The sequence below is a fragment of the Nakamurella flavida genome, assembly GCF_030811475.1.
Classification (GTDB): domain Bacteria; phylum Actinomycetota; class Actinomycetes; order Mycobacteriales; family Nakamurellaceae; genus Nakamurella; species Nakamurella flavida.
Genome location: NZ_JAUSQV010000001.1, coordinates 1,387,501 through 1,617,073, shown reverse-complemented (window position 1 = coordinate 1,617,073; position 229,573 = coordinate 1,387,501). Strand labels below are relative to the sequence as shown.

Sequence of the window (229,573 nt, the reverse complement as noted above, 5' to 3'; positions counted from 1 at the left end):
GGCGCGCACCATCGTCATCGCCGAGGAGGGCGACGACACGGTGGCCCCGTTCGCCGACACCCTCATCGAACTGCCGCGGGTGCCCTCGCTCCTGCAGCCGTTGGTGGCCACAGTGCCGTTGCAGGTGCTGGCCGCCGAGATCGCCCGGGCCAAGGGTTTCGACATCGACAAGCCCCGGAACCTGGCCAAGTCCGTCACGGTCGAGTAGTGACGGGCGGCCCGCCCGGTGGGGGAATGGTCGGTGCCGGGGTCATCGGGGTGGGGATCGACGTGGTCGCCGTCGACCGGTTCGTCGCGTCGCTGGCCCGGACCCCGCACCTGGCCGATCGGTTGTTCACCGCGGAGGAACGACGGACGGCCTCCGGTCACCCGCGCCGGCCCACGTCGCTGGCCGCCCGGTTCGCGGCCAAGGAGGCGGTGGCCAAGGCGCTCGGCGTTCCGCCCGGGCTCGACTGGCACGACTGCACGGTCGTCAACGAGGACTCCGGCCGGCCCCGTCTGGTCATCACCGGCACCGTCGCCGCCGCTGCGGCCGCGCAGGGCGTGGGCTCCTGGCAGCTGTCGCTGTCGCACGACGCCGGTATCGCCGCGGCCATGGTGATCGCACTCGCCGCCGTTCCCGGCTGAACCGGCCCGGTCCGTCCCGCCGGCCCATCCCGCCGTCGCGCGTCCCGTCGCCGATGGTGAGGATGGACGGATGATCCACGCCTACACCGCCGAGTCGATCCGATCCATCGAGCAGGTCTCCCTGGACCGGGACGGCCAGGCCACCCTCATGCGCCGGGCTGCGGCCGCCGTCGCCGAACAGGTGCTGGTCGCCCTGCCCGGCCCGCTGCCCGGCCGTCGGGTGGTGGTCCTGGTCGGCCCCGGCAACAACGGGGGTGACGCCCTGCTGGCCGGAGCGCTGCTCCGCCGCCGCGGACTGGCCGTGACCGCCGTGCTGACCGCGCCCGACCGTACCCATGCGGTGGCGCTTGCCGAGTTCCGCCGCCGCGCCGGCCGGGTGCTCGCCGCCGACTCCCGGGGCGTGGCGGGTCTGATCTCCGGGGCGGACGCGATCGTCGACGGGCTGGTCGGGTTGTCGGCCCGGCCGCCGCTGCGGTCGCCGATGGACGCGTTGGTGACGGCGGCGAACGAGAGCGCGGCGGTGCGGGTGGCCGTCGACCTGCCGAGCGGGGTGGACCCGGCCACCGGGACGGTCGACGGCCCGGTCTTCGCCGCCGACGTCACCGTCACCTTCGGTGCGGTCAAGACCGGCCTGCTCGTCACCGACGCCGCCGGGCAGCTGATCTGCGACCCGATCGGCATGGACCCGGCCGATGCCCCGGGTGTCGGGGTGGACGCGGTCGCGCTGACCGAGGGCGATCTGGACCGGTGGCTCCCGGGACCCGGCACCACCGACGACAAGTACTCCGGCGGCCTGGTCGGCATCGTGGCCGGCTCACCCGGCTATCCCGGAGCTGCGGTGCTGTGCACCGGGGGTGCGGTGCGCACCCGGCCCGGGATGGTCCGCTACGCCGGCGCGCAGGGCGGGGCGGTCCTCGCCCGTTGGCCCGAGGTGGTGGCCAGCGAGACGCCGGACGGGGCCGGCCGGGTGCAGGCGTGGGTGGTCGGCCCGGGTCTGGGCACCGACGACCGGGCCATGGAACTGCTGCGTTTCGTGCTGGGGGAGGACGTCCCGGTGCTGGTCGACGCGGACGCCCTCACCCTGCTCGCCCAGCACCCGGACCTGCTGGCCGGACGAGCGGGACGGCCGACCGTGCTCACCCCGCACGAGCGGGAGTTCGCCCGGATCTTCCCGGAGATCGACCTCGCCGACCGGCTCCGTGCGGCCCGTTCCGCGGCGGCCACGAGCGGGGCGACCGTGCTGCTCAAGGGTCACCGCACGGTGGTGGCCGCCCCTGACGGCACGACCGCGGTGAACCGGTCCGGCAGTTCCTGGCTGGCCAGCGCCGGGTCCGGCGACGTGCTCTCCGGGGTGATCGGCTCGCTGCTGGCCACCGGGCTCGAACCCTGGCAGGCCGCCGCCGCGGGAGCGTTCCTGCACGGCCGGGCCGGGGAGCGGGCCCAGGCGGCCGGGCTCGCCGGGGCGTCCGCGCTGTGGGACTTCCTGGGCCGCCCCGCCGCCTGAGGTGTTCGGGTACTCGAGTGTCCGGGTGGACAGGACATCGCTGACACCGCCCGTGCCCGGCTCGCCCCTGCGCCGGGTGTGTCGGTCGCGCGCCCGGGTCTTGCATTCGCGCCTGGGATGGGAGGCGCGTTCACACATCGGGGGCGCGTTCGTGGTGGGGTGCTCTCCGTCGCGGTGGCCGGGTCGGTCCACGCGCCCGGGTCTTGCATTCGCGCCTGGGATGGGAGGCGCGTTCACGCATCGGGGGCGCGTTCACGCATCGGGGGCGCGTCGACGCACCAGAGCGCCGGCGCGTCATCCCCCGGGCGGGCGCACCGAGCGACGCCGCCGTCGGTCCGCGAGGGCGGGTGGTCGGGGCCCGGCCCGGACATGGTTCCATCGGAGCATGGCTTCTCCCGGTGCCCGCAGCGTGCCCGCGCCCCCGCGCGCGGAGGCGGTGGTCGATCTCGATGCGGTGACCGCGAACACCCGCGCCCTGCTGGCCCGGGCCCGGCAGGCCCGACCCGACGTGGCGGTGATGGCGGTGGTCAAGGCCGAGGGGTACGGGCACGGCGCCGCCGCGTGCGCGCGGGCCGCCCTGGCCGGCGGGGCGACCTGGCTCGGTGTCGCCACCCTCGCGGAGGCGGTGGCGCTCCGCGCAGCCGGACTCACCGCGCCGCTGCTGGCCTGGCTGTGGGTGCCCGGTGACGACCTGGCCGGCGCGGTGGCCGCCGATGTGCAGATCGCCGTGTCCGGCCCGGTCCAGCTCGACGCCCTGCTGGCCGCCGTCGGCGACACCCGACCGCGGATCCACGTCAAGGTGGACACCGGGCTGGGTCGCAACGGGGTCGGACCGGCCGAGCTCGCCGCGACGGTGGACGCCGTGGCCGCGGCGCAGCGGGCCGGGCGGGTGGAGTTCGTCGGTCTGATGAGCCACCTGGCCGGCGCGGACGTGCCGGGCGATCCGTCGGTGGCCGAGCAGACCGCGCTCTTCCGCGCCGCCGAGCGCACCTTCGTCGCTGCCGGGCTGGCGCCCGCCGTCCGTCACCTGGCCAACACCGCGGCGACCCTGGACCACCCGGACTGCGTCTTCGACCTGGTGAGGTGCGGCATCGGCCTGTACGGGCTGGATCCGACCGAACCCGGTGCCACGCCCCGACTCCCGCTCGTCCCCGCCATGACGCTGCGGGCCACCGTCGCCCAGGTCAAGCGGGTGCCCGCCGGCTGGGGGGTCTCCTACGGCCTGACGTACCGGACGACGACCGAGACCACCCTGGCCCTGGTGCCGCTGGGATACGCGGACGGCATCCCGCGCGCCGCCTCCTCGGTCGGCCCCGTCCTGCTCGGCGGCCGGCGCCGGCAGATCGCCGGGCGGGTGGCGATGGACCAGTTCGTCGTGGACTGCGGGGACGACCCGGTGGCCATCGGGGACGCGGTGACCCTGTTCGGGCCGGGTACCGCGGGGGAGCCGACCGCCCGGGAGTGGGCCGAGGTCACCGGCACGATCGACTACGAGATCGTCACGCGCATCGGCTCGCGGGTGCCGCGCCGTCCGTCGGGCGCGCCGGGTGGGGAGTCCTGATGGCCAACCCCCTGGTGCGGGTGCTGGGCGCCGTCGGGATCGCCGGTGGTGTCGTCGGCGCGGCCGCCCTGGGTGGGGTGACGGCCCAGCGCCGGGCCGTGCGGCGGTACCGGCAGTCGTCGATGGACGGGGAGGCCGACGGGTACGGCTCGCTGGCCGCGGACCGCACCTATTCCGTGGCCGCCGACGACGGGGTCGTGCTGGCCGTCGAGGAGGTCGGCCCCGTCGACGCCCCGCTCACCGTGGTGTTCGCGCACGGCTGGACACTGCGGGCCGGGTCCTGGCACTTCCAGCGGTACGCCCTGGCCCACCCGGTCGGTGACGACACCGGCCCGGCCGTCCGGCTGGTCTTCTACGACCAGCGCTCGCACGGACGGTCCACCCGGGCCGAGGCGGGGCACTCCACCATGGCCGACCTGGCCGGGGACCTCGCCCAGGTGCTGGCCACCGCGGCGCCCGACGGGCCGGTGGTGATCGTCGGCCACTCGATGGGTGGCATGGCCCTGCTCACCCTGGCCGGGCGCGACCCCGGGTACTTCACCCACCGGGTCGCTGGGATCGGGCTGATCTCCACCTCGGCCACCGCACTGCGACAGGCCGAACTGAGCCGGTTGCTGGTCGCCGGCAGCACCTCCATCGTCAAGCTGATCAGCGCCACGGTGGCCCGGTACCCGACGCTGATCGAGCGCAGCCGGGCCGGCAGCCGGGACGCCGCCTGGCTGCTCACCCGGGCCCTGGGTTTCGCCCGCCGGGACATCCCCGCCGCCCTCGTCGACTACCTGGACGAGATGATCTCCGGCACCCCGGTGGACGTGATCGCCGACTTCACCCCGGCCCTGCTCGGCCTGGACGCGTTGGCCGCCCTGCCCGCGCTGGCCGAGCTGCCGGCCCTGGTGGCGTGCGGTGACGCCGACCGGCTGACCCCGGTGCGCCGGTCGGAAGCGCTGGCCGCGGCCCTGCCGGACTCCGAACTGGTGGTCGTCCCGGGGGCGGGGCACATGGCGATCATGGAGGCGCCGGAACCGATCGACGAGGGGCTGGACCGGCTGATTATCCGGGCGGCCCGGCGGGCGGGACTGGTCGCGCCGGACGCCCGGCCCGACCCTGCCCGGACCCGGACGGTCCCCGTCGAGCGCGTGCGCGTGCCCGTCGATCCCACCGCCGTCGACCACGCGCCTGTCGACCGCGCCGTATCCGACGAGGAGCACCGATGACCGCGCCCGTGCTGACCCTGGCCACCCTGGACGACACCGAACGGTTCGGCCACGCGCTGGGCGCCGTGCTGCGTCCGGGCGACCTGGTCCTGCTCAGCGGCGCTCTGGGCGCGGGCAAGACGACGTTGACCAAGTCCATCGCGGCGGGCATGGGGGTCACCGGGACGGTCACCTCGCCGACGTTCGTGCTGGCGCGGGTGCACCGGCGGGCCGACGGCTCGCCGGGGCCCGCCCTGGTGCACGTGGACGCCTACCGGCTGGCCGGCTCCGTCGAGCTCGACGACCTCGACCTGGACACCGATCTCACCGCGGCGGCCGTCGTCGTCGAGTGGGGGGAGGGCGTCGGGGAGGGACTGGCCGACGACCGGCTGCTCGTCCGGCTCGACCGACTGCCCGACGACACCCGGACCGCCGAGCTGCACGCCACCGGCCCGTCCTGGGGGTCCAGGGTCGATGCGCTGACCGCCGGGTGGGGCTGAGTCAGTTCCGGCCCGGTGTGCTGGCCCGGACGACGACCTCGCCGGTGACCGTCTCCACCACCGGGGTGGCCCGGTCCTCGGCCTCGGCCGGGCGCAGGTCCAGCGCCAGCTCGAGGGCGCGGGACCCGATGCGCTCCAACGGGAGTCGCACCGTGGTCAGGGCCGGTCGCACGTCCCGCAGCATGCCGATGTCGTCGAACCCGGCCACGGCGACGTCGCCGGGGATGTGGTGCCCGCGGTCCCGCAGGGCGGCCATCGCACCGACCGCCATCACGTCGCTCACCGCGAACACGGCGTCGACGTCGGCGATCGCCCCCGGGTCGCGGTCCAGCATCTCGGCCATCGCCACGTAGCCCCCGTCGCGCGAGAACTGGGTGCTCATCACGCTTTCCGGGGCCAGGGCGGCGCCGGCGGCCTCGACGCCGGCCTGGAACCCGGTCAGTCGGTCCTCGGAGGTCAGCCAGCTCTCCGGTCCGGTCAGCACCGCGAAGCGGCGGTAGCCCAGCCCGACCAGTGACGTGGCCAGAGACCGTGCGCCACCGGCGTTGTCGATGCGCACGGTGTGCACGGGCAGGGTGTCCTGGCCGATCGAGGCCACCGATCCGCCGTCGGCGAGGATGCCGGACAGTTCGAGGTCCAGCCGTTGCTGGACGAACGGGTCGGCGGTGCGCGACCCGCCCAGGATGACCGCCCGGGCACGCTGCCGCCGCAGCATCTCGACGTGGCGGACCTCGACCTCGGGGTCCGAGCCGGTGGCGGCCACCGTCACCATGAGACCGCGCCGGGCCGCCGTGGCCATCACCCCGGCGGCCACCGCCGCGGCGTAGGGGTCGGCGATGTCGTGGACGACCAGGGCGACCGTGCTCGTCGATCCGCGCACCATGGCCTGCGCGGCCGCGTTGGGGGAGTAGTTCAGCATCCCGGCGGCATCGAGCACCCGGGCCCGCAGGTCGGCCCGCACGGTGCGGCCGACCGCCCCGGACAGCGCGCGGGACGCGGTGGCCACGGAGACCCCGGCCAACTGGGCCACATCGCGCAGGGTGACCTGGTCCGCCACGGCCGCCCCCTCCCGAGCCGGCGCGTGCCGGCGCGCCCATTCTGGTGCACGGCCCGGCCCGGGAACGCGGCGGACGGATGCGGCGTCCCGGCGATCCCGTCCGCTCCGGCCGGACCGGCGCCCGTTCCTGCCTACACTTCCCCCGTGCTCGTTCTGGCCCTGGACACCTCCACCCCGCTGGTCACCGCCGGGGTCGTCCGGCTGTCCCCCGGACAGGGTGCGGTACTGCTGGCCGAGCACTCCGTGGACAACGCCTTCGCCCACGCCGAGCGGCTGATGCCGCTGGTCCGGGCGGCGCTGACCGAGGCCGGCGCCGGCCTGCCCGACCTGGACGCCGTGGTCGTCGGCCTGGGCCCCGGCCCGTTCACCGGGCTGCGGGTGGGCATCGCCACCGCGGCCGCCCTGGGCGACGGCCTCGACATCGCCGTGCACGGCGTGCCGTCCCACGACGGCACGGCCGCGGCCGCGCGCGCCGCCGGCTGGTCCGGGGGCGGCCTGCTGGTCGCCACCGATGCGCGCCGTCGCGAGGTCTACGCCTCGGCGTTCGACGCATCCGGCGTCCGCACCGGCGGCCCGGCCGTGCTCGCCCCCGCCGCGGTGACCGACTGGCTCGCCGAGCGCGGGGCGGTCACCGGCGTCACCGGGGCGGGCGCCGCCCTCGTCGACCTCGACCTGCCCGTGGTGCCCACCCCCACCGGCGTCACCGCCGGCCTGGTCGCCGTGGCCGCGGACGACCTGCTGTCCGGCGCCACCCCCGGCCCACTCACCCCCCTCTACCTGCGCCGCCCGGACGCCACCGAGCCGGGCCTGCGCAAGTCGGTGCTGGGCCGGTGAGGGCTCCGGTGGAGCTCGCCGATCTGCCCTGGTGGGACATCCCGGCCCTCGCGCACCTGGAGGAGCTGTTGTTCCCGACCGATTCCCCGTGGACCGAGGCGATGTTCTGGGGGGAGCTGGCCGAGGGGCGGTACTACCGGGTGCACCGGGATGCCGCCGGCCGGGTGGACGGGTACGCCGGGTTGGCCGTGCACGACGACGAGGCCGAGGTGCAGACCATCGGCGTGCACCCGGCCGCCCAGGGCGCCGGTATCGGCCGGGCCCTGCTGCGCGATCTGCTCGACCACGCCGACGGCCGCCGGGTGCTGCTCGACGTGCGCACCGACAACGTGCCGGCGCTCGGGCTCTACGCCGCCGAGGGGTTCCACACCCTCGGGGTGCGCCGCCGCTACTACCAGCCCAGCGGGGCTGACGCCTACACCATGGAACGGCCGCCCTCATGACCACTGCGTCCCTGCCCACCACCGACCAGGCCGGTCGGGAGATCGTTCGCCTCCCGCCCGGGTCCATCCTGTTGGGCATCGAGTCCTCCTGCGACGAGACCGGCGCCGGCCTGGTCCGCCTGGGTGGCCCGGGTGAGGGACCCGAACTGCTCGGCCACGAGCTGGCCTCCAGCTCCGACCAGCACGCGCGCTTCGGCGGGGTCGTGCCGGAGATCGCCTCACGCGCGCACCTGGAGTCCATGACCGGCACGGTCCGGTCGGCGTTCGCCAAGGCGGGCGTGCGCCCGGCGGACGTGGACGCGGTCGCGGTGACCTGCGGGCCCGGACTGGCCGGTGCACTGCTGGTCGGGTTGGCCGCGGCCAAGGCCTACGCCGCGGCCTGGGACGTCCCGCTGTTCGGCGTGAACCACCTGGCCGGGCACGTCGCCGCGGACACCCTGGAGCACGGCCCGCTGCCCAGTCCGACGCTGGCCCTGCTGGTCTCCGGCGGGCACACCATCCTGCTGCGGGTGGACGACCTGGCCGGATCGATCACCCAGATCGGCACCACCGTCGACGACGCCGCCGGGGAGGCCTACGACAAGGTCGCCCGGCTGCTCGGGCTGGGCTATCCGGGTGGGCCGGTCATCGACGCCCTGGCCGCCGACGGGGACCCGGCGGCCATCGCCTTCCCGCGCGGCCTGACCGGCCCGCGCGACGCCCGGTACGACTTCTCCTTCTCCGGGCTGAAGACGTCGGTGGCCCGGTACGTCGAGTCCTCAGAACGGAGTGGGCGAGCCGTCCGGATTCCCGATGTGTGCGCCTCCTTCCAGGAGGCGGTGGCCGACGTGCTCACCGCCAAGACGGTCCGGGCCGCCGCCGATCTCGGCATCTCCACCGTGGTGGTGGCCGGGGGTGTCGCCGCCAACGGCCGGCTCCGCGCCCTGGCCGCGGAGCGGTGTGCCGCAGCGGGTCTCACGCTGCGGGTGCCACGACCCGGGTTGTGCACCGACAACGGCGCGATGATCGCCGCGCTCGGCGCGCACGTCGCCGCAGCCGGTGCGGTGCCGTCCAGTGCGCTGCTCTCCGGCGACCCGGCCCTGCCGGTGGGGGTCGTCCACCAGCTCTGAGCCTGCTCCGGTGCACACTCGGGTACCTGAGCGCCGGGCTGTCCGGCGGATCCGACGGGAGCGCGACATGACCGATGCACGGGCCGGTTCCGGTGGACTGTTCGACTCCCCGGCCGTGACGGAGTACCTGGCCGCCCTGCGGGACTCCCCGGCGCTGGGTGCGGGGGAGTTGATGGGCGCAGCGCTGCGGGCGGTGGCCCAGGGCAGCGGGGTGCTGACCGCCGACGACGCCCGGCGGGGCCTGGCGACGGTGGCGCTGCTGCTGGCCGAACGGACGCCGGCGGTGCTGGACGACGCGCCCGACCCCGAATCGCTGCGGACCTGGCTGGCCGACCTGGACACCGAGCTGACCCCGGCGCGCCGACAGGCGAGCGAGGCCGTCCTGCGCCGGGTCGCGTTGCCGCTGGACAACGCCTGGTTCACCGACACCGGGCAGGACCCGACCGGCCCGACCCCGGCCGTGGTGTCCCGGATGCAGGACCTGCTGGCCGACGCCGCCGGTTGAGCCGACCCGGCCGCACTCCCGGGGGTGGTGGTTGAGAGCTGGCACTCGCATGGCTAGAGTGCTAGTCGCACGGCGCGATACGGCCCGGCTCCCGCGACGACGGGCCGAACCGCGCCAGGCCCCTGTCCATCTGAAACGACATGAACCCCTGAAGGGGAGGTCACACCGTGGCGAGCGTGAACATCCAGCCGCTCGAGGACAAGATCCTCGTCCAGGCCAACGAGGCCGAGACCACCACCAAGTCGGGCATCGTCATCCCCGACACCGCCAAGGAGAAGCCCCAGGAGGGCACCGTCCTGGCCGTGGGTCCGGGCCGTGTCGACGACAACGGCAACCGCGTCCCGCTGGACGTCGCCGAGGGCGACGTCGTCATCTACTCGAAGTACGGCGGCACCGAGGTCAAGTACGCCGGCCAGGAGTACCTGCTCCTGTCCGCCCGCGACGTGCTGGCCAAGGTCACCAAGTGACCCGTGGCGGTGCGGCGGCCGGTCATCCGGGCGCCTGCGCCGCCGCTGCGTTCTGACATCGCCCCGGCGGTCCGCTCACCGCGGGTCACCGGGGCGTTGTCGTCCCTCCGCGTGCCCCGCACGCGACCGCCTCCCGGCGGCGTTGCACCCGGGTTCCGCCCGCCGCTCCCGACACGGGAGTGCCGCAGGACGCGGAACTCCACCCGAGAAGACTGGAAGAGATCCATGGCGAAGCAGATCACCTTCGATTCCGCGGCCCGTTCGTCGCTGCAGCGCGGCGTGGACAAGCTGGCGGACGCGGTCAAGGTCACCCTCGGCCCGCGTGGCCGGTACGTGGTGCTGGACAAGAAGTTCGGTGGCCCCACCGTCACCAACGACGGCGTGACCATCGCCCGCGAGATCGACCTCGAGGACGCCGGGGAGAACCTGGGCGCCCAGCTGGCCAAGACCGCGGCCACCAAGACCAACGACGTGGCCGGCGACGGCACCACCACCGCGACCGTCCTCGCCCAGGCCCTGGTCACCGAGGGGCTGCGCAACGTGGCCGCCGGCGCCGACCCGCTGGCGCTGCGGTCCGGGATCATGAAGGCCGCGGACCGGGTCATCGCCGTGCTCGACTCCCGCGCCACCCCGGTGGCCGGTGACCGCTCGGCCATCGCCCAGGTCGGCACCATCGCCTCCCGCGACGCCCACATCGGCGAGCTGCTCGGCGAGGCCCTGGACAAGGTCGGCGCCGACGGCGTCGTCACCGTCGAGGAGCACTCCGGGCTGACCACCGAGCTCGAGTACACCGACGGCGTGCAGTTCGACAAGGGCTACATCTCGCCCTACATGGCCACCGACCCGGAGGCCGCCGAGGCCGTCCTGGAGAACGCCTCCGTGCTGCTGGTCCGGGAGAAGATCTCCGCCCTGGCCGACCTGCTCCCCCTGCTGGAGAAGGTGCTGGAGAGCTCCAAGCCGCTGTTCATCGTGGCCGAGGACGTCGAGGGCGAGGCGCTGTCCACGCTGGTCGTCAACTCGATCCGCAAGACCATCAAGGTCGTCGCGGTCAAGGCGCCGTTCTTCGGCGACCGCCGCAAGGCGTTCCTGCAGGACCTCGCCGTCGTCACCGGCGCCGAGGTCATCTCCTCCGAGGTCGGTCTCAAGCTGTCCGAGGTGGGCCTGGAGGTGCTGGGCTCGGTGCGCCGGGTGACCGTCACCAAGGACACCACCACCGTGGTCGACGGCGGCGGTTCGGCCGAGGCCGTGAAGGAGCGTGCCGCGCAGATCCGCGCCGAGATCGAGGCGAGCGACTCGGACTGGGACCGCGAGAAGCTGCAGGAGCGGTTGGCCAAGCTGGGTGGCGGCGTAGCCGTCATCAAGGTCGGCGCGGCCACCGAGACCGAGGCCAAGGAGCGCAAGCACCGCATCGAGGACGCGGTCGCCGCGACCAAGGCCGCCGTCGAGGAGGGCATCATCGCGGGCGGTGGTTCCGCCCTGGTGCACGCCGCGGCGGAGCTCGGCGAGCTCTCGAACTCCCTGAAGGGCGACGAGCGCACCGGTGTGGCCATCGTCGTCCGGGCGCTCAGCGCGCCCGCCTTCTGGATCGCCGCGAACGCGGGTGAGGAAGGCGCCGTGGTCGTCGGCCGGATCAAGGATCTGCCGGTCGGCCAGGGCTTCGACGCCGCCGAGCTGCGGTACACCGATCTTGTCGCCGCGGGCATCATCGATCCGGTCAAGGTCACCAAGTCGGCCGTCGCGAACGCCGCGTCGATCGCCGGCATGGTGCTGACCACCGCCACCACCGTGGTCGACCTACCCGCCGACCCCGCCCCGGCCGCCGCCGGTGGGGGACACGGGCACCAGCACTGACCGACCCGTCTGCGGGCGCGTCCCGCGGACTCGGACGTACCCCACAGGGCCGGGCGCTTCGGCGCCCGGCCCTGTGGTCTGTCCGGCCGCGGTGATCCCGCTCGAGGTCGGACCGGCGGCTGTGCACCGTCCGTGCCCACCCGGGCCGACCGGGTATCCGCGTCCGCGTCCGGTGCGCAGGGCCGGCGACCCCGGGCGGCCGATCACGGGGTCGCGACACGACACTGCGCGCCGATCTGGCACTTCTCCCGGTCACGGCCTGCCCACCATCGGGCCGGCACCGCCCGAACGATGACCGCTCCCCGTCACGATGGGCACCAGGAGTTCAGCGGAGCGCCACCTTGACCTGATCGGGGGGTCGGGCGCCACCCGTTGGAGTGACCAGCCTGACGGTCGTCGGACTGGACCACCCGAACGGCGCGCCTATGATCGAGCCTATGGGTGACGTCGGAACCGGAAGAGGGCGCTCGTCGGTTGCCCCCGCGCCGGTCGGGCCGCCGGTGGGACAGGGACGTACGCGTCCCGACCGGCGCGCCGGGCGACCGGTCCGCCGCCCCGATTCAGTGCGTGGTGACCGGCGCGAGTGCCTGGGTGCGCTCGCTCTCGGACATCCCACCCCAGATGCCGTACGGCTCGTGGACCTCCAGCGCATGGGCGCGGCACTGGAGCAGAGCGGGGCAGTGCGCACAGACGATCTTGGCCTGGGCTTCCCGCCGGCTGCGGGCCGGACCGCGCTCTCCCTCGGGGTGGAAGAAGTAGGAGCTGGCCATGCCCCGGCAGGCCGCGTCGAGCTGCCAGTCCCACAGATCCGCGTTCGGTCCGGGAAGCCTTCTGGTGTCCGCCATGTCGATCCCCTCTTCGATCATCAGGCTCGTCACCGACGAGGATCGAACGCGGGGGAGCACGGCGTGGGGTGGCCGACACGGGGACGATCGCCGGCCGGGGCCGACGATCATGGGTCGCCTGTCATCGACATCCCCACGGACCGGATCCGCGCTGATCCCGGTGGTGGTGATCTGCCGACCCTAGGGCTGCCCGCAACGGTGGGCAAGGGTCCCGGTGGATCTTCGGTGGGCCGTTCCGGTGATCTTCGGGGCCCCGGATATCGGGTAGTTACTGTACGTTTCTCGACTCTTGCGCAGCGCAATCATGAGGGGGTCGAGCGCCGAAGGATGGGGTCGCCGGATCGGGTGGGATCCGGTCGCGGTTCCGACGGCGTCCCGGGGTCCCGCGGAGATCGTGGTTTCCCGCCCCGTGCCCGCGGAGGGAAGATCTTGCCGGCAGCGGGTGGCGGAGAGCTACCATTCGGCTACACTCCGTACAACACCAGCGGGATCGAGACCTTTCTCGCGGGATCGCACGGGTCACGGGTCGGACCCCACCAGGGGCCGACCCACCAGCAGGCGCGACAGGTTCGACGCGGTACCGAGGAAGTGGGCTGAGATGACCAATGTGCTGATCTGCGACGAGCGGCGGAGTGCCCGCGACGGTCTGACCCGGGTGATGAGTGCGGTGCCCTCCGTCGATGCGATCGACTGTGTCGGGGGTGGCGACGAACTGCTGGCCCGATACGGGCGACAGTCCGCGGACGTGGTCCTCATCGGCACCCAGCGGGCGTTGACCAGCGGGATCGAGGCGACCCGCCGGCTGCTCGCCATCCACCCGTCCGCCGTCGTCATCGTGTTCGGGTCACCGGACGACACCGCCTCCATCGCCGCGGCGATCGCCTGCGGGGCCCGGGGCTTCCTGCGCTGGGACGCCACCCAGCCGGAGATCATCGCGGCCCTGGCCGACACCCTGACGATTCCGCGCATCCCCACGGTGCGCGACGCGGTCGACGGAGAAGCTCCCCTGACCGAGCGCGAGCTGCAGGTGCTCCGCGGGATGAGCCAGGGCCAGTCCAACGGGGAGATCGGCCGCGAGTTGTTCCTCTCCGAGGACACCGTGAAGACGCATGCCCGCCGGCTGTTCCGCAAGCTCGGCGCCCGCGATCGCGCCCAGGCCGTCGCCCTGGGCTTCCGTCGCGGCCTGGTTGCCTGACCCGGTCCGCCCGACCCGGTCGCACGGCCCCGTGGACCTGCGCACCGCCCGCGGATCGGCGACGGTCCGACCCGGATCCCACCGGTCCTCGGCGACCGCCGCCAGACCCCGGGATCACCGGTGCGTCCGGCTGTGATGTGAGCCCCACGCCGAGCCGGGACCCGGTCGCCCGTGACGAACGCCACTCGGGTGGCGATGGTCCGTTCCGGTGTCGGCCGGTCAGGTGACGAAAGCCCTGATCGAGTCTGCGGCTGACGCGATCGGGGGAGGGGGAGTCCGCGGTGTGGTGAATCCGGAGTGGCCTGAACCACGACGGCGTCCAGATCAGGTGCGTTTCGGGTGACGGTCGGTACGATCAGCGCCACGAAAGACCGGGGTCTGCGGCGGGGATGCGGTGGCGGCGGTTCGACCGACTGATGGCGGAAACAAATTCGTCACCGCGTGTAACAGGGGGACCGCCGACCGCGATGAAGCAGACAGTTGACGTCGACGATCGCGATGACCTGGACAGACAGGTCGATCGAGCGATCTCGGGGGACAGCCGGGCACTGGACATCGTCCTGGCCCGGATCCACCCCATCGTCGTCCGCTACTGCCGTTCCCGACTGTCCGCGGGCCATCGCTCATCGGTGACCCCGGACGACATCGCCCAGGAGGTGTGCATGGCCGTCATCACGGCTCTGCCCTCCTACCGTCGGGAGGGCCGCCCCTTCCTCGCCTTCGTGTACGGCATCTGCTCGCACAAGGTCGCCGACGCCCACCGCGCCGCCGGACGCTCCCGGTCGCACCTGGTGGCCGAGGTCCCCGAGACCATCTCCCCGGACTGGAATCCCGAGCAGCTCGCCGTCCAGGGGTCGGTCTCCCGCACCGTTCTCGACCTGCTGGGCCACCTGCCCGAGGTGCAGCGGGAGATCCTGCGCCTGCGCGTCGGCGTCGGGCTGAGCGCCGAGCAGACGGCCGAGGCCCTGGGCATGACCGCCGGAGCGGTCCGGGTCGCGCAGCACCGCGGCCTGGCCAAGCTCCGCACCTTGATGGCCGGCGATGCCGGCTGGTCGGAGCAACTCCTATGACGCCACGCCGCCCCCGCGGCCGCCGCCCCGACCAGCCGCTGGTCGATCTCGCGTCGGTCTTCGCCGACGACGAGCTGTTGGACAGCCTCGCTGCCGGCCACGGCAGTGCCGGCCTCGGCGCCGTCGGCGCCGACGATCCGCTGCCCGAACTCTTCCGGTCCTGGCGCACCGAGATGACGGCCCGACCGCTCCCGGCCCCGCCGTCGGGTCGGGCTGCCGCCGCGGCGCTGTCCGCCGTGGTGACCCCCAAGCCCGCCCGGGCGCTGCGCCCGGTGCTGGCGGCATCCGTCGCCATCGTGGCCCTGCTGCTGGGCTCGGCCGTCCTCTTCACCCGGACGGCCACCGAGAACTCCCCGCTGTGGGGGATCGCCTCGGTCATCTGGCAGGACCGCGCCGAGTCCGTGGACGCCCGCAACGAGGCCAAGGCGAAGCTGACCGAGGCCAAGGCCGCCCTCGAGGCGGGCAGCCCCGATGTCGCGGAGCTCAAGCTGCAGGAGGCGCAGGCGGCCCTCAGCCAGGTCAAGCCGGTCGACAACCCGGCGGACGTGCAAGCCCTCTGGGACACGGTGAAGAGCCAGTCCGAGGACAGCCAGCAGTCGTCCGCGGCGTCCTCGTCCGCCGAGTCGATCCGGTCGGCGGCGTCCTCCGGCCGGACGAGTGCTTCGGCGTCGACCCCGTCGAGCACCCGCGGCTCGGCGCCGCCGATCGTCCAGGTGCCGTCGGAGGCCGTCGCCCCGTTCGTCCCCGATCCGGAGGTACCCGTCGCCACCCAGGCGCCCACCACCCCCGCCCGGGTCGCGCCGCCGGTCGTCGCGGACCCGTTCCTGTCCATCGTCGACCCGACCTCGTCCGTCGAGGTGGTCACGCCGCCGCTGCTTCCGCCGCCGCCTGTCGTGACGACCCCGCCGGTGGAACCGGTGCTGCCCGTGGAGCCGACCCCGGTCCCCCCGGTGGAGGTCACTCCCGAGGTGCCGACGACGCCAGTCGTCCCGACGGAGGTCACCCCGCCGGTCGAGGCCACCCCGACCACTCCCACCACGCCCACCACTCCGACCACCACCGACACGACCACGACCACGACCCCCGACCCGGGGGAGGTCCCCGGTGCCGTGATCGACGGACAGCAGCAGGAATCCGTCACGACCGCGGCGACGGGGACCACCACCGCCGGCTGAACCGGGTGGCGGTCCCCGGGCGTCATGGGCTCGTCCTCGGGCCCGAGGCCTCCCGCCGGACGCCTACCATGGACGGCAACGGCCGGCGCGGTCCGATCCCGCTGCCCGCGCTCGGAAAGGTTGGCCATGTCTGTGTCCTCGCCCGTGATCTCCCCGCTCGACCTCGCGCCGGTGGAGGACACGCCCCCCGCCATGCCGAGGTCGACCGGAACCGGTGAGCGGACACGGGGCAGTGGCCCGGCGCAGGTGGCCTACACCCCGGACTGGGACGAGAAGTTCGCCGTCGTGGGGCTGACCTACGACGACGTGCTGCTGCTCCCGGACGCCTCCGACGTCATCCCCAGCGACGCCGACACCAGCACCTGGCTCAGCCGCAACGTCCGACTGCGGGTGCCGCTGGTCTCCAGCGCCATGGACACCGTCACCGAGTCGCGAATGGCCATCGCGATGGCCCGCCAGGGCGGGCTCGGTGTGCTGCACCGCAACCTCTCCATCGAGGACCAGGCCTCCCAGGTCGAGATCGTCAAGCGGTCCGAGGCCGGCATGGTCACCGATCCGGTGACCTGCGCGCCGTCGGCCACCCTGGCCGAGGCGGACGCCCTCTGCGCCAAGTTCCGCATCTCCGGCGTCCCCGTCACCGACCCGGACGGACGCCTGCTCGGCATCATCACCAACCGCGACCTGCGCTTCGAGGTCGACCTGAGCCGCCCGGTGCGGGAGGTCATGACGCCGATGCCGCTGGTGACGGCACCGGTCGGGGTGAGCGCCGAGGCCGCGCTCGGCCTGCTGCGCAAGCACAAGGTCGAGAAGCTCCCCCTGGTGGACGCCGACGGCCGGCTCCGCGGGCTGATCACGGTCAAGGACTTCGTCAAGACCGAGCAGTACCCGCTGGCCACCAAGGACGCCGACGGTCGCCTGCTCTGCGGGGCCGCGGTCGGCGTCGGCGACGAGTCCTACCGTCGCGCCCTGACCCTGGCCGAGGCGGGCGTCGACGTGATCATGGTCGACACCGCGCACGGGCACTCCAGCCGCGTGGTGGAGATGGTGTCGCGCCTGCGCCACGACATCGGCGCCCGCGTCGACATCGTGGGTGGGAACGTCGCCACCCGCGCCGGTGCCCAGGCCCTGGTGGACGCGGGTGCGGACGGCGTCAAGGTGGGCGTCGGTCCCGGCTCGATCTGCACCACCCGGGTGGTCAGCGGCATCGGCGTGCCGCAGGTGACCGCCATCCACGAGGCGGCCAAGGCCTGCCGTCCGGCGGGCATCCCGGTGATCGGCGACGGCGGCCTGCAGTACTCCGGCGACATCGCCAAGGCCATCGCGGTCGGTGCGGACAGCGTCATGCTGGGGTCGCTGCTGGCCGGGGTGACGGAGTCGCCCGGCGAGCTGATCTTCGTGGCCGGCAAGCAGTTCAAGGCCTACCGCGGCATGGGCTCGCTCGGCGCCATGCAGTCCCGTGGCCAGGCCCGTTCGTACTCCAAGGACCGCTACTCCCAGGACGACGTGCTCTCCGACGACAAGCTCGTGCCCGAGGGCATCGAGGGCCGGGTGCCGTTCCGCGGCGGTCTGGCCGACGTCGCCCACCAGCTCGTCGGCGGCCTGCGGGCAGCCATGGGATACACCGGCGCCGGATCGATCGAGCAGCTCAAATCGGCCAAGATGGTCCGGATCACCTCGGCGGGGCTGCGCGAGTCGCACCCGCACGACATCACCATCACCTCCGAGGCGCCGAACTACATCGACCGCTGATCACCGGCCGGGGCCGGCGCAGCGGTCGGTCCCGGGGTCCCGGCCCGGATAGCATCGTGCCCGGCCGCGTCCGGTGGCCCGGGCCGCAGCGTGCCCGTGACGGCGAGGAGCCAGCGTGTCGGACAGGGTCGAGATCGGCATGGGTCGGGAGGCCCGCAGGGCCTACGCGCTGGACGACATCGCGATCGTCCCGTCCCGGCGGACCCGGTCGTCCTCCGAGGTCTCCACCGCCTGGCAGGTCGACGCCTACCGGTTCGAGATCCCCATGCTGACCCGGGCCAGCGACGCCGTCGTGTCCCCGGCGGTGGCCACCGAGGTCGGCAGGCTCGGCGGGCTGGGTGTGCTGGACGGCGAGGGCCTGTGGTCACGCTACGAGGACCCGCAGGCCGTCATCGACGAGCTGGTCGCGGTCGGCATGGCCGCGCAGGACCCGGACGAGATCATCGCGGCCCTGCAGAAGGCGTACTCCCGCCCGGTCGACCCCGAGCTGCTGACCCGGTCGATCGGCGAGATCCGGGCCGGCGGCGGCACCGTCGCCGTGCGGCTCTCCCCGCAGAACTCCGCCGGTCTGGCCGCCACGGCGATCGCCGCCGGCGTCGAGCTGCTGATCATCCAGGGCACGATCGTCTCGGCCGAGCACGTGCAGCGCAACGGTGAGCCGCTCAACCTGAAGTCGTTCATCGCCGACCTCGAGGTCCCCGTCATCGTCGGCGGCTGCACCAACTACCAGACCGCCACCCACCTGATGCGCACCGGTGCGGCCGGCGTCATCGTCGGCACCGGGGCCGGGCAGACCTCGACGACCGATGCGGTGCTGGGCATCTCGGTGCCGATGGCCACGGCCATCGCCGACGCCGCCGCGGCCCGCCGCTCCTACCTCGACGAGACCGGCGGGCGCTACGTCCAGGTCATCGCGGCCGGTGACATCGACACCAGCGCGGACGTGGCCAAGGCCATCGCGTGCGGCGCCGACGCGGTGATGATCGGCGAGCCGCTGGCCACCGCGCAGGGCGCCCCGGCCGATGGCTGGTTCTGGCCGACCACCGCCGCCCACCCCGTCCTGCCGCGCGGCTTCGCCACCCCGGTCGGCCCGGCCGACATCTCCCTGGAGCAGCTGCTGCTGGGCCCGGCCACCGGCGCGGACGGCCGCAGCAACCTGTTCGGCGCGCTGCGCCGGGCCATGGCCAAGGCCGGGTACTCCACCCTCAAGGATTTCCAGCGCGTCGGGTTGACCGTCCGCCACTGACCCGTCGGCCCGTCAGAGCCAGTCGGACCGCTTGAACCCGACGTACAGGCCGAGTACCAGCGCGACCATCACCACGGCGGACACGACGAACCCCCACCAGGTGCCGTTGCCGGGGTAGGGGACGTTCATCCCCATGAAGCCGGTGACCAGGGTGGGGACGGCGATGATGGCCGCCCACGACGACAGCTTTTTCATCACCACGTTGAGGTGGACGTCGGCGAGGGCCAGGTTGGTCTCGAACGCGGACGACAGCACCTCGCGCAGGCCGTCGGTGGCCTGCAGGGCGTGCGCCGCGTGATCGGCGACGTCGGCGAACCGGCGGGCGGTGCTCGCGTCCAGCAGCCGTCCGGCCAGGTCCTGGCTGTCCCCGCGGCTGCCGGTGGCCTCCCGGCCGGTCGCGTCCGCGTCGCGCCCCGCGGCGGGCGGGTCGGGAACGGCGGCGGCCCCGGCCAGGGCGGCGGTGATGTCCCGGACGGGGGCGACGACCCGGCGCAGCTGCGAGAGGGCGCGGCGCATCCGGAACGCCTGCAGCTGCTGCTGGCGGCGCAGCGGACGGTCGTCGAACAGCGACTCGGACAGGGCGTCCACCCGGGTCTGCAGGGTCTCCACCGTCGCGGTGTAGCTGTCGACCACCTCGTCGCAGACCAGGTGGAGGGCGGCGGCGATGCCCCCGGCGAGCACCTCGTCCTCGGCGGCGTCCAGGCGCGCGGTGAGCCGTTCGCGAGCCGGGGAGTCGGCGATGAGCACGAGCACCTGGTGGTCCAGCAGCACCGAGACCTTCCCGCGCACCAGGTCGTCCTGGTCGGTGTCGTAGCCCGCGGTGGCCGCGATGACCACGAGGCTGTGTCCGATCCGGTCCAGCTTGGGCGATTCCCCCGGGTCCAGCAGGTCCTCCACGGCCAGCGCGTCCAGGCCGAGACGACGCGACGTCCGGGTCAGCCCCTCGCCCTCACCCGGGGGCAGGCACCACCAGGCGCTGGTCGACGGATCGTGCAGGGCCTGCTCCAGATCGGCGCGGGTGGGGTGCCGGGCCACCATCCGTCCGTCCCGCCAGACCCGCGCGGAGGTGATGAACGCGTCGGGGTCGTCGGCTGCGGCTGGATCCGCCGGGAGATGGTCGGTCTGGGAGGTGCTCACCGGATCATCGTGCGCCTGTTCCGGGCGGATCCGTCGCGCCGGGGCCGCGGGTCCCGCGCTCAGCGTCGGTCGCGCCGGGGCCGGCGCAGGCCGCCCGCGGTGAGGCGGCGGACCAGCTCCCGGGAGTCCACCGGCACGGCGCCCGCCGCGACGAGATCGGCGTACCGCCCGTCGGGGACGTCGTAGTGGTCGTGGTCGAAGCCCCGTTCGGGCACTCCGCAGGCGGCGGCGAAGGCGTGCAGCTCGGCCAGGGACGCGTCGCTGACCAGGTGCGACCAGCGCCGCCCGTGGGCGGGCCAGAGCGGCGGGTCGATCAGCACGGTCATCCGGTCAGGGTAGGTGCGCGGTGGGTCGCCGGGCGGGGAGGTGGCGATGCCCGGACGTAGACTGCCTCCCGTCCAGCGGAGGCGTCCGGGGGTGCCGCGGTGCCCGGGTCCGGCCGTTCCCCCGCCGCTGTCCCTGGTGTTTCCCTGACGAAAGGCCCGCCGTGTCCGGCGACGCAGCCCCCACCACCCCCGCCGTGGACCCCCGCTCGGGCAGCATCGAGCTGGAGCAGAACCCGGTCCTGGTCGTCGACTTCGGCGCCCAGTACGCCCAGCTCATCGCCCGCCGGGTGCGCGAGGCGAACGTCTACTCCGAGATCGTGCCGCCGACGCTGACCGTCGCCGAGATCGTCGCCCGCAACCCGGCCGCGGTCATCCTGTCCGGCGGCCCGTCCAGCGTGTACGCGCAGGACGCCCCGCGGGTCGATCCGGCCCTGTTCGACACCGACATCCCGGTCTTCGGCATCTGCTACGGCTTCCAGGCCATGGCCCAGGCCCTGGGCGGGCGGGTCGACCAGACCGGCCGACGCGAGTACGGGCACACCGAGCTGTCCGTCACCGACGAGGGCGGTTCGCTGCTCGGCGCGCTGCCCGACCGGCTCGCCGTCTGGATGAGCCACGGGGACGCCGTCGCCGAGGCCCCGCAGGGCTTCCGGGTCACCGCCAGCACGCCGGACACCCCGATCGCCGCGTTCGAGAACACCGAGCGGCGGCTCGCCGGGGTGCAGTACCACCCCGAGGTGGCGCACACCCAGCTCGGCCAGGAGGTGCTGCGGCGGTTCCTGCACGACATCGCCGGCATCGCCCCGGACTGGACGCCCGCGGAGATCCTCACCGAACAGGTCGAGGCCATCCGCGCCAAGATCGGCGACGAGAAGGTCATCTGTGCCCTGTCCGGCGGGGTCGACTCCGCCGTGGCCGCCGCGCTGGTGCACCGGGCCGTCGGCGATCAGCTGACCTGCGTGTTCGTCGACCACGGGCTGCTCCGCCAGGGCGAGCGGGCCCAGGTCGAGCGGGACTACGTGGCCGCCACCGGCATCAACCTGGTGACGGTGGACGCGGCCGACCGCTTCCTCGGCGCGCTGGCCGGTGTCACCGACCCGGAGACCAAGCGCAAGATCATCGGCCGGGAGTTCATCCGGGTCTTCGAGGCGGCCGCGGCCGATGTCGCCAAGGACGCCGGCGGGGTCAAGTTCCTCGTCCAGGGCACTCTCTACCCGGACGTCGTGGAGTCCGGCGGCGGCAGCGGCACGGCCACGATCAAGAGCCACCACAACGTGGGCGGCCTGCCCGAGGACATCACGTTCTCCCTCGTCGAACCGCTGCGGTTGCTGTTCAAGGACGAGGTGCGGCTGCTCGGCGCCGAGCTCGGCCTGCCCGCGGCGATGGTCGCCCGGCACCCGTTCCCCGGTCCGGGGCTGGGGATCCGGATCATCGGCGAGGTCACCGCGGAGCGGCTGGCCATCACCCGCGCCGCCGACGCCATCGTCCGGGCCGAGATGACGGCGGCCGGGGTGGACGCGCAGATCTGGCAGTGCCCGGTGGTGCTGCTGGCCGACGTCCGATCGGTCGGCGTGCAGGGCGACGGCCGCACCTACGGCCACCCGATCGTGCTGCGCCCGGTGTCCAGCGAGGACGCCATGACGGCCGACTGGTCGCGCCTGGAGTACGACCTGCTGGCCCGGATCTCCGGCCGGATCACCGGCGAGGTGCCCGAGGTGAACCGCGTCGTGCTGGACATCACCAGCAAGCCGCCGGGCACCATCGAGTGGGAGTGAGCGGGGCGCACACCCAGCCTGCCCCGGTCGGCCCGGCTCCGCGCCGGGCCGGTCTGCTCCTCGCCGTCGGCGCGCTGTCCGGATTCGGGCCGCTGTGCCTGGACATGTACCTGCCGGCGCTGCCCGAGCTGCCCGGTGACCTCGGCTCCACCGCCGGCGCCGCCCAGCTGACCCTGTCCGCCTGCATCGTCGGGCTGGCCCTGGGCCAACTGCTGGTCGGGCCGGTGTCCGACGCGGTCGGCCGACGCGGGCCGCTGCTGGTCGGGGTGACGGTGTTCGCCGCCGCCTCCGCGGTGTGCGCGCTGACCACGTCGATGACGGTGCTCATCGCGGCCCGGTTCGTCCAGGGCGCCGCGGGGGCCGCGGGCATCGTCGTCGGCCGGGCGGTGGTCGCCGACCTGTTCGTCGGTCGCGCCGCGGCGTCGGCCTTCGCCACCGTCGCCGCGGTGAACGGGCTCGCCCCGGTGCTCGCGCCGCTGATCGGCGGGCAGGTGCTGCGGGTGGGGGACTGGCGCACGGTGTTCTGGGTGCTCGCCGGGCTGGGTCTGGTGCTGCTCGCCCTCGCCGCGGCGCTGATCCCCGAGTCGCTGCCGCGGGAGCGACGGGGCGGGCGGACCGGCACCCTCGCGGCGTTCCGGGTGCTGCTCGCCGACCGGGCCTATCTCGGATGCGTCCTCGCCGGGACGATGGTCTCCGCGGCCATGTTCGGGTACATCTCCGCCTCGCCGTTCCTGTTCCAGGAGGGCTTCGGCCTGTCGCCGCAGGCGTTCTCGTGGACGTTCGCGCTGAACGCCGTGGGCATCGTGCTGGCCACCCAGATCGGCCGTGTCGCCCTGCGGCGGGTGGGCCCGGCGTCGATCCTGGCCGCCGGTATCGCCCAGGCCGCGGTGGGCGCGGCCGCGCTCACGGTGGCGGTGCTCGCCGGCTGGGGTGTCGTCGCGGTGGCGGTCGCGCTGTTCGTCATGGTGTCCGCGGTCGGGCTGGCCCTGCCGAACGCGAGTGCGCTGGCGCTGGCCCGACACCGGGAGATCGCCGGGTCGGCATCCGCGCTGTTCGGTCTGACCCAGTTCGCCCTGGCCGCGGTGACCGCGCCGCTGGTGGGCCTGGGCGACCGGGCGGCGGGCACGGCACTGGCCGTGACGGCGGTGGTGTGCGTGCTGCTGGGGGCCGGGGCGTTCCTGCTCGCCCGACGCGCCGAGGCCCGAACCGGATGATGCCGGTGCGGCGCGTCCCGCAGGCCGCGCCGCACCGAATCTGCCGCGTGGTGCTCAGCCGCGGCGCCGGCTCGGCAGCGAGCTGACCAGCAGACCCACCCCGACCAGGGCGGCCACCCCGGCGATGATCCACTTGGTGGCCGACTGGAAGAGCCACCAGGGGTCGCCGCTGAATCCGACGGACGCGACGGCCAGGAAGATCAGGGCGGCGAGCAGCGCGCCGACGCTGACCTGACGGCGGGCCGGCTCAGCCACGACGCACCTGCGCCTCGCCCGTGCCGACCTCGACGGTCAGGTGCAGGGTGCCCTGGTCCGGGCTCGGGGTGGAGGCGAATTCGCTCGTCGAGTTCAACCCGTCCCGGGTCTGCTCGAGGCAGTCGGTGGACCCGGCGTTCGCATGGCAGGTGCCGTCCACGTTCATCCCGGCCGGCAGCAGCACCTGGGCCTGGCCGGCGCGGACGGTCACCGAGACGTCCCGGTCGGTCCCGGCCGGCACGGTGAGCCCGCGCAGGTCGAGCACTCCCTGGCCGCCGTTCATCACGTAGCTCGACTCCAACTGCTCGACCGAGGTGGGCGTCCACCGCTGTTCGCCGAACCCGTCGGTGCCGGTGACACCGGTCAGGGCCAGACCCACCGTGGCGATCGACAGGAACACCCCGGTGCCGACCAGGGATCGGCCCTGGCCGCGGAACGCGCCGACGAACAGGCCGAGCGCGACGACGGTGAGCGGCACGGCCATCACCGCGGCCCAGCTCAACGCCCACCACCCGGCGTACACCCCGATGGTGGCGCCGGCGCCGGCGAGCAGGGCGAGACCGAGGGTGATGGCGGCCAGCGCACCCTGGTCGGCGCGCCGCTCGGCGGCGGGTGCGGGTGCGGGTCCGGGCTCGGGCAGGTCCCACGCGAAGGGCGCGGCGCCCAGCGGATCCCATGCGGGCGGCGCCGGCGGGCCGTCGTCCGGTCGGGTGGTGTCGGCTTGGTCCCAGAGCGGCGGATCGGTGAACGGCGACCGCGGGCTGCCGGGCCCGGTCGTGTCCGGGCCCCGGGGGGCCGGCTGCTCGGTGGCCCAGGGCTGCCGGGCCGTCCAGTCCTGCGCCTGCTGGCCCCAGGTCCGGGCCTGCGTCTGCAGGTCCGCGGCCCAGGGCGGGGTGCCGCCGCGACCACCGTGCTTGGTGCATCCGGCCGACCGGCGACGGGCCAGCAGCACGATCACCACCCCGATGACGACGAGCGGCACCGGCGTCCCCCAAGAGAAGGTGGAGACCGTCGAGACGGCCAGGAGCACCCCTAGGCCCACCGCCAGGACCGGGGGCACCGAGGACTGCCCGCGCCCGAGCAGGGACTCGGCCGCGGACACCTCGTCGCCGTCGCCGGGCAGCAGCAGCCAGCCCAGCAGGTACAGCAACCCGCCGAACCCGCCGAACACCGTGAGCACCACGAAGGCGACCCGGATGACGACGGGGTCGACGCCCAGGGCGCGGCCCAGCCCGCCGGCGACGCCGGCGATCTTGCGGTCGGTGGCCGAACGCCGAGGGCGCTGGGCCCACCAGGTGCCGGCCGGCTGGGCCGACCGGGAATCCGCCGCAGGGCCGGCGGGGCTGCCAGGGGTCTGGTTCATGGGATCCAGCCTGCGCACCGACGGGCCGGCGCACCATCGGGGATCCCCCTGGTTCGCAGAACCGGGGTCCACCCCGATACCGCCGCCGGACCTCCCGTGTGACCCTGGTCGGGTGACGTCCTCGGAGTTCCTGCCCACGCCTGACACCCGGGTGCCCGACGCCCGGGTGCCCGGTGTCCGGGTGCCCGATGGGTCGGGGGACGGCGCGTCCGGGGTGGGGGCGTCGTCGTCCGCGCAGCCTGCCGCGTCGGAACAGCCGGCGGCGTCCGCGCGGTCCACGGCGTCGGCACAGCCCGCATCACCCGCTGCCACCCCACCGTCCGCACCACCCGCGGCTCCCGCACAGTCCAGGGCGTCGACACAGCCCGCATCACCCGCTGCGTCCCCACCGTCCGCTCCACCCGCTGCGTCCGCATCGCCGGCTGGGCCCACGCCGTCCGCCGGGCCCGCACCGGTCGCTGCGGCCGTGCGGTGGGCCCCGCCCACCGGCGCGCCGGTCGCGACCGTGCCCCCCGCCCCGCTGCCCCCGGGTGTGCCGTCCCCGCCGACCGGGCCGTGGTCGCCCGGGTCGTCCCGGACCGCCGCCCCCACCCGCACCGCCGCCGTGTCGGCCTCCCCCGGTCCGACCACACCGGCCCCGACAGCACCGGCTCCGGCAGCACCCGCCTCGACCACACCCGCTCCGGCCGTCCCTGCCGCAGCCTCCGCCGCGCCGACCCCCGCCGGGCCCTCCGGGTTCCGTCCCGCCGGACCGGCCCCCGCGCCGCCCGTGCCCGGTGTCGGCCCGGGCTCCGGCCCAGCGCCGCATCCGCCCACCTCCGGTCGGCGGGCCGTCCCGCCACCCGGCACCCTGCTGACCCCGGACGGCATCCCTCGGCTCACCCGTCCGCGCTCCGGCTCGATCCTGGGCGGGGTCGCCGCCGGCCTGGCCGGTCATCTCCGGGTTCCCGTGCTGTGGGTGCGGCTGACGTTCGTCCTGCTCGCGGTGATGGCGGGCTCCGGGGTGCTGGCCTACGCGATGCTGTGGATCTTCGTCCCGCAACGGCCCGACGGAGCGGGCGGTGATCCAGGAGCCCCGCGCCCGGCGGGCCCGCGGGAGCGGCAGCAGGCCTTCGGCATCGCCGCGGTCGGGGTGGCCGCCCTCCTGGTCGCGGCCGCGCTGAACATCACCAGCATCGTCGGGTGGGTGCTCGGGCCGTTGGGCCTGGCCGCACTGGGGGCCGCGTTCATCTGGCGGGAGGCGGATTCGGCCCGGCGGGCGCGGTGGCGTCGCACCGCTGCCGGCATCGTCGGTCCCAGCCGCGGGTCGGTGTGGCGGCTCGCCGGCGGGGCCACCCTGGTCGTCGGCGGGCTCTCGGTCTTCGCCGTCGGCCAGCTCGACTTCACCGCCGTCCGCTCCGCGTTGATCGCCGTGCTGCTCACCCTGGTCGGGGTGGCCGTCATCACGGTGCCGTGGTGGATCCGGTTGGTCCGCGATCTGGGCACCGAACGGCGGGCCCGGGTCAGGGAGGCCGAACGCGCCGAGATCGCCGCCCACCTGCACGATTCCGTCCTGCAGACCCTGGCGCTGATCCAGCGGCAGTCCGGTGACGGTCGCGAGGTGCTCCGCCTGGCCCGCGGGCAGGAACGTGAACTGCGGACCTGGTTGTACGGGCCGACCGGGTACGCCACGGCGAGCGGATCCACCGCCCCCGGTGACGCCCCGGCGATGCTGTCGGCCGCGCTGGCCCTGGCGGCCGGCGAGGTGGAGGACACCTACGCGGTGGCCGTCGCGCCCGTCGTCGTCGGGGACGCGCCGATGGGCCCGGCGGTCGGGGCGCTGGTGGCCGCCGCCCGGGAGGCGATGGTCAACGCGGCCAAGCACTCCGGGGTCGGCGAGATCAGCGTGTACGCCGAGGTCGAGCACGGCACGGCCGATGTCTTCGTCCGCGACCGCGGGCGGGGGTTCGACGTCGATGCGGTGGCGGCGGACCGGCGGGGTCTGGTCGAGTCCATCCGCGGTCGGATGGATCGGCACGGGGGCCGGGCCACGGTCCGGTCCACCCCCGGTGAGGGCACCGAGATCGAGCTGACCGTGCCGGTAGCGTCCGGTGACGGCGGCCCGCCCCCCGCACCACCGGCATCGGCGGACGCCGACACGCTTCAGCCGAGCGAAGGACTCCCCTCGTGACGACCCAGCCCGAACCCGACCGACCCGCATCCCCCGAGGTGACCCAGCAGGGGAGTGCCCCGGACGACGCGACCGTGGCCGGCCCCGTGCGGGTGTTCCTGGTCGACGACCACGCGATGTTCCGCACGGGGGTGCGCACCGAGCTGGCCGAGCTGGCCGACGACCGCCTGGTCGTGGTGGGGGAGGCCGGGTCGGTGGGGGAGGCCGTCGCCCGGCTGGCCGTCGACCCGCCCGATGTCGTCCTGCTCGACGTGCACATGCCCGACGGCGGCGGCCGCGCCGTGCTCGAGCACCTGCACGAGCGGCTGCCGGCCCTGGTGTTCCTGGCCCTGTCGGTGTCCGACGCGGCCGAGGACGTCATCGCGGTCATCCGGGCCGGCGCCCGCGGCTACGTCACGAAGACCATCTCCGGCCGGGAACTGGCCGACGCGATCGTCCGGGTCGCCGGCGGGGACGCGGTGTTCTCGCCCCGGTTGGCCGGGTTCGTGCTGGACGCGTTCTCCGACCGGCACGGGCCGGCCGCGGTGGCCGACCCGGAGCTGGACCTGCTCTCCCCGCGGGAACGCGAGGTGCTCAAGCTGCTGGCCCGGGGGTACGCCTACAAGGAGATCGCCGCGCAGCTCTTCATCTCGGTCAAGACGGTGGAGACCCACGTGTCCAGCGTCCTGCGCAAGACGCAGATGTCCAACCGCTACGAGCTGTCCCGCTGGGCCACCGACCGGCGCCTGGTCTGACGGGGCGCCGGCCTCGGGTCGGTCAGCGGCGGCCGAGGCGGCCGCGGCCCATGGCCAGCAGCATCATGCCGAGATCGGTGCCGGCGGACCCCAGGACGCGGAAACGCTGCAGCACCTGCATCTCGCGGCTGTACACGATGCGCGTCCCGCCCAGCTTCTTGCGGGCGGCGCCGATGGCGTGCGAGCAGGCGGTGCGCTGCTGGATGAGCCGCACCAGCTCGGCGTCGATGGCGTCGATCTCGACGCGCAACGCGTCGATGCCGGCCTGGTCGTCGGGGACGGCGACCTCGGGCAGCTCGAGCTCGGAATCGGCCGGGCGCGTCGGTGCCGCGTCGGTCGGTGCGGAGGCTGCGGTGGGGACGGTGCTGGTCATCTCTTCCTCATTCTCCCGTCGGCGCCCGGACCCGGGCACGAAGAACGCCCCGGGCCGGAGGACCTCGGGGCGTTGTCGGGGCTAAGGGTCAGCCGCGGTCGGACACCGGGATCCGGTGACCATAAAAGCTGCGGCGCGTCATGATGGAGAGTCAAGCACATCCCGATCCGCAGGGAAACAGCCGCCGGAGCCGCGGTTCCGGGCGGGTCGGCCGATCCCGACCCGTGTCCGGACTGGTGTTCGACCGCGGTGTCGGTCCGGGCCGGTACCGTGGCCCCCGAGATGAGCAGCCTTTTCGACCTTCCCGCCACCACCCCGGCCCCGTCCACGCCGACCCCGGCGGGGTCGGCGTCCCGGCGTACCTCCCCCGGGGCCGCGTCCACGCCCGGGGCTGCCAGTGGGTCGACCGGCCCCGCGCCCGCCCAGCAGCGGGGCGAGGAGCTGCTCGCCGATCTCAACCCGCCGCAGCGCGCCGCGGTGCAGCACCGCGGCTCCCCGCTGCTGGTGGTGGCGGGCGCCGGGTCGGGCAAGACCCGGGTGCTGACCCGTCGGATCGCCTACCTGCTGGCCGTCGGTGGGGCGTCACCGGGCGAGATCCTGGCCATCACGTTCACCAACAAGGCCGCCGCGGAGATGAAGGAACGGGTGGCCACCGCCGTCGGGACGCGCCGCGCCTTCGCCATGTGGGTGTCGACCTTCCACTCCATGTGCGTGCGGATCCTGCGGGCCGAGTCCCGCCACCTGGACGTCAAGTCCGGCTTCACCATCTACGACTCCGCCGACTCGCAACGGCTGATCCAGATGGTCGCCCAGGATCTCGAGGTCGATCTCCGTCGGTTCACCCCGCGGCTGCTGGCCACTGCGGTGTCCACCCTGAAGAACGAACTGATCGACGCACCCACCGCCGCCGAGCAGGCCGAGTCCGACATGGACACCGTGGTGGCCAAGGTCTACGCCGGGTACCAGTCGCGGCTGCGGCAGGCCACGGCGTTCGACTTCGACGACCTGATCATGCAGACGGTGCTGCTGCTGCAACGCTTCCCGGCCGTGGCCGAGCACTACCGGCGGCGGTTCCGCCACGTGCTGGTCGACGAGTACCAGGACACCAACCACGCGCAGTACGCCCTGGTGCAGGAACTGGTGGGGGTCACCCCGGCGGATGCTCCTGCGCCGGGAGCGGCCACGTCCGGCACCCTGCCTCCGGGCGAGCTGGTGGTCGTGGGCGACGCCGACCAGTCCATCTACGCCTTCCGCGGCGCCACCATCCGCAACATCGTGGAGTTCGAACGGGACTACCCGGACGCGACCACGATCCTGCTCGAGCAGAACTACCGGTCGACCCAGACGATCCTGTCCGCGGCCAACGCCGTCATCTCCCGCAACAGCGACCGCCGGGCCAAGAGTCTGTGGACGGCCGAGGGTGCGGGCACGCAGATCGTCGGGTACGTCGGGGACAACGAGCACGACGAGGCCCGGTTCGTGCAGCGGGAGATCGACGAGCTGGTCGACGGCGGGGACATCCGGTACGGCGACGTCGCCGTGTTCTACCGGACCAACGCCGCGTCCCGCGCGCTGGAGGACATCTTCGTCCGCACCGGTATGCCGTACCGGATCGTCGGCGGCGTCCGGTTCTACGAGCGCAAGGAGGTCCGCGACGCGCTGGCCTATCTGCGTGCCGTGGCCAACCCCGATGACGAGGTCAGCCTGCGCCGCATCCTGAACACCCCCCGCCGGGGCATCGGCGACCGCGCCGAGGCGACCGTGTCGGTGTTCGCCGAACGGGAACGGATCAGCTTCGGCGCCGCCCTGGCCCGGGCGCAGGACGTACCGGGACTGGTGTCCCGGTCGGCCAAGGCCATCGCCGCGTTCGCCGAGATGCTGGCCGGGGTGCGGGCCGAGCTGGCCGCCGGGGCCGAACCGGCCGACGTGCTGGTCTCCCTGCTGGAGGGCAGCGGGTACCGCGCCGAGCTGGCCGCCTCCGAGGACCCGCAGGACGCCTCCCGCCTGGAGAACCTCGAGCAGCTGGTCACCGTGCTGCGGGAGAACACCGAGAACGTGCTCGCCGGTGACGCCTTCGCCCGCGAACTGGCCGACACGGCCACCGCCACCGGGGAGGGCTCCGAGGCCGAGACGATCGCCGCGGGCGGCGCCCCGGAGCCCGTCGACGATGCGCTGGCCGGGGCCGCGGCCGCCGCCGCGACGGGTCCGGCCCTGTTGGCCGCCGTCCTGGAGCAGGTGTCCCTGGTGGCCGACGCGGACTCCATCCCCGACTCCGCCGACGGTGTCGTCACCCTGATGACGCTGCACACCGCCAAGGGCCTGGAGTTCCCGGTCGTCTTCCTCACCGGCATGGAGGACGGGATCTTCCCGCACCTGCGCTCGCTCGGTGACGAGACCCAGCTCGCCGAGGAACGACGCCTGGCCTACGTCGGCATCACCCGGGCGCGGCAGCGGCTGTACCTGTCCCGCGCGGTGCTCCGGTCGGCCTGGGGACAGCCCGGCGCCAACCCGGCGTCCCGGTTCCTGGACGACGTGCCGCCGGACCTGATCGACTGGCGTCGACTGCCCGAGCCGGGCCGCACCGCGGGCTACTCCGGCTTCGGTGGCGGCGGGAGCGAGAGCTGGGAGCGCCGGTCCGCCCCGGTCGTGGCGTCCCGGTTCGGCTCCGGGTCCCCGTCGCGCGCCGGCCGGGGTGGCGCCCCCGGGGCGTCCGCGCCCGTGCTGGAGCTCGCCGCCGGCAACCGGGTCTCCCACGACAAGTACGGCCTGGGCACGGTTCTCGAGGTGTCCGGGACGGGCCGCATGGCCACCGCCACCATCGACTTCGGCGCGGCCGGCAAGGTCCGACTGATGCTCATCGGTGGCGTGCCGATGATCAAGCTCTGACCCGCGGCGCCGTGTCCGATCCCTCGCCGTCCGATCTGGTTCCGGCCGCACACGAGTACATGGATGCGGGGGAGTCCGGCTCGGCTCCCTCGGCCGGGGCCGCTCCGGAGTCCGGCTGGGAGTCCCGGGTCGCGACGTTCTGGGCGACGTTCGACGATGCCGATCCCGACGGTGCACTGGCGGCGATGCAGGCCCTCGTGGGGCAGCGGCCGCCCGGTGATCCGGCCGCGCTGGCGGAATGGGCCGGTGTGCACGACTCGCTGGGCCTGGAGGCGCAGGCGATCCCGCTGTACCGGCAGGCGCTGGCCGCCGGGCTGACCGGTCCCCGGCGGGCACAGGTCGTCGTCCAGCTGGCGAGTTCGCTGCGCAACGTCGGCGAGCCCGACGCCGCGATCGCCCTGCTGACCAGCCGCCCCGCCGATCCCGAGCTGGGTGCCGCCCCCGACGCGTTCCTGGCCCTGGCCCTGTTCGACGCGGGGCGGCCCGCGGAGGCGGTGCGGCTGGCGTTGACCGCGTTGGCGCCGACCCTGCCCCGTTACGGTCGGGCGGTGCGCGCCTACGCGGAGGAGCTGACCGATGAGCCCGGCCACTGACCCCGCTGCCCGACCGCCGGACGTGATCGTCCGGCCGGCCCGGCTCGATGATCTGCCGGCGTTCGCCGAGCTGGAACGCGCCGCGGGGGAGCCGTTCCGCTCCATCGGAATGGCGGTCATCGCCGATCACGAGCCGCCCACCGTGGAGTACCTGCAGGCCTTCGTCGCCGACGGGCGGGCGTGGGTGGCGGTCGGCGGGGACGGGGAGCTCGTCGGCTACCTGCTCGCCGAGGAGTACCCGGGGGTCGCCTTCATCGAGCAGGGCGTCGGTCCAACCCGCCCAACGTGGTCGTCGGGTCGGGGTGGCGTTGGCCGATGTGGCGCTGGTCTGGGCGCGCGGGCGGGGGCTCGAACGCGTCGTGGTGACCACCTACCGCGACGTCCCCTGGAACGCGCCCTACTACCGGCGGCTGGGCTTCCACGACATCCCGGACGCCGAGCTGCCCGACTGGCTCCGGGCGGTCCGCCGCCGCGAGCACGCCCTGGGTCTCGATGCCTGGCCCCGGGTCTGCCTGACCCGCCCCCTCCGCCCCTGATCCCGGCTCCCACGCAGGTATGCGCGGGCGCCGCCGGGACGGGCTGCACGTTGGGCGCTGCCTTCCGGTGTGTCGCTGCGATGCCCTGGGAATGCTGCGATGCCCTGGGGGTGCTGCGCCGCCCTGCGGGTGCTGCGACGCCCTGCGGTGCCGGGATGCTCACGCGGCGCCCGGGATGCTCACGCGGAAGCGCGTTGCTCACGGCCGGGCGTGAGCAGCGCGTCCGCCGGTGAGCATCGGGTGTGGCGGGGGGTATGCGGGCGCGCTCCGGGCTTCCCTCGTGCAGCGTGCGCGGTGCTCGTGTCCGGACGCGAGGAGAGCAGCCGCTGCGCGGGGGGAGCGGCGTGGCGCACGGCTGGGCCGTGCAGCGCCGCGATGCCCTGGGCGCCGTGCGAGGCCCGCCAGGCGCCGAGTGGCTCGCCCGGACGCGCGTTGCTCACGCGGAAGCGCGTTGCTCACGGCCGGCCGCGAGCAACGCGTCCGCCGGTGAGCATCGGGCGTCGCGGGGGCATCCGGGCGCAACTCCTCCCGACCTCCCTCGCGCAGCGTGCGCTGTGCTCGTGTCCGGACGAGGGGGGAGCAGACGCTGCACGAGGGGAGCAGCGTGGGCGCACGGTTCGGCCGCGTCGCGCTGCGATGCCCTGGGGGTGCTGCGATACCTGCGCGACGCCGGGATGCTCACCCGGACCCGCGTTGCTCACCGCCGGGTGCGAGCAACGCGCCGTCTCGCGAGCACCCGCCACGGTCCCGGGCGGCAAGCGGTCAGCGGCGGGGGCCGTACCGGCCGCGGGGGACGCGGGTGGCTCGCCCGGATCCCTCGGTGCGGCCCGCGCTCAGGTCGCGGGCGGGCGGGCCGGGGGCGGCCGAGCCCTGGGGGGCGGGGCCGGGCTGGCAGTGCGGGCACCACCAGGTGCGGCGGCGCTCCGGATCGCCGGGCGTCTCGGCCTCCACCCGCACCACGGTGCCGCAACGGAGGCAGGGGCGCCCCGAGCGGCCGGACACCCAGTGGCTCTCCCCGCGTCGGGTGTTGCCGGTGGTCACCTGGTAGGCACCGGGCACGGTGGCCGATCGCTGCAGGGCGCGGGCGGCCAGGTCGACCATCGGCGCCATGTCCACCTCGCCGACCGGCGTCCAGGGGCTGCGTCCGCGCAGGAAGCAGAGCTCGTTGGCCCACAGGTTGCCCAGGCCGGCCATGTTCCGCTGGTCGAGCAGGGCCGCGGCCAGCGGCCGCTCCGGGCGCTGCGCGAACCGGCGGAGCGCCTCGGCCGGGTTCCAGTCGACCCGCAACGGGTCCGGACCGAGATGCCCGACGACGGTGTGTTCCTCGGCGGTGTGCACCAAATCCACCACGGGCAGGAGCACGCCGAACGCGGTGGGCCCGTCGGTCAGCAGCACCACCCGGACGTCGGGCATCAGGCGGCGCGGCAGCCACTTCCCGGCGCCGACCACGTTCCACGACCCGTCCATCCGCAGATGGGTGTGCAGGGTGATGCCGCCGGACAGCCGGGTGAGCAGGTGCTTGCCGACGGTGTCGTGCTCGAGCACGGTCCGCCCGGACAGATCCGCGGTGGCGTGTGCGGGTACGCGGAGATCGGCGTGGGTGAGCAGGCGCCCGTCCAGGGCGGCACGCAGTTTGCGGGCGACCAGGAAGACGCTGTCACCTTCGGGCATCGCTGTCCTCTCCGGCCGGCTCGGTGAAGTTCCGGCTGTAGCCGAGCCACAGCAGTCCGAGCACCGGGAGCAGTACCGGGAAATAGCCGTAGCCGGATCCGAAGTGCGACCAGACGGTGTCCTTCGGGAAAGCCTCGGCGTCCAGCACGGACAGGAATCCGACGATCAGCACCCCCGCCATCTCGGTGCCGCAGGCCGCCCAGGCCAACGGCCGGGACCAGGCACGGCGGGAGACCAGGCCGACGGTCGCGGCCAGGTACACCACCCCGGAGAAGGCGGAGAGCACGTAGGCCAGGGGGGCCTGTTCGAACTGGGTGGTCAGCTGCACGACGGCCCGGGCCGTGGCCGCCAATGCGAAGATCGCGTACAGGGCGATGAGCAGTCGACGGGGTCCGGCCGGGGGTGGCCCCTCGATCTCCTCGGTCCCCCCGTCATCCCGCTCGGTGAACACCCCGTCCGCGGACGAGCCCGGGCCGGGCGTCACGGGACGGGTGTCGTCGTCGGCGGACGAACGGCCGGTCAGCCAGCTCCGCCGGCGACCGCCGGGGGCCGGGGCGTCAGGCACGGCCGGCCGACCACAGCTGCAGCAGTCGCAACGTCATCACGCCGACGACGACCGCGGTGAAGCAGAGGCTGAGCGAGCCCCACCGGGACCGTTCCTCCCGGGCCAGGTAGAAACCCAGCGGCAACGGCAGGAGCACACCGAACAGGTAGGCCAGGAACGTCACCGGCTCGACGACGGTGGCGCCACCGGCGACCCGGACGGTGGCGATGACGGCCTGCACGACGAGCACCGCCTCCACAACGATGGCGCCGATCATCTGGGCCTCGGTGGTGGGTCGCCGGCGGCCGGCCTGGACGCCGGTCCAGACGGCCAACAACAGGGCGGCGATCATGCCGCCGACGGCCAGGGCTTGGATCACCTCCCGATCATCCCAGTTCCGGACGGGGGCGCGGCCCGGTCGGGCGCCGTGGCCCGGTTGCTAGGTTCGACCGGTGTCCGACCACCCGCAGGTGCCCGTGTCCGCCCGCCGCCCGGCGGTCGCCGACCCGGGGCCGGCGGGACCGGTGACGCCCGTGGCGCTCGGTGTCGGACTGCTGGTCGCGGCCGTGGTGGGGGCGGCGGCACCCCTGATCGGGGTGGTCGGCGCGGCCGACGGATCGGTGGTCGGGGGCACGACGGCGGCCGGGTGGATCGCGATCCTGCCGGCGGTCCTCGTCCTCGTCCTCGCCGGTGGTCGGCGGGTACCCGCCCTCGCGGTGGCCGCGGGTGCCGGTTCGTTCGCGGTGGTCCGGCTGGTCACCGACCTGCCCCTGGTGCTCGGCCCCGACGACCTCGTCCGACCCGATCTGTTCGCCGAGACCTCGGACGCCGCGCGGCCCTTCACGGTGGGCGCCGGTGCCTTCCTGGTGCTGCTGGCCGATCTGCTGGCCCTGGTGGTCGGTGTCCTCGCCGCCCGGGCGCTGGCCGCGGCGCCCATGCCGGATGCGGCACTGCCGGGCACCGCACTGCCGGGCGCCGCTCTTCCGGGCACCGCACTGCCCGATACCGCGCTCCCCGACCGCGCACTGCGCGACGGACAGCGTCCCGATCGGTCCGGCACGGCAGCAGGCGGCCACGTCGCCCCGGGGCCCGCGGCCGGTTCGACGAACACGTCCGGGGTCCGGAGGACGTCCCCAGACGGCGCGGGGCGGCCCGCGGTCGACCGCTCGCCGATCGATGGCGACGGCGGTGGCGCCGGACCCGCGGCCCGGTTCGGGAGCGGGGCCGAGCCGATGCCGCCGCTGCGGCTGGCCGGGAACGCGCCGATGATCGCGGTCGGGTGTCTGGGCGCGGTGGTGGTCGCCGCCGGTCTGCTGTCGGTGCCCTACCGGGGTGGATACCTGGAGCTGCGGCTCGTTCCGGCCGCCACCGATCTGTCCGGGGTGCTGGCCGCCTTCGTCGCGCTACTGGCCCTCGCCGTGGCCGTCCTGGTCGCGGCCGGTGTGCCCCGGGCCGTCTCCGCCGGGCTGCTCGCCGGGGCCGGACTGGCCGCCGCCCTGCCCGGTCTGATCGCGATCGTCGCGGTGACCGCCGGCGCGGCCACTTCTCTGTCGGCCGCCGCCTTCCTGCCCATGGTCGGCGGCGCGCTGGTCGGGGCGAGTGCCGCGCTGAACCGCCTGCGGCCGACCTCGACGTACACGTCGCAGCCCGTCGATCTCCCGGCGAACGGCCGCGGTGACGACTCCGTCGCACCTCCGGCCGGCGGACCACGGGCGGACGGCTCGTCGCCGGCAGCCCGGGCGACCCCACCCCGGACCGCCGAGCGGGGAGCCGCCGGGCCGGACGGCGGACGCATCGGGTCCCGGGGGTCGATCGTCGTCGGCGGGCTGCTGCTGGCCGCGGCGGCCGGCTGCCTGCTCGCCTGGCGTCGGCCGATCCTGCTCTTCGACGGGGCCGCGCCCACCCCGGAGGTCGCGGACATCGCCGCACCGGCCGCGCCGCCGTTCCTGATGGCCGCGATCGTCCTCGCGGTGGCCGGCGTGCTGGCCCTGCTGCCGTGGACCGCCCAGGCCGGGCGGACCTCCGCCGGGGTGGTCTGGGCCGGGGCGCTGCTGGCGCTGACCGACGCCGGGGTGCTGCTGGCCCGGCTGATCCGGGCGGCCGGGAACACGCAGGATCCGCTGAGTTCGCTGATGGCCGCGGTGCCGGCGGAGTTCAAGCACACCTGGTCGGCGGGCCCGGGGTTCTGGGCGGGCGTCGCCGGGGTGGTGCTCGCGGCCGCGGCCGCGGTGCTCGCCCCCGTGATCACCCGTCGGGTCGCCGAGCAGAGCCTGCTCCAGGTCGACGACGCCTCGGCCGACCGGTCCCGGGTGATCCGGCGCGGGCCGCTGGCGGTGCTGGTCGTCCTGATCGTGGGGGCCGGGGCGTTCCCGGTGTGGACCGCCGATCTGACCCGGTCCACGGCCCTGTTGCGCGGATACGAGGTGGGCACCCTCGGGGTCTGGGCGGTCACCCTGGCCGCCGTCGGAGCGGTGCTGCTCGGCGGTACGAGCCTGAAGCCCGTCGTGGCGGCGGCCGCCCCGGTCGCAGCGGCTGTGGTGCTCGCCCAGCGCTGTCTGGTCCCGGCGGCGATCCGGGACGAGGCCGGTTTCGCCACCGGGCCGGGTCTGGTCGCCGGCGTTGTCGCGGTGGTCGGCCTGCTGCTGGTGGCGCCGCTCTTCTGGCGCGCCGCCCGGCGGGTTCGTCGGCTGGACCCGGCGGACCGGGACGTGCCGGCCGCCAGCTGAGCCTGCCCCGGAGCCGACGCGCCGACGCGGCTGTCCTGACGAACGCGGAGGCGGCGCACGGGGGAGGTCGGCCACCGCCGGTCACGGCCGGCGCGACAGCCCTCGATCGGGCGGGGACGCGAGCCAGGGACGTCGACGACCACTGTTCGACGATCCGGTCACCTGGGGATCGGCCCCGACCGGCCGTACTTTCGCCGGTTCGCTGATCAACGCCGCCGTCTGCCCGACGGCGCTCACCGCCACCCGGGTCGCGGCCCACTGGGCCGCCCGCACCGCGGCCGGCAACGGACCCGGGTGATCTCGGGCTCACCGACCCGGCCGGGCAGGGCGCCGTTCCGTGCCGCTGGATAAGGTGTCCCCGCGGTCCATGACGAGCCCGGTGTCCGACGTCCGGGTGTACGGACCGCATCAGCGGACACGAGTCTGGAGAAGACGTGGATCTGTACGAGTACCAGGCGAAGGAGCTCTTCGCCGCGCACGGAGTACCCACCACCCCCGGAGACACCGCCCGGACCGTCGAGGAGGCCGAGGCCATCGCGACCCGCCTGGGCACCGCGGTCATGGTGAAGTCCCAGGTCAAGACAGGTGGGCGTGGCAAGGCCGGCGGCGTGAAGTTCGCCCCCGACGCCGCCGCCGCCGCGGCCAAGGCCAAGGACATCCTCGGACTGGACATCAAGGGCCACGTGACCCGCACGGTCCTGGTCTCCGAGGCTGCCGACATCGCGGAGGAGTACTACGTCTCCTTCCTGCTGGACCGGGCCAACCGCACGTTCCTGGCCATGGCCAGCCGTGAGGGCGGCATGGAGATCGAGGAGCTGGCCGTCGAGCGCCCCGACGCGCTCGCGCGCATCCCCGTGGACGCGCTCCCCGGTGTCGACCGGGCCAAGGCCGCCGAGATCGCCGACGCCGGGAAGTTCCCCGCCGAGGTCCGCGACCAGGTCATCGAGATCCTGGTGTCCCTGTGGGAGACCTTCGTCGCCGAGGACGCCACTCTGGTCGAGGTGAACCCGCTGGTGAAGACCCCGACCGGCACCGTGCTGGCGCTGGACGGCAAGGTCTCCCTGGACGAGAACGCCGACTTCCGCCACCCCGGTCACGCCGCGTTCGCCGACACCGAGGCGGAGAACCCCCTCGAGGCCAAGGCGAAGGCCAAGGGTCTGAACTACGTCAAGCTCGACGGCCAGGTCGGGATCATCGGCAACGGCGCGGGCCTGGTCATGTCCACCCTGGACGTGGTCGCGTATGCCGGCGAGAACCACGGCGGGGTCACCCCGGCCAACTTCCTGGACATCGGCGGCGGCGCCAGCGCCGAGGTCATGGCCAACGGCCTGGACATCATCCTGTCCGACGACGACGTGCAGTCCGTCTTCGTCAACGTCTTCGGCGGCATCACCGCGTGCGACGCGGTGGCCAACGGCATCGTCGCGGCGCTGGGCATCCTGGGCGACGCGGCCACCAAGCCGCTGGTCGTCCGGCTCGACGGCAACAACGTCGAGGAGGGCCGGCGCATCCTCACCGAGGCCGCCCACCCGCTGGTCACCCAGGCCGACACCATGGACGAAGGGGCCGAGAAAGCTGCAGAGCTGGCCCACTCCGCCCTTTCCTCGCAGACCCCGGGAGCCTGACCCATGGCGATCTTCCTGAACGAGAACTCGCGCGTCATCGTGCAGGGCATGACCGGCTCGGAGGGCAGCAAGCACACCCGTCGCATGCTCGCCTCCGGCACCACCATCGTCGGTGGGGTCAACGCCCGTAAGGCCGGCACGTCCGTCGATTTCGACGGCTCCAGCCAGCCCGTCTTCGGCACCGTCGCCGAGGCGATGAGCGAGACCGGCGCCGACGTCTCGGTGCTGTTCGTGCCGCCGGCGTTCGCCAAGGACGCGGTGCTGGAGGCCATCGACGCCGGCATCGAGCTGGCCGTCGTGATCACCGAGGGCATCCCGGTGCACGACTCCGCCGTCTTCTGGGCCCACGCGGTCGCCACCGGCAACAAGACCCGGATCATCGGGCCGAACTGCCCCGGCGTCATCTCGCCCGGCAAGTCCAACGCCGGCATCATCCCGGCGAACATCACCGGTCCGGGCCGGGTCGGCCTGGTCTCCAAGTCCGGCACGTTGACCTACCAGATGATGTACGAGCTGCGGGATCTCGGCTTCTCCTCGGCCGTGGGCATCGGCGGTGACCCGATCATCGGGACCACCCACATCGACGCGCTCGAGGCCTTCCAGGCCGACGACGAGACCGAGGCGATCGTCATGATCGGCGAGATCGGCGGCGACGCCGAGGAGCGCGCGGCGGCCTACATCCAGGCCAACGTGACCAAGCCGGTCGTCGGGTACGTCGCCGGGTTCACCGCGCCCGAGGGCAAGACCATGGGCCACGCCGGCGCCATCGTCTCCGGCTCGGCCGGCACCGCCCAGGCCAAGCAGGACGCCCTCGAGGCGGCCGGCGTCCAGGTCGGGAAGACCCCGTCCGAGACGGCGCGACTGCTGCGCTCCGTGCTGTCCTGATCGACCGGGCCGCGTCCCGCCCGTGACGTTCCGATGGCCACTCCGCTGCTGCGGGGTGGCCATCGGTCTGCCCGGGTCCAGGGCATCGGCGGGTCCGCCCCGGCCGTCGATCATGCCCGTCGCTCGGCGTGTCGATCAGGACTCGCCGGGCCGGGCGGCAGGAGCGTCATGATCGACTCCGCGGGCGGACGCGGCTGCCGGCTCGGGTCCCGCGCCCCGGCCGGGCGGGGGACAGGTCACACCCGCTCCGGCGGCGGCGTGGGACCCGGGGCCCCGCCCCGGACCGTGTGAGAGTGTCCGGGTGATCGCGGAACTGACTCTCGGCCGGTTGGCCCCCGACGACGACCGCGCTGCACCCCGCACCTGGGTGGTCGCCCTGGCCGCCGCCGTGCGGGCGCTGTCGGTCGGCCTGTCCGTGGTCCTGCTCGCCTGTGGCCTCACCCTGATCCTGTGGGCGTCCGCGCCCGACTCGACCGCGGACGCGGCCAACGCCGTCCAGGCCGGGGTGGTGGCCTTCGCGGCCGCCCACCTGGTGCCGGTCACCCTCGGCGGGGTCACCGTGTCGATCAGTCCGCTGCTGGTCTCCGGGGCCGTGCTGGGTCTGCTGTCCGCCGTCACCCGGCGGGCCCGGCTGCGCCCGGTGGGCCGCACCCAGGAGGTCGTCGCGGTGCTGAGCACCGCCGCGGTCTACGGGCTCTTCGTCAGCGTGGTGGCCCGTTCGTTCGCCCCTGCGGGCAGCGTCCCGCCCACCGCCGTGCTCACCGCCGGTGCGATGGCGCTGGTCGCCGCCGCCTGGGGCACGGCCGCCCCGGGCAGCGCCCTGCGTGGGTGGTGGGCCGGAACGCCGCTGTGGCTCCGGCTCGGTGCGCGGGCCGGCACCGCCGCCGCGCTGGCCCTGCTCGCCGCGGGCGCCCTGGCCGTCGTGGCCGGGTTGATCCTGTCGTTCTCCTCGGTCGCCGCCCTGACCGGTCTGGTCGCCCCCGGCGTCGGCGCCGGGCTCGGCCTGACCGTGCTGCAACTCCTGCTCGTCCCCAACGCTGCCGTCGCCGGGACCGGGTACGTCACCGGCGTGGGCTTCCAGATCGGACAGGGCGACTACACCCCGTTCGGTTCGACCGTGGTCGACCTGCCCGCGGTGCCGCTGTTCGCCGCGGCCCCCGAGGGGGTGGCCGCGTCCGTGGCCGGTCTGGTCTGGCTCGTCGTCCCGGTCGCCGTGGCCGTGCTCGTCGGCTGGTGGGTGGCCCAGCGGACCCGCCTGGTGGCCGACCGTTTCCTGGCCGTGGGCACCGCGGCGGTGGTGGCCGGTGTCGCCCTCTGCGTCCTGGCCCTGGTCGCCCGCGGCGGCGTGCAGGGCGGTCCGATCGCAGCCACCGGAGCACCGGCCGCACTCCTGGGCGGGGTGGTCGTCGCCGGTGTCGCCGTCGTGGGCGGGCTGACCGTCCTCGCCCAGTTCGCCACCGCGCTCCGCGCGCCCCGGCCGGCGGCGCCGGTCACCTCGACGCCGCGGCGGCGTGCGGCCGCGGCCCCTGCCACCGCCGCCGGCGCTGCCTCGTCCGGTGACGGGGGTGACGGCCGCCCGACGGACGGCAACACGCCGACCGCCGTCGCCGGGGAGGATGCCTCCTCGGATCAGGCTGCGTCGGTGGCGGACGAGGACACCGCGGAACCCGAGAGCCCCGAGAGCCCCGAGAGCACCGAGGGCACGGACCGCACCGACGGCACCGGCCCGGCCGCCGACGGCACCGCCACCGAGGCCGCGCAGGACGCCTCGGACAGCCCGGCCCGATCGGGCGACAGGGAGGCCGGTGACACTGACGAGCCCGACGCCGACCCGGCGGTCGCCGAGGCCGAGGCCGAGGACACCGACCCCGCCCGGGCCGCGGACGCCGACGCCGATCCTGCCGACGCCGATGCTGTCGACGTTGCGCCCTCACCCGGCGACCAGGCGGACGGCGCTCCGCGGGACGGCCGGTCCCACAGCTGATCGCCGACCCGGCGCAGGGACTGCGGCACGAGGCCGCCGGGCCCGCCGGGTGGCGACCGGCCGCAGGAGGCCCGCCGGACCCGGGGCCGACCGCCGCGGCCCAGCCGTCTAGCCTGGGATCGCCCGACCGAGACCGGTCCGCCCGGGCCCGGTCACCACAGGCGAACGCCCCGACCGCCGGCCCCGACCTCCCGGAGGAACGCCGTGCCCCCCACGACCGACCCGGCCGGAGTCGCATCCCCCGCCGGTGGTCCGCCCCGCAAGGTGGTCGTGCTGGCCTCCGGTTCGGGCACCCTGCTGCAGGCCCTGCTCGACGATCCCGCCCCCAAGCCGTACGAGATCGTCGCCGTCGGGACCGATCTGGACGACTGCGTGGCCCTGGACCGGGCGCGGGCGGCCGGGATCGCGACCTTCTCGTGCCGGGTGCGTGACCATGCCGACCGGGCGGCGTGGAACGACGCGCTGGCCACCGCGATCGAGGCGCACGGCGCTGATCTGGTGGTGCTGGCGGGGTTCATGAAACTGGTCGGCCCGGGCTTCCTGCGGCGCTTCGAGCACCGGGTGATCAACGCGCACCCCTCCCTGCTGCCCGCCTTCCCGGGCATGCGCGCCCCGGCCGATGCCCTCGCCCACGGGGTGCGGGTGACCGGATGCACCGTCTTCCTGGTCGACGCCGGGGTGGACGCGGGCCCGATCGTGGACCAGCGCGCGGTCCCGGTCGCGCCGGACGACGACGTGACGACCCTGCACGAACGGATCAAGGTCGCCGAACGGGACCTGTTGGTGGACGTGGTGACCGCGTTGACCCGGGCCCCCTACTCGGTGACCGGACGAAAGGTGATTCTGCGATGAGCTCAGCGACCCCGACCGAGCCGGCCCCGGGCACTCCGGACCCCGCCGAGCGGCGGCCGGTCCGCCGGGCCCTGCTGTCCGTCACCGACAAGTCGGGGTTGGTCGAGCTGGGATCGGCGCTGGTCGAGTCCGGTGTCGAGCTGGTGTCGACCGGCAACTCGGCCCGCACGCTGGCCGACGCCGGGCTGCCCGTCACCCGCGTCGAGGACGTCACCGGGTTCGCGGAGTGCCTGGACGGTCGGGTGAAGACCCTGCACCCCGCCATCCACGGCGGCCTGTTGGCCGATCTGCGCAAGGAGTCGCACCGCGCGCAGCTCGAGGAGCTGGGCATCGCACCGTTCGACCTGGTCGTGGTCAACCTCTACCCGTTCCGGGAGACGGTGGCCTCCGGCGCCTCGGTGGACGAATCGGTGGAGCAGATCGACATCGGCGGCCCGGCCATGATCCGGGCCTCGGCCAAGAACCACCCGTCGGTCGCCGTGGTGGTCGACCCGGCCGCGTACCCGACGGTGGCGCAGACCGTGCGGGACGGCGGGTTCACCCTGGCCGAGCGCACCGTCCTGGCCGCCGCCGCCTTCGCCCACACCGCGTCCTACGACGTCGCCGTGGCGTCGTGGATGAACTCGGTGGTGTCGCCGGCGGGGGTCGGCTTCCCGGCCTGGACCGGCTCGACCTGGGAACACGCCGCCGATCTGCGGTACGGGGAGAACCCGCACCAGGCCGCCGCGCTGTACCGCCACTGGCGTCCGGGCCTGGCCTCGGCGGAGCAGCTGCACGGCAAGGAGATGAGCTACAACAACTACGTCGACGCGGACGCCGCCTGGCGCGCGGCCACCGACTTCACCGATCCGGCGGTGGCGATCATCAAGCACGCCAACCCCTGTGGCCTCGCGGTGGTGACCGGGGGCGCGGACGCCGACGTCGCGCTGGCCCACCGGCGCGCGCACGCCTGCGACCCGGTCTCCGCCTTCGGCGGTGTCATCGCGGTCAACCGTCCGGTGACGGCCGAGATGGCCGAGCAGGTCGCCGAGATCTTCACCGAGGTGCTGCTCGCGCCCGGGTTCGAGGACGCGGCCGTGGCCGTGTTGACCCGGAAGAAGAACATCCGGCTGCTGGTGATGCCGGCCGACACCCAGGCCGACCCGGTGGAGTTCCGGGCGATCTCCGGAGGCGTCCTCGTCCAGTCGCGGGACCGGATGGACGCGCCGGGCGACCTGGCCGGCGCCTGGACCCTGGCCTGCGGGCAGCCCGTGGACGAGGCGACCCTGGCCGATCTGGACTTCGCCTGGCGCGCCTGCCGCGCGGTGAAGTCCAACGCGATCCTGCTCGCCCGCGACGGCGCCAGCGTGGGGATCGGCATGGGCCAGGTCAACCGGGTCGATTCGGCCCGGCTCGCCGTGGAACGCGCCGGGGACCGGGCCCGCGGCTCGGTCGCCGCGTCCGACGCGTTCTTCCCGTTCGCCGACGGGCTGGAGATCCTGCTGGCCGCGGGGGTCCGCGCGGTGGTGCAGCCGGGCGGTTCGGTGCGTGACGCCGAGGTGATCGCCGCGGCCGAGGCGGCCGGGGTGAGCATGTACCTCACCGGCGCCCGCCACTTCTTCCACTGAGCCGGAGGGGCCGTGGCGCTGCAGCTGACCGAGAGCGAGTACGTCGACGACGACTTCGCCGACGTCGACCTGTCCGGGCAGGAGATCGAGGGGATCACCTTCACCGGCTGTGACTTCACCGACGCCTCGCTCGCCGGGGTGCGGACGCGGCGGGCGGTCTTCACCGGTTGCGTGTTCACCGGCGCCGAGCTGTACGGCAGCGTCCATCGCAGTACGGCGTTCACCGCGTGCACGTTCCTGCGGACGTCCTGGCACGGTGCCGACCTGCAGGGCTGCCGGCTGACCGGGTCCTCGTTCTCGGACTGCCGGATGCGGCCGATGGTCATCCGGGACAGCGATCTCACCCTGGTCTCGCTGGGCAACGCCCGGCTGGCCGGGGTCGACCTGTCCGGGCTGCGGATGCGGGAGGCCAACCTGGTCGGGGCCGCGCTGACCGGGTGCGACCTGCGTGGCGCCGATCTGACCGGGGCCCGTACGGGCGGCGCCGACCTCTCCGGGTGTGATCTGCGCGGCGCCCGGATCGACGCGGCCACCTGGGTGGACGCCAAGCTGGTGGGCGCGACGGTCGAGGTCGACCAGGCCGTGCTGTACGCGGCCGCGCACGGGCTGACCCTCGCCGACCCGGCCTGACCCGGCGGCGTCGGCACGCTCCGGGCCGCACCGATCAGCCCGGCCCGGCCCGGTCCGCGTGGCAGGATGCGTGATCGTGACCTCTCCCGCCGGTGCCGTCGTGATGGACGGCAAGGCCACCCTGGCTGCGATCAAGATCGAGCTCGCCGAGCGGGTCCGGGCGCTGGCCGCCCGCGGCATCGTCCCGGGGCTGGGCACCGTGCTGGTCGGCGACGACCCGGGCAGCCGCTGGTACGTCGCGGCCAAGCACCGGGACTGCGCCGAGATCGGCATCCGCAGCATCGCCCGCGAGCTGCCTGCCGGCACGAGCCAGGGCGAGGTCGAGGCCGTCGTCGACGAGCTGAACGCCGATCCGGAGTGCACCGCGTTCCTCGTGCAGCAGCCCACCGGTCTGGACGAGTTCGCGATCCTGTCCCGGGTGGACCCGGACAAGGACGTCGACGGCCTGCACCCGGTCAACCTCGGATCGCTGGTCCTGGGCCGGGCCGCCCCGCTGCCGTGCACCCCGATGGGCATCATCGAGCTGCTCCGCCGGTACGAGGTGCCCATCGCCGGGGCGCAGGCGGTGGTCATCGGGCGCGGCCTGACGGTGGGCCGCCCGCTCGGGTTGCTGCTCACCCGCCGCAGCGAGAACGCCACCGTCACGCTCTGCCACACCGGCACCCGCGACCTGGCCGAGCACGTCCGGCGGGCGGACATCGTCGTCGCGGCCGCCGGCGTGCCCGGCCTGATCACCGCCGACATGGTCAAGCCCGGCGCCGCGGTGCTGGACGTCGGGGTCAGCCGGGTGGACGGGAAGATCGCCGGTGACGTGTCGCGGGCCGGCGAGCAGGACGTGGCCCGGGTGGCCGGTTTCCTCGCGCCCAACCCCGGCGGGGTGGGTCCGATGACCCGCGCGATGCTGCTGGGCAATGTGGTGGCGGCGGCCGAACGGCAGCGGTGATGGATGCCCGCCGACGTCGCGCGGTCCCGATCGCCCTGGTGCTGCTCGTCGTGCTGGTCGCCCTCGTGCTCATCGCCACCGCGCACTGGCGCCGCGGCGCGTTCGTCCTCGGCGGAGCGGCCGCGACGGCCATGGTGCTCCGCCTCGTGCTGTCGACGGACGCGGCCGGGGTCCTGGCGGTGCGCGGCCGGTGGTTCGACGTCTCGTTCTACCTGGGCTGCGCCGCTCTGCTCATCGTGCTGGCCGACGGCACCGTCTGAGCGGTCGTCCGGCCCGGTTCACCGGGCCCCGGCCCGCCCCGCGTGCGGCAGGCGCAGGCGCAGGCGGGTCAGCACGGCGGCCAGGGTCTGTGCCTCGATGTCGCTGAGGTGGTCGGTGAACGCGCCCTCGACGGCCGGGATGTGCCGGGCCGCGGCCCGCCGCAGGGCGGCCCGTCCGGCCCGGGTCGCCGACACCACCACCCCGCGGCCGTCGTGGGGGTCGGCGTTGCGCTCCACCAGCCCGTCCGCGGCCATCCGGTCGATGCGGCGGGACAGCCCGGGCTGGGAGATGACCAGGCGCTCGCCCAGATCCCGCAGGCGCAGCCCGTGCCGGGCGGCCTGCAACTGGACCAGCACGTCGTACCGCCCCCAGGACAACTCGTCCGCCCGTTCCAGGTCCTCGGAGAGGGCCACGACCACGGCGGCGTGGAACTCCAGCAACGCCTCCCAGGCCCGGGCCCGGTCGCCGGAGTAGCTGCCGGACGGCGCGGGCGCGGGGGTGGTCCCGGTCGGCTCGCTGCGGGGCTGTGGCTGCGACGCCCGCGTCGGCGATCCGGCTGCGTCGGGCGTCCCGACCGCCGCGAGGTCCGCCGTCAGCACGGCGCCGACGCCGGTCACGACGGCGGTGATGCCCCCCGGGGCGGCCCCGTCGACCCGGTCCGCGCCCGTCGTCCCGGCCGCGGCCGGGTACCCCTGATCCTGCTGTGCCGCCATGCTCCAGGCCCCCGCCCCGACCCGCCCCCGACCGGGCTGTGAGCAGAACGGTACGGTGCCCGCAGGGTTCCCGCAGCCGTGACGTACGCGCCAGCAGTACGCTCGTACTGCTCAATGTCGACCAGAGGAGTTCTGCAGGTATGGCCAAGATCCCCGTGACCGGCACGGTCGTCGAGCTCGACGGCGACGAGATGACCCGCATCATCTGGCAGTTCATCAAGGAGAAGTTGATCCTGCCGTACCTGGACGTCAACCTCGAGTACTACGACCTGGGCATCGAGAACCGCGACGCCACCGACGACCAGGTCACCGTGGACGCCGCCAACGCCATCAAGAAGCACGGCGTCGGCGTCAAGTGCGCCACCATCACCCCCGACGAGGCCCGCGTCGAGGAGTTCGGCCTGAAGAAGATGTGGCGGTCGCCCAACGGCACCATCCGCAACATCCTCGGCGGCGTGATCTTCCGCGAGCCGATCATCATCTCGAACATCCCGCGCCTGGTCCCCGGCTGGACGAAGCCGATCATCGTGGGTCGTCACGCCTACGGCGACCAGTACCGCGCCACCGACTTCCGTTTCCCGAGCGCCGGCACCCTCAAGGTGGTCTTCACGCCCGAGGACGGCTCCGAGCCGATCGAGCGCGAGGTCTTCCAGGCCCCGAGCGCCGGCATCTCGCTGTCGATGTACAACCTCGACGACTCCATCCGGGACTTCGCGCGCGCCTCGCTGAACTACGGCCTGGCCCGCAACTACCCGGTGTACCTGTCGACCAAGAACACGATCCTCAAGGTGTACGACGGCCGCTTCAAGGACATCTTCCAGGAGGTGTTCGACGCGGAGTTCGCGGAGAAGTTCGCTGCGGCCGGCATCACCTACGAGCACCGCCTGATCGACGACATGGTCGCCGCCTCCCTCAAGTGGGAGGGCGGGTACGTCTGGGCGTGCAAGAACTACGACGGCGACGTCCAGTCCGACACCGTGGCCCAGGGCTTCGGGTCGCTCGGCCTGATGACCTCCGTGCTGTTCACCCCGGACGGGTCCGTCGTCGAGGCCGAGGCCGCGCACGGCACGGTGACCCGGCACTACCGGCAGCACCAGGCCGGCAAGCCGACCTCGACCAACCCGATCGCCTCGATCTACGCGTGGACCGGTGGCCTCAAGCACCGCGGCACGCTGGACAACACCCCGGACGTGGTCGCCTTCGCCGAGACGCTGGAGAAGGTCATCATCTCCACCGTGGAGAGCGGCAAGATGACCAAGGACCTCGCCGCGTTGATCGGCAAGGACCAGCCCTGGCTGACCACCGAGGACTTCCTGGCCGCGCTGGACGAGAACCTGGCCGCCGAGCTCGCCTCCTGATCCACCTGCTCGCGCGCCGACGGGCGCCGCACCTCCGCACCCGGGGGAGCGGCGCCCGTCGGCGTCTGTGTGCCTGGTGCGTCCCCACCCCGTCCCGACCCCTGGAGTGCTCGCGTGCTGCGCGTCATCAGTCACAACGTCAACGGCATCCGCGCCGCCGTCCGCCGCGGTCTGCTGGAGCGGATCGTCGCGCTGGACCCGGACGTGCTGTGCCTGCAGGAGGTGCGGGCCCGGGAGGTCGACCTGCCGGCGGAGTTCCTCGACCTGATCGCCCGGACCGGCCGCGTGCTCAGCTACGCACCGGGGGACCGGGCCGGCCGCAACGGGGTCGCCGTGGTGACCCGCGAGCAGCCGACCGCGGTACGCGAGGGCCTGGCCGGCGGTGCGGGGGAGTTCGACGCGCACGGGCGTTATCTCGAGGTGGACCTCCCCGGGCTGACCGTCGCGTCGTTGTACCTGCCCAAGGGAGCCAGGGACGGGGAGCTGCTGGAGACCAAGCTGCGCTTCACCGCGGCCCTGTCCGACGCGGTGTGGCGGGCCCGTCTCCGGGACGGAGCGGCGCGAGAGTTCCTGCTGTGCGGAGACTTCAACATCGCCCAGGACGAGAACGACATCCGGGCCTGGCGGACCAACCTGCGTTCGCCGGGATTCCTGCCGGTGGAACGATCCTGGCTGGGCAGCCTGAGCCGGGAGCAGGGACTGGTCGATCTGGTCCGGGCGCACCACGGCGCCGTCCCCGGCCCGTACAGCTGGTGGTCGTGGCGGGGCAAGGCCTTCGACAACGACGCCGGCTGGCGCATCGACCACCAGCTCGCCACCGCCGGCCTGGCCGCGCGGATGGTGTCCGCCACGGTGGACCGGGAGAGCAGCTACGCGGCCCGCATCTCCGACCACGCCGCGGTGATCGCGGACTTCGACGACCCGTCCTGACCGGTCCCGCCCGGTCATCCGGACGATCTTGCGCAATCTCCACCATGGAGGTAGGTTTTGGCCAGGTCATGAGATCCAGCGACAGCCCCGGCTTGCTGGACGGCAACCCCCTGACGCGGTGGGGTGCTCCGGGTGAGGACCAGGCGACACGATGGCGCGGCGAGCAGTCCTGACGTCAACGCTGTGTGGCAAGCGCGGCTCCTCGGGGAGCCCTGAGCAGGTGGGTGGTCGACGTGGGACGCAACGAGATCGGTGTGCACGGCGCGTTCGTCGCGCTGACCGGTGGTCGACGGACCCATTTCTGCCGGACCGTGGTCTTCCAGCGGACGGCCAGCGCGCTCTGTCCGTGCCGACTGCGCTGACCCTTCTGAACGTGCCCGCTGCCCGCTGCGGCCGCTGACTCCGGCGCCCTTCGGGCGGGCACCTCTCCGCTGCCCCTGACCCGGCCGCTGCCGTCCGACCGACGTCCGTCCGTCGTCCGACCGTGGTCGGTCCACCGCACCCTGAGGACCCATGTCGCTGCTGTCCGCTGATCTCCCCTCCGCCGATCCGTCCGCCGACCTCCGGGCCGGGGCGTCCGCGCCGTCCGCTCCTGCATCCCCCGCCCCGGTGGCCGCCGGCCGGGTGGACGTCCACCAGCACCTGTGGCCCGCCGAGCTCGTCGACGCCCTCCGGGCCCGCACCACGACCCCGCGGCTCGACGGGTGGACGCTGCTGCTGGACGGCGAGCCGCCCTACCCGGTCGACCCCGCCGATCACGATCCCGTCCGTCGCCGCGCCCTCGACCCCGGGCGGGTGGTGCTCGGCCTGTCCAGTCCGCTGGGCATCGAGGACCTGCCGCCGGCGCAGGCGGTCCCGCTGTTGACCGCCTGGCACGACGGGGCCGCCGCGCTCGCCCCGGACTTCCTGGCCTGGGCGTCCGTCCCCCACGGCGCGCCGGACCTCGACGAGCTGCGCCGGCGGCTGGACCAGGGGTTCGTCGGTCTGCAGCTCGCCGCCACCCAGCTCACCGCGCCGACGGACGTCGAACGCTGGGCGCCGGTCCTGCAGGTCTGCCAGGACGCCGACCGCCCCGTGTTCGTCCACCCCGGCCCGGTGCGCCGGCCCGACGGTGGGTCCGCGGCGGACCTGCCGGCCTGGTGGGCCGCAGTCGTCGACTACCCGGCGCAGATGTCCGCGGCGTGGTGGGCGTGGCAGGCCGTCGGGCGCTCCCTGTTGCCCACCCTGCGGATCGGCTTCGCCGCCGGGGCCGGGCTGGCACCGCTGCAGGCCGAACGCTTCGCCGCCCGCGGCGGCCGTGGCCTCGTCGTCGACCCGTCGACCTTCGTCGACACCGCCTCCTACGGCCGCCAGGCCCTGGACGGCCTGACCCGCGTGCTCGGCATCGACCCGTTGGTGCTGGGCAGCGATCGCCCCTACTCCGGCCCCACCGACGCCGATCTCGGTGACGCGGCGACCCATGCCGTCCGCGTCGACAACCCCCGCCGATTCCTGGAAGGAACCGCACGATGACCGCTCTGGACGACCGTCCCGTCACCGTCACCGCCCCGGGCAGCACCGCCCCGGCCGCGGGCACCGCCATCCCGGCCCGTGCCGCCCACGACCTGACCGAGGTGGCCGACGGGGCCCGCATCACCCTGGACACCCTGCCCGGTCGGGATCTCGACCCGACCGAGTTGGCGGAGCTGGCCGCTGGCCTGGCCGCCGACCCGGCCCGCTGGCAGGACCACGTCGCGTTCGACCCCGAGCACCGGCACTACGTGTCGGTGCACCGGGATCTGCACGTCGACGTCTGGGTCATCTGCTGGCTGCCGCAGAACGACACCGGCTGGCACGACCACGACATCTCCTCCGGGGCGGTCGCCGTGGCGCAGGGCGCCCTCACCGAGCACAACCTGGCCCTGGGCAGCGACGGGGTGAGGACGGCGGTGCCCGCGGGCAAGGTCTTCGCCTTCGGCCCCGACCACATCCACCGGCTCACCGGTCGGGACGCCGGCAGTGTGTCCGTGCACGCCTACTCCCCGCCGCTCTGGCGGATGGGGCAGTACTCGGTCGGTCCCGGCGGCACGCTGCACCGCCGCTCGATGTCCTACGCCGACGAGCTGCGCCCTGTCCCGGGCAGCGAGCTTCCCGCGGGTTCCTGACCCCGGCGGGTGGGTGACAGGATCGGGCCATGTCCGATGCTGCCGCCCCCACCCCGTCCGTCGAGCCCGGCCGCCGCCCGCGTGTTCTCTCCGGCATCCAGCCGACCGCCGACTCGTTCCACGTCGGCAACTACCTGGGCGCGTTGCGGCAGTGGGTCGATCTGCAGGCCACGCACGAGGCCTTCTACTCCATCGTCGACCTGCACGCGATCACCGTCGAGCACGACCCGGAGCTGTTGCGCCGCCGCACCCGCATCGCCGCCGCGCAGCTGCTCGCGCTGGGCATCGACCCGGAACGCTCGACGCTGTTCGTCCAGTCGCAGGTGCCCGCGCACACCCAGCTGTCCTGGGTGCTGGAGTGCCTCACCGGGTTCGGCGAGGCCAGCCGGATGACCCAGTTCAAGGACAAGTCGGTCAAGGGCGGGGCGGACCGGTCCAGTGTCGGCCTGTTCACCTACCCGATCCTGCAGGCCGCGGACATCCTGGCCTATCGGGCCGATCTCGTGCCGGTGGGGGAGGACCAGCGCCAGCACCTGGAGCTCAGCCGGACCCTGGCCGGGCGGTTCAACGGCCGCTTCGGCCCCACCCTGACGGTGCCGTCGCCGCACATCCTGAAGGAGACGGCCAAGGTCTACGACCTGACGGACCCCTCGGCCAAGATGAGCAAGTCCTCGCCCGGCGGAGCGCTCGACCTGCTCGCGGACGTCAAGGGATCGGTGAAGAAGATCCGGTCGGCCGTCACCGACACCGGTCGGGACGTCGTCTTCGACCCGGAGAACAAGCCCGGCGTCTCGAACCTGCTGTCCCTGCTCTCGGTGTTCTCCGGGACCCCGGTCCCCGCCCTGCAGGCGTCCTTCGAGGGCCGTGGCTACGGCGACCTGAAGAAGGAACTGGGGGAGGCGTTCGCCGCCTTCGTCACCCCGCTGCAGGCCTCGGTGAAGGAGTACCTGGACGACCCGGCCGAACTGGACGCCCTGTTGACCGTCGGCGCCGGCCGGGCCCGCGAGGTGGCCGATGCGACAGTGTCGGACGTCTATGAGAAAGTCGGGCTGCTCCTGCGATGAGACGTGCCGGGCCCCTCGGTCCGGCGGTGATTCGACAGCGGTCCGATCCATCACGGCGGCACACTGGACGCAGTCCGGCGGGTGCGCATCAGGAGGCAGCATGGCGACCATCACGCAGCGGCGGAAGGGTTTCGACCCGTCCCCCAAGGCGAAGGCGATCCGCAAGGGCAAGCGTTTCGCGTCCCGGGAGGGCGTCAAGCACCTGCTGCGGATGAACGAGCGGTTCGGCGAGCGCCTGGGCAACCAGTTCGCGGCCGCGCTGACCTACCTGTCGTTCCTGGCGCTGATCCCCATCCTCATGGTGCTGTTCGCGGTGGCCGGGTTCGTGCTGGCGAACAACGCGAGCCTGCTGGACCAGTTGCGCCAGGGCATCGCCGACCAGATCCCCAGCGCGTCGCTGGCCGAGACGATCAACGAGGTGCTGACGACCGCGATCGACCAGCGGGTGTCCGTCGGCATCGTCGGTCTGCTGATCGCCCTGTACTCGGGTATCGGGTGGATGACCAATCTCCGGCTGGCCCTCGAGGCGGTCTGGCGGCCCACCTTCGAGAAGAGCGAGGACGACAAGCCCGACAACATCGTGCTGATGACGGTCAAGGACCTGGGCCGGCTCGTCGGTCTCGGGCTCGCGCTGGCCGTCACCGTCGCTCTCACGACGATCGGGACGGCGGTGCAGACCCAGGTGCTGAAGTGGTTGGGCCTGGACGACTGGACCTGGCTGGCCCCGGTGCTCAGCATCATCACCATCCTGGTGGCCATGGCCGCGGACGTGCTGATCTTCCTGTGGGTCTACAAGACCCTCCCGGGGAAGCGCTACCAGGTCACCCGCACGGCGCTGGTCCGCGGGGCCATTGCCGCGGCGGTGCTCTTCGAGATCCTCAAGGCGGTGCTCAGTCTCATCCTGCAGTCCTCCAGCGGCTCGGCCAGTTGGGCGGCGTTCGGTCCGATCATCGGTCTGCTCCTGTTCTTCAACCTGGTGGCCCGGATGGTCCTGATGGTCGGCGCCTGGATCGCCACCGCACCCGGCGGACCGGAGGCGGACGTCGACGACCACGAGGTCCCGGAGGCGCGCGTGCTGGTCCGACCGAGCATCACCGGCCCCCGGGTGGCGGGCTTCCTCGGAGCCGGGGCGGTGGCCGGTTGGGGCGCCGCCCGGCGCCGCCGGTCATGACTCCCGTCGGGCGGTCGGAGACCGGGTCCGTGGAGACCGGGTCGGCGGTGAGCGGCGACCAGCCGGCCGTGGCGGTCGAACTCGACCACCTGGTGCTGGCCACGCCGACGCTGTCGGCCACGGTGGAGGACTTCCACGCCCGGACCGGGGTCCGGCCGTCGCCCGGTGGGCGGCACCTGGGTGTCGGCACCCGCAACTACCTGGTCGGTCTGGGCGCCGGCCACTACCTGGAGATCGTCGGCCCGGATGAGGAACGGGCCACCGACCGGCCCGGGGTCATGCCCTTCGGGATCGACGACCTCGTCGCACCCCGGCTGGCCACCTGGTCGGTCCGGCAGGCCGATCTCGACCTGGCCACCCGGGCCGCCCTCTCCGCGGGTGCGGATCTCGGGCCGGTGCGGTCGATGACCCGGCGCGCCAACGACGGCTCCGTCGTGCAGTGGCGCGTCGCCTACCCGGTGCCCGCCCCGTTCGACGGAGTCGTCCCGTTCGTCATCGACTGGGGCACGTCGCTGCATCCCGCCTCGACCGAGCTGCCCGAGGTGAGCCTGGTCGAGGTGCGGGGCAGTCACCCCCAGGCCGCCGCCGTGCGCCGGGTGCTGGACGCCCTCGGCGTCGGGCTGCGGCTGAACCAGGGCCCGGCCGGCCTCGAGGCCGATCTGCAGACCCCGCGGGGCCTGGTCACCCTCCGCTGACCGATCCGCTCCAGGAACCGGGCGGGCGGGTCCGGGGCGGGGCGGCTCCGGCTTCAGCGGAGCAGGAGGACGGCCACCCGGCGGGTCAGTCGCCGCCGCCCCCACCACCGCCGTCGCCCCCGCCGCCACCGCTGTCCCCAGTCCCGCCTGCGTCCGAGCCGCCCCCGCCGCCGTCCGAGGTGCCGCCGCTGTCGGCCGGTCCACCGCCCGGCCCGTCCGGGTTCTGGTCGTGACCGCGGTGTCCGCCGGGATCGGCGCCGCCCCCGCCGTCGCCGGCGGACGCGGCGGTGCCGTCACCGGGCCGTCGGGAGCGTCGGTGGGCCAGCCACCAGATGAGTGCGCCGAGGAGCAGCAGCACCACGCCCAGGATGATGACCACGCGCAGCGCGCCGGCGGTCGACGGTGAGGAGTCCGCGCTGCTCCGGGCGTCGGTGGGTTCCGTACCCGTCACGGTCTGGGTCGCGGCCGCACCGGCACTCTTGGAGTCGTCCGCCGCCGTCGGCGACGCCGTCGTCGCGGGTGGCGCGGTGCTGGGCGTCGTCGGCGCCGCGGTGGCCTCGGCCGCCGAGTTCACCAGCACCCCGACGGGCGGCACGGTGGTGGGCAGGGCGAAGCCCCAGTCGAGCAGCGACGCGGCCTGCATCCACTGGCGGCGGGGTTGCTGGGTCCCGGCCAGCATGGTGACGACGAGCCGGCGGCCGTCCCGCTCGGCCATGCCCACGAACGTGTTGCCGGCGTCGTCGGTGAAGCCGGTCTTGCCCCCCAGTGCACCCGGGTACTGCAGGGTCAGCTGGTTGTCGTTGGCGGCGATGTACCCCTCGCCCCCGGCGGCTGGGACGCGGACGTCGACGCTGGACACGATCTCGGGGAACGGGGGAGTGGCCATGTCGGCGCGGGCGAACAGGGCCAGGTCGTAGGCGGAGACCGACTGCCCGGCCCCGTCCAACCCGGACACGGTGGCCGCCCGGGTGTCCAGGGCGCCCAACGCGGCGGCGGTGGCGTTCATGTCGGCGATGGTCTTGTCGAATCCGCCGTTGGCCCGGGCCAGCGCATTGGCCGCGTCGTTGCCGGAGATGATCACCAGATAGGTCATCAGCTGCCGGACGGTGTACTGCCCACCGGGCTCGATGCCCACCCGGGTGCCGTCCTGCGCGGTGTCGGTGACGGTGCCCTCGACGACCTGGTCGAGGTTCGTCAGGTTCCGCAGCATCACCTGGGCGGTGAGCAGCTTGAGCGTGCTGGCCGGTCGGTACCGCCCATGGGGGTCCTTCGCCGCCAGTACCTGCCCGGTGTCCAGATCGGCGATCAGCCACGCCTGGGCGGTGATGTCGGTGGGCAGGGCGGGCGCATCGGCGGGCAGGACGGAGCCACAGCCGCCGAGGGCCTCACCGCCGACCGGGCGGGCCGGTACGGGCAGCGGGTCGGGCGCGGTGACCCCGGGCGGCAGATCCTCCGACGTGTCCACCGGCGGGGCGGGACGTTCCCGGCGCGCGCAGTCGTCCGAGGACGGGGTGGGCACGACCACGCTGGGCGGGACGAACGGATCGGTGTTCGGGACGGCGGCCCCGGCCGGCACGGCGGAGCCGAGCACCAGGGCCGAACCGAGCAGCAGGGTCGCGGCCGGCGTCCACCACCCCCGCCGGATCCGGGCGGACGGGGCGGGGTGGGACCTGCGCGGATTCATCGCCGCCGACTCTAACGGCCGGGCCCGCCCGCCCCCGTGAGCCCACTCCGGGCCCGGCCGGGCAACCCGATCGCGACTGCCGACCCCGGATGCACCACCGCCCCGCGCACGCGGCGGGGCGGTGGAGGTCGGAGACCGTGGATCAGACGCGCCGGAACATCAGCGCGCGCTTGACCTCCTGGATCGCCTTGGTGACCTGGATGCCGCGGGGGCAGACCTCGGTGCAGTTGAAGGTGGTCCGGCAACGCCAGACCCCTTCGGCGTCGGAGAGGATCTCCAACCGTTCCTGGGCCGCGTCGTCCCGGGAGTCGAAGATGAACCGGTGGGCGTTGACGATGGCCGCCGGCCCCACGTAGGCGTCCTCGGACCAGTACACCGGGCACGAGGTCGTGCACGCCGCACAGAGGATGCACTTGGTGGTGTCGTCGTAGCGGGCGCGGTCCTCGGGGGACTGGATCCGCTCGCGGGTCGGCTCGTTCCCGTGGGTGACCAGGAAGGGCTGCACGGCCCGGTAGGCCTTGAAGAACGGCTCCATGTCGACGATGAGGTCCTTGAGCAGTGGCAGGCCCTTGATGGGCTCGACGGTGACCTCGTTCTTCTTGTCCCCGAGCAGGTCCTTGACCAGCACCTTGCAGCACAGCCGGTTGCGGCCGTTGATCCGCATGGCGTCCGACCCGCACACGCCGTGGGCGCAGGAGCGCCGGAAGGTGAGACTGCCGTCCACGTAGCCCTTGATGTAGTGCAGGACGTTGAGCAAGCGGTCGGCCGGCAGGGCCGGGACGCGGTAGGTCTCCATGTGCGGGACGTCGTCGACCTCGGGGTCGAAGCGCTGGATGTTCACCGTCAGCATCACCGAACCCTCCGGGATGGACGTGCTGCTGTCCTCCCGGTCGATCATGCCTTCGGTGCTGTCGACCATCTCGGTGGTGCTCATCAGTACTTGCGCTCCATGGGCTGGTAACGGGTCTGCACGACCGGCTTGTAGTCGAGGCGGATCTCCGCACCCTCCCGGTAGGCCATCGTGTGGCGCATCCAGTTGGTGTCGTCCCGGTTGGGGTAGTCCTCCCGGGAGTGCCCGCCGCGCGACTCCGTGCGGACCAGGGCCCCGACGACCAGCACCTCGGCCAGGTCGAGCAGGAAGCCCAGTTCGACTGCCTCGAGCAGGTCGGTGTTGTACCGCAGGCCCTTGTCCTGCACCGAGACGTTCGCGTAGCGCTCCTTGAGCAGCTTCACGTCGTCCAGGGCCTCCTTGAGGGTGGCCTCCGTGCGGAACACCGCGGCGTTGATGTCCATGGTGTTCTGCAGGATGGTGCGCAGCTCGGCCACCCGCTCGGTGCCGGTGGAGTTGCGGATGCTCTCGATCATGAACACCGTCTTGGCGGCCGGATCGGCCGGGTCGTCGGCGATGACCGTCTCCGCGTCGGCGGCGTAGGCGGCCGCGGCCAGCCCGGCCCGGCGACCGAACACGTTGATGTCCAGCAGGGAGTTGGTGCCCAGCCGGTTGGAGCCGTGCACCGACACGCAGGCGCACTCGCCGGCCGCGTACAGCCCGTGCACGACGTCGGTGTTGTTGGCCAACACCTGCCCGTCGATGGTGGTGGGGATGCCGCCCATGACGTAGTGGCACGTGGGGAAGACGGGGACCGGCTCCTCCAGCGGCTCGACACCCAGGTAGGTGCGGGAGAACTCCGCGATGTCCGGGAGCTTGGTCTCCAGCACCTCCTTGCCGAGGTGGGTGACGTCCAGCAGCACGTAGTCCTTGTTCGGACCGGCACCGCGGCCCTCGCGGACCTCCTGGACCATCGACCGGGCGACGATGTCGCGGGGCGCGAGGTCCTTGATGGTCGGCGCGTACCGTTCCATGAAGCGCTCGCCGTCGGCGTTGCGCAGGATGCCGCCCTCGCCGCGGACGGCCTCGGAGATGAGGATGCCCAACCCGGCGAGGCCTGTCGGGTGGAACTGGAAGAACTCCATGTCCTCCAGCGGCAGCCCGTTGCGCAGCACGATCCCCATGCCGTCGCCGGTCAGGGTGTGCGCGTTGGACGTGGTCTTGAAGATCTTGCCGGCGCCACCGGTGGCCAGCACGATCGACTTGGCCGAGAAGACGTGGATCTCGCCGGTGGCCAGCTCGTAGGCCACCGCCCCGGTGCAGACCTTGCCGTCGGGGCCGTCGGTCAGCATCAGGTCGAGCACGTAGAACTCGTTGAAGAACTCGATGCCCAGCTTGACGCAGTTCTGGTAGAGCGTCTGCAGGATCATGTGCCCGGTGCGGTCGGCCGCGTAGCAGGCCCGGCGGACGGCGGCCTCGCCGTGGTTGCGGGTGTGCCCGCCGAAGCGGCGCTGGTCGATGCGACCCTCGGGCGTCCGGTTGAACGGCAGGCCCATCTTCTCCAGGTCGAGCACCGCGTCGATGGCCTCGCGGCACATCACCTCGGCGGCGTCCTGGTCGACCAGGTAGTCACCGCCCTTGACGGTGTCGAAGGTGTGCCACTCCCAGTTGTCGTCCTCGACGTTGGCCAGGGCCGCGCACATGCCGCCCTGGGCCGCGCCGGTGTGCGACCGGGTCGGGTACAGCTTGGTCAGCACGGCGGTGCGGGCGCGGGGACCGGACTCGATGGCCGCCCGCATCCCGGCTCCGCCGGCGCCGACGATCAGGACGTCGTAACGATGGAATTGCATGGCGCTCCTCAGTTCCCGATGCTCGGGTCGAAGGTGAAGATCACGAAGCTGCCCAACCCCAGGGTCAGCACGACGGAGGCGCCCAGCAGCATCTGCAGCCAGAAACGGGTTCCGTCCTTGCGGGCGTAGTCGTTGATGATCGTGCGCAGGCCGTTGGCTCCGTGCAGCTCGGCGAGCCACAGCATCGTCAGGTCCCACATCTGCCAGAACGGTGATGCCCACCGACCGGCGACGAAGCCCCAGTTGATGCGGTGCACCCCGCCGTCCAGGATGTTCATGATCAGCAGGTGGCCGAGCACCAGGACGACCAGCACGATGCCGGACAGGCGCATGAACAGCCAGGAGTACATCTCGAAGTTGCTGCGGCGGCCGGCAACCCGCTTGCGGGGCGCCCGGGGGGCCGCGATGCTGCGGTTGGCGGCGGCGGACTCGGCGGCGGTGGTCACGCTTCCCCTCCGAACATGGTGCGGACGGTGCGCTCCAGCATGAAGTACACGCCGGGCACCATCACGACGACCCAGATGGCCAGTTCGGCCCAGAGCATCTGCCGCTGGAAGCGCGGACCCTTGGCCCAGAAGTCGATCAGCATGATCCGGATGCCGTTGAGCGCGTGGTAGAGCACCGCGCCGACGAGGCCGACCTCGAGCAGGTTGACGATCGGGTTCTTGTACGTCTCGATGATGAGGTTGTACGACTCCGGCGAGACCCGGACCAGCGAGGTGTCCAGGACGTGCGCGAACAGGAAGAAGAAGGTGGCCACGCCGGTGATCCGGTGGGCGACCCACGACCACATGCCCACGTCACCGCGGTAGACCGAACCCCGGCGGGGTTTGGGAAGACGCTGGCCAGGGCGCAGCGCTGTGGATGAGGACATGTTCGGGAACGACCTCCGGCATCGGCGGCGGTGTCCGGTCCGGACCCCGTAGGACCAGTACCGCTCCACGGCTGCCCACAGATGAGGGACGGCGCACGGCACGGGCGGCTGGGCTGATCGGCAGGGGGCGGATCGGGCGGTTGGAGAACTGTCTCCGATGCTAACCCTGGGTTCACATGTCCCGCGCATCCGCCTGTTGTGACCTGACGGACAACGCCCAGATCAGGGCCCTGGGCGGACCGCCCGGGGCGCTCCCGGCGCAGGTCGCGCCGGGCGCGGGACGGTGACCCAGGGGGGCCGTCCGGACGCCGTCCGCGACCGGATGCGGATGGCAGGCCACGATTCGGTCACGGACCCGGGGAGGGGTCGCCACCGGAGATACCCCCGGGTAGCGTCCCGTCGATCCGCACCCGTCGCTGCCGACGATGACTTCCGCCGGACGATCTCCATCCGATCGCCGGCATGGTCCTCCCCCCGCGGACGCCCCGCCGGCCTCCGGGCCGGGCGGCGTGCGGTGGGCTCGAGTCGGCGTTCCGGGTACCAGAGAGTCAACGAAGGGAAGTACAGACGTGCGTCGAGCTCATCATCTGAAGCTCATCGCCGGGCTGCTGGCGACCGGTCTGGTCGTCACCGCCTGTGGGTCGAGCGGCACCGCCGCGACCTCGGCGACGTCCGCGGCCAGCAGTGCGGCGAGCAGTGCCACCTCGGCCATGGGCTCCGGGATGTCCTCCAGCAGCGCCGCCACCTCCGGCTCCGCCACTGGTTCGGCCAGTGGTTCGGCGACCGGCTCGGCGTCCTCGTCGGCCGTCGAGTCGTTCCCGGCCATCACCGGGGACGCGGCGAGCGTCAAGCTCGGCATGGCCTACGACGGCCCCAAGGGCGATCAGTCCTTCACCGACTCCGCCGCCCGTGGTGTCGAGGCCGCCACGGCCGAGGGGGTGGAGCTCGTCGCCGAGCTGGCCGCCACCGTCGGGGAGCCCGAGTCGGCCAAGACCGACCGGCTCAGCCAGCTGGCCGACCAGGGCGCCAACACGATCATCGCCGTGGGCTTCGACTACGCCACCGCCATGGGCCAGGTCGCCGCGGCCTACCCCGAGGTGCACTTCGCCATCGTCGACGACTCCTCGCTGGCCGACGTGGCCAACGTGGCCTCGCTGACCTTCGCCGCCGAGCAGGGCTCGTTCCTGGTCGGCGCGGCCGCCGCGCTCAAGTCCGAGGCCGGTCACATCGGCTTCATCGGTGGCGTCAACACCCCGCTCATCCAGAGCTTCGAGGCGGGCTACGACGCCGGCGCGAAGGCCGTCAAGGCCGACATCCAGATCGACGCCACCTACATCACCGAGCCGCCGGACTTCAGCGGCTTCAACGCCCCCGACAAGGGCGAGACGATCGCCAACGGCCAGTACTCCGGCGGCGCGGACATCGTCTACTCCGCCGCGGGCGGGTCGGGCACCGGTGTGTTCAAGGCGGCCAAGGCCGCCGGCAAGCTCGCCATCGGCGTCGACTCCGACCAGTACAACCTGCCGACGCTGGCCGACGTCAAGGACGTCATCCTGACCTCCGCGGTCAAGAACGTCGACGTCGCCGTCTACGCGATGATCGCGTCGGTCGCCGACGGCAGCCCGCTGACCGGCACCCAGGTCTACGACCTGTCCAACGGCGGCGTCGGCTACGCCACCTCCGGCGGCTTCGTGGACGACATCGCCACCCAGCTCGAGGACTACAAGGCGAAGATCATCTCGGGTGAGATCACGGTCCCCTCGACCCTGAGCTGACACCCGGTCACACCGATCAGGGTCCGGCGACACCGCGCACCGCGCGGGTCGCCGGACCCTGATGGTGTTTCATCGGTGAGTTCCCCTGGGCAACCCCTGCGGACCGGTCGACGACGCCCGGTCCCGACCCCCCGAACGGGCGAGGATCGGACGACACGTGAGCGCACAACCAGCACAGGCCGCCCCCGACGCGGGGGCGCCGGCGGTCCGGTTGACCGGCATCACCAAGCGCTACCCGGGTGTGGTGGCCAACTCCGACATCAACCTGACCGTGCGGCGGGCCACCGTGCACGCGCTGGTCGGGGAGAACGGCGCCGGCAAGTCCACCCTGATGAAGACCCTGTTCGGGCTGCACCGCCCCGACGAGGGCACCATCGAGATCGACGGCCGCCCGCAGGAGTTCACCTCCCCGGCCGACGCCATCGCGGCCGGCATCGGCATGGTCCACCAGCACTTCATGCTGGCCGACAACCTCACCGTCTGGGAGAACATCGTCCTGGGGGCCGAGCCGGTCTCCGGCGGGCGGTTGGCCGGGGCACGCGCCCGTGCCCAGATCAGCGAGATCGCCGAGCGGTACGGCCTGGGGATCGATCCGAACGCTCTCGTCGAGGAGCTCGGGGTCGGCGCCCGGCAGCGGGTGGAGATCCTCAAGGTGCTCTACCGCGGCGCCCGCATCCTCATCCTCGACGAGCCCACCGCCGTGCTCGTGCCGCAGGAGGTCGACGAGCTGTTCGGCAACCTCGCCGAGCTCAAGGCCGAGGGCCTGACCATCCTGTTCATCTCCCACAAGCTCGACGAGGTCCGCGCCGTCGCCGACGAGATCACCGTCATCCGCCGCGGCACCACCGTGGGCACCGCCGATCCGCGCACGGTGACCAACCGCCAGCTCGCCGAGATGATGGTCGGCTCCGCGCTGCCCGTCCCCGAGCTGCGGGAGTCCACGGTGACCGACCGGCCCGTGCTCACGCTGACCGGCGTCGGGCTGACCGGCCCGGACGGCCGGGACAGCCTGAGCGAGGTCTCGATGACCATCCGCGCCGGCGAGGTCGTCGGGATCGCCGGGGTCGAGGGCAACGGGCAGGCCGAGCTGGTCGACGCGATCATGGGCATCGAGACGATCACCCGCGGCACGATCACCCTGTCCGGTCAGGACATCTCGACGCTGTCCACCCTCAAGCGCCGGGAGGCCGGCATCGGCTTCATCCCCGAGGACCGGCACCGGCAGGGCCTGCTGCTGGAGGGCTCGCTGTGGGAGAACCGCGCGCTGGGCTTCCAGACCCGCAGGCCGGTGGCCAAGGGTGCGCTGCTGGACCGGGCGGGGACCAAGGCCGACACCCGCCGCATCGTCGAGCAGTTCGACGTCCGCACCCCGGGCATCGACGTCCTGGCCGCGGCACTGTCCGGCGGCAATCAGCAGAAGTTGATCGTCGGGCGCGAGATGAGCGGCGATCCGGTGCTGCTCATCGCCGCGCACCCCACCCGCGGCGTGGACGTCGGCGCCCAGGCCGCGATCTGGGAACATCTGCGCCGGGCACGGGCGGCCGGCCTGGCCGTGCTGCTCATCTCGGCCGACCTCGAGGAGCTCATCGGCATGTCGGACACCCTGACCGTGATCCTGCGCGGACGGCTGGTGGGCACCTACGACCCGGCCACGGTCACCCCCGACGACCTCGGCGTGGCGATGACCGGCGGCCACGAGGCGCAGGTGCAGGCATGAGGTTCTCCTCCCGGCGGCTCGCCCTGGGCGCTGCTGCCCCGGTCGGCGCGCTGATCTTCGCCGCCCTGCTGTCCAGCGTCATCCTGCTGCTCACCCGGCACAGTCCGTTCGAGGCCTTCGGGGCGATGGGCGAGGCGTTCGCCCGGCCCCGGATCCTGGTCGGCACGCTCAACCAGATGGGCTCGTACTACCTGGCCGCCGTCGCGGTGGCCATCGGGTTCAAGATGAACCTGCTCAACATCGGCGTGGACGGCCAGTACCGGCTGGCGGCCATGCTGTCCGCCGCGCTGGCCGGGGCGAGCTTCATGTCCGGGCTGCCCTCGGTCGTGCGGGTCGGCATGACGATCGTCGCGGCCATGATCGTCGGGGCGATCTGGGCCGGCATCGCGGTCTGGCTCAAGGTCACCCGCGGGGTCAGCGAGGTGATCAGCACGATCATGCTCAACGCGATCGCCACGGCGATCGTGGCGTACCTGCTCAGCCCCGGCCGGCTCGCCGTCCAGGAGGGCAACAACCTGGGTACGGCGAAGATCACCGAGGGCGGCACGGTGCCGACCATCGCGGTCACCGGGTCGATCACCCCGATCTACACCCTGACGATCATCGCCGTCATCGTCGGCGTGCTCTACGCGTTCCTGTTGAACCGGACCATCTTCGGGTTCTCCATCAAGGCCACCGGGCTCAACCAGTCCGCCGCCGTGGCCAGCGGGATCAGCGCCAAGAAGATGGCCGTCTCGGCGATGCTGCTGTCCGGTGCGGTCGCCGGGCTGGTCGGCATGCCCGAGCTGCTCAACGGACCCGCCCAGCAGTACTCGATCAACTTCCCGTCCGGCCTGGCCTTCACCGGTATCGCCATCGCCCTGCTGGGCCGCAACCACCCGGTCGGCATGGTGTTCGCCGCGCTGCTCTGGTCGGCGCTCGGCCAGTCGGCCAACGCCCTGCAGGGGGTCGGGGTGCCCAACCAGCTCGTGGTGATCATGCAGGGCACCATCCTGTTGTCCGTGGTCATCGCCTACGAACTCGTCCGGCGCTACCGGGTCAACCTCGAACAACGTGAGGTCGCCCGCGCGCTGACCGCCCCGAGCAAGGAGACGGTGTCGGCATGAGCCTGACCAGTGGAATCGGGGGCCTGCCCGACAGCACCGAGAGCGCGCCCCTGCTGCGGGCGACGAAGTCCACCCGCCGGGGGATGAGCCCGGTGCGCTGGCTGGTCGTCGTGGCCGCGCTGCTCGCCGTCATCTCGCTGGTGCGGCTGTTGACCGGGGCGAACAACCTGACCTCGGTGGGCGCCATCCAGGCCGCGATCACCGCCGCCGTGCCGATCGCGCTGGCCGGTCTGTCCGGGCTGTGGTCCGAACGGGCCGGCGTGGTGAACATCGGGCTCGAGGGGATGATGGTGCTCGGCACCTTCGGGGCCGGCTGGATCGGGTGGCAGTACGGGCCGTGGGCCGGAGTCGTGGCCGGGGTGCTGTGCGGTGTGCTCGGTGGATTGCTGCTGGGCCTGGCCACCATCACCTTCGGCGTGGACCACATCATCGCCGGTGTCGCGATCTCGATCGTGGCCCCGGGACTCGCGCTCTTCCTGGCCCAACTGCTCTTCGCGACCGCCCCCGGGGGCGGCGAGCAGCAGTCACCGCCCGTGTCGGACGTGTACCGGGTGACGGTGCCCGGCCTGTCGGACTGGCTGGGCGACATCGCCGGCAAGGGCTGGTTCTTCGTCTCCGACCTGGCCGGTGTGCTGGGCGGCCTGACCACCCAGCTGTCCCTGCTGACGGTGCTGGCGATCGTGCTCATCGTGGCGTCGGGGTTCATCCTGTGGCGCACCCGGCTCGGTCTGCGGCTGCGGTCGGTCGGCGAGGCGCCCTACGCCGCCGAGTCCCTGGGCATCGACGTCATCAAGTACAAGTACATCGGCGTCATCGTCTCCGGGGCGCTGTCCGGCCTGGCCGGGGCGTTCCTGGTCGTCGGCCTGAAGTTCGTCAACGGGCAGACCGCCGGCCGCGGGTTCATCGGTCTGGCCTCGCTGATCTTCGGCAACTGGCGACCGGGCGGCATGGCCGCCGGCGCCCTGCTCTTCGGCTACACCGACGGCGTGCAGCTGTTCGACTCCTCCGGCACGGCGATGCACGCCTTCCTGTTGTTGGTGGCGATCGCGCTGGCCGTGGTCGCGCTGATGCAGCTGCGCGAGGGCAATCGGGTGGTGGCCATCGTGTCGCTGGTCATCGCCGCGTTCTCGATCTGGTGGTTCGCCTCCACCGACGCCCTGCCCGGTCAGCTGGTCAAGTCGGCGCCCTACGCGATCACCCTGCTGGTGATGGGCCTGGCCTCGCAACGACTCCGGCCCCCCAAGGCCGATGGCATGACGTACCGGAAGGGCGGGGTGTGATGACGGGGACCGATGGGGGTTCGGCGATCGACTGGGCCGCACTGCGGGAGACCGCGGTGCAGGCGGCGCACCTGGCCTACTGCCCGTACTCCGGGTTGCAGGTGGGTGTGGCCGCGCTGGCCGTCGACGATGCCGGCGCTCTGCGGCTCATCACCGGGTGCAACGTGGAGAACGCGTCCTACGGGCTCGGGCTGTGCGCGGAGTGCGCGTTGGTCGGGCAGCTGCGGCTGACCGGTGGTGGACGGCTCGTCGCGGTCGCCTGCCGGTCGGGCCAGGGTGATCTGCTCATGCCGTGCGGTCGGTGCCGTCAGGTGCTGTACGAGTTCGGCGGCCCGGAGCTTCTGGTGGACACTCCGCAGGGCCCGCAGGACATGACCTGGGTGCTGCCCGAGGCCTTCGGCCCGGAACACCTGCCCGCGTGACCGCCCCCGGTGTGACGGGCCCGCACGGGTCGGTGACCGGGGTCCGGATCTGGGACGGGGAGCGCGATCTCGGCGTCGGCACGGTGAGGTGGGCCGACGGTCTCATCACCGAGGTCACTCCGGGCGGCGGGCCGGAGACCGGGCTGAGCCTGGTGCCGGGGCTCGTCGACACCCACGTGCACCTGCTGGGTTTCGCCGGTGGGCGCGACCGGGTCAAGGGATTCGACACCTTCAGCTGGCCGCTGGTCACCGAGGTCCAGGAGCAGGCGCTGCACGGCGCGGCCAACGCGCAGCGGGCCATGCGGGCCGGGGTCACCACTCTGCGCGATCTCGGTGCGGACGAGACGCAGGCCGGTATCGCCCGGGTCTTCGACGGCGACATCCTGCACGGGCCTCGGCTGCTCGCCTCCGGGCCGGTCGGCATGACGGCCGGGCACCTGGACCTGTTCACCCCCCGTGCGGTCAAGGACCGGCCGCCCACCGCGGACGGCCCGGACGCCTGCCGGGCGCTGGTGCGTCGCTGGGCGCGCGCGGGGCTGACCGGCATCAAGATCTACTCCAGCGGCGGCGTGCTCTCCATGGGCGACAAGGTGGGCTGGCGCAACCACACGCGTGCCGAGCTGGCCGCGACCGTCGACGAGGCGCACGCGCTGGGCATGCGGGTGGCGTGTCACACCCACTCCGCGGAGGGCATCGACATCGCCCTGGCCGAGGGCGTCGACTCCATCGAGCACGGCACCGGGCTGACCGCCGAGCAGGCCGCGCGGATGGCCGGCGGGCCGGTCACCATCGCGCCCACCCTGCTGATCAACGACATGATCGCCCGCGCCGAGGTGCCGGTGAGCGCGGAGGCGCAGGAGATCGCCGCCGCGCTGATGGAGCACCGCGACACGGCCCTGCGGGAGGCGGCGGCGGCCGGGGTGCCGTTCGTCCTGGGCACCGACGCCAACGGCTACTTCCTGGAGTTCGGCGACCAGTGGCGGGAGCTGGTCCGGATGGTCGAGGTGCTCGGGTACGGCCCGGAGCAGGCCCTCCGGGCGGGGACTTCGGTCGCCGCGCGGGCTCTCGGGCTCGAGTCGGTCACCGGTTCGGTGCGGCCGGGCCTCGGTGCCGACCTGGTGCTGATGCGCGGCCGACCGTGGGAGCGCGCGGCCGACCTGCGGGTCGAGGACGTGGCCGCGGTGGTCTGCCGGGGCCGGCTCGCCTCGGGCGCCCTGCCGGGCTGAGCGGCGCGCCGATCGTCAGGTCAGCGGGATCCGGTGGCGCGCAGCACGAACGCCGGCGACGACCAGTAGTCGCAGAGTCGCTCCACCCGGACGTCGGTGAACCCGGCGTCGGTGACCTGCTGCGCCCAGTGCGCGGCGGGGTGCTCCCAGTTGGTGCGGGCGGTGGACGGGTCGGCGGGGGCGATCTGGCCGAGCAGCACCGGCACCAGGAAGCCCTGGGCGACCAGGGCCCGGTCGGCGTCGTACTCGGCCAGTCCGCGTTCCCACCGCTCGGCCCGGTCCCGCAGGTGCGCATCGGACCCGGCCGGCGGGTGGTCGACGTCGAAGTCCACGACGACGAGCTCGCCCACCCGGGGAGCCAGCGCCCGGAGGCATGCGGCCCGCTCGTCCGGTTCGACCGACTGGAGGGCGAAGGTCGACTGGGCCAGATCCCAGGTCACGTCGGCGGTGTCGGGATCGGCCAGGGCCTCGGTGAGTCCCTGTGCCGCGGCGCGGACCGGTAGATCGGGGAAGCGCAGCGAGAGGTCGTTCCGGCAGGCCCGCAGCAGCGCCTCGGACGGTTCCACGAGGTCGACGCGGTCGGGGGCGGCGTCGCCGGCCTGCAGCAGGGCGGGAACCAGGGCGCGGCCGTCGCCGCACCCGATGTCCAGCAGGGTCCCGGACCGGTACGAGCCGGCCAGGACGTCGACGGTGCGGTCGTACAGCTCGATGTTGCCGCCGCCGCGGACGAACGCCTGGAACGCGGCGGGGGAGTCGTACACCGGCTCGTCGGCGGGCCGCAGCAGGTGGTCGGCCAGCGCGCGGCCCAGCAACGACCGGTCCTGCACGGAGCGGGCGTGCTCGAGCGCGGCCTCCCGGTCGCCGTCCCGGACCGAGCGCAGGGCGTCGACCAGGGTGTCGAGGGTGGCGGCGGGCAGCTCGGTCACAGGTGGTCTCCTCGGGGCGGGCGTCTCCGGCCGCACCAGCATGCCCGGCGGGAGATCAGGTCAGGACGGCGGTCATCCGGATGGAGACGAGCAGCCCCGGGATCTCGGCGCCGAGCTTGGCGGCGTACCGGGCCGGGGGGTCCGTCGGGAACCACTGCGCGTACTCCTCGTTCATGCCGGCGAAGTCCCCCGGGTCGGCGAGGAGCACGCCCACCTCCACCACGTCGGCGAGGCCACCGCCGCCGGCCTGCAGGATGGCCGCGCAGTTGGCGAGTGCCTGGCGGGTCTGCGCGCCGATCCCGTCCGGCAACGTGCCCGTGCCGACGTCGAGGCCGGTCGTCCCGGAGACGAAGACCTGCGCCCCCACCTTGACCGCCTGGCTGTACAGCGGCGAACGCGGCGCCTGCGGGGTGGTGATGATCTCTCGCGCCATGCCGGCCTCCCGGGTGCTCACCGGCATCCTCGTCGTGGCCCGGTCCGACGACAAGGGGCCGCCCGGCTCGGCGTCGGACGTCCGGCCGTCATGTGCGCCCGTTACCGTTCCGCACCATGCCCCGAGACGAGAAGGACGGCCGCACGATGACCGCTGAGACGACCTCCGCCGCCGCCGCCACCCCGCAGGCCGATCTGCTGATCAGCGACGTGACCGCGCTGGTGCACGGCCCGGACGGCGCCGTGGACTTCCTGCCCGGTGCCGGCATCGTCGTCCGGGACGGACTGATCGAGACGGTCGCGCCGATGGGGGAGCTGGCCGGGGTGCGGGCCGCCCGCACCATCGCGGGGCACGGCCAGGTGGCCATGCCCGGGTTCATCAACTGCCATACGCACAGCCCGATGGTGATGTTCCGCGGGGCGGCGGAGGACGTCAGCGTCGTCGACTGGTTCAACAAGAAGGTCTGGCCGATGGAGGTCAACCTGACGCCGAACGACGTCGAGCTGGCCGCCCGGCTGGCCTGCGCCGAGATGATCGCCGCCGGCGTCACCACCTTCGCCGACCACTACTTCTCGATGGACCGGGTGGCCACCGCGGTCGACGAGAGCGGCCTGCGCGCCAACCTGGGCTGGACCTTCTTCTCCTCCGAGGGCCCGGCCGGCCTGGCCCGTTCGGCCGACTTCGCCCGCGAGTACCGCGGTGCCGCGGGTGGTCGCATCACCACCGCGCTGGCCCCGCACGGCGCGTACACCGTGGACGACGACGATCTGCGTGCCACCGCCCGCATCGCCCAGGACGAGGACATCCTCGTGCACATCCACGCGGCGGAGTCCCGCGCGGAGACCCGGACCAGCCGGGGGAACCGCGGGCTCACCCCCATCGGGGTGCTCGACCACACCGGTCTGCTGGAGGGCCGGGTGCTCATCGCGCACGGCCGCGGCGTCGTCCAGGAGGACCTGCCGTTGCTGGCCCGCGCGCAGGGCCGGGTCGGGGTGGGCAGTGCCCCCAAGGGCTATCTGAAGAACGGCACCGAGACCACCGCGGTGCGCAGCCTGGTCTCGGCCGGGGTCGCCGTCGGGCTGGCCACCGACGGTGCCGCGTCGAACAACACCCTGGACGTGTGGGAGAGCCTGCTCTTCACCTGCCTGGTGCAGAAGGCCGTCGAGGAGGACGAGCTCTGGATGACCGCCCGGCAGGGGTTGCACCACGCCACGCTGCAGAGCGCGGCGGCGGTGGGCCTGGCCGGCCAGGTGGGGTCGTTGGCCCCCGGGCACCAGGCCGACATCATCCTGGTCGACCTGTCCGGCCCGCACACCCAACCCATCCACGATCTGGCCTCGACGCTCGTGTTCAGCGCCCGGTCGGCCGACATCAGCACGACCATCGTGGCCGGCCAGGTGCTGATGGAGGGCCGACGGCTGCTCACCGTGGACGTCCCCGCGGTGGCGCAGGCCCTGGCACCCCGGCTGGCCGCGCTGACCGACGTCTCGCACGGCCGCAGCATCCAGGACTACGCCGCCCACCCGTGAGCCCGGGTCAGCCCCCGGACGCCCGATCCCCGTCGACGCGGGACACGAAGGCGCGCACCAGCTCCGCGGCCGCGGCGGACAGTCGCTCGAGCAGGGCCTCGCCCTTCTCGGCGGTGGCCGCCGTCGGGTCGCCGAACACCCCGGTCACCGACAGCTCGTGCAGCCCGATCTGCAGCGCGGGGAACACCGCCGGGTACTCCGGGTACTCGGCGACGGCGGTGTCCATCCGCACGTCGTCCGGGGTGAGCGCGAGCATGATCGAGGTCTCGAACTCGTCTGCGTGCCGCAGCCCGTACCCGGCCGGTTCGCTGGTCAGCGCCGCGTCCGCGGCCTCGGCCATCCCGGGGTAGTTGATGACCAGGACGGGGAAGTCCCAGCGCTGCACGGATTCCCGGGCCGCGACCCGCAGCGGCGCCTGGTTCCCGAAGTCGCCGTTCACGACGACCAGGCAGCGCGCACCCTGTCGGTGCAGGGCGGCGGCGAGATCCAGCGCGATCGCCCGGACGGTGTCGAACGACAGGGTCAGCGTGCCCGGGAAACCGTCGTTGTCGGTGGTCTGCCCGTACTCCACGGGCGGCAGCACCAGGGTGTCCACCTCGCCGTGCAGGACCGTCGCCAGCCGCCGGGTGAGCCCCTGGGCCATGACGGTGTCGGTGGACAGCGGCAGGTGCGGACCGTGCTGCTCGTACGCGCCGAACGGCAGCAGCGGGACGGCCCCGGCGGCGAGCCGGTCGCCGAACCGCTTCCAGGACAGGCTGTCCGGACCGGCCGCGCTCATGCCAGCAGGGCGGCGATCGCCCACCCGGTCATCTGCTCGAAGCACGTCTCGCGCTCGTCGGCCGTCATCTTCTCCTCGCGGCTGAGGTGATCGGTGATGGTGGCCAGGGTCAGCGCCTCGCGACCGTGCTCGGCCGCCACCCCGTAGAGCGCCGCCGCCTCCATCTCCACGGCCAGTGTGCCGTGCGCGAGGAGCGCGGCCATGGTGTCCGGCCGGTTGCCGTAGAACGCGTCCGAGCTGAAGATCGGCCCGACCCGCGGGGTGACGCCGGCGGCCCGGGCGGCCTGCACGGCGGCCGCCAGCAGCTCGAAGGACGGGGCGTGCGAGTAGTGCACGCCGGGCACCCGGTTGGCCAACGCGGAGTCGGTGTGCGCGGCCGAGCCGATGACGACCTCGCCGAGGGTCAGATCGTCGGCGATCGCGCCGGCGGTGCCGACCCGGATGATGCGCTGCACGTCGTAGAAGCGGTACAGCTCGGTGGCGTAGATGCTGATGGACGGCTGTCCCATGCCCGAGGCCACCGCCGAGATCGGTGTGCCCCGGTAGGTGCCGGTCCAGCCCTCGATGCCGCGGACCTCGGTGACCAGGCGGGCTTCGTCGAAGAAGGCGGTGGCGATCCGCCGGGCCCGGCGCGGGTCGCCGGGCATCAGGACCAGGGGGGCGATCTCGCCCGGGGCAGCGCTCAGGTGGGGGGTGCTCATGGCCGCATTCTCTCCCGGCGCGGACCCGTCACGACTCCGGCGGCCGCCCGCGCCGCGTCGCCGCCCGCACCCGGCTACCGTCGTCGCCAGGCCGGGGGAGGTGCCCGGCCGGAAGGAGTCGCCGTGTCCGAGACGCCCGGAGCCACCGGTCCGATCACCGCTGTGCAGGTCATCGCGACCAAACGGGACGGCGGCGTGCTGTCCGACGCGCAGATCGACTGGGTCATCGACGGCTACACCCGGGGTGTGGTCGCCGAGGAGCAGATGGCCGCCCTGGCCATGGCCGTCTATCTGAACGGCATGCAGATCGGCGAGATCGGCCGCTGGACCGACGCGATGATCGCCTCCGGGGTGCGGCTGGATCTCTCGGGCGTGGGCCGGCCGACCGTGGACAAGCACTCGACCGGCGGGGTCGGCGACAAGGTCTCCCTGCCGCTGGTCCCGCTGGTCGCCGCGTGCGGGGCGGCGGTTCCACAGCTGTCCGGGCGGGGGCTGGGGCACACCGGCGGGACGCTGGACAAGATGGAGGCGATCCCCGGCTGGCAGCCGCTGCTCACCCCGGATGCGTTCACCGCGATGCTGCGTGACGTCGGCGGGGTCATCTGCGCCGCGTCGGCCGATCTCGTCCCGGCCGACCGCAAGCTCTACGCGCTGCGCGATGTCACCGGCACCGTGGCGTCCATCCCGCTGATCGCCGCGTCCATCATGAGCAAGAAGATCGCCGAGGGCACCGACGCGCTGGTGCTGGACGTGAAGGTCGGGTCGGGCGCGTTCATGACCGATCTCTCCGCGGCGGCCGAGTTGGCCCGCACCATGGTCGGTCTCGGGCAGGCGCACGGGGTGCGGACGTCCGCACTGCTGACCGACATGTCTTCTCCGATCGGGGTGGCCGTGGGCAACGCGGTCGAGGTGGCCGAGTCGGTCGAGGTGCTCGCCGGCGGCGGGCCGGCGGACCTGGTCGAGCTGACCCTGGCCCTGGCCCGGGAGATGGTGCAGCTGGCCGGCCTGGACGCCGACCCGGCGGAGGTGCTCGCCTCCGGGCGGGCGATGGACACCTGGCGCGCCGTCGTCCGCGGGCAGGGCGGCGACCCGGACGCCCCGCTGCCCACCCCCCGCGAGCGGCACCAGGTCCGCGCGACCGATTCCGGCCTGGTCCGCACCGTGGACGCTCGCGCCGTGGGCGAGGCCGCCTGGCTGCTCGGCGCCGGGCGTGCCCGCAAGGAGGACCCGGTGCAGGCCGCCGCCGGGCTGCTCTGCCACGTCCGGCCGGGGGACACCGTCGAGGTCGGTCAGGTCCTGTTCGAGCTGCACACCGACACTCCGGCGGCGTTCCCCGCCGCGCTGACCGCGCTCGACCGGGCGGTGGGACTGGCCGAGCCGGGCACCCCGGTCACCCCGTCGTCCCGGATCCTGCAGGTCATCCGGGAGCCGCTGGACTTCGTGCTGGGCTGACCCGCCGACGACGTACCCGGGGCGGACCCGGGGGTGGGTACCGTCCGGGGATGCCTGCACCGTTGACCTCCGAGACCATCCGCAGCGCCCCCAAGGTGCTGCTGCACGACCACCTCGACGGCGGCCTGCGTGCCGCGACGCTGATCGACCTGGCCGAGCAGACCGGCTACCGGGACCTGCCCACCACCGACGTCGCCGACCTGGCCCGCTGGTTCAGCGAGTCCGCCTACAGCGGTTCGCTCGAGCGCTACCTGGAGACGTTCACCCACACCGTCGGGGTCATGCAGACCCGGGAGGCGCTGATCCGGGTGGCCTCCGAGTGCGCGCAGGACCTGGCCGCGGACGGCGTCGTCTACGCCGAGGTGCGCTTCGCCCCCGAACTGCACGTGGAGCAGGGCCTCTCGCTGGCCGAGACGGTGCAGGCCGTGCTCGACGGCTTCCGGGCCGGCTCGGCGGTCGCCGCCGACCGCGGCGAGTTCATCCGGGTGCGACTGCTGCTCACCGCCATGCGGCACGCCGCCCGCTCCCGGGAGATCGCCGAACTGGCCGTGCAGTTCCGCGACCAGGAGGTCGCCGGGTTCGACATCGCCGGCGCCGAGGCGGGTTTCCCGCCCACCCGCCACCTGGACGCGTTCGAGTACCTGCGCCGGGAGAACGCCCACTTCACCATCCACGCCGGTGAGGCCTTCGGGTTGCCGTCGATCTGGGAGGCGATCCAGTGGTGCGGGGCCGACCGGCTCGGCCACGGCGTCCGCATCGTCGACGACATCTCGTTCGACCGCGCCGGCGAGCCCGTGCTCGGCCGGCTGGCCCAATACGTCCGGGACCGACGGATCCCGTTGGAGATGGCGCCCACCTCCAACGTGCAGACGGGAGCGGCGGCGTCCATCGCCGAGCACCCGATCGGCCTGCTCGCCCGGCTGCAGTTCCGGGTCACCGTCAACACCGACAACCGGCTGATGTCCGGCTGCACGATGACCAGCGAGATGACTGCCCTGGCGCAGGCTTTCGACTACGGCTGGGACCGCCTGCAGTGGTTCACCGTCAATGCGATGAAGTCCGCCTTCCTGCCGTTCGACGAACGCCTGGAGATCATCGAGACGGTGATCAAACCCGGCTACCGGCGGCTGCTCGAGCAGGGCTGACCCTGCCCGGCCCGGGCTGTCGGCGTGCGCGGGACCGGCCGGCAGGACGGGCTACCGGACGCCGGTGCGGCGCCGCTGTCACCGCCCGCCGGTGGTGGGCCTGTCCGGCGCGACCGGATCGGGGAGAGCGTCGAACCAGCCCAGCACGGCGGCTTCGTAACGTTCGCCGAAGTCCAGGGTGATCAGGTCCCGCGCGCGGGCTCCTGCGGCGACAGCCTGCCCGTGCTGCCGGCGGTAGTCGTCCAGTCGGGCCTGGTGGATGGCCCGGTGATCGGCGAGGTGGGCGGCCAGGCGTTCGGGCGGCAGGTGGTCGGCGAAGGCGAGCGTGAGCAGGAGGGGATAGCGGATCTGCTCCTCGCCGGGGGGCCGGGAGATCCAGTCGCGGAAGGCTTCCCGGCCGAGGTCGGTCAGCGCGTAGGCCCGGCGCTCCCGGGGCCCGGTCTCCTGGACGGTGATCAGACCGTCGTCGGCCATGCCCGTGAGTTCGCGGTAGACCTGGCTACGGGTCAGGCTCCAGAAGTCCCCGATGCGGTGCTGGGCGGTGGCCACCAGGTCCCAACCGGACTGCGGGCCGTCGTGCAGGAACCCCAGCAGCGATCCCACCGTCGCATTGACCGCTCGCATGCCATCCCCTCGCCCTCTTGACGTTCCATTGTGGAACGTTCACCATGGTGGCACAACAGTCCACTATGGAAGGTGTGCCATGCTCGGTGCCGTCCTCGCCCTGCACATCGCGGCCGGCGTCGTCGGCCTGCTCCTGGGGGCCGTGGTACTCACCGCACCCAAGCGGGCCGGTCGCCATGTCGTCGCCGGCCGCGCGTACCAGGGGGCTGTGGCCCTGATGACCGGCACCGCGCTCGCCCTGGTCGTCTCCGACCCCGGTCGGCTGTGGGGGCTGGGCATCATCGCCGTGGCCACCGAGGCCAGTGCTCTGGCCGGGTGGGTGGCCCGTCGCCGTCACCGACCGGGGTGGGTGGTCCGGCACGTGGTGTTGATGTGCAGCTCGTACATCTCGTTCGTCACCGCGGCCCTGGTCGTCAACTGGGCGAGCCCGCTGGCCTGGGTCGTTCCCACGCTGATCGGTGCGCCGCTCATCGCGCGCACCGTGCGTCGCGTCCGGTCGGCCTCGGGTGGGTCGGGACCGGTGGCGGCCGTCGCGGGCCGGGCGCACCTCTGACCGGTCCCGCCGGGCTCACCGGCCGGGCGTCGGCGATCCCGTGCAGCCGCCCCGGTCGGCGTCCGGGCCGGCACCCACACGGTTCGCCTGCCCCAGGCGGATGACCTCGTCCAGCTTGTCGCGGGTCGCCGTCAGCTCCTCCAGTTGAGCCTGCACGCGGGCACGCTCGGTCAGCAGCTGCTCGTGCATCTTCTCGGTGAGCACGCCGTGCTCCAGACACGGCAGGATCGGCAGGACCGCTCTGCTGCCGAGTCCGGCGGCGTAGAGGGACTGGATGAACCGGACGCGGTCGACGGCCTCGGGCGGGTACCGGCGCTGCCCGCTGGCGCTGCGTTCGGCGACCAGCAGGCCCTGTTCCTCGTAGTACCGCAGCGCCCGCACGCTGACCCCCGACGATGCGGCGACCTCACCGATGCGCATCTGTTCCCCCTCGGCCCGACCGGACTTGCCCCTGACGTCAACGTCAGGTTATAGCGTCCGGCTCATGACAACCGCACTGATCACCGGGGCCAACCGCGGCCTCGGCCGCCACTTCGCCACCGAGCTGCTCGCCCGGGGGGCGACGGTCTACGCCGGAGCCCGTGACCCCGCGACGATCGACCTGCCCGGTGTCCGGCCCCTCGCCCTGGACATCACCGACCCCGACGCCGTCACCGCGGCGGCCGCACTGGCCGGCGACGTCGACCTGCTGATCAACAACGCCGGGATCTCCACCGGCGCACGACTCCTCGGCGACCTGGCGGGCGTGCGTGCCGAGATGGACGTCAACTTCTGGGGGACGCTGGCGATGGTCCGCGCCTTCGCTCCCGTCCTGGCGACCAACGGCGGCGGGCGGATCATCACCATCGCCTCCGCGCTGTCCTGGTTCGCCGCCCCCGGGGCCGGCGCCTACGCGGTTTCCAAGGCGGCGAACTGGAACATGAGCAACGCGCTGCGCCTCGAGCTCGCCGGGCAGGGCACGCAGGTCACCTCCGTGCACCTCGGTCTGGCCGACACCGACATGGCCGAGGGGATCCAGGGCCCCAAGACCGACCCGGCCGTGGTCGCCCGCCGGACGCTGGACGCCGCCGAGGCCGGCGAGATCGAGGTCGTCGTCGACGAGTGGAGCGCGATGGTCAAGGCCTCGCTGGCCCAGGATCCCCGCGCGTTCTACGACCGCTTCCGCACGACCTGACCCGACCGACGTGGTCGGTCGACACGGTCGGCCCCGATCTCCGTGACGGAGGTCGAGGCGCGTCGGCCGGGGCGCCGGCTCAGCTCTCCGGGTCCCACACCAGGGTGGTGGCGAACCGGTCGACGAGCACCGTCCAGGCCGCGGCCTCGTCGTCGTAGGGCGGGGCGGGGGCCATCCGGTCGGGGTCGGCGTCGGTGAGCGACCCGATGAGGTTGCCCAGCGGCGAGGCGCTGGACAGCGCCTCGACGGACTCGGAGTCCCCGCGGGCCTCGGCGGCGTCGGTGAGCAGCTCCACGGCCAGATCGAGCTGCGCGGAGTCGACGGCCTCCGGCCCCTCGGCGAGCTGCTCGGCGACACCGTCCAGCACGTAGGTGTTCTCGCGACCGGCGACCACCGCGGCATCACCGCCGGCGACCGCGTCGCGGATCTCCGGCCAGAAGTTCAGGTCGCTGAGCCGGTGACGCACCTTCGGGTCGGCGATGTGGTTCTCCAGGCCCTCGGCCGTGGAGAACACCAGGATCTCGCCCCCGCGGGACAGGAACAGCGGGTCGTCGTCGAGGTAGCAGCGCAGGGTGTACCCGGTGCGTCCGCCGACGGTCACCTCGACCGGGTCGATACCGGCCTGCTCCCAGAACTCGAGGTCGGGGTCGCGGTCCTCGTCGGCACCGCCGCCGGCCGCGGCCTCCGCGGCGGCCACCGCGGCCAGCACCGCCTGGGCCTCGGCCTGTGCGGTGGCCAGCGCGTCGGCGTCCACGTCGGGGACCTTCACGATGCTGTCCAGGGCGTCGACCACCTCGTCCCACCGGGCGGAGACGACGGTGCCGATCTCGTCCCACAGCTTCTCGCCGACCCGGCCGCCGAAGACCTGCTCGCCGAGCCCGAGCACCGAGAAGCCCTCGGCGGAGTCCAGCACCTCGGTGACGACCTCGAGATCGCAGACGTCGGCGAGGGACCGCAGGATCGCCACCGTGTCGGCCAGCTCGGCCAGGGTCCAGATGTCCGCCGGTTCGGCGACCAGGTCCGGCACCCCGACGATGTCGAAGCGGTGGTCGTCGTCGGGGGAGAGCTCGTCGGTGAGCAGCCGGGTCGCGGTGTCCCACTCGGGGTGGTCCAGCAGGTCGTGCTCGGTGGAGGTGCGGACGAACGCGGCCAGGTGCGCGGTGTCCGGGAAGACGAACAGGTCGTCGCCCGACCCGAGGAAGGCCTCCCATTCCTCGCCGTCCTCGTGCCACCGGGGCGCCCACAGGGTCAGCCCGTTGCCGGCCGTCAACCCCAGCTCGATCGGGATGATGTCGGGGATGCTCTCGGCCACGACGGGGTTCCTCTCGATCGGCACGTGGGGTTCCCCACGAGCGGCGCCAGCCTAACGGCCGGTCGCGAGCGCGCGGGGTCCCCGCGAGCGGCGCTCAGCCTAGCGGCCCGTCATCGGCGACTCCTGCGTACGGGCGGGGCCCCGGACACGGGGCGGGCGGTAATCCGGTGGTGCGGGCGGCGCCCCGGCCGCAGGATGGGCCGGTCGCTCCACGACCGCGTCCCGGCCGGCCGGCCGCGCCTGGTTCACTGGCCGGGACGGCGTCCCCGTCCGCGGTGCCCCGGCACCCTGATCCTCCTGGAGGCCCCCATGACGCATCCGCACGATTCCGACCCCGCCCCGGCCCCGACGGCCGACGCGGACCCGGCGGTCGCGACCGACGAGGTGCCCGTTCCGTCCGCCGACACCCGCTCGGTCTTCGCGGCCGCGCTGGAGAAGAAGAAGGCGGCCGGACAGGCCCGCTCGTCCCACCTCGACGGCCACGGGGTCGACGGCTCGCACACGAACTCCAAGGCCACCCGCCAGTTCCGCCGGAAGTCCGGCGGCGGCGGCTGATCCACCCGGCCCGACCGGTCCGACCGGTCTCACCCCCCGGGCCCGAACAGCCACCGGCGCCAGCCACCCCGACGCGGGGCGGGTGGCGCCGGTTCCGTCCGGGTCACCGGTGGCCGGATCGCCCGGGCCTCCCGCCAGCGGGCCAGCACCGCCTCGATGTCCAGCGGCGGACCGCACAGGAACGCCGAGGTGGGCAGCAGGATCTCCGTCCGGATCCGCCGGTCGAGGTCGGTCAGTTCCCGGCGGACGGCGTCCTCGGAGATGCGGGAGGCCATCCGCTCGTCGAGGGTCTCCACCTCCTTGCGGATGCGCAGCGCCTCGGGGAGGAACTCCGATCCCGGGACGTTCTCCCGCTCGGCGAACTGCTTGATCCACCAGTTCTCGTCGTGCCGACCCGGGGGTGCGGGCGGCAGCGGCTTCCCGGCGCCCGGCAGGTCGTCGAAGGCGCCCCGGGCGGCGGCGTCCCGCAGGACGCCATCCACGTCGCGGCGACGGTGCGGCCCGGCCGAGGGCGTGGTCATCGTGGCCGGGCCGACGCCCGGCCCGCACTGCGGAGTGCCATGATCAGCCGGTCAGCCGCTCGTACACACCGACCTCGGTGCCCGTCCAGAACTCGCCGATGCCGGTGAACGCCGCGCGCACGGTGTCGTGGTTCCAGTCGTCCACCACGTGCACCTCGTGGCAGTTGCCCTCGATCTCGCCCTGCGGGTAGTGGACGATCGGGATGGACAGGTAGACGGCCCGGCGGGCGGCCGCGGCGGCCTTGGCCCAGAGCGCCAGCGCGTCCTCCCGGCTCATGTGCTCGGCCACATCACCCAGGATGACCACGTCGGCCGCCGGGAAGGTCACCTCCCGGGCGTCGCCCACGATCACCTCGTCGTAGTACTCCCGCAGCCGGTAGGTGTGCACGTACGGCTCGTAGATCTCCACGCCGATCAGGTGGTCGACGGCCGGGCCGCGCAGCAGTTTGGCGTAGGTCCCGACGCCCGGGCCGATGTCGAGCACCGTCAGCGGTGCCTCCCGGCCCAGCTCGGCGATCCGCTCGCGGATCCAGTCCTTGCCCTCCGCGGAACTCTGCGGCATGTGTCGAACCTCCAGTGTCGTGCCAGGGTGGGGCGGGGTCGGGCTACTGCTCAGAGGACGACGACGCTGCGCAGGACCTCGCCGCGGTGCATCTTGTCGAACGCGGCCTCGACGTCGCCGATGCCGATCTCCTCGGAGACGAACTTGTCCAGCGGCAGCCGACCCTGCTTGTAGAGGTCGATGAGCACCGGGAAGTCGCGCGAGGGCAGGCAGTCGCCGTACCAGGACGACTTCAACGAGCCGCCGCGGCCGAACACGTCGATGAGCGGGATCTCCAGCGTCATCGTCGGGTTGGGCACGCCGACGAGCACGACGGTGCCGGCCAGATCGCGAAGGTAGAAGGCCTGCTTCCAGGTCTCCGGGCGGCCGACGGCGTCGATGGCCACGTCCACGCCGAAGCCCCCGGTGAGCGCGCGAACCTGCTCGATCACGTCGTCCGCGGGGGCGGCCGGGTCGACCAGCACGGTGTGGGTGGCCCCGAACTCCTTGGCCCAGGCCAACTTCTTCTCGTCGGTGTCGATGGCGATGACGGTGTGCGCGCCGACCAGGGCGGCGCCGGCGATGGCCGCGTCACCGACCCCGCCGCAGCCGATCACGGCGACCGAGTCCCCGCGGGTGACCCCGCCGGTGTTGATGGCCGCGCCGATGCCGGCCATCACGCCGCACCCGAGCAGGCCGGCCGCGGTGGGGGCGGCCGTCGCGTCGACCTTGGTGCACTGCCCCGCGGCGACCAGGGTCAGCTCGGCGAAGGCGCCGATGCCCAGGGCGGGGGACAGCTCGGTGCCGTCCTCCAACGTCATCTTCTGGGTCGCGTTGTGGGTGTTGAAGCAGTACTGCGGGCGACCGCGCAGGCAGGCCCGGCAATGACCGCAGACGGCTCGCCAGTTCAGGATCACGAAGTCGCCGGGCGCCACGTCGACCACGTCGTCGCCGACCGCCTCGACGATGCCGGCGGCCTCGTGGCCGAGCAGGTACGGGTAGTCGTCGCCGATGCCGCCGACCTTGTAGTGCAGATCGGTGTGACAGACCCCGCAGGCCTGCACCCGGACCAACGCCTCGCCCGGGCCCGGATCCGGGACCAGGATCGTGGTCAGCTCGACGGGGGCGTCCTTCGTGCGCGCGATGACGCCCTGCACCTGGTGGACCACGGGGACTCCTTCAGACGGGTGGACGGGCTCGGGTCGGGCGGGCCGGGCGGCCGTGACCCGCCCGGTCCGGCCCCGGATCGCAGGCTAGCCGAGACGCCCGACACCCCGGCCCGGCGCACCTGTGACCGGCGGCCGGGCCGGCCGCGAGGGCTGTGCGGCCGGGGGAGGCTCAGCCCTCGAAGCCGTGGAACTGCATGACGTGCTTGATGCGCGTGTAGTCCTCGAACCCGTACATCGACAGGTCCTTGCCGTAGCCGGACCGCTTGAACCCGCCGTGCGGCATCTCGGCGACCAGCGGGATGTGCGTGTTGATCCAGACGCAGCCGAAGTCCAGCCGCGCCGACATGCGCGCCGCCACACCGACGTCGGAGGTCCACACGGAGGAGGCCAGGCCGTACTGCGAGCCGTTGGCGAAGGCCAGTGCCTCGTTCTCGTCGGCCGCCTTCTGCACGGTGATGACCGGGCCGAACACCTCGGTCTGCACGATCTCGTCGTCCTGGTGCACCCCGGCGACCACCGTGGGCGGGTAGTAGAAACCGGCCCGGTCCAAGGCCGTCCCGCCCGTGGTGACGTCGGCGTTCTGCCGCGCCCGGTCGACCAGCCCGCTGATGTGGCCGAGCTGGTTCGCGTTGTTGATGGAGCCGTAGAGCACGTCGGCGTCGTCGGAGGCGCCGGTGCGGGTGTCCCGGGCCTTGGCGGTCAGGGCGGCGACGAACTCGTCGTAGATGCCGGGCAGGGCGATGACCCGGGTGGCCGCGGTGCAGTCCTGGCCGCCGTTGAAGTAGCCGGCGGTGGCGATGCCCTCGACGGCGGCCTCGATGTCCGCGTCGTCGAACACCACGACCGGGGCCTTGCCGCCAAGTTCCAGGTGGGCGCGGGTGATGTTGCGGGCCGCGGCGGTGGCCACCGCCATGCCCGCCCCGGTGGAGCCGGTGATGGAGACCAGCGCGGGGGTGCGGTGCGAGACCAGGGCCGAACCGGTCTCCCGGTCACCGCAGACCACGTTGACCACGCCGGCCGGGAAGAACTCCTGGGCCGCCCGTCCCAGCCACAGGGTGGACGCCGGGGTGGTGTCCGACGGCTTGATGACGGTGGCGCAGCCGGCGGCCAGCGCCGGCGCCAGCTTCCAGATGGCCATCATCATCGGGTAGTTCCACGGGGCCACCTGGCCGACGACGCCGACGGGTTCCCGGCGCACCGAGCTGGTGTGCCCGCGCAGGTACTCCCCGGTGGACCGGCCCTCGAGGACCCGGGCCGCCCCGGCGAAGAAGCGGACCTGGTCGACCATGGGGCCGATCTCTTCCGACAGGGTCAGCCCGGTCGGCTTACCGGTGTCCCGCACCTCGATCGCGACCAGCTCGTCGGCGTTCGCCTCGATGTGGTCGGCGAAGCGCAGCAGGGCCAGCTGCCGCTCCGACGGGGTCGACCAGCGCCAGGACTCGAAGGCGGTGGCCGCGGCGGCGTAGGCGGCGTCGATGTCCGCCGGGCCGGACAGGGGCGCGGTCGCGTAGACCTCACCCGTGCTCGGGTCCACGACGTCCATCGTCGTCCCGGCGGCGGTGTCGACCTCCTGCCCGCCGACCACGTTGCGCCACTGGGTCCGGTCCGCCTGCACCGCGCTCATCGATCCTCTTCCTGTCCGGGTTTCCCGACCGGTCGAGCGCCCGCCCCGCGGGGCGGGCGTCTCACCGGGCCAGATTGCTGTGCAGCACCTGCACCGGGCACGGGGCCGTGGTCAGCAGGTGCTGGCTGACCGATCCCATCACCAGGCCGCGGAATCCGCCACGGCCCCGCGCCCCGACGACCAGCAGGGCGGCACCGCGGGCCTGCTCGGCGAGCACGGTGCCGGCCCGGCCGCGGGCGTGCCGGTAGTGCACGGTCACGTCGGGGTGGGCGTGGGCGGCGAGGAGCACCGGCGCCCAGAACGTGGCCACCGGGGAGCCGAGCTGCTCGGTGGTCGGGTCCACCTCGACGACCTCGTCGTGTCCGCGTCGCGGCCGCACGTAGACGGCCAGCACGTCGGCCCCGACGGCGGCGGCGTGCCGGAAGGCGGCGGCCGCGGCGGCCGCCGCCTCCACCGATCCGTCGAAGCCCAGCACCACCGTGCTGCCGGGCCGCGGTTCCACCGAGTCGGTCACCGGCACGACCACGACGGGGCAGCGGGCGTACGGCACCACGTGCAGCACGGTGGATCCGACGAGCAGGCCCGTGAGGCCCTCCCACCCGTGCGACCCGAGGACGACCAGGTCGGCCCTTTCCGAGGCGGCCAGCAGTGACTGCACCGGCGGATCGGGGTACCGCACGGCGTGGATCTCCAGGTCGGGGTGCCGGTCGCGGGCGGTCTGCACCGCGGTGCGGGTCACCGCGGCGGCGGGGGATCCGGCGCCCAGCCCGGCGGTGCCGTCGGACGCTTCCGCGGACTCGTCGGCGATCGGGTCGAACTCGGCGATGTCGGCGGCATGGTCGGGCTGGGCGACGAGCACGGTCAGCGGCACCGCGAGGGCGGCGGCGGTGTCCGCGGCCCAGTCCAGGGCGGCGCGGTTCGCTGCCGACCCGTCCACCCCGACGACCACACCCGACCGGCGTCCCGGCGGGATCGGCGGGTCGGCCGGATCGGCACTGAGGCTCATGCGTGTCTCCCCACGGTTGGGTCGGCCGGGGCGTCCGGTCGGACGGGCGTCGAGGAGATCGTGCCGGACGGCCCCGGGGCGTCGTGCGACGGGCCGGTCGACCGGGCGGAATCGATCTCCGGGCGTGGCATCGGGGCAGCTGACGATGTCCGGACGGGCGCAGTTTACTGTTCGGGCCACCAGCAGCTCCCGGGCGTGTGCGAGCGGACGTGAGGTCGCGATGACGGATTCTCAGAACGGCGAACCCGGCTCGGCCGCGGCCGCCGCGGGCGGCATCCCGGGGGCCCGGGTGGCCGGGACCGCCGAGGTGGTCGACAAGGGGCTCTCCGGGAATTCCGTCGGCCTCATCGGCGGCATCACCCTGGGCATCTCGTGCGTGGCGCCGGCGTACACGTTGACGGCCACGCTCGGGCTGGTCGCGGTGGTCGCCGGCTTCAAGATGCCGATCGTGTTCATCGCCGGTTTCCTGCCGATGTTCTTCGCCGCGTACGCGTACCGGGAGTTCAACCGGGTCGCCCCGGACTGCGGCACCTCCTTCACCTGGACGACGAAGGCGTTCGGTCCGTACCTGGGCTGGCTGGGCGGGTGGGCGGCGATCCTGGCCACCATCATCGTGCTGGCCAACCTGGCCGGCGTGGCCGTGCAGTTCTTCTACCAACTGCTCGGCGACCTCTTCGGCAGTGAGTCGCTGTCGGCGCTGTGGGAGACCAAGTGGGTCAACGTGCTGACCTGTCTGGTCTTCCTGGCGATCGCCACCGCGGTCGCCTACCGCGGCATCACCACCACCGAGAAGGTGCAGTACATCCTGGTCGGCTTCCAGATGGTGGTGCTGGTGGTCTTCGCGGTGATGGCCATCGCCAAGTCCGGCGGCGGGGTGACCGGCGGCGCGGCGTTCAGCTGGGACTGGTTCAACCCGCTGTCCGGCTTCACCCTGACCGCGTTCATCGCCGGGTTGTCGGCGTCGATCTTCTCGTTCTGGGGCTGGGATTCCGCGCTCACCGTCAACGAGGAGTCCAAGGACGCGGCCCGGACCCCGGGCCGGGCGGCGCTGCTGTGCGTGGTGTCGATCCTGCTGACCTACCTGCTGGTCTCGGTGGCCTCGCTGATGTTCGCCGGCGTCGGGGAGGAGGGCGTCGGGCTGTCCAACCCGGACACCCAGGCGAACGTGTTCGGGGCGCTGGCCGGGCCGGTGATGGGCGAGGGCTGGAAGTTGTTCCTCTTCCTGGCCGTGCTGGCCTCGAGCGCGGCCAGCCTGATGACGACGTTCCTGCCGACCACCCGGACGATGCTCGGCATGGCCGCCTACAGGGCGCTGCCGGCCCGCTTCGCCCAGGTCCACCCGCGCTACCTGACGCCGGGCTACGGCACCGTGGTGGCCGGGCTGGTGGCCGGGGCGTTCTACACGCTGCTGACCATCCTGTCCGAGGACACCCTGACCGACACGATCCTCTCGCTCGGTCTGATGATCTGCTTCTACTACTCGTTGACCGCCCTGGGCTGCGTGTGGTTCTTCCGCAGGGAACTGTTCACCAGCGCGCACAACGTCGTGTTCAAGTTCCTGTTCCCGCTGATCGGCGGGCTGGGCCTGCTCTTCGTCTTCCTGGTCACCCTGCGCGACAGCACCGCCCCGGACTACGGCAGCGGCGAGGTGTTCGGCATCGGCGTGGTCGCCGTCATCGGCGTCGGGCTGCTCGTCCTGGGCGCGGTGCTCATGCTCGTCATGCGGGTCCGTCAACCCGACTTCTTCCTCGGCCGCACCCTGCGCCGGGACACCCCCGCCCTGATCCTGGAGGACTGACCCGCATGGCCCCGCACCCGCTGGAACCGCTGACCGCCGACGAGATCACGGCGAGCACCGCGGCGCTGACCGCCGCCGGGCATGCCGGACCGTCCCATCGGTTCGCCTCCATCGCCCTGCTGGAACCGCCGAAGGCCGACCTGTTGGCCTGGGAGCTCGCCGGTCGGTCCGGTCCTGCGCCCGCCCGGCGCAGCAAGAGCGTGCTGTGGGACCGGGCGGACAACCGCGCGTACGAGGCGGTCGTGGAGCTGGGCGGCGCGCGGGCCGACGGCGGCGCGGCGGTCGTCTCCGTCGACCACGTCCCCGGGGTGACCCCCAACTTCACGGTCGACGAGTGGCACGACTGCGAGACCGCGATGAAGGCGGATCCGACCGTGGTGGCCGCGCTGGCCCAGCGGGGCATCACCGACCTGGACCTCGTGCTGATCGATGTGTGGACCTACGGGCTGGCCCTCATGCCGGAGCGGTACCGGGACCGTCGGCTCGGCTGGGCCGACATCTGGCTGCGGGAGACCCCGGGCTCGAACCCCTACGCCCACCTCGTCCCCGGGCTCAAGCTCATCGTCGACATGAACACCATGACCCTGCTCGAGCTGGACGAGCAGCCGGGCGAGATCGCCACCCAGGCCCCGGTGATGGGGGAGTACATGCCTGGCAAGGTGCCCGGGCAGGAGCTGCGCACCGACATCGCCCCGCTGCACATCACCCAGCCGGACGGCGTCTCCTTCACTCTCGACGGGCACGAGCTGAGCTGGCAGAACTGGCGGGTGCGCATCGGCTTCACCCCCCGCGAGGGGCTGGTCCTGCACCAGCTGCGCTACGACGACCACGGCACGGAGCGGCAGATCGCCCACCGCATCTCCTTCAGCGAAATGGTGGTGCCCTACCGGGACTCCTCGTTCGACCACTACCGGCGCACCGCCTACGACATCGGCGAGTGGGGTCTGGGCTACATGACGACCTCGCTGAGCCTGGGCTGCGACTGCCTGGGCGAGATCCGCTACCTGGACGCCACCCTCAGCGACAGCGCGGGCGAGCCGTTCGCCATCGACAACGCGATCTGCCTGCACGAGGAGGACAACGCCGTCCTGTGGAAGCACGTGGACGGGCTGTCCGGCGCCGAGGTGCGCCGTATGCGGCGCATGGTCATCTCCTGCCACGCCACCGTGGCGAACTACGAGTACCTCATCTACTGGCGGCTCTACCAGGACGGCAACATCGAGTGCGAGGTGCGGGCCACCGGGATCATGGTGACCACCCCGATCCCGGAGGGCGCCCCCACCCCGGCCACCGGCACCCTGGTCGACCAGCGCACCTACGCCCCGTTCCACCAGCACTTCCTGGTCGCGCGCCTGGACCTGGACATCGACGGCCAGGCCAACCAGGTGCACGAGATCGACTCCGTCGTCCCGCCGATCGGGCCGGACAACCCGTACGGGCTGAACCTGACCACCCGGGCCACCCCGATCGCGGACGAGTCGATGGCCGGGCGGGACTACGAGTGGTCCACCCAGCGCAGCTGGAAGGTGCTGAACACCGGGAAGCGGAACGTGGTCGGCAGCCCGGTCGCCTACAAACTGGTGCCCACCGGCAGCTTCCCGGCGATGATGGATCCCGCCGCGCCGCAGTACCTGCGGGCACCGGTGATCGGGCACACCCTCTGGGTGACCCGGCAGCACGACGACGAGCTCTTCCCGTGCGGGGACTACCCGACCCAGAGCGAGGCCGACGACGGGATGACCCGCTGGGTCGCCGACGGCGAGGACCTGCTCGACCAGGACGTCGTGCTCTGGTACGTCTTCGGTCTGCACCACATCACCCGGCTGGAGGACTGGCCGGTGATGCCGGCGGACACCGTCTCGTTCTGGCTCAAGCCGTTCGGCTTCTTCGACCGCAATCCGTCGCTGGACCTGCCGCCGTCCCCGGGCCACGGCGGGGGGGCCGACGCCCCGTCCTGCCACGCCGACCCCACCGCTCCGCTGGCCGCCGGCTGACCGACGGGCGGCCCGTCAGGTCACAGCTCGGGGTCGTTCCCGTGTCGGCGGGCGTGGCGGCCACCGAGTTCACGCGGATCTGCGACCATCGGCGCACGCTCTACCGCAATCGAGGCCGAAACCGTGCCTGAACAACTTGAGGAAGTGTCATGAGTACTCTGGTTCGCAAGGCCGTCGCGGAGTTGATCGGCACCGCGATGCTGGTCTTCTTCGCCGTCGGCTCCGCCGTGTTCGGCATCGACAAGATCGGCCCGGTGGGCGTCGCCCTGGCGTTCGGCCTGGTGCTGCTGGCCCTGGCCTATTCCCTCGGCCCGGTCTCCGGGTGCCACGTCAACCCGGCCGTCACCCTGGGCGTGCTGCTCCGCAAGGGCATCACCGCCACCGAGGCCGGGGTCTACTGGGCGTCCCAGCTCGTCGGCGGCATCATCGGTGCCGCGCTGATCCAGCTGATGCTCAGCGCGGGTGGGGTCACCGACCAGACCGGCGCGAAGGGCACCAACAACTGGGGCGAGGGCATCAACGCCACCGGCGCCTTCATCATCGAGGTGCTGCTGACCTTCCTCCTGGTCATCGTCGTCCTGCTGACCACCGCCCAGGCGGCCACCCCCGGCTTCGCCGGTCTGGCCATCGGCCTCGTGCTGACCGTCATCCACCTGGTCGGCATCCCGCTGGACGGCACCTCGGTCAACCCGGCCCGGTCCATCGGCCCGGCGCTGTTCGAGGGTGGATCGGCCCTCAGCCACGTGTGGCTGTTCATCCTGGGCCCGCTGGTCGGCGGCGCCCTGGCCGCGCTGGCCGCCCCGCTGCTGGCCGCCCCGGCCGTGGAAGCGGGTCGCGGTGGCTTCGAGCGGGACAACACCGACGCCTCGCCGGACCGTCGCGGCTCGTCCTCGCGGACGGCCCCGAAGAGCCGCAAGCGCTGATCCCGGACCGGGTGGGGGCGCCGATCCGACGCCCCCATCCGGACCGGACACCGGGACCACCGGTGCAGAACGAGAAAGGCCTCCGGCCGCCGTCCAGGACGGCGGCCGGAGGCCTTTTCGCGTGGGTGGGCGCCGGGTCAGCCGCGGGCCCCGGCGATCGCGGTCATTTCCGCCCGCGAGCTCACCTTCATCCGCTCGCGGGCGTCCGGCTCGCCCAGGGTGCGCTCGTGGGCGTCCAGCCGGTCCCAGCCGTCGAAGTCGGTGACGGGGAGCCCCTTGGAGACCAGCAACTCCCGGACGGCGGCGCGATCCCGCTGCGGCGCCCGGGCCAGGGTCGGCTCGTCGGCCAGCAGGTGCGCGACGGTCTGCGCGGCATCGGACTTGGTGTGCCCGATGAGGCCCACCGGACCGCGCTTGATCCAACCGGTGGCGTACACCCCGGGCAGCACGGCCCCGTCGAGGTCCAGCACCCGGCCCTCGACGTTGGGCAGCACGAGCCGGGCGGTGTCGAACGGCAGGTCGTCGATCGGCTCCGAGCGGTAGCCCACGGCCCGGTAGACGGCCTGGACGTCCCAGTCGGTCATCTCGCCGGTGCCGCGCACCGTGCCGTCGCCGGTCAGCTCCTGGCGTTCGGTGCGCAGGCCGGTCACCCCGGTCGCCTCGTCACCGAGCACCTCGACCGGGTTCTCCAGGAAGTGCAGGTGGATGCGCCGGTGCGGGCCGGGCTTCTCGTCGCGCATCGCCCACTCGGACAGCACGTCGACGACCATCCGCAGGCTCTTGCTGTCGGCCAGTGCCTGCTGCGAGGCCTGGTCGAACTCCATGCCCTCGGGCACCACGAGGCACTGCACGTTGGGGGAGTGGTCCATCTCGCGCAGCTCGACCGGGGTGAACTTCGCCTGGGCCGGCCCGCGGCGGGCGAACATGTGCACGTCGGTGATCGTCGAGTCGGCGAGTACGCGGTGCACGTGCGGGGGGATCTCGGTGTACAGCAGCTCGTCACCGGTCCGGGCCAGGATGCGGGCCACGTCCAGGCCGACGTTGCCGACCCCGATGACGGCGACGGACTTCTGGTCGCGCAGGTCCCAGGTCTGCTCGCGGTCGGGGTGCGAGTCGTAGAAGGCGACGAAGTCCGCCGCCCCGTAGGAACGGGCCAGGTGCTCACCGGGGATCTGCATGTCCCGGTCGCGCTCGGCGCCGGTCGCGAAGATGATCGCGTCGTAGAACTGGCGCAGCTCGTCGACCTTGACGTCCTGACCGACGTGCACGTTGCCGTGGAAGGTGATCCGCTCGTTCTCCATCACCCGGTGCAGCGCCACGATGATCTGCTTGATCCGCGGGTGGTCGGGGGCGACCCCGTACCGGATCAGGCCGTAGGGCGTGGGCAGCCGGTCGAAGATGTCGACCGTCAGCTGGTCGTCCTTCTTCGTCAGGATGTCGGCGGCGTAGATGCCGGCCGGTCCGGCGCCGACGACGGCGATCCGCAGGGGCAGGGACATGCAGGACTCCTCACAACAGGCAACCGTTCCAGAGTAAACGGCCTGGCAGGTCGGGCCGGAGCCGCGTGACCAGGCTCGCACGCGGCCGGGCCCGCACCCGGTGGGTTAGCGTGCCCCGGACGCCCCGGGGTCCGCCCGGGGCACCCACAGCCGCCCCGGTCCGCCGGCCGGCCGGAGGAGACGCACATGAACCGCACCCAGCTGGCCGCCTTCCTCGACTACACCGTGCTCAAGCCGGAGGCCACCGCCGCGGACGTCCGGGCCCTGTGCGAGCACGCCGCCGAGCTCTCCGTGTTCGCGGTCTGCGTCTCCCCGTCCCGGGTGCAGGTGGCCCGCGACGTGCTCGCCCCCGGTATCGGCCTGGCCACCGTGTGCGGGTTCCCCTCCGGCGCGCACGAGTCGGTGGTCAAGGCCGCCGAGGCGGCTCGGTCGATCGCCCAGGGCGCGACCGAGGTGGACATGGTGGTGAACCTGGGCCTGGTCAAGGACGGCGATCTGGCCGCGGTGCAGGACGACATCGCCGCCGTGCAGCAGGCCGTCGGTGGGGCCGGTGACGGGTCCGCTCTGCTCAAGGTGATCATCGAGTCGGCCGCGCTGACCGACGAGGAGATCACCGCCTGCTGCCGGGCCGCCGAGGCCGCCGGAGCCGCCTTCGTCAAGACCTCCACCGGGTTCCACCCCACCGGCGGGGCCTCCGTGCACGCCGTCGAGGTGATGGCGGCCGCGGTCGGCGGGCGGCTGGGCATCAAGGCCTCCGGCGGCATCGCCGACGCCCGGCAGGCGCAGGCGCTCATCGCCGCCGGGGCGACCCGGCTCGGCGTGTCCAAGGCGGCGGCCATCCTGGACGGGCTGCCGGCCTGACCGGCGGGTCGCTCCGGGGGTGCGGCGGCTAGCTGTAATCCCCAGGTGGGTTGCTGACGGTCGTGCGGCTGATGGGTGGGTTTCCGCCCAGGGCGGTGTGGCTGCGGTGATGGTTGTAGGTGTGGAGCGATTCGGGCAAGGCCGCAGCGCGTTCTGCTGAGCTGGCGAAGGGCCTGACGTAGGCCCATTCTTCGGCCAGGGTCCGGTTGAACCGTTCGGCTTTGCCGTTGGTCTGGGGTCGGTAGTTGCGGGTGAAGCGGGCTTGGGCGCCCACGTCGGCCAGCGCCTGCCGCCAGGCCTGGCTCCGCCGGTAGGCCAGAGCGTTGTCGGTCATCACGCGTTGGATGCCGGTGACGCCGACGGTGGCGAACCAGGCCGCAGCCGAACGCAGGAAAGCCGCGCAGGTCACCGCGCTCTCGTCGGGGTGGATCTCGGCGTAGGCCAGTCGGGTGTGGTCGTCGATCGCGCAGTGCACGTAGTCGTAGCCGGCTCGCCGGCCGGCTTTGAGGGCGGCCTGCGCGGCGAGGTGCTCGAGCGATCCGCGTCCGTGCACCCGCCACCCTCCGCCCTGCCGAATGGCGCCCAGCTTCTTGACGTCCACGTGCAGCAGCTCCCCGGGAGCAGCCCGCTCGTAGCGGCGGATCACCACCCCGCTGGGGCGGTCCATCCAGGCCAGTCGGTGCATGCCGTGACGGCGCAGCACCGCGTGCACCGTGGAGGGCGCCAAACCCACCAACGGTGCGATCCGGGCCGGTCCGAGCTTGCGCGCGGCGCGCACCGCCAGGATTTTGTCCTCCAGTCCGCGCGGGGTCCGGCCCGGCAGCCGGTGCGCCCGACTGGATCGATCGATCAGTCCGGCCGGACCTTCGGCCCGCCAACGGGCCAACCACTTGTAGCCCGTGGCGCGGGAAATGTTCATCTCGACCACCACGTGGGCCACCGGGCGTCCTTGCTCGATCACCCGCCGGATCAGCTCAGCACGGCCGTGAACGGTCAGACGGGCATTAGCGTGGGACATCGAGACCTCCGGGTTGTCGGTGAGGCGTCAGCACCCACACCTTCACCCGGAGGTCTCCCCGATCACCAGACCCAACTGTCAACAACCCTCGTGGGCATTACAGCTAGCCTCCCCTCATGCCGGCGCCCCACGAGATTCCCGAATCCCTCGACGTCACCGTCGTCGACCACCCGCTGGCGGTGGCCCGGCTCTCCACCATGCGGGACGCCCGCACGGACAACGACGCGTTCCGGGCCGCGCTGCGCGACCTGACGCTGATGCTCATCTACGAGGCGAGCCGGTCGCTGGCCACCGAGCGGGTGCCGATCCACACCCCGGTGGCGCGCACCCAGGCCATCCGGTTGTCGGCCCCGCCGTTGCTCGTGCCGGTGCTGCGCGCCGGTCTGGGCATGGCCGACCAGGCGCACGCCCTCATCCCGGAGGCGCAGATGGGGTTCGTCGGGTTGGCCCGCGACGAGACCACCCTGCTGCCCACCCCGTACATGGTCTCGCTGCCCGAGTCGCTGGCCGGGCGACCGGTGTACGTGCTCGACCCGATGCTGGCCACCGGTGGGTCGATGGTGCACACCATCGAGCTGCTCACCGCCCGCGGCGCCACCGACGTGACCGCGATCTGTGCGCTGGCCGCCCCGGAGGGCCTGGCCACCCTGGCCGCCGCGAACCTGCCCGTCCGGGTGGTCACCGCGTCGGTGGACGAGCGGCTGAACGACTCCGGCTACATCGTCCCGGGGCTCGGGGACGCGGGGGACCGGCAGTTCGGCGCTGTCTGATGCCGGTCTGATGCGCGCCTGATGCCGGTCTCATCTTGGCGTCCGTGCAACCCCGGCGGGTGGTCCGTCCGTCTCCCGGGTCCGGCCCCGGACGGGGCGGACGAGAGGAGCACGACATGACCGACCATCACGGAGTGCGGTGGACCGGCCTGGCCGGCATCGGGCTGGCGGGCGCGTTGCTGCTGAGCGGATGCGCGCGCACCAGCGTGGCCGAACCGGGTGCCGCGGCGACATCGGCCCCGGTCAGTTCTGCCCCGGCGACCTCGGCCCCGGCGAGCTCGGCCTCGGTGACCCCGTCGGCCGAGTCCGGTTCGGTCGACCCCGGCGCGATCATGCTGCCGTCCGGGGAGGTCCCCCCGGCCGATCCCACCGGTACGCCGGCCGTCGAGGGTGTCGGCTGGCGGTTGTCGGGTCTGCTCGTCGGCGGCGATGCCGTCGGCGCGGTACCGGACGGGACCGACGCCTGGATGGTCCTGCAGGACGGCCGGTTGCTCCTGCGGACCGGCTGCAACTCCGGCGGCGCTGCCTACACGGTGGACGGCACCGCCCTGACCGTCGAACCGATCGCCACCACGAAGATGGCGTGCACCGACGACGCGATCGCCGAGGTCGAGCGGTCGATGCTGGGGGTGCTGCAGGGCGGAGCGGTGATGGTGCGCGACGGCGACGAGCTGCTGCTCACCGCCGTCGCGGAGCAGGGCGGTCTGGCGTTCACCGTCGATCCCGCCGTGCTGCAGGCGGTCTCGAGCGGCGCATCCTCCGCGTCACCCACCACCTCCTGACGGAGGAACAGGTGTCCATTACGGCTTGCGCAAGGCGGCCGCCGCCGTCGTGCGCATCGTCGTCCTGATCGACACCGGGTGGCCCGGGGTCAGCCCAGGCCGACCAGGTCCCGCACCTCGACGGTCAGCGCCCGCATCCGCTCGGCCACCGCGGCGCGCAGCGCGTCCAGGTCACCGGTCACCGGAGCCGAGATCTCCAGGTAGCACTTGAGTTTCGGTTCGGTCCCGGACGGCCGGATGACCACCCGGGTGTCGGCGCTCCGCACGGTGAGGCCGTCGGTCCGGGGCAGCAGGTCGGTGGTCGTCGCCGGTGCGCCGGCCAGCGTGGTGGGCGGGTCGGCCCGCAGACGCGCCATGGCCCGGCCGATCAGCGCGAGATCGGTCACCCGCACGGAGACCTGGTCGGTGACGAACAGTCCGTGCCGGCGGGTCAGCTCGTCCCACCGGGCGGGCACGTCGCTCCCGACGGCCCGGAGCGAGGCGACGAGGTCGGCGGCGAGCACGGCGGCGCTGATGCCGTCCTTGTCCCGCACGGTGGCCGGGTCGACGCACAGACCCAGCGCCTCCTCGTAGCCGTAGACCAGGCCGGTCCCCGCGCCGTCCCCGGCCCGCACGATCCACTTGAAGCCGGTGAGGGTCTCGTCGTACCGGGCGCCGTGCGCGGCGGCCACGGCGGCCAGCATCTGCGAGGAGACGATGGTGGTGGCCACCAGGGGGTCGGGATGCAGTGCCCGGTCGAGCCGGGACAGGACGAGATCCCCGAGCAGGACGCCGGTCTCGTCGCCGCGGAGCATCCGCCACCCGTCGGGGAAGCGGACGCCGATCGCGCACCGGTCGGCGTCCGGGTCCAGCGCGACGGCGAGATCGGCGGCGACCCGGTCGGCGAGCGCGAGCAGCAGATCGGTGGCGCCGGGTTCCTCAGGGTTGGGGAAGGCGACGGTCGGGAAGTCCGGATCGGGGACGGCCTGCTGCGCCACCACGTGGACATCGGTGAACCCGGCGTCGTGCAGCGCCCGGACGGCGATCGCGCCGCCCACCCCGTGCATGGGGGTCAACGCGACGCGGACGGCATGCGCGCCGGGCGCGGCCAGGGCCGCGGTGGCCGCGATGTAGGACTCGACGAGACCGTCGGGCCAGCCGGGTGTCCCCCCTCCGGCCACGTCGACCGAACGAGCGGGGGCCGCCGCGGCGATGGCCCGTTCGATGTCGGCGTCGGCCGGGCCCACCAGCTGGGTCCCGCCGGCCAGGTACACCTTCATGCCGTTGTCCTGCGGCGGGTTGTGCGAGGCGGTGATCTGCACACCGGCCGCCGCGGAGAGATGGCGGGTGGCGAAGGCGGTGAGCGGGGTGGGGACGGGCTCGGCGGACAGCAGCACCGACAACCCCGCCGCCTGCAGGACGCCGGCCACGTCGGAGGCGAACTCCGCGGAGCGGTGCCGGGCGTCGTAGCCGACGACGACCGTGCCGCCACCCCGGCCCACGAGATACGCCGCCAGCCCGGCGGCGGCCCGACGCACCACGGCCAGGTTCATCCCGGCCGGCCCGGCCCGCAGCGGCCCACGCAACCCGGCGGTTCCGAAGGCCAACGGCGCACTCATCCGGTCGACGACCTCGGTGATGGCGGTCGGATCCCCGGCCATCGCGGCGGCGAGCACGCCCTGCAGCTCGGCGCGGTCGCCGGGGTGCGGGTCGTCGGCGATCCACCGGGTCGCCGCGTCCCGCACCGACGGGGTCAGCCGGGTGGTCACGCGGCCGCGATGAGCTGTGCGAGCAGGGTGCCCATCTCCTGGGCGGCGGCGCGGCCGGTGGCCAGCACCTCCTCGTGGTCCAACGGGGCGCCGGTCATGCCGGCGGCCATGTTGGTGACCAGCGACAGGCCGAACACCTCGGCCCCGCCCGCGCGGGCCGCGATGGCCTCGAGCACGGTGGACATGCCGACCAGGTCGGCGCCCATGCCGCGGAGCATGCGGATCTCGGCCGGGGTCTCGAAGTGCGGCCCGGGCAGCTGGGCGTACACCCCCTCGGCCAGGCCGGGGCTCAGCGTGCGGGCGAGATCCCGCAGCCGCGGGGAGTACAGGTCGGTCAGATCCACGAACGTCGCCCCGACCAGCGGCGAGGTGGCCGTCAGGTTGAGGTGGTCGCTGATGAGAACGGGTTGCCCGGGCGACATGTCGGTGCGCAGGCCGCCGGCGGCGTTGGTCAGCACGACGAGCTTCGCCCCGGCGGCGATCGCCACCCGGACCCCGTGCACGACGGAGGCTACGCCGGTGCCCTCGTACAGGTGGGTGCGGCCGAGCAGGACCAGGGCGCGCTTGTCGCCGATCGGGATGGACCGGACGGACCCGGAGTGCCCCTCCACCGTCGGGGGCCGGAACCCGGGCAGCGCGGACACGTCGAACTCGGTGGCCGGGGTGCCGAGCTGGTCGGCCGCGGGAGCCCAGCCGGACCCCATCACCAGGGCGACGTCGTGACGGTCCACCCCGGTGAGTCGGGCGAGCGCGGCGGCGGCCTCCTGGGCCAGGGCGTGCGGATCGGCAGGCGCAGACATACCCCGGAGACTAGAGGGAGTCGGGCGTCGGAGAGCCGTCACCGGGGGTCCGGGCGCCGCGACGCAGGAGGTCCGCCGCCGCGGTCAGATGTCGGTCCAGCTCGGCGCGTTCGTCGTCGTCCAGTCCCGGGGTCGCGGCGGTCAGTGCATCCCGGGTGGTACCGGCGGCCCGACTCAGGATGGCGGTCCGGGTGGCCGGGGTCAGGGCGATGCGGACCTTGCGACGGTCGTCGGTGTCCGGTTCCACGGTGAGCGCACCTGCTGCCGCCATCGACCGGACGATGCGGGAGACCAGGCTCTGGGCCAGGCCCGTCCGGGTGGTGATGTCACCGACGGTGGACCGGGCGTGCCGGGCGACGTCCTCCAGGACGGCCAGCTCACCGGCGTTGACCCGGTCGGGGCCGGTGTTGCCGGTCGCCTCCAGGGCGATCTCCCGCAGTGTCCGGGCGAGGCGGTGGAGTTCGGCGGCGCGCACCCCGCCATTCAATCACCGGTGATACGTTGAGAACCATCACTGGTGATGGATCTGGGAGGCGACCGTGGGGACCGACTGGCTGGCGATCGATCGGGTCATGGACGACGTGCTGATCACGGCCGGGGTGGTCGTCCTGATCGTGCGGCAGTTCCGCTGGCGGTCGGCCGAGGCGGGCCGGATGTTCCGCCTGCCCATGATCGTGCTCGGCCTCGGCCTCCTGCTCCTGGGGGAGGAGATGTGGACCGGCGTCGACTGGCGGCCGGGTGACTGGTTCGTGCTCGCCGAGGTGGGTCTGGTGGCGGTGGCGGGCATCGCGATGGGTCGGGTCACCCGCTTCCGGTTCCACCGCGAGCGGCTGCAGTACCGCCTGACCACCCCCGGCCTGGGGCTGTGGGCGGCCGTCGTCGCCGCCCGCGTGGCGACCGTCCTGTCGGCCGCCCGGTTCGGGGCGGACGTGTCCGGCGCGTCCGGTCTGCTGCTGATCTCCTTCGGGGTCAACCGGCTGGCCGCTGCAGTCGTCGTGTCCCGGCGGGTCCGCGCGGCGTCCATCGCCGCGGCGGGGTCACCGGCGCGCGACGACCGGATCGGGTCGGTCGGGTCGGTCGGGTCGGGGGGCGATCGTGCCCACCCCGGACGGGGCGTCGATCCGGCCCGTGACCACGGGCGGCCCGACGGCGCCGGAGCCGGCCTCGGCGACCGCCCGCACCCCGAAGTACCCGCCGACGGCGGCGAGCACGGCCACCACGACGGCCAGCAGGAGGAGTCGACGACGCCCGGACGGACCCGCCTGCTCCACCGGTGAGCTCCCGCGGCGGGTGCCGACCGGCGGGTCGGCCGGGCGGTCGGCACCGGGGGAGGCGGCCGGGTCGGGACGACCGCCCGGGGCCAGGGGCGCGAGATGGGCGGCGCCGTCGGCCCCCCAGGGGGGCGCGGGGACGTCCACGGGGGCCAGGGGTGCGAGATGGGCGGCGCCGCCGGCCCCCCAGGGGGGCGCGGGTGCGGGTGTCGGTGCCGGTGTCCCGCGGGCGGGCGCCGGGCGGCGGGCCGCCGCCGGGCGGCGGGCCGCCGCCGGCAGGGACGGGGCCGTGTCGGCGGACGGGCCGGGGCCGGTGCCGGTGCCGGCCGTGCGGGGGAGGTGCAGCAGGGTGCCGCTGGGATCGTCGGCGATCCGTCGGGTCAGCGAGAGTGCCTGCCGCACGGGCATCCTGGCCCGCGGGTCCTTGGTCAGCAGGGAGGTGATGAGGTGCCCCAGTCGGCCGGCGTGCGGGTGCGGTGGCACCGGGTCGCGGACGACGGAGGTCAGGGTGGCGATGGGGTCGCCGCGGTCGAACGGCGGCCGGCCCTCGACGCAGGCGAACAGCAGGGCGCCGAGCCCCCAGGCGTCCGACGCCGGTGTGGCCTGCTGACCGGAGGCCACCTCGGGGGCGATGTAGGCGGGTGAGCCGAGCAGCAGGCCGGTGGCCGTCATCGGCTGGTCCCCGTTGTTGCGGGCGATGCCGAAGTCGGTGAGCTTGACCCGGCCGTCGTCGCACAGCAGCACGTTCGCGGGCTTGACGTCCCGGTGGGTGATGCCGGCCGCGTGGGCCGCGAGCAGTCCGGAGGCCACCGCGACGCCGATCACGGCGGCGGCCCCGTCCCGCAGCGGGCCGGACTCCTTGAGCACCTCGGCCAGGGAGCGGGCGTGCAGCAACTCCATGACGATCACCGGGCCGGCGTCGGGCAGCACGATGTCGAACAGCGTGGTGACGAACGGGTTGGACAGGGCGGCGACCGCGCGGGCCTCGCGCAGCGTGCGCTGGGTGATCTCGGCCTGCTCACCGGGATCGATCCCGCTCGGGAAGTTGATCTCCTTGACCGCGACCCGCCGGTGCAGCACCTCGTCGGTGGCCGACCAGACGGTGCCCATCGACCCGCGCCCGATGACCTGGTCCAGTCGGTAACGGTCCCCGATCAGTCGTCCGCCGGTCGGGCCCGCCCCCGGTGGCCGTTCGCGGGGAGGGGGCGGCGGATGCACCCGATCATCGTGCCAGCCGCTGCGGCGCCTCCGGGGCCGCCGGGCCGGGGCCGCCGCACCCGGCGGGTCAGCAGTCGAAGACGGACCAGCACAGGGCGTTCCGGAGGTGCTGGTCGTCCAGGACGAGGTCCCGGACGGCGGGCGGCAGCATCTCCCGCTGCCAGCGGCACTCCGCTCGTCCCGCCGCCGAGGCCTGCCCGGGCGGGGCGGCGTCCCGGGCGGCCTTGATGGCGTACGCCGCGGCGCCGAGGTCGTGGGCGGCGACGTGGGCGACGGCCCCGGCTTGCCCGGCGGCGTACGCGGCGTGCCGGGCCGCTCCGCGCAGATCCCGGGCCGCACCCATGGCGTGGCCACCGGCGGCGCGGGCCTGCATCATCGGGATCTCGCCGCGGGTCCAGGCCCGGGCCTGCTCGATCGCCTGCCGCGGCCGGGGGTCGTCGGGACGGGCCTGCTCGAAGAGCGGCAGCACGTGTTCCGCGCAGGTGGCAGCCCACTCGGCGAGCAGGTGGTGGTGCTCGTCGGTGAGGGTCCCGCCGCGCCGGATGGTCACCAGGCGGGGGTCGCGCACGGCCGAGAGGATCACGACGAGAAGTCTCCCGGCCCCGGCGAGCGAATTCGAGTAACCGGGCGGATACTTACCGTATGAGGAGATTCCGCGCCGGCGCGGTGGTGTTCGTGGCCGCGTGCATCGCCGCCATCGCCCTCGGGGTCTACTTCGCGGCCGTCTTCCCGTTGCGCAGCAATCCGCAGGGCCCGGGCCTCTACCTGATCATGGCACTGGGGGCGGCCGGCGCCGCCGGTGCGCTGCTCTGCCTGGTCACCGGGGTACGGACGATGCGCGATCCGCGCCGTCGCTGACGGCTGATCGCCGGCGCCCCGGTCCGCCAACTCCTCGTACCGAGTGCTCGTACCGGATGCCGCTGAGCTGCGGCAGGCGGCGATCCCGGCCTGGGATCGCCGCCTGCCGTCGGTCAGCCTGGCCGCCCCGGCGTGGAGCGGTGGGGGTGCTGCCGTGTCGAGCGGCCGGGCGTCGGCCGCTCACCGGATCAGACGCCACGGCCCGCCCGGCGTTCGCCCAGGGTGATCGGGGTCACAGCTCGTCGTCCGGGCCGTCGAACACGGCGAGCAGCGCGTCGGCGGCGGCGGCGGGGGTGAGCTCGCCCCCCAGGACCTGCGCCTGCACGGCGGCTCGCGCCGCGGCCACGCCGCCGTGCCGGTCGAAGCGGCGCAGCACCTCCTCGCGCACCAGCGTCTCGGTCAGCTCCCACCGTTGTGCCGCGCGGCGCTCCGCGCGGGCGGTGTTCCCGACGGCGGCCCGGTGGTCCAGGACCGCCTGCCACAGCTCGTCGAGGCCGGCTCCGGTGAGCCCGGAGCAGGTGAGCACCGGTGGCTCCCATCGGTCCCCGCCCCGGACGAGCCGCAGCGCTCCGGCGAGTTCCCGGGCGGCACTCGCGGCGACCCGTTCGTGGCCCTCGTCCGCCTTGGTGACGGCGAGGACGTCGGCGAGCTCGAGCACGCCCTTCTTGATGCCCTGCAGGTGGTCGCCCGACCGGGCCAGGGTCAGCAGCAGGAAGGTGTCGACCATCCCGGCCACCGCCGTCTCGGACTGGCCCACCCCGACCGTCTCCACCAGGACGACATCGTGACCGGCGGCCTCCAGGAGGCCGATCGTCTGGGCGGTGGCCCGGGTCACCCCGCCCAGGGTTCCCGCGGTCGGTGACGGCCGGACGTAGGCGGCGGGATCGGCGGCCAGTCGGGGCATCCGGGTCTTGTCGCCGAGTACGGAGCCGCCGGTGCGCCGACTGGACGGGTCGACCGCCAGTACGCCCACCCGGTGACCCCGGTCGATCAGCTCCATGCCGAGACGTTCGACGAGGGTGGACTTCCCGACGCCCGGCACCCCGGAGATCCCCACGCGCACGGAGTCCGGGCGGGACGCCGGGGCCAATGCCGCCATCAGGGTGCGGGCCGAGCGGCGATGGTCGGGCCGGGTGGACTCGACGAGGGTGACGGCCCGGGCCAGCGCCGCCCGCGAGCCCAGCCGGACCTGCGCGGCGAGGACGGCGGGATCGAGGTCCGCCGGGCTCACCCCCGCGCCGCCCGGGGCGGATGGCCGAGGGTGTCGCCGAGTCGGTCCAGCAGGTCCAGGGCGGCCCGCGCCAACACGGTCCCGGGTCCGAAGACGGCCGCGGCTCCGGCCTCGTGGAGCAGCGGGACGTCGGCCGGCGGCACCACTCCGCCGACGACGATCATGATGTCGGGGCGGCCCAGGGCGGCCAGCGCATCGCGCACCTCGGGGACGCCGACCAGGTGCCCGGCGGCCAGCGAGCTGATGCCCACGATGTGCACGTCGTTGTCGACCGCCTGCCGGGCGACCTCGGCGGGCGTGGCGAAGAGCGGGCCGACGTCGACGTCGAACCCGAGGTCGGCGAAGGCGGTCACGATGATCTTCTGGCCGCGGTCGTGCCCGTCCTGACCGATCTTGGCGACCAGGATGCGCGGGCGCCGGCCCTCGGCCTCGGCGAAGGCGGCGGTCGCCGCGAGCACGTCCTGCAGGGCGCTGCCCCCGGAGCGTTCCGCCTCGGCCCGGTACACGCCGGAGATCGTACGGACGACGGCGACGTGCCGGCCGTACACGTCCTCCAGGGCCCGGGAGATCTCGCCGACGGTGCACCGGGCGCGGGCGGCGTCCACGGCCAGGGCCAGCAGGTTCCCGCCCGCCGCGTCGGGTCCGGTGGCCGTCCGCCCGGCCGCCGTGCGCAGCCGGTCCAGGGTCGCGCGCACCTCGTCGTCGTCCCGGGTCGCGCGCAGCTGTTCGAGCCGGGCGATCTGGGCCTCCCGGACGGCGCCGGCCTCCACCCGCCGGACCTGCACGTCCGAGGGCTCCGCCGACCGCAGCAGGTTGATGCCCACCACCGCCTGCTCCCCGGAGTCGATGCGCGCCTGGGTGCGCGCGGCCGCCTCCTCGATGCGCAGCTTGGGTACCCCGGATCCGATGGCTCGCGCCATGCCGCCGGACTCCTCCACCTCCCGCAGATGGGCCCGGGCCCGCGCGGACAAATCCTGGGTCAGGCGCTCCACGAAGAACGACCCGCCCCAGGGATCGATCACGGCGGAGGTGCCGCTCTCCTGCTGCAGCAGCAGCTGGGTGTTGCGGGCGATGCGGGCGCTGAATGCGGTCGGCAGGGCGATCGCCTCGTCCAGGGCGTTGGTGTGCAGGGACTGGGTGCCGCCCTGGGTCGCCGCCATCGCCTCCAGGCAGGTGCGGGTGACGTTGACGAAGGGGTCCTGGGCGGTCAGCGACCAGCCGGAGGTCTGGCAGTGCGCCCGCAGCAGGGACGATCTCGGGTCGGCCGGGCGGAACGGCTGCATCAGGCGGTACCAGAGCGCCCGAGCCGCACGCAGTTTCGCGATCTCGGTGAACACGTTCATCCCGATGCCCCAGAAGAAGCTCAGCCGGGGGGCGAACGTGTCGACGGGCAGACCGGCCGCGATCCCGGCCCGGACGTACTCCACCCCGTCGGCGAGGGTGTACGCCAGCTCGAGATCGGCTGTCGCGCCGGCCTCCTGCAGGTGGTAGCCGGAGATGGAGATGGAGTTGAACCGTGGCATGTGCGCCGCGGTGTAGGCGAAGACGTCCGAGACGATCCGCATGGAGGGGGTCGGTGGGTAGATGTAGGTGTTGCGGACCATGAACTCCTTGAGGATGTCGTTCTGGATCGTCCCGGACAGCCGGGCCGGATCCACCCCCTGCTCCTGCCCGGCGACGACGTACATGGCGAGCACCGGCAGGACCGCGCCGTTCATCGTCATCGACACGCTCATCTTCTCCAGCGGGATGCCGTCGAAGAGGGTGCGCATGTCCAGCACCGAGTCGATGGCGACCCCGGCCATGCCGACGTCGCCGGTCACCCGGGGGTGGTCGGAGTCGTAGCCGCGGTGGGTGGGCAGGTCGAACGCCACCGACAGGCCCTTCTGGCCGGCGGCCAGGTTGCGTCGGTAGAACGCGTTCGACTCCGCCGCGGTGGAGAAGCCGGCGTACTGCCGGACCGTCCACGGCTGCGTCGTGTACATCGTGGCGTACGGTCCGCGGAGGTAGGGCGGCAGCCCCGGCACGGTGTCCTGGTCGGGGAGGTCGGCGAGATCGGTTGCCCCGTATCGACTCCGGATGCCGATACCTTCGGCGGAGTCCCATACGGCGCGCTCGGGGTCGCTCCCCGGCGCCGGTGGCGGACCGAGGGGCAGGCCGGCGAAGCTCGCCGGGAAGCTCATCGGGGGGTACCCGCGTCCGCGTGCAGGGCGTCCCGGGTGCGGTGCAGGAAGGCGAGCACGTCCGCCCCGGGGGCGACATGGTCGTCGAGGAGGGCACCCAGGCCGGGTGTCGGGCGACCGGCCAGCGCTATCCACCCGGTCCCGGCGGCCCGCAGCTCGCCGATGCGCCGCCCGGCGTGCTCGGCGCAGTGCTCGTCACTGCCGACCAGGACGGCCACCGGGTCATCGCCGGTGGGCAGCCGAGTCTCGAGACCCCCGACCTGCAGGAGGTTCTCGATCCAGGACCGTCGGGCGGGGGAGCCCCCCAGGTCCAGCACGGCCACGGTGGCCGGCGGTGCGGCCCGCAGGTCTTCGAACGGCACCGACCATCGCTCGGCCCGGTCGAAGACGCCGCCACCGGGGGATCGGGCCGGGGTCGGGTCGGTCGTCGGGAACTCCGAGACGCCGGTGATCGGTCGGCTGCGGGTGGCCAGGCGCCGCGACCGCTCGCTGCGGGCGGCGGCGAAACCCCCGTCCAGCACTCCGTTCTGCAGGGCGTCGACGACACCGCCGGCCTCCTCCAGACGCTGGAACTCCGCCCAGCCGGCCACGGCCAGGGTGTCGGTCAGCTGCTCCAGGGCCACGGCACCGGCGGTCGGGTCCTGCACCTGCCCCACCTGCGCCTCCCGCATCAGGACGAGCGACTGGGCGACGGCCATCCGGCGGCCGAGCTGGTCCGGTGCGCCCAGGGGCAGGTCGAACGGGAGGACGGTGACGGCGTGGGCGCCCCCGACGGCCGCGGCGAAGGCGGCGACGGTGGTGCGCACCAGGTTCACCCACGGGTCGATCGCCGTCATCATCGGCCAGGACGTCACCGCGTGCAGGGTCAGGCCGGCCGCCCACGGGTCGACGCCGACGATCTCGCCGATCCGGGCCCACAGTCGCCGGGCGGCCCGCAGCGTCGCCGTCCCCACGAACTGCTCATCGCTCACCGCCAGCCGCACCTGCAGCATCGAGAATGCCTGCGCAGTGGGCACTCCGGCGTCCACCAGCTCCCGGAGATAGCTGGTGCCGGCGGCCAGTGTGTACCCGAGGGTGGCCGCGTCACCCGCGCCGCGGCGGTGGGCCACCGAGCCGTCGGCGACGAACGCGCCGACGCCCAGCGCGCCGGCCAGCTCGATCAGTGCGCCGACATCCGCACCCGGGTCGGACCGCCCGTCGAGCAGCGCCCGACCGACGGGGTCGGCGCCCAGGCCGGTGCCGGGCGCCGGCGTCACCCCGCTCCGGATCAGCACGGCGGCCAGGGCTCGGGCGGCGGTCAGGTCGGTGGTGTCGCCGCCGGCCAGGAGGACGACCGGTGCCGCGTCGAGCCACACCCCGTCCAGCGCCGGGGCCAGGTCGCCCGGGGCCGTCCCGGCGCCGCCGACCGCCCACCACAGCGAGGTGGCCCCGTGCTGCAGATCGGTGATGGCCGCGACGCCGGCCGCGTGGGCGTCGGTCGCGGCGACGAGGCTGCGGATGTCCCAGCCGGCTGTGGTGCGGGCCGTGGCCGGACCGAGCGGGGTCGGGCCGCCCGGTGCGCCCAGCGGCGGGACGGCGAGCCCCTCCACGGTGGTGGACCCGAGCAGGGCCGGCACGTCGACCGGGTCGACCGGGCGGGTACCGCCGCGCTGCAGCACCACTGCGGCGGCGGCCAGCCAGGCCGGATACGGCCCGTCGACCGCGGGTGGCTGCGCTGCCGTCGGGTCCATGGCTCGATCGTAGGGAGGAGCGGCGGGGGCGGCGCACCGGCGGCATGGCCCGGCCCGGCCGCCCGGCGGCTCAGCCCGGGACGTCCCAGGTGTGCACCGGTTCGTTGGAGTGCATGCCGGCGGAGTACAGCCGGAGCATTCCGGTCAAGGCCTCGGAGCGGGATGCTCCCCGGCGTTCCAGGGCGGCCACCGTCTCGCTCTGCCACCAGGCACCGTTGCGCCGGGTCTTGCAGCGGGCCTCGACGATGCCCAGGTACCGCTCGCGGACCGGGGCGGACACGCCGCGCCGTTCCAGCCCGGCGTGGGCCAGCGGCAGCAGGTGGCGCAGCAGCAGTTCGTCCCAGGACACCTCGCCGAAACCCGGCCAGTAGAACTGGGCCTCGACCCCGTGCCGGGCCCCGGACAGGAAGTTCGCGTGGGCCGCGTCGAACGACATCTTCGTCCACACCGGACGTTCGTCGTGGGCCAGCATCTCCAGCGCCCCGTGGTAGAACGCCGCGTTGGCCAGCACGTCCACGACCGTGGGGCCGGCGGGCAGCACCCGGTTCTCCACCCGGACGTGGGCCCGGCCGTCGACGGTGTCGTAGACCGGCCGGTTCCAGCGGTAGACCGTCCCGTTGTGCAGACGCAGCTCCTGCAGTCGGGGGGCCTGGCCGGAGGCCAGCACGGCTTCCGGGTCCTCGTCGGTGGTCTCCGGCAGCAGCGCCGGGAAGTAGCGCACGTTCTCCTCGAACAGGTCGAAGATGGAGGTGATCCACCGTTCGCCGAAGAAGACCGGCGGCCGGACACCCTGGTTCTTCAACTCCGGTGAGCGGGTGTCGGTGGCCTGCAGGAAGAGCTCCACCCGGGTCTCGGCCCAGAGTCGCTTGCCGAACAGGAACGGGGAGTTCGCGCCCAGGGCCAGCTGCGGGCCGGCCAGGGTCTGGGCGGCGTTCCAGTACTGGGCGAACTCGCCCGGCGCCACCTGCGAGTGCAGCTGGACCGAGGTGCACGCCGACTCCGGGGCGATGGTGTCGGCGTCCATCCGCAGCGATTCCTCGCCGACGATGTCGAGCTCGAGATCCTCCCGGCGGGCGGCGAACACGGCGTCGTCCAACGCGGCGTAGCGGGGGTTGGCGCTCATCCAGTCGCCGTCGAGATGATCGGCGGTGAGCGTGGGCAGGATGCCGATCATGATGATCTCGGAGCCGGCCTCGTTGGCCATGGCCTCGGCGTGGTCCAGCGACGCCCGCAGGGCCGCCTCGAGTTCCCGGGCGGAATCCCCGGTCAGCGCCCGCGGGGGGACGTTCAGCTCGATGTTGTAGCGCCCGAGCTCGGTCTGGAAGGCCGGGTCGGCGATGCGGTGCAGCACCTCGGCGTTGCGCATCGCCGGCATCCAGTCCGAGCCGACGAGGTTCAGCTCGATCTCCAGGCCGGTGAGCGCCTGGTCGGTGTCGAACTGGTGCTCGGAGAGCATGCGTTCGAAGACGTCCAGACACCGCCGGACCTTCGCCCGGTAGCGGGCCCGCTGCTCCCGGGTGAAGGTCCCCGAGGAGATCTCGTCACCCACGGGGGAGCACCGACACGGCGGTGGTGCAGGTCACGGCGCTCGGCGTCATGGCGCAGAGCGTAACCGCCGGTCCGGCCGCTCCGCCCGGCCCGTCCGGCCACCCGGGTCCGGTGTGAACAGGCGCGTCACGCAGAGCCACTACGCTCCTGCGTCCATGGACCGGTCCCCGCCCCTGCTCAGCGTTCCCGCCCCGGACGAGATCGTCGATCCGGGTGCCGGACGCGGTCCGGCGTGGCTGGACGAGCTGCTCACCGACCGGCTGGCCGACCTGGTGGCCGTGCGCCGCCGGGTGCACCGGCACCCCGAGCTGGGTCGCCGCGAGTCGGCCACGACGGCGTTGATCGTGCGGACCCTGACCGAGGTCGGGATCCCGGTGCGCGTGCTGCCCGGCGGGACCGGGGCCGTCGCCGACATCGGCACGCACGGCCCGATCATCGGGCTGCGGGCCGACATCGACGCGCTGCCGATGCGCGAGGCGACCGGTCTCCCGTACTCGTCGACGATCCCGGATCTGGCCCACATGTGCGGCCACGACGCCCATCTCACCGTCCTGCTGGGTGCGGCCCTGGCTCTGCACCGCGCGCCCTCGCTGCCCGGTCGGGTCCGGCTGATCTTCCAGCCGGCCGAGGAGGTCTTCCCCGGCGGCTCGCACGACGTCATCGCGGCCGGGATGCTCGACGGGGTCGAGAAGCTGTTCGCCCTGCACTGCGACCCCCGGCTTCCCGTCGGTCAGGTCGGCCTCAAGGTCGGCGCGATCACCTCCACGTCCGACGTCGTCGAGGTGCGCATCACCGGCCCCGGCGGACACACCTCCCGGCCGCACCTGACCACCGATCTGGTGTACGCGCTGGGCATGCTCATCACCGGCCTGCCCGCCCTGCTGACCCGCCGGATGGACCCCCGGTCGGCCGCGGTGATGGTGTGGGGCTCGGTGCACGCCGGCCAGGCGCCCAACGCGATCCCGCAGGACGGTGTCGTCCGCGGCACACTGCGGTTGATGAACCGGGCCGCCTGGGACTCCGCGGAGCGGATCGTCCGGGAGCTGGTCGGCGAGCTGCTGGCCCCCACCCGCGCCGAGTACGAGCTCACCTACAGCCGGGGCGTGCCGCCCGTCGACAACGACCTGGTGTGCTCGACCGTCCAGCGGATCGCGGTGGAGCAGGGGTTGGGCGCCGACCGGGTCGCGGTGGCCGAGCAGTCGACCGGCGCCGAGGACTTCGCGGTCTACCTCGATCACGTACCCGGGTCGCTGGCCCGGCTGGGTGTCTGGGACGGCGTGGGTCGCCAGGTCGACCTGCACTCCCCGCAGTTCGTCCTGGACGAACGCGCCCTCGCCGTCGGCATCCGGCTGATGACGCACACCGCGCTGGCCGCGTTCCAGGCGTAGGCCGGTTCAGACGCTGTTGGACCGGCAGGGTCGGCGACGGAGGTCGGAGACGTACTCGGACGGTGCCCCGGCGGCCTCCGCCGCGTCGGACACGGCCCCCAGGTACCGGGCGGAGGGCAGTCCGCCCTCGAACGCCTGCAGCGCGTACATCCAGGCCAGCACGTCACCGTCCAGGGTGTGGATCATCAGCCGGATCTTCGTGTAGAGCCCGAGATCGGCGCCCTCCCACGAGTCCAGCGTCTTCTCGTCCGCATCGGTGATGTCGTAGAGGACGACGAAGACTCCGGCCGAGGCCGTGTCGGCCCGGGCCCCGGCGGCGTCCGTGTCCTGGACGACCATCGCCAGGGCGCCCTCCCAGAGCAGGTCCTCGCCGCCGAAGGTGAGTCGCCAGCCCGGCAGCCAGCCGGTACCCACCATCGGGGACGACGGGCACCGCCGGGTCATCTGGGCCGGGTCCATGTTGGGGCCGAAGGCCGCGTACAACGCCATGCCCCGACCATAGAGGGGTCGGTGCCCCTCGACCGTCGCGGCCGCCCGATACGGTGGTCGGGCCAGGTCGCGGGGCCACCCCCCGCCGGAAGGTCGAGGGGTCACCCCCTGCCGCGAGAAGGAAGTGGGACACCCATGCCACGCATCGTCATCATCGGTGGAGGCCCCGCCGGGTACGAGTCCGCCCTGACGGCGCGCCAGCTGGGCGCCGAGGTGATCCTCGTCGAGGACGAGGGGGTCGGCGGTGGCTGCGTCCTCTACGACTGCGTCCCGTCCAAGACGTTCATCGCCTCCGCCGGTGGCCGCACCGCCGCCCTGGCGGCCGGCGAACTCGGCGTGATGATCGACGACGAGCAGGTCACGGTCGATCTGCGGACCGTCAACGAGCGGGTCGAGGGCCTGGCCCTGGCCCAGTCCCTGGACATCCGCAACCGGCTCGAGCTGGAGGGGGTGGAGATCGTCGCCGGGCGCGCCCAGCTCGCCGACTCCGCCCCGGGCCTGGCCGCCCACCGGGTCGAGATCACCGGCGCCGACGGGACGAACCGGGTGGTGGACACCGAGCTGGTGCTGCTGGCCACCGGGGCCAGCCCCCGCGTCCTGGACACCGCCATGCCGGACGGCGAGCGCATCCTGACCTGGCGGCAGATCTACGACCTCACCGAGCTGCCCGAGCACCTGATCGTCGTCGGCTCCGGGGTCACCGGGGCCGAGTTCGCGTCCGCCTACACCGAGATGGGCGTGCAGGTCACCCTGGTCTCCAGCCGCGACCGGGTGCTGCCCGGCGAGGACGCCGACGCGGCCGCCGTCATCGAGCAGGTGTTCCACGACCGCGGGGCGACCCTGGCCAAGCAGGCCCGCGCGGCCTCGGTGGTCCGGGAGGGCGACGGGGTGCTCGTCACCCTCGTCGACGGCCGCGAGGTCCGCGGCAGCCACTGCCTCATGACGGTCGGCTCCGTCCCGAACAGCGCCGACCTCGGGCTGGAGAAGGTCGGTGTCGAGACGGGCCCAGGCGGGTTCATCACCGTCGACCGCGTCTCCCGCACCAACGTGACCGGCATCTACGCGGCCGGCGACTGCACCGGGGTGCTCATGCTGGCCTCCGTCGCCGCCATGCAGGGTCGCATCGCGATCTGGCACGCGCTGGGCGAGGGTGCTCCGCCGTTGCGCCTGAAGTCGGTGTCCTCGAACATCTTCACCCACCCGGAGATCGCCACGGTCGGTGTCTCGCAGAGCGAGGTGGACAACGGCACCGTCCCCGCCCGCGCCCTGCTCTTCCCGCTCGCCACCAACGCGCGGGCCAAGATGCTCGGCCTCAACGAGGGCTTCGTGAAGCTCATCGTGCGGCCGGCCACCGGCATCATCATCGGCGGCGTCGTGGTGTCCCCGGCCGCCTCCGAGCTGATCCTCGCCATCTCGGTCGCCGTGCAGAACCGGCTCACCGTCAAGGATCTCGCCTACAGCTTCAGCGTCTACCCCTCCCTGTCCGGCACCATCACCGAGCTCGGCCGTCGCCTCATCAACTACGCGGGGGACCTGGGCTGAGCCGCCGGCGGCACGCGCCCGGGGTTGTTGTTCGCGCCCCGGGTTGTCGTCCGCGCCGCTGATGTGGGGCGCGTTCACGCAACGGGGGCGCGTGTGCCGCCGGATCCGACCTGGCGGGGGATCGCCCGACGGATGCGAGCCGCCAGTTGGGCAGGATCGACGAGGTCGCGCCAGGTCCACCGGACGACCGCGAAGCCTGCTTCGCGCAGCCCGTCCTCGCGGACCTTCTCGTCGAAGACCGTGCGCGCGGGATCGGCAGACAGCCTTCCGTACTTCATCTCGCCGTCGAACTCCCCGATGGTCCGGCGCCCGGCGAAGAGAAAATCCACCCGGCCGAGGAAGCCCCCGCGCTCGTTGCGCATCACCGCCTGGAGATCGACCGGAGCGACCCCGGCGGCGGTGAGCAGCACCCGGCTCCGTGACTCACCGACGCTCTCGGACCGCCCGTCGGCGAAGGACACGACCCGACGTGCGCGAGCGATTCCGCGATACCTGGCCGCCCGCCCCACTTGCGCGGACAGTTCCTCCGTGGTGGTCAGACCCAGGAACAGTGCCGCGTCGGCGATGGCCACCGCCTGTTCGAAGCCGACGGTGCGCGCCAGGTCCACCACTGTCCGGGCGGGGGTCGTGACCGGTATGCCGTCGAGCACGGTGATGTCCTCGTCGGTGATCCGGGACATGTGCACGTGCAGGGTCTTCCGGCGGTGGCCGCCGTTCACCCCGGGTCTCGTCATCTGCACGCGGTCCAGCGGGACGGACCACAGCGGAATGCCGTGCAGCACGGCCGCCGAGGCGTGGCTGAAGCAGGCGTCGGACGCCACGACCCATTGGGTGGCCAGGGCGAGGAGCCGGTGACGCGATTCGTGCCGGACCTGCTCGTGATGGGTGGCCGAGAGGTAGACGCCGGGGCGCAGGGAGAACAACTCGCCCCTGCGGCGCCGCCGGGCCAGCCCGACGTCGGTTTCGCCGTCGTGCAGGGCGGACCTGCGGGTCATCACGATGGGATCAACCGACGAGGAAGCGTTCATGGCTCCCACCATCGACCGCTGGACACTGCGCCGTCCGGCCCGGGCGCGTTCTGTGAATGGTGGGGACGGGTGTGCACAGGTCGCGCGACTGCTGGGAGTCCGGCAGGCGCGTCCGCGCCCCGGTTGGGTGGACGCGCCTCTGATCCGCGGCGCGGATGACAGGCTCGGGCGCGTCGGCGGGATCTTTGGTGTGGCCGGCAACCGACGACCTGAACGCAGCCTTGGACAGCGGGACCGGCGTCCCCCCGTCGGCGGCCGCCGGCGCCCGCTGGCCCGTTCGCGCCCCGGTTGGGTGAACGCGCCTCTGATGCGAGGCGCGGATGAGAGGTGGGGGCGCGGAGGACAGGTGGGGGCGCGAACACCGCCCGGCAAGGCGCGCCTGCCGGCACCCGCTGGCCCGTTCGCGCCCCGGTTGAGTGAACGCGCCTCTGATGCGAGGCGCGGACGAAAGGTGAGGGCGCGTACGGCAAGTGGGAGCAAGAACGCCGCGCGGCCTCGGCGCCCGGCGGCGCCCGCGCGAGCGCCCACCTCACCAGCACCGCGGCGCCCGGCTCAGTCGTCCTCGTCGATCCAGTCGAAGGTCCTGGTGACGGCCTTGCGCCACTTGCGGTAGTGCCGGTCGCGGAGCTGGGGATCCATCCGCGGGTCCCACTGCCTGTCCTGGGCCCAGTTGGTGCGGATCTCCTCCTCGGAGTCCCAGAACCCCACGGCGAGGCCGGCGGCGTAGGCGGCGCCCAGGGCGGTGGTCTCGCTGACGACCGGTCGGATGACCGGGACACCGAGGATGTCGGCCTGGAACTGCATCAGGGTCTCGTTCGTCGTCATGCCGCCGTCGACCTTGAGGGAGGTGAGGTCGACACCGGAGTCGGCGTTCATCGCCTCCAGCACCTCCCTGGTCTGGTAGGCGGTGGCCTCCAGGACGGCGCGGGCGATGTGGCCCTTGTTCACGTACCGGGTGAGCCCGACGACGGCGCCGCGGGCGTCGGCCCGCCAGTACGGCGCGTACAGGCCGGAGAACGCGGGGACGAAATAGGCGCCGCCGTTGTCCTCGACGGTGGCGGCGAGCTGTTCGATCTCGGCGGCGGAGGAGATCAGGCCGAGGTTGTCGCGGAGCCACTGCACGAGCGACCCGGACACCGCTATGCTGCCCTCCAACGCGTACACGGTGGGCTGCTCGCCGATCTTGTAGCACACGGTCGTCAGCAGGCCGTGCTCGGACTGCACCTTCGTCGTGCCGGTGTTCAGCAGCATGAAATTGCCGGTGCCGTAGGTGTTCTTGGCCTCGCCGACGGCCAGGCAGGCCTGGCCGAAGGTCGCCGCCTGCTGGTCGCCGAGGATGCCGGCGATGGGGACGCCGGCGAACGGCCCGCGGGCCCGGCCCGCGCCGTACACCTCGGAGGACGACCGGATCTCCGGCAGCATCGACAGCGGGATGCCCATCTCCGCGGCGATGTCCTCGTCCCACTGCAGGGTGTCCAGGTCCATCAGCAGGGTCCGCGAGGCGTTGGTGGGGTCGGTGACGTGCAGTCCGCCGTCGACCCCGCCCGTCATGTTCCAGAGGGTCCAGGTGTCCATGGTCCCGAACACCAGGTCGCCGGACTCGGCCCGCTCCCGGGCGCCGTCGACGTTGTCGAGGATCCAGCGGACCTTGGGGCCCGAGAAGTACGTCGCCAGCGGCAGTCCCACCGTCGCCCTGTACCGGTCGGCGCCTCCGCCGAGCGCGGCGAGCCGGTCGCAGATCGGTCCGGTCCGGGTGTCCTGCCAGACGATCGCGTGGGACACCGGCTGCCCGGTCGTCCGGTCCCAGACGAGCGCGGTCTCCCGCTGGTTGGTGATGCCGACGGCGGCGAGGTCGTTCCTGGTCAGGTCGGCCCTGCCCAGGGCGGCGGCGGCGACGGCCCGGGTGTTCTCCCAGATCTCCAGGGCGTCGTGCTCCACCCAGCCCGCCCGCGGGAAGATCTGTTCGTGTTCCCGCTGGTCGACCGAGACCACGCGGCCCCCGTGGTCGAACACCATGCACCGGGTCGAGGTGGTGCCCTGGTCGATGGCGGCGACGTAGTCGCTCATGCGGGGTCCTCCGGCAGTGGACGGGTCGGGGTCGGGGCAGTGGGGCAGTGGGGCAGGTCGGCACCGTTGCAGGCAGAGGGCCCGGGTGGCAAGGACCGGGGGCGGGCGTCCGGGCCGACGTCCGTGGGCGGCGGGTCCGACGCGGGACCGGGCCGCGTACGGCCGAGCCCGCGGACACGGCTCCGGCCCGAGGGAGACGACGAGCGGGTGTTCTGCACAGCCGCCATTCCCGGCGGGGTCGGTCGACCTCCGGCCACGTCCCGGCGCCCCTTTCACCCGTGCATAAATATGACGGGAATGGCCTGCATAAATATGACCCGTCCTTCCGGGTGGCCGCGAGGAAAACCACAGCTGGTGGACGGGTGCCCCTGTCGCAGCAGAGGTATCGTGGGTGATCGCCGGTGATCAGCGCGGGTCGAACGGACAGGACGCAGATCGGCGGAACAGAACGTGCGACCGGAATAGCCGGTCCGACCAACGAAGGCGGCACGGGAATGAATGGTGAGACGGTCGCGGGGCGATTGGGCCCGGCGGAACGGGCGGAGAACTTCCGGCGGCTGGCGGAGGAGACCTTCGACGTCGTCGTCATCGGCGCCGGCGTCGTCGGTGCCGGCGCAGCCCTGGACGCGGCCACCCGCGGCCTGTCCGTGGCGATGATCGAGGCCCGGGACATCTCGTCGGGCACCTCGTCGCGATCGTCGAAGCTCTTCCACGGCGGGCTCCGCTACCTGGAGATGTTCGAGTTCGGGTTGGTGCGGGAGGCCCTGCGGGAGCGCGAGCTGATGCTGACCAAGCTCTGCCCGCACCTGGCCAAGCCGGTCTCGTTCCTGTACCCGCTGTCCAAGAGCGTCGTCGAGCGCCCGTACGTGGGTGCCGGCCTGATGATGTACGACACGATGGGCGGCGCGCGGTCGGTGCCCCGGCACAAGCACCTGACCCGGGCGGGCGCGCTGCGCCTGGTGCCCGGACTGCGACGCGATGCCCTGGTCGGCGGGATCCGCTACTACGACGGCCAGGTGGACGACGCCCGGCACACGCTCGCCGTGGCCCGCACCGCGGCCGCCTACGGCGCGGTGGTGCAGAGCTCGGCGCAGGTCGTCAGCTTCATCAAGGAGGCCGACCGGGTCGCCGGCGTCCGGATCCGTGACGTGGAGAACGCCGACGGGGGACCGGCGGCGACCATCGACGTCAAGGCGCGCGTGGTGATCAACGCGGCCGGGGTGTGGACGGACGAACTGCAGCGGTTGTCCGGCGGGCGGGGCCGGTTCAAGGTCCGCGCGTCCAAGGGTGTGCACCTGGTCGTGGCCCGGGACAAGATCACCTCCGAGAGCGGCATCATCCTCAAGACGGAGAAGTCGGTCCTGTTCGTCATCCCGTGGAAGGCGCACTGGATCATCGGGACCACCGACACCGACTGGAATCTCGATCTCGCGCACCCGGCGGCCACCCGCAAGGACATCGACTACATCCTCGGGCACGTCAACTCGGTGCTGGCCGTGCCGCTCACCCACGACGACATCGAGGGTGTCTACGCCGGGCTGCGCCCGCTGCTGGCGGGGGAGAGCGAGCAGTCCTCCAAGCTGTCCCGCGAGCACGCGGTGGCCCGGGTCGCTCCCGGTCTGGTCTCCATCGCCGGCGGCAAGTACACGACGTACCGCGTGATGGGCGCCGATGCGGTGGACGCGGCCGCCGAGGACCTGCCCGGCCGCATCGCCCCCTCCTGCACCGAGAACGTGCCGCTGGTCGGCGCCGAGGGCTACCAGGCCCTGGTCAACCAGGCCGACCGCATCGGCGCGCGCTACGGCGTCCACCCCTACCGGGTGCGCCACCTGCTGGACCGGTACGGCTCGGAGTTGTTCGCCGTGCTCGACCTGGCGCTGGATCCCGAGCACGCCGACCCGCAGCTGCTCACGGCCATCCCCGGGGCGCCGGAGTACCTGCAGGTGGAGATCCTGTACGCGACGTTGGTCGAGGGGGCGCTGCACGTGGAGGACGTGCTGGCCCGGCGGACCCGCATCTCGATCGAGTACGCGCACCGCGGGACCGAGAGCGTCGAGCGGGTCGCCGATCTCATGGGCGGGGTGCTGGGCTGGTCGGCCGAGCAGCGCGCCCACGAGGTGGCCAGCTACGTGGCCCGGGTCGAGGCCGAGCGGTTGTCGCAGACCGAGCCGGACGACCAGGCAGCCGATCAGGCCCGGCTGGAGGCACCCGAGGTGCGCGGACGGCTGGTGTCCCCGGTCGCCTGACCCGGGCCTACCGCCCGGCCCGACGACTGCGGCGGTCCACCCCACCCGGGTGGGCCGCCGTCGGTCGTCAGCCGGCCAGATGCCGGACGGTCGCCCGGGCCGCCCGGTGACCCGAGGCCAGGGCGCCCTGGGTGGACGGGGTGTCCTGGTGGTCCCCGCACAGCAGGATCCCGTCGCCCAGGTCGACCGGACGCCGGATCGGCAGCGGTGGGCGGGTCACGGGCAGGGCGTCGTGGACGTCGTGCCGCACCAGCAACTCCCATTCCGTGGTGTCCGCACGCCAGAGTCGGCCCGCCTGGGCCAGGGCGCGGTCGTCGCCGAGGCCGGCCGCGCTGAGCGCGGTGAGCTGCACGAGGCCCCGACCCGGGGGCGCGTAGCTGGGGGCGGCGGCGGAGACGACGGCCGTGTTGGCCACGGGTCCGCCCTGTCCGTCGACGCACAGCAGCCGGTCCCGCGGCAGATCGTCCGGTGTCGCGTACCACCAGGTGGTCAGGCCACCGGTGGGCCGGGTCGGGGTGAGGTCCAGGGCGGCCGCGGCCGGGAGATCGGTGGCGACGACCACGGCCCGCGCCCGGATCTTCCCGGATGCGGTGCGCACCACCGGTCCCGGCCCGATCCCCACGACCTCGGTTCCGGTCTCGACGGGGGCGGACAGACGTGCGGCCAGCTGGTCGGGGAGGGCCTGCATCCCCTCGCGGGGCAGGCCCGGCGTACCGAGCAGGAAGGAGCGGATGAGCAACCGGACGTAGGTGTCGGACGCGTGCCCGGGGTCATCGGCGAGCACGCCGCTCAGGAACGGCTGCAGCACCTGCCGGCGCAGCGGGCCCCGCACGCCGACCGCGTCCCACGCCTGGGCCACCGTGCGGTCCGGGGCGCGCAGGGACCGCTGGGGGGCGAGCACCGTCGGGGCCGCCCACCGGATCAGACCGGCGATCTCCCGGACGTCGAGCAACCCGCTGCGCAGGGTCCGACCGAGCAGGTGGGGCTCCCGCCGGGGGTCGCCCAGCACCGCCGAGCCCGAGCCCCGGTTGACCCGCACTCCGGCGGCGAACTGCTGCAGGCCCAACGCCGGCACGTCGACCGTCCGGCCGACCTGCGGGTACGCCGGGTTGAGCAGTTGGAAGCCGATGTCGCACAGGTAGCCGTCGAGACGTTCCGTGCGGATCCGCCCACCGACGCGGTCGGCCTTCTCCAGCACGCGCACCTGCAGGCCCCGGGCCTGGAGGTCGGCCGCGCACGCCAGCCCGGCGACCCCGGCCCCGACCACCACCACATCCGGCCTGTGTCCCATCGGCCCAGCCTGCCACCACCGGACACCGCGGCCCGTCCGGTCGGCTCGGCCCGGTTCAGGCGTCGATGCTCGACATGTCCGGGTAGCGCTCGCCGACCACGGCGTCGACGGGAACGGCCGCGGCCAGCTCGACGCGATCCTGGTCGGTCAGGGTGATGGCCGCCGCGGCGACGTTCTCCTCCAGGTAGCGCACGCGCTTGGTGCCCGGGATCGGGACCACGTCCGGGCCCTGATCGAGCACCCAGGCCAGGGCCAGCTGACCGGCGGTGACATCACGGCGTTCCGCGACGGCCCGGACCCGCTCGACCAGCGCCAGGTTGGCCTGCAGGGCGTCCCCCTGGAAGCGGGGGTTGTGCCGACGGAAGTCGTCGGCGTCCAGGTCGTCGGTCGAGGTGATGGTGCCGGTCAGGAAGCCCCGGCCCAGCGGCGAGTACGGGACCAGCCCGATGCCCAGTTCGCGTAGGGCGGGCAGGATGGCCTCCTCGACATGCCGGGTCCACAGGGAGTACTCGGTCTGCAGGGCGGTGATCGGATGGACCGCGTGCGCCCGGCGGACGGTGTCCACCGAGGCCTCGGAGAGCCCGAGGCGGCGCACCTTCCCGGCCGCCACCAGCTCGGCCATCGCCCCGACCGTCTCCTCGATCGGCACGCTGCGGTCCACCCGGTGCTGGTAGTACAGATCGATGTGGTCGACGCCGAGCCGGGCCAGGCTGGCGTCGCAGGCGCTGCGCACGTACTCGGGGCTGCCGTCGATCCGCCGGTTGCGCGGGTTGTCGACGTCGCGCACGTTGCCGAACTTGGTGGCCAGGACGACCGCGTCCCGCCGGTCGGCGATGGCCCGCCCCACCAGCTGCTCGTTGGTGAAGGGGCCGTACATGTCGGCGGTGTCCAGCAGGGTCACCCCGAGATCGAGCGCGCGGTGCACGGTGCGCACGGCCTCGCCCTCGTCGGCGGTGCCGTAGAACTCGGACATGCCCATGCAGCCCAGGCCCAGGGCGGACACGGAGAGGTCGCTGCCGAGCTCGACGGACCCGAGCACGCGGGTGGGCAGGACGTTCGCAGAATTCGTCATACCGGCACTCTCGTCCTTGGAGTGCGCTCGAAGTCAATCGGGCCGGCGGGTCAGCCCACCCGCTGATCCGGATGCGTCAGCCGGTCGCGGTACAGGGCGATCTTGCCGTCCAGGGCGCTGAGGTGCGCGGTGGTCTCCGCCAGTTCGGCCAGCACCCGCTCCCGATGCGCGACGAGCAGGGCCAGTCGTTCCGGTTCGGTGCCGGCGCCGGCCCGGACGAGCTCGGCGTAGGCACGGATGTCGCGGATCGGCATGCCCGTCGCGCGTAACCGGGTGATCAGTGTGATCCAGGTCAGGTCACGTTCGGCGTACCGGCGGTGCCCGCCGGCGGCGCGGCCGACCGGTTCGAGGAGCAGGCCGTCCCGCTCGTAGTACCGCAGCGTGTGGGTGGTCAGCCCGCTGCGCGCGGCGGCGTCGGCGATGCTCAGGCCCGGTGCGGTCGTCATGCCCGGAGTGTGCCCGCCCCGGGCGGGAACCGCGAGTGGGCTCCAGGCCCGCGTTCAGCGGGCGGTGGGTCCCTGGACGGCATTGGCGACGGCGCCGGCGGCGGGGATGAGCAGGAAGGCCAGCCATGCTCCGCTGAAACTCAGCACGGTGCCCAGGACGAAGAACAGGATGAGGGCGATGGGCACGGACAGTGCGGTGACCACGGCCACCGTCTTCTGGGCCCGACTGCGCGCCACCGCGCCGGTGTCCGGGCCGGCGGGCGGCGAGGGGGCCGCGGCCGTCCACGGCGACGCGGACGCACCGCTCGGACGGGCCACGGTCGAGCCGGGCAGGGAAGGGTGTGGGGCCGGCAGATCGGTGAACACCGACTTCAGATCGGCGACGGTGCGCGCCGTGGTGACCCGCGCGCTGCGTTCGCCGTACTCGTCCATGTCCAGGCGGCCCGCGGTCAGGTGCTCACCGAGCGCCTCCAGGGCGGAGTTCCGTTCGGTGTCGCCCACCCGGACGACGGCGGGATCGGACTCGGAGCGGCCGGGCGAGGTCATACCCCCGCACTGTAGTCACCGGTCAGCCCGCACCCGGGTGACCCGGCCGCATCCGGGTGTCCCGGTCAGGGGGCGGGGCGAGCGGACGGCGGGCGCCACAGGTCGACCACCGACAGGCCCAGCTCGGCCAGCAGTGTCCGGGTCAGCGGGAGCGACAGGCCGATGACGTTGGACGGGTCGCCGTCGACGCCGTCGACGAACCATCCGCCGTAGCCGTCCAGGGTCAGGGCGCCCGCCACGGCCAGCGGCTCCCCGGTGGCGACGTAGGCGTCGATCTCGTGCGCCGTCGGCGATCCGATCCGCACCACCGTCGAGCCGGTGCCCCGGGTCCGGCCCCGCTCCGCCCCCTGCGCCAGATGGATCAGGGCGTGCCCGGTGAGCAGGTCGCCGGACCGGCCGGCCATCCGCGCCCACCGCTCGTGGGCCTGGTCCGCGGTGTGCGGCTTGCCCTGCAGCTCGTCGTCGAGCAGGAGCATGGAGTCGCAGCCGATGACCACCAGCGGGCCGTCCGCGGGCTCGAGATCGGCTGTGCCGGCGAGGATCCGGTCCACCACCACCTGGGCCTTGGCCTCGGCCAGCACGGCGACCCGCTCGGCGAACGGCCGGTCGGCCACGCCCGCGAGCACGGCGTCCTCGTCCACCCCGGCGACGATGACCAGGGGATCGATGCCGGCCGCGCGCAGGATGCCCAGTCGGGCCGGGGAGGCCGAACCCAGCACCACCCGCACCCGCCCCGGGGCCCCCGGCCGCATGCCGGTCACAGGGGGATGTTCCCGTGCTTGCGATCCGGCCCGGACGCCAGCTTGTCGACCAGCATGGCCAGGGCACTGCGCACCGCCGCCCGGGTCCGTGACGGCGGGATGACCGCGTCGACGTAGCCGCGTTCCGCGGCCAGGTACGGATTCACCAGGCTCTCCTCGTACTCGTGGGCCAGCCGGGCGCGGAGCTCGGCGACTTCGGGCGCGTCCACCCCGTGCTCCTGCACGGCGGCGGCGATCTGCATGCGGTGCAACAACTCCACGGCTCCGGCCGCGCCCATCACGGCGATCTGCGCGGTGGGCCAGGCCAGGTTGACGTCGGCACCCAGGTGCTTGGACCCCATCACGTCGTAGGCCCCGCCGTACGCCTTGCGGGTGATGACGGTGACCAGCGGCACGGTGGCCTCCGCGTAGGCGTAGATCAGCTTGGCGCCGCGGTGGATGATGCCGCCCCACTCCTGGCCGGTGCCGGGGAGGAAGCCGGGCACGTCGACCAGGGTGAGCACCGGGACACCGAACGCGTCGCAGGTGCGGACGAAACGGGCCGCCTTCTCCGAGGCGTCGATGTCCAGGGTGCCGGCCAGGTGCATCGGTTGGTTGGCCACCACCCCGACCGGCCGCCCGTCCACCCGGCCGAAGCCGGTGAGGATGTTCCGCGCGAACATGCCGTGCACGGGCAGGAACTCGCCGTCGTCCAGGATCGTGCGCACCACGCGCAGCATGTCGTAGGGCTTGCGCGACGAGTCCGGGATCAGGGTGTCCAGGGCGAGATCGGCCTCCGTGGTCTCGGCGGAGGTGCCGGCCGCCCGGACCGGCAGGGGTGCTCCCGCCCGGGACGGCAGATGGGACAACAGCTTCCGGACGTAGTCCAGGGCGTCGGCCTCGTCCTTGCCGGCGTGGTGCGCGTTGCCGGACTTGCGGGTGTGCGTCCGGGCCCCGCCCAGCTGCTCGGCGGTGACGTCCTCGCCGGTGACGGTGCGCACCACGTCCGGGCCGGTGATGAACATCTGCGAGGTGCCCTCGACCATGACGACGAAGTCGGTCAGCGCGGGGGAGTAGACGTGCCCGCCGGCGGCCGCGCCCATGATCACCGAGATCTGCGGGACCACCCCGGACAGGGCCACGTTGCGCCGGAAGATCTCCGCGTACAGGCCGAGGGAGACCACGCCCTCCTGGATGCGGGCACCCCCGCCCTCGTTGATGCCGATGATCGGCCGGCCGGTGGTGGCGGCGAGATCCATGATCTTGACGATCTTCTCGCCGTACACCTCGCCCAGGGACCCGCCGAAGACGGTGACGTCCTGGGAGAACACGCACACCTGCCGGCCGTCGACGGTGCCGTACCCGGTGATCACCCCGTCGCCGTACGGGCGCCGGTCGGCCAGGCCCGGGGCGGACGACCGGTGCCGGGCCAACGCGTCGAACTCCACGAACGAGCCGGGATCCAGCAGCAGGTCGAGGCGTTCCCGGGCGGTGCCACGGCCGCGGTCGTGCTGCCGGGCGACCGCTTCGGCGGACCCGGGGTGCCGGGCCTGTGCCAGGCGGTCCTGCAAGATGGCCAGTCGACCCGCGGTGGTGTCCGGGTCGGGTCCGGGTGACATCTCGGCGACGGGTAGCTCCGGCCGGGCGGGGGCGTCGGCCGACGGCGCGGGGCCGGTCGGCCCGGTCTGCGGGTGCGGCTCGGTCATGGATCCCCTCCCGGGACCGGCGCCGCGCGGAGGTGCGCCGGCGCCGGATGCCGCGAGGGTAGCCGCGTACCGGGGTCGGGCTCCTACCCTGGCGCGGTGTCCGTAGATCGTTCCGCCCCGTCCGTGCCGTCCGCCCGGGCCGATGCGCGTGCCCCCATCTCGGCCGCGGACGTCCGCGCCCGGGTGGCCGATCCGACGCGGTGGGACATCGGGCACGTGATCAGCACCGGGTCGACGAACGCCGATCTGATGGACACCCCGGCCCCGCCGTCCGGTGCGGTGGCCGTGCTCATCGCCGAGGAGCAGATCCGCGGTCGCGGCCGGGCGGGACGGGTGTGGAGCTGTCCCGCCGGGGCGGGTCTGATGATGTCGATCGCCCTGCACCGCCCGCCCGTGCCGCCGGCCCGCCGTGGGTGGGCCGGTGCGGTCCTCGGCCTCGCCCTGGTCGACGCGCTGGCCGCCCTGCTGCCCGGTCGCGACGTGGGGCTGAAGTGGCCGAACGACGTGCTGGTGGACGGGGACAAGATCGCCGGCATCCTCGGTGAGGCGGGTGCGGAGACCGTGGTCGTCGGGTCCGGGGTGAACATCACCCTGCGGGCCGACGAACTGCCCCGCCCGGACGCCACCTCGCTGGCCCTGCTGGGTGCGGTCGGCCCCGCCTTCGATCGGGCCGCCCTCGCCGCGGCCGTGCTGGACGGCCTGTCCGCCCGGCTGGACCGGTGGTTCGTCGCCGACGGGGACGTCGACGCCGGCGGGTTGCGGGCCGACTACCGCGACCGCTCGGCCACTCTCGGACGGTCGGTGCGCCTGCAGATTCCCGGCGGCGCCGAGGTGCTGGGGGTGGCCACCGACATCACGCCGGACGGCGCCCTCGTCGTGCGGACCACCGACGGGCGGGAGCGGGCCTGGAGCGTCGCCGAGGTCACCCACCTCCGTCCGGCCACCTGACGGCGGGTCACCGGCGGACCGGACGGCGGGTCGCCGATGTGACGGCGGTGCTGCGGGTGCGTGAACAGCCGCGCCCGCTCTCCCCACCGGCCCCGCGCGGTGGAATAGTCCCCCTGGTGTCCGAACCCAGTTACGCCCAGACCATCGCCTACCCCGGCGGCGAATCGACGTCCCGTCACGGGCGCCGGCTCACCGAGCAGGTGGCCCCGCACGTCATCGTGCTGTTCGGCGCGACCGGCGACCTGTCCCGGCGCAAGCTGCTGCCCGGCCTGACCCACCTGGCGTTGTCGTCGCTGACGCCGGACGTCCAGGTCGTCGCCAGCTCGCTGGAGGACATGGACGACGAGCAGTTCCGCGCGTTCGCCAAGCAGGCCGTCACCGAGTTCTCCACCCGGCCGCTGACCGACGCCCAGTGGGAGACGTTCGCGGCCAAGCTGCACTACGTGCCGCAGAGCGCCGGACCGCGCGAGCTGGCCAGTGCGGTGCTGCGCGCCGAGGACGAGCTGGGCCACGACGCCCGCCGCCTGCACTACCTGAGCGTGCCGCCCAAGGCCGCCCTGGCCGTGGTCACCATGTTGGCCGAGGCCGGTCTGGTCGAGCGTTCCCGCGTGGTCATGGAGAAGCCGTTCGGCGTCGACCTGGAGTCGGCCAAGGCCCTGAACGACCAGGTGCACGCGACCTTCCAGGAGCGCCAGGTCTTCCGCATCGACCACTTCCTGGGCAAGGAGGCGGCGCAGAACATCCTGGCGTTCCGGTTCGCCAACGGTCTGTTCGAGCCGATCTGGAACCGCAACTTCATCGACCACATCCAGATCGACATCCCCGAGACCCTCGGCCTGGACCGGCGAGCCGGCTTCTACGAGTCCACCGGGGCCTACAAGGACATGGTGGTCACCCACCTCTTCCAGGTCATGGCGTTCGTGGCCATGGAGCCGCCGACCGCGCTGGAGCCGCGGGCGATCAGCGAGGAGAAGAACAAGGTCTTCCGCTCCCTGCAGCCCATCGATCCCAGCGACGTCGTCCGCGGGCAGTACCACGGGTACCGCGGCGAGGAGGGTGTCGCCCCGGAGTCCGACACCGAGACCTTCATCGCGCTCAAGGCCAACATCGACAACTGGCGCTGGGCCGGCGTGCCGTTCTACCTGCGCACCGGCAAGAAGATGGCCCAGGGGCAGCGGATCATCTCCATCGCCTTCAAGGAGGCGCCGAAGTCGATGTTCCCGACCGGGTCCGGCGTCGGCACCCAGGGTCCGGACCACCTGACGTTCGACCTGGCCGACGAGTCGAGGGTGTCGCTGTCGTTCTACGGCAAGCGGCCCGGCCCGGGCATGCGCCTGGACAAGCTGTCGATGCAGTTCTCCACCCACGACACCGACCGTGCGGCCGACGTCCTCGAGGCGTACGAGCGGCTCATCCTGGACGCGATGCTCGGCGACCACACGCTGTTCACCACGGCCGAGGGCATCGAGAGCCTGTGGGAACGGTCGATCCCGCTGCTGGACGACCCGCCGCCGGTGAAGCCGTACGCGGCCGGTTCGTGGGGGCCCAACGCCATCCACCAGCTGATCGCCCCGCACGCCTGGCGGCTGCCGTTCGAGCGCGCCTGGCGGCCCAGCAAGAACGACGGCTGACCGCCGGGGTCCGTCGCCGGGCGGGCGGGGCCGTCCCCTCCCCGCCCTAGAGTGGATCGGGTGGACGACACGCAGGACGTGCAGGCCCGGGCCGCTGCGGCCCGGGCCGCCGTCGACGCCGCCGCCCGGGTCGTCGGTCGGGATCCGGCCGACGTGAGGATGCTGCTGGCCACCAAGACCCAGCCGCTGGAGCGTGTTCTCGCGGTGGCCGCGGCCGGCCACCGGCTGTTCGGCGAGAACCGCGTGCAGGAGGCCGTGGCCAAGGCCCCCGGGCTCGCCGACGTCGAGCACGAGATGCATTTCATCGGCCACCTGCAGGGCAACAAGGTGAACCAGCTGCTGCCGGTGATCAGCTGCCTGCAGACGCTGGACTCCCTCGCCCTGGCCCGCCGCCTCGACGCGCGCCTCGAGCTGCTCGAGCGCGATCTGGACGTCATGGTGCAGGTGAACGTGTCCGGTGAGGACTCCAAGGCCGGGGTGCCGCCCGAGGCTGCTGCCGAGCTGATCGCCCAGGTCGCGGATCTGCCCCGACTACGGCTCCGCGGCCTGATGACCATCGGGCTGAACAGCCCGGACCGCGGCGCCGTGCGGGCCGGGTACCGGACGTTGGCCGAGCTCGCCGCACCGCTGGACGTGGGCGGACCGGTCGTCCTGTCGATGGGTATGAGCGGGGACTTCGCGGATGCCATCGCCGAGGGCGCCACCATGGTCCGCCTCGGTTCGGCCGTGTTCGGCGCCCGTCCGCCCGCCTCCTGACCCTGCCCGGGTCGTCGGGACGCTAGCGCTGATCGACCACTCCGTCGAGGTGTGGGACGAGCGGCGCGGGGCGCTGGGGGCGGCCAATCATGACGCAGAGTCATGGCGGCCCGCCACCCGTCCGGGACGGGGCCACCGGCGCCGCCGCGCGGCTGAGCTGCACGGATGCCGCCCGGAGGGCTGGTCGACAGAATGCCGACCGCCGTACCGTCATCACGCTGTGGATCCATTCGGGTACGCTTTGACTCCTGCTCTTCCGGCCGCGTCGGTCGCCTGCGATGCTCCCCGCATGTCTGATGCCCTGGACTCCACCGACGTCGCCGAGGCCCCTGCCGCAGGGGCCGCTGTCGCCGAGGCGGACGCCCCGACAGCCACCACCCAGGAGATCCGTCGCCGGTTCCTGGAGTACAAGGTCTCCCGCGGGCACGTGGTCATCCCCCGGGCGCCGCTGGTGCTGTACGACGACCCGACGACGCTGTTCACCGGGGCCGGGATGCAACCGTTGCTGCCCTACCTGCTGGGCCAGGAGCACCCCGCCGGGCACCGGTTGGCCGACAGCCAGACCTGCCTGCGCGTCCAGGACATCGAGGACGTCGGCGACAACCGGCACACCACCTTCTTCGAGATGCTGGGCAACTGGAGCCTCGGCGACTACTTCAAGCGCGAGCAGCTGACCTCGTTCTGGACGTTCCTCACGCAGATCGTCGGCCTGGACCCCGAGCGCATCTACGTCACCTGTTTCTCCGGCGACCCCGCCAACGACATCGGCAAGGACGAGGAGAGCGCGGGCATCTGGACCGAGCTGTTCACCGCCGGCGGCCTGTCCGCCGACCAGGTGGAGCTCGGCACGGAGGAGGAGGGCGCCCGGCTGGGCAACCAGGGCGCCCGGATCGCGTTCTACGGCAAGAAGAACTGGTGGTGCCGCGGCGGCAGCGCCGAGGCGATGCCGGTGGGTGAGCCCGGTGGCCCGGACTCCGAGGTGTTCTACCTGTACCCGGAGATCGAGCACGACACCGCCTACGGCGAGCACTGCCACCAGAACTGCGACTGCGGCCGGTACATCGAGCTCGGCAACTCCGTCTTCATGCAGTACCAGCGGACCGAGACCGGCTTCGCACTACTGCCCAAGCAGAACGTCGACTTCGGCGCCGGCCTGGAACGCATTGCCGCTGCGGCGATCTCGAGCCCGGACGTCTACCGGATCAGCCTGCTGTGGCCGATCGTCGAGCACCTGCAGGGATTGTCGGGCCTGACCTACGAGGACCGCACCGAGGCCATGCGCGTCATCGCCGACCACCTGCGCGGGGCGACGTTCCTGGCGGTCGACGGGGTGGTGCCCAGCAACAAGGAACAGGGCTACGTGATGCGCCGGCTGCTGCGCCGCGCCATCCGGTACGCCTTCGGTCTGGGCATCCAGGAGAACTTCTTCCCCGAGATCGTCCCGGTCATCGCCGATCTGTACGCCGACGACTATCCCGAGGTCGCCGAGCACCGCGAGAAGGTCGTCGCGGTGCTGGTCAAGGAGGAGAAGGCGTTCCGGTCCACCCTCGGCAAGGGCCTGCGCAAACTGCGCGGATACCGCAGGACCGGGCTCACCGGGGCCGACCTCTTCGTCCTCTACGACACCTTCGGCTTCCCCGTCGAGCTCAGCACCGAGGAGGCGACCAACCAGGGCATCTCGCTCTCCCCGGAGTGGCGCGCCGAGTTCGACGAGCAGATGGACATCCAGCGGCTGCGTTCGCAGCAGGGCAGCAGGATGAAGCTGTAGTCACGGACCTTCCCGCGGGGCGGGAGTCACCATCGTGGGGAGGTCGGGAAACCGGCCTCCCTGCGGTCTTCTCGCCTTCCGTCGCGACCGGAGCCCGGGTGCGGCGCCGGTGTGGCCCGTCAGGATGACGGGGCGGGCGGGGGACGGTGCTGGTGCCGCGCACGGTTGACCGCCTCCTGCACGATCGTGGCGGCGACCTCGGCCAGCTTGCGGTGCTGGTGCTGGCTGAGCTGGCGCAGGCGGTCGAACGCCTCGTCGGCGGTCAGCCCGCTGCGGGCCCGCAGGATGCCGATGGCCTGGTCGATGGCAGCCCGATGGGCCAGCGCGATCTCCAGGTGCTGGGCCAGGCGTTGGGCCTGGGCGAGGATGTGCGCGTTCTGCACGCTGACCGCGGCCGGGACGGCGAAGATCTCGCCGACGCGTTCGGCGTTCTCGTCGAAGGCGTGCTTGGCGTGCGCGTAGACGTTCATCGCGCCCACCACGCCGGTGGGGGTGATCAGCGGCAGGGACAGGACACTGTGCACGCCGAGCCGGCCGACGCGGGGACCGAATCGCGGCCAGCGTGGGTCCCCGCCGAGGGATCCCGAACGCATGGTCCGGCCCTGCGCGGCGGCATCCACGCAGGGCCCTTCGCCGAGGTCGTACTGGATGTCGTCGACTTCCACCACGAACGGCGCGCTCTTGACGATCAGGTCGGCCCGGTCGGGTTCCAGCAGGGTGAGCCCGGCGCCGTCGGCGCCGGGGATGGCCTGCACCGCGTACTCGGCGATCCTGGTGAGCACCGTCTCCAATGTCGAACCGAGGGAACTCAGGCCGGCCAGGCCGGCCAGGCTCGCGCTGAGATCGGCGTCGTCGGCCGGCCCCGGAGAAGGGTGATCGGAGTCCTGTGGCGTGGTCATGAGCGGTCCTTACGCTGTATCAGGAGGGCAGTCGGACGGGCCGTGCTGATGACCGGGTGCGGGTGGTCGGTGGGGACGTTCGTGATCACCGCCTGGCACTCTAGCCATGGCGGGTACACTTCGGCTTGTTCGACCGGTCGCCGAACCCGATTCGGCGGAGCCGCTCGGGCACCGGGTTCCCGTCCTCGCGACCCTGGCTCCAGGCGTCACCCGTCCAGGACCCTCGGGACTCCGCCGGAGCGCCCCATCGCCATCACCCCGGAAGTCGATCGCCGTCTCGCCCTGCTCACCCAGGCCCTGGACATTCCCGGCACGGACCTCGCGGCCATCCTCGCCGTCCTGCACGACGACCTCATCACGGCGGTCCCGTCCTTCCTGGGCCTGACGGTCATCCGGGAGGCACATCCTGACGACGCAGGTACAACCGTGCTGAGCACGCTGACCGAGCCGGCCGCGGTGCGGGCATCGATGCGGATGAACCTGCGGGCCGGTTCCGCGGATCCTTCGCACCTGGTCTTCGAGTTCTTCGCCGGCGACCCCGACGCCTTCACCGGACTGGCCGGCGATGCCCGTGCCGCCCTCGGGGCATCGGCCGATGTGCTCCTCGACCCGCACCGGGACACCCCCCGGGATCACCACCCGTGGCCCGGGGGCGGGCCCGACCCGGCGGCGGCCGGCGAACTCGACCAGGCGATCGGGGTCCTGCTGGTCCGCGGACACGCCGATCCCCGGGCCGCACTCGACGAGTACGCGGCCCGCCGTGGCCTGACCCGGCCCGCCGCCGCGCGGCACATCCTGGACTCCCTCGGGGGTGGGCACCCGCAGTGACCTGTGCCACCGGTCTGGTCACCGGGGCAGGGGCGATCTATTCTTCGGCTGCTGATCCGACAGCCTCTCCGGGGCCGACGCTGCTGCTCCGGCCGCACCGTCCCGCCGCCCGGGACCCGCCCCGGATCACCGTCCCCTTCGGAATGACCATGCATCTGCACCGATCCACTCCACCCCTGCCCGAGGTCGAATCCCGCGACAGGTCCGACCGGTGGTGGCCCTGGGCGGTGGGGGAACGCCCCGCGCGCACCCACCCTGCTCGGGTGTCCTCGGCCACGGAGCATCCCCGACCCGATCGGCCGACCGCACCCGCCGCGGAGGGTCAGTGACCGGCGACCACCGGGGCCGTGCCGGCCGCGCGCGCGGCGTCCCACCACAGCTCGTGCAGGGCGAAGTAGCGGTCATCCGGCGACAGCTGCTGCTCCCACGGCTTGTCGATGATGAAGTGGATGTTCTTCACCTCGGCCGCGTCCCACATCGTCGGGTGCTGGAACGGCAGTGTCTTGAGGGCGTTGTAGACGTAGGGCTGGGGCAGCCAGCGGTCCTGGTAGTACTCGTTGAGGAAGTCCTGCTCGGCGAACGGGAAGCCGGACAGATCGGCGAGCCCGGCCAGCCGGGCGGACATGTCGTCGAGGACCGCCGCGTCCGGCGTCAGCACCAGGAAGCCGCCGTTCAGGTAGTTGCCCACCACACCCGGCTCGCTGGTGTGTTCCGGGCCGCGGCAGTACGAGTAGAAGCAATTCGCCGGGGTCCAGTCCGCCGGGTAGCTGGCGATCCGGTTCGGATTGCACCGGCAGGCGTGGCACGCGGCGATCCCGCCGTCCGGCAGCTCCAGGTCGAACAGTTCGTCCATCGACCGGGTCACCAGCATGTCGGCGTCCAGGAAGACCACCCGCTCGAACTCCGTGAGCCCCCAGACGGCCAGCTTGGTCCACACCTCGGCGAACCGGGCGTTGGCGTACCCGTCGACGCCGTCGTCCGCCGGGCGCAGCGGCCGGACCTCGCGGACCAGGCAGCCGTCGGCCTCGAGCAGCCGACGGTCGTCCGGCCCGATGCCGTCGGTCACCATCACCACGAAGGGGTGCGGGCTGCCCGAGGCGGCGATGGAGGCACGCAACGTGCGCGCCCCGTCCAGGTAGTTGGGCTGCGTCAGCAGGGTGACCCAGGCATTCATCGTCGTTCTCCTCGGGTGCAGCACCGCACCGGTCGCACGGTCAGTCGAACAGGGCGGTGGTGAAGGCGTTCGCGAAACGGTGCCCGGGGTCGAGCGCGTCCCGGACCTCGCGGAAGGACTCCCACTCCGGGTAGAGCGTCGGCCAGTCGTACAGCGACTCGTCGAAGTACTTGCCCCAGTGCGGCCGGCCGCCCTCGGCGGCCAGCAGCTTCTCCACCTCGCGCAGGAAGTCCACGCCCTCCTCGGACAGCGAACCGTCCTCCGAGTAGTAGACGACGAACCCGAAGTAGCAGGTGTCCTGGCCGTGCGACGGGCTCAGCCATGCCTCCGACGGACCGGTGCAGCGCAGGATCACCGGGTAGTGCATGCGCGGCTGGGTCTGGTCGTGCCAGTCCTTGATCTTCTTGATCACGCCGCCGGCCAGATCCAGCGGGACGCCGATCTCCACGTTGATCTGCGGGGTCGCGATGCCCCGGCAGAACACCTGGTAGATGTCGCCGGTCACGTCGGTGAAGTCGCGGAAGCGGGTGACCGTGCGGGACGGCATGTCCTCGCGGGCGACCTTCGTGTCGTCGCGCAGCTGACGCAGCGTCTGCTCGATCGTCGCGTTCATCGCGTCGCTCACGGTCGGGTGCTCGAACAGCCCACCGCCGGCCTCCCGGTGCCGGCGCACGTCGTCCTCGCCGGCCTCCTGGGCCGTCCAGACCTGGACCTGACCCTCCTGCGGGAACCACCAGGCCTTGACCAGGTCGTTCTCCCGGTTCCAGCTGGTCAGGTCGTCGTCCAGGGTCGCCGCGTCGGTCATGTTCTTCCGGCAGGTGTAGATCGGCGACGGCTGCGTCCGCAGGGTGACCCGGGTGATGACGCCCAGCGAACCCAGACCCAGCTGGACCGCGCCGAACCACGGGTCACCGCGTCGGAAGTCACGGACCGATCCGTCGGCCAGCACCAGCCGGACGGCCAGCGCGGCGTCGGCGATGGTGCTCTGATTCAGGCCCTGCCCGTGCGTGCCGGTCGAGATGGCCCCGGCCAGCGTCTGCTCGGCGATCACGCCGGGGGAGGACGGGAGCATGAGGCCGCGCTCGGTGAGGACGGCGTAGACGTCCTGCAGGGTGGTCGCCCCCGCGAAGGTGGCGGTGTCGTCGGTGATCGACAGCAGACCGGTCAGGCCGCTCAGATCGAGCAGGACCCCGTCGACGTCGGTCTGACCCAGCATGCGGCCCGGCGACATCCGACTGCCGATCACCCGCACCCGCCCGCTCGTGGTGGCCAGGAGCGACTGCAGTTCCGCCTCGGACGTCGGCGCGCACACCGATCCCGGAGCGCCCAGGGTGGCGTTGCGGGCCCAGTTGCGCAGGCGCACGTCCTCCCCGGTCTGCTCGGTGACACGGCGGGGATAGGCCAGTTCTGCTCGAGCCATCCACATCTCCTCAACTCAGGTGCGGTGACCGCCAGGGCGATCACCGACGCGCGGGACGGTTCGGTCACCGTCCAGGGGTCCTCGCCCGAAGGGGAGAGGGGTGGATCACGTCGTCGTGACGGGGGACCCTGCGGTCGGGTGTCGGACGAGGGAACTCGGTCGGGGTCGGGCGGCGGAGCCGCCGCGACGGGGCGGGGACGGACCGGTTCCACGTCGTCGTGGACGAGTCTGGGTCAATACGGCCCGGGGGGCCCCTGCGGATGCTGTGCCGTTTCCCACAGGGGTTCCGCTGCAGGCGGAAAGGCCTGCTCAGGACAGTTGCCCCATCATCCGGACGGCCTCCCGCACGGTCATGTTCGGGAGGTAGGCGTGGCTGATGCCCAGGCCGATCCGGGGCAGCACCGCCGTCTCCGGGTAGCACAGGAACATCGGACGGTAGACGGGCTGGAACTTGGCCTTGAACCGCAGCAGCGAGCGGAATCCGTACACCGGCTCCATCGTCTTGCCGATCACCTCGAGCACCCGCTGCACGCCCGAGGTGTGGGCGCCCGGCTCGGCCTGGGCCAGCGGCGCCCCGGACAGGCTGAGGAACTCCGCACCCTCCTGCTGCAGGTCCAGTGCGGCACTGCCGATGAGGAACTCCATCACCCCCTTGGACTGCCCGTCGCTGCGCCGGCGCATGAAGTCCAGCGTCCAGCCCACCACCGCCCCGTCGCGGTGCACCGGCATCCAGCTGGTGATGCCGTGCACCGTCCGGTCGGCGTCCACCGCGAGCAGGCAGCGCACCGCCGGGTCCTTCAGCTCGTCCAGGCCCCCGAGGGTGAAGCCCATCTCCGGCAGGGCCTTGTCGGCCACCCACTCCTCGGAGATGGCCTGGATCTGGTCGCGGAGCGAGAGCGGTGCCTCCGGGTAGACGATCCACTCGGCGGTGATGCCGGCCTTGGCCGCCCGGCTGATCGAGGTCCGGATGTCCTGGAACTTCTTCCCGGTGAAGGCCAGCGACCCCAGCGGCAGCACCGTCTCCTCCGCCACCTGCAGGCTGGCCCAGGACAGCTGGTCGGTGACGTCCTTGACGGCCTGCGTGGTGCTGTAGAAGCACGGCGTCCAGCCCTGCCGGGCGCAGAACGCCAGGAACCCCGCGATCGTGGCGGCGAGCTCACCGGGCGGGGCCACCGGGTCTCCGGTGGTGATGGCCACCCCGCCCTCGACCCGGTAGGCGACGAACGCCCGCCCGTCGTCGGCGAACCAGTACGTGTTGCCGTCCCAGGTGGTCAGCCAGGACAGCGAGGTGGTGCCGTGGTCGGCCAGGACGGCCCGGGCACGGGCGGTGTCCTCGTCGCGGACGACCGACTCGCTGCGCACGAAGCTGCGCAGCAGGCCGAACAGCACGACCGCCCACGCCAGGATGCCCACCCAGTCGGTCAGGAACCGGGCCAGGCCGGTGACCGGTTCGAAATCGGGCGTGATGATGAACGCGTACCCGTTGGGCAGCAGCCGGAGCGGGAAGTCCAGCAGCAGCTGGCCGAACGTGGGCACCGGGTCGAACTGGTCGGCGATCAGCGTGCCGACCGCCACGAAGAGCACGAAGAGCACGGCCAGCGCGCCGAGCACGGTGGCGGCCAGCCGGCGGTAGGTGCCGCGGGGTGCGCGCACCCCGAACGACCGTCGGGTCGCCACCAGCAGCACGATGACCAGCAGGGGGACGACGACCATGGGGCCGAGCCCGGCGTAGAGGTTGTACCCGTCGAGGTCCGCGTCGGTCAGGTTGTCCGCGGCGAACCCGAGGAACTCGGCCATGAAGTTCGCTCCGGTGAGCAGCAGCAGGACGTGCAGCACGATCGCCGACCACCACGCCGCCCGCCGCCCGCGTCGCAGCCCCAGGGCGGCCGAGATCACCAGCAGGGCCGGGAGCAGGGCGAACAGGAAGTCCGAGATGTTGCGGGGGGTGTCGATGTGCAGGGCGCTGGGCCCGACGTAGACGTAGGCCTGGGCCGCGAAGGGGCCGTCCGAAGCGGGGGAGAAGGCCAGCAGGGCCGGTCCCAGCGCGCTGGCCACCAGCACGACGGCGACGAGCACCCGGGTCTCCCGGTAGCTGGTCCGCACCCGAGCGGTGGTCGACGCCGCGCGGAAGCGGCGGAGCACCGTCACCCCGACCACCCACCCGGCGGCCGCGGTGGACAACCGCAGGACGTCCTCGACCTGCCCGCCGTAGAGCACCATGACCAGGCACGCCGCCATCACCCCGAGCCGCACCCGGTGCCGCCAGAGCGCCGTCTGCCCGGCGCTGTGGGCCATCAGCAGACCGACGACCAGCGGCGTCAGGCCCACCTCGACACTGGTGGCCAGCAGCTGGGCCCACGACCAGGACTCGACCGTGCCGGCCAGCGCGATGACACCCAGCCCCGCGCCGACACCGAGCAGCACGGTGAGCACCGCGACACCCGCCGTGCGCAGACTGCCCCACCGGCGTTCCACGATCACCCCGACCACCAGCAGCAGCGCCGAGGCCAGCAGGTAGGTGACCAGGTCGGCGGCGAACAGGCTGGAGGTCAGCACCGTCCACCAGCGGCCCTGCTGGAGGCTCGGCAGCCCGACCGCGACATGGCTGAACAATCCGTCGGTGGGCACACCGTCGGCGTCGGTCGGATCGGTCGGCCCGGACAGCAGGCTGCCCGTCACCACCGCGAGCACCCACACCAGGGCGAGGAAGGACAGGGTGACGGGGGTGCGCCGGGCCTGGCGCAGCTGACCGACCCCCCATGCCCCGGCCGACCGTGCATGACGGAGCCAGCGCGGCCGTCGGGGTGCGTTCGCCGCCGGCCCGGGTGGGGCCGGCGCGCTCGCCGTGGTGCTCATGTCCGTCCTCGTTCCCCGGACGACCGCACCCGCGGCCGTCCCTCGTCCTCGACCCACCCCGCCGGCCGGTGTCCACCGGCCGGGGGCCCTACTGACCCAGCAACCAGCGGTGCGGGGCGGCCAGGTCCGCCGCGGCGGCCGGTCCCCAGGAGCCCGGCGCGTACGGCTGCACCTCGGGCCGGTCCGCCAGGAGCGGGCCGAGCACCTTCCAGGTGGCGGCCAACCCGTCCGACCGGGTGAACAGACCCCGCTCCCCGGCCAGCACGTCGTGGATCAACCGCACGTAGGGCTGCAGGGCGTCGGAATCGGGTAGTTCGGCCAGCACCAGATCGGCGTCGCCGGTGGCCAGCTCCAGACCCGGTCCCGGCCTCTTCACCACCAGGGACACCTTGACCGCGCCGGTGCCGGACAGGTCGAAGATCATCGCGCCCTGCTCGTCCGGGACCTGGAACTCGGTCGTGTCGGGCTGCTTGAGGATGAGGCTGACCTGCTGGTGGCCCTCCGCGAGCATCTTCCCGGTGCGCAGCAGGAAGGGCACCCCGCGCCAGCGGTCGGTGTCCACCCAGAGCCTGCAGGCGGCGAAGGTGTCCATCGTCGAGTCGTCGGCGACACCGTCCACGTCCCGGTAGCCGTCGAACTGACCCAGCACCACCTCGGCCGGATCGATGGGTCGGAAGTGGGAGATGACCTCCTCGCGGGCGCTCTGCAGATCGGCCGCCGACATGCTCGCCGGCGGCTCCATGGCGACCTCGGCCGCCACCTGCAGCAGGTGCGTGACGACCATGTCGAGCAGGGCGCCGGTGCTGTCGTAGAACTTCGCGCGGTCGGTGATGTCGAGGGTCTCCGGGACGTCGATCTGCACGGAGCTGACGTGCTCGGCGTTCCAGGCGTCCCCGATGAGGGTGTTGGCGAACCGCAGCACGTGCAGGTTCTGCGTCGCCTCCTTGCCCAGGAAGTGGTCGATCCGGTAGACGACGTCCTCGTCCAGCACCTCGTGCACGACGTCGTTGAGCTCGGCGAAGCTCTGCGGGGAGGTGCCGAACGGCTTCTCGTAGACCACCCGGGCGTTCCCGGTCAGGTCGTGGGCGCCCAGCGCCTTCGTGTTCTCCACGAAGGTGGTCGGCGGGACGGCGAAGTAGTGCACCGTCAGCTGGTGGCCGATCTCCTTCTCGGCCTCGGCCAGCACGTCGAGCAGGCTGCCCGGGTCCTCGGAGTCGAAGCCGCCGCCGGCGAAGCGCAGCCGTGAGCTGAAGTCGTCCCACGGGCCCTCGTCGGGATGCGGGCCGAACTCGGTGAGCACGTCGTGCACGTGGCCCTTGAAGTCCTCGTGGCTGACGTCGCCGCGGCCGTTGCCGACCAGCAGGTACTCCTTGGGCAGCAGGCCCTTGGCGGCCAGGGTGAAGAACGCCGGCAGGACCATGCGCTTGGCCAGATCGCCCGTCGCCCCGAACAGGACGAAGACCGTCGGCGGCTGGTCCTGCACCGTCGCCTGCGTCCCGTCCGAATCACTCGCCGCCATGTGTGCTCCTTGGAAGATGTCCGTCACCGGACGGTCGGTCGCTGTGGTGCCCGCCGAGATGGTGGCACCCCTGATGAAACACCCGGGTGAACCCCGCGCGCGGACACCCGCCTGACACGCGCTGCCCTACATTCCTGCCATGGCCTACCCGGACGACCTGCTCTCCCGTGGCGAACGCGTCACGCTGCACAAGCACCCGCACTGGAAGGTGCTGCTGCTGCCCGGCCTGTGGTTCGTCGTCATCATCGCGGCGGGCTTCGCGGTGGCCGCCCTGCTGCGCGACTGGGAGTACCACCGGATCGCGTGGATCGTGCTGGGGGTGGCCGGGGCGGTGGCCCTGGTGCTGCTCGTGCTGGTGCCCTTCCTGCGCTGGCGCACCGAGCACTTCGTCGTCACCAACCACCACATCTTCTTCCGCACCGGGGTGCTCCACCGGCAGGAGCACCGCATCCCGTTGATCCACATCCAGAACATGCGCACCGATGTCTCGTTCCTCGGCCGGCTGCTGGGCTTCGGGACGCTGATCGTGGAGTCGGCGGCGGACGAGCCGCTGCAGTTCGCCAACGTCGCCGACCTGCCCCGGGTGCAGGCGCAACTGAACCAGTTGATCATGGACGACCGGGACCACTACCGGGCCGGTCCGCCGGCCTGACCGCCCCGCGCGGCCCCCCGGATCCCGGTGGCCCCGCCCGTAGGGTGGCGCGAACGGCCACGCGTGGTGGCCGGACAGGCTGGCGGGGGGAGCGCGGTGACGACGGTCCTGGTGGTCGAGGACGATCCCGCCATCGCGCGCCCGCTGTCCCGGGTGCTCAACCGTGAGGGCTACGAGGTGCAGGTGGCCCCCGACGGCCGCTCCGCGGTCAGCGCCGTCTCCGCCCCCGGCCACGACATCGCTCTCGTCATCCTGGACCTCGGTCTGCCCGATCTCGACGGCCTGGAGGTCTGCCGCCGCATCCGGCAGGCGGGTCTGGAGGTGCCGGTGCTGATGCTCACCGCGCGCACCGACGAGGCCGATCTGGTCGTCGGGCTGGACGCCGGCGCCGACGACTACGTGGGCAAGCCGTTCCGGATGGCCGAGCTGCTGGCCCGGGTGCGCGCGCTGCTGCGGCGACGGACCCCGGCCCTGCTGGAGGTCGGCGGCGTGCGGGTGGAGACCGCCGCCCGCCGGGTCGAGGTCGACGGCACCGAGATCGCGCTGGCCAACAAGGAGTTCGAGCTGCTGCGGGTGATGATGAGCCGCGCCGGGCAGGTCGTCACCCGGGAGGAGATCCTGGCCGAGGTGTGGAACGACCCGGGCATGAAGACCTCCAAGACGCTGGACATGCACATGTCGTGGCTGCGGCGGAAGCTGGCCGGGAGCGGCGCGGGGGAGCACCGCATCTCCACCGTCCGGGGCATCGGGTTCCGCTTCGAGGTGGGTCCGCCCGCCGAGCCGCAGGGCTGAGCCGGCCGTGCGCCGCCGGGTGCTCGTCTCGATCCTGCTGGTCATCGCGGCCACCGTGCTGACCCTCGGGGTGCCGCTGGGCATCGTGTCCTGGCGGGTCGTCGACGACCTGGTGCAACGGGACCTGGCCGGCCGGCTGGACGCCGTGGCCGCCTCGATCTCCGCCCAGGCCGCGCAGTCGGTCCAGCCCGGCGACGACGGCGGGATCAACCTGCAGCGCCTGGAGGTGGCGATCCCGCCCGGCGGCCGGCTGGACATCCGGATGGCCGGCCGCATCGAACAGTCCGTCGGGGCACCGCCCATCGCCGGGCCCACCTACTCCGAGCAGCTGGTGATGGCCGGCGGTGGCCTGCTCCGCCTGTCCATCCCCGCCGACCAGGTGCGGGGTGAGCAGCTCGGCGCACTGGCCCTCGTCGGCCTGGCCGTCGCTCTCTCCGTGGTCGTCGGCACCGGGGTGGCGCTGCTGACCGCCGGCCGACTGGTCACCCCGCTCACCGACGTGGCCCGCCGCGCGGCCCGGCTGGGGTCCGGGGACTTCCGCACCTTCCGGCGCCGCTACGGCATCGCCGAGCTCGACCGGGTGGCCGACGTGCTGGACTCCTCGGCGGCCGACATCGCCGCGCTGATCGGGCGGGAGCGCGACCTGGCCGGGGACATCTCGCACCAGCTGCGCACCCGGCTCACCGGACTGCGGCTGCGCCTGGAGGAGCTGGCCCTGCACCCCGATCCGGAGGTGCGCACCGAGGTCGGCGAGGCCCTCGAGCAGACCGACCGGCTGGTCACCGTGGTGGACGACCTGCTGGCCGCGGCCCGGTCCCGCCGGGCCGGGGGTGCCCGGGAGCTGGAGCTGCGGCCCGAGCTGGCCGAGGTGGTGCAGGACTGGGCGCCCCGGCTGGCCGGGACCGGCCGCCGGCTGGTGCTGGACTGCCCGGACGGGGTGCTGGTCACCGCGACGGCGGGCCGGTTGCGGGAGACGGTCGGCGTGCTGCTGGACAACGCCCTGCAGCACGGCGCCGGGACCGTCACCGTCACCGTCCCCGCGGACGGCCCGGGACCGCCCATGGTGCGGGTGCAGGTCGCCGACGAGGGGGACGGGGTACCGGACGCCCTGGTCGGTCACGTCTTCGAGCGGGGGGTGTCCACCGCGTCGTCGACCGGCATCGGCCTCGGGCTGGCCCGGGCGTTCGTCGAGGCGGACGGCGGCCGGCTCGAGCTGACCCGGCCCCGGCCGCCGGTGTTCACGGTGTTCCTGGCTCAGCGCGAGGAGGCGCCGGTCGATCCGTCCTCGAGCGGCTCCGGGGTGTCGGTGGACGGCGAGTCGGTCGACACGGCGGCCAGCTCGTCGGGGAACACGAACCGCCGGTAGGCCCAGTAGCGGAAGGCCATGCCCACGATGGTGCCGACCACGTTCGCCGAGATGAAGTCGGCGATCGACACCCCGAACTGCGAGTAGTTGTCGAGGTTGAAGCCGAACAGGTACCGCGACATCGCCAGCGGGATCAGGTTCAGGCCCAGGGCCAGCCCGTTCACCAGGAAGAACAGCATCGCCTCGTGATGCCGCTCGCGGCCGCCGCGCTGGTTGAACGACCACTCGCGGTTGGCGATGTAGCTGAAGATCGTCGACACCAGGATCGACAGGGCCTTGGCCGTGACCACCTTCTCGGCCAGCACGGTGTGCGACAGGATCGTGAAGATCACGGTGTCGATCACCCACGAGGTACCGCCGACGACCAGGAACTTGGCCAGCTCGCGGTACTTGGGCGGGAGGACGGCCCGGACCCGATCGATCAGATTCACCGGCGAAGTCTACGGGCGGGTGGGGGCGTGGCCCGTGCGGTGCGGCCAGCGCGCCGGGGGCGTCGGGCCGGTCCCGCTAGGCTCTCACGTCGTGGACGAGCGGACGCAGTTGCCCCGGGTCGGCATGGTCGGTGGCGGGCAGCTCGCCCGGATGACCCACCAGGCGGCCATCGAACTGGGCCAGAGCCTGCGCGTGCTGTCGGTGTCCCCGGACGACTCCGCGGCCCTGGTCGCGCCGGACGTCACCCTCGGCCGGCACGACGACCTGGATGCCCTGCTGGCCTTCGCCGCCGGGTGCGACGTCGTCACCTTCGACCACGAACACGTCCCCGCCGAGTACGTCCAGGCCATGGTCGACGCCGGGCACGCGGTCTTCCCCGGGCCGCAGGCGCTGCCCTTCGCCCAGGACAAGGCGCTGATGCGGGAGCGGCTGGCCGCGCTCGGCGTGCCCGTCCCGACCCATGCCGTGCTGTCCGACGCCGGCGGCCTCCCCGCCGCGGTCACCGCCTTCGCCGAGGCCGACGCCTGGCCGGTGGTGGTCAAGACCGCGCGCGGCGGGTACGACGGCCGGGGGGTGTGGGTGGTGCGCGACGCCGACGCGGCGCGGGAACTCGAGGCCGAACTCCTGGGCGGATCGACCACGGCCGGGGTGCCCATCGTGCTGGAACAGCTGGCCCCGCTGGAACGGGAGCTGGCCGTCGTGGTCGCCCGGTCGCCGTTCGGTCAGGCCGCGGCCTGGCCCGTGGTGCAGACCGTGCAGGAGGACGGGATCTGCGTGCAGGTCATCGCCCCGGCGCCCGACCTCGACCCCGCGGTCGCCGTCGCCGCGACCACCCTGGCCCTGCGCATCGCCGGTGAGCTGGACGTCGTCGGGGTGCTGGCCGTCGAGCTGTTCCAGGTGCCCCGGACGGCGGCGGCGCCGGACGGACTGCTGGTCAACGAGCTGGCCATGCGTCCGCACAACTCCGCCCACTGGACCCAGGACGGCGCCCTGACCAGCCAGTTCGAGCAGCACCTGCGGGCCGTCCTGGACTACCCGCTGGGCCGCACCGATCTGCTCGCCCCGTGCACGGTGATGGGCAACGTGCTCGGCGGGTCGGCACCCGCGGGGTCCGCGGCAGGTGTCGTGGTGGGCATGGACGAGCGGGTGCACCATCTGGCCGCCCGGTTCCCCCAGGTGAAGGTGCACCTGTACGGGAAGGGCTTCCGGCCCGGTCGCAAACTCGGCCACGTGAACGTGCTGGGCAGTGATGTCGCCGAGCTGCGCCGCATCGCCGATCTCGCCGCCCGTTGGCTGGGCGACGGGGTCTGGCCGGACGGCTGGGATCCGCACCAGGACCCGGACGCGGCCCCGGTGCCCACGGTGGCCCGGGCACTCTCCACGGCCGACGCGGCGGAGACGGCCCGATGAGCGCCCCGGTGGTCGGCCTGATCATGGGCAGTGACTCCGACTGGCCGGTGATGGGTGCGGCCGGCGGGGTGCTCGACGACTTCGCCGTGCCCTACGAGGTCGGCGTCGTCTCCGCGCACCGCACCCCGCAGCGCATGCTCGACTACGCCACGCAGGCCGCCGATCGCGGGATCCGGGTGATCATCGCCGGGGCCGGCGGTGCCGCCCACCTGCCGGGCATGGTCGCCTCGGCCACCGTGCTCCCGGTGATCGGCGTACCCGTCCCGCTGGCCCGGCTCGACGGCCTGGACTCGTTGCTGTCCATCGTCCAGATGCCCGCCGGCATCCCGGTGGCCACCGTGTCCATCGGCGGCGCCGCGAACGCCGGGCTGCTGGCCGTGCGGATCCTCGCGTCCGGATCGGGTGAGGAGGCCGAGCGCCTCGCCGTCGCGCTGGCCACCTACTCTGCCGCGCTGCAGGACACCGTCATCGGCAAGCACGACGCGCTGCGGGAGCAGACCGGGCACTGAGTGCCGGCCGGGTCGGTCGACTCATCCCCGGGCGCCCTCCGTCGCCCAGCTCGCCAGCATGGGCAGGACCGCGGCCGTGGGCGAGCCGGGTTCGACCGTGTAGACGACGAGACGCTGGTGCGGGTCGTGCGGCCCGACGACGGACTCGATGCCGAAGGTGAGCGGCCCGGCCGTCGGGTGGGCGATCTGCTTGGTCAGCGACGTGCGGAAGGTGACGCGCTGGTCGTCCCACCAGTGCGCCACGTCCTCGTCGGCCGACCGCAGGTCGATGACCAGGTCGGCGAGGCGGCGGTCGTCCGGGTGCTGGCCGACCTCGTAGCGCAGGGCGCCGACCGAGGCGGCCGCGAAGTCGGCCCAGTTGGTGATGCGGGTCCGGGCGGTGGGGTCCAGGAAGAGCCAGCGGACGAACGACGAGCCCGGCTCCATGTCCGCGCCCAGCACGGTGGTCAGCAACCCGTTGCGCGCCAACACCTCCGAACGCCGCCCCAGCAGCAGGGTCGGCACGTGGTCCAGGGCGCCCATCAGGCGCAGCATGCCCGGATCGGCGCGCTGCGGGACCTCCCGCGGCGCCCACCGGCGGGCCGACGCCGGCGCGGCCAGGTCCCGCAGGTAGGCCCGTTCCACCTCGTCGAGCTGCAGGGCGCGGGACAGCGCGTGCAGGACCTCGTCGGTGACGGTGTGTTGACGGCCCTGCTCCAGGCGGCTGTAGTGGTCCGGGCTCAACCCGGCCAGCACGGCCAGCTCCTCCTTGCGCAGACCGGGCACCCGGCGGGGGCCGGGGAACGCCGCCATCCCCGCCCGGGCCGGGGTCAGCCGATCCCGACGGGACCGCAGGAACGCCCCGAGCGCGGCGCGGTCCGTGCGGTCGGTCGTCATCGGCCCAGACTAGGAGCGCGCCGCGGGGCCCGGGTGGGCACGTCGTGACCAGGCAGCACCTGCCCTGGTGCGCGGCGGGTGGAGCACGTGCACTGGGGACATGACCGCCACCGCACCGAACCCCGCCACTCTCACTCACCCGCGCACCGTCCTGATCACCGGCTCCACCAGCGGCATCGGCGCCGCCACCGCCCGCACCCTGGCCGCGCAGGGCTGGCAGGTCGTCGTCACCGGCCGCGACGCCGGGCGCGGCGCGAGGGTCGTCACCGACATCGAGAACCACGGTGGACAGGCCGTCTTCGTCCCGTCGGACCTGACCGCCGCCCCGGACGCCCTGCGCGCCTTCGCCGCCGCGGCGATCGAGGCGGCCGGCGGGCAGGTGGACGCCGTCGTGCACAACGCCGCGCTCTGTCCCGCCGTCGACACCCTGACGCTGACCGACGACGACCTGGCCGCCACCCTCGCGGTGAACATCACCGCCCCGCACGTCCTCACCGCCGCCCTCGCCCCCGCCATGGTCGACCGCGGGCACGGCGCGGTCGTCGTCATCGGGTCGTGGATGGCGCACGTCGGTCATCCGTTCGTCGGGCTGTACTCGGCGACGAAGGCCGCCGAGATCCAGCTGGCCCGGAGCTGGGCCGCGGAGTTCGGCCCCCGCGGCGTCCGGGTCAACACCGTCTCGCCGGGAGCGACCCGCACCCCGATCAACGCCGAGGACGGCGACGTCATCGCGGCGATGACCGCGGGCACCCCCGCCGGGCGGCCGGGCACGCCGGAGGAGATCGCGGACGCGGTGGCCTGGCTGCTGTCGGACGCCTCGGCCTACCTGCACGGAGCCGAGCTGGCCGTGGACGGCGGGATCACCGCGACCCGCTCGGCCTGATCGCCGCGCCTGTCACATCCGGTCCGCGGGCGGTGTCTGCAGGGTGCCGGTGCAGCCCGCCCGGCCCGACCGCCGGGAGCACCGCATGACCGCCGACCTCTTCGTCCCCGACCCCGCCACCGAGCTGACCGCCCGTCGTGAGCTGGCCCGGGTCCCAATCACCCCGCCACCCGGGCCGTTCGGGCGCGTGCTCGGGTGGGTGGGGCGGCGGATGGCGGGTCGGGGGATGGCGGGCGGGATGGACAACGCGTTCGCCCTGGCCCACCAGCGGCAGGTGCTCGTCGCCGTCGCGCTGTTCGAGCGGCGGGTCGCCCGGTGGCGCGCGCTGGACGGGCACCTCATGCTGCTGGCCACGCTGGCCGCCGCCCGGGAGGTCGGCTGCGGTTGGTGCATCGACTACGGGTTCCGCGAGGCCGACCGGGCCGGCCTCGACCTGGCCAAGGCGCAGGAGATCGGCCGGTGGCGGGACAGCCCGGTGTTCAGCTCCGTCGAGCGCCGGGTCGTCGGGTACGCGGTGGCCATGACGGCGACACCGCCGACGGTGGACGACGCCATGGTCGCCGCCCTGCGGGCCGACCTGGGGGATGCGGCGCTGGTCGAACTGACCATGATGGTGGCCGTGGAGAACCAACGGTCCCGGTTCAACGCCGCGCTCGGCCTGGTCGCCCAGGGCTTCTCGGCGTCCTGCCGGCTGCCGGGATGACCGAGCCACCGGGTGCTCCCGACCCGGGCGATCCGGTCGACGACCCCACCGCCGTGTTCACCGCCCACCGGGCCCTGCTGTTCACCATCGCCTACGAGATGCTCGGCTCGGCCGCCGACGCCGAGGACGTCGTCCAGGACGTCTGGGTGCGGTGGTCCGGTGCGGCCGGGGATCCCGACGGTGAGCAGATCCGCCACCCGCGGGCCTACCTGGCCCGGATCACCACCCGCCTCGCCCTGAACCGGCTGCGCACGCTGAGCCGGCAACGGGAGGACTACGTCGGCCCGTGGCTCCCTGAACCGCTGCTCACCGCCCCGGACCTGCTGGACAACGTGCTGCTCACCGAGTCGGTGTCGATGGCCATGCTCGTCGTGCTGGAGACCCTCACGCCGCGGGAGCGGGCGGTGTTCCTGCTGCGGGAGGTCTTCGGCTTCGACCACGACGAGATCGGCGTGGCTGTCGGCTGTTCGGCGGCCGCGGCGCGGCAGACCGCACACCGGGCACGCGAACACGTCCGGGCCCGCCGCCCCCGCTTCGACCCCGACCCGGCCGCCCTGGAATCTGCGATGGCCGGATTCCTGGGCGCCCTGGGCACCGGCGATCTGCAGGCGCTGATGGACCTGATGGCCCCGGACGTCGTGCTGCTGTCCGACGGCGGCGGCAAGCGCCAGGCCGCCCGCCGACCCCTGCACGGCGCCGACCCGGTCAGCCGGTTCCTGCTCGGGGTGGTGGCGAAGAACGACCCGTTCCGGGTGGAGCTCCGCTCGGTCAACGGCGCTCCGGGCTGGCTGGTGCACTCCGCGGACGGGCTCGACTCGGTCGTCCAGCTGGTCGTCAGCGACGGACGCATCGCCCAGGTCCTCTTCGTCCGCAACCCGGACAAGCTCGCCGGGGCCGGCACGGAGCACCCGCTGGCCCGCTGACCCTCAGTCCAGCGGGGAGACGCGGATGAGGTTGCCGTCGGGGTCGGTGGCCACGAAGGTCCGCCCGAACACGTCGTCGTGCGGCGGTTCGACGATCCTCACCCCCTTCTCCACCCACCGGGCGTGGATCCCGTCCACCGCCGAAGCCGGTCCGGGGACAATCAGCCCGACCTCGCAGGTGCGCGGTGTACCGGGGACGGCATGCTCGCTGCGCCCCGTCCACAGGGCGAACAGCACGCCCGGGGCGGCCTCGAACGCGACGTACCGGGGGCTGGTGAACGTCGGTTCGATGTCGAACAGATCGGTGTAGAACGCGGTGGCGGCCGCCGCGTCGCGGACGTAGATCAGGAACAGGTTCGGTGCGGGCACGGGTGCCTCCCGGGTCGGCGGTCGATGCCCGGACAGCTCATCGGGTCATCGCGCCGGAACCTGTCACCTATACCGGCGAGAATCCCGGGATGACCAGCTCCCGGCTGCTCGACCTCCTGCTGATCCTGCAGACCCGCCACCGGGTCACCACCGCGCAACTGGCGCGGCAGCTCGGGGTGTCGCGGCGCACCGTGCTGCGCGACGTCGGGGTGCTGTCGACGGGCGGGGTGCCGGTGTACGCCGAACGCGGCCGGCACGGCGGGATCGTGCTGCTCCCCGGCGCCCGGTTGAACGTCTCCCACCTGGACCCGCCCGAGCGCGAGGCCCTGTCCGTGACCGGTCTGGACGACGCGCAGCTCCACGGACTCGGGCTGTCCGCAGCCCACGAGCGGGCGCTGCGCAAGATGGCCGCCCGGCAGGAGGCGCCCGGCGACCGGGGGCGGCTGGCCGATCTCGTCGTGGTCGACAACACGGCATGGCTGGCCGACCCGCCCGGCGGGGCCGACGTCGCCGCCCTGGCCCTCGATCTCCGCGCCGGCCGACGACTGTCCGTCCGGTACCGGCGCAGCGCCGAGACCCGGTCGGCGTCGACGGTCGTCGATCCGTACGGGTTGGCCGGCAAGGCCGGCCGCTGGTATCTGGTGGCCGACGAGGACGGGGTCGCGCGCCTGTTCGCCCTGGAGCGGCTGGAGACCCACGAGCTGCTGCCCGAGCCCGCCGTGCTGCGCCCGGGGTGCAGTCTGGCCGCGGTGTGGGCCGAGCTGCGCGCCCGGACCGAGACCCCGGGTCGGGTCACGGTCACCACGCGGCTGCGGGCGAGTCGCCTCGATCTCGCCCGGCGCATCCTCGGCTCCCGCATCCACGAGGTCGGTGACCCGGTCGCCGGCTGGTGCCGGGTCACCCTGCGGTACCCCGATGTCGAATCGGTCCGTCAGCTGCTGCAGTTCGCCGACCACATCCAGGTGCTGGATCCGCCCGAGGCCCGGGAGCGGGTGGCCCGGCTGGCCCGGGAGATGGCGGAGCGGCACGCCCTCCCGACGACCCTGGCCGAGTAAGTTACCGGCCGGTAGCATCGGCCCGGGTCGGCCCGCCGACACCGCCCGACAGTCGAAGGAGCCTGCTCGTGAGCCCGTCCGCCGAGACCGCCCTGTTCGCCCTCACCGAGGACCAGCGCGACATCCGCGCCGCCGTCCGGGAGATCGCCGAGGCCGAGATCGCTCCGCACGCCGCCGACGTGGACGAGCGCGAGCGCTATCCCGTCGAGGCCGAGAAGGCTCTCGTGAGCACCGGTTTCAACGCCGTGCACATCCCCGAGGAGTACGGCGGGGCCGGCGCGGACGCCGTCACCACCGTCATCGTCATCGAGGAGGTGGCTCGGGTCTGCGGGTCGAGCTCCCTCATCCCGGCCGTCAACAAGCTCGGCTCGATGCCGATCATCCTGTCGGCGTCGGAGGAGCTCAAGGCGCAGGTGCTGCCGTCGATCGCGTCGGGCGAGGCGACCATCTCCTACGCGCTGTCCGAACGGGAGGCCGGGTCGGACGCGGTGTCCATGCGCACCCGCGCCGTCCGCGACGGCGACGACTGGGTGCTCAACGGCACCAAGGCGTGGATCACCAACGCCGGGGTGTCCCGCTGGTACACCGTCATGGCCGTCACCGATCCCGACGCGGCCAAGCCGGCGCAGGGCATCTCGGCATTCGTCGTGCACGCGGACGACCCCGGCTTCGAGGTCGGCCCGAAGGAGCGCAAGCTCGGTATCAAGGGCTCACCCACGCGGGAGATCCACCTGCAGCAGTGCCGCATCCCCGGGGATCGGATCATCGGCGAACCCGGCACCGGTTTCCGCACCGCGTTGGCCACCCTGGACCACACCCGGCCCACCATCGGCGCCCAGGCCGTCGGGCTCGCCCAGGGCGCGCTGGACGTCGCCGTTGCGTACGTCAAGGAGCGCAAGCAGTTCGGCCGGCACCTGGCCGAGTTCCAGGGCCTGCAGTTCATGATCGCCGACATGGCCATGGCCGTGGAGGCGTCGCGCACGCTGGTCTACCAGGCCGCCGCGGCCACCGAGCGGGGCGACGCCAACGCGACCTTCCTGGCCTCGGCGGCCAAGACCCTCGCCTCGGACACCGCGATGAAGGTGACCACCGACGCCGTCCAGCTGCTCGGCGGCGCCGGTTACACCCGTGACTACCCGGTCGAGCGGATGATGCGCGACGCCAAGATCACCCAGATCTACGAGGGCACCAACCAGGTGCAGCGACTGGTGATGGCGCGGGCGCTGCTGCGCTGACCCGCCGCGCACGCGCGGCCCCGGTGGTCCGCCACGCCGTCGTGGGGCACCCTGACGTCATGACGAACGCCGCCCTCGAACGGCTGCCCGGACCGACCGATCGGGGGCGTTCGTCGGTCGGGTCGTGGCGATCGCCCGGATCCGCCGGCTCCCTGCTCTCGCTCGGTTCGGTCGGTTCCGTGCTCTCGATCGGGTCCAGTGGCTCCCTGCTGTCCATCGGGTCGGCCGGGTCGATCCTGTCCCTCGGGTCGTGGTGCTCGATCGGCGCGGTGCGGGGGGCCTACCGCACCCGACGGGATCGGGCGGTGCGGCGCCCGGCGACTGCTCCGCCGGCGGGCCCGGACGCCGGGGCCGCGGTAGGCCTGCCGGCCTAGGCCCGGCCCGTCCGGATCGGCCGTGTGACAGCCGCGCCACACGTGGAGACTGCCTACCGTTCTCCCGGTACCCGGCAGTCGGCCGGACCACCGGGAGGACCACACCCCATGCCCAGCATCCCGACCCGCTTCGCCGCCGTCCTCGGCATCACCCTGGCGGCCGGCGCGTTCGCCGTCCTGCCGGCTGCCCCTGCTGGCGCCGCCCCCGCCGGCCCACCCGGGTCCGTCCGGAGCGGCGCACCCGCCGAGGAACGGGGTCCCGACGTCGACGACTACCTGGGTCTCGTGCTCGACGGAGCGAGCTGACCGGGGTGCCTGTCCTGGCCCCGGCACGGTCCGGACCGGACGGGCGGGTCGGCCCGTCGGGTAGAAACACCCGGTGACCGTCATCTCGTTGTCCAGTGACCATCTGCAGGTCGGCGTCGCCGCGTACGGCGCCCGGCTCGTCTCCGTGCGCACCGCCGATCGCGAAGGTCGGCCGGGGGAGGTGGTGGTCGGGACCGACGACGAGGCCGGCTGGCGCGTGAACACCGCGTTCTTCGGCGCCACCATCGGCCGGTACGCCAACCGCATCGCGGGCGGCGCCTTCACCCTGGACGGCGCCGAGTACCGGGTACCGGTCAACGAGGGCCGCAACGCCCTGCACGGCGGGCAGGTCGGCTTCGACCGGCAGGTCTGGGAGGCCAGCCCGGTGACCGACCGGGAGGACGGCCAGTCGGTCACCTTCTCGTTGGTCAGCCCGGACGGCGACATGGGCTTCCCGGGCACGCTCACGGTGGCCGTGCGGTACACCGTGCACGGCAGCGATCTCGCCGTCACCGTCGTCGCCACCACCGACGCGCCCACCGTGGTCAACCTGACCAACCACGCCTACTTCTCGCTGGCCGGCCGCCCGGCGCCGGTGGCCGACCAGCTGCTGCAGGTGTTCGCCTCCGGGTACCTGCCGACGGACGAGGAGTTCCTGCCGACCGTCGGGGTCGCCCCGGTCGACGGGACCCCGTTCGACTTCCGCACCCCGACCGCGATCGGCGCGCGCTGGCGGGACGACGACGAGCAGCTGCGGATCGGCAAGGGCTACGACCACTGCTTCGTCCTGGACGGTGCGCGCACCCCCGGCCACCCGCAGCGGGCCGTCCGGCTGGCCGACCCGGCGAGCGGTCGGGTGATGGAGCTGTGGACCGATCAACCCGGTGTGCAGGTCTACACGGGTAACCAGCTCGACGGGACCCAGGCCGACCGCACCGGGCTGGTCCGGCAGGGCGACGCGATCTGCCTGGAGCCCCAGCACTTCCCGGACGCGCCCAACCGTCCGGACTTCCCGTCCACCGTGCTCCGGCCGGGGGAGGAGTACGGGCACTTGTCCCTCTACCGCTTCTCCACCGACGCGCGCTGACACCGAAGGCGCTGACAGCCCGGGCCACCGGCAGGGAGAGAACAGGGCCCGGCGGGTCACCCGCCGGGCCCTGACGAGTCACCGGATCAGTCGAGCCGGGGGAGTCCGGCCACGTCGATGCCCGTTGTAGCGGCGGCCTTCTCGCCGGTGGCGATGCGGGCCGTCCAGTCCGCCTCCACCTCCGGGCCGGCCGGCACCTGGATCACCGAGCCGTCCGCGGCCAGGGCGGCGAGCAGGGTGTCGACCACCCCGTCGGGCAGGGTCCAGGGCGTCCCGGACAGCAGCCGCCCGCCGACCCCGAGACGCTCGGCGGCCGCGCCGGCCCGCTCGAGGATCTCGCGCACCCCGACCGAACCGCCGCCGGCCAGCAGCACCGCGGGCGCGTCGTCCCCACGGGGCAGTCCGCGGGGGACGAAGTGGTCGGCCTGCGGCAGCACCGCCGTGGTGAAGTCCCGCTGGTGGGCCTCCAGGCCGGTGGCCGGTTCGCCCAGTGGGTCGTCGGAGACCAGGAAGACCTCGTCGCAGCCGGAGTCCTCGCCGGCCCGCAGAAAGGCCACCGACTCCTCGGGCCCGCCGTCCAGGTCCGGGTCCTCGTACTCGGTGACCGTCATCCCGGCCCACCAGGCGCCCAGCAGGATCGGGGCGGTCTGCCACCGCTCGCCCGTGCGGACGACCACCCGGGCGCCGACGGGCAGCCCCAGCTCGTCGACCAGCAGCCCGGCCACCTTCGCGGCCCAGTTGGCCAGCGACGCGGTCGACAGCTCGGTCCGGCCGCCGGCCAGCGTGTAGGACGTCACCCGCGGCCGGTGCGGATCCAGCGCCAGCAGGGGACCGAGCAGGGCGACGGTGACGCTGCCCGCCGAACCGGGGGGCGTTCCTGGATGTGTCACGGGTGCTCCTGGGGTTGCGCCCCGGCAGGACACGGGGCCGGCGATCGGGCCCAGCGCCGGTGCGCGGGCCTCAGTTCACGCACGGTACCGAGCTGCCGGCGGTCGGGTCGGCGGCCGGGGCCACCGCGGCGGCCGACAGGGCGGCGGGCGCGGGGACGACGGCCGCGGCGGGAGCCCGCAGGCCGGTGCCCTCCACCGGGAGATCGGTCCCCACGACGACCAGGACGTGACCGTCGGCCACCGCGGTGGACTCCTCGACGCTGCCCACCCCGAAGGTCTGCTGCACGGCCGCCGCGGCCGACTCCATGCCGGCCGGGTAGCGGATCACCGTGGCGGTGGTCTCCGAGTCCTCGTCGGTGCCCGGCACCACGGCGAGCTGCCCGAGGGTGAACCCGCCCTGGCGGACCAGGGTGGAGGCCTGGGCGGTCACCCCGTCGGCGACGGTGCCGTCCTGGATGTCCACGGTGACGGTGGCCGGGTCCACCGAAGACGGCGCCGCGGCGCTGCTCGACCCGGCGGCGCTGCCGGCGGTCGACGGATCGACGATGGCCGCGAAGAACGCCTTCACCTCGGCCGGGTCGGTGGCCAGCGCGTCCTTGTTCGTCGAGTCCTCCGCGCCGCGGGTGGGCAGGGTCGCGAAGGTGATGTTGCCGGCGGACAGGTTGGCCATCTGCTCGGCGAAGGTCAGCACCGAGAAGCCCTTGTCGAAGACCACCGAGCGGTCCACGGCGGCGGTGAGATCGGACAACCGGGCCGGGTTGGTCAGCGTGCCCACGGACAGGATCTTGTCGACCGCGCCGGCCAGGAACGCCTGCTGGCGCTTGACCCGGTCCAGGTCGCCGTTGGGCAGCCCGTGCCGCTGTCGGACGAACGACAACGCCGCCGTGCCGGACACGTCCTGCGGGCCGGCCGCGAACTTCGCGCCGGACCACGGATCGTCCACGGCCGCGGTCAGGCACACCGGGACGCCGCCGATGGCCTGGCTGAGCAGGTAGAAGCCCAGCAGGTTGACCTCCGCGTAGTGGTCGACCTTCATCCCGGTGAACGCCTGGATGACCTTGATCAGCATGGTGCGGCCGGCCTCGTTGGACACCCGCTCGCGCTCGGCCGCGTCGGTGACGCCCTGGGCGACCAGGGCCTCCTGGGTGTACGCCTTCGCCGTCGCGTAGTACGAGTTGATCTTGTTCGGGGCGTACTGGCCCTGGGTGCCGTTCGCGTAGGGACCGGTGATCTTGTCGGTGACCGAGGTGGGGATCCAGGTGTCCCGGGGGAGCGAGACGGCGGTGGCCTTGCCGCCGCCCTGCGGGACGTGCACCAGCATCATCGTGTCGGTGTTGATGCCGCCGCCGTCGTCCTCGGTGGCCACCTGCTTGAGCTCCTCGGCGCTGAGCGGGTTGCCGTCCGCGTCGGTCCGGGAGTCCGAGCCGACCAGCAGGATCGTCATGCCGCCCTCGGAGATGACGCCGGCCCCACCCGCGTTGCTGGCGGCGTCGGACGTGCCGCTGTTGCCCTGGATCGAGTCCGTGACCGCCCACGCCACACCGACCCCGGCCAGCACGGCGACCGCCGCCACCATGGCGACGATGCGCGTGACGAGCAGCGACCGGCGGCGGGTGGGGTGGTCCTGCGCGACCGGGACACCGGCGGGACGGCCGGCGGCCGCTGCGGCCGGGAGCCGTCCGGAGCGACCGCGACCGGCCGGGACACCGGCCGCCGCACCGGGACCGGCGGCGTCGGCGGCGGTCATCCGCCGGGTCGCCGGGGCGCCGGACGCGGGCGGCACGGAGCGGGGGCGCGACCCGGAGCCGGCCGGGCGGCGGGGCGGCGGGGACCACGGCTGATCGGCCGGCGCCTGCGACCAGGCGCGCTGATCGGGACGCTCGGCCCCGGGCGGGGTCGCCGGCCGCGGTGGCAGGGCCCCGCGGGAGGGGTCGGCCGCGCGGTACGGGTCGGCACCGCGCGGGGGTCGGCCGCCGCGGTACGGGTCGGAGCCACGCGGGGGTTGGCCGCCGCGATGCGGGTCGGCATTGCGGTACGGGTCGGCACCGCGGTACGGGTCGGCACTGCGGTACGGGTCGGAGCGGCGCGGGGGCTCGGTGCCGCGGTAGGGGTCGGCGCCGCGGTAGGGGTCGGCGGCGCGCGGGTCGGGGCGGGAGGGCTCGTCGCGGCGCCGGATCGGATCCATCGGGCGGCGGGCGTCGGCGCCGGAGGGGCGGTCGGTCCACGGGATGCCGGCGTCCGGGCCGGGTCGGCGGGTCGCGTCCGGCGGGGTGGCCCGACCGGCGTCCTGCGGATCGGACGCGCGCGGTCCGTACCGGCGGGGGCCCCGCCGCGGATCGTCGCCCTGGTCCGTCATGGTGTCGCCTCCGCAGCGTTCTCGTCCTGGTGGCCGGCCCCGTTCGGGACCGGTGGGTCGGTGTGACCTCCCGGGCGTGACCACCGGGGGACGGGGCCACCGGTCGGACGGGGCCCACTGCGGAAGGACGTCCCGTCGGGGGCCGGGTTGCTCCCCGGGTCCTGCCACGGTCCGACACACCCCGCCGCACCTCGTGCCCGGGACCGCCGACGGGCGCTCCCGACGACCGCGCAGCGGGACCGTCCGGCCGGCCCCGGCGCCGTCGGTCGACCGGTTCGTCCGGTCGCGGCCCACGTTAGCCAGGCGGTCCGGCCGATGCGGGGAGGCGCCGAGCGCCGCGCCGGGTGTCCGCGACCGGGCGGAGTGTTCGGCAGCGGTACGGCACAATGACCGACCATGCGCATTCTCGTGACCGGCGGCGCCGGCTTCATCGGTTCGGCCTTCGTCCGCAACGTCCTGGCCGATCAGTACCCCGGGCTGGAGGGCGCCGAGGTCACCGTGCTGGACAAGCTGACCTACGCCGGCAACCTGGCCAACCTGCAGCCGGTCGCCGAGGACGACCGCTACACCTTCGTCCAGGGCGACATCTGCGACGCCGAGCTGGCCCGTGAACTCGTCGGCAAGGCCGATTCCGTCGTCCACTTCGCCGCGGAGTCGCACGTCGACCGCTCGATCCTGGGTGGCGCGGACTTCGTGCTGACCAACGTGCTGGGCACCCAGACGTTGCTGCAGGCCGCGATGGACACCAAGCTCACCAAGTTCGTGCACGTCTCGACCGACGAGGTCTACGGGTCGATCGACGAGGGCTCGTGGGACGAGGAGTTCCCGCTGCGGCCGAACTCGCCGTACTCGGCGTCCAAGGCGTCCTCGGACCTGATCGCCCGCGCCTACGCCAAGACCCACAACCTGCCGGTGGCCATCACCCGGTGCTCGAACAACTACGGGCCGTACCAGTTCCCGGAGAAGGTCATCCCGCTGTTCGTGACGAACCTGATGGACGGGCTGACCGTGCCGCTGTACGGCAAGGGCGGGCAGATCCGCGACTGGCTGCACGTGGACGACCACTGCCGCGGCATCGCGCTGGTGCTGGCCGAGGGCCGTGCCGGAGAGGTCTACAACATCGGCGGCGGCACCGAGCTGACCAACGTGGAGCTGACCGAGAAGCTGCTCGAGGCCACCGGCCGCGACGAGTCGTTCATCGAGCGGATCGTCGACCCCCGCGGCGCCGCGCACGACCAGCGGTACTCCGTCGACATCTCGAAGATCAACGCCGAGCTCGGGTACAGCCCCCGGGTGACGTTCGAGCAGGGCCTGGCCGAGACGGTGGCCTGGTACCGCGACAACCGCGACTGGTGGGAGCCGCTCAAGGCGCGGTCCGTCATCGACCGCTGATCCACCCCGGGCCCCGGCCCGGTCGCCCGTCCCGTCGAGTCACCCAGGAGATCCCCACCGTGTCGGTGCCCGCCCCGTCCAGCCCGTCCGCCGGCTCCGCCCCGGTGTCCCTGCTCGTCACCGGGGCCCGTGGGCAGCTCGGTTCCGATCTGGTGCTGCAGGCGTCCGGCGCGGGCCTGGCGGTGGTCGCCTTCGGGTCCGCCGATCTGGACATCACCGACGCCGCCGCGGTGGACGCGGCCCTGGGCGCCTTCGCCGACGGGCTGCCGGCCGGCGGCCGCGGGGTGGTCGTCAACGCGGCCGCCTACACCGCGGTGGACAACGCGGAGGACGACAGCGAGCGGGCCTACCGGGTCAACGAGACGGGTTCGGCGAACCTGGCCCGATCGGCGGCCGCCCGCGGCCTGGGCCTGGTGCACGTGTCGACCGACTACGTCTTCCCGGGCGATGCCACGACGCCGTACGAGGTCGACGCCCCGACCGGGCCGCGCAGCGTCTACGGCGCGTCCAAGCTGGCCGGGGAGAAGGCCGTGCTGGCCGCCCACCCCGACGCCCACGTGGTCCGCACCGCGTGGGTGTACGGCGCGGCCGGCAACAACTTCGTCAAGACGATGGCCAGGCTCGAGGCCGCCCGGCCGAACATCTCCGTGGTCGACGACCAGGTCGGCAGCCCGACCTACTCCGCGGACCTGGCCGCCGGCCTGCTGGAGCTGGCCACCCGCCCGGCCGGCACCGTCCCCGGCGGCGTGCTTCACCTGACCGGCGGCGGTCACACCACCTGGTGCGGGTTCGCCCGTGCCGTGTTCGCCGAGCTCGGCGCCGACCCGACCCGGGTGGGCGCGATCGCCTCGGCCGACTACCCGCAGAAGGCGCACCGCCCCGCCTACTCGGTGCTCTCGCCCGCGGCGTGGACCGCGGCCGGCCTCACCCCGCTGCGGCCCTGGGACGCCGCCCTGTCGGTCGCGCTCGCCGAGCACCCCGCCGCCTTCCGCCCCGCCTGATCCGGCGCCCCGGGCGGCCGGGGCGCTCCCACGCTCGGCGTCGGCCGACCCATCGGACTCCGGGGCCCGGCTGCCGCCCCGCGTCGTGCGATCCGCCCTCAACGCCCCGCCCCGTTCCGGCCCCCGTCCAGTCATCCGCCGTCCAGCACGGTGCGCACGGCTCCGCCCTTCCCGCATGCCCGCCGGTCCGGCGGGCGGCCGAGCGCACGCCCGGAGCGGCACATCGCTGTCGGTGAGGAACTCCCGGCCGGTCCGATCGACGCCGGAAGGCCCCGTCCGGGCCTCGATCCCCGCCTCTGCATCCGCTGCCGGTGACGCGGAGTGATTCTCGTGCCGGAGCCGGCGAGATCCCCACCCGTTCGTTCCGTCCGCGAAACACGCAGGTCACCCTCGGTCGATTCACTCCTGGGAACGAAGGGTTCACCGGGCGGGGTCGGGCGGCTATTGTCCGAATTGGGCTACTTTCGGTGATATCAGCCGGCGAGTCCGCCGGTGTCGTGACCGCCTGAGTGCGTCACGTCCGGCCATGCCGGTGCGGGGTCGGTGGCCCGGGCCGGGACGGCCGTCGTCGGCCCCACCGGGGCCGGTCCTGTTGTGCGTCGTCTCCCGTTCGGCTGCCCCCGAGGAGTCCCCATGTCCCGTCCCCGTCGTTGGGTCCAGGCCCGCGCCACGGCCACGCTGACCGCGGCCACCGCGTTGTGCCTGCTCGCCGGTTCCCTCGGCCAGGTCGCGCAGGCCGCCCCGCCCGTCCCCGCCGCGGTGGCCGCCGCGCCGGCCGCCCAGGAAGCGCCGCAGACGGCGTTCGACCAGCAGATGGTGGGGCTCATCAACGGCGCCCGGACGCAGGCTGGTCTGTCGGCCGTGTCCGCCGCGGCCGGCCTGACCCAGCTGTCCGTCGACTGGTCGACGACGATGGCCGACGGGAAGACGGGGTACGTGCTCAAGCACAACCCCGACGCCTGGACGCAGCTGCCGAACTACGGCGCGGCCAGCCGGACCTCCTGGGCGGAGAACGTCGCGTCCTGGACGTCGGGGGCCTATTCCGCGCAGGACATCTTCACCAGCTACATGAACTCGCCCGGTCACCGCGCCAACATCATGAACCCCGCCTTCCGCTTCGTCGGGGTGGGCACGGTCAGCGGCGGCAACGGCAGCGACTACAACACGATGACCTTCACCGACAAGGTCGACTCCACGGGCGGCGGCAGCACCACCAACCCCGCGCCCACCACGCCCGCGGTCGATCCGGTCCCGGCGGGATCGTGGGACGCCGGTTCGCTGGACGGCATCGCCTACACCGTCCAGGGCTGGACCCTGGATCGCGACCGCCTCACCTCGCCGCTCAACGTGGACATCTACGACCAGCGTCCGGACGGCACCCGCGTCGGGGTGCGCATCACCGCCGACGCGCAGCGTGGTGACGTGGCCTCGGTCTACCCCGGTGCAGGCGACCGGCACGGCTTCTCCGGGACCGTCTCCCTGGTCGGTACCGGACGCCACTCGGTCTGCGTCTATGCCATCAACCAGGGCGCGGGCACCGTGAACCCGTCGTTGGGCTGCAAGGACGTCGACGTGGCCGGACCGACCGGTTCCCTCGACCTGGCCGCAGCCTCGGCGCCGGGAACCCTGCAGGTCGCCGGCTGGGCCGCGGACCCGGCCGTGCGCACGGGGAGCACCGAGGTGCACGTCTACGTGACGGGGCCGCAGGGCACCAAGGGGATCAGCACCCGGACCACCGGAGCCCGGGCCGACGTCCAGCGGGCCGTGCCGTGGGCCAGCCCGACCACCGGCTTCACCGCCACCGTGCCGACCATGGGCGAGGGCGCCAACCAGGTGTGCGTGTACGCGATCAACCAGAACCAGGGCGGCAACCCGCAGTTCGGGTGCAGCACCGTCCAGGTGCGCAATGCCTTCGGGTCGCTGGACGCGGTCTGGCAGGAGAACGGGAAGATCGTCGCCGCCGGCTGGGCCCTGAACCCGACCCGTCCCGGCGAGCAGGTCCCCGTGCACGTCTACGTGACCAGCTCCACCAGCCGGGGGTACGCCGGGTCGGCCGGCAACCCGCGGGCGGACGTCGGGGGCGCCTTCCCCGGGTACGGCAACAACCACGGGTACGCGATCACCGTCCCGACCAACGGCAGCGGACGCCAGCAGGTGTGCGCCTACGCCGTGCCCACGGTCGGTGGCACCGGCAACGTCTCGCTGGGCTGCCGGGATCTGGTCGTCCCCTGACCCGGCCGAGGTGACGGCCGATGGCCGCGGGCGCGCGTCGACACGCGCACCCGCGGCCATCGGCGTCCCACTGGCTACACTCCGGGCGTTTCCCACACGGCCCCCGTGGACGTCCGCAGACCACGAGCGGCCGCCGGAGCAGAACAGGTGATCATGACCGGCAGCCCGTCCCCGTTCCCACCGTCCGGGGCGGGCTCCTCGTCCGCGGGCGGGGGAACCGAGCGACCCGACCCCGAGCCGGCGGGCGGGGCCCATCCGGCCGGAGACGCCACAGCACCGGCAGTTCCGGCGGGCCCGGCCGGGACGGGTGCCGCCGCCCGGATGCCGGCCACCGCTCCCGGCCCCCACGACCAGTTCGTGCGACGCCCCCGGCGGGTGCGGATGCTCCGGCCCGAGTGGGTGTTCCTGCCGCTGTTCCTGCTGGTGGGAGCGTTCTACGTCGCGATCGTCCCGGTGGGCTGGAACAGCGACGAGCCCGCCCACCTGTTCCGGGCCGAGGAGATCGCCACCGGCCAGATCCTCCCCGAGGTGCGGACCGGGAACGACGGCCGGCCCAGCGCCGGCGGCGAGGTCCCGGACGAACTGGTCGAGACCCTGTCGCTCACCGGCGTGCTGAAGGGCGTCGTGCTGGATCCGACGGTCACCGCCGCCGTGGTGCAGGACGACTCGGCCCTGGGTTCGGCCTCGTACTCCCCGGTGGGTTACGTGGACTTCCGCAACACCGCCATCTACTCGCCGGTGGCCTATCTGCCCCAGATCCCGGCGTTCTGGATCGGTCAGGTCCTGGGGCTGTCCTTCTCCGCCGTCGCGATCCTCGGCCGGATCCTGGGTCTGCTCGCCGTGGCGGCGGCCGGGTTCTTCGCCATCCGGTTGACCCCGGCCGGCAAGTGGGCGGTGGCCACCCTCGGTCTGCTGCCGGCCACCGTCTCCCAGTCCGCCGCCTTCGGAGCGGACGCCGCCGTGCTCGCCCTGGCTCTGTTGACGGTGGCGTGGGTGTTGCGGATGGCCACCGGGCCACGGCCCCCGACGGTCCGGCACTGGGTCGTGTTCGTCGTGCTGGCCGCCGGCCTGGCCCTCACCAAGATCCCGTACGCCGGTCTGGCCGTGCTGGCCCTCGCGGTACCGATGCGCCGCGGCTGGCCCGGCCCGGTGTCCCGTCGGTGGGTCGCCGCGGTCGTGGCCGTGGTGGCGTCGCTGGTACCCGCACTGCTCTGGTCGGTGGCCACCTCGTCGGCCAACATCAGCCTGAACCCCGCCGCGGATCTCCGCGCGCAGGTCTCGTACGTGCTGGGCGACCCGGTCGCGTTCCTCGCGGTGCTCTACCGCACCTTCTTCACCGAGCTCGACGGCAATCTCTACAGCTCGATGTTCGGCAACCAGATCTGGCTGACCGCCCCGCTGCCCACCGCCTGGGTGCTCGTCGCGGCCGCCGCCCTGACCCTGTCGGTCGTCACGGCGGACCCCCGGGAGCTCAGGCTCCGTGGCCCGGTCCGCGCCGGTGCGTCGGGCTCGCTGCTGCCGGTCCCCACCCGGGTGCTGATGGGCCTGGTCGCGGTGGGGGTCGCGGCCGTCGTGGCGGCCGCCGTCTACGTCGGGTTCAGCGACCCGCGGGCCGTCGTCGTGTGGGGCCTGCAGGGTCGCTACCTGCTGCCCTCGCTGCTGCTGCTCATGCTGTCGGTCGCCGGGAACCGGCTCCGCCGACCGGTGTTCGCCCGTGGTCTGCTGCTGGCGTCCGTCGTCCTGGTCTCGCTGGGCGGCATGATCACGCTCTACCTGCGGCTGTACTGACCCGGGTCGCCGGCGCCGGTGGGTGTCGTCCCGACCACACGCGATGCACCCCGCGGCCGGGACGGCGTCCTGCCCGGGGTGCCGGCACGGTCGGGCGCGCCGTCGGGGCCGCCTCGGGGCAGGCTGACATCATCAGGGTCGTCGCCGGGCCGGTGGACGCACCCGGGCAGCGGGTCCGCATCGGGCCCACGCTGACCCCGGAACGCCCGGGCGTCACGGATCGGCACATCGGTACACGCGGAGGAATGGCATGGCGCAGCAGAAGACGGCGATCATCATCGGCGCCGGACCGGCGGGTCTGACGACCGCGTTCGAGTTGCTGAAGACCACCGACGTCCACCCGGTGGTCTTCGAGGCCTCGGACGACATCGGCGGCATCTCCAAGACGGTCACCTACAACGGCAACCGCATCGACATCGGCGGTCACCGCTTCTTCTCCAAGTCCGACACGGTCATGGACTGGTGGAACAGCATCCTGCCGCTGGAGAAGACGACGAACTCGGCCTCCGAGTCCTTCACCCTGAAGTACCAGGGCAAGACCCGTGAGCTCACCGGCGGCGCCGACGGCGTCGACCCGGAGACCACCGACGAGGTCATGCTCGTCCGCAGTCGGCTCTCCCGGATCTTCTACGGGGGCAAGTTCTTCAACTACCCGATCACCCTCGAGGCCACCACCATCAAGAACCTGGGCCTGCCCCGGATGGTCAAGATGGGCTTCAGCTACATCAAGGCCACCATCCGGCCGATCAAGGACGAGAAGTCCCTCGAGGACTTCTACGTGAACCGGTTCGGTCGGGAGCTCTACAACACCTTCTTCCGGGACTACACCGAGAAGGTGTGGGGCGTGCCGTGCTCGGAGATCGCCCCGGACTGGGGCGCCCAGCGGGTCAAGGGCCTGTCGGTGGCCAAGACGCTCACCCACGCGGTGAAGAAGAAGTTCCAGCGCAAGCCGTCGACCGACCTGGCCCAGAAGGGCACCGAGACCAGCCTCATCGAGTACTTCCTGTACCCCAAGCTCGGACCCGGCCAGATGTGGGAGACCGTCACCCGCAAGGTGATCGAGCAGGGCGGCGAGGTGCACAAGAACAAGGTGATCACCAAGCTGCACGCGGAGGCCGGCCGGATCGTGGGCGTCGACGTGCTCGACACCGCCTCGGGGTCCATCGAACTCGTCACCGGGGACTACTTCTTCTCGACCATGCCGGTCAACGAGCTGATCTCCGCGTTCGAGGTCGACGGCGGGGACACCCCCGTCCCGGCCAACGTGCGGGAGGTGGCGAAGGGCCTGCCCTACCGCGACTTCATCACCGTCGGCCTGCTGCTGGACAAGCTCATCATCAAGAACACCACCGACAAGCCGACGAAGAACGACATCGTCCCGGACAACTGGATCTACATCCAGGAGCCGGACGTGAAGGTCGGACGCCTGCAGGTGTTCAACAACTGGAGCCCCTACCTGGTCGGCCAGGACGACAAGGTCTGGGTGGGCATGGAGTATTTCGTCAACGAGGGCGACGAGCTCTGGACCAAGCCCGAGGACGAGATGGCGGCGTTCGGCATCGCCGAGCTGGCCAAGATCAAGATGATCGACCCGGCCGACGTGGTGGACAGCACCGTCATCCACATCAAGAAGACCTACCCGGCGTACTTCGGCACCTACTCCCGCTTCGACGAGGTCCGCGAGTTCACCGACTCGTTCGAGAACCTGTTCCTGCTGGGCCGGAACGGGCAGCACCGGTACAACAACCAGGACCACTCGATGCTCACCGCCATCGCCGCGGTGGAGAACGTCCAGGCCGGCCGGCTGGACAAGAAGAACATCTGGGAGGTCAACGTGGAGCAGGACTACCACGAGGAGAAGACCATCTGACCGGCCAGGACGGGGACGCCGTCGCGCTCCCGTGCCCGCCCGGGCCGGGGCCGCGTCGCGTCCTGCTCACCGGCGGGGCGGGCTTCCTGGGGCAACTGCTCCAGGAGGCGCTCCTCGCGGCCGGGCACCGGGTCGTCTCCGTCGACGTGGCCGCCAATCCCGGGGTGCACCCCCGGTTGAGCTGTATCCGCGGGGACATCCGGGATGCGGGGCTGCTCGGTGACCTGGCCGCCCGGCACGGCTTCCACACCGTCTTCCACGTCGCCGCGCTGCTGGCCCACGCCGTGTCCGATCGGGCCGAGCTGTGGAGCAGCAACGTGGACGGCACCCGGGTGGTCGCCCGCACCGCCCGCGACCACGGCATCGCGCAGGTCGTCTTCACCTCCAGCAACTGCCTGTGGGGGACGGGTCTGGGTCGACCGGTGACCGAGCAGGACGCGCCGGCCCCCGTGGAGATCTACGGGCGGTCCAAGCTGGCCGGCGAGCGGATCCTGCTGGACGAGTACGCCGGGGACTTCCGCACCGTGGTCCTGCGGTGTCCGACGATCGTCGAGGCCGGCCGGCTGGGGCTGCTCGCCATCCTCTTCGAGTTCGTCCAGGAGGGCCGCACGGTCTGGACGGTGGGGGGCGGGAGCAACCGCTACCAGTTCGTCGCCGGCGGGGATCTCGTCGCGGCCTTCCTGGCCGCCCTGGACCACCCCGCCACCGCGGTGTTCGGCATCGGCTCGGACGACGTGCCCACCCTGCGGGAGGCCTACGCCGAGGTCATCGCCGCGGCGGGCAGCTCCTCGCGCGTGGGCTCGCTGCCCCGCCGGCTCGCCGTACCCGCGATGCGGGTGGCGCACCGGTTGCGGCTGTCCCCGCTGGGTCCCTACCAGTACCGGATGATCGCGCAGGACTTCGTCTTCGACACCACGGCGATCAAGCGGGAGCTGGGTTGGCGACCGACGCTCACCAACGCGCAGATGCTGGTGCGGGCCTACCGGTACTTCGTCGACAACGCCGCGGAGATCCGCGGCCGCACCGGGGTGTCGGCGCACCGGCGTGCGGCGGACATGGGGATCATCCGGGTGGTCAAGTGGCTGAGCTGACCACCGCCGGGCGCCGCGACCGCCCGGGCACGCCGAGCACGCCGGAACGGTCCGCCGCGGCGGGCTCCGTCGTTACGATGGCTCCCGGGCTCGGGAGCCCGCCGGCCCGGTATCGGGCCGACCCCTGCCGAGCGGCACGGTCCGCGCACGGTCTGACGTGAGGAATCAAGGATGAGTGTCCTGTCGGATCTGCGGGGTTCCCGGGAGATCCTCGGCAACCTGACGATGCGGGAGGTCCGCGGCAAGTACAAGCGGAGCTTTCTCGGGCAGGCCTGGTCGTTGCTCAACCCGATCGCCTCGCTGGCCATTTACACCGTGGTGTTCGGGTTCGTGCTCCGGGCGCAGCCGGCGGTCGGTGATCCCAGCGGTATCGACAACTTCACCCTGTGGCTGGCCTGCGCGCTGCTGCCGTGGAACTTCTTCAGCAACACCGTCAACGGCGGGATGAACGCCCTGCTGGGCAACTCCAACCTGCTGCAGAAGGTCTACTTCCCGCGCTACACCCTCGTCGCCTCGAACATGCTGGCCTCGCTGGTCACCTTCGGTTTCGAGCTGCTGGTGCTCGCCGTGGTGGCGGTGATCTTCGGCAGTCAGATTTGGTTCTACATCCCGCTCATCGCGGTGTTCGTCCTGCTGCTGGCCGCCTTCGGCCTCGGCATCGGGCTCATGCTGTCGATCGCCAACGTCTACTTCCGCGACACCGCCCAGTTCGTCGGCATCGGCATGCAGGTGTGGTTCTACCTGACCCCGATCGTCTACCCGGTGAGCCTGATCGCGGCCAAGGAGGCGACCTGGCGGGCGGAGGGGAACGACTTCCCGCTGACCTTCCTGTACCGGCTCAACCCGACCGAGCGGTTCGCCACCGTCTTCCGGAACCTCATCTACGACAACCGGGTACCGGACTGGAGCGACATGACCTACTGCCTGGGTGCGGCCGTGGTCTCCCTCGCCCTGGGCGCCTGGGTGTTCTCCCGGTTCCAGGGCAAGGTCGCGGAGGAGCTGTGACGCGCCCGGCCCGATCCGACCGGCTGTCCGTCCCCACCCTCTCCCCGGGAGCAGCGCGATGACCCGTCCCCCCCGCCGCCCGCTGTTCTCGGTCGTCACCCCGGTCTACAACCCGCCGGTCGACGTCCTCGCCGAGATGATCGCCTCCGTCCGCGAGCAGGAGTTCGCCGACTGGGAGCTGATCCTGGTCGACGACAACTCGCCGAACCCGCAGGTCCGCATCGTGCTGCGGAACGCCGCCCGCCGCGACCGGCGGATCACCGTCATCGAGCGGCCCGAGAACGGCCGGATCGTGGTCACCAGCAACGACGGGCTCGCCGCCGCCACCGGCGAGTTCGTGGTGCTGGTGGACCACGACGACCTGCTGACCCCCGACGCGCTGCAGGTGATGGCGGACGCCATCGCGGCGGACCCGACCGCGGACTACCTGTACAGCGACGAGGACAAGCTCGACGCCGAGGGGGAGTTCTACGACGAGTTCCGCAAGCCCGACTGGTCTCCCGAGCGACTCCGCGCGCACATGTACACCGGTCACCTGTCGGTGCTGCGGGCCTCGCTCGTCGAGCAGGTGGGGGGATTCCGGGCCGGGTACGACGGCAGCCAGGACCACGACCTGGTGCTGCGGGTGACCGAGCTGGCCCGCTCGGTGGTGCACGTGCCGGAGATCCTCTACCACTGGCGGGTGATCCCGGGGTCGGCCGCCGGCGACGTCGACGCCAAGCCGTACGCCTGGGAGGCCGGCCGCCGCGCCGTCGCCGACCACCTGGACCGGGTCGGCATCGCCGGCACGGCCGAGTTCGGGTCGCATCCCGGCTACTACCGGGTGGTCCGCACCCACGACCCGAGCACCACGGTCAGCGTCGTCATCCCCACCCGCGGGTCCGACGGCCTGGTCTGGGGTCGGCGCCGCGTCTACGTGCTGGACGCCGTGCGGTCCGTGGTCGAGAGCGGCGGGGTCGACCGGGTGGAGATCGTCGTCGTCCACGACCTGCCCACCCCGCAGAGCGTGCTGGACGAGCTGGCCGAGATCGCCGGGGACCGCCTGGTGCTCGTGCCGTTCTCCGGGCCGTTCAACTTCAGCGCGAAGTGCAACCTGGGGTTCCTGGCCTCCACCGGCGACGTCGTGGTCATGCTGAACGACGACGTCGAGGCCATCTCGGCGAACTGGCTGGCCGACCTGGTGGCGCCGCTGGCCGAGCCCGGTGTCGGGCTGACCGGCGCCCACCTGCTGTTCACCGACTCGACCGTGCAGCACGCGGGCCTGATCGCCCTGAAGGACCACTACGAGCACGTCTTCATGGGCGGTCCCGACGACTACCTGGGGTACTTCGGCGCACTGCTGGTCAACCGGGAGTGTTCCGGATTGACGGCGGCGTGCGTGGCCCTGCGCCGCGAGGTCTACGAGGAGGTCGGCGGGTTCTGCGAGGAACTCCCCGGCAGCTTCAACGACGTGGACTTCTCGTTCAAGATCCGGTCCCGGGGTTACCGCCTGGTCTGGCTCTCCGAGGTGCGGCTGTTCCACTTCGAGTCCCGGACCAGGGACAAGACGGTGCAGCCCTGGGAGCACGAGTTCGTCATCCACCGGTGGGAGACCCCGGACGTCGATCCCTACCTCCCCGCCTTCACCCGCTGACATCCCGGCGGCCGGGGCCGCGAGGACCCCGGGTGTGCCGGTGCCCGTGAGACGATGCCGCCCGGCCGCCGACCGAGCCGTACCGCACCGAGCCACACCGCAGTCAGCCCCATCGCATGACGACGAGAGGAACGCCCGAAGTGTCCGTGTACCAGGCGACGGTGGATCCAGCCGAGATGAACACCAGCCACGCCCTCATGCTCGACCTGATCGGCAGCGAGCGATCGGTGCTCGACGTCGGCTGCGCCAGCGGTTACCTCGCCGGTGCGTTGGTGGAACGCGGGTGCACGGTCAGCGGCGTGGAGTACGACGAGGTGGAGGCCGAGAAGGCCCGCCCCGTGCTGGACCGGCTGGTGGTGGCCGATCTCAACCAGGTCGAGCTCGGCGAGCAGTTCCCGCCGGCCTCGTTCGACGTCCTGGTCTTCGGCGACGTCCTGGAGCACCTGCTCGACCCGGTGGCGGTGCTGCGGTCCTCCCTGCGGCTGCTGCGGCCCGGCGGCACGGTGGTCATCTCGGTCCCGAACGTCTCGCACGGGTCCGTCCGGCTCGCCCTGCTGCAGGGTCGCTGGCGGTACACCCCGACGGGTCTGCTGGACCGCACCCACATCCGCTTCTTCACCCGCCGCAGCCTGGTCGAGATGCTGACCGACGTCGGGCTGCAGGTCGTCCGGCTCCGGGGGACCAGCGCCGATGCGCTGGGCACCGAGGTCGCCGTGGACGCGGCCGAGCTGCCCGCCGACGCGGTGCACTGGGTCCGTCAGCAGCGCGACGCCGACACCTACCAGTTCGTGGTCTCCGCGGCCCTGCGGCCGGAGGGCGGGGACGGTGCCGACGGCACCACCGTCGTCCAGGAGACCCGGATCGAGCTCTCCACCACCCCCGCCGCCCCGCCCCGGGACGTGCACACCGAGCTGGCCGAGGCCACCTCCCATCTGGCCGGTGCCCGCGCGGAGGTCGACGCGGTCCGCGGCGAGCTGGACGCCGTCCGCGGGGAGCTGGACGCCGTCCGGGCCGACCTGGGCGGCGCCCGGGCGACCATCACCGCCCTGCGGCGGGAGGCCCTGGGCCAGCGCGACTTCGTCATCGGGTGCGAGGCCCAGGTCGGCCGCATGCGGTACGACGTCGGCCAGGCGGTCGCCACGGCGGTCGAGGCCCGCCGGGACGCGACCTACGCCCACAGCGAGCTGGCCAAGTCCATCGCCGACAGCCAGAACGCCCACCGCCGGCTGGCCGAGACCATCGCCGAGCTGCAGGAGGCCCGTCTGCGGTCGGGCGGCCCGGGTCCCCGACCGGGCGGGGGTCGGGTCCGCTCGGCGGCCCGATCGCTGCTCGGCCCCACCGGCTGGCGGGTGGCGACCACCCCCGTCCGCGTGGCGCGCCGGGTCGTCCGGGGAGCCCGATGAGTTCCGCGGTCGTCGTCGACGGCGTCTCCAAACGGTTCCGCCTCTACCGGGAGCGCAACCAGTCGCTCAAGGCCGCGCTCATGCGCGGCAAGCGCGCCACCTTCGACGAGTTCTGGGCGCTGCGCGACGTCTCCTTCGAGATCCCCGAGGGCACCACCTTCGGGCTGATCGGGGAGAACGGCTCGGGCAAGTCGACCCTGCTCAAGTGCGTGGCCAAGATCCTGCAGCCCGACCACGGGCAGGTCACCACGCACGGTCGGCTCGCCGCCCTGCTGGAGCTGGGGTCCGGGTTCCACCCGGAGCTGTCCGGGCGGGAGAACGTCTTCCTGAACGGGTCCATCCTCGGCCTGAGCCGCAAGGACCTGGAGCGCAAGTTCGACGAGATCGTCGACTTCTCGGGCATCGAGGCGTTCATCGACCAACCGGTGAAGAACTACTCCTCGGGCATGTACGTCCGGCTCGGGTTCGCCATCGCCATCAACGTGGATCCGGACATCCTGCTGGTCGACGAGGTGCTGGCCGTGGGTGACTCCGCCTTCCAGCAGAAGTGCATGGAGAAGTTCGCGGCGTTCCGGGCCTCGGGCAAGACGGTCGTCGTGGTCAGCCACGCCATGGGCACCATGCGGTCCATGTGCGACGCGGCCGCCTGGCTCGACCACGGGCACCTGGTCGAGTCGGGGCCGGTCGGCCGGACGGTCGACGACTACGTCGACAAGACCAGCGTGTCCAGGGTCGAGTCGGTGGCCACCACCTCGGGGGCCGTGGAGACCGTCGAGCGCGTCGGCACCGGCGAGGCGGTGATCACCCGGGTGGAGATCCTGGGCCGGGAGGGCACCCCGCAGTCCGCCTTCCGGGCCATGGAACCGTTCACCGTGCGGGTGCACTACGACGCCCGGGAACGCATCCCCAACCCCGTCTTCGGCCTGGCCATCGACGTGCTGGACGGTTACCGGCTCTGGGGCTTCCACAGTCGGGACGGCGAGTTCGTCGCCGATCACATCGACGGCACCGGCAGCATCGACATGGTCGTCCCCGCCCTGATGCTGCAGCCGGGCACCTTCGACATCACCGCGAGCATCGTGGACTCCACCACCACCCACCAGTTCGACTTCGTCCGCAACATCGCCCGGTTCGACGTCATCGACGCCGGCACCCCGCGGGAGTCCGGTGGGGTCGTCTTCCTGGGCGGCCGCTGGCAGAACCTCGTCACCCAGCGGTGAGCGGGCCCGACGGGGCGGTCGCCGGCCGTCCGTCCCCCGCCCGGTCCGATCCCGCTGCAGTCCCCGCACCCGGAAAGGCGTCGTCATGACCCCCCGCACCGCCGGCCTCGTCTCGGTCGTCCTCGTGAACTTCCGGGGCGCCGACGACACCATCACCGCGATCCGCACCCTCCGCCAGATCGACTGGCCGGCCGAGAAGCTCGAGATCGTGGTGGTCGAGAACCACTCCGGGGACGACTCGGCGGCGCGCATCGCGGCGGCCGATCCGGACGTCGAGCTCGTCGAGTCCGGGGAGAACCTCGGCTTCGCCGGGGGCTGCAACCTCGGCGTCCGGCGCTCCCGCGGCGAGTTCGTCGCCTTCCTCAACAACGACGCCCGCCCGGACGACCAGTGGATCCGGGCCGCGGTGGCCACCTTCGACGAGGACCCGGCCATCGGTGCGGTGGCCAGCAAGGTCCTGGACTGGGAGGGGGAGAACATCGACTTCGTCGACGGCTCCGTCACCTGGTTCGGGATGGGGTACAAGCCGCACTGCGAGTCCCCGGACGACGAACGCTTCTCCCAGCCCAAGGACGTCCTGTTCGGGACGGGCGCGGCCATGTTCGTCCGGGCCGATCTCTTCGAGCACATCGAGGGCTTCGACGAGCGCTACTTCATGTTCTACGAGGACGTCGACCTCGGCTGGCGGATCAACCTGCTGGGCTGGAAGGTCCGCTACCAGCCCCGGTCGCTGGCCTTCCACAAGCACCACGCCTCGATGAAGTCCTTCGGGCAGTTCAAGGAGAACTACCTCCTGGAGCGCAACGCCCTGTTCACCATGTACAAGAACCTGGACGACGCGTCGCTGGCCAAGCTCTTCCCCGGCGCCCTGCTGCTCGCCGTGCGTCGGGCGGTCGCCCGGGGCGATCTGGACTCCACCGAGCTGGACCTGCGCCGCCCGGGTGGGGACACCGAGCCCGACCGGCCCGTGTCGAAGGAGACGCTGGCCGGCATCTACGCCATCGACCAGTTCGTCGAGCAGATCACCTCGATGACGCGGACCCGCGAGGATCTGCAGAAGCGCCGCCAGGTCGCCGACAGCGAGCTGCGTCCGCTGTTCGGCAAGCTGCTGGAGCCGGCCTACCCGATCGCGCGCTACCTGCAGGGGCACGACGAGCTCGTCCGGGCGCTGGGGATCGAGGAGAGCGAGCGCAAGCGCCGCATCATCATCATCACCGGCGAGCCGATCGCCAAGGCGATGGCCGGACCGGCCATCCGGTCCTGGAACATGGCCGAGTTCCTCAGCCGGGAGCACGAGGTGCGCCTGCTGACGCTGGCCAGTGCCTCGGTCTCGCCCCGGGACTTCGACGTCATCGCCGTCTCCCCGCGTGACGCCCACGCCGTCGACGTCCACGTCGACTGGACGGACATCATCATCTTCCAGGGCCACGCGATGGCCCTCTACCCGGCGATCCGCAACACCGAGAAGGTCGTCGTGGTCGACCTGTACGACCCCATGCACCTCGAGCAGCTGGAGCAGGCCCGGGAGCTGGGCCCCAGCAACTGGACGCACGAGGTCGAGTCGGCCACCGAGGTGCTGAACGAACAGATCCTGCGCGGCGACTTCTTCCTGTGCGCCAGCGAGCGGCAGCGGCACTTCTGGCTCGGCCAGCTGGCCGGTCTCGGCCGGGTCAACCCGTTGAACTACGCCTCGGACACCAGCCTGAACCGGCTGCTGGCCGTGGTGCCGTTCGGACTGCCCGCCCTGCAGCCGCGTCGCACGGCCCCCGCCCTGCGCGGTGTCGTCCCCGGTATCGGCGCGCAGGACAAGGTCGTCATCTGGGGCGGCGGGATCTACAACTGGTTCGACCCGCTGAGCCTGATCTCCGCCGTGGCCCTGCTCGCCCAGGACCACCCGGACGTCCGACTGTTCTTCCTGGGCATGCAGCACCCGAACCCGGCCGTGCCGCAGATGCAGATGGCCGTCCGGGCACGGGAGCTGTCCGCGAGTCTGGGCCTGACGGGGGTGCACGTCTTCTTCAACGAGGAATGGGTGCCCTACCACGACCGGCAGAACTACCTGATGGACGCCGACGTCGGGGTGAGCACGCACTTCGAGCACATCGAGACGACCTTCTCCTTCCGCACCCGGATCCTGGACTACCTGTGGGCGAACCTGCCGATCGTCACCACCCGCGGTGACGGTTTCGGTGATCTGGTCAGTGCCGAGGGGCTGGGTGTCGCGGTCGCGGAGAGCGATCCCCTCGCGCTGGCCGTCGCCCTGGAGTCGATGCTCTACGACACGCAGATGGCCGACGCGGCCCGGGAGAACGTCCGCCGCGTGGCGCAGGACTTCACCTGGGATCGGACCCTCGCGCCGCTGCTGGAGTTCTGCCGCACCGCCCGTACCGCGCCCGACCGGGTCGCCCGGGAGAGCCTGGTGCCGGTCCGCCAGGCCAGTGCCCGGCGCGTCCTGCGGGAACGGGTGCGCGGCGACGTGCAGACGGCCCGGCGGCATCTGGCCGAGGGCGGGGTGACCCGCCTGGTCGAGATGGCCCGCGGTCGGGTGCAGCGGATGGCGGGGGAGCGGCGCCGACGGGCGAGCAGATGAGCCGGGCGGCCGGCGCGCACGACGAGCTGGCCGTCTGGCTGGACGGCACCCCGCTGCTGGGGGTGCGGACGGGGATCGGCCGCTACACCGAGCACCTGCTGGTCGCGCTGGTCGACGAGCCCGACATCCGTCCGGCGGTCACCGCCTTCACCGCCCGGGGCGCGGGCGCCCTCGCCGCTGCCGTTCCCGCCGGGGTGCGCAGCCGCGCCCTGCCGGTGCCGGCGCGGCTGCTGCGGGCGGCCTGGAGCCGGGCGGAGCATCCCGCCGTCCGGCGGTTCGCCCCGGTGGCCCGGGTGTTCCACGCCACCAACTTCGTGCTGCCGCCGACCGGTCGGGCGGCCGGCGTGGTCACCGTCCACGACCTCGCCTACCTGCGGATGCCCGACACCGTGGACGCCGGGAGCAGGGCACTGGTCGATCTGGTGCCCCGCAGCCTGGCCCGGGCGGCCGTGGTCTGCACGCCCAGCCAGGTCGTCGCCGATCAGGTGCTGGAGGCCTACCGGCCCTTGGTGAAGGACATCGTGGTCACCCCGCTCGGGGTCACCCCGGCCTGGTCACGGGCCCGTCCGCCGGACGCCGCCGCCCGCCGACGCCTCGGCCTGCCCGAGGACTACCTGCTCTTCGTCGGGACCCGGGAACCCCGCAAGGACCTGGCCACCCTGCTCGCCGCCCATGCCCTGCTCCGGGCCGAGATCGGTTCGGCCGCACCGGATCTGGTCCTGGTCGGACCGGCCGGCTGGGGCGCCGGCCAGGCCCCGCAGCCCGGCGTCGTGGTGTTCGGCTACCTCGCCCAGGACGACCTGCCGGTGGTGGTGGCCGGAGCGCGGGCGCTGGTCCTGCCCTCCCGGGACGAGGGATTCGGGCTGCCCGCCCTGGAGGCGCTGGCCACCGGTACCGCCGTCGTGATCAGCGACATCCCCACCCTGCTCGAGGTGACCGGGGGACACGCCGCGAGCTTCCCGGTCGGTGATGCGGCGGAGCTGGCGGCGGTGCTGGCCGCCCTGCCCGCGGCCGACCCGACGTCCGCCGCCGCCCGGGCCCGACGGGCGTTCGCCGCGGCGTTCACCTGGCAGCGGTGCGCCCGGACCACGGCGGAGGCCTACCGGCGGGCGGCGGGCTGACCGACCCACCGGCCGGTGTCCGCCGTCGTTCCCGGGAGGTTGGTACCGGGACGGCGGGACGGGGGTCGGCGGGGCGGCCCGGTCAGGAGCGCGCGGAGCGGGCCTCGCGGGCGATCCGCCGACGGGTCGAGGCGGGGGCGCGTCCGGGTGCCGGCAGGAGCGCCGGCGACGACCGCAGTACCTGCGCCAGCACCCGCAAGCGCAGTCCGACCCGGAAGTTGGCGGCCGGGGGCACCGGGCGGCGCAGTACCCGGCGGGCGGCCAGCGACGCCGTGGTGAGCCCGAAGCGCAGCAGGGCGGCGAGGAAGATCCGGCCGGGGGCGTTGCGGGCCAGGGTCCACAGCCGGTTGCGTTCGTTGTGCAGGTGGAAGAGCACGGAGGTCGGATCGGAGGTGGCACCGTGCCGGTGGACGACGCGGGAACGGGGCACCGCCCGGATCGACCACCCGGCCAGCCGCAGCCGCCAGGAGGTGTCCAGGTCCTCGTAGTAGAGGAAGAAACCGGCGGGGAATCCGCCCACCGCCCGCACCGCCGCCGTCCGGAGCAGGGCCGCTCCGCCGCAGAAGCCGAAGACGTCCCGCACCTCGGACCCCAGGGTGGACACGTCCCGACCGGCGTCCACGTCCACCCCGTACCAGCGTCCGTCCACGCCGGCGCCGAGGTTGTTCACCGAGCCCGGTTCGGAGGCGGACTCCATCAGCGACGTCCAGGCCGCGGCGGACGGATCGTCCCGGGCGGCGGCGAGCAGCAGCTCGAGCCAGTCCGGGTCGGCGGCGGCATCGTCGTTCAGCAGGGCGACGTACCGGGTGTGCACCGCGGGCAGCGCGGCCGCCACCCCGCCGGCGAACCCGGTGTTCGTGGCCAGGGTGAGCACCTGGTCGGGCCGCAGGCGCCGCCGCAGCAGCGCGGCGCTTCCGTCCGTGGAGGCGTTGTCCACCACCAGCAGCTGGTGCGGGACGGTCTGCCGGTCCAGCGAGTCCAGGCAGTCGGGCAGCAGATGCAGACCCCGGTAGGTCACCACGACCACGGTGACCAGGTCGCCCCGGGTGTCGTCCTCGGCGAGCGGGGGGCCGTCGGGCCAGGAGGATTGCACCCCAGCATGATGTCCCACCGGCGCTCACCGGCCGGGTGCCGCGCCGGGCGGTGACCGCCGGTCGACACCCGGTGGTGGTGCTCCTGGTCGACGGATCAGCCGGTGATCCCCATCCGGGTGGCCAGGAACGGCATGGCCTTGGGGATCGCCGCGACGGGTACGCCCCAGTCGTGCCCGTATCCCGGCAGCACCTCGATGGTGACCTGCATCCCGGCCGCCTTCGCCGCCTGGAACATCGTCTGCTGACCCGGCCCGTACGTGGAGTCGTTCGCGCCGACGTAGAACTGGCCGGCCGAGTTCGGGTACTGCTTGGCCTTGAGCAGGTCGATCGGGTTGATCGCGGTGAACGCGGCCGTGTTGCCGCCGAAGAGCTGGTCCACCGTCTGGTCCCGGGTGCCGATCGTCGGCTCCACCTGCCCGGAGATGTCCAGGAAGGTGGGGAAGAGGTCCGGGTGGTTGGTGGCCATCTGGATGGCGCAGGTGCCGCCGTACGAGAAGCCACCGAAGGCCCAGTGCTTGCGGTCCCTGTCCACGGCGAGATTGGCGTCGATCCAGGCGGGGACGTCCACCGACAGGTAGGTGTCCAGATTGCCCAGGGAGGTGTTCGCGCAGATCGGGTTGATCGACGGGTCCCCGGTGGAGTTCGGCATCACCACGATGGGCGCCAGTCCCTTGTGCGTCTGGGCGTACTGGTCCATCAGCGTCGGCAGCTGGCCGGCGATGATGAAGTCCTTGGAGCCGCCTGGCTGCCCCGGGGCCAGCACCAGCACGGGCAGGGCGGGCCGGTTCGCGACCAGGTACGCGGGCGGCAGGTACACCCAGCCGTCGGTGGCGGTCCAGCCGGACGTGGTGGCCGGGATCGTGACCGCCGAGATCGAGCCCTCCTTGGGCATGTCGGCGGGCGGGGTGAAGCTGTCGATCAGCGGCCCGGCGGCGGGCGCCGTCGTCGCGGTCGTGGCCGAGGAGGACGTCGTGGTGATGACCGGCAGGGTGATCTCCGGGCTGTCGGAGACCTCGAACAGCGCCCCCAGCGTCGGGTAGTACTGGAAGTGCTGGTTGATCAGGTTCGCCGAGGCGGCGATGACGACCAGGGCCGAGAGCAGCGCGAGCACCCGCTGCCACCAGCGCGGTCGGCCGAACTGCCAGCCGATCAGCAGGGCCAGCGCGCCCACGATCACCGAGATGTACGCCGGGACGATGAACGGCACCGGCTCCGGAAACAGGTGCAGGGCATCGTCGATCACCCAGTCCAGGAACGCCGCGAGGGCCAGGACCCCGACGACGACGATCGGCACCATCCGGGTGCGCCACCAGCGCAGGCGCCGGGCGAACAGGAAGACGAGCCCGGCCGCCCCGAGAGCGAGCAGCACCCAGGGCAGGGGTCCTGTCAGCAGGGTGATGTCGAGCATCGTGATCCTCTCGTGGGCGGGCGTCCGGCAGATCGTAGGCGAGGGAGCGTGAGCGCGGCCTGAACCCCGGTGGCCGGCTCGGACGGCCCGGCGGGGTCGCCCACCAGGCACGGGACGGTCCCGGCGGCCGGCTGCCGGCCGGGTGGAGCGGGCCGCCGGGTCGGGGCCGACCGGACGTGTGGTCTGCTGCGGGGATGCCCGTCCTGACCGTCGTCACCGAGCAGATGCTGGCCGCCGTCCCCGGCGGCACCGGCCGGTACACCGCCCAGATCACCGCCGCCCTGGCCGCCGCGCCGCCGGCCGGCTGGACCGTGCGGTCGGTGACGGCCTGGCACCGCGACCTCTCCCCGGCCCGGGTGCCCGGGGTGGCCGGCCCGGCCCGGCTGCCGGCGGGGCGTCGCGTGCTGCACGAGCTGTGGCGCCGCGGCCTGCCGCCGCGGGTGCGGGGCGATCGGGTGCACGCCTGCACCCCGCTGGCCCCGGCCCGGTCGGCCGGGCTCGTGGTGACGGTGCACGACGCGGTGCCGTGGACCCACCCGGAGACGCTCACCCCGCGCGGGGTGGGCTGGCACCGGGAGATCATCGCCCGGTCGGTGCGGCACGCCCGCGCCCTGGTCGTCCCCTCCGAGGCCGTGGCCGACGACCTGGCCGGCATCTTCCCGCAGGCCGCGGACCGGCTGGTGGTGATCCCGCACGGGGTGAGCGCGCTGCCCGTGCCGCCCGACGCGGCCGACCGGCGTCGTCGGCTCGCCCTGCCCGCCGGCGGTTATCTGCTCACCGTGGCCACCCGGGAGCCGCGCAAGGGGCTGGACGTGCTGCTGGCCGCACTCGGGGCGCTCGACACCGGGGCGGCGGGTGCCGCCGTCCCCCTCGTGGTGGTCGGCCAGGCCGGCTGGGGCGGGGTCGACGTGCGGGCCGAGGCGGCCCGTGCCGGCGTCCCCGCCGCGGCGCTGCACCTCCTCGGTCGGGTCGACGACGCCGATCTGGCCGCGGTGCTGGACGGGGCGACCGCCCTGGTCGCGCCGTCCCGCAGCGAGGGCTTCGGGCTGCCGGTGCTGGAGGCGTTCGCCGCGGGGGTGCCGGTGATCAGCTCCGACGCCCCGGCCCTGGTCGAGGTGGCCGGCGGGGCGGCGGTGATCGTGCGGCGGGAGGATCCGGCCGCCCTCGCCGGCGCGATCGAGGCGCTGCTGGCCGACCCCGAACGGCAGGCGGCGATGGCCGCGCGGGGCCGCGAGCGGGCGGCCGGCTACTCCTGGGCGGCCGCGGCGGAGGCGCTCTGGGCCGTCCACCTGGGCTGAGCGCACCCCGGCCGCCCCCGGCCTCGTCACGCCGTCCCCGGGGGCCCGGGCCGTTAGGCTCAGCGCCGGATCGCCGGGGTCTCCCGGCAGGCCGGCGCACCCGCGCCGGATCCGCAGGGCCGCGGCAGTCGCGGCCGGCCGGTCTCCCGGCCCGAGCAGCGAGATGGGGTGGATGTGCGCGCCGAGCCGCGGGTCCTGCTCGACGCGACCGCCATCCCCGCCGAGCGGGGTGGGGTGGGCCGGTACGTCGACCAGCTCGCCGCCGCTCTGGACGCCGCGGGGCAGCCGCTCACCATCGTCTGCCAGCGCCGGGACGCCGATGTGCTCCGGGAACTCGCCCCGTCCTCCCGGGTCGTCCCGGTCGCCGAGCAGCTCGACGCCCGGCCCGCCCGGCTCGCCTGGGAGCAGACCACGCTGCCGCGGTTGATCCGCCGGCTCGGCGTGGACGTCCTGCACTCCCCGCACTACACGATGCCGCTGGCCTCGCCGGTCCCGGTGGTGGTGACCCTGCACGACGCCACCTTCTTCTCCGACCGTGACCTGCACCTGGGGGTCAAGGGCCGCTTCTTCCGGGCCTGGAGCCGGGTCTCGCTGCGCCGCGCCGCGGTGTGCGTGGTGCCCAGCGAGGCCACCGCGAACGAGCTCGTCCGGCTGGCCGGCGCCCGTCGCGAGGCGATGGTCGTCGCCCTGCACGGCGTGGACCACGAACGTTTCCGGGTGCCCACACCGGAGCAGGTGCGCGGACTCGCGCGGTACCTCGACCTGGGCGACAGTCCGTGGGTGGCGTTCCTGGGCACCCTGGAGCCGCGGAAGAACGTGCCCGCGTTGATCCGCGCGTTCACCCGGGCCACCGCCGGCCGGGCCGACGCGCCCGTCCTCGTGCTGGCCGGGTCCATCGGGTGGGACCCGGGGGTGGCTCCGGCGATGGCCGCGGTACCCCCCGGCGTCCGCGTGCTGCGCACCGGGCACCTGCCCGTGGAGCTGCTGCCCGGTCTGCTCGGCGGCGCGCAGGTGGTTGCCTACCCCAGTCTGGGCGAGGGTTTCGGGCTGCCGGTCGTCGAGGCGATGGCCTGCGGTGCGGCGGTGCTGACCACCCGCCGGCTGTCCCTGCCCGAGGTCGGCGGCGATGCCGTGGCGTACACCGGCACCGGCGCGGGCGACATCGCCGCCGCGCTGGCCGAACTGCTGGACGACCCGCGGCGGCGGGCCGAGCTCGGCGCCGCGGCGATCGAGCGGGCCGCGTCCTTCACCTGGGCGGCCAGTGCGCAGGCCCATGTGCGCGCCTACCGTCGGGCGGCCGGGCGGTGACCGGGCCGGACGCAGGAGCGGCGGTGCCGGAGATCGGCATGGTCGTCGTCACCTACTCGCCCGGGGAGCACCTCACCGCGCTGCTGGACTCGCTGCCCGCCGCCGGGCGACACAGCGTCGAGGTGATCCTGGCCGACAACGGTTCCACCGACGGCAGTGTCGAGGCCGCGGCGACCCGGCCCGGGGTCCGATTGGTGCGGACCGGCGGCAACGTCGGCTACGGCCGTGCGGTGAACGCCGGCGTCGCGGCGCTCGACCCGTCGACCCCGTGGGTGGTCGTGGTCAACCCCGACGTGGTGCTCGGCCCGGGCAGCCTGGACGAGATGATCGCCGCCGCCCAGGGCGATCCGCGGGTCGGGGCGGTCGGCCCGTTGATCACCACCCAGGACGGCGTGGTGTACCCGTCGGCCCGTTCGCTGCCGACCATCGGCGACGGGGTCGGGCATGCGGTGGCGGGGTGGTGGTGGCCGGGTAACCCGTGGACGCGCCGCTACCGGCAGGACGCCCTCGCCCCCGCGCAGCGCCCGGCCGGATGGTTGTCCGGGTCCTGCCTGCTGATCCGCCGGGCGGCCTTCGAGCAGGTGCGCGGGTTCGACCCGGCGTACTTCATGTACTTCGAGGACGTCGACCTCGGTCGCCGGCTGGGCGAGGCGGGCTGGATCAACCTCTACTGCCCCTCGGCCCGGGTGGTGCACCACGGTGGCCACGCGACCGTCCGCGCCGGCGGTGAGATGGCCCGCGCCCACCACGCATCGGCCTACCGGTACCTCTCGGGGCGGTATCCGGCGTGGTGGCAGGCCCCCCTCCGGCTCGCCCTGCGGGTGGGACTCGCGGCCCGGGCCGCCCTGTCCAGCCGGTCCGCGGTGGTGGCCGGCGGGGCCGCACTGCCCGACCGTCGGGCGGACTGACCGGCCGGCGCCGCCGCGGCGCCCCGTGCGGTCCGGCCCGCCCCGGAGACGGCGGGGGTGGATGCCGGCAGGTCCACTCGTGGTGTGGCCGGTATGGTCGGTCGGCACTCACGAGCAGTGACGGAACCGGCCCGACGGCCGGCGTCGCCACGCGACACGGCATCACCGATGAAGGAGCAGCGTGTGAAGGGCATCATCCTGGCCGGCGGAGCAGGCACCCGGCTGCACCCGGTGACCAAGGCCGTGTCCAAGCAGCTGCTGCCGGTGTTCGACAAGCCGATGATCTACTACCCGCTGTCGGTGCTGATGCTGGCCGGGATCCGCGACATCCTGGTCATCACCACCCCCGAGGACAACGCCGGCTTCCGGCGGCTGCTGGGTGACGGCAGCGACTGGGGCCTGACCCTCACCTACGCCGAGCAGCCCGAACCGAACGGGCTCGCCGAGGCGTTCCGCATCGGCAGGGACCACATCGGCGACGACTCCGTCGCCCTGGTGCTGGGTGACAACATCTTCTACGGGCAGGGCTTCTCGCAGACCCTGCTGGCCACGGCCGCCTCCGTCGACGGGTGCGTGCTGTTCGGCTACCCGGTGCGTGACCCCGAGCGGTACGGCGTGGGCGAGGTCGGCGAGAACGGCAAGCTGATCTCCATCGAGGAGAAGCCGGCGCAGCCGAAGTCGAACCTGGCCATCACCGGGCTGTACTTCTACGACAACGCCGTGGTCCGGCACGCCGCCGATCTGCAGCCCAGCGCGCGCGGCGAGCTGGAGATCACCGACCTGAACAACATCTACCTGGCCGAGGGCAAGGCGTCCCTGCACGATCTGGGTCGCGGCTTCGCCTGGCTGGACACCGGGACGCACGACTCGCTGCTGGAGGCCGGGGAGTTCGTCAAGGTGCTCGAGCACCGGCAGGGGATCCGGATCTCCTGCCTCGAGGAGATCGCCCTGCACCAGGGGTTCATCGACGCCGAGCAGTGCCTGGCCCTGGGCACCGCCCTGGCCAAGTCGCCCTACGGCCAGTACGTGATCTCGGTCGCCCGTGCCGCCGGAGCCCAGGGCTGAGCCCTTGCGCCACCGAACGGATGCGACACACTACGCACCGTCCCGCCCTGCCGAGAGGATCGCAGCGATGAGCCTGAAGAACCCCGTCGACGCCGTCGTGCTGGTGGGGGGCAAGGGCACGCGCCTGCGCCCGCTCACCCTGTCGGCCCCCAAGCCGATGCTGCCCACCGCCGGTGTGCCGTTCCTGGAGCACCTGCTGTCCCGCATCCGGGACATCGGCATCGAGCACGTCGTGCTCGGCACCTCGTACAAGGCCGAGACGTTCACCGAGTACTTCGGGGACGGGTCCGCGTTCGGGCTGGACATCGAGTACGTCGTCGAGGACGAGCCGATGGGCACCGGTGGGGCCATCCGCAACGTGGCCGGCCTGCTCCGCCACGACACCGCCCTGGTCTTCAACGGCGACATCCTCTCCGGGGTCGACCTGAACGCCCTGCTGGCCACCCACGCGGACAACCAGGCCGACGTCACCCTGCACCTGGTACGGGTGCCCGACCCGCGGGCCTTCGGCTCCGTGCCGACCGCCGCCGACGGCCGGGTGGAGGCGTTCCTGGAGAAGACCGACGCCCCGCCGACCGACCAGATCAACGCCGGCTGCTACGTGTTCAAGCGGACGGTGCTCGAGGCCATCCCGACCGGTCGGGTCGTCTCGGTCGAGCGGGAGACCTTCCCCGGTCTGCTCGAGTCCGGTGCCCGCGTCTTCGGGCACGTCGACTCCACCTACTGGCTCGACCTGGGTACCCCGGCCGCCTTCGTGCAGGGCAGCGCCGACCTGGTCACCGGGACGGCCCCGACCGGCGCGCTGCCCGGTGAGCCCGGCGCGCACCTGGTGCTGTCCGGCGCCACCATCGCCGAGGACGTCGTCCTGGGCGGCGGCAGCACCGTCGGCGCCAACGCCACCGTGGAGAAGGCCGCCGTGCTGGAATCCGCCGTCGTCTTCGACGACGCGGTGATCGGCGAGCGCGCCCGCATCAACCGTTCGGTGATCGGCAAGGGCGCCCGCATCGGCGCCGGGTCGGTCGTGGAGGACGCGGTCATCGGCGACGGCGCCGTCATCGGGGCCGGGTGCGAGCTGCGCGGCGGGCTGCGGGTGTGGCCCGGGGTCGAGATCCCCGAGCACGGCGTGCGGTTCTCCGCCGACGTCTGAGTCGGCCCCCGTTCGATCCGCGAGCCCCCCGCACCCGCCGGTGCCGGGGGCTCGCGGCGTTCCGGGGTCGGGGGCGGCCGGGTCGGTGTCATCCGTGCGGGGGTCAGCCCCGGGTCATCAGGGGCGCTGCGCTGCCGCCACCGCGTCGCGCAGCGACCCGTCGGTACCGGCGGGCAGGGCGTCGACGGGGAAGAAGCGCAGGTCGTCGGACTCGGCCGAGGCGACCGGAACCGCGTCGGTGGGCACGAACACCCGGTAGCGCACGTCGAAGTGCCGGGTCGGCACGCCGAGCGAGCAGGTCAGTGCGTGCACGTCCAGATGCACCGGGGTCGGGTCGAGGACGAGTCCGGCCAGCCCGGACTCCTCGGTGGCCTCCCGCAGGGCGGCGCCGGCGAGATCGGCGTCCTGCGGCTCCAGATGTCCGCCCAGCTGCAGCCAGCGGCCCAGCCGCCGGTGCAGGGTCAGCAGCACCCGCCGGCGGTCGGCGGTGAGCACGACGGTGCTGGCGGTCAGGTGACCGGGCACGCAGGAGCGGGCCGTGGCATCGTCCCGGGCGGCGAGCAGGCCGAGGAACGCCTCCCGCAGCGCCCCCTGCTCCCGGGTCGGGGCCACCCAGTCGGTGAGCACCGCGGTGGCGTCGGCGTGCTGGCCGGCGACCGTCACCGCCGCACCAGCCCGTGCTCCCGCGGCTCCCGCGGGGAGAGCGGCGCGGCCGAATGGCCGACGGCCACCGCGCCGAGCGGCGACCAGTCGGCGGGCACGTCCAGCGCGCTGCGCACCACGTCGGGGCAGAACAGGGTGGAGGAGATCCACGCCGACCCCAGCCCGTGCGCGGCCAACGCGACCAGCAGGCCCTGCACCGCCGCCCCGCCGGCGACCAGGAACATCGCATCCTCCGCGGCCCGCCGGCGGTCGTCGGGGTAGTCGTGCCGGCCGTCGCCGGTCAGGAACGGCACCACGATCTCCGGCGCCTGCTCCAGCACCCGGCCGCGGTGCACCCGGCGCTCGACGCGCTCGTCGTCCCACCCGTCCGCGCGCAGGTCGGCCCGCCAGGCCCCGGCCATCGCGCCCAGCAGGTCGGCGCGCCGGTCCCGCACGTGCACGAAGCGCACCGGGTCGGTGTGGTGCGGGGCCGGAGCGGTCAGCGCCGTGTGCACGCAGGTCTCCAGGACGGCGGGGTCGACCGGTGCGTCGGTGAACTCCCGGACCGTGCGCCGCACCAGGACGGCCTCCCGGCGCCCCTGCTGCACGGCAAGATCGGTGCCCAGCCGGAACAGGTCCTCCGCGGCCGGCCGGATCAGCACCTGCGCACCGCCGGTGGCCCGGGCGGCGCTCGCGTCGCCGTCGCGCGGCACCACGGTCAGCCCGCGGACCACGGCCACCGGGACGCCGGAGAGCTTGCCCTTCACCAGGTCGGCGGCCGCGGCCAGCTCGTCCCCGACAGCCACCTCGGTGACCACGAGCTCGTTGCCGAACGCGTCCACGCCGCCGCGGTGGTCCTGCAGCACGGTGCACCCGGCGGCCCCGATGGCCACATCGGTGACCCCGGTCCGCCAGGCCCGGCCCTGGGTGTCGGTGATGACCACCCCGACGGTCAGCCCGCGCTCGGCGAAGGCGGCCCGGAGCCCGCGGGCGGAGGCGTCCGGATCGGTGGGCAGCAGGGCGATCTCGTCGAGCCGCACGTTGGAGGCGTCGATGCCGGCGGCCGCGGCGACGATGCCGAGGCTGTTCTCCACGATCTTCGTCCGGCCGACCTGGGCGACCAACCGGACGGTGTGCTCGTCGATGAGCCGGCGGCGGAACTCCTCCCGTTCCGGCTGGGTGGTGGGGGAGGGGACCAGGGCCCCCTCGACCTTCGACACCACCTTGGAGGTGACCACCAGGATGTCGCCGTCCTGCACCCACGGGGCGGCGTGCGCGAGGGCGGCGGCCAGGTCGTCGCCGGGCCGGAAGTCCGGCAGCCCGCGGACGGGCAGGATCTGCAGCCCGTCCGCGGCCGGGGGAGCCAGCGCGACGGCGGTGCGGCCCGCGTCGTCGACCGCCGGGGACCGATCAGCGTCGGACATCGACCGCGTCCAGGCAACGGGCCACCATGGCGGCGGTGGCGTTCGGGTCGGTCATCAGCAGCGGGGCGCGCACCACCTGCACGCCGGGGATCTCGGCGCTGTCCTCCTCGGCGATGAGGAACGCGTCGAGGATCCCCCCCACCTCGTCGCCGGCGGCGTCCCTGCCGCCCTGCCCGCTCGACCGGGCCCCGTAGTGCCGGCCCACGGCCTCGGCGGTGCTGTCCACCCCGATGGCGGCCAGGCAGGCGTCGGCGTGTCCACGCACGGGTCGCCCGCCGATCAACGGCGACATCCCGACGACCGGGGCGGCCGTGGTGCGCAACGCCTCCCGGATGCCGGGGACGGCCAGCACCGTGCCCACCGACACCACCGGGTTGGACGGGGCGATGAGGACGATGTCGGCCTCCGCGATCGCGTCGAGCACCCCGGGAGCGGGGGTCGCGGTGTCGGCGCCGATGGGGGTGATCGACCGGGGGGAGAGACCGGCGCGGTGCCGGATCCACCACTCCTGGAAGTGCAGGGCGATCAGCGCGGGTTCGGTGCCGTCCGCGGGGTCGTGGTCGGGGTCCTCGACGACCACGTGGGTCTCGACGCGGTCGTCGCTCATCGGCAGCAGGGTCACCCCGGGCCGCCAGCGGCCGGCCAGGGCGGCGGTGACCGCGGACAACGGGTACCCGGCGTCGAGCATCCGGGTGCGGACGAGGTGGGTGGCGATGTCCTTGTCGCCCAACGAGAACCAGGGGGCCTCGGCGCCGTAGCCGGCCAGCTCGCCGGACACCGTCCAGGTCTCGCCCTGCCGGCCCCAGCCGCGTTCGGTGTCCGCGGCCCCGGAGAGCGTGTACAGGCAGGAGTCCAGGTCCGGGCAGATCTGCAGGCCGTGCAGGCGGATGTCGTCGGCGGTGTTGACCACGGCGGTGACGGTGTCCGCGGGCCCGTCCGGGCCGGGGTCCGGGGCCGGTCCGGTCGGGTCCCACCCGAGGAAGGCCTTGACGCCGAGCAGGAATCGGGCCCCGCCCACGCCACCGGTCACCACGCAGATCTTCACGGGAATCGATGGTGCCACAGCGGGGGCGGGGGCCCCGCGCACCGGATCGCGCTGCCGGCGTCAGGCCCAGAAGCGGAACAGGGACTGACCCACCGCGGCCAGGTACTGACTGCCCCCGGCGGCGGACAGCAGCCAGGCCCCGGCGTCGAACAGGACCCCGGAGACCTGCGGCACGGAGAACAGCACGACGAACAGCAGCAGCGGTGCCCACGGCCGGATCGGGGCGATGCGCGCCTTGGTCGCCGGGGCCAGGTACGGCTCCAGCGCGCCGAATCCGTCGAAGCCCGGCACCGGCAGCAGGTTCAGCACCGCGGTGACGAACTGGAGCAGGGCGAGGAACTGCAGGGCCGCCCCGAGCGGGGACGCGAGCCCGGCCGACGCGGCGGCCAGCACCACCCCGGCCAGCGCGTTGGTCAGTGGACCGGCCAGGGAGACCAGGGTGGCGTACCAGACCTTGCGGAAGCGGTGCGGTTCGACCAGGACGGCGCCGCCCGGCAGCGGGATGCCGCCGACCGCCAGCAGGATCAGCGGGATGACGAACGAGTAGGTCGCGTTGGTGTAGCGCAGCGGATTGAGGGTCAGATAGCCCCGGGCGCGCACGGAGGTGTCACCACAGGCCAGGGCGACCACCGCGTGGGCGAACTCGTGCAAGCACAACGTCACCATCCAGCCACCCAGCACCACCAGGAACACCCACAGACCGGTGGGACCGGTTCCCGACTGGGCGGCCACGGCCGCGGCAGCGGTCACGGTGAGTACTCCCGGAAAAATCCATGACCCGACGGCCGAGCGTTTCATGGTTCCAGTGTGACCGCTGGTGAGGGGCTCGATGGGCCAGGTGGGGGACGTGGGCAGGACGGGGTTCTCGAACCGGCCATAGCACGGTCCTGAGCTTGACGGATGCCTGGACACACCTGTGTAATCACATCGGTGTCATTCACCGTTCCCGGGCCTCAGCAGGGTGAAACAGCTGATTTCGGGACGGGTCTCATGGGCGCGGGGGCGCAGCCCTCGCGGTGAGAGGGTACGGCCCGCCGGGCCCGGACGACATCGTCGATCCACTGGTTTCACGGCCGGTGCACCATCCGGAGAGGACGACTGTCGGTGACGTTTCTGGGGGAGCCGGTCATGCTGGGACTCGTGCCGTCGGGCGAGGGGGAGCCGGAGTGGCACGACCGGGCGCTCTGCGCCCAGACCGACCCCGAGGCGTTCTTCCCGGAGAAGGGTGGGTCCACCCGGGAGGCGAAGAAGATCTGCAGCGGCTGCGAGGTCCGGTCCGAGTGCCTGACCTGGGCGCTGGCCAACGACGAGCGGTTCGGCATCTGGGGCGGGTTGAGCGAGCGCGAGCGTCGCCGGCTCAAGCGCCAGGCCGGCTGACCGGTCCGGTGCGCCTGCTGCTGAACGTCATCTGGTTGGTGCTGTCCGGGTTCTGGATGGCCATCGCCTACGTGCTGGCCGGCATCGTCTGCTGCATCCTGATCATCACCATCCCGTTCGGGCTGGCCTCCTTCCGGATCGCCGGCTTCGCGCTCTGGCCGTTCGGCCGCACCGTGGTGAACCGGTCCACCGCCGGCGCCGCGTCCTTCATCGGCAACGTCATCTGGTTCCTGGTGGCCGGCCTCTGGCTGGCCATCGGCCACCTGGTGACCGGGATCCTCATGTGCGTCACCATCATCGGCATCCCGCTCGGCCTGGGCAGCTTCAAGCTCATACCGGTCTCGATCGCCCCGTTGGGCAAGGACATCGTCGACCTGCCCGACGCGAGCTACGCCACCGGCACCCACGCCGCCCCGTTCGTCCGCTGACCCCGGTCGGCCCGGGGCGGGTCACTCGGCGGAGTCGTCCAGGTCGTGCCCCAGGATGGTGCCCACCTGCTCGCCCAGGACCTCGGCGACCAGATCACTCAGATCCCCGGCGTCGGCCGACCGGATCTCCAGCGGCCGCCGGTAGACCACGATCCGCGCCTTGGTGGGTCGGCCCTTCTGGTCGACCCCCGGCGGGATGAACCGCGTCAACGGCACCCCGCTGTCCTGCACCACGTCGTCCGCGGCCGGCACCCCGCCGTCGGCGGGCACGGTCGGCACCTCGTCGACGGCGAACTCGAAACCCTGCAGCTCGTCCGGCCAGCGCTCCTCGAGGTCGGCCACGGCCTCCAGCACGACCTGGTCGAACTGCTCGGCGCGCGTCCGCGCCCCCGGGAGATCGGTCGGCAGCAGCGGACCGCGCATCCCCCGGCCACGCCGGTCGCGCAGCCGTCGTGCGGCGCGGCGCGGCGCCGTCGCGTCCTGCGACATCGCGCACCACCTCCCCGCCCGTCCGGCCGGGACGATCCGCCCGACAGCGAACCGGAGTCTAGGTGTAATGCCCAGGTGGGTTGCTGACGGTCGTGCGGCTGATGGGTGGGTTTCCGCCCAGGGCGGTGTGGTTGCGGTGATGGTTGTAGGTGTGGAGCCATTCGGGCAAGGCCGCAGCGCGTTCTGCTGAGCTGGCGAAGGGCCTGACGTAGGCCCATTCTTCGGCCAGGGTCCGGTTGAACCGTTCGGCTTTGCCGTTGGTCTGGGGTCGGTAGTTGCGGGTGAAGCGGGCTTGGGCGCCCACGTCGGCCAGCGGCTGCCGCCAGGCCTGGCTCCGCCGGTAGGCCAGAGCGTTGTCGGTCATCACGCGTTGGATGCCGGTGACGCCGACGGTGGCGAACCAGGCCGCAGCCGAACGCAGGAAAGCCGCGCAGGTCACCGCGCTCTCGTCGGGGTGGATCTCGGCGTAGGCCAGTCGGGTGTGGTCGTCGATCGCGCAGTGCACGTAGTCGTAGCCGGCTCGCCGGCCGGCTTTGAGGGCGGCCTGCGCGGCGAGGTGCTCGAGCGATCCGCGTCCGTGCACCCGCCACCCTCCGCCCTGCCGAATGGCGCCCAGCTTCTTGACGTCCACGTGCAGCAGCTCCCCGGGAGCAGCCCGCTCGTAGCGGCGGATCACCACCCCGCTGGGGCGGTCCATCCAGGCCAGTCGGTGCATGCCGTGACGGCGCAGCACCGCGTGCACCGTGGAGGGCGCCAAACCCACCAACGGTGCGATCCGGGCCGGTCCGAGCTTGCGCGCGGCGCGCACCGCCAGGATTTTGTCCTCCAGTCCGCGCGGGGTCCGGCCCGGCAGCCGGTGCGCCCGACTGGATCGATCGATCAGTCCGGCCGGACCTTCGGCCCGCCAACGGGCCAACCACTTGTAGCCCGTGGCGCGGGAAATGTTCATCTCGACCACCACGTGGGCCACCGGGCGTCCTTGCTCGATCACCCGCCGGATCAGCTCAGCACGGCCGTGAACGGTCAGACGGGCATTAGCGTGGGACATCGAGACCTCCGGGTTGTCGGTGAGGCGTCAGCACCCACACCTTCACCCGGAGGTCTCCCCGATCACCAGACCCAACTGTCAACAACCCTCGTGGGCATTACATCTAGGCGCCGGGCCGCGCCCGGTCCCGGCGCCGCCGTGTCCACCGACGCCGGAGCGGGGGCCCGTGGCCCACCGTGCCGGCGTGGACGGGGTGCAGCGGTGCTCGCGGACGGGCTGCGACCGGCCGGGGACCGCGGTCCTGGTCTACGACCATGTCCGTTCCACGGCTTTCATCGGCCCGCTGATCCCTGGCCCGTCCGCCGGCCCTCCGGCGTCCCACAGCTACCGCCTCTGCTCCGGGCATGCCGCCCGGCCGGTCGTCCCCGCCGACCGGGTGGTGGTGCACCTCGAGTGACCCGAGCCGGGTGGCCGACGCCCCCGGCGTGGCGGCGCGCCGAGTGTCCCCGGGACGCCGCGCCGGGTTATCGTCCCCGGCGTGGCCAGGTTGCGTCGGTGTTCGCGTACGGGGTGCACCCATGGCGCGGTGGCAACCCTCACCTATGCGTACGCGGATTCGACTGCGGTCGTCGGCCCGTTGGCCACGGCGGCCGAGCCCCACTCGTACGACCTCTGCGCCTTCCACGCCGAGCACCTGACGGCGCCCAAGGGCTGGGACGTGGTCCGGCCCGACGGTGAACTGCTCTCCGCCGGCCCGCGTGCGGACGACCTGGAGGCGTTGGCCGACGCCGTGCGCGAGGCCGGCCGGGCCGAGCCGCCCGCCGCCGAGCCGCCCCCGGCCGGCGGCGACAAGCGCGGTCACCTGCGGGTGCTGCGCTTCCCCGAGGTCTGATCGACGCGGCGGCGTGCGCCCGCTCGGTCCGGCCGTTCGGTTCCCGGTCCTGTGCTGCCCGCCCCCCCGCGCCTCGGCGGGGCCGGTGTGCACCCGTCGGGGGTGTCCGACCTGACCGGAGCAGCCCGGCGGATCCGGTCGTCACCCGCCCGGAGGGGGGTGTGTGTCGGGTTGGGCCGGTAGCCTCGGGGTCACTGTTCCTTTGCCTCGGCATTACCCACCGGGTTCGTGGCCGACCTGTCCGAGACCGGGCGGTCCGGTCCGACCACCCCGGCCGGGGCCGCCCGTGCCGCTCCCGCACCCGACCCACCGGAGGACCCGATGCCCCGCACCGATGCCGGACTGGACCCCCTGCTGCTGGAGGTCCTGGCCTGCCCGGCCGAGCACCACGCACCTCTCCGCCTCGACGAGGCGGCCGCGGGCGAGGTCGGCGGTGACCCGCGGCCGGTGCTGATCTGCACCGAGTGCGGCCGGTCGTTCCCCATCCGTGACGGCATCCCGGTCCTGCTGCTGGATGACGCCGACCCCGGTCCGGCGGCTCCGTGACCGCGCGGTCCGGGGTGCCGGACGCCGATCTGCTGCACGACGCCGATGCGTTGACCCGATTCGACACGCTCGCCCTGCTGCGCTCGGCGGCCGGCGCGGGGGCGCAGTGGCGCGCCGCGGTCGGTCAGGTCCGGGATCTCGTCGCCGACCAACGGTCGACGCCACCGGAGCGGCCCCGTTCCGTGGTCGTGATCGGTCCGCACGCGGTCGTGGACACGGCCCTGCTGGTGAGTCTGCTGCCCGAGCCGCTGGCCGTCCCCGTGCTGGCCGCCGGGTCCACTCCCGGATGGATCGGCCCGCTCGACGTGGTCGTCGTGCTCGCCGGCTCGGATCTGGACGAGGAATCCGCCGTCGCCGTGACCACCGCACGGCGCCGCGGCGCGTGGACCATCGCCCGGGGGTCGCAGAGCGGGCCGGTCGCCCAGGCCGCCGGCCCGGTGTTGCTGGTGCCCGCCCTGCCAACGCCCGAGGCCCTGGCCGTGACGGCCCGGCTGGGTGTGCTGCTCACCGTCGCCGCCGAGCTGGGCCTGCTCCCGCGGGTGGAGCTCGCCGAGCTCGCGGAGGAGGCCGATGCCGCGGCGCTCACCTGTCACCCGCGGACAGACGCCTTCCTCAACCCGGCCGTGCGGTTGGCCGATCACCTGCTCGGCTGCACGCCGCTCCTGCTCGGCACCGATCGGGTCGGCGACGCCGTCGCCGCGCACGGTGTGCGCTCCCTCGGGGAGCTGGCCGGGGTCGCGGCGACCTCCCTGACCTCCACCCAGGCGCGGACCAACCCTGCGTTGCTCGCCGCCGCCGGGCAACCGGTGGCCGCCGCCGATCTCTTCGCGGACCCGGACGACGACGGAGGTGCGGTCGCCCAGCGGGTGGCCGGTGTCCTGGTCACCGGGTGGATCCCGCCGTCCGGGCCCGATCCGCGGGCGCTGGCGCTCTCCCGGGCCGTGCCCCGGGCCGTCCCGCTCGAGCCGGCCCTGCCCGAACTGGCCGGGCCGGGGGGTCCGGGCCAGCTCGGTGAGCGGGTCTCCGCCGCCCTGTCCCTGCTCGTCCGCCTGGACTTCGCCGCGGTCTACCTCGGTCTGGCCGCCGCGGTGGCCCCGCCCTTCGACGCCCCCGACGGTCTGGCCCGCCGCGAGCTGTGGACGGCCGCTCTCGGAACGGAGCCCGCCCGATGAAGGCCATGCGCAACCAGATCCGTCCCTACGCCTGGGGATCGCGGACGGCGATCGCCGAGCTGACCGGAGAACCGAGCCCGACACGGCACCCCCAGGCCGAGTTGTGGATCGGCGCCCACCCGGCCGACTCCTCCCGGTTGCTGGACGACCCGGACGGGCGTGCTGCGCCGACGGGGACCCCGGATCCACCGGGCCACGCCCTGGTCGACGTCATCGCCGCCGATCCGGTCGGCACCCTGGGCCCGCGGGTGCTGCAGGCGTTCGGGCCGCGGTTGCCGTTCCTGCTCAAGGTGCTCGCCGCGGCCGAGCCGCTGTCCCTGCAGGCGCACCCCTCGACGGAGCAGGCCCGACTCGGGTTCGCCCGGGAGGAGGCGGCCGGGCTGTCCCTGCGCTCGCCGGACCGCAACTACCGGGACAGCTGGCACAAACCCGAGTTGATCTGCGCGCTGACCGAGTTCCACGCCCTGTGCGGTTTTCGCGAGCCCGGGGTCACGGTGGAACTGCTCGCCGCGCTGGCCGTCCCCCAGCTGGACCACTACCTGACCCTGCTGTCCGGGCAACCCGACAGCGACGGCATGCGGGCACTGTTCTCCTCGCTGATCACCATCCCGTCCTCGGTGCTCGATCCGCTGCTCTCCGCGGTGCTGGCCGCCTGCGTGGAGCGGGTGTCCGCCGGTTCGCCGTACGCCACCGAGTACCGCACCGCCCTGCAGCTGGGCGAGCGCTACCCGGGCGACCCCGGCGTGCTGGCCTCCCTGCTGCTCAACCGGATCACCCTGCAGCCGGGGGAGGCCCTGTTCCTGTCCGCGGGAAATCTGCACGCCTATCTGTCCGGGGTGGGCGTGGAACTCATGGCCAACTCGGACAACGTGCTGCGCGGCGGGCTGACCCCCAAGCACGTGGACGTCCCGGAGCTCATGCGGGTGCTGGATTTCAGCGCGGGCGACGTGCCCGTGCTCCGGGGTGAACCGGTCCGGCCGGGGGAGCGGGTCTACCCGACCCCGGTCCCGGAGTTCCGGCTGTCCCGGCTGGAGCTGGACGGCACGGAGTGGGACGTGAGCCATCCCGGCCCGCAGGTGATCCTGGCCGTGGAGGGCGAGTTCAGCGTCCGCGACGCCGCCGACCGCGACCTGACGATCGCCCAGGGCCATTCGGTGTGGATCTCCGCGGAGGACCGTGACGTGCGCATCAAGGGGTCGGGCACCGTCTTCCGGGCCACCGACGGCATGTGACCGGCCCCGGACGGGTCGAGCGGTGCGGTCGGGGGTAGGTTCGCGCGACCGATCCACCCGTCCCGGAGGCGACCGCGCATGAGCACCTGGCACACCCTGTTCCGGACGAAGTCGGTGGAGCAGTCCGTCCGGGACACCGACGAACCCGGCCACAAGCTCCGACGCAACCTCTCCGCGTGGGACCTGACGGTCTTCGGGGTGGCCGTCGTCATCGGCGCAGGCATCTTCACCCTGACCGCCCGGGTGGCGGCCACCACGGCCGGCCCGGCGGTGTCGCTGTCCTTCGTCATCGCCGCCGTCGCCTGCGGGTTGGCCGCCATGTGCTACGCCGAGTTCGCCTCCACCGTCCCGGTGGCCGGGTCGGCCTACACCTTCAGCTACGCCACCCTGGGCGAGCTGGTCGCCTGGATCATCGGCTGGGACCTGGTGCTGGAGTTCGCGCTCGGCTCCGCCGTCGTGGCCAAGGGCTGGTCGCTGTACCTGGGCAACCTGTTCACCGAGTTCGGCGGGTCGCTGACGGCGACGGTGCAGGTCGGCGGGGTGAAGGTCGACTGGGGCGCCATGCTCATCGTCGCCGTGGTCACCGTGCTGCTCATCTCCGGCACCAAGATCTCCGCGCGGGCGAACGCCGTGATCACCGCCATCAAGGTCGGTGTGGTGCTCTTGGTCATCGTGGTCGGCTTCACCTTCTTCAAGGCCTCGAACCTGACCCCGTTCATCCCGGCCACGGTGCCGGCGGAACAGGGCAGTACCCCGGCCCTGCAGCAGCCCCTGCTGCAGCTGATCACCGGCAGCGCACCGTCCAGCTTCGGTGCCTTCGGCGTGCTCGCCGCGGCCTCCCTGGTCTTCTTCGCCTTCATCGGGTTCGACGTGGTCGCCACCGCGGCGGAGGAGACGAAGGAGCCGCGCCGGGACCTGCCCCGCGGGATCTTCGGCTCGTTGATCATCGTCACGGTGCTCTACGTGCTGGTCACCGTCGCGTTGACGGGCATGGTCAAGTACTCCGACCTCCCGGGCGACGACGCCACGCTGGCCAGCGCCTTCACCCTCGTCGGGGTGAACTGGGCGGCCAAGGTGATCGCCGTCGGGGCCATCGCCGGACTCACCACCGTGGTGCTCGTCCTCATGCTGGGGCAGAGCCGGGTGATCTTCGCGATGAGCCGGGACGGTCTGCTGCCCCGGGGGATGGCCTCGGTGAGCGAGCGGACCGGGACCCCCACCCGGATCACTCTGGGTGTCGGGGTCGTCGTCGCGTTGGTCGCCGGGTTCGTCGACATCGGGGTGCTCGAGGAGATGGTCAACGTCGGCACCCTGTTCGCCTTCGTGCTGGTCTCCATCGGGGTGGTCCTGCTGCGCCGGCGGCAGCCGGACCTCCCGCGGGCCTATCGCGTGCCGTGGATGCCGGTCATCCCGATCCTCTCCGTCCTGGCCTGCCTGTGGCTGATGATCAACCTCACCGCCGAGACCTGGGTGCGTTTCGTGGTCTGGATGGCCATCGGCGTCGTCGTGTACGTCCTCTACGGCCGCCACCACTCGCTGGTCGGACGCCGGGCCGCGGAGGGGGCGGCGGGCGATCCCGCCGACGACGCGACGTCCGGGCCGGACCGGCGTTGAGCACTGCCGGCGAGCTGCGGACTTCTTACCCGGGCAAAAGGGTCTGATGCACACCCCGCGGCGCGCCGTCCTCTTCGCAACGAGCGCTCAGCGGGCTCCGGGCGTATCCCATCACCCGGCTGAGGCGCTTCTCTGCCGTCGGTGTCCCGGCCGGTGGCCCGGGAACCGGCTGGCCCAGCCGTCACGGGGGGCGGGCCATCCGCGACGGACCGGTATCACGCCACCCGGACGGCGTAGTCCGGACGGGTGGCCGTCGAGCTTCCCCGGGGGCGGTGTTTGCTGCTGGCCCGGGGCCTGGGTAGGTTCGGGACGGGCCCGCGAGCGAGTGCCGCGGAGTCCCTCCCCTGAGATGCTCCAGAAGACCCTGAGCGAGAAGTGAGGCCGAAGTGGCTCTGCCCCAACTGACCGACGAACAGCGCGCTGCAGCGTTGGAGAAGGCGGCGGCGGCCCGTCGGGTCCGCGCCGAGCTCAAGGAGCGGTTGAAGCGAGGCGGCACCACGCTGAAGCAGGTCCTGCTGGACGCCGAGACCGACGAGGCGCTGGCCAAGTTGAAGGTCTCCGCACTGCTCGAGGCGCTGCCCGGTGTCGGCAAGGTGCGCGCCGCACAGCTGATGGAGCAGTTCGAGATCGCGCCGAGCCGGCGGGTCCGCGGCCTGGGCGAGCGTCAGCGTCAGGCGATGCTGACCGAGTTCGGGTACTGACCGACCGGTGACGTCCGCCGAGCACCATCCCGCCCCCGCCGAGCACGTCCGGCGGGGGCGGCTCTTCGTCCTCTCCGGCCCGTCCGGGGTGGGCAAGAGCACCGTCCTGGAGCACATCAAGCAGGCCGTTCCGGGGCTCTGGTACTCGGTGTCGGCGACCACCCGCAAGCCGCGGCCCGGGGAACGGGACGGGGTGAACTACTTCTTCCGTTCCGGCACCGAGTTCGCCGAGATGATCGGCCGTGGCGATCTTCTCGAGCACGCCTCGTTCGCCGACCACTTCTACGGCACCCCGACCGGTCCCGTCGGCGAACGCCTCGCGGCGGGCCAGGACGTGCTGCTGGAGATCGAGGTCCAGGGGGCACGTCAGGTCCGGCGCAGCAGCCTCGGGCACGAGGCCGTGCTGATCTTCCTGGCCCCACCGTCCTTCGACGAGCTGGCCCGGCGCCTGGTCGGTCGGGGCACGGAGGACGACGAGACCGTCCGGGCCCGGTTGGACGCCGCCCGCATCGAGTTGGCCGCCGAGGGGGAGTTCGACCACACCGTGGTCAACCACGACGTCCGCTCGGCCGTGACCGACTTGGTATCGTTGATGGTTGAGCCACGTCCCGATCCCGTCTCCTGACGGCTCCCCACCGGGACGACGTCGCCGGACCGGGCGGCGCGGACGCGGCTCGACGTTCCGCCCCGCCGCCGGCCCGCCGGTCCGCAGCGGGAACAAGACACAGGAGTGAGTCCAGCCGATGACGAGTTCGATCAACACCAGCACCCACGACGCGGCCGCCGCGCTGCCCAGCCCGGCCGACATGGCCGCCGCCGGCATCACGTACCCGCCGATCGACGAGCTGCTCACCCGGACCAGTTCCAAGTACGGCCTGTCGATCTACGCCGCCAAGCGCGCGCGTCAGATCAACGACTACTACGCCCAGCTCGGCGAGGGCCTGCTCGAGTACGTCGGCCCGCTGGTCGAGCCGCTGCCCAAGGAGAAGCCGCTCTCCATCGCCCTGCGCGAGATCAACGCCGGCCTGCTGACGCACACCGAGGGTGAAGGCGCCTGACGGCTCGCCGTCCCCTCCCCGTCCCCGCCGTGAGCCGCGCCCGATGACGTCCGCCACCGCGCCGACCCGCGTCGTCGTCGGCGTCGGCGGGGGCATCGCCGCCTACAAGGCGTGCGAGGTCGTCCGCCGTCTGCGGGCCCACGACCCGTCCTGGGTGGTCACCGTGGTCCCGACGGAGTCCGCGCTGCGGTTCGTCGGCGCGGCCACCTTCGAGGCGCTGTCCGGCAATCCGGTGGCCACCGATGTCTGGACCGACGTCCCGTCCGTGGCCCACGTGTCCACCGGCCAGCACGCGGACCTGGTGGTGATCGCCCCCGCCACGGCGGACCTGATGGCCCGGGCGGCCACCGGCCGATCGGACGATCTGCTCACCGCGACCCTGCTCGTCACCCGGGCGCCGGTGCTGATGGCGCCGGCCATGCACAGCGAGATGTGGTCCCACCCGGCCACCCGGGCCAATGTCGCCACCCTCCGCGAACGCGGGGTCGTCGTCGTCGATCCGGCGAGCGGCCGGCTGACCGGCTCCGATTCCGGCCCCGGTCGGCTGCCCGATCCCGAGCACATCGTGGCGCTGGCCCTGCTCGAGCACGGCCGCCCCGGTTCCCTGCCGCAGGACCTCGCCGGTCGCACTGTCGTGGTCACCGCCGGCGGCACCCGTGAGGCGCTCGACCCGGTCCGCTTCCTCGGCAACCGCTCCAGTGGCCGCCAGGGCTTCGCCGTCGCGTTGGTCGCCGCGGCCCGGGGAGCCCGGGTCACCCTGATCGCGGCTTCGACCGAACTGCCGGTCCCGCCCGGTGTGCAGCTGGTCCGGGTGTCGTCCACCGCCGAGCTCGCCGCGGCGACCGCCGAGGCCACACGGGGGGCCGACGCCCTGGTGATGGCCGCGGCCGTGGCCGACTTCCGACCCGCCGAGGCTGCCGCGCACAAGATCAAGAAGGAAGCCGGCCGTGGCCCGGAACCCCTGGCGCTGGTGGAGAACCCCGATGTGCTCGCCGCCCTCTCCCGACCCGGCCCGGGCCGTCCCGCGGTGGTGGTGGGCTTCGCCGCGGAGACCGGCGAGGGGGGCACCGACGCCGAGATCCGCACCGCCGTGCTCGCCCACGGCCGCGCCAAGATCGCCCGCAAGGGCTGTGACCTGCTGGTGGTCAACCGGGTCGACGGGGGCCGGGCCTTCGGCGCCGAGGACAACGCCGCCGTGCTGCTGAGCCGGGAGGGCGACGAGCTGCCCGTCCCGTTCGGGCCCAAGACGGTGCTGGCGGCCGTGCTGTGCGACGCCGTCGCCGCCCGGCTCGCCTCCCGTGTCGGCTGACCGGTCCGCCCGCGGCACGGGGTTCCCGACGGCCCGCCGGGCCGGTCGCGTGGGGCGCCTCCCGTACAGTCCCGGTACGACATCCGCCCCGGTGCCGGCCCGGAAGTCCGCCGGCACCGTGTTCGATCATCCGCCCGCCCCTCCGGTGCGCCGGGCGGTGCAGCGCTGTGCTGTCCGCAGCCGTGAGGAGACCCATCGTGACGTCCCGCCTGTTCACCTCCGAGTCCGTCACCGAAGGCCACCCGGACAAGATCTGCGACGCGATCAGCGACGCCATCCTGGACGAGCTGCTGCGGCAGGACCCGGAGAGCCGCGTCGCGGTGGAGACGATGGTGACCACCGGACAGGTGCACGTCGCCGGCGAGGTCACCACCACCGCCTACGCCGACATCCCCACGATCGTCCGGGAAACCGTCCTGGCCATCGGATACGACTCGTCGGCCAAGGGTTTCGACGGGTCCTCCTGCGGGGTCAACGTCGCCATCGGCGCCCAGTCCCCGGACATCGCGCAGGGCGTGGACACGGCCTACGAGTCCCGGGTGGACGGCAACGTCGACCTGCTCGAGCAGCAGGGCGCCGGCGATCAGGGCCTGATGTTCGGGTACGCCTGCACCGACACCCCCGAGCTGATGCCGCTGCCCATCGCGCTGGCCCACCGTCTGGCCCGCTCGCTCAGCGAGGTCCGCAAGTCCGGCGCGGTGCCGTACCTGCGCCCGGACGGCAAGACCCAGGTCACGATCGAGTACGTGGGTGACCGTCCGGTCCGGCTGGACACCGTGGTGGTGTCCAGCCAGCACGCCGAGGACGTGCACCTGGAGACCCTGCTGGCCGTCGACGTGCGGGAGCAGGTCGTCCAGCCGCAGCTCGAGAGCCTCGGCATCGACGTGTCGGACTACCGCCTGCTGGTCAACCCGACCGGCCGCTTCGTCATCGGCGGGCCCATGGGCGACGCCGGGCTCACCGGCCGGAAGATCATCGTCGACACCTACGGCGGCATGGCCCGTCACGGAGGCGGCGCGTTCTCCGGCAAGGACCCGTCCAAGGTCGACCGGTCCGCCGCCTACGCCATGCGCTGGGTGGCCAAGAACGCGGTGGCCGCCGGGCTGGCCGACCGCATCGAGGTGCAGGTCGCCTACGCCATCGGCAAGGCGTCCCCGGTCGGTCTGTTCGTGGAGACCTTCGGCACCGAGCAGGTCGACCCGGACAAGATCGCCCAGGCCATCCGCGAGGTGTTCGACCTGCGTCCGGCGGCGATCATCCGCGACCTGGATCTCAAGCGCCCCATCTACGCGGCCACCGCCGCCTACGGCCACTTCGGACGGACCGACGTGGACCTGCCGTGGGAGCGCGTCGACCGCGCCGAGGCCCTGAAGTCGGTCCTCGGCTTCTGACCGCCCGCTGCCGGGTGTGGACGCCCGGGTGCGGCGTGCGGGTCCCCTCGCGACGGAGGCTGTTCCCGTCCTGGACGGGGTCCGACGACGGCGGCTGCCGGGTGCGTGCCGCCCGTCGAGTGCGTGTCGCGTCGAGTTCGTACCGCCGGTCGAGTGCGTGACGAGCATCCGGTCCCCGAGGGCGGCGTCGGTGGTGCGGGGTAGACAGGTCCTCGCCGGACCGCCCGGCCCTCGGACCAGGACGGGTGCGTGATGACCGAGCAGGCCGCCACCCCGGCGCCCGTCCCGACCGCCCCGGCCGTGACCGGTCCCGCACCGGCGGCCACCCCGCGGCCGCCGGGACGGGCGGCCGCTCCGGCGGCACGTTCGCCGCGGAGGGACGCCGGGGCCCGGTCGGCAGCCGACCACCTCCCGGTGGCCCGGGTCGCGGTGGACATGCCGCTCGCCCACCTGGACCGTCCCTTCGACTACCTGGTCGACGCCACCCAGGACGCGGACGCCCGGCCCGGCGTCCGGGTCCGGGTGCGCTTCGCCGGCCGGCTGGTCAACGGGCTGGTGCTGGACCGGGCCGGCGCCTCCGAGCACACCGGCCGGTTGGGGTTCCTGGACCGGGTGGTGTCGGCGGAACCGGTGCTGTCCCCGGAGGTCGCCGCACTGGCCCGGGCGGTCGCCGACCGCTACGCCGGAACCCTGTCCGACGTCCTCCGCCTCGCCGTCCCCCCACGGCACGCCCGGGTCGAGGCCCAGCCGATGCCCGTCCCCGACACGGGCCGCCCGGTGACCGCCGCCGTTCCCGACGCGGCCGGATCCGCCCCGGCCCCGGCCCCGGCCCCGCCCGTGACCGCCGTGCCGTCCGTGCCCGGGGAGGCCCGCTCACCGTCGGCCGCTGCCCCGGCGGCCGAGCAGCCGGGATCCGGCACCCCCGGACCGGCGGACCCCGCAGCCGGCTGGGCGCCGTACACGTACGGGCCCACGTTCCTCCGGGCCGTCGGGCAGGGTCGGCCGGCCCGGGCGGTGTGGCAGGCGCTGCCGGGGGAGCGGTGGGCGGAGCGGCTGGCCGAGCTGGCACTGACCGCCCACCGGGCGGGCCGCGGCGCCCTGCTGCTGGTGCCGGACGCCCGTGACCTGACCGCCCTGGACGCCGCCCTGGCCGCGGTGTTGCCGGCCGAGGACTTCGTCACCCTTTCCGCGGACCTCGGCCCCGCGGAGCGGTACCGGCGGTTCCTGCGCATCCGGCGGGGTGCGGCGCGGGTGGTGGCGGGCACCCGGGGCGCCGCCTTCGCCCCCGTCGTCGATCTGGCCGTGGTCGCCGTGTTCGACGACGGGGACGAGTCCCTCGCCGAACCCCGGGCGCCCTACCCCCATGCCCGGGAGGTGGCGATGCTGCGATCCGTGGCCGGGCCGTGCGCGCTGCTCGTCGGCGGGTTCAACCGGACGACCGAGGCGGCCCTGCTGGTCGACTCGGGGTGGGCGCAGTCCGTGGCCGCACCGCGCGCCGTCGTCCGGGAGCGGATGCCGCGCATCGAGGCGGCGGGCGACGACTACGCCCGCGGCGCCGACTCGGCGGCCGCCCGGGCCCGGCTCACCCCGGCCGCCTTCGACGCGGCCCGCGCCTCGCTCCGGGCCGGCGCCCCGGTCCTGGTGCAGGTGCCCCGGCGGGGCTACCAGCCCGCGCTGGCCTGCGAGACCTGTCGCCGGCCCGCCCACTGCCGCCGCTGCGCCGGGCCGCTGGGCGTCACCGGCGCCTCCGGGATCCCCGCCTGCCGGTGGTGCGGCACCCCGGAGGCTCGGTTCCGCTGCCCGGCCTGCGGTGGGGAACGGCTGCGAGCGGTGGTGGCCGGGGCCCGCCGCACCGCGGAGGAACTGGGTCGAGCGTTCCCGAACGTCCCGGTGATCACCTCGGCCGGTGACGCGGTCCGCATCGAGGTCGGTCCCGAAGCCGCCCTGGTCATCGCCACCCCGGGCGCCGAACCCCGCCCGCCGGACGGGTACGGGGCGGCCCTGCTGCTGGACGGCAACGCCCTGCTCGGTCGACCCGATCTGCGTGCGGGGGAGGAGACGGTCCGCCGGTGGCTCGCCGCGGCGGCCCTGGTCCGCCCGGCGGCGGCCGGTGGCCGGGTGGTCATCGGGGCGGACATGGCCCTGGCCGCCGTCCAGGCCGTCATCCGCTGGGACCCGGCCGGCCACGCGGACACCGAGCTGGCCGCCCGCCGGGAGCTGGGGTTCCCGCCCGCGGTGTGGACGGCCGCCGTGCAGGGGGCCGAGGAGGCGGTGCTGGGGTGGCTCGACGACGTCGGGCTGCCGGAATCCGCGGAGGTGCTCGGGCCGGTGCCGTTGGACGAGATCGGCTACGGCCGTCGGCCCGGATCCGGTGACGACGACGGGGAGGGCGGCCCGGCGGTGCGGGCGCTGGTCCGTGCTCCGCTGGCCGACCGGCATGCGCTGACCGCGGCCCTGCGCGCGGTCGCCGCGCTGCGGTCGGCCCGCCGGGAGAGCACCCCGGTGCGGGTCCGGGTCGATCCGCTCGATCTGCTCTGACCGACGGGCCGGTGCTCCGATGAGCCGGAGACCACCTGCACGACAACAGGTGTCGAACGGTCACCACGTGCGGATCAGGAGGTCGGCCGGCCCCCGGCCAACCGCGCCCGCAGGCCGTCGCGGACCTGCGGCCACTCCTGCACGACCACGGAGAACAGGATCGTGTCGCGGAAGGAGCCGTCGGCGCGGCGCTTGTGGCGGCGCAGCACGCCTTCCCGGGTCGCCCCGAGGCGGGCGATCGCCGCGGCGGACCGGGGGTTGGCGCTGTCGCACTGGATCTTGATCCGGCCCAGCCCGCAGTCCTCGAACGCGTGCCCGAGCAGCAGGAGCTTGCACTCCGGGTTCACCACCGAGCCCCACACGTCCGGGCTGTACCCGGTCCAGCCCAGGTGGGCCCGCTCGTCGGCGAGCACGGTCTCGTTGAGGGACGTGGTGCCCACGATGCGGCCGGCCGGGCCGAGCGGGGAGTCGACGGCCAGGCGCACCGCGTAGGCCACCCGGTCGCCCGGGTCGTCCAGGCCGAGCCACCGGTGCATCGCGGCGGCGTCCCGGGGCTGTCCTGTCGGCCCGCCGCCCAGACCGGCGGCCCAGACGCGCGGATCACCCAGTGCGTCGAGCATGCCGGGCACGTCGTCCTCGACGACGCGGTCGAGGTGGACGTGGGCGCCGTGCAGGGGCCGGCCGTCGGGAGCGTGGGCCATGTGCACCTCCGGTGCGGGGCCGCCGGGTGACCGGCCGGCGGCCGGGGTGCCCGGCGAGGGGCGGGGGTGACCGGGGATCCGGGCGGGCCCGACGGTACCGGGGGTGGCGTGCACCCTGTCCTCGGTGCAGGACGCGTCGCGCGCGCCGGCTCGGTGCCGTCCACCGGTCCGGGGCCGTCGTCCGGTGCGCGGCGCCGCTCGGGGTTCGTAGACTGTCCCCGACCTGCCCGGGCGTCCGTCCCGGTCCGCCCCGGTACCTCGGCGTCCGCCCGTCCGGCGCGACGGCGTCCGCCGCCGATCGAGGAGTTCGCCCTGAGGATCGTCTTCGCCGGCACACCGCAGGCCGCGGTCCCGTCGCTCACCGCGCTGCTGGCTTCCGGCCACGAGGTGGCCGCGGTGCTCACCCGCCCCGATGCTCCGGTCGGTCGTGGTCGCACCCTGCAGGGTTCGCCCGTCGCCGAGGTCGCCCGGGAGGCCGGGCTCGAGCTGCTGCAGCCCCGGACGTCCCGCGATCCGGAGTTCCTGCGGCGCCTGACGGAGATCGCCCCGCAGGCCGGGGCGATCGTCGCCTACGGCGGTCTGCTGCCCCGCCCGGTGCTGGACGTCCCCGTCCACGGGTGGGTCAACCTGCACTTCTCGCTGCTGCCGGCGTGGCGGGGGGCCTCCCCGGTCCAGTCCGCCGTCCGGTACGGCGACGACGTCACCGGGGCGAGCACGTTCCGGCTGGAGGAAGGTCTGGACACCGGTCCCGTCTTCGGTGCGGTGACCGAGGCCATCGGGCCGCACGACACCGCGGGGGATCTGCTGGAGCGGCTGTCCCGGTCCGGTGCGGGGCTGCTGGTGGCCACCCTCGACGGCATCGCCGACGGTTCCCTGCAGCCCGTGGAGCAACGCCTGGACACGGTCACCCTGACCCACAAGATCACCGTCGCCGACGCGCAGGTCGACTGGCAGGTGCCCGCCCTCGGGGTCGACCGGCACATCCGCGCCCTGACCCCGGATCCCGGGGCCTGGACCGAGTCGTCCTGGGGCCGGCTGGGTCTCGGTCCGGTGCGGGTCACCGACTCCGACACCCTGCCGCCCGGGGCCATCGCGGCGGGCAAGCGCGAGGTCCGGGTCGGGACGGGGACCACCGACGTCGTGCTGGGCACGGTGACCGCCCCGGGCCGCCGCCCGATGGCCGCGGCCGACTGGGCCCGGGGGACCCGGCCGGGCGCCGACGACCGGTTCGGCCCACAGGCCGACGAACAGGTCTTGCCGCTCCTCGGGCCCGCCGCCGTCCGCGACGACGGCAGCGGTGCCGGCGCGCAGGCCCTGCCGGCCGGGGTGTCCGAGCGATGAGCCCGGGACCCGCCCGTTCCACCGGCCGCCGCCGCGACCCGTCCGGCCCGCCGCGCCGTCCGCAGGGCCAGCGCCCGCCGGTGTCCGACCCGGCCCGCCAGGTCGCCCTGGACGTGCTGACCGCGGTACGCCAGGACGGCGCCTACGCCAACCTGGTGCTCCCGCGGTTGTTGCGCGAGGCGAAGCTCAGTGGCCGGGACGCCGGTCTGGCCACCGAGCTGGCCTACGGCACGTGCCGGTCGCTGGGTCAGCTGGACGCCATCACCGGGGCCGCCGGCAACCGGCCGCTGGGCGAGCTGGACGGCATCGTCCAGGACGCCCTGCGCCTCGGGGCCTATCAGTTGCTCAAGACGCGCATCCCGCCGCACGCCGCCGTCTCGGCCACCGTCGACCTGGTCCGCGCGAGCGAGAAGCCCGGCGGTGCGGGCTATGTCAACGCCGTGCTGCGCCGCGTGTCCGAGGCGGACCTGGCCACCTGGGTGGACCGGCTGGCCCCGGACGCCGACGAGGATCCGCTGGGTCACCTGTCGTTGGCCACCGCCCACCCGCTGTGGATCACCAGCGCGCTGGCCGACGCGCTCGGCGCCACCGCGCTCGACGGGGGCGAGGAGTCCGAGCTGGCCCGGGCCCTGGCGGCCGACGAGGGAGCTCCGCCGGTCCACCTGGTCGTCCGGCCCGGGGTGCTGGAGCGTGACGAGCTGGCCGCGATGAGCGGCGGTGAGCCGACCCGCTTCTCGCGGTACGGCGTGGTGCTGTCGTCCGGCGACCCGGGAGGGATCCCGGCGGTCGCCGACGGCCGGGCCGGAGTGCAGGACGAGGGGTCCCAGCTGGTCGCCGCCGCGCTGGCCGCCGCGCCGCTGGACGGACCCGACGTGCGCTGGCTCGATCTCGCGGCCGGCCCCGGGGGCAAGGCCGCCCTGCTCGGTGGTCTGGCGGCGCAGCGGGGTGCCCGGTTGGACGCCGTCGAGCCGGCTGCGCACCGCGCGAAGCTGGTCCGCCAGGCCACCGCGGGCCTGCCGGTCGACGTGCACGTCGCCGACGGCCGTGATCCCGGGCTGGCCGGCGGCTACGACCGCGTGCTGCTGGACGCGCCGTGCACCGGGCTGGGCGCCCTGCGCCGCCGCCCCGAGGCCCGGTGGCGTCGGCAGCAGGGCGACGTGGCCCCGCTGGTGACCCTGCAGCGCGAGCTGCTGGCCTCGGCGGCACGGCTGGTCCGGCCGGGCGGGGTGGTGGGGTACGTCACCTGCTCACCGCACCTGGCCGAGACGGCCGGCGTGGTCGACCGCGCCCCGGACACCCTCGAGCTGCTGGACGCCCGACCCCTGCTGCCGGGTGTCCCGGAGCTGGGACCGGGGCCGACGGTGCAGCTCTGGCCGCACCGGCACGGCACCGACGCGATGTTCCTGGCCCTCTTCCGGCGCCGCTGACCGCCGCGGGGAGCCCCGCCGACCGAGCCGGCGGGGATGTGCGCGCACCGATCGCCGTCGGCGGTGGGAACTAGGCTGACCTGCGTGGCTTCCCTGATCGCACCCAGCATCCTGTCCGCGGACTTCGCCCACCTGGCCGACGAGGCGGCGGCCGTCAGCGGGGGGGGCGGGGCGGACTGGCTGCACGTCGACGTGATGGACAACCACTTCGTGCCGAACCTGACGCTGGGGCTGCCGGTGGTGAAGTCGCTGCGCGCGGCCACCGACCTGCCGCTGGACTGCCACCTGATGATCGACGACCCGGATCGCTGGGCCGTCGGGTTCGCCGAGGCCGGCGCGTACAACGTGACGGTGCACGCCGAGGCGGTCGCCGATCCGGTGTCGATGGCCCTGGACCTGCGGGCGGCCGGGGCGAAGGCGGGGCTGTCCCTCAAGCCCGGCACCGACCTGGACGACTGGGTCGAGGTGCTGCGGGACTACGACACCCTGCTGATCATGACGGTGGAACCCGGGTTCGGCGGGCAGTCGTTCATGCCCGAGATGATGGACAAGGTCCGTCGCGCCCGGACGATGGTGCAGACCGGCCACCTCACGGTGGTCGTGCAGGTCGACGGCGGCATCAACGCCGACACCATCGCCATCGCCGCCGAGGCCGGCGCGGACTGCTTCGTCGCCGGGTCGGCCGTCTACGACGCCCAGGACCCGCTGGCCGCCGTCCGCGCGCTGCGGCGGACCGTCGAGCGCTGACCGTCACACCTGCGGCCGGTCTGCTCCGGCCCGGACCGCGCGTTGCACGACGACAGCAGGACGACAATGGACAGCGGACCGGCCGGTCCGGGTGGGACGCCCGGCGCGCCGTTCCGAGGAGAGGACCAGCATGTTCACCGGCATCGTGGAGGAACGCGGCGAGATCGTCGACCTGCAGGTGGTCGACGGAGACGTCGGCGGGCCGGCCGCACGGTTGACCGTCCGGGGGCCCAAGGTCTCCTCGGACGCCGGGCACGGTGACTCGATCGCCGTCGCCGGGGTCTGCCTGACGGTCGTCGACCGCGGCGCGGACACCTTCACCGTCGACGTGATGGCCGAGACCCTGCACCGGTCCACCCTGGGCGGCCGCAGCGTGGGCGACCCGGTCAACCTGGAGCGTTCGGTCACCGCCGGTACCCGACTCGGCGGCCACATCGTGCAGGGCCACGTGGACGGGGTCGGCGAGATCATCGCCCGCGAGCCCCATCCGGCCTGGGACGAGTTCCGCTTCGCGGTCGGCCCGGACCTGGCCCGGTACCTGGCCGGCAAGGGCGCCATCACCATCGACGGCGTCTCGCTCACGGTCGTCGCCGTGCAGGACGTACCCGGCGGCGCCGAGTTCACCGTCGGCGTCATCCCGGAGACCCGCGCGGCCACCACCCTGGGTGCCGCCCGGGTGGGGGACCGGGTCAACCTCGAGGTGGACGTCATCGCCAAGTACGTCGAGCGCCTGCTGCAGGCCCGGGACTCCGCATGAGCGACCTGCTGCAGGACGCCCCGCCGCGCATCCGTTCGGCTGCCGGCTTCGACACCATCGAGTACGCCACCGCCCAGCTCGCCGCCGGTCGCGCGATCATCGTGGTGGACAACGAGGACCGGGAGAACGAGGGCGACTTCGTCTTCGCCGCCGAGCTGGCCACCCCCGAGCTCGTCGGCTTCGTCATCCGGTACTCCTCCGGCGTGCTGTGCGTCCCGTTGCCGGGTGCGGACTGCGACCGCCTCGAGCTGCCGCCGATGTACCACGTCAACCAGGACCGCAAGGGCACCGCGTACACCGTCTCGGTCGACGCCCGCGACGGGGTGACCACCGGGATCTCCGCCGCCGAGCGTGCGGTGACCCTGCGGGCGCTGGCCGACCCGACCACCACCGCGGACGGGCTGTCCCGTCCCGGGCACGTCTTCCCGCTGCGGTCCCGGGACGGGGGTGTGCTGGTCCGGCCCGGGCACACCGAGGCCGCCGTGGACCTGGCCCAGCTCGCCGGGTTGCGTCCGGCCGGCGGCATCTGCGAGGTCGTCAACGACGACGGGTCGATGTCCCGACTGCCCGAACTGCAGGCGTTCGCCGCCGAGCACGACCTGGCGTTGATCTCCATCGCCGATCTGGTCGCCTTCCGGCGGGCCCGTGAGGTGCAGATCCGCAAGGTCGCCCAGGCCCGACTTCCCCTGCCCCAGGGGCTCTTCCAGGCCCACGGGTACCTGAGCACGGTCACCGGCCGGGAGCTCATCGGCCTGGTGCACGGCGAGCTCGGCGACGGCGAGGACGTCCTGGTCCGGGTGCACTCCGAGTGCCTGACCGGCGACGTGCTCGGGTCGCTGCGCTGCGACTGCGGGCCGCAGCTGCACACCGCGCTGGACGCCGTGGTCGCCGAGGGCCGCGGGGTCGTGCTGTACATCCGCGGACACGAGGGTCGCGGCATCGGGCTGCTGGACAAGCTCCGGGCCTACGAGCTGCAGGACGAGGGCGCCGACACCGTCGACGCGAACCTGGCCCTGGGTCTGCCCTCGGACTCCCGGGAGTACGGGACCGGCGCCCAGGTGCTGGCCGATCTGGGCATCCGCTCCATGCGGCTGCTGACCAACAACCCGGCCAAGCGCGCCGGCTTGGAGGGCTACGGGTTGACCGTGCTCGGTCGGGTGCCCCTGGCCGGCGCGCCGAACCCGGAGAACCTGCGCTACCTGACCACCAAGCGCGACCGGATGGGCCACGTGCTCGACGGCGATCTGGGTGGCCGGCTCGACCAGGTCGTGCCGGGCGGCTCCACCGCCGGCGACCCCACCCCGGCACCGGGCGATCTGCCGGACGCCGATCCCACCGATCCAGGAGCACGAGCATGAGTGGTGAAGGTCGACCGGCCCCGGTGATCCCCGACGCGCGCGGCCTGCGGGTCGCCGTGGTGGGCACCTCGTGGCACGCCGAGATCACCGACCTGCTGGTCGACCGGGCCGTCGCGGTCGCCCGCGAGGCCGGTGCCGCCCCGGCGACCGTGGTGCGTGTCCCGGGCGCGGTGGAGCTCCCCGTGGTCGCCCAGGAGCTCGCCTCCGGGCACGACGTGGTCGTCGCGGTCGGCGTCGTCGTGCGGGGCGGCACCCCGCACTTCGAGTACGTGTGCGACGCGGTGACGGCCGGGTTGACCCGGGTCGCGCTGGACGCCGGCACCCCCGTGGGCAACGGCGTGCTGACCTGCGACACCCACGAGCAGGCCGTGGCCCGCGCCGGCGGGCCCGACAGCATCGAGGACAAGGGCGGCGAGGCGATGATCGCCGCGCTCACCACCGCGCTGGTGCTCCGCGATCTCCGTCGACCGACCGGCATGGGGTTCGGCTCGTGACCGCACCCGAGCCGGCCCGCTCCCACTCCGATCCCGCCACCGAGCCCGGCACCGCCCCGGCCCCGGTGGCCGCCCCGGGCACGGTGCTGCTGACGGTCCGGCCGCGCCGCATCGCGATCTTCGCCTGGATCGCCGCGGCCGTGGTGGTGGGCGCGATGGGCGTGATCGGGTTCCTGCTCCGCGACTCCGACGAGGGCGTGCCGTTCCGGCTGGCCGACCAGATCGGTCTCATCGGGTTCGGCGTCATCATGGGCCTGACCATCCTCACCACGGCCCGGCCCCGGTTGCGGGTGACGCCCGAGGGCATCTCCGTCCGCAACATCGTGGGGGAGAAGTTCTACGAGTGGCCCCTGGTCCGGCGGATCGCGTTCCCGCAGGGGGCGCCGTGGGCACAGGTCATCCTGCCCGACGACGAGACCCATCCGCTGATGGCCATCCAGGGCATCGACCGCGGCCGGGCCGTGCAGGCCCTGCGGCGGGCGCGCGCCCTGCACGAGCAGTACGCCCCGCCCGAGACCCGCCCGGCCGAGGCGGTGGGCAACCGCATCCTGGACACCCCCGAGCCCGACCGCCCGCTCGGCCGGTTGGAGATCATCGACCAGCGGCGGGCGGCCAGGAAGCGCGGTTGACGGGTCCCGGGTCAGCCCCGCCGGCTGACGCGGAGGTTCTCGCCCGGTCCCTCGCCGGGGGCGTCCGGGTGCGTGGAGTACTCGCGGAAGGCGCCCTGCAGCCCGGACAGTCCGTCCCGGAAGGCCGCGGCGTGCGGGCCGAGGTCCGGAGCGGCCGCGCTGATCAGCCCGGCGAGGGCGGTGATCAGTCGCCGCGCCTCGTCGAGGTCACGGTGGGCGGGGGCGTCCGGGTCGGCGTCGGCCAGCCCGAGCTGCTCGGCCGCCGCGCTCATCAGCAGCACCGCGGCCCGACTGATCACCTCGATGGCGGGGATGTCCACCAGATCCCGGTCGTCCGGGCCCTCGGTCGATGCGGCGGGGGCCCCGTCGAGATCCACGGCGGCGGAACCGGACGCCTCGGGTCCGATGTCCTCGCCCTCGACCAGGGGGGCGTCGGTGCCGTCCGGCCCGGTCGGGTCGTAGGCCACGGGGCCGCCGGCCGCACTGGCCGGAACGGGGTTGCCGGCCGGGTCGGTCTCGGGCAGCGACGGGGCGGGAGTGTCGTGCACGTCGGGGTGCTGGGTGCTCATTGGCCTGACGGTACCCACCGCGTGTAGGCTGATGCCCGCGACCAGCTCCTGCATGTCCGCACCCCGTCGAGGGGTCGGACGGGAGCCTGCAAAGTGGGGTCCCCGACTCCCACCCGCGCCGCCGTCACCGGCAGCCGGGTCCCGGTCCGCCGGCCTCCGGGCCGGTGTCCACCCGTGCCTCGGGTCTGCCGAGCACGGGCGTCCGGTCGTCTGGGGTCCCGCCGCGCCTGCGCAGCGGGGCCTTTCCCGTCTCTGCAGCCGCTGCCAGCAGGGGGCTGACCGCGAGCATCGAGTCCGGCGTCGCCGGACGCCCGGTGCCCGTGTCGCCGGCCCGGGGCATCAGCGCCCCGTGGTCGCAGCACCACCCCGCAGTCTCAGCACCCAGGAGGACTCAATCAGCGTCGAGCCACGCATCAACGACAGGATCCGCGTCCCGGAGATCCGCCTCGTCGGCGCAGCCGGTGAACAGGTGGGCATCATCACCGTGGCGGAAGCCCTGCGGATGGCGCAGGACGCCGACCTCGATCTCGTCGAGGTGGCGCCCGACGCTCGCCCGCCGGTCTGCAAGTTGATGGACTACGGCAAGTTCAAGTACGAGAGCGCGCAGAAGGCCCGTGAGGCCCGTCGCAACCAGGTCCTCACGGTCATCAAGGAGATGAAGCTCCGCCCGAAGATCGACGCGCACGACTACGAGACCAAGAAGGGTCACGTCGTGCGCTTCCTGAAGGCCGGGGACAAGGTCAAGGTCACGATCATGTTCCGCGGTCGCGAGCAGTCGCGACCGGAGCTCGGTTTCCGTCTGCTGCAGCGTCTCGCGCAGGACGTCGCCGATCTGGGCGTCATCGAGAGCGCCCCCAAGCAGGACGGCCGGAACATGATCATGGTTCTGGCCCCGCACAAGCAGGTGAAGGTGCGCACCAGCGCCCCGGCCCCCGCCGAGGTCGGCTGACCTCCGGGTCGGTCCGCCCCGCACCACAGCACGTCCGGACCCGGTTCGCCGGGGACGGGGCAGTCCTGGCTCCATCGCGCCCGCACGGGCATCGGCGGTGGGGGCAGTGCGGCCGTGGACCGACCACAGCACCACCCATGACCAGATGAGATGACGAGGACGACATGCCCAAGAACAAGACCCACTCCGGGATCAAGAAGCGGGTCAAGATCACCGGCACCGGCAAGCTGACCCACGCGGGTTCGGGCAAGCGCCACAACCTGGAGAAGAAGTCCAGCAAGGTGACCCGGCGCATGGACGGGGCCCATGTCGTGGCCCCCGCCGACGTCCCCCGCATGCGCCGCATGCTGGGCATCTGAACCACCTCCCCCCGTCCTGACCGGCGTCCGCCGGTCGGACCCCCGAACCCTTCCCGGCCGCTCCTGCGGCCGGGCGAAGTCAGAAAGACAGGTGTCCCGTGGCACGCGTCAAGAGGGCGGTCAACGCCCACAAGAAGCGCCGCACCGTTCTGGAGCAGGCCAGCGGCTACCGCGGCCAGCGCTCCCGGCTGTACCGCAAGGCCAAGGAACAGGTTCTGCACTCGCTGAACTACGCGTACAACGACCGGCGGAAGCGGAAGAACGATTTCCGCAAGCTCTGGATCGCGCGCATCAACGCCGCGGCCCGCGCCAACGGCATGACCTACAACCGCTTCATGCAGGGCCTGAAGGTCGCCGAGGTCGAGGTCGACCGCAAGGTGCTGGCCGATCTGGCCGTGCGTGACGAGGCCGCCTTCGCCGCTCTCGTCGAGATCGCCCGCGCGGCGGTCCCGGCGCAGGCCTCCGCCGGGGATGCCGCCTGAGCACGTCCACTCCGGCGGGCCGCTCCCGGCCCGCCGGGTCGGGCACCCAGGGTGCCCGCCCGGAGTCCCGTCGCGCCCAGCAGTCCGCCCAGGCCCGTGAGGCCGCCCGGGCGGTCCCGGGTGACGGCGGGACCGATACCGACGACGGTCCGGTGCTGACCGAGAAGTCGGCCCGCATCGTCGCCGCCCGCAAGCTCCTGCGTCGGGCGCGGCGGACCGAGTCCGGCCAATTCCTGGCCGAGGGTGCGCAGGCGGTCCGCGAGGCCGTCGCGGCCGAGCCGGGCGAGCCCGGCACCGTCCTGGAGCTGTTCATCACCGAGCAGGCCGGTGCGCGGCACGTCGACATCGTCCGCGCCGCGTTCGCGGCCGGGGTCGAGGTCAGCCAGGTCACCGAGAAGGCGGCCGCCGCCCTGTCCGACACCGTCGCGCCGCAGGGCATCGTCGCGGTGTGCGCGATCACCGGGCCGTCCGCCCAGGACGTGCTCGACGCCGGCCCCCGGCTGGTGGCCGTCCTCGTCGAGACCAGTGATCCGGGCAACGCCGGCACCGTCATCCGGCTGGCCGATGCGGCCGGGGCCGATGCGGTGCTCGTCGCCGGTCAGTCGGTGGACCCGCGGAATCCCAAGGCCGTCCGGGCGTCGGCGGGGAGTCTGTTCCACCTGCCGGTCGTGCACCTCGACGACCCGGTCGCGGTCATCCGGCAGCTGTCCGAGGCGGGGCTCTCGATCCTGGCCACCAGCGGCGCGGCCGAACTCGACCTCGACCAGGCCACCGCCGACGGCATCCTCGAGCTGCCCACGGCCTGGCTGTTCGGCTCGGAGGCGCACGGGCTGCCCGCGGACATCCTCGCCGTCGCCGACGAGAGCGTCCGGGTGCCGATCCACGGCCGGGCCGAATCGCTCAACCTGGCCACGGCCGCCGCCATCTGCCTGTACGCGAGTGCCTCGGCCCACCGTCGGCAGGACGCCACCGCGAGCTGATCGACCACCGGCGTTCTCCGCACCACCTGTCGCATCTGCACCCCCGTCGTCCTCCGGCGGGGGTGCAGTGGTCTCCGGGGGTGGACCGGTGTCCGACGCACGGGTGGCGCAGGACACGGGTGGGCGGGAACACAATTCCCATCGTGGAGGGGGGAATGGGGCGGGGGTTCTCAGAGGTTGCACAGGAAGGCCGCCGATCCCACCGGGTCCCGGTCGCCTGAACCCCGGCCGCTGACCACTCGCGGCCCCCCGCAGCGCTTCCCGCGCGCGGCCTGCGAAAGGTGCTGTCGTGTCCCGACCCTCCTCCTCCGTGTCCACGGAGGTCACCGCGGCCGAGCGGCGCCGCTCGGTGCCGTTCTGGGCGCAGACCCTCATCGGTCTCGCCGTCGGCATCGTGCTCGGCGTCATCGCCCTCGTCGGCGACATCAGCTGGCTGGAGACCACCCTGAACCAGATCGGCAGCATCTTCGTGACGCTGCTGCGTGCGGTGGTGGCCCCGCTGATCCTGCTGGCCCTCATCGTCTCCATCTCCCGGCTCGGCCAGGTGGCGAACGCCGCCCGCCTCGCCGTGCAGACCATCCTGTGGTTCGCCATCACCGCGTTGATCTCGGTGGGCATCGGCCTGGGCATCGGCCTGCTGACCAATCCGGGGCAGGGCACCGGGCTGGCCCAGAGCACCGTGGCCGACGCCGCGTACAGCGGCCGCACCGGCAGCTGGACCGACTTCCTCACCGGGCTGGTCCCCGGCAACTTCCTCGGCCTGCAGGCCAGCACCTCCACGACGCTGACCGGTGACTCCTTCGACGCCGCGTCGGTCTCCGCCAATACCTCGCTGAACTTCAACGTGCTGCAGCTCGTGGTCATCGGCATCGTCGTCGGGGCCGCCGCCCTGAAGACCGGGGACCGGGCCAAGCCGTTCCTGGGCTTCGCCGAGTCCGCCCTGGCCGTGGTGCAGACCGTGCTGTGGTGGATCATCCGGCTCGCCCCGATCGGCTCCGGCGCGCTCATCGGCTACGCCGTCGCCCACTACGGCTGGGACCTCATCGCCCCGCTCGCGGTGTTCACCGTCGACGTCTACGTCGGGTGCCTGCTGGTGATGTTCGTGCTCTACCCGATCGTCCTGCGGGTCCACGGCCTGTCCGCCCGCAAGTTCCTGGCCGGTGCCTGGCCGGCGATCGCCCTGGCCTTCGTCTCCCGCTCGTCGGTCGGCACCATGCCGGTGACCCAGGAGGTCACCACCCGCAACCTCGGTGTCCCGCAGGAGTACGCGAGCTTCGCGGTGCCGCTGGCCGCGACGACCAAGATGGACGGCTGTGCCGCGATCTACCCGGCGCTGGCCGCGATCTTCGTCGCGCAGATCTTCGGCATCGACCTGTCGATCGGCGACTACCTGCTGATCGCGTTCGTCTCCGTGGTCGGTTCGGCCGCCACCGCCGGACTGACCGGTGCCGTGGTCATGCTGACCCTCACCCTGTCGACGCTCGGTCTGCCGCTGGCCGGTGTCGGCCTGCTGCTGGCCATCGATCCGATCCTGGACATGATGCGCACCGCCACCAACGTCGCGGGCCAGGCCCTGGTCCCGGTCATCGTGGCCAAGCGCGAGGGCATCCTGGATATCGCCCGGTACAACGGGCCCAACGGTGACGGCCTGAACCACGCCGAGCCCACCCGGGTCCCGGTCGGTGCCTCCGCCTGACGCCGGCCCGATCCCGGGACGCGACCCGGTCGCGACCCCAGCACCGAACCCCCGCCGATCCGGCCGGTCCACCAGGACCGCCCGGGTCGGCGATGGCATGTCCCGGGCGGGTCCGGTTCACACCGGTCGACCTGTGGCGGGGGAGGATGGGCACATGGCCACCGTCTTCACGCAGATCATCCAGGGCGATCTTCCGGGCGAGATCGTCTGGCGGGACGACGATGTCGTCGCGTTCCTGACCATCGCCCCGCTCACCCCCGGGCACGTGCTGGTCGTCCCCGTGGCGGAGGTGGACCGGTGGACCGATCTGGAGCCCGCGGTGTGGGCCCGGGTCACCGCCGTCGCTCAGCGCATCGGTGAGGTGCTGCGCACCGTGTTCGACGCGCCGCGGGCGGGCCTGATCATCGCCGGGTTCGAGGTGCCGCACACCCACCTGCACGTGTTCCCCGCCTGGGGCATGGGAGATCTGGACTGGTCGCACGCCCGGCCGGTGGATCCGGCGGAGCTGCGCGGACCGGCCGAGCTGATCCGCCGGGGTCTGCAGCCCTGACTCACCGCCAGGAGTAGCGCTCCCGCAGCCGGGCCTGCACGTCGGCGAACGGGCGGGCGCCCAGCGCGGCGGCCTCGCGGCGCATGCCGGCGGGATGGACCCGCAGCACCCGGTCGACGTGGGCCCAGGACGGACGGTTCTGCCCGTCCCACCCGCCGGCGCCGACGGCCACGAAGTCCGCGCCGCTGTGCGGTTTGGAGGTGAGCGGGACGGCGAGCACGGTGCCACCGGATTCCGCCGCCACCACCAGGACGGGCCGGTCCTTGCCGCGGCCGTCGTCCTCCTCGTACGGCACCCAGGTCCAGACGATCTCGCCCGGATCGGCGTTCCCGTCGGTCACCGGGTTGTAGGACATCCGCACCCGGCCGACCCGCGCCGGGTCGACCGGGCGGGTGGCCGACGGACCGGACCGGCCGGGGGTGCCCGGGTCGTCCGCCGCGCCGGTGCGCGCACGCGGGCGGGAGTCCGGCGCCGTCCGGGTCCGCGGCGTCGGGCGGGCGGGCGTCCGGGTCGGGGACGAGGTGGGGGAGAGCACCCGCAGCACCTTGAGCAGACCACCGAGCAGCGACATCGTGCGGACCCTACCGGCCGCGACGGCCGTGAGAGGATGGCGCGGTGAGCGCACCCGGACCGTGGACCGCCGACCGGCGATTTACCGGGCCCGTGCGCGGGCGTCGTCGCTGAGTCGAGCTCCTCGACCACCGGCGGCCGGCCGCGGCGGGCTGGATCCCGCCCCGCTCGTCCCCTCCCGGAAGGCTTCCCGATGTCCGCACCCGTTCCCCCCGTCCCGCCCGAGACCGGGGGTCTGGACCCGACCGACGCCCAGGCCGTGGACGGGGCCGTGGCCGCCGCCACCGCCGCGATCGCCGCCGCGGACGATCTGGACGCGCTCAAGCAGGTCCGCCTGGCCCACGCCGGTGACCGCAGTCCGCTGGCCCTGGCCAACCGCGCCATCGGCCGGCTCGACAAGGCCGAGAAGGCGGTGGCCGGCAAGATCATCGGCCCGGCCCGCGCCCGGGTGAACCAGGCCGTCGCCGCCCGCGAGGTCGAGCTTCAGGCCGCCCGCGAGGAGCAGGTGCTGGTCCAGGAACGGGTCGACGTCACGCTGCCCTACGACCGCACGCCCAGCGGCGCCCGGCACCCCATCTCCACCGTCATGGAGCGCATCGAGGACATCTTCGTGGCCATGGGGTGGGAGGTGGCCGAGGGGCCGGAGCTCGAGGCGGAGTGGTTCAACTTCGACGCGCTGAACTTCCCGCCGGACCACCCGGCGCGGGCCATGCAGGACTCGTTCTACACGCAGCCGCTGCCCGGGTCCGCGGGCGATCCCGGCATGGTGCTGCGCACGCACACCTCGCCGGTGCAGATCCGCACCATGCTGGAGCGCGAGCCCCCGCTGTACGTCATCTGCCCGGGCCGGGTCTACCGGACCGACGAGCTCGACGCGACGCACACCCCGGTCTTCCACCAGGTCGAGGGATTGGCCATCGACCGGAACCTGACGATGGCCCATCTGCGCGGCACCCTGGACCATCTGGCCCGGGCGCTGTTCGGGGACGAGGCGACCACCCGGTTCCGGCCGTCGTTCTTCCCGTTCACCGAGCCGTCGGCCGAACCGGACGTGTTCTTCCCGGCCAAGAAGGGTGGCGCCGGCTGGGTGGAGTGGGGCGGCTGCGGCATGGTCGACCCGAACGTGCTGCGGGCCTGCGGCCTGGACCCGGCGGAGTGGTCGGGCTTCGCGTTCGGCATGGGCATCGAGCGGACCCTGCAGTTCCGCCACGACATCTCCGACATGCGCGACCTGGTCGAGGGCGACGTCCGGTTCACCTCGGCCTTCTCCCGGCCGCCGACGGTCGAGTCCGTCCGCCGCGCCCTCGCCGCCCGACAGGAGATCTGAGTCATGCGTGCACCGCTGGAATGGCTGTCCGAACTCGTCGACCTGCCCGCCGGGGTCTCCGCCGAGGAGATCGGTGAGGCCTTCGTCCGGCTCGGCTTCGAGCTGGAGGACATCCACCGCGTCCCGGAGACCACCGGGGCGCTGGTCGTCGGTCAGGTGCTGACGATCACCGAGCTCACCGAGTTCAAGAAGCCGATCCGCTTCGTCACCCTGGACGTCGGACCGGGTAACGGGCCGGACGGCTCCGACGCGCCCCGCGAGGTCATCTGCGGCGCCCGGAACTTCGCCGCCGGCGACAAGGTGGTGGTAGCCCTACCGGGTGCCGTGCTGCCCGGCGGCTTCGCCATCGCCTCCCGCCAGACCTACGGCCGGCTGTCCGACGGGATGATCTGCTCGGTCCGCGAGCTGGGGACCGGCACCGAGCACGACGGCATCCTCGTCCTGGACGCCGACGCCCCCGTCGGGCAGGACGCCCGCGAACTGCTGGGCAGCCACGACGCCGTGGTCGAGCTGGCCGTCACCCCCGACCGCGGGTACGCACTGTCCCTGCGCGGGCTGGCCCGCGAGCTCGCCGTCGCCTACGACACCCCGTTCACCGACGCCGCTCTCGGTGCCGGGGCACCGGCCGGCGAGGGGGGCTGGCCCGTGCACCTGGCCGAGGACTCGGGCTGCAGTCGCTTCGTCACCGTGCGGGTGACCGGGGTCGACCCCACCCGCCCGTCGCCGTTCTGGATGCGGCGACGCCTGCAGCAGGCCGGCGTCCGGTCCATCTCGCTGGCCGTGGACGTCACCAACTACGTGATGATGCAGACCGGTCAGCCGCTGCACGCGTTCGACCTGGCCCGGCTCAGCGGCGACATCACCGTCCGGAAGGCGCACGCGGGCGAGACCCTGCGCACGCTGGACGGTGTCGAGCGCCGGCTCGACCCGGACGACGTCGTCGTCACCGACACCTCCGGCCCCATCTCGCTCGCCGGGGTGATGGGCGGGGAGTCCACCGAGATCACCGACGGCACCACCGAGGTGCTCATCGAGGCGGCCCACTGGAACGCCCCGGGCATCTCCCGGACCGCCCGTCGGCACAAGCTGCCCAGCGAGGCGTCGCGGCGCTTCGAGCGCGAGGTCGACCCGGCCGTGGCCGCCTACGCGGCCGGACTGGCCGCCGATCTGCTGGTCCGTTTCGGTGGTGGCACGGTCGCCGGTTCGTCCGACGAGCGACCCGGGGGAGCCGCGGTCACCCCGGCCGCCGTCACGCTCCCGCTGGGCGATCCGGAACGGCTGATCGGCCGGCCGTTCGACCCGGCCACCATCGCCCTGCGGCTCGGTCAGGTCGGCTGCACCGTCGGTGCTCCGGCCGCCGGTCCGACCGGTGTGGACGCGGTGGAGGTGACCCCTCCCAGCTGGCGGCCCGATCTCACCCGTCCCGCCGATCTGGTCGAGGAGGTCGCGCGGCTGGAGGGGTTCGACACCATCCCGTCGGTGCTCCCGGTCGCCCCGGTCGGTCGCGGCCTGACCGGTCGCCAGCGGCGCCGCCGCGAGGTGGCCGCGGACCTGGCCGCCGCCGGACTCACCGAGGTGCTGAGCTTCCCGTTCGTCGGGACGACCGAGCTCACCGCTCTCGGTCTGCCGGACGACGACGTCCGGCGACGTGCGGTCCAGGTCCGCAATCCGCTCGACGCCGAGCGGCCGCTGCTGCGCACCACGCTGCTGCCCGGTCTGCTGGACACGGTGCAGCGCAACCTGTCCCGGGGTACCCGGGACCTGCTGGTGTACGAGATCGGACAGGTCTTCCTGCCCCGGCACAACGCGCCGACGATGCCGACGCCGCCGGCCGACCGACGCCCGGACGACGCCACCCGCGCCCTGCTCGACGCCGCCCTGCCGAACCAGCCGCAGCACGTCGCGGTGGTGCTGGCCGGCGCGGTGGAGCGGGCCGGCTGGTGGGGTCCGGGACGGGCCGACTCGTGGGCGGACGCGGTGGCCCTGGCCCGGCGCATCGGCGAGACCGCCGGGGTCCGGGTCCGGGTGGCCGCCGCCACCCAGGCGCCGTGGCATCCCGGGCGCTGCGCGGTGATCAAGGTGGGCGACTGGCCCGTCGGGTACGCCGGCGAGCTGCACCCGGCCGTGGTGCAGCGGCTCGGCCTGCCGCCCCGCACCGCGGCCGTGGAGCTGAACCTCGACGGCATCCCGGCCCGCGCCGTGCCGGTCGCGCCGCACATCTCCTCGTTCCCGCCGGTCAACCTGGACGTCGCGGTGACCGTCTCCGCGGACGTCCCGGCGGCTGCGGTGGAGACCGCGCTGCGCGACGGCGGGGGTGAGCTGCTGGAGTCGGTGCGGCTGTTCGACGTCTACACCGGCGACCAGGTCGCGCGGGGGGAGCAGTCGCTGGCCTTCGCGCTGGTCGTCCGGGCGCCCGACCGGACGCTGACCGCGGCGCAGGCCTCGCAGGTGCGGGACGCCGCCGTGCAGCGGGCGGCCGAGAAGGTCGGTGCCGTCCTGCGCGGCTGATCCGCTCCCGTTCGGCCGGACCCGCCGCCTGCCCGGGGCGGGTCCGGCCGGGGACGACGGGCCGGGGTTCGCTGTTCCGGGCGTGCGGGTGCCACGATGAGGGCATGGCTACCGCCCTGCCCCCCGTCCTGGCCAAGAAGATCCAGAAGTCCGGCTACTACCCGGCCTTCGTCACCGACGTCCTCGACGTGGCCGTGGCCGACGAGCCGGTGGTCGCCCACCTGGTCCACGCCGAGACGACGTTCGACATGGACAGCGTGCGGCGCCATCTCTCCGTGGTGGTGCTCACGGCCAGCCGGTTGATCTTCGTGCACGCCGACGACCACTCCGACGAGGAGGAACACGGCGGGGGCGGGGAGTCCCAGGGCATCGCGACGAGCGAGTCCGTCGCCCTCAGCGCGGTGCGCACGGTGATGGTCACGCACGTGGTGCCCTCGCCGGAGAAGTACCGGCCGGGCAGCCTGGGCCGGGAGCTGACGCTGACCATCGGCTGGGGCGCGGTTTCCCGGGTGGATCTGGAGCCGGCCGGTTGCGGCGACCCGCAGTGCGAGGCCGACCACGGTTTCACCGGCACCCTGACCGGGGACGACCTGACCCTGCGGATCAGTGCGGACGCCGAGGGCGACCGAGCCCTCTCCGACGCGGTGGCCTTCGCCCGGACGCTCTCCTCGATGACGGCGGGCAGCCACCGCTGACCCGCCCCGGCCGGTGGGCCGGGGGCGGATCGGGTGGGATCAGTGCTGGTCCAGCTCGTGACGCTGGGCGATGATCAACAGCTCCTCGCGCATGGTGCGGGAGCCGGCGTGGGCGATGGCCCGGTTGATGGCACGACGCGAACGGGCCTTGTGGAACCGCTCGGTCAGGGACTGCGGGGAACGCGACTGCACGGGACTGCCTTTCGTGGACTGCTGCGGGACGTACGGGCACTGCGGTCGATCTGCGACGGCGACGCACGAGCGTCTCCGTCACCGCGGGAGGAACACCGTCCTCCCACCAGGTAGGACGCTCCGCCGCCGGTGGGTATGCCCCGGGGTGAGCGCACTCACCCCCGAGGGTCGACCCCGGGGCCGCGCAGCTCACACCGGTCCGGCTCAACCCGCGGCGGCCGGTCACGTCCTTCTCCGGGGAGGGCATGCAGACCTGCCCGGGAGCAGGAGGACGCAGTGAGCACCACCACGGACCGCACCACCGACCCGCAGCCCCGCGCCGACGGGCCGGTCCGGGCGGCGCTCCCGCGGCTGCGTGCCCGGTGGGACCTGGCCCGCGCGCTGCGGTTGACCGGTGCCGCCGTCGCCGCCTTCGTGGTGGCCCAACTGCTCTTCCCGGGTCACCTGCCGATCCTTGCCCCGCTCACCGCCCTGCTCGTCGTCGAGGTGACCCTCAAGGACATCGTGACCAGCGGGCTGCAGCGCATCGCCAGTGTCACCGCCGGCGTGCTGGTGGCCGTCGGTTTCTCCGCGGTCGTCGGGCTGTCGTGGTGGAGCCTGGGCATCCTGCTCGCCGTCGCCATCTCCCTCGGGCAGGTGCTGCGGCTGGGTTCGCACGCGTTGGAGGTCCCGATCAGCGCCATGCTCGTCCTGGCCGTGGGTGGTGCTTCGGCCGCGGCGACCGACCGGATCGCCGAGACGCTCGTGGGTGCGGCCGTCGGCGTCCTGGTCAACGTGGCGTTCCCGCCCGCCGTCCGCTCCGAGGAGGCGGCGGCCGCGGTGCACCGGTACGCCCGGGAGCTGGGCATGCTGCTGTCGGTGGCGGCGGAGGAGCTGCGGCAGCCCATCACCGAGGCGCAGGCCGCGCGCTGGATGCAGTCCGCGCGCGACCTCACCCGGCAGGTGCCCGGCATCGACCAGGAACTGCAGGACATGCAGCACAGCCGCCGACTGAATCCGCGGGCGTTGGCCGTCCCGGACACCGGCCGGAACCTGCGGGCCGACCTGGATTCCCTGGAGCACACCACCGTCGCCGTGCGCAGCATGTTCCGGTCCATCCTCGACGGGGTCCGGGAGGATCCGAATCCCGATCCCGCCGCCGGAGCCGAGCTGCGGCGGGTGTTCTCGGCGCTCATCGCCGAGATCGGCCTGGCCGTCAAGGCGTTCGGCGATCTGGCCCGGGCCGAGGGCACGGCCGGTGTCGACGACCGCGAGGCCACCCTGGCCACCGCGCTGGTCACCCTGCGCAACGCCCGGGACCGGGTCGACGACCTCGCGCTGATGGAGGCACCGAGCGGATCCGGATGGCAGCTCAGCGAGCCCGTCCGGCAGACCGTGCAGCGCGTCCTCCGGGATCTGGACACCGAGCGGATGACGCGTCGGCGGGTGGCCGTGCCGCTACCGCTGGTGCCGCCCCGGTTCGCGGTCCCGGCCCGGGCCCGGCGGTGGCCGTCGGTCGGGCCGCAGTCCCTCGCCGCGGCCCCGGCCCGGCCGGAGCCGACGGCGATGCTCACCCAGCGCCTCACCGCGCTGCGCCTGGACCCGGTCACCGGGGAGATCGTCCCGGTGCACCCCGCCGCCGCTGACGGCCGGCAGGATCAGCAGCGACCGGTCGGATCCCTGCCCCACGCGGGCGTCTGACGGTCCGCCGGAGGGGTGGCCGCCCCACCACACGGGCGGCCGTGTGCGTCCCGCTGAGGGGTTCTTGAGGGCTCCGCGCGGTTGACGTCGCCCGCCGCACCCCGAAGGCTGAGCGGTACGCGGGGTCGGCGCCGGGGCCGCCCGTGACCGTGTCCCGCCCGGCCGCCGAGCACAGCGACCGGAGGGACCCCGTGCAGGATCTGCTCCGCGACAGGATCGTGCTGATCACCGGGGGTACGCAGGGGCTGGGTGCCGGTGTCGCCCGCGCCGCCGTCCGCGAGGGGGCGACCGTCGTCCTGACCGGCCGGGATGTCGCCCGGGGCGAAGAGGTGGTGGCCGGGGTGACGGCGGCCGGGGCCCGCGCGAGCTTCGTCCGGGCCGACCTGACCGATGTCGACCAGGCCCGCGCAGCGGTGTCCGCCACCGTCGAGCGTCACGGCCGGATCGACGCCCTGGTCAACGCGGCCGGGCTCACCGCGCGGGGTTCCCTCCTCGACACCACCCCGGAGCTGTTCGACGAGCACCTCGCCGTCAACCTGCGGGCGCCGTTCTTCCTCATGCAGGCGGCCGTCGCCGACATGCGACGGCGGGCGGCCCCCGGCTCCGTGGTCAACATCCTGTCCATCGACTCCCACGGCGGGCAGGCCTTCCTCGCGCCCTACGTCGCGGCCAAGGCGGGTCTGGCCGGCCTCACCCGGAACGTGGCCCATGCCCACCGCTGGGACCGGATCCGGGTGAACGGCCTGAACATCGGCTGGACGGCCACCGACGGGGAGGACGTCACCCAGCGTCTGGCCCACGGCGCGGACGACGACTGGGAACGCCGGGCCGCCGCCACCCTGCCGATGGGCCGGCTCGGTCAGGTCGACGAGATCGCCGACGCCGTGGTGTTCCTGCTGTCCGACCGCAGTGGAGTCGTCACCGGCTCGGTCATCGACTGGGATCAGACCGTCATCGGCGGCCTGGGCCCCTGACCGCCCGGCTCCGCCCGTCCCGGCCCCGGCCCGGCTCCGTCCCGCTGCGAGACCGTGTGCCACCCCGACCCCCACACCCGACCCCACACCCCTGACCCGACCGCCGCACATCCGCACCGAAGGAGCACCATGCGTCTCGGACTGATCGGCCTCGGCCGCATCGGCGCGTTCCACGCCGACACCCTCACCCACCTCGAGCAGGTCGACTCCCTGGTGGTGACCGATGCCGTCCCGGCCGTCACCGCCGCGGTCGCGCAGCGGTTCGGCGCGGAGGCCGCCGACTCGCCCGAGGCGCTGATCCGCAGTGGCGTCGACGGCATCGTCATCGCCGCGGCCACCGACGCCCACACCGCGTTGATCCGGGCCGGGGTCGACGCCGGCATCCCGGTCTTCTGCGAGAAGCCGCTGTCCGGGGTGCCCGGCGAGGCGCGGGCCGTCGCCGACCACGTCAACGCCAGCGGCGTGGCCGTGCAGATCGGCTACCCCCGCCGGTTCGACGCCGGTTACGCGGCCGCCCGGCAGGCCGCGGCGGCCGGGGAGCTCGGGTGGGTGCACACCGTCCGCTCGACCACGTTGGACCCGGCGCCCCCGCCGCGCGGCTACATCGCCGTCTCCGGGGGCATCTTCCGCGACTGTTCGGTCCACGACTTCGACACCGTCCGGTGGATCACCGGTCGCGAGCCCGTCGAGGTCTACGCCACCGGGACCGCGCGTGGCCCGGGCGTCGACGACTTCTTCGCCGAACTCGGTGATGTCGCCACCGCCCAGACCCTGATCACCTTCGACGACGGCGCCACCGGGGTGGTGTCGAACACCCGTTACAACCCCCGCGGCCACGACGTCCGGCTCGAGCTGCACGGCACCCGGGACAGCGTCGCCGCAGGCTGGTCGGACCAGACCCCGCTGCGCAATCTCGAGCCCGGCAGCACCTGGCCCACCGGGGACCCGTGGACGTTCTTCATGGATCGGCTGGCCGGCGCCTTCGTCGCCGAGCTCACCGCGTTCACCGAGGTGGTGGCGGGTCGGCTCGCGTCCCCGTGCACCGTGGACGACGCCCTGGCCGTGACCTGGATGGCCGAGGCGGCGACCCGCTCGTTGCACGAACACCGCCCGGTGTCCATCGAGGAGGTACGGCTCTGACGTCGGACCCGTCCCCGCCCGTCCCCCGTCCGTCCCGCCCGACCGCAGGAGAGACCCGGATGCCCGCCGAGCTGTTGGCCACCTGCTGGACCCACGCCGGCGACGCCCTGCCGGTCCCCGGTCGCCACCTGAGCCCGCTGGACCTGCGGGCCCGGGCGGAGGCGGTGGCCGCGGCGGGCTTCGTCGGGATCGGGTTCACCCTCGAGGATCTGCAGGCCGCCGGCGCCCGGTACCCGCTCCGGGACGTCGGGGCCATCTGTGCCGACCTCGGTCTGCGACATCTCGAGGTCGAGCTGTTGCAGGACTGGTGGACCACCGGGGAGCCGCGCCGTGCCTCCGACCGGACCCGGGTCGGTCTGCTCGAGGCGGCCGGTGCCCTCGGCGCCCGGCAGATGAAGATCGGCCCCGGCACCGCCGGACCGGACGGGGTGCCGCCGGGCCCGGTCGACCCGGCGCGACGGGCCGCGGCGCTGCACGAGCTCGCCGGGCAGGCCGCCGGGGTCGGGACCCGGGTGGCGCTGGAGCCGCTGCCCTTCTCCGACATCGCCGATTTCCGGGTCGCCGCCGACCTCGTCGCCGCCGCCGACCATCCGGCCGCCGGTCTCGTGGTGGACATCTGGCACCTGGAGCACGGCCCGTCCGACCTCGGAGACCTGGCCGCGATCCCGGTGGGGACGGTCTTCGCCGTCGAGATCGACGACGCTCCGGCCCTCGCGTCGACCGACCTGTTCCACGAGACCATCCACCGCCGGGTCCTGCCCGGGGCGGGAACGTTCGACGTGCGCGGGTTCGTCGGGACGCTGCAGCGGATGGGTTACCCCGGGCCGTGGGGGGTGGAGATCATCTCCGAGGCGCACCGCTCCCGGCCGCCGGCGGACACCCTGCGCGAGGTGCACCGATCGGTGACGGCGGTGTTCGACGCCCTGGCCGACACCGGTGCCTGACTTCCCGTGACGGGGTGGGCCGGGGATCGGGCACACGCCCGTCGATCACCGCCCGGGGCAGGATCACCCCATGCCCGATCACCACGTGCCTGCCCCCGGTCGTCACACCGTGTTCCAGACCTCGATCATGAGCGCCCTGCTGGACGGGGTCTACGACGGCGAGATGACCATCGGCGAGCTGCTGGAACACGGCGACTTCGGGCTGGGCACGTTCAACGCGCTGGACGGCGAGCTGCTGATCCTGGACGGGCAGGCCCACCAGCTCCGCGACGGGCGGGCCGAACCGGCGGACCCGGCTCTGATGACGCCGTTCGCGGTGGTGACCCACTTCGTCCCCCGGATGACCGTCGAGCTGCCGCGCGACATCGAGCGCGCGGATGTCGGAGCCGCGGTGGCCGACCTGGTCGGGTCGGACAACTACCTGGCCGCCATGCGGATCACCGGCGACTTCCACTGGGTCCGGACGCGCACCGCCGGGCGGCAGAGCAAGCCGTACCCGCCGCTGCGCGAGGCGACCGACGGGGAACCGGTGCACGCCTGGGACGACATCTCCGGGACCCTCGGCGGATTCCGCACCCCGCTGTACGAGCAGGGCATCGGCGTCCCGGGCCGCCACGTCCACTTCATCGACGACAGCCGGAGCCGGGGCGGGCACATCCTGGACTACCGGGTCCGGCGGGCGACCCTGGAGGTCTGCCTGGCCACCGATCTGCACCTGGCCCTCCCGCTCACCGAGGCGTTCCGCGGCGCGGACCTGCACCCCGCGGATCTCGCCGAACAGATCGAGGCCACCGAGAACCACACCTGACCCTCGACCCCCGCATGGATGGATGGTTATACGCTGACATGTATAGTCACGTGGGCAAGCTGGATCCAGCGAGGGGACCGTCGGTGACGTACAGGGTGGCAGTGGCCGGGGCGAGCGGGTACGCCGGAGGCGAGCTGCTGCGTCTGCTCCTCGGCCATCCGGAGATCACCATCGGTGCTCTGACGGCCAACAGCACGGTCGGAGAGCGGCTCGGCGCCCACCAACCGCATCTGGTCCCACTGGCCGACCGGGTGCTCGAGCCGACCACGCCGGAGGTGCTGGCCGGGCACGACGTGGTGTTCCTGGCCCTGCCGCACGGCGCCTCGCACGCCCTGGCCGCCCAGCTCGACCCGGCCACCGTCGTGGTGGACTGCGGTGCTGACCACCGGCTCACCGATCCGGCCGCCTGGGAGAGGTTCTACGGCGGGGAGCACCCCGGTTCCTGGCCCTACGGTCTGCCCGAGTTGCCCGGCGCCCGCGCCGCGCTGACCGGCGCCACCCGGATCGCCGTCCCCGGCTGCTACCCGACCACCGCATCCCTGGCCATGGTGCCGGCGCTGGCCGCCGGGCTGGTGGGCCCGGACGTCGTGGTCGTCGCCGCGTCCGGGACCTCCGGCGCCGGGAAGTCGCCCAAGGTGTCGCTGCTCGGTTCCGAGGTGATGGGGGCCGCTTCCGCCTACGGCGTCGGCGGTGTCCACCGGCACACCCCGGAGATGGTGCAGAACTTCCGCGCGGTCACCGACGCCGACGTCACCGTCTCGTTCACCCCCGTGCTCGTCCCCATGTCCCGCGGCATCCTGGCCACCTGCAGCGCCCCGGCCGCGCCGGGCGTCACCGTCGGCGACGTCCGGGTCGCCTACGAGAAGGCCTACGGCGACGAGCCTTTCGTCCATCTGCTGCCCGAGGGGCAGTGGCCGACGACGGCGTCGGTGCTCGGCGCGAACACCGTGCTGCTGCAGGTCGCCCTGGACGAAGCGGCCCGCCGGGTCGTCGTGGTGGCCGCGCTGGACAACCTGACCAAGGGCACGGCCGGTGGCGCCGTGCAATCGCTCAACCTCGCCCTGGGGCTCCCGGAGACCCTCGGCCTGCCGACCGTGGGAGTGGCACCGTGACCGATCCATCGCAGGCCGAGAACGCGGCAGGCCCCCTGGCCCCGGGCTTCCGGGCCGCCGGAGTCACCGCCGGGCTCAAGGCCTCCGGCACGCCGGACGTGGCCGTGGTGATCAACGACGGTCCGTCGTCCGCTGCCGCCGGCGTGTTCACCGGCAACCGGGTCCGGGCCGCGCCGGTGCGCTGGTGCCAGGACCTGGTGGGCAGCCCGCAGGGCGGCGAGCTGGCCGCGGTCGTGCTGAACTCCGGCGGGGCCAACGCCTGCACCGGTCCGGACGGCTTCGCCGACACCGTCTCCACAGCCGAGCATCTCGCTGCCGAGCTGGGGGTGGACGCCGACCGGATCGCGGTCTGCTCGACCGGGCTGATCGGCGAGCGGCTGCCGATGGACCTGCTGCTGCCCGGGGTGACCGCGGCCGTCGCCGCGGCCTCCGCCGACGGCGGCGCCGATGCCGCCACGGCGATCATGACCACCGACTCGGTCCGCAAGACCACCGTGGTCAGCGCGGGTGGGGTCACCGTGGCCGGGATGGCCAAGGGCGCCGGCATGCTCGCCCCCGGGCTGGCCACCATGTTGGTGGTGCTGACCACCGACGCCCAGGCCGGCGGCGCGGATCTGGCCGCCGCGCTCCGCGTGGCGACCCGGGTCTCGTTCGACCGGCTCGATTCCGACGGTGCCATGTCCACCAACGACACCGTGCTCGTCCTGGCCTCGGGTGCCTCCGGCGTCCGACCTGAGCCGGCGCAGCTGCAGGCGCTGATCACCCGGGCGTGCACGGATCTCGCCGCTCAGCTGCTGGCCGACGCGGAGGGGGCGACGAAGGAGATCGCCGTCGAGGTGGTGCACGCCTCCAGCGAGGACGCCGCCGTCGCCGTCGGGCGCGCGATCGCCCGCAACAACCTGGTCAAGACGGCGTTCTTCGGGCAGGACCCGAACTGGGGTCGCATCCTGGCCGCGGTCGGCACCGTCCCCGAGTCCGTCGCGCCGTTCGACGCCGATCTGCTCGACGTGGCCATCAACGGCGTCTGGATCTGCCGGGCCGGCGCCGCCGGTGAGGACCGGTCGCTGGTCGACCTGTCCGGCCGGGCCGTGCGGGTCACCGTCGATCTGCACGCCGGCACCGAGACGGCCACCGTCAGCACCAACGACCTGTCCCACGCGTACGTCCACGAGAACTCGGCGTACTCCACATGAGCGCCGCACCCGCCGAGAACGGCGGTCGCACCGGCGCTCTCGAGTCCCGGGATGCCCACGACCTGACCGATGCCGCGGCCCGGGCCGCGGTGCTGGCCGACGCCCTGCCCTGGCTGCAGGCGTTCGCCGGGTCACTCGTGGTGGTCAAGTACGGCGGCAACGCGATGACCGACGACGCGCTCAAGCGCACCTTCGCCGCCGACATGGTCTTCCTGCGGGCGGTCGGACTGCGGCCGGTCGTCGTGCACGGCGGTGGGCCGCAGATCTCCGCCATGCTCGCCCGGCTCGGTGTCCCGGGGGAGTTCCGCGGCGGATTCCGCGTCACCACCCCGGAAACCATGGACGTCGTCCGGATGGTGCTCGTCGGTCAGGTCGGCCGCGAGCTGGTCGGACTGATCAACCAGCACGGGCCGCTGGCCGTCGGGATGTCCGGCGAGGACGGCGGCCTGTTCACCGCGCAGCGTCGCGAGGTGATGGTCGACGGGGTCAGCACCGACATCGGTCTGGTCGGCGATGTCGTCGGGGTCGATCCGACGGCTGTGCTGGACCTGCTGGACGCCGGCCGCATCCCGGTCATCTCCACCGTGGCACCGGACGTCGACGGCGTGGTGCACAACGTGAACGCCGACACCGCGGCCGCGGCACTGGCTGTCGCCCTCGGCGCCGTCAAGCTCGTCATGCTCACCGATGTCGAGGGGTTGTACGCGAACTGGCCCGATCGCGGTTCGTTGCTCTCCCGGATCAGCGCCGACGCCCTCGAGGCGATGCTGCCGACGCTGGAGTCCGGCATGGTGCCGAAGATGGAGGGCTGCCTGCGCGCCGTCCGCGGCGGGGTGCCCGCCGCCCACGTCATCGACGGCCGCATCCCGCACTCGGTGCTGCTGGAGATCGTCACCAGTGCCGGCATCGGCACCATGGTCGTCCCGCACCTCTGACCCGTCACCGCTCATCCCGCACCACCCACCCGCATGGCCCCACGAGAAGGCAGAACCATGATCAGCACGGCACTCCCGTCCGGAGGCACCCACGACAACGCCGCCGCGGCGGCGCGCTGGAACGCCTCGTTGATGAACAACTACGGCACCCCGGCGGTCGAGCTGGTCCGCGGCACCGGCGCCACGGTGACCGACGCCGAGGGGAAGGTCTACCTGGATCTGCTGGCCGGCATCGCCGTCAACAGCCTCGGGCACGCCCACCCCGCCATCGTCGCCGCGGTCTCTCAGCAGGTCGCCACCCTGGGCCACGTCTCGAACTTCTTCTCCCACCCCACCGTGCTCGCCCTGGCCGAGCAGCTGCTCGCCCTGGCCGGGGCGACCGGGAACGGCCGGGTGATCTTCGGCAACTCCGGCGCCGAGGCCAACGAGGCCGCGTTCAAGATGGCCCGGCTGACCGGTCGGCCGCGGATCATCGCCACCGAGAACGGTTTCCACGGCCGGACCATGGGGGCACTGGCCCTCACCGGTCAGCCGAGCAAGCGGGCGCCGTTCGAACCCATGCCCGGCGGGGTCGAGTTCGTGCCCTACGGCGACGTCGAGGCGCTCACCGCCGCGATGGGGCCGGACGTGGCCGCCGTCTTCCTCGAGCCGGTGCAGGGCGAGGGTGGCGTGCTGCCCGCCCCGGAGGGCTATCTGGCTGCCGCCCGCGCCCTGACCACCGAGCACGGCGCGCTCCTCGTCCTGGACGAGGTGCAGACCGGGATCGGCCGCACCGGCGAGTGGTTCGCCCACACCCGGGCCGGCATCCAGCCCGACATCATCACCCTGGCCAAGGGTCTCGGCGGCGGCCTGCCCATCGGGGCGGCCATCGCCATCGGTCCGGCCGCCGATCTGCTCAAGCCCGGCCAGCACGGATCCACCTTCGCCGGCAACCCGGTGTCCGCCGCCGCCGCGCTGGCCGTGCTGCGCACCATCACCGACGAACACCTGCTCGACCACGCCGCGGCCCTGGGCAAGCACCTGGCCGCCGCGATCGAGAGGCTGGGTCATCCCGCCGTCGACCACGTGCGCGGGGCGGGTCTGCTGCTGGGCATCGTGCTCACCGCTCCGGTCGCGCCCGGCGCCGCGCTGGCCGCCCGGCAGGCCGGGTTCCTGGTCAACGCGCCGGGACCGGACGTGATCCGACTGGCCCCGCCCCTGATCCTGACCACCGAGCAGGCCGACACCTTCGTCGCCGCCCTGCCGTCCATCCTCGACACGGCCACGGCCGGGGAGACCTCATGAGCACCGCTGACCTCGCTGACGCCACCGCTCCCAGCACCCCGGGGGCCGTCCGGCACTTCCTGCGCGACGACGACCTGAGCCCGGCCGAGCTCGTCGCCGTACTCGACCGGGCCGAGCGGTACCGGGCCGACCGCACCGGGCACACCCCGCTGGCCGGCCGCGCCGTCGCCGTGATCTTCGAGAAGAACTCCACCCGGACCCGGTTGTCGTTCGAGGTCGGCATCCGCCAGCTCGGCGCCCAGCCGGTGATCGTCGACTCGCGCACCTCCCAGCTCGGTCGCGAGGAGACCATCGAGGACACCGCCCGGGTGCTGTCCCGGTACGTCGACGCGGTGGCCATCCGGACCTTCGCCCAGCGGCGCATCGACGCCCTGGCCAGCGCGTCGTCGGTGCCGGTGATCAACGCGCTGACCGACGAGTTCCACCCCTGCCAGGTGCTGGCCGACCTGCAGACCGTCCGGCAGCGGCTCGGTCGCCTGGCCGGGGTCACGCTGACCTACCTGGGCGACGGCGCCAACAACATGGCCCACTCGCTGATGCTCGGCGGGGTCAACGCCGGGCTGCACGTCCGGATCAGCTCGCCCGCCGGGTTCGACCCGCTCCCCGAGATCCTGGCCGACACCCGGGCCCGCGCGGCCGAGACGGGCGGATCGGTCGAGCTGATCACCGACCCGGTCGCCGCGGTCACCGGGTCCGACGTGCTGGTCACCGACACCTGGACGTCGATGGGTCAGGAGAACGACGGACTCGACCGCGTCGGCCCGTTCCGGCCGTACCAGGTCAACGCCGCGCTGCTGGCCGCCGCCGCCCCCGGGGCGATCGTGCTGCACTGCCTGCCCGCGCACCGCGGCTGGGAGATCACCGACGAGGTGCTGGACGGCCCCGCCTCCGCGGTGTGGGACGAGGCCGAGAACCGGCTGCACGCGCAGAAGGCCCTGCTGGCCTTCCTGCTGGAGCGAGGGTGAGTGTGGCCCCGTCGCCGGCGTCGTCGGGGGGGCACCCCACCGCTCCGGCGACGAAGGCGGCCCGGCTCGCCCGGATCACCGAGGCGATCCGGGCGGGTGCGGTGCACTCGCAGACGGAGCTCTCCAACCGGCTGGCCGCGGCGGGTATCGAGGTCACCCAGGCCACGTTGTCGCGCGATCTCGACGAGCTCGGCGCCATCAAGGTGCGCGGGGTCGACGGCGGGCAACCGCACTACGTCATCCCGGAGGACGGCGCCCCGCGCCCGGCGGAGGGCGGCACCACCCGGCTGGCCCGGCTGCTGGCCGAGTTGCTGGTCTCCCACGACGCCTCCGGCAACCTGGCCGTGCTGCGGACCCCACCCGGGGCCGCGTCGTTCCTGGCCTCGGCCCTGGACCGCGCCGGTCTGAGCGATGTGGTCGGCACCATCGCCGGTGACGACACCCTGCTCGTCGTCGCCCGGGACGGGCTGACCGGGGCCGATCTGGCCCGGCGCCTGGCGGGGCTGGCCGCCCCGGCCGACTGACCACGCCGGACGGCACCCCGGGCACCACGTCCGGGCGACGTCGGCCGTACGGTTCCGGGACACCCCGGAGCACCCTCCTTCCGTCCCTGACCGGCCGCCGCACGACACCCCGGGCGGCCACCCCGCACAGAGAGGCCACCGTCGAGTGTCCAAGGTCCTGAAGTCCCTCCCGGTCGGCGAGAAGGTCGGCATCGCGTTCTCCGGCGGGCTCGACACGTCCGTCGCGGTGGCCTGGATGCGCGAGCACGGGGCCGTCCCCTGCGCGTACACCGCCGATCTCGGTCAGTACGACGAGCCGGACCTGCCGGCCGTCCCGGGCCGCGCCCGCGAGTACGGGGCCGACATCGCCCGGGTGGTGGACTGCCGGGCCGCACTGGTCGAGGAGGGTCTGGCCGCCCTCGCGTGCGGCGCCTTCCACATCCGCAGCGGTGGTGTCCCGTACTTCAACACCACCCCGTTGGGTCGCGCGGTCACCGGGACGCTGCTGGTCCGCGCCATGCGCGAGGACGGGGTCGACGTCTGGGGCGACGGGTCGACCTACAAGGGCAACGACATCGAGCGGTTCTACCGGTACGGCCTGCTGGCCAACCCGCGGCTGCGCATCTACAAGCCCTGGCTGGACGAGACCTTCGTGACCGAGCTGGGTGGCCGGACCGAGATGAGCCAGTGGCTGCTGGCCCGGGACCTGCCGTACCGCGCTTCGGCCGAGAAGGCCTACTCCACCGACGCCAACATCTGGGGGGCCACCCACGAGGCGAAGACCCTGGAGCTGCTGGACGTCTCGCTGGAGATCGTCGAACCCATCATGGGTGTCGCGTACTGGGATCCGGCCGTCGAGATCACCACCGAGGACGTGACCGTCGGCTTCGAGCGGGGTCGCCCGGTGTCGCTGAACGGGCAGTCGTTCGACGACGCGGTGGCCCTGGTGATGGAGGCCAACGCGATCGGCGGCCGGCACGGCCTGGGCATGTCCGACCAGATCGAGAACCGGATCATCGAGGCGAAATCCCGCGGCATCTACGAGGCCCCCGGCATGGCCCTGCTCTTCATCGCCTACGAGCGGCTGGTCAACGCCATCCACAACGAGGACACCGTGGCGACCTACCACAACGAGGGCCGCCGGCTCGGCCGACTGCTGTACGAGGGCCGCTGGCTGGACCCGCAGTCGTTGATGGTGCGGGAGTCCCTGCAGCGCTGGGTCGGTTCGGCGATCACGGGTGAGGTGACGCTGCGGCTGCGCCGTGGCAACGACTTCACCATCCTGGTCACGTCGGGTCCGGCGCTGAGCTACCACCCGGAGAAGTTGTCCATGGAACGGGTCGAGGACGCCGCGTTCGGCCCGGCCGACCGCATCGGCCAGCTGACGATGCGCAACCTGGACATCGCCGACACCCGCGCCAAGCTGGAGCTCTACTCCGCGATGGGCCAGCTCGACGCCCAGGCCACCCTGGTCGGCGTGCTCGACGCCGGCGGCGCCGAGCCGATCGCCGAGACGGCCACCCCGGACACCGACGGACCGGATGCCATCGGGGCCATGGACGCCGCCGCGAACAGCGCCGCGATGGACAGCGGCACCGACTGATCCGCCCGCACTCCTGCCGAACAGAGGACGAGAATGACCGCATCACAGGCACTCTGGGGCGGGCGCTTCGCCTCGGGCCCGTCGCCGGAGATGGCCGCGCTCAGCGTGAGCACGCACTTCGACTGGGTGCTCGCCCCGTACGACCTGGCCGCGTCCCGGGCCCATGCCGGTGTGCTGCACGCCGCCGGTCTGCTCTCCGACGACGAGCTGGCCGGGATGCTCGCCGCGCTGACCGCACTGGCCGACGACGTGGCGTCCGGGGCCTTCACCCCCGACCCGGCTGACGAGGACGTGCACTCCGCGCTGGAACGTGGCCTGATCGATCGGGCCGGCAAGGACATCGGCGGCAAGCTGCGTGCCGGGCGTTCCCGCAACGACCAGGTGGCCACCCTGTACCGGCTGTACCTGCGGGATGCCGCCCGGCGGGTGGCGGTGCTCGTCACCGATCTGCAGTCGGTCCTGATCGACCAGGCGGAGGCGCATCCGGGGGCGGCGATGCCGGGGCGCACGCACTTCCAGCACGCCCAGCCGGTGCTGCTGGCCCACCACCTCGCCGCACACGCCCAGGCGCTCGTCCGCGACGTGGACCGGCTGCGCGACTGGGACAGGCGCACATCGGTGTCCCCGTACGGGTCCGGCGCGCTCGCCGGGTCCTCGCTCGGCCTCGACCCACGGGCGGTGGCCGATCAGCTCGGGTTGGACCGGGTCAGCGAGAACTCCATCGACGGCACCAGTTCCCGCGATTTCGTCGCCGAACTGGCCTTCGTGCTGGCCATGCTGGCGGTCGACGTGTCGCGGTGGGCCGAGGAGGTCATCATCTTCACCACGGCGGAGTTCGGCTACGCGCGCCTGCACGACGCGTTCGCCACCGGCTCGTCGATCATGCCGCAGAAGAAGAACCCGGACATCGCCGAGCTGGCGCGCGGGAAGGCTGGGCGACTGATCGGCAACCTGACCGGGTTGCTGGCCACCCTCAAGGCCCTGCCGCTGGCCTACAACCGCGATCTGCAGGAGGACAAGGAGCCGCTCATCGACTCGCTGTCCCAGCTGGAGCTGCTCCTCCCGGCCGTGGTCGGGATGACCGCGACGCTGACCTTCGACACGGCCCGGATGGCCGAGATGGCACCGGCCGGGTTCTCCCTGGCCACCGACATCGCCGAATGGCTGGTGCGCGAGGGTGTGCCGTTCCGGGTGGCCCACGAGGCGGCGGGGGAGTGCGTGCGAGCCGCCGAGGAGAGCGGGCGCACCCTGGACGAGCTCACCGACGCCGAGCTCGCCGCGATCTCCCCGGCCCTGACACCGCGGGTGCGCGAGGTGCTCACGGTGGACGGGTCGCTGGCATCCCGGGACGCCGTCGGTGGCACCGCCCCGGTGCGGGTGGCCGAGCAACTGGCCGCGCTCCGCGCCACCGTCGCCGCCGACCGCGCATGGATCGGTGCCTGAGGAGGGTCCGGCGAGCCCGCGGCCGCTCGGTCCGGGTATGCCGGATCATGCTGCGGCGCACCGGCAGTCGATTGATCCCGGTGCTGTCGGACCCGGGATACGTTTGGGTCGCTCGTTCTTCGAGCGGGATGTCGCGCGGGTCGCTCGGGAGCTGCTGGGGTGCACGGTGTCCCACCGGGGTCCGGACCGACCGGATGGAACCCGGGGCGACGTGGCGGTGGCCGTCCGGTTGACCGAGGTGGAGGCCTACGCGGGGGAGTCCGACGGTGCGTCGCACGCCTTCAGGGGGCTGACCCCGCGCACCCGGGTGATGTTCGGGCCGCCCGGTCACCTGTACCTGTACCTGGTCTACGGGATGCACTGGTGCGCCAACATCGTGACCGGCCCGGACGGCGAGGCGTCCGCCGTCCTGCTGCGGGCCGGCGACGTGATCGGCGGTGTCGACGAGGCGCGGGCCCGCCGCCCGCGCTGCCGTCGTGACGAGCACCTGGCCCGTGGGCCCGCGGGCCTGGCCACCGTCCTGGGATGGACGGCGCTGGAGAACGGGTACGACCTGTGCGCGCCGGACTCCCGGTGGGAGGTCACCGGTGGAACCGGTGCCGCACGCGGACCGGTGATCGCCGGACCACGGGTGGGGGTGACCCGAGCCGCCGAGACCCCCTGGCGTTTCGTGGACGATGGCGCGCCGTCGGTGTCCGCATTCCGATCCGGAGGGCGACGCACACCCCGGCCACCCACCGCGCCCGGCGTGTCGGACGAGGCCCCGTCCCGAACGGGACGCTCGCCGTCACCGTGACGATCCCCGGCCGGGTGAATACGCACTCCTGCCGAGCCGGCCGACGCATGACGGTCCTGCAGCCTCGCCGTGAGAATCGACCGGACGACGGTGATGGCCCCGCAGGGCGGGTGGAGCACGGAACCGGGTGGCACCGGTGGGACACTCGACGGGTGTCGATCCCGAGTGAATCCCCGCCCCGGTCCGCAACGCCCGCCGCATCCGAGCACGGTGGACTGCTCGGGGATCTGGAGCGCCGGGGACTCGTGGCCCAGACGACGGGAGCCGCGGCGTTGGCCGCCGCGTTCGAGGCCGGCCCGGTCACCTACTACTGCGGATTCGACCCGACCGCACCGAGCCTGCACATCGGCAACCTGGTCCAACTCCTGACGATGCGACGCATCCAGGAAGCGGGACATCGACCGTTGGGCCTGGTGGGCGGGGCGACGGGGATGATCGGCGACCCGCGGATGTCCGGCGAGCGGGTGCTGAACTCGCCCGAGGTGGTCGCGCAGTGGTCCGCCGGCATCCGCGCCCAGGTCGAGCGCTTCCTCGACTTCGAGGGTGAGTTCGCGGCGCGGGTGGTGAACAACCTGGACTGGACGGGTCCGATGAGCGCGATCGAGTTCCTCCGGGACGTGGGCAAGCACTTCCGGATGGGTCGGATGCTGGGCAAGGAGACCGTGTCGGCCCGGCTGAACAGCGACGAGGGTCTGTCGTTCACCGAGTTCAGCTACCAGATCCTGCAGGG

At 73.3% G+C, this 229,573-nt stretch carries 214 protein-coding genes and 1 riboswitch (2 of these 215 running past the window's edge); of the genes, 143 read left to right on the top strand and 71 right to left on the bottom strand.

Features of this window, described 5'->3' with window-relative positions; genetic code table 11:
• From glmS to tsaE, 6 genes are all read left to right on the top strand, one after another.
• Positions 1–208, top strand: partial view of a glutamine--fructose-6-phosphate transaminase (isomerizing) gene (glmS, locus tag J2S58_RS07205; RefSeq protein WP_205255967.1) — the end only. Its footprint begins 1,652 nt before the window's first position; 208 of the gene's 1,860 nt are visible here — the last part of the coding sequence; its start codon lies beyond the left edge, outside the window; it ends in the stop codon at positions 206–208.
• Between the two features lie 26 nt (positions 209–234).
• Positions 235–627 carry a holo-ACP synthase gene (locus J2S58_RS07200; protein WP_205255968.1) on the top strand — a complete coding sequence of 131 codons (393 nt, stop codon included), beginning with the start codon at positions 235–237 and terminating at the stop codon, positions 625–627.
• A gap of 70 nt (positions 628–697) precedes the next feature.
• A complete protein-coding gene (locus J2S58_RS07195; protein ID WP_205255969.1) occupies positions 698–2,131 on the top strand; it encodes an NAD(P)H-hydrate dehydratase in 1,434 nt (477 codons plus the stop codon).
• Between the two features lie 385 nt (positions 2,132–2,516).
• Positions 2,517–3,692 carry an alanine racemase gene (gene alr, locus J2S58_RS07190; RefSeq protein WP_205255970.1) on the top strand — a complete coding sequence of 392 codons (1,176 nt, stop codon included), beginning with the start codon at positions 2,517–2,519 and terminating at the stop codon, positions 3,690–3,692.
• Entirely contained in the window at positions 3,692–4,906 is a 1,215-nt protein-coding gene (locus tag J2S58_RS07185; protein ID WP_205255971.1) for an alpha/beta fold hydrolase, read from the top strand. Before alr ends, J2S58_RS07185 begins: the two co-directional genes overlap by 1 nt.
• A complete protein-coding gene (tsaE, locus tag J2S58_RS07180) occupies positions 4,903–5,385 on the top strand; it encodes a tRNA (adenosine(37)-N6)-threonylcarbamoyltransferase complex ATPase subunit type 1 TsaE (RefSeq protein ID WP_205255972.1) in 483 nt (160 codons plus the stop codon). The genes J2S58_RS07185 and tsaE overlap by 4 nt, the downstream gene beginning before the upstream one ends.
• Before the next feature lies 1 nt (position 5,386).
• On the opposite strand, the gene J2S58_RS07175 is transcribed toward tsaE, so the two are convergent.
• Positions 5,387–6,442: a LacI family DNA-binding transcriptional regulator gene (locus J2S58_RS07175; RefSeq protein WP_205255973.1), complete on the bottom strand. Its 1,056-nt coding sequence runs from the start codon at positions 6,440–6,442 to the stop codon at positions 5,387–5,389.
• 144 nt (positions 6,443–6,586) lie between these two features.
• On the opposite strand from J2S58_RS07175, the gene tsaB reads away from it, so the two are divergent.
• The 6 genes from tsaB (at position 6,587) to groL (ending at position 11,651) form a co-directional block, all read left to right on the top strand.
• Positions 6,587–7,276, top strand: coding sequence for a tRNA (adenosine(37)-N6)-threonylcarbamoyltransferase complex dimerization subunit type 1 TsaB (gene tsaB / locus J2S58_RS07170; RefSeq protein ID WP_205255974.1), 690 nt, complete (start codon positions 6,587–6,589; stop codon positions 7,274–7,276).
• The gene (rimI, locus tag J2S58_RS07165) at positions 7,273–7,719 is read left to right on the top strand and encodes a ribosomal protein S18-alanine N-acetyltransferase (RefSeq protein ID WP_306826871.1); all 447 of its coding nucleotides are present in this window, start codon (positions 7,273–7,275) and stop codon (positions 7,717–7,719) included. The genes tsaB and rimI overlap by 4 nt, the downstream gene beginning before the upstream one ends.
• Positions 7,716–8,828, top strand: a complete 1,113-nt coding sequence (gene tsaD, locus J2S58_RS07160) for a tRNA (adenosine(37)-N6)-threonylcarbamoyltransferase complex transferase subunit TsaD (RefSeq protein WP_205255975.1) — start codon at positions 7,716–7,718, stop codon at positions 8,826–8,828. Before rimI ends, tsaD begins: the two co-directional genes overlap by 4 nt.
• 67 nt (positions 8,829–8,895) lie before the next feature.
• Complete coding sequence (locus tag J2S58_RS07155; protein ID WP_205255976.1) at positions 8,896–9,333, top strand: hypothetical protein; 438 nt, start codon at positions 8,896–8,898, stop codon at positions 9,331–9,333.
• Positions 9,334–9,500: 167 nt separating this feature from the next.
• A complete protein-coding gene (gene groES / locus J2S58_RS07150) occupies positions 9,501–9,800 on the top strand; it encodes a co-chaperone GroES (RefSeq protein WP_205255977.1) in 300 nt (99 codons plus the stop codon).
• Between the two features lie 225 nt (positions 9,801–10,025).
• Entirely contained in the window at positions 10,026–11,651 is a 1,626-nt protein-coding gene (gene groL / locus J2S58_RS07145) for a chaperonin GroEL (protein WP_205255978.1), read from the top strand.
• 560 nt (positions 11,652–12,211) lie between these two features.
• On the opposite strand, the gene J2S58_RS07140 is transcribed toward groL, so the two are convergent.
• Positions 12,212–12,496, bottom strand: coding sequence for a WhiB family transcriptional regulator (locus J2S58_RS07140; protein WP_205256092.1), 285 nt, complete (start codon positions 12,494–12,496; stop codon positions 12,212–12,214).
• A gap of 598 nt (positions 12,497–13,094) precedes the next feature.
• Between J2S58_RS07140 and J2S58_RS07135 the strand changes: the two genes are divergently transcribed.
• The 5 genes from J2S58_RS07135 (at position 13,095) to J2S58_RS07115 (ending at position 18,931) form a co-directional block, all read left to right on the top strand.
• Entirely contained in the window at positions 13,095–13,691 is a 597-nt protein-coding gene (locus tag J2S58_RS07135) for a response regulator transcription factor (RefSeq protein ID WP_205255979.1), read from the top strand.
• Positions 13,692–14,158: 467 nt separating this feature from the next.
• On the top strand, positions 14,159–14,761 hold the full coding sequence (shbA, locus tag J2S58_RS07130; protein ID WP_205255980.1) for an RNA polymerase sigma factor ShbA: 603 nt from the start codon (positions 14,159–14,161) through the stop codon (positions 14,759–14,761).
• A complete protein-coding gene (locus J2S58_RS07125) occupies positions 14,758–15,936 on the top strand; it encodes a hypothetical protein (RefSeq protein WP_205255981.1) in 1,179 nt (392 codons plus the stop codon). The genes shbA and J2S58_RS07125 overlap by 4 nt, the downstream gene beginning before the upstream one ends.
• Before the next feature lie 192 nt (positions 15,937–16,128).
• On the top strand, positions 16,129–17,685 hold the full coding sequence (guaB, locus tag J2S58_RS07120; RefSeq protein ID WP_205256093.1) for an IMP dehydrogenase: 1,557 nt from the start codon (positions 16,129–16,131) through the stop codon (positions 17,683–17,685).
• 115 nt (positions 17,686–17,800) lie between these two features.
• Positions 17,801–18,931, top strand: a complete 1,131-nt coding sequence (locus J2S58_RS07115; protein ID WP_205255982.1) for a GuaB3 family IMP dehydrogenase-related protein — start codon at positions 17,801–17,803, stop codon at positions 18,929–18,931.
• A 12-nt stretch (positions 18,932–18,943) separates the two neighbouring features.
• Here J2S58_RS07115 and J2S58_RS07110 read toward each other — a convergent pair whose 3' ends face one another.
• Together J2S58_RS07110 and J2S58_RS07105 are read right to left on the bottom strand one after the other, a co-directional pair.
• Complete coding sequence (locus tag J2S58_RS07110) at positions 18,944–20,068, bottom strand: magnesium transporter CorA family protein (protein ID WP_205255983.1); 1,125 nt, start codon at positions 20,066–20,068, stop codon at positions 18,944–18,946.
• Between the two features lie 59 nt (positions 20,069–20,127).
• Positions 20,128–20,394, bottom strand: coding sequence for a DUF4031 domain-containing protein (locus J2S58_RS07105; protein ID WP_205255984.1), 267 nt, complete (start codon positions 20,392–20,394; stop codon positions 20,128–20,130).
• Positions 20,395–20,615: 221 nt separating this feature from the next.
• Between J2S58_RS07105 and guaA the strand changes: the two genes are divergently transcribed.
• Positions 20,616–22,169: a glutamine-hydrolyzing GMP synthase gene (gene guaA, locus J2S58_RS07100; protein ID WP_240189447.1), complete on the top strand. Its 1,554-nt coding sequence runs from the start codon at positions 20,616–20,618 to the stop codon at positions 22,167–22,169.
• Entirely contained in the window at positions 22,166–23,383 is a 1,218-nt protein-coding gene (locus J2S58_RS07095; protein ID WP_306826849.1) for a multidrug effflux MFS transporter, read from the top strand. Before guaA ends, J2S58_RS07095 begins: the two co-directional genes overlap by 4 nt.
• Positions 23,384–23,437: 54 nt before the next feature.
• Here J2S58_RS07095 and J2S58_RS07090 read toward each other — a convergent pair whose 3' ends face one another.
• Together J2S58_RS07090 and J2S58_RS07085 are read right to left on the bottom strand one after the other, a co-directional pair.
• Positions 23,438–23,638, bottom strand: a complete 201-nt coding sequence (locus J2S58_RS07090) for a hypothetical protein (RefSeq protein ID WP_205255985.1) — start codon at positions 23,636–23,638, stop codon at positions 23,438–23,440.
• Complete coding sequence (locus J2S58_RS07085; RefSeq protein ID WP_205255986.1) at positions 23,631–25,001, bottom strand: PspC domain-containing protein; 1,371 nt, start codon at positions 24,999–25,001, stop codon at positions 23,631–23,633. Before J2S58_RS07085 ends, J2S58_RS07090 begins: the two co-directional genes overlap by 8 nt.
• A 769-nt stretch (positions 25,002–25,770) precedes the next feature.
• Here J2S58_RS07085 and J2S58_RS07080 point away from each other — a divergent pair.
• Both J2S58_RS07080 and J2S58_RS07075 read left to right on the top strand, forming a co-directional pair.
• Complete coding sequence (locus tag J2S58_RS07080) at positions 25,771–27,171, top strand: ATP-binding protein (protein ID WP_306826845.1); 1,401 nt, start codon at positions 25,771–25,773, stop codon at positions 27,169–27,171.
• A 74-nt stretch (positions 27,172–27,245) separates the two neighbouring features.
• A complete protein-coding gene (locus J2S58_RS07075; RefSeq protein ID WP_205256096.1) occupies positions 27,246–27,905 on the top strand; it encodes a response regulator in 660 nt (219 codons plus the stop codon).
• A 22-nt stretch (positions 27,906–27,927) separates the two neighbouring features.
• On the opposite strand, the gene J2S58_RS07070 is transcribed toward J2S58_RS07075, so the two are convergent.
• Positions 27,928–28,278 (bottom strand): chorismate mutase, encoded by a 351-nt coding sequence (locus tag J2S58_RS07070; protein ID WP_205255988.1) that lies wholly within the window; start codon positions 28,276–28,278, stop codon positions 27,928–27,930.
• A gap of 282 nt (positions 28,279–28,560) precedes the next feature.
• On the opposite strand from J2S58_RS07070, the gene J2S58_RS07065 reads away from it, so the two are divergent.
• The 3 genes from J2S58_RS07065 (at position 28,561) to J2S58_RS07055 (ending at position 32,293) form a co-directional block, all read left to right on the top strand.
• Positions 28,561–31,164, top strand: coding sequence for a UvrD-helicase domain-containing protein (locus tag J2S58_RS07065; RefSeq protein ID WP_205255989.1), 2,604 nt, complete (start codon positions 28,561–28,563; stop codon positions 31,162–31,164).
• 11 nt (positions 31,165–31,175) lie between these two features.
• The gene (locus J2S58_RS07060; protein ID WP_205255990.1) at positions 31,176–31,757 is read left to right on the top strand and encodes a tetratricopeptide repeat protein; all 582 of its coding nucleotides are present in this window, start codon (positions 31,176–31,178) and stop codon (positions 31,755–31,757) included.
• A 302-nt stretch (positions 31,758–32,059) separates the two neighbouring features.
• Positions 32,060–32,293 (top strand): hypothetical protein, encoded by a 234-nt coding sequence (locus tag J2S58_RS07055; RefSeq protein ID WP_205255991.1) that lies wholly within the window; start codon positions 32,060–32,062, stop codon positions 32,291–32,293.
• A 762-nt stretch (positions 32,294–33,055) separates the two neighbouring features.
• Here the strand turns inward: J2S58_RS07055 and J2S58_RS07050 are convergent.
• The 3 genes from J2S58_RS07050 to J2S58_RS07040 form a co-directional block, all read right to left on the bottom strand.
• Positions 33,056–33,964 carry a DNA-formamidopyrimidine glycosylase family protein gene (locus tag J2S58_RS07050; RefSeq protein ID WP_205255992.1) on the bottom strand — a complete coding sequence of 303 codons (909 nt, stop codon included), beginning with the start codon at positions 33,962–33,964 and terminating at the stop codon, positions 33,056–33,058.
• Positions 33,951–34,415 (bottom strand): hypothetical protein, encoded by a 465-nt coding sequence (locus J2S58_RS07045; protein ID WP_370881859.1) that lies wholly within the window; start codon positions 34,413–34,415, stop codon positions 33,951–33,953. Before J2S58_RS07045 ends, J2S58_RS07050 begins: the two co-directional genes overlap by 14 nt.
• A 106-nt stretch (positions 34,416–34,521) precedes the next feature.
• The gene (locus J2S58_RS07040) at positions 34,522–34,887 is read right to left on the bottom strand and encodes a hypothetical protein (RefSeq protein WP_205255993.1); all 366 of its coding nucleotides are present in this window, start codon (positions 34,885–34,887) and stop codon (positions 34,522–34,524) included.
• Between the two features lie 73 nt (positions 34,888–34,960).
• Here J2S58_RS07040 and J2S58_RS07035 point away from each other — a divergent pair, with 73 nt between their 5' ends.
• The 9 genes from J2S58_RS07035 to J2S58_RS06995 all read left to right on the top strand — a co-directional run bounded on the left by J2S58_RS07035 (position 34,961) and on the right by J2S58_RS06995 (position 46,020).
• Positions 34,961–37,234, top strand: a complete 2,274-nt coding sequence (locus tag J2S58_RS07035; RefSeq protein ID WP_205255994.1) for a hypothetical protein — start codon at positions 34,961–34,963, stop codon at positions 37,232–37,234.
• A 434-nt stretch (positions 37,235–37,668) separates the two neighbouring features.
• Positions 37,669–38,859 (top strand): ADP-forming succinate--CoA ligase subunit beta, encoded by a 1,191-nt coding sequence (gene sucC / locus J2S58_RS07030; protein ID WP_205255995.1) that lies wholly within the window; start codon positions 37,669–37,671, stop codon positions 38,857–38,859.
• A gap of 3 nt (positions 38,860–38,862) precedes the next feature.
• Positions 38,863–39,744: a succinate--CoA ligase subunit alpha gene (sucD, locus tag J2S58_RS07025; RefSeq protein WP_205255996.1), complete on the top strand. Its 882-nt coding sequence runs from the start codon at positions 38,863–38,865 to the stop codon at positions 39,742–39,744.
• A 301-nt stretch (positions 39,745–40,045) separates the two neighbouring features.
• On the top strand, positions 40,046–41,728 hold the full coding sequence (locus J2S58_RS07020; protein ID WP_205255997.1) for a cell division protein PerM: 1,683 nt from the start codon (positions 40,046–40,048) through the stop codon (positions 41,726–41,728).
• 204 nt (positions 41,729–41,932) lie between these two features.
• Entirely contained in the window at positions 41,933–42,580 is a 648-nt protein-coding gene (gene purN / locus J2S58_RS07015) for a phosphoribosylglycinamide formyltransferase (protein ID WP_205255998.1), read from the top strand.
• On the top strand, positions 42,577–44,187 hold the full coding sequence (gene purH, locus J2S58_RS07010; protein ID WP_205255999.1) for a bifunctional phosphoribosylaminoimidazolecarboxamide formyltransferase/IMP cyclohydrolase: 1,611 nt from the start codon (positions 42,577–42,579) through the stop codon (positions 44,185–44,187). Before purN ends, purH begins: the two co-directional genes overlap by 4 nt.
• Positions 44,188–44,199: 12 nt before the next feature.
• Positions 44,200–44,817, top strand: a complete 618-nt coding sequence (locus J2S58_RS07005; protein ID WP_205256000.1) for a pentapeptide repeat-containing protein — start codon at positions 44,200–44,202, stop codon at positions 44,815–44,817.
• A gap of 103 nt (positions 44,818–44,920) precedes the next feature.
• Positions 44,921–45,760, top strand: coding sequence for a bifunctional methylenetetrahydrofolate dehydrogenase/methenyltetrahydrofolate cyclohydrolase (locus J2S58_RS07000; RefSeq protein ID WP_205256098.1), 840 nt, complete (start codon positions 44,921–44,923; stop codon positions 45,758–45,760).
• On the top strand, positions 45,760–46,020 hold the full coding sequence (locus J2S58_RS06995; RefSeq protein ID WP_205256001.1) for a DUF3017 domain-containing protein: 261 nt from the start codon (positions 45,760–45,762) through the stop codon (positions 46,018–46,020). The genes J2S58_RS07000 and J2S58_RS06995 overlap by 1 nt, the downstream gene beginning before the upstream one ends.
• A gap of 18 nt (positions 46,021–46,038) precedes the next feature.
• Here J2S58_RS06995 and J2S58_RS06990 read toward each other — a convergent pair whose 3' ends face one another.
• Positions 46,039–46,734: a MarR family winged helix-turn-helix transcriptional regulator gene (locus J2S58_RS06990; protein ID WP_205256002.1), complete on the bottom strand. Its 696-nt coding sequence runs from the start codon at positions 46,732–46,734 to the stop codon at positions 46,039–46,041.
• A gap of 140 nt (positions 46,735–46,874) precedes the next feature.
• On the opposite strand from J2S58_RS06990, the gene J2S58_RS06985 reads away from it, so the two are divergent.
• From J2S58_RS06985 to J2S58_RS06950, 8 genes are all read left to right on the top strand, one after another.
• Positions 46,875–48,092 (top strand): NADP-dependent isocitrate dehydrogenase, encoded by a 1,218-nt coding sequence (locus J2S58_RS06985; RefSeq protein ID WP_205256003.1) that lies wholly within the window; start codon positions 46,875–46,877, stop codon positions 48,090–48,092.
• A 114-nt stretch (positions 48,093–48,206) separates the two neighbouring features.
• Complete coding sequence (locus J2S58_RS06980; protein ID WP_205256004.1) at positions 48,207–49,022, top strand: exodeoxyribonuclease III; 816 nt, start codon at positions 48,207–48,209, stop codon at positions 49,020–49,022.
• A gap of 64 nt (positions 49,023–49,086) precedes the next feature.
• A riboswitch (SAM riboswitch) is annotated at positions 49,087–49,223 on the top strand.
• A gap of 32 nt (positions 49,224–49,255) precedes the next feature.
• Positions 49,256–49,384 (top strand): hypothetical protein, encoded by a 129-nt coding sequence (locus J2S58_RS06975; RefSeq protein ID WP_275889280.1) that lies wholly within the window; start codon positions 49,256–49,258, stop codon positions 49,382–49,384.
• Positions 49,385–49,535: 151 nt separating this feature from the next.
• Entirely contained in the window at positions 49,536–50,534 is a 999-nt protein-coding gene (locus J2S58_RS06970; protein WP_205256005.1) for an amidohydrolase family protein, read from the top strand.
• Positions 50,531–51,166: a cysteine dioxygenase gene (locus J2S58_RS06965; RefSeq protein ID WP_205256006.1), complete on the top strand. Its 636-nt coding sequence runs from the start codon at positions 50,531–50,533 to the stop codon at positions 51,164–51,166. Before J2S58_RS06970 ends, J2S58_RS06965 begins: the two co-directional genes overlap by 4 nt.
• A gap of 29 nt (positions 51,167–51,195) precedes the next feature.
• A complete protein-coding gene (gene trpS, locus J2S58_RS06960) occupies positions 51,196–52,230 on the top strand; it encodes a tryptophan--tRNA ligase (RefSeq protein ID WP_205256007.1) in 1,035 nt (344 codons plus the stop codon).
• 100 nt (positions 52,231–52,330) lie between these two features.
• Positions 52,331–53,401: an inner membrane protein YhjD gene (yhjD, locus tag J2S58_RS06955; protein ID WP_205256008.1), complete on the top strand. Its 1,071-nt coding sequence runs from the start codon at positions 52,331–52,333 to the stop codon at positions 53,399–53,401.
• 47 nt (positions 53,402–53,448) lie between these two features.
• Positions 53,449–54,096: a VOC family protein gene (locus tag J2S58_RS06950; RefSeq protein ID WP_205256009.1), complete on the top strand. Its 648-nt coding sequence runs from the start codon at positions 53,449–53,451 to the stop codon at positions 54,094–54,096.
• Between the two features lie 85 nt (positions 54,097–54,181).
• Here the strand turns inward: J2S58_RS06950 and J2S58_RS06945 are convergent, their stop codons facing one another.
• The 5 genes from J2S58_RS06945 to sdhC form a co-directional block, all read right to left on the bottom strand.
• Positions 54,182–55,780: a D-alanyl-D-alanine carboxypeptidase family protein gene (locus J2S58_RS06945; RefSeq protein ID WP_205256010.1), complete on the bottom strand. Its 1,599-nt coding sequence runs from the start codon at positions 55,778–55,780 to the stop codon at positions 54,182–54,184.
• 142 nt (positions 55,781–55,922) lie between these two features.
• Entirely contained in the window at positions 55,923–56,678 is a 756-nt protein-coding gene (locus J2S58_RS06940; protein ID WP_344470023.1) for a succinate dehydrogenase iron-sulfur subunit, read from the bottom strand.
• Between the two features lie 35 nt (positions 56,679–56,713).
• Positions 56,714–58,408, bottom strand: coding sequence for a succinate dehydrogenase flavoprotein subunit (sdhA, locus tag J2S58_RS06935; protein ID WP_370881858.1), 1,695 nt, complete (start codon positions 58,406–58,408; stop codon positions 56,714–56,716).
• A gap of 59 nt (positions 58,409–58,467) precedes the next feature.
• Positions 58,468–58,905 (bottom strand): succinate dehydrogenase hydrophobic membrane anchor subunit, encoded by a 438-nt coding sequence (locus tag J2S58_RS06930; protein ID WP_306826811.1) that lies wholly within the window; start codon positions 58,903–58,905, stop codon positions 58,468–58,470.
• The gene (gene sdhC, locus J2S58_RS06925) at positions 58,902–59,333 is read right to left on the bottom strand and encodes a succinate dehydrogenase, cytochrome b556 subunit (protein WP_205256012.1); all 432 of its coding nucleotides are present in this window, start codon (positions 59,331–59,333) and stop codon (positions 58,902–58,904) included. The genes J2S58_RS06930 and sdhC overlap by 4 nt, the downstream gene beginning before the upstream one ends.
• A gap of 569 nt (positions 59,334–59,902) precedes the next feature.
• On the opposite strand from sdhC, the gene J2S58_RS06920 reads away from it, so the two are divergent.
• The 6 genes from J2S58_RS06920 to J2S58_RS06895 all read left to right on the top strand — a co-directional run bounded on the left by J2S58_RS06920 (position 59,903) and on the right by J2S58_RS06895 (position 66,859).
• Complete coding sequence (locus J2S58_RS06920; RefSeq protein ID WP_205258480.1) at positions 59,903–61,108, top strand: BMP family lipoprotein; 1,206 nt, start codon at positions 59,903–59,905, stop codon at positions 61,106–61,108.
• Positions 61,109–61,265: 157 nt separating this feature from the next.
• Complete coding sequence (locus J2S58_RS06915) at positions 61,266–62,825, top strand: ABC transporter ATP-binding protein (protein ID WP_306826809.1); 1,560 nt, start codon at positions 61,266–61,268, stop codon at positions 62,823–62,825.
• On the top strand, positions 62,822–63,931 hold the full coding sequence (locus tag J2S58_RS06910) for an ABC transporter permease (RefSeq protein WP_205256014.1): 1,110 nt from the start codon (positions 62,822–62,824) through the stop codon (positions 63,929–63,931). Before J2S58_RS06915 ends, J2S58_RS06910 begins: the two co-directional genes overlap by 4 nt.
• Positions 63,932–63,954: 23 nt before the next feature.
• Positions 63,955–65,211 (top strand): ABC transporter permease, encoded by a 1,257-nt coding sequence (locus J2S58_RS06905; protein ID WP_370881857.1) that lies wholly within the window; start codon positions 63,955–63,957, stop codon positions 65,209–65,211.
• On the top strand, positions 65,211–65,633 hold the full coding sequence (locus tag J2S58_RS06900) for a cytidine deaminase (RefSeq protein WP_205256016.1): 423 nt from the start codon (positions 65,211–65,213) through the stop codon (positions 65,631–65,633). The genes J2S58_RS06905 and J2S58_RS06900 overlap by 1 nt, the downstream gene beginning before the upstream one ends.
• Complete coding sequence (locus J2S58_RS06895) at positions 65,630–66,859, top strand: amidohydrolase family protein (RefSeq protein ID WP_205256017.1); 1,230 nt, start codon at positions 65,630–65,632, stop codon at positions 66,857–66,859. Before J2S58_RS06900 ends, J2S58_RS06895 begins: the two co-directional genes overlap by 4 nt.
• Before the next feature lie 20 nt (positions 66,860–66,879).
• Here the strand turns inward: J2S58_RS06895 and J2S58_RS06890 are convergent, their stop codons facing one another.
• Together J2S58_RS06890 and J2S58_RS06885 are read right to left on the bottom strand one after the other, a co-directional pair.
• A complete protein-coding gene (locus J2S58_RS06890; protein ID WP_205256018.1) occupies positions 66,880–67,785 on the bottom strand; it encodes a class I SAM-dependent methyltransferase in 906 nt (301 codons plus the stop codon).
• 55 nt (positions 67,786–67,840) lie between these two features.
• The gene (locus J2S58_RS06885; RefSeq protein WP_205256019.1) at positions 67,841–68,239 is read right to left on the bottom strand and encodes a RidA family protein; all 399 of its coding nucleotides are present in this window, start codon (positions 68,237–68,239) and stop codon (positions 67,841–67,843) included.
• Between the two features lie 125 nt (positions 68,240–68,364).
• On the opposite strand from J2S58_RS06885, the gene J2S58_RS06880 reads away from it, so the two are divergent.
• On the top strand, positions 68,365–69,747 hold the full coding sequence (locus J2S58_RS06880) for an amidohydrolase (RefSeq protein WP_205256020.1): 1,383 nt from the start codon (positions 68,365–68,367) through the stop codon (positions 69,745–69,747).
• 7 nt (positions 69,748–69,754) lie between these two features.
• On the opposite strand, the gene J2S58_RS06875 is transcribed toward J2S58_RS06880, so the two are convergent.
• Both J2S58_RS06875 and deoD read right to left on the bottom strand, forming a co-directional pair.
• A complete protein-coding gene (locus tag J2S58_RS06875; protein ID WP_205256021.1) occupies positions 69,755–70,525 on the bottom strand; it encodes a creatininase family protein in 771 nt (256 codons plus the stop codon).
• On the bottom strand, positions 70,522–71,226 hold the full coding sequence (gene deoD / locus J2S58_RS06870) for a purine-nucleoside phosphorylase (RefSeq protein ID WP_205256022.1): 705 nt from the start codon (positions 71,224–71,226) through the stop codon (positions 70,522–70,524). Before deoD ends, J2S58_RS06875 begins: the two co-directional genes overlap by 4 nt.
• Before the next feature lie 153 nt (positions 71,227–71,379).
• Between deoD and J2S58_RS06865 the strand changes: the two genes are divergently transcribed.
• Positions 71,380–72,678 (top strand): thymidine phosphorylase, encoded by a 1,299-nt coding sequence (locus J2S58_RS06865; protein WP_205256102.1) that lies wholly within the window; start codon positions 71,380–71,382, stop codon positions 72,676–72,678.
• Between the two features lie 50 nt (positions 72,679–72,728).
• Entirely contained in the window at positions 72,729–73,823 is a 1,095-nt protein-coding gene (locus J2S58_RS06860; RefSeq protein ID WP_205256023.1) for an adenosine deaminase, read from the top strand.
• Between the two features lie 78 nt (positions 73,824–73,901).
• On the opposite strand, the gene J2S58_RS06855 is transcribed toward J2S58_RS06860, so the two are convergent.
• A complete protein-coding gene (locus tag J2S58_RS06855; protein WP_205256024.1) occupies positions 73,902–74,447 on the bottom strand; it encodes a PadR family transcriptional regulator in 546 nt (181 codons plus the stop codon).
• Between the two features lie 79 nt (positions 74,448–74,526).
• Between J2S58_RS06855 and J2S58_RS06850 the strand changes: the two genes are divergently transcribed.
• A complete protein-coding gene (locus J2S58_RS06850; protein WP_205256025.1) occupies positions 74,527–75,000 on the top strand; it encodes a DUF2306 domain-containing protein in 474 nt (157 codons plus the stop codon).
• Between the two features lie 15 nt (positions 75,001–75,015).
• On the opposite strand, the gene J2S58_RS06845 is transcribed toward J2S58_RS06850, so the two are convergent.
• Positions 75,016–75,420, bottom strand: a complete 405-nt coding sequence (locus tag J2S58_RS06845) for a MerR family transcriptional regulator (protein ID WP_205256026.1) — start codon at positions 75,418–75,420, stop codon at positions 75,016–75,018.
• Between the two features lie 64 nt (positions 75,421–75,484).
• On the opposite strand from J2S58_RS06845, the gene J2S58_RS06840 reads away from it, so the two are divergent.
• Positions 75,485–76,174, top strand: a complete 690-nt coding sequence (locus J2S58_RS06840; protein ID WP_205256027.1) for an SDR family oxidoreductase — start codon at positions 75,485–75,487, stop codon at positions 76,172–76,174.
• A 79-nt stretch (positions 76,175–76,253) separates the two neighbouring features.
• On the opposite strand, the gene J2S58_RS06835 is transcribed toward J2S58_RS06840, so the two are convergent.
• The gene (locus J2S58_RS06835) at positions 76,254–77,486 is read right to left on the bottom strand and encodes a hypothetical protein (RefSeq protein WP_240188484.1); all 1,233 of its coding nucleotides are present in this window, start codon (positions 77,484–77,486) and stop codon (positions 76,254–76,256) included.
• A 309-nt stretch (positions 77,487–77,795) separates the two neighbouring features.
• Here J2S58_RS06835 and J2S58_RS06830 point away from each other — a divergent pair, with 309 nt between their 5' ends.
• Positions 77,796–78,041: a DUF5302 family protein gene (locus J2S58_RS06830; protein WP_205256028.1), complete on the top strand. Its 246-nt coding sequence runs from the start codon at positions 77,796–77,798 to the stop codon at positions 78,039–78,041.
• Positions 78,042–78,070: 29 nt separating this feature from the next.
• Here the strand turns inward: J2S58_RS06830 and J2S58_RS06825 are convergent, their stop codons facing one another.
• The 5 genes from J2S58_RS06825 to J2S58_RS06805 all read right to left on the bottom strand — a co-directional run bounded on the left by J2S58_RS06825 (position 78,071) and on the right by J2S58_RS06805 (position 82,902).
• Positions 78,071–78,523, bottom strand: coding sequence for a DnaJ family domain-containing protein (locus tag J2S58_RS06825; RefSeq protein WP_205256029.1), 453 nt, complete (start codon positions 78,521–78,523; stop codon positions 78,071–78,073).
• An 82-nt stretch (positions 78,524–78,605) separates the two neighbouring features.
• Positions 78,606–79,124, bottom strand: coding sequence for a methyltransferase domain-containing protein (locus tag J2S58_RS06820; protein WP_205256030.1), 519 nt, complete (start codon positions 79,122–79,124; stop codon positions 78,606–78,608).
• Positions 79,125–79,174: 50 nt separating this feature from the next.
• A complete protein-coding gene (locus tag J2S58_RS06815) occupies positions 79,175–80,272 on the bottom strand; it encodes an S-(hydroxymethyl)mycothiol dehydrogenase (RefSeq protein WP_205256031.1) in 1,098 nt (365 codons plus the stop codon).
• Positions 80,273–80,441: 169 nt separating this feature from the next.
• Positions 80,442–81,896 (bottom strand): aminobutyraldehyde dehydrogenase, encoded by a 1,455-nt coding sequence (locus J2S58_RS06810; protein ID WP_205256032.1) that lies wholly within the window; start codon positions 81,894–81,896, stop codon positions 80,442–80,444.
• Positions 81,897–81,957: 61 nt separating this feature from the next.
• Positions 81,958–82,902, bottom strand: coding sequence for a universal stress protein (locus J2S58_RS06805; RefSeq protein WP_205256033.1), 945 nt, complete (start codon positions 82,900–82,902; stop codon positions 81,958–81,960).
• Between the two features lie 220 nt (positions 82,903–83,122).
• On the opposite strand from J2S58_RS06805, the gene J2S58_RS06800 reads away from it, so the two are divergent.
• The 3 genes from J2S58_RS06800 (at position 83,123) to J2S58_RS06790 (ending at position 87,617) form a co-directional block, all read left to right on the top strand.
• Positions 83,123–84,700: an APC family permease gene (locus J2S58_RS06800; protein WP_205256034.1), complete on the top strand. Its 1,578-nt coding sequence runs from the start codon at positions 83,123–83,125 to the stop codon at positions 84,698–84,700.
• 5 nt (positions 84,701–84,705) lie between these two features.
• Entirely contained in the window at positions 84,706–86,694 is a 1,989-nt protein-coding gene (locus tag J2S58_RS06795) for a primary-amine oxidase (protein ID WP_205256035.1), read from the top strand.
• Positions 86,695–86,843: 149 nt separating this feature from the next.
• A complete protein-coding gene (locus J2S58_RS06790) occupies positions 86,844–87,617 on the top strand; it encodes an MIP/aquaporin family protein (protein WP_205256036.1) in 774 nt (257 codons plus the stop codon).
• Positions 87,618–87,754: 137 nt separating this feature from the next.
• Here J2S58_RS06790 and J2S58_RS06785 read toward each other — a convergent pair whose 3' ends face one another.
• On the bottom strand, positions 87,755–89,116 hold the full coding sequence (locus tag J2S58_RS06785; protein WP_205256037.1) for an FAD-dependent oxidoreductase: 1,362 nt from the start codon (positions 89,114–89,116) through the stop codon (positions 87,755–87,757).
• 186 nt (positions 89,117–89,302) lie between these two features.
• Between J2S58_RS06785 and deoC the strand changes: the two genes are divergently transcribed.
• Positions 89,303–89,977 carry a deoxyribose-phosphate aldolase gene (gene deoC, locus J2S58_RS06780; protein WP_205256038.1) on the top strand — a complete coding sequence of 225 codons (675 nt, stop codon included), beginning with the start codon at positions 89,303–89,305 and terminating at the stop codon, positions 89,975–89,977.
• Positions 89,978–90,005: 28 nt separating this feature from the next.
• On the opposite strand, the gene J2S58_RS06775 is transcribed toward deoC, so the two are convergent.
• Positions 90,006–90,995, bottom strand: a complete 990-nt coding sequence (locus J2S58_RS06775) for an IS481 family transposase (protein WP_306826781.1) — start codon at positions 90,993–90,995, stop codon at positions 90,006–90,008.
• 116 nt (positions 90,996–91,111) lie between these two features.
• On the opposite strand from J2S58_RS06775, the gene upp reads away from it, so the two are divergent.
• Together upp and J2S58_RS06765 are read left to right on the top strand one after the other, a co-directional pair.
• Complete coding sequence (gene upp / locus J2S58_RS06770; protein WP_205258481.1) at positions 91,112–91,765, top strand: uracil phosphoribosyltransferase; 654 nt, start codon at positions 91,112–91,114, stop codon at positions 91,763–91,765.
• Positions 91,766–91,881: 116 nt separating this feature from the next.
• The gene (locus J2S58_RS06765) at positions 91,882–92,547 is read left to right on the top strand and encodes an META domain-containing protein (protein WP_205258482.1); all 666 of its coding nucleotides are present in this window, start codon (positions 91,882–91,884) and stop codon (positions 92,545–92,547) included.
• An 89-nt stretch (positions 92,548–92,636) separates the two neighbouring features.
• Here the strand turns inward: J2S58_RS06765 and J2S58_RS06760 are convergent, their stop codons facing one another.
• The 5 genes from J2S58_RS06760 to J2S58_RS06740 all read right to left on the bottom strand — a co-directional run bounded on the left by J2S58_RS06760 (position 92,637) and on the right by J2S58_RS06740 (position 98,167).
• The gene (locus J2S58_RS06760) at positions 92,637–94,295 is read right to left on the bottom strand and encodes a phospho-sugar mutase (RefSeq protein WP_306826778.1); all 1,659 of its coding nucleotides are present in this window, start codon (positions 94,293–94,295) and stop codon (positions 92,637–92,639) included.
• A complete protein-coding gene (locus J2S58_RS06755) occupies positions 94,292–95,095 on the bottom strand; it encodes a purine-nucleoside phosphorylase (RefSeq protein ID WP_205258483.1) in 804 nt (267 codons plus the stop codon). Before J2S58_RS06755 ends, J2S58_RS06760 begins: the two co-directional genes overlap by 4 nt.
• Positions 95,096–95,105: 10 nt before the next feature.
• Positions 95,106–95,570 (bottom strand): MarR family winged helix-turn-helix transcriptional regulator, encoded by a 465-nt coding sequence (locus J2S58_RS06750; RefSeq protein ID WP_205258484.1) that lies wholly within the window; start codon positions 95,568–95,570, stop codon positions 95,106–95,108.
• Positions 95,571–96,132: 562 nt separating this feature from the next.
• On the bottom strand, positions 96,133–97,584 hold the full coding sequence (locus tag J2S58_RS06745) for a serine/threonine-protein kinase (RefSeq protein ID WP_205258485.1): 1,452 nt from the start codon (positions 97,582–97,584) through the stop codon (positions 96,133–96,135).
• A 67-nt stretch (positions 97,585–97,651) separates the two neighbouring features.
• Entirely contained in the window at positions 97,652–98,167 is a 516-nt protein-coding gene (locus tag J2S58_RS06740) for a putative immunity protein (protein WP_205258486.1), read from the bottom strand.
• A gap of 59 nt (positions 98,168–98,226) precedes the next feature.
• Between J2S58_RS06740 and J2S58_RS06735 the strand changes: the two genes are divergently transcribed.
• Positions 98,227–98,442 carry a hypothetical protein gene (locus J2S58_RS06735; RefSeq protein WP_205258487.1) on the top strand — a complete coding sequence of 72 codons (216 nt, stop codon included), beginning with the start codon at positions 98,227–98,229 and terminating at the stop codon, positions 98,440–98,442.
• A gap of 232 nt (positions 98,443–98,674) precedes the next feature.
• On the opposite strand, the gene meaB is transcribed toward J2S58_RS06735, so the two are convergent.
• From meaB to J2S58_RS06715, 4 genes are all read right to left on the bottom strand, one after another.
• Positions 98,675–99,673 carry a methylmalonyl Co-A mutase-associated GTPase MeaB gene (gene meaB / locus J2S58_RS06730; RefSeq protein WP_205258488.1) on the bottom strand — a complete coding sequence of 333 codons (999 nt, stop codon included), beginning with the start codon at positions 99,671–99,673 and terminating at the stop codon, positions 98,675–98,677.
• Complete coding sequence (gene scpA, locus J2S58_RS06725) at positions 99,670–101,856, bottom strand: methylmalonyl-CoA mutase (protein WP_205258489.1); 2,187 nt, start codon at positions 101,854–101,856, stop codon at positions 99,670–99,672. The genes meaB and scpA overlap by 4 nt, the downstream gene beginning before the upstream one ends.
• Complete coding sequence (locus J2S58_RS06720) at positions 101,853–103,586, bottom strand: methylmalonyl-CoA mutase family protein (protein WP_205258490.1); 1,734 nt, start codon at positions 103,584–103,586, stop codon at positions 101,853–101,855. The genes scpA and J2S58_RS06720 overlap by 4 nt, the downstream gene beginning before the upstream one ends.
• A 70-nt stretch (positions 103,587–103,656) precedes the next feature.
• The gene (locus tag J2S58_RS06715) at positions 103,657–105,135 is read right to left on the bottom strand and encodes a glutamate--cysteine ligase family protein (protein ID WP_205258491.1); all 1,479 of its coding nucleotides are present in this window, start codon (positions 105,133–105,135) and stop codon (positions 103,657–103,659) included.
• Positions 105,136–105,289: 154 nt separating this feature from the next.
• Here J2S58_RS06715 and J2S58_RS06710 point away from each other — a divergent pair, with 154 nt between their 5' ends.
• On the top strand, positions 105,290–106,522 hold the full coding sequence (locus J2S58_RS06710; RefSeq protein ID WP_240189450.1) for an amidohydrolase: 1,233 nt from the start codon (positions 105,290–105,292) through the stop codon (positions 106,520–106,522).
• A 6-nt stretch (positions 106,523–106,528) separates the two neighbouring features.
• Here the strand turns inward: J2S58_RS06710 and J2S58_RS06705 are convergent, their stop codons facing one another.
• Positions 106,529–107,011 carry a gamma-glutamylcyclotransferase gene (locus J2S58_RS06705; RefSeq protein WP_205258492.1) on the bottom strand — a complete coding sequence of 161 codons (483 nt, stop codon included), beginning with the start codon at positions 107,009–107,011 and terminating at the stop codon, positions 106,529–106,531.
• A gap of 135 nt (positions 107,012–107,146) precedes the next feature.
• Here J2S58_RS06705 and J2S58_RS06700 point away from each other — a divergent pair, with 135 nt between their 5' ends.
• Positions 107,147–108,553, top strand: coding sequence for an NAD(P)H-quinone dehydrogenase (locus J2S58_RS06700; RefSeq protein ID WP_205258493.1), 1,407 nt, complete (start codon positions 107,147–107,149; stop codon positions 108,551–108,553).
• A gap of 74 nt (positions 108,554–108,627) precedes the next feature.
• Here J2S58_RS06700 and J2S58_RS06695 read toward each other — a convergent pair whose 3' ends face one another.
• Positions 108,628–109,548 (bottom strand): hypothetical protein, encoded by a 921-nt coding sequence (locus J2S58_RS06695; RefSeq protein WP_205258494.1) that lies wholly within the window; start codon positions 109,546–109,548, stop codon positions 108,628–108,630.
• 585 nt (positions 109,549–110,133) lie between these two features.
• The gene (glpK, locus tag J2S58_RS06690; protein WP_205258495.1) at positions 110,134–111,648 is read right to left on the bottom strand and encodes a glycerol kinase GlpK; all 1,515 of its coding nucleotides are present in this window, start codon (positions 111,646–111,648) and stop codon (positions 110,134–110,136) included.
• Positions 111,649–112,142: 494 nt separating this feature from the next.
• Here glpK and J2S58_RS06685 point away from each other — a divergent pair, with 494 nt between their 5' ends.
• Complete coding sequence (locus J2S58_RS06685; RefSeq protein ID WP_205258496.1) at positions 112,143–113,894, top strand: glycerol-3-phosphate dehydrogenase/oxidase; 1,752 nt, start codon at positions 112,143–112,145, stop codon at positions 113,892–113,894.
• Between the two features lie 67 nt (positions 113,895–113,961).
• Here J2S58_RS06685 and J2S58_RS06680 read toward each other — a convergent pair whose 3' ends face one another.
• The 6 genes from J2S58_RS06680 to J2S58_RS06655 all read right to left on the bottom strand — a co-directional run bounded on the left by J2S58_RS06680 (position 113,962) and on the right by J2S58_RS06655 (position 119,608).
• Positions 113,962–115,185, bottom strand: a complete 1,224-nt coding sequence (locus J2S58_RS06680; protein ID WP_205258497.1) for an NAD(P)/FAD-dependent oxidoreductase — start codon at positions 115,183–115,185, stop codon at positions 113,962–113,964.
• A 55-nt stretch (positions 115,186–115,240) separates the two neighbouring features.
• On the bottom strand, positions 115,241–116,257 hold the full coding sequence (locus J2S58_RS06675; RefSeq protein ID WP_205258498.1) for an aldo/keto reductase: 1,017 nt from the start codon (positions 116,255–116,257) through the stop codon (positions 115,241–115,243).
• 50 nt (positions 116,258–116,307) lie between these two features.
• Positions 116,308–116,703, bottom strand: a complete 396-nt coding sequence (locus J2S58_RS06670; RefSeq protein WP_205258499.1) for a MerR family transcriptional regulator — start codon at positions 116,701–116,703, stop codon at positions 116,308–116,310.
• Positions 116,704–116,757: 54 nt separating this feature from the next.
• Positions 116,758–117,249, bottom strand: coding sequence for a DUF1707 SHOCT-like domain-containing protein (locus J2S58_RS06665; RefSeq protein WP_205258500.1), 492 nt, complete (start codon positions 117,247–117,249; stop codon positions 116,758–116,760).
• Between the two features lie 65 nt (positions 117,250–117,314).
• On the bottom strand, positions 117,315–117,977 hold the full coding sequence (locus J2S58_RS06660; RefSeq protein WP_205258551.1) for a Maf family nucleotide pyrophosphatase: 663 nt from the start codon (positions 117,975–117,977) through the stop codon (positions 117,315–117,317).
• Positions 117,978–118,006: 29 nt separating this feature from the next.
• A complete protein-coding gene (locus J2S58_RS06655) occupies positions 118,007–119,608 on the bottom strand; it encodes a carboxyl transferase domain-containing protein (protein WP_205258552.1) in 1,602 nt (533 codons plus the stop codon).
• Between the two features lie 183 nt (positions 119,609–119,791).
• Between J2S58_RS06655 and J2S58_RS06650 the strand changes: the two genes are divergently transcribed.
• The 4 genes from J2S58_RS06650 (at position 119,792) to J2S58_RS06635 (ending at position 124,798) form a co-directional block, all read left to right on the top strand.
• Positions 119,792–120,643 carry a biotin--[acetyl-CoA-carboxylase] ligase gene (locus tag J2S58_RS06650; protein ID WP_205258501.1) on the top strand — a complete coding sequence of 284 codons (852 nt, stop codon included), beginning with the start codon at positions 119,792–119,794 and terminating at the stop codon, positions 120,641–120,643.
• A 116-nt stretch (positions 120,644–120,759) separates the two neighbouring features.
• Complete coding sequence (gene zwf, locus J2S58_RS06645) at positions 120,760–122,274, top strand: glucose-6-phosphate dehydrogenase (RefSeq protein WP_205258502.1); 1,515 nt, start codon at positions 120,760–120,762, stop codon at positions 122,272–122,274.
• A gap of 60 nt (positions 122,275–122,334) precedes the next feature.
• Positions 122,335–123,030, top strand: a complete 696-nt coding sequence (locus tag J2S58_RS06640; RefSeq protein ID WP_205258503.1) for a YggS family pyridoxal phosphate-dependent enzyme — start codon at positions 122,335–122,337, stop codon at positions 123,028–123,030.
• Between the two features lie 289 nt (positions 123,031–123,319).
• The gene (locus J2S58_RS06635) at positions 123,320–124,798 is read left to right on the top strand and encodes an alanine--tRNA ligase-related protein (RefSeq protein WP_205258504.1); all 1,479 of its coding nucleotides are present in this window, start codon (positions 123,320–123,322) and stop codon (positions 124,796–124,798) included.
• Between the two features lie 119 nt (positions 124,799–124,917).
• Here J2S58_RS06635 and J2S58_RS06630 read toward each other — a convergent pair whose 3' ends face one another.
• Entirely contained in the window at positions 124,918–125,697 is a 780-nt protein-coding gene (locus J2S58_RS06630; RefSeq protein WP_205258505.1) for a GAF and ANTAR domain-containing protein, read from the bottom strand.
• 426 nt (positions 125,698–126,123) lie between these two features.
• Here J2S58_RS06630 and J2S58_RS06625 point away from each other — a divergent pair, with 426 nt between their 5' ends.
• A complete protein-coding gene (locus J2S58_RS06625; RefSeq protein WP_205258506.1) occupies positions 126,124–126,525 on the top strand; it encodes a hypothetical protein in 402 nt (133 codons plus the stop codon).
• A 322-nt stretch (positions 126,526–126,847) separates the two neighbouring features.
• Here the strand turns inward: J2S58_RS06625 and J2S58_RS06620 are convergent, their stop codons facing one another.
• From J2S58_RS06620 to J2S58_RS06605, 4 genes are all read right to left on the bottom strand, one after another.
• The gene (locus J2S58_RS06620) at positions 126,848–127,699 is read right to left on the bottom strand and encodes a glycosyltransferase family 8 protein (protein ID WP_205258507.1); all 852 of its coding nucleotides are present in this window, start codon (positions 127,697–127,699) and stop codon (positions 126,848–126,850) included.
• 40 nt (positions 127,700–127,739) lie between these two features.
• The gene (locus tag J2S58_RS06615) at positions 127,740–129,119 is read right to left on the bottom strand and encodes a D-arabinono-1,4-lactone oxidase (RefSeq protein WP_205258508.1); all 1,380 of its coding nucleotides are present in this window, start codon (positions 129,117–129,119) and stop codon (positions 127,740–127,742) included.
• A gap of 309 nt (positions 129,120–129,428) precedes the next feature.
• A complete protein-coding gene (locus J2S58_RS06610; RefSeq protein WP_205258509.1) occupies positions 129,429–131,975 on the bottom strand; it encodes a bifunctional lysylphosphatidylglycerol flippase/synthetase MprF in 2,547 nt (848 codons plus the stop codon).
• An 88-nt stretch (positions 131,976–132,063) separates the two neighbouring features.
• A complete protein-coding gene (locus tag J2S58_RS06605) occupies positions 132,064–133,458 on the bottom strand; it encodes a glucose-6-phosphate dehydrogenase (protein ID WP_370881856.1) in 1,395 nt (464 codons plus the stop codon).
• Between the two features lie 175 nt (positions 133,459–133,633).
• Here J2S58_RS06605 and J2S58_RS06600 point away from each other — a divergent pair, with 175 nt between their 5' ends.
• The 3 genes from J2S58_RS06600 (at position 133,634) to J2S58_RS06590 (ending at position 136,304) form a co-directional block, all read left to right on the top strand.
• A complete protein-coding gene (locus J2S58_RS06600) occupies positions 133,634–134,146 on the top strand; it encodes a PH domain-containing protein (RefSeq protein WP_205258511.1) in 513 nt (170 codons plus the stop codon).
• Positions 134,147–134,242: 96 nt separating this feature from the next.
• The gene (locus J2S58_RS06595; protein ID WP_205258512.1) at positions 134,243–134,938 is read left to right on the top strand and encodes a response regulator transcription factor; all 696 of its coding nucleotides are present in this window, start codon (positions 134,243–134,245) and stop codon (positions 134,936–134,938) included.
• A gap of 7 nt (positions 134,939–134,945) precedes the next feature.
• Positions 134,946–136,304 (top strand): ATP-binding protein, encoded by a 1,359-nt coding sequence (locus J2S58_RS06590; RefSeq protein ID WP_205258513.1) that lies wholly within the window; start codon positions 134,946–134,948, stop codon positions 136,302–136,304.
• Here J2S58_RS06590 and J2S58_RS06585 read toward each other — a convergent pair.
• The gene (locus J2S58_RS06585; protein WP_205258514.1) at positions 136,193–136,735 is read right to left on the bottom strand and encodes a GtrA family protein; all 543 of its coding nucleotides are present in this window, start codon (positions 136,733–136,735) and stop codon (positions 136,193–136,195) included. The two genes, J2S58_RS06590 and J2S58_RS06585, sit on opposite strands and share 112 nt — an antisense overlap.
• A gap of 91 nt (positions 136,736–136,826) precedes the next feature.
• Here J2S58_RS06585 and J2S58_RS06580 point away from each other — a divergent pair, with 91 nt between their 5' ends.
• Positions 136,827–138,146 (top strand): 5-(carboxyamino)imidazole ribonucleotide synthase, encoded by a 1,320-nt coding sequence (locus J2S58_RS06580; protein WP_205258515.1) that lies wholly within the window; start codon positions 136,827–136,829, stop codon positions 138,144–138,146.
• Positions 138,143–138,655 carry a 5-(carboxyamino)imidazole ribonucleotide mutase gene (gene purE, locus J2S58_RS06575; RefSeq protein WP_205258516.1) on the top strand — a complete coding sequence of 171 codons (513 nt, stop codon included), beginning with the start codon at positions 138,143–138,145 and terminating at the stop codon, positions 138,653–138,655. The genes J2S58_RS06580 and purE overlap by 4 nt, the downstream gene beginning before the upstream one ends.
• Positions 138,656–138,676: 21 nt before the next feature.
• Here purE and J2S58_RS06570 read toward each other — a convergent pair whose 3' ends face one another.
• Entirely contained in the window at positions 138,677–139,531 is an 855-nt protein-coding gene (locus J2S58_RS06570; RefSeq protein WP_205258517.1) for a helix-turn-helix transcriptional regulator, read from the bottom strand.
• A gap of 100 nt (positions 139,532–139,631) precedes the next feature.
• Here J2S58_RS06570 and J2S58_RS06565 point away from each other — a divergent pair, with 100 nt between their 5' ends.
• From J2S58_RS06565 to J2S58_RS06555, 3 genes are all read left to right on the top strand, one after another.
• Positions 139,632–140,414, top strand: a complete 783-nt coding sequence (locus J2S58_RS06565; protein WP_205258518.1) for an SDR family NAD(P)-dependent oxidoreductase — start codon at positions 139,632–139,634, stop codon at positions 140,412–140,414.
• Between the two features lie 85 nt (positions 140,415–140,499).
• A complete protein-coding gene (locus tag J2S58_RS06560) occupies positions 140,500–141,117 on the top strand; it encodes a carboxymuconolactone decarboxylase family protein (RefSeq protein WP_205258519.1) in 618 nt (205 codons plus the stop codon).
• A complete protein-coding gene (locus J2S58_RS06555; RefSeq protein ID WP_205258520.1) occupies positions 141,114–142,040 on the top strand; it encodes an RNA polymerase sigma-70 factor in 927 nt (308 codons plus the stop codon). Before J2S58_RS06560 ends, J2S58_RS06555 begins: the two co-directional genes overlap by 4 nt.
• Positions 142,041–142,043: 3 nt before the next feature.
• On the opposite strand, the gene J2S58_RS06550 is transcribed toward J2S58_RS06555, so the two are convergent.
• Positions 142,044–142,409, bottom strand: coding sequence for a VOC family protein (locus J2S58_RS06550; protein ID WP_205258521.1), 366 nt, complete (start codon positions 142,407–142,409; stop codon positions 142,044–142,046).
• An 89-nt stretch (positions 142,410–142,498) separates the two neighbouring features.
• On the opposite strand from J2S58_RS06550, the gene J2S58_RS06545 reads away from it, so the two are divergent.
• The 5 genes from J2S58_RS06545 (at position 142,499) to J2S58_RS06525 (ending at position 146,466) form a co-directional block, all read left to right on the top strand.
• Complete coding sequence (locus J2S58_RS06545; protein ID WP_205258522.1) at positions 142,499–143,464, top strand: helix-turn-helix transcriptional regulator; 966 nt, start codon at positions 142,499–142,501, stop codon at positions 143,462–143,464.
• 68 nt (positions 143,465–143,532) lie between these two features.
• Positions 143,533–144,699, top strand: coding sequence for an acyl-CoA dehydrogenase family protein (locus tag J2S58_RS06540; protein WP_205258523.1), 1,167 nt, complete (start codon positions 143,533–143,535; stop codon positions 144,697–144,699).
• A gap of 59 nt (positions 144,700–144,758) precedes the next feature.
• A complete protein-coding gene (locus tag J2S58_RS06535; protein WP_205258524.1) occupies positions 144,759–145,073 on the top strand; it encodes a hypothetical protein in 315 nt (104 codons plus the stop codon).
• Positions 145,074–145,181: 108 nt separating this feature from the next.
• A complete protein-coding gene (locus J2S58_RS06530) occupies positions 145,182–145,379 on the top strand; it encodes a hypothetical protein (protein WP_205258525.1) in 198 nt (65 codons plus the stop codon).
• A 73-nt stretch (positions 145,380–145,452) separates the two neighbouring features.
• Complete coding sequence (locus J2S58_RS06525) at positions 145,453–146,466, top strand: aldose epimerase family protein (protein WP_205258526.1); 1,014 nt, start codon at positions 145,453–145,455, stop codon at positions 146,464–146,466.
• An 86-nt stretch (positions 146,467–146,552) separates the two neighbouring features.
• Here J2S58_RS06525 and J2S58_RS06520 read toward each other — a convergent pair whose 3' ends face one another.
• Both J2S58_RS06520 and J2S58_RS06515 read right to left on the bottom strand, forming a co-directional pair.
• Positions 146,553–147,356 (bottom strand): TIGR03089 family protein, encoded by an 804-nt coding sequence (locus tag J2S58_RS06520; RefSeq protein ID WP_205258527.1) that lies wholly within the window; start codon positions 147,354–147,356, stop codon positions 146,553–146,555.
• Between the two features lie 70 nt (positions 147,357–147,426).
• Positions 147,427–149,712: an LCP family protein gene (locus tag J2S58_RS06515; protein WP_205258528.1), complete on the bottom strand. Its 2,286-nt coding sequence runs from the start codon at positions 149,710–149,712 to the stop codon at positions 147,427–147,429.
• 396 nt (positions 149,713–150,108) lie between these two features.
• On the opposite strand from J2S58_RS06515, the gene rfbB reads away from it, so the two are divergent.
• The 5 genes from rfbB to J2S58_RS06490 all read left to right on the top strand — a co-directional run bounded on the left by rfbB (position 150,109) and on the right by J2S58_RS06490 (position 157,995).
• Positions 150,109–151,104: a dTDP-glucose 4,6-dehydratase gene (rfbB, locus tag J2S58_RS06510; RefSeq protein WP_205258529.1), complete on the top strand. Its 996-nt coding sequence runs from the start codon at positions 150,109–150,111 to the stop codon at positions 151,102–151,104.
• 59 nt (positions 151,105–151,163) lie between these two features.
• Positions 151,164–152,105 (top strand): dTDP-4-dehydrorhamnose reductase, encoded by a 942-nt coding sequence (rfbD, locus tag J2S58_RS06505; RefSeq protein WP_306826719.1) that lies wholly within the window; start codon positions 151,164–151,166, stop codon positions 152,103–152,105.
• Positions 152,106–152,738: 633 nt separating this feature from the next.
• Positions 152,739–154,337 (top strand): CAP domain-containing protein, encoded by a 1,599-nt coding sequence (locus J2S58_RS06500; RefSeq protein ID WP_205258530.1) that lies wholly within the window; start codon positions 152,739–152,741, stop codon positions 154,335–154,337.
• Between the two features lie 357 nt (positions 154,338–154,694).
• Complete coding sequence (locus J2S58_RS06495) at positions 154,695–156,125, top strand: DUF2142 domain-containing protein (RefSeq protein WP_205258531.1); 1,431 nt, start codon at positions 154,695–154,697, stop codon at positions 156,123–156,125.
• A 250-nt stretch (positions 156,126–156,375) separates the two neighbouring features.
• On the top strand, positions 156,376–157,995 hold the full coding sequence (locus tag J2S58_RS06490; RefSeq protein WP_205258532.1) for an NAD(P)/FAD-dependent oxidoreductase: 1,620 nt from the start codon (positions 156,376–156,378) through the stop codon (positions 157,993–157,995).
• Here J2S58_RS06490 and J2S58_RS06485 read toward each other — a convergent pair.
• A complete protein-coding gene (locus tag J2S58_RS06485; RefSeq protein ID WP_240189476.1) occupies positions 157,971–158,123 on the bottom strand; it encodes a hypothetical protein in 153 nt (50 codons plus the stop codon). The two genes, J2S58_RS06490 and J2S58_RS06485, sit on opposite strands and share 25 nt — an antisense overlap.
• Here J2S58_RS06485 and J2S58_RS06480 point away from each other — a divergent pair.
• From J2S58_RS06480 to J2S58_RS06450, 7 genes are all read left to right on the top strand, one after another.
• Entirely contained in the window at positions 158,058–159,086 is a 1,029-nt protein-coding gene (locus tag J2S58_RS06480; RefSeq protein ID WP_306829362.1) for an NAD-dependent epimerase/dehydratase family protein, read from the top strand. The two genes, J2S58_RS06485 and J2S58_RS06480, sit on opposite strands and share 66 nt — an antisense overlap.
• A gap of 171 nt (positions 159,087–159,257) precedes the next feature.
• Positions 159,258–160,091, top strand: coding sequence for an ABC transporter permease (locus J2S58_RS06475; RefSeq protein WP_205258533.1), 834 nt, complete (start codon positions 159,258–159,260; stop codon positions 160,089–160,091).
• A gap of 58 nt (positions 160,092–160,149) precedes the next feature.
• Positions 160,150–161,724, top strand: coding sequence for a glycosyltransferase family 2 protein (locus J2S58_RS06470; protein ID WP_205258534.1), 1,575 nt, complete (start codon positions 160,150–160,152; stop codon positions 161,722–161,724).
• Between the two features lie 140 nt (positions 161,725–161,864).
• A complete protein-coding gene (locus J2S58_RS06465; protein WP_205258535.1) occupies positions 161,865–163,127 on the top strand; it encodes a methyltransferase domain-containing protein in 1,263 nt (420 codons plus the stop codon).
• On the top strand, positions 163,124–164,347 hold the full coding sequence (locus J2S58_RS06460; RefSeq protein WP_205258536.1) for an ABC transporter ATP-binding protein: 1,224 nt from the start codon (positions 163,124–163,126) through the stop codon (positions 164,345–164,347). Before J2S58_RS06465 ends, J2S58_RS06460 begins: the two co-directional genes overlap by 4 nt.
• An 85-nt stretch (positions 164,348–164,432) precedes the next feature.
• A complete protein-coding gene (locus J2S58_RS06455; protein WP_205258537.1) occupies positions 164,433–166,937 on the top strand; it encodes a glycosyltransferase in 2,505 nt (834 codons plus the stop codon).
• Positions 166,934–168,058, top strand: coding sequence for a glycosyltransferase family 4 protein (locus J2S58_RS06450; RefSeq protein WP_205258538.1), 1,125 nt, complete (start codon positions 166,934–166,936; stop codon positions 168,056–168,058). The genes J2S58_RS06455 and J2S58_RS06450 overlap by 4 nt, the downstream gene beginning before the upstream one ends.
• A gap of 82 nt (positions 168,059–168,140) precedes the next feature.
• Here the strand turns inward: J2S58_RS06450 and J2S58_RS06445 are convergent, their stop codons facing one another.
• Together J2S58_RS06445 and J2S58_RS06440 are read right to left on the bottom strand one after the other, a co-directional pair.
• Complete coding sequence (locus tag J2S58_RS06445; RefSeq protein ID WP_205258539.1) at positions 168,141–169,151, bottom strand: glycosyltransferase family 2 protein; 1,011 nt, start codon at positions 169,149–169,151, stop codon at positions 168,141–168,143.
• Between the two features lie 95 nt (positions 169,152–169,246).
• Positions 169,247–170,560, bottom strand: a complete 1,314-nt coding sequence (locus J2S58_RS06440; protein ID WP_205258540.1) for an alpha/beta hydrolase — start codon at positions 170,558–170,560, stop codon at positions 169,247–169,249.
• A gap of 194 nt (positions 170,561–170,754) precedes the next feature.
• On the opposite strand from J2S58_RS06440, the gene J2S58_RS06435 reads away from it, so the two are divergent.
• From J2S58_RS06435 to manB, 5 genes are all read left to right on the top strand, one after another.
• Complete coding sequence (locus tag J2S58_RS06435; protein WP_205258541.1) at positions 170,755–171,858, top strand: glycosyltransferase family 4 protein; 1,104 nt, start codon at positions 170,755–170,757, stop codon at positions 171,856–171,858.
• Positions 171,859–172,032: 174 nt separating this feature from the next.
• A complete protein-coding gene (locus J2S58_RS06430) occupies positions 172,033–173,166 on the top strand; it encodes a glycosyltransferase (RefSeq protein WP_205258555.1) in 1,134 nt (377 codons plus the stop codon).
• A gap of 38 nt (positions 173,167–173,204) precedes the next feature.
• A complete protein-coding gene (locus J2S58_RS06425) occupies positions 173,205–174,074 on the top strand; it encodes a glycosyltransferase family 2 protein (protein ID WP_205258556.1) in 870 nt (289 codons plus the stop codon).
• Between the two features lie 183 nt (positions 174,075–174,257).
• Positions 174,258–175,139: a glucose-1-phosphate thymidylyltransferase RfbA gene (gene rfbA, locus J2S58_RS06420; protein WP_205258557.1), complete on the top strand. Its 882-nt coding sequence runs from the start codon at positions 174,258–174,260 to the stop codon at positions 175,137–175,139.
• Positions 175,140–175,206: 67 nt separating this feature from the next.
• A complete protein-coding gene (gene manB, locus J2S58_RS06415; RefSeq protein WP_205258542.1) occupies positions 175,207–176,286 on the top strand; it encodes a mannose-1-phosphate guanylyltransferase in 1,080 nt (359 codons plus the stop codon).
• Positions 176,287–176,403: 117 nt separating this feature from the next.
• On the opposite strand, the gene J2S58_RS06410 is transcribed toward manB, so the two are convergent.
• From J2S58_RS06410 to J2S58_RS06395, 4 genes are read right to left on the bottom strand one after another with little or no spacing between them, the layout of a single operon-like run.
• Positions 176,404–176,949, bottom strand: coding sequence for an NUDIX hydrolase (locus J2S58_RS06410; protein WP_306826700.1), 546 nt, complete (start codon positions 176,947–176,949; stop codon positions 176,404–176,406).
• Positions 176,946–178,352: a coenzyme F420-0:L-glutamate ligase gene (locus J2S58_RS06405; protein WP_205258543.1), complete on the bottom strand. Its 1,407-nt coding sequence runs from the start codon at positions 178,350–178,352 to the stop codon at positions 176,946–176,948. Before J2S58_RS06405 ends, J2S58_RS06410 begins: the two co-directional genes overlap by 4 nt.
• The gene (gene cofD, locus J2S58_RS06400; RefSeq protein WP_205258544.1) at positions 178,339–179,397 is read right to left on the bottom strand and encodes a 2-phospho-L-lactate transferase; all 1,059 of its coding nucleotides are present in this window, start codon (positions 179,395–179,397) and stop codon (positions 178,339–178,341) included. The genes J2S58_RS06405 and cofD overlap by 14 nt, the downstream gene beginning before the upstream one ends.
• Before the next feature lie 60 nt (positions 179,398–179,457).
• Complete coding sequence (locus tag J2S58_RS06395; protein ID WP_306826696.1) at positions 179,458–180,147, bottom strand: site-2 protease family protein; 690 nt, start codon at positions 180,145–180,147, stop codon at positions 179,458–179,460.
• Between the two features lie 378 nt (positions 180,148–180,525).
• On the opposite strand from J2S58_RS06395, the gene J2S58_RS06390 reads away from it, so the two are divergent.
• Positions 180,526–180,774 carry a WhiB family transcriptional regulator gene (locus tag J2S58_RS06390; protein ID WP_205258559.1) on the top strand — a complete coding sequence of 83 codons (249 nt, stop codon included), beginning with the start codon at positions 180,526–180,528 and terminating at the stop codon, positions 180,772–180,774.
• 8 nt (positions 180,775–180,782) lie between these two features.
• Complete coding sequence (locus tag J2S58_RS06385) at positions 180,783–181,202, top strand: YccF domain-containing protein (RefSeq protein WP_205258546.1); 420 nt, start codon at positions 180,783–180,785, stop codon at positions 181,200–181,202.
• Between the two features lie 21 nt (positions 181,203–181,223).
• On the opposite strand, the gene J2S58_RS06380 is transcribed toward J2S58_RS06385, so the two are convergent.
• Positions 181,224–181,691, bottom strand: coding sequence for a metallopeptidase family protein (locus tag J2S58_RS06380; RefSeq protein ID WP_205258547.1), 468 nt, complete (start codon positions 181,689–181,691; stop codon positions 181,224–181,226).
• A gap of 58 nt (positions 181,692–181,749) precedes the next feature.
• The gene (locus tag J2S58_RS06375) at positions 181,750–182,739 is read right to left on the bottom strand and encodes an IS481 family transposase (protein ID WP_306826692.1); all 990 of its coding nucleotides are present in this window, start codon (positions 182,737–182,739) and stop codon (positions 181,750–181,752) included.
• 19 nt (positions 182,740–182,758) lie between these two features.
• Between J2S58_RS06375 and J2S58_RS19180 the strand changes: the two genes are divergently transcribed.
• The 12 genes from J2S58_RS19180 to J2S58_RS06320 all read left to right on the top strand — a co-directional run bounded on the left by J2S58_RS19180 (position 182,759) and on the right by J2S58_RS06320 (position 195,132).
• Entirely contained in the window at positions 182,759–183,136 is a 378-nt protein-coding gene (locus J2S58_RS19180) for a DUF3499 family protein (protein WP_370881835.1), read from the top strand.
• Positions 183,137–183,217: 81 nt separating this feature from the next.
• Complete coding sequence (locus tag J2S58_RS06370; protein WP_306826690.1) at positions 183,218–183,571, top strand: DUF3499 domain-containing protein; 354 nt, start codon at positions 183,218–183,220, stop codon at positions 183,569–183,571.
• A 321-nt stretch (positions 183,572–183,892) separates the two neighbouring features.
• Positions 183,893–184,117, top strand: a complete 225-nt coding sequence (locus J2S58_RS06365) for a Trm112 family protein (protein WP_306826688.1) — start codon at positions 183,893–183,895, stop codon at positions 184,115–184,117.
• Positions 184,114–185,289, top strand: a complete 1,176-nt coding sequence (locus J2S58_RS06360; RefSeq protein ID WP_306826686.1) for a hypothetical protein — start codon at positions 184,114–184,116, stop codon at positions 185,287–185,289. The genes J2S58_RS06365 and J2S58_RS06360 overlap by 4 nt, the downstream gene beginning before the upstream one ends.
• Entirely contained in the window at positions 185,286–186,521 is a 1,236-nt protein-coding gene (manA, locus tag J2S58_RS06355; RefSeq protein ID WP_306826683.1) for a mannose-6-phosphate isomerase, class I, read from the top strand. Before J2S58_RS06360 ends, manA begins: the two co-directional genes overlap by 4 nt.
• A gap of 78 nt (positions 186,522–186,599) precedes the next feature.
• Positions 186,600–188,135, top strand: coding sequence for an amino acid permease (locus J2S58_RS06350; RefSeq protein WP_306826681.1), 1,536 nt, complete (start codon positions 186,600–186,602; stop codon positions 188,133–188,135).
• Positions 188,136–188,521: 386 nt separating this feature from the next.
• Positions 188,522–188,836, top strand: a complete 315-nt coding sequence (mihF, locus tag J2S58_RS06345; protein ID WP_306826679.1) for an integration host factor, actinobacterial type — start codon at positions 188,522–188,524, stop codon at positions 188,834–188,836.
• A 7-nt stretch (positions 188,837–188,843) separates the two neighbouring features.
• Entirely contained in the window at positions 188,844–189,461 is a 618-nt protein-coding gene (gmk, locus tag J2S58_RS06340) for a guanylate kinase (protein ID WP_306826677.1), read from the top strand.
• 181 nt (positions 189,462–189,642) lie between these two features.
• Positions 189,643–189,894, top strand: coding sequence for a DNA-directed RNA polymerase subunit omega (gene rpoZ / locus J2S58_RS06335; protein WP_306829359.1), 252 nt, complete (start codon positions 189,643–189,645; stop codon positions 189,892–189,894).
• A gap of 43 nt (positions 189,895–189,937) precedes the next feature.
• On the top strand, positions 189,938–191,203 hold the full coding sequence (gene coaBC, locus J2S58_RS06330) for a bifunctional phosphopantothenoylcysteine decarboxylase/phosphopantothenate--cysteine ligase CoaBC (RefSeq protein WP_306826675.1): 1,266 nt from the start codon (positions 189,938–189,940) through the stop codon (positions 191,201–191,203).
• A gap of 209 nt (positions 191,204–191,412) precedes the next feature.
• Positions 191,413–192,594: a methionine adenosyltransferase gene (metK, locus tag J2S58_RS06325; protein WP_344470637.1), complete on the top strand. Its 1,182-nt coding sequence runs from the start codon at positions 191,413–191,415 to the stop codon at positions 192,592–192,594.
• Positions 192,595–192,846: 252 nt separating this feature from the next.
• Positions 192,847–195,132 carry a primosomal protein N' gene (locus tag J2S58_RS06320; RefSeq protein WP_306829357.1) on the top strand — a complete coding sequence of 762 codons (2,286 nt, stop codon included), beginning with the start codon at positions 192,847–192,849 and terminating at the stop codon, positions 195,130–195,132.
• Between the two features lie 74 nt (positions 195,133–195,206).
• Here J2S58_RS06320 and J2S58_RS06315 read toward each other — a convergent pair whose 3' ends face one another.
• Positions 195,207–195,833, bottom strand: a complete 627-nt coding sequence (locus J2S58_RS06315) for a GNAT family N-acetyltransferase (RefSeq protein WP_306826671.1) — start codon at positions 195,831–195,833, stop codon at positions 195,207–195,209.
• A gap of 312 nt (positions 195,834–196,145) precedes the next feature.
• Between J2S58_RS06315 and J2S58_RS06310 the strand changes: the two genes are divergently transcribed.
• The 7 genes from J2S58_RS06310 (at position 196,146) to J2S58_RS06280 (ending at position 202,586) form a co-directional block, all read left to right on the top strand.
• Positions 196,146–197,174 (top strand): methionyl-tRNA formyltransferase, encoded by a 1,029-nt coding sequence (locus J2S58_RS06310; RefSeq protein ID WP_344470640.1) that lies wholly within the window; start codon positions 196,146–196,148, stop codon positions 197,172–197,174.
• Positions 197,171–198,601 (top strand): RsmB/NOP family class I SAM-dependent RNA methyltransferase, encoded by a 1,431-nt coding sequence (locus tag J2S58_RS06305; protein WP_306826669.1) that lies wholly within the window; start codon positions 197,171–197,173, stop codon positions 198,599–198,601. Before J2S58_RS06310 ends, J2S58_RS06305 begins: the two co-directional genes overlap by 4 nt.
• 36 nt (positions 198,602–198,637) lie before the next feature.
• Positions 198,638–199,348 carry a ribulose-phosphate 3-epimerase gene (rpe, locus tag J2S58_RS06300; RefSeq protein ID WP_370881834.1) on the top strand — a complete coding sequence of 237 codons (711 nt, stop codon included), beginning with the start codon at positions 198,638–198,640 and terminating at the stop codon, positions 199,346–199,348.
• Between the two features lie 130 nt (positions 199,349–199,478).
• Complete coding sequence (locus J2S58_RS06295; protein ID WP_306826664.1) at positions 199,479–200,105, top strand: riboflavin synthase; 627 nt, start codon at positions 199,479–199,481, stop codon at positions 200,103–200,105.
• A complete protein-coding gene (locus J2S58_RS06290) occupies positions 200,102–201,463 on the top strand; it encodes a bifunctional 3,4-dihydroxy-2-butanone-4-phosphate synthase/GTP cyclohydrolase II (RefSeq protein ID WP_306826663.1) in 1,362 nt (453 codons plus the stop codon). The genes J2S58_RS06295 and J2S58_RS06290 overlap by 4 nt, the downstream gene beginning before the upstream one ends.
• Positions 201,460–201,957 carry a 6,7-dimethyl-8-ribityllumazine synthase gene (ribH, locus tag J2S58_RS06285; protein WP_306826661.1) on the top strand — a complete coding sequence of 166 codons (498 nt, stop codon included), beginning with the start codon at positions 201,460–201,462 and terminating at the stop codon, positions 201,955–201,957. The genes J2S58_RS06290 and ribH overlap by 4 nt, the downstream gene beginning before the upstream one ends.
• A complete protein-coding gene (locus J2S58_RS06280) occupies positions 201,954–202,586 on the top strand; it encodes a PH domain-containing protein (protein ID WP_306826659.1) in 633 nt (210 codons plus the stop codon). Before ribH ends, J2S58_RS06280 begins: the two co-directional genes overlap by 4 nt.
• An 11-nt stretch (positions 202,587–202,597) precedes the next feature.
• Here J2S58_RS06280 and J2S58_RS06275 read toward each other — a convergent pair whose 3' ends face one another.
• The gene (locus J2S58_RS06275) at positions 202,598–202,963 is read right to left on the bottom strand and encodes a DUF1844 domain-containing protein (RefSeq protein ID WP_344470642.1); all 366 of its coding nucleotides are present in this window, start codon (positions 202,961–202,963) and stop codon (positions 202,598–202,600) included.
• Positions 202,964–203,504: 541 nt separating this feature from the next.
• Here J2S58_RS06275 and infC point away from each other — a divergent pair.
• The 6 genes from infC to J2S58_RS06245 all read left to right on the top strand — a co-directional run bounded on the left by infC (position 203,505) and on the right by J2S58_RS06245 (position 208,171).
• A complete protein-coding gene (gene infC / locus J2S58_RS06270) occupies positions 203,505–204,104 on the top strand; it encodes a translation initiation factor IF-3 (protein ID WP_306826654.1) in 600 nt (199 codons plus the stop codon).
• A 164-nt stretch (positions 204,105–204,268) separates the two neighbouring features.
• Entirely contained in the window at positions 204,269–204,463 is a 195-nt protein-coding gene (gene rpmI, locus J2S58_RS06265) for a 50S ribosomal protein L35 (protein ID WP_306826652.1), read from the top strand.
• 98 nt (positions 204,464–204,561) lie between these two features.
• Positions 204,562–204,945, top strand: coding sequence for a 50S ribosomal protein L20 (gene rplT / locus J2S58_RS06260; protein WP_306826650.1), 384 nt, complete (start codon positions 204,562–204,564; stop codon positions 204,943–204,945).
• A 152-nt stretch (positions 204,946–205,097) separates the two neighbouring features.
• On the top strand, positions 205,098–205,925 hold the full coding sequence (locus J2S58_RS06255; protein ID WP_306826648.1) for a TrmH family RNA methyltransferase: 828 nt from the start codon (positions 205,098–205,100) through the stop codon (positions 205,923–205,925).
• Between the two features lie 289 nt (positions 205,926–206,214).
• Entirely contained in the window at positions 206,215–207,621 is a 1,407-nt protein-coding gene (locus J2S58_RS06250) for a dicarboxylate/amino acid:cation symporter (protein ID WP_306826646.1), read from the top strand.
• Between the two features lie 154 nt (positions 207,622–207,775).
• On the top strand, positions 207,776–208,171 hold the full coding sequence (locus J2S58_RS06245; protein ID WP_306826644.1) for an HIT family protein: 396 nt from the start codon (positions 207,776–207,778) through the stop codon (positions 208,169–208,171).
• Between the two features lies 1 nt (position 208,172).
• On the opposite strand, the gene J2S58_RS06240 is transcribed toward J2S58_RS06245, so the two are convergent.
• On the bottom strand, positions 208,173–208,742 hold the full coding sequence (locus J2S58_RS06240; protein ID WP_306826642.1) for a type II toxin-antitoxin system PemK/MazF family toxin: 570 nt from the start codon (positions 208,740–208,742) through the stop codon (positions 208,173–208,175).
• Positions 208,743–208,934: 192 nt separating this feature from the next.
• On the opposite strand from J2S58_RS06240, the gene pheS reads away from it, so the two are divergent.
• From pheS to J2S58_RS06225, 3 genes are all read left to right on the top strand, one after another.
• Complete coding sequence (pheS, locus tag J2S58_RS06235) at positions 208,935–210,068, top strand: phenylalanine--tRNA ligase subunit alpha (protein ID WP_306826641.1); 1,134 nt, start codon at positions 208,935–208,937, stop codon at positions 210,066–210,068.
• A gap of 3 nt (positions 210,069–210,071) precedes the next feature.
• A complete protein-coding gene (gene pheT / locus J2S58_RS06230; protein ID WP_306826639.1) occupies positions 210,072–212,576 on the top strand; it encodes a phenylalanine--tRNA ligase subunit beta in 2,505 nt (834 codons plus the stop codon).
• Between the two features lie 104 nt (positions 212,577–212,680).
• Positions 212,681–213,271, top strand: coding sequence for a DUF5998 family protein (locus J2S58_RS06225; RefSeq protein WP_306826637.1), 591 nt, complete (start codon positions 212,681–212,683; stop codon positions 213,269–213,271).
• A 39-nt stretch (positions 213,272–213,310) separates the two neighbouring features.
• On the opposite strand, the gene J2S58_RS06220 is transcribed toward J2S58_RS06225, so the two are convergent.
• Positions 213,311–213,463, bottom strand: a complete 153-nt coding sequence (locus tag J2S58_RS06220) for a hypothetical protein (RefSeq protein WP_306826634.1) — start codon at positions 213,461–213,463, stop codon at positions 213,311–213,313.
• 276 nt (positions 213,464–213,739) lie between these two features.
• Here J2S58_RS06220 and J2S58_RS06215 point away from each other — a divergent pair, with 276 nt between their 5' ends.
• The 15 genes from J2S58_RS06215 to tyrS form a co-directional block, all read left to right on the top strand.
• Positions 213,740–215,143 (top strand): FUSC family protein, encoded by a 1,404-nt coding sequence (locus J2S58_RS06215; RefSeq protein ID WP_306826632.1) that lies wholly within the window; start codon positions 213,740–213,742, stop codon positions 215,141–215,143.
• A 191-nt stretch (positions 215,144–215,334) separates the two neighbouring features.
• On the top strand, positions 215,335–216,117 hold the full coding sequence (locus J2S58_RS06210) for an SDR family oxidoreductase (RefSeq protein ID WP_306826630.1): 783 nt from the start codon (positions 215,335–215,337) through the stop codon (positions 216,115–216,117).
• 129 nt (positions 216,118–216,246) lie between these two features.
• Entirely contained in the window at positions 216,247–217,257 is a 1,011-nt protein-coding gene (locus J2S58_RS06205; RefSeq protein ID WP_306826629.1) for a Gfo/Idh/MocA family protein, read from the top strand.
• Between the two features lie 59 nt (positions 217,258–217,316).
• Positions 217,317–218,201, top strand: coding sequence for a sugar phosphate isomerase/epimerase family protein (locus tag J2S58_RS06200; protein ID WP_306826627.1), 885 nt, complete (start codon positions 217,317–217,319; stop codon positions 218,199–218,201).
• Positions 218,202–218,271: 70 nt separating this feature from the next.
• Positions 218,272–219,009, top strand: a complete 738-nt coding sequence (gene budA, locus J2S58_RS06195) for an acetolactate decarboxylase (protein WP_306826625.1) — start codon at positions 218,272–218,274, stop codon at positions 219,007–219,009.
• 83 nt (positions 219,010–219,092) lie between these two features.
• Positions 219,093–220,121 (top strand): N-acetyl-gamma-glutamyl-phosphate reductase, encoded by a 1,029-nt coding sequence (argC, locus tag J2S58_RS06190; protein ID WP_306826623.1) that lies wholly within the window; start codon positions 219,093–219,095, stop codon positions 220,119–220,121.
• Positions 220,118–221,314, top strand: a complete 1,197-nt coding sequence (argJ, locus tag J2S58_RS06185) for a bifunctional glutamate N-acetyltransferase/amino-acid acetyltransferase ArgJ (protein WP_306826620.1) — start codon at positions 220,118–220,120, stop codon at positions 221,312–221,314. The genes argC and argJ overlap by 4 nt, the downstream gene beginning before the upstream one ends.
• Positions 221,311–222,249: an acetylglutamate kinase gene (gene argB, locus J2S58_RS06180; protein WP_306826618.1), complete on the top strand. Its 939-nt coding sequence runs from the start codon at positions 221,311–221,313 to the stop codon at positions 222,247–222,249. Before argJ ends, argB begins: the two co-directional genes overlap by 4 nt.
• Positions 222,250–222,306: 57 nt before the next feature.
• Positions 222,307–223,533 (top strand): acetylornithine transaminase, encoded by a 1,227-nt coding sequence (locus J2S58_RS06175; protein WP_306826616.1) that lies wholly within the window; start codon positions 222,307–222,309, stop codon positions 223,531–223,533.
• On the top strand, positions 223,530–224,498 hold the full coding sequence (gene argF, locus J2S58_RS06170) for an ornithine carbamoyltransferase (RefSeq protein ID WP_306826613.1): 969 nt from the start codon (positions 223,530–223,532) through the stop codon (positions 224,496–224,498). The genes J2S58_RS06175 and argF overlap by 4 nt, the downstream gene beginning before the upstream one ends.
• A 2-nt stretch (positions 224,499–224,500) precedes the next feature.
• On the top strand, positions 224,501–225,022 hold the full coding sequence (locus J2S58_RS06165) for an arginine repressor (RefSeq protein ID WP_306829353.1): 522 nt from the start codon (positions 224,501–224,503) through the stop codon (positions 225,020–225,022).
• Between the two features lie 145 nt (positions 225,023–225,167).
• On the top strand, positions 225,168–226,604 hold the full coding sequence (gene argG, locus J2S58_RS06160; protein WP_306826611.1) for an argininosuccinate synthase: 1,437 nt from the start codon (positions 225,168–225,170) through the stop codon (positions 226,602–226,604).
• A 33-nt stretch (positions 226,605–226,637) separates the two neighbouring features.
• Positions 226,638–228,047 carry an argininosuccinate lyase gene (gene argH / locus J2S58_RS06155; RefSeq protein WP_306826608.1) on the top strand — a complete coding sequence of 470 codons (1,410 nt, stop codon included), beginning with the start codon at positions 226,638–226,640 and terminating at the stop codon, positions 228,045–228,047.
• 37 nt (positions 228,048–228,084) lie between these two features.
• Positions 228,085–228,843 (top strand): DNA-3-methyladenine glycosylase, encoded by a 759-nt coding sequence (locus J2S58_RS06150; protein WP_306826605.1) that lies wholly within the window; start codon positions 228,085–228,087, stop codon positions 228,841–228,843.
• 158 nt (positions 228,844–229,001) lie between these two features.
• A protein-coding gene (tyrS, locus tag J2S58_RS06145) for a tyrosine--tRNA ligase (protein ID WP_306829350.1) crosses the window boundary here: on the top strand, positions 229,002–229,573 show its beginning. 748 nt of this gene lie beyond the right edge of the window; only the first 572 of its 1,320 coding nucleotides appear in the window; the start codon lies at positions 229,002–229,004; its stop codon lies off the right edge, out of view.

Excerpts from the sequence above, each read along its gene's own strand:
- J2S58_RS07200 (WP_205255968.1), top strand. The coding sequence starts at position 235 with ATGGTCGGTGCCGGGGTCATCGGGGTGGGGATCGACGTGGTCGCCGTC.
- J2S58_RS07195 (WP_205255969.1), top strand. The coding sequence starts at position 698 with ATGATCCACGCCTACACCGCCGAGTCGATCCGATCCATCGAGCAGGTC.
- alr (WP_205255970.1), top strand. The coding sequence starts at position 2,517 with ATGGCTTCTCCCGGTGCCCGCAGCGTGCCCGCGCCCCCGCGCGCGGAG.
- J2S58_RS07185 (WP_205255971.1), top strand. The coding sequence starts at position 3,692 with ATGGCCAACCCCCTGGTGCGGGTGCTGGGCGCCGTCGGGATCGCCGGT.
- tsaE (WP_205255972.1), top strand. The coding sequence starts at position 4,903 with ATGACCGCGCCCGTGCTGACCCTGGCCACCCTGGACGACACCGAACGG.
- tsaD (WP_205255975.1), top strand. The coding sequence starts at position 7,716 with ATGACCACTGCGTCCCTGCCCACCACCGACCAGGCCGGTCGGGAGATC.
- J2S58_RS07155 (WP_205255976.1), top strand. The coding sequence starts at position 8,896 with ATGACCGATGCACGGGCCGGTTCCGGTGGACTGTTCGACTCCCCGGCC.
- groL (WP_205255978.1), top strand. The coding sequence starts at position 10,026 with ATGGCGAAGCAGATCACCTTCGATTCCGCGGCCCGTTCGTCGCTGCAG.
- J2S58_RS07140 (WP_205256092.1), bottom strand. The coding sequence starts at position 12,496 with ATGGCGGACACCAGAAGGCTTCCCGGACCGAACGCGGATCTGTGGGAC.
- J2S58_RS07135 (WP_205255979.1), top strand. The coding sequence starts at position 13,095 with ATGACCAATGTGCTGATCTGCGACGAGCGGCGGAGTGCCCGCGACGGT.
- shbA (WP_205255980.1), top strand. The coding sequence starts at position 14,159 with ATGAAGCAGACAGTTGACGTCGACGATCGCGATGACCTGGACAGACAG.
- J2S58_RS07125 (WP_205255981.1), top strand. The coding sequence starts at position 14,758 with ATGACGCCACGCCGCCCCCGCGGCCGCCGCCCCGACCAGCCGCTGGTC.
- guaB (WP_205256093.1), top strand. The coding sequence starts at position 16,129 with ATGCCGAGGTCGACCGGAACCGGTGAGCGGACACGGGGCAGTGGCCCG.
- J2S58_RS07105 (WP_205255984.1), bottom strand. The coding sequence starts at position 20,394 with ATGACCGTGCTGATCGACCCGCCGCTCTGGCCCGCCCACGGGCGGCGC.
- J2S58_RS07085 (WP_205255986.1), bottom strand. The coding sequence starts at position 25,001 with ATGAACCAGACCCCTGGCAGCCCCGCCGGCCCTGCGGCGGATTCCCGG.
- J2S58_RS07070 (WP_205255988.1), bottom strand. The coding sequence starts at position 28,278 with ATGACCAGCACCGTCCCCACCGCAGCCTCCGCACCGACCGACGCGGCA.
- J2S58_RS07065 (WP_205255989.1), top strand. The coding sequence starts at position 28,561 with ATGAGCAGCCTTTTCGACCTTCCCGCCACCACCCCGGCCCCGTCCACG.
- J2S58_RS07050 (WP_205255992.1), bottom strand. The coding sequence starts at position 33,964 with ATGCCCGAAGGTGACAGCGTCTTCCTGGTCGCCCGCAAACTGCGTGCC.
- sucD (WP_205255996.1), top strand. The coding sequence starts at position 38,863 with ATGGCGATCTTCCTGAACGAGAACTCGCGCGTCATCGTGCAGGGCATG.
- purH (WP_205255999.1), top strand. The coding sequence starts at position 42,577 with ATGAGCTCAGCGACCCCGACCGAGCCGGCCCCGGGCACTCCGGACCCC.
- J2S58_RS07000 (WP_205256098.1), top strand. The coding sequence starts at position 44,921 with ATGGACGGCAAGGCCACCCTGGCTGCGATCAAGATCGAGCTCGCCGAG.
- J2S58_RS06995 (WP_205256001.1), top strand. The coding sequence starts at position 45,760 with ATGGATGCCCGCCGACGTCGCGCGGTCCCGATCGCCCTGGTGCTGCTC.
- J2S58_RS06990 (WP_205256002.1), bottom strand. The coding sequence starts at position 46,734 with ATGGCGGCACAGCAGGATCAGGGGTACCCGGCCGCGGCCGGGACGACG.
- J2S58_RS06985 (WP_205256003.1), top strand. The coding sequence starts at position 46,875 with ATGGCCAAGATCCCCGTGACCGGCACGGTCGTCGAGCTCGACGGCGAC.
- J2S58_RS06970 (WP_205256005.1), top strand. The coding sequence starts at position 49,536 with ATGTCGCTGCTGTCCGCTGATCTCCCCTCCGCCGATCCGTCCGCCGAC.
- J2S58_RS06965 (WP_205256006.1), top strand. The coding sequence starts at position 50,531 with ATGACCGCTCTGGACGACCGTCCCGTCACCGTCACCGCCCCGGGCAGC.
- trpS (WP_205256007.1), top strand. The coding sequence starts at position 51,196 with ATGTCCGATGCTGCCGCCCCCACCCCGTCCGTCGAGCCCGGCCGCCGC.
- yhjD (WP_205256008.1), top strand. The coding sequence starts at position 52,331 with ATGGCGACCATCACGCAGCGGCGGAAGGGTTTCGACCCGTCCCCCAAG.
- J2S58_RS06945 (WP_205256010.1), bottom strand. The coding sequence starts at position 55,780 with ATGAATCCGCGCAGGTCCCACCCCGCCCCGTCCGCCCGGATCCGGCGG.
- J2S58_RS06940 (WP_344470023.1), bottom strand. The coding sequence starts at position 56,678 with ATGATCGACCGGGAGGACAGCAGCACGTCCATCCCGGAGGGTTCGGTG.
- sdhA (WP_370881858.1), bottom strand. The coding sequence starts at position 58,408 with ATGCGGGCGGCCATCGAGTCCGGTCCCCGCGCCCGCACCGCCGTGCTG.
- sdhC (WP_205256012.1), bottom strand. The coding sequence starts at position 59,333 with ATGTCCTCATCCACAGCGCTGCGCCCTGGCCAGCGTCTTCCCAAACCC.
- J2S58_RS06910 (WP_205256014.1), top strand. The coding sequence starts at position 62,822 with ATGAGGTTCTCCTCCCGGCGGCTCGCCCTGGGCGCTGCTGCCCCGGTC.
- J2S58_RS06900 (WP_205256016.1), top strand. The coding sequence starts at position 65,211 with ATGACGGGGACCGATGGGGGTTCGGCGATCGACTGGGCCGCACTGCGG.
- J2S58_RS06880 (WP_205256020.1), top strand. The coding sequence starts at position 68,365 with ATGACCGCTGAGACGACCTCCGCCGCCGCCGCCACCCCGCAGGCCGAT.
- J2S58_RS06875 (WP_205256021.1), bottom strand. The coding sequence starts at position 70,525 with ATGAGCGCGGCCGGTCCGGACAGCCTGTCCTGGAAGCGGTTCGGCGAC.
- deoD (WP_205256022.1), bottom strand. The coding sequence starts at position 71,226 with ATGAGCACCCCCCACCTGAGCGCTGCCCCGGGCGAGATCGCCCCCCTG.
- J2S58_RS06860 (WP_205256023.1), top strand. The coding sequence starts at position 72,729 with ATGCCTGCACCGTTGACCTCCGAGACCATCCGCAGCGCCCCCAAGGTG.
- J2S58_RS06855 (WP_205256024.1), bottom strand. The coding sequence starts at position 74,447 with ATGCGAGCGGTCAATGCGACGGTGGGATCGCTGCTGGGGTTCCTGCAC.
- J2S58_RS06850 (WP_205256025.1), top strand. The coding sequence starts at position 74,527 with ATGCTCGGTGCCGTCCTCGCCCTGCACATCGCGGCCGGCGTCGTCGGC.
- J2S58_RS06845 (WP_205256026.1), bottom strand. The coding sequence starts at position 75,420 with ATGCGCATCGGTGAGGTCGCCGCATCGTCGGGGGTCAGCGTGCGGGCG.
- J2S58_RS06840 (WP_205256027.1), top strand. The coding sequence starts at position 75,485 with ATGACAACCGCACTGATCACCGGGGCCAACCGCGGCCTCGGCCGCCAC.
- J2S58_RS06830 (WP_205256028.1), top strand. The coding sequence starts at position 77,796 with ATGACGCATCCGCACGATTCCGACCCCGCCCCGGCCCCGACGGCCGAC.
- J2S58_RS06820 (WP_205256030.1), bottom strand. The coding sequence starts at position 79,124 with ATGCCGCAGAGTTCCGCGGAGGGCAAGGACTGGATCCGCGAGCGGATC.
- J2S58_RS06810 (WP_205256032.1), bottom strand. The coding sequence starts at position 81,896 with ATGAGCGCGGTGCAGGCGGACCGGACCCAGTGGCGCAACGTGGTCGGC.
- J2S58_RS06805 (WP_205256033.1), bottom strand. The coding sequence starts at position 82,902 with ATGAGCCTCAGTGCCGATCCGGCCGACCCGCCGATCCCGCCGGGACGC.
- J2S58_RS06800 (WP_205256034.1), top strand. The coding sequence starts at position 83,123 with ATGACGGATTCTCAGAACGGCGAACCCGGCTCGGCCGCGGCCGCCGCG.
- J2S58_RS06795 (WP_205256035.1), top strand. The coding sequence starts at position 84,706 with ATGGCCCCGCACCCGCTGGAACCGCTGACCGCCGACGAGATCACGGCG.
- J2S58_RS06790 (WP_205256036.1), top strand. The coding sequence starts at position 86,844 with ATGAGTACTCTGGTTCGCAAGGCCGTCGCGGAGTTGATCGGCACCGCG.
- J2S58_RS06785 (WP_205256037.1), bottom strand. The coding sequence starts at position 89,116 with ATGTCCCTGCCCCTGCGGATCGCCGTCGTCGGCGCCGGACCGGCCGGC.
- deoC (WP_205256038.1), top strand. The coding sequence starts at position 89,303 with ATGAACCGCACCCAGCTGGCCGCCTTCCTCGACTACACCGTGCTCAAG.
- J2S58_RS06775 (WP_306826781.1), bottom strand. The coding sequence starts at position 90,995 with ATGTCCCACGCTAATGCCCGTCTGACCGTTCACGGCCGTGCTGAGCTG.
- upp (WP_205258481.1), top strand. The coding sequence starts at position 91,112 with ATGCCGGCGCCCCACGAGATTCCCGAATCCCTCGACGTCACCGTCGTC.
- J2S58_RS06765 (WP_205258482.1), top strand. The coding sequence starts at position 91,882 with ATGACCGACCATCACGGAGTGCGGTGGACCGGCCTGGCCGGCATCGGG.
- J2S58_RS06755 (WP_205258483.1), bottom strand. The coding sequence starts at position 95,095 with ATGTCTGCGCCTGCCGATCCGCACGCCCTGGCCCAGGAGGCCGCCGCC.
- J2S58_RS06735 (WP_205258487.1), top strand. The coding sequence starts at position 98,227 with ATGAGGAGATTCCGCGCCGGCGCGGTGGTGTTCGTGGCCGCGTGCATC.
- scpA (WP_205258489.1), bottom strand. The coding sequence starts at position 101,856 with ATGAGCTTCCCGGCGAGCTTCGCCGGCCTGCCCCTCGGTCCGCCACCG.
- J2S58_RS06720 (WP_205258490.1), bottom strand. The coding sequence starts at position 103,586 with ATGGACCCGACGGCAGCGCAGCCACCCGCGGTCGACGGGCCGTATCCG.
- J2S58_RS06710 (WP_240189450.1), top strand. The coding sequence starts at position 105,290 with ATGGACCGGTCCCCGCCCCTGCTCAGCGTTCCCGCCCCGGACGAGATC.
- J2S58_RS06705 (WP_205258492.1), bottom strand. The coding sequence starts at position 107,011 with ATGGCGTTGTACGCGGCCTTCGGCCCCAACATGGACCCGGCCCAGATG.
- J2S58_RS06700 (WP_205258493.1), top strand. The coding sequence starts at position 107,147 with ATGCCACGCATCGTCATCATCGGTGGAGGCCCCGCCGGGTACGAGTCC.
- J2S58_RS06695 (WP_205258494.1), bottom strand. The coding sequence starts at position 109,548 with ATGACCCGCAGGTCCGCCCTGCACGACGGCGAAACCGACGTCGGGCTG.
- glpK (WP_205258495.1), bottom strand. The coding sequence starts at position 111,648 with ATGAGCGACTACGTCGCCGCCATCGACCAGGGCACCACCTCGACCCGG.
- J2S58_RS06685 (WP_205258496.1), top strand. The coding sequence starts at position 112,143 with ATGAATGGTGAGACGGTCGCGGGGCGATTGGGCCCGGCGGAACGGGCG.
- J2S58_RS06680 (WP_205258497.1), bottom strand. The coding sequence starts at position 115,185 with ATGGGACACAGGCCGGATGTGGTGGTGGTCGGGGCCGGGGTCGCCGGG.
- J2S58_RS06675 (WP_205258498.1), bottom strand. The coding sequence starts at position 116,257 with ATGACGAATTCTGCGAACGTCCTGCCCACCCGCGTGCTCGGGTCCGTC.
- J2S58_RS06670 (WP_205258499.1), bottom strand. The coding sequence starts at position 116,703 with ATGACGACCGCACCGGGCCTGAGCATCGCCGACGCCGCCGCGCGCAGC.
- J2S58_RS06665 (WP_205258500.1), bottom strand. The coding sequence starts at position 117,249 with ATGACCTCGCCCGGCCGCTCCGAGTCCGATCCCGCCGTCGTCCGGGTG.
- J2S58_RS06655 (WP_205258552.1), bottom strand. The coding sequence starts at position 119,608 with ATGTCACCCGGACCCGACCCGGACACCACCGCGGGTCGACTGGCCATC.
- J2S58_RS06635 (WP_205258504.1), top strand. The coding sequence starts at position 123,320 with ATGTCTGATGCCCTGGACTCCACCGACGTCGCCGAGGCCCCTGCCGCA.
- J2S58_RS06630 (WP_205258505.1), bottom strand. The coding sequence starts at position 125,697 with ATGACCACGCCACAGGACTCCGATCACCCTTCTCCGGGGCCGGCCGAC.
- J2S58_RS06620 (WP_205258507.1), bottom strand. The coding sequence starts at position 127,699 with ATGAATGCCTGGGTCACCCTGCTGACGCAGCCCAACTACCTGGACGGG.
- J2S58_RS06615 (WP_205258508.1), bottom strand. The coding sequence starts at position 129,119 with ATGGCTCGAGCAGAACTGGCCTATCCCCGCCGTGTCACCGAGCAGACC.
- J2S58_RS06610 (WP_205258509.1), bottom strand. The coding sequence starts at position 131,975 with ATGAGCACCACGGCGAGCGCGCCGGCCCCACCCGGGCCGGCGGCGAAC.
- J2S58_RS06600 (WP_205258511.1), top strand. The coding sequence starts at position 133,634 with ATGGCCTACCCGGACGACCTGCTCTCCCGTGGCGAACGCGTCACGCTG.
- purE (WP_205258516.1), top strand. The coding sequence starts at position 138,143 with ATGAGCGCCCCGGTGGTCGGCCTGATCATGGGCAGTGACTCCGACTGG.
- J2S58_RS06570 (WP_205258517.1), bottom strand. The coding sequence starts at position 139,531 with ATGACGACCGACCGCACGGACCGCGCCGCGCTCGGGGCGTTCCTGCGG.
- J2S58_RS06565 (WP_205258518.1), top strand. The coding sequence starts at position 139,632 with ATGACCGCCACCGCACCGAACCCCGCCACTCTCACTCACCCGCGCACC.
- J2S58_RS06560 (WP_205258519.1), top strand. The coding sequence starts at position 140,500 with ATGACCGCCGACCTCTTCGTCCCCGACCCCGCCACCGAGCTGACCGCC.
- J2S58_RS06555 (WP_205258520.1), top strand. The coding sequence starts at position 141,114 with ATGACCGAGCCACCGGGTGCTCCCGACCCGGGCGATCCGGTCGACGAC.
- J2S58_RS06545 (WP_205258522.1), top strand. The coding sequence starts at position 142,499 with ATGACCAGCTCCCGGCTGCTCGACCTCCTGCTGATCCTGCAGACCCGC.
- J2S58_RS06535 (WP_205258524.1), top strand. The coding sequence starts at position 144,759 with ATGACGAACGCCGCCCTCGAACGGCTGCCCGGACCGACCGATCGGGGG.
- J2S58_RS06530 (WP_205258525.1), top strand. The coding sequence starts at position 145,182 with ATGCCCAGCATCCCGACCCGCTTCGCCGCCGTCCTCGGCATCACCCTG.
- J2S58_RS06515 (WP_205258528.1), bottom strand. The coding sequence starts at position 149,712 with ATGACGGACCAGGGCGACGATCCGCGGCGGGGCCCCCGCCGGTACGGA.
- rfbB (WP_205258529.1), top strand. The coding sequence starts at position 150,109 with ATGCGCATTCTCGTGACCGGCGGCGCCGGCTTCATCGGTTCGGCCTTC.
- J2S58_RS06500 (WP_205258530.1), top strand. The coding sequence starts at position 152,739 with ATGTCCCGTCCCCGTCGTTGGGTCCAGGCCCGCGCCACGGCCACGCTG.
- J2S58_RS06490 (WP_205258532.1), top strand. The coding sequence starts at position 156,376 with ATGGCGCAGCAGAAGACGGCGATCATCATCGGCGCCGGACCGGCGGGT.
- J2S58_RS06475 (WP_205258533.1), top strand. The coding sequence starts at position 159,258 with ATGAGTGTCCTGTCGGATCTGCGGGGTTCCCGGGAGATCCTCGGCAAC.
- J2S58_RS06470 (WP_205258534.1), top strand. The coding sequence starts at position 160,150 with ATGACCCGTCCCCCCCGCCGCCCGCTGTTCTCGGTCGTCACCCCGGTC.
- J2S58_RS06460 (WP_205258536.1), top strand. The coding sequence starts at position 163,124 with ATGAGTTCCGCGGTCGTCGTCGACGGCGTCTCCAAACGGTTCCGCCTC.
- J2S58_RS06455 (WP_205258537.1), top strand. The coding sequence starts at position 164,433 with ATGACCCCCCGCACCGCCGGCCTCGTCTCGGTCGTCCTCGTGAACTTC.
- J2S58_RS06450 (WP_205258538.1), top strand. The coding sequence starts at position 166,934 with ATGAGCCGGGCGGCCGGCGCGCACGACGAGCTGGCCGTCTGGCTGGAC.
- J2S58_RS06440 (WP_205258540.1), bottom strand. The coding sequence starts at position 170,560 with ATGCTCGACATCACCCTGCTGACAGGACCCCTGCCCTGGGTGCTGCTC.
- J2S58_RS06435 (WP_205258541.1), top strand. The coding sequence starts at position 170,755 with ATGCCCGTCCTGACCGTCGTCACCGAGCAGATGCTGGCCGCCGTCCCC.
- J2S58_RS06425 (WP_205258556.1), top strand. The coding sequence starts at position 173,205 with ATGGTCGTCGTCACCTACTCGCCCGGGGAGCACCTCACCGCGCTGCTG.
- manB (WP_205258542.1), top strand. The coding sequence starts at position 175,207 with ATGAGCCTGAAGAACCCCGTCGACGCCGTCGTGCTGGTGGGGGGCAAG.
- J2S58_RS06405 (WP_205258543.1), bottom strand. The coding sequence starts at position 178,352 with ATGTCCGACGCTGATCGGTCCCCGGCGGTCGACGACGCGGGCCGCACC.
- J2S58_RS06390 (WP_205258559.1), top strand. The coding sequence starts at position 180,526 with ATGCTGGGACTCGTGCCGTCGGGCGAGGGGGAGCCGGAGTGGCACGAC.
- J2S58_RS06380 (WP_205258547.1), bottom strand. The coding sequence starts at position 181,691 with ATGTCGCAGGACGCGACGGCGCCGCGCCGCGCCGCACGACGGCTGCGC.
- J2S58_RS06375 (WP_306826692.1), bottom strand. The coding sequence starts at position 182,739 with ATGTCCCACGCTAATGCCCGTCTGACCGTTCACGGCCGTGCTGAGCTG.
- J2S58_RS06365 (WP_306826688.1), top strand. The coding sequence starts at position 183,893 with ATGCCCCGCACCGATGCCGGACTGGACCCCCTGCTGCTGGAGGTCCTG.
- manA (WP_306826683.1), top strand. The coding sequence starts at position 185,286 with ATGAAGGCCATGCGCAACCAGATCCGTCCCTACGCCTGGGGATCGCGG.
- J2S58_RS06350 (WP_306826681.1), top strand. The coding sequence starts at position 186,600 with ATGAGCACCTGGCACACCCTGTTCCGGACGAAGTCGGTGGAGCAGTCC.
- rpoZ (WP_306829359.1), top strand. The coding sequence starts at position 189,643 with ATGGCCGCCGCCGGCATCACGTACCCGCCGATCGACGAGCTGCTCACC.
- coaBC (WP_306826675.1), top strand. The coding sequence starts at position 189,938 with ATGACGTCCGCCACCGCGCCGACCCGCGTCGTCGTCGGCGTCGGCGGG.
- J2S58_RS06320 (WP_306829357.1), top strand. The coding sequence starts at position 192,847 with ATGACCGAGCAGGCCGCCACCCCGGCGCCCGTCCCGACCGCCCCGGCC.
- J2S58_RS06315 (WP_306826671.1), bottom strand. The coding sequence starts at position 195,833 with ATGGCCCACGCTCCCGACGGCCGGCCCCTGCACGGCGCCCACGTCCAC.
- J2S58_RS06305 (WP_306826669.1), top strand. The coding sequence starts at position 197,171 with ATGAGCCCGGGACCCGCCCGTTCCACCGGCCGCCGCCGCGACCCGTCC.
- rpe (WP_370881834.1), top strand. The coding sequence starts at position 198,638 with ATGTGCGCGCACCGATCGCCGTCGGCGGTGGGAACTAGGCTGACCTGC.
- J2S58_RS06295 (WP_306826664.1), top strand. The coding sequence starts at position 199,479 with ATGTTCACCGGCATCGTGGAGGAACGCGGCGAGATCGTCGACCTGCAG.
- J2S58_RS06290 (WP_306826663.1), top strand. The coding sequence starts at position 200,102 with ATGAGCGACCTGCTGCAGGACGCCCCGCCGCGCATCCGTTCGGCTGCC.
- ribH (WP_306826661.1), top strand. The coding sequence starts at position 201,460 with ATGAGTGGTGAAGGTCGACCGGCCCCGGTGATCCCCGACGCGCGCGGC.
- rpmI (WP_306826652.1), top strand. The coding sequence starts at position 204,269 with ATGCCCAAGAACAAGACCCACTCCGGGATCAAGAAGCGGGTCAAGATC.
- J2S58_RS06245 (WP_306826644.1), top strand. The coding sequence starts at position 207,776 with ATGGCCACCGTCTTCACGCAGATCATCCAGGGCGATCTTCCGGGCGAG.
- J2S58_RS06240 (WP_306826642.1), bottom strand. The coding sequence starts at position 208,742 with ATGTCGCTGCTCGGTGGTCTGCTCAAGGTGCTGCGGGTGCTCTCCCCC.
- pheS (WP_306826641.1), top strand. The coding sequence starts at position 208,935 with ATGTCCGCACCCGTTCCCCCCGTCCCGCCCGAGACCGGGGGTCTGGAC.
- pheT (WP_306826639.1), top strand. The coding sequence starts at position 210,072 with ATGCGTGCACCGCTGGAATGGCTGTCCGAACTCGTCGACCTGCCCGCC.
- J2S58_RS06225 (WP_306826637.1), top strand. The coding sequence starts at position 212,681 with ATGGCTACCGCCCTGCCCCCCGTCCTGGCCAAGAAGATCCAGAAGTCC.
- J2S58_RS06205 (WP_306826629.1), top strand. The coding sequence starts at position 216,247 with ATGCGTCTCGGACTGATCGGCCTCGGCCGCATCGGCGCGTTCCACGCC.
- J2S58_RS06200 (WP_306826627.1), top strand. The coding sequence starts at position 217,317 with ATGCCCGCCGAGCTGTTGGCCACCTGCTGGACCCACGCCGGCGACGCC.
- budA (WP_306826625.1), top strand. The coding sequence starts at position 218,272 with ATGCCCGATCACCACGTGCCTGCCCCCGGTCGTCACACCGTGTTCCAG.
- argB (WP_306826618.1), top strand. The coding sequence starts at position 221,311 with ATGAGCGCCGCACCCGCCGAGAACGGCGGTCGCACCGGCGCTCTCGAG.
- J2S58_RS06175 (WP_306826616.1), top strand. The coding sequence starts at position 222,307 with ATGATCAGCACGGCACTCCCGTCCGGAGGCACCCACGACAACGCCGCC.
- argF (WP_306826613.1), top strand. The coding sequence starts at position 223,530 with ATGAGCACCGCTGACCTCGCTGACGCCACCGCTCCCAGCACCCCGGGG.
- argH (WP_306826608.1), top strand. The coding sequence starts at position 226,638 with ATGACCGCATCACAGGCACTCTGGGGCGGGCGCTTCGCCTCGGGCCCG.
- J2S58_RS06150 (WP_306826605.1), top strand. The coding sequence starts at position 228,085 with ATGCCGGATCATGCTGCGGCGCACCGGCAGTCGATTGATCCCGGTGCT.